This is a genomic window from Woeseia sp. D3-10, from assembly GCF_055809415.1.
Window position 1 is genome coordinate 2,682,501 of record NZ_JBVVTW010000007.1, and the last position, 230,686, is coordinate 2,913,186.

178 protein-coding genes, 2 tRNA genes, 2 rRNA genes and 4 pseudogenes (2 of these 186 only partly in view) are annotated in these 230,686 nt (G+C 56.0%); 103 read left to right on the plus strand and 83 right to left on the minus strand.

Going from position 1 to position 230,686, the window contains the following annotated elements:
- The 3 genes from AC0L8N_RS12335 to AC0L8N_RS12345 all read left to right on the plus strand — a co-directional run.
- Window positions 1–1,759, plus strand: a 23S ribosomal RNA gene (locus AC0L8N_RS12335); it begins 1,185 nt to the left of the window's first position.
- A gap of 157 nt (window positions 1,760–1,916) precedes the next feature.
- Window positions 1,917–2,032: ribosomal RNA gene (rrf, locus tag AC0L8N_RS12340) — 5S ribosomal RNA — on the plus strand.
- A 250-nt stretch (window positions 2,033–2,282) separates the two neighbouring features.
- On the plus strand, window positions 2,283–2,828 hold the full coding sequence (locus AC0L8N_RS12345) for a lipocalin family protein (RefSeq protein ID WP_473667987.1): 546 nt from the start codon (window positions 2,283–2,285) through the stop codon (window positions 2,826–2,828).
- A 288-nt stretch (window positions 2,829–3,116) separates the two neighbouring features.
- Here AC0L8N_RS12345 and AC0L8N_RS12350 read toward each other — a convergent pair whose 3' ends face one another.
- Complete coding sequence (locus AC0L8N_RS12350) at window positions 3,117–4,217, minus strand: glycosyltransferase family 4 protein (RefSeq protein ID WP_473667988.1); 1,101 nt, start codon at window positions 4,215–4,217, stop codon at window positions 3,117–3,119.
- Between the two features lie 170 nt (window positions 4,218–4,387).
- On the opposite strand from AC0L8N_RS12350, the gene AC0L8N_RS12355 reads away from it, so the two are divergent.
- From AC0L8N_RS12355 to AC0L8N_RS12365, 3 genes are all read left to right on the plus strand, one after another.
- Window positions 4,388–5,179 carry a class I SAM-dependent methyltransferase gene (locus tag AC0L8N_RS12355; protein ID WP_473667989.1) on the plus strand — a complete coding sequence of 264 codons (792 nt, stop codon included), beginning with the start codon at window positions 4,388–4,390 and terminating at the stop codon, window positions 5,177–5,179.
- 193 nt (window positions 5,180–5,372) lie between these two features.
- Window positions 5,373–7,427, plus strand: a complete 2,055-nt coding sequence (locus AC0L8N_RS12360) for a TonB-dependent receptor family protein (RefSeq protein ID WP_473667990.1) — start codon at window positions 5,373–5,375, stop codon at window positions 7,425–7,427.
- A 91-nt stretch (window positions 7,428–7,518) separates the two neighbouring features.
- Window positions 7,519–9,249 carry an amidohydrolase gene (locus tag AC0L8N_RS12365; RefSeq protein ID WP_473667991.1) on the plus strand — a complete coding sequence of 577 codons (1,731 nt, stop codon included), beginning with the start codon at window positions 7,519–7,521 and terminating at the stop codon, window positions 9,247–9,249.
- A 79-nt stretch (window positions 9,250–9,328) separates the two neighbouring features.
- Here the strand turns inward: AC0L8N_RS12365 and pabB are convergent, their stop codons facing one another.
- The 11 genes from pabB to AC0L8N_RS12420 form a co-directional block, all read right to left on the minus strand.
- Window positions 9,329–11,059, minus strand: a complete 1,731-nt coding sequence (gene pabB / locus AC0L8N_RS12370; RefSeq protein WP_473667992.1) for an aminodeoxychorismate synthase component I — start codon at window positions 11,057–11,059, stop codon at window positions 9,329–9,331.
- Window positions 11,060–11,295: 236 nt separating this feature from the next.
- Window positions 11,296–11,793, minus strand: a complete 498-nt coding sequence (locus AC0L8N_RS12375; protein ID WP_473667993.1) for a RidA family protein — start codon at window positions 11,791–11,793, stop codon at window positions 11,296–11,298.
- Between the two features lie 38 nt (window positions 11,794–11,831).
- Window positions 11,832–12,461: a c-type cytochrome gene (locus AC0L8N_RS12380; protein WP_473667994.1), complete on the minus strand. Its 630-nt coding sequence runs from the start codon at window positions 12,459–12,461 to the stop codon at window positions 11,832–11,834.
- A gap of 4 nt (window positions 12,462–12,465) precedes the next feature.
- Window positions 12,466–14,046 (minus strand): flavin monoamine oxidase family protein, encoded by a 1,581-nt coding sequence (locus AC0L8N_RS12385; protein ID WP_473667995.1) that lies wholly within the window; start codon window positions 14,044–14,046, stop codon window positions 12,466–12,468.
- A gap of 478 nt (window positions 14,047–14,524) precedes the next feature.
- On the minus strand, window positions 14,525–14,878 hold the full coding sequence (locus AC0L8N_RS12390; protein WP_473667996.1) for a hypothetical protein: 354 nt from the start codon (window positions 14,876–14,878) through the stop codon (window positions 14,525–14,527).
- 47 nt (window positions 14,879–14,925) lie between these two features.
- Complete coding sequence (locus AC0L8N_RS12395; protein ID WP_473667997.1) at window positions 14,926–15,684, minus strand: cytochrome b/b6 domain-containing protein; 759 nt, start codon at window positions 15,682–15,684, stop codon at window positions 14,926–14,928.
- 3 nt (window positions 15,685–15,687) lie between these two features.
- On the minus strand, window positions 15,688–16,677 hold the full coding sequence (locus AC0L8N_RS12400) for an FAD binding domain-containing protein (protein ID WP_473667998.1): 990 nt from the start codon (window positions 16,675–16,677) through the stop codon (window positions 15,688–15,690).
- A gap of 7 nt (window positions 16,678–16,684) precedes the next feature.
- Window positions 16,685–19,096, minus strand: a complete 2,412-nt coding sequence (locus AC0L8N_RS12405; RefSeq protein ID WP_473667999.1) for a xanthine dehydrogenase family protein molybdopterin-binding subunit — start codon at window positions 19,094–19,096, stop codon at window positions 16,685–16,687.
- Window positions 19,096–19,680, minus strand: a complete 585-nt coding sequence (locus tag AC0L8N_RS12410; RefSeq protein WP_473668000.1) for a (2Fe-2S)-binding protein — start codon at window positions 19,678–19,680, stop codon at window positions 19,096–19,098. The genes AC0L8N_RS12405 and AC0L8N_RS12410 overlap by 1 nt, the downstream gene beginning before the upstream one ends.
- Window positions 19,681–20,108: 428 nt before the next feature.
- Complete coding sequence (locus tag AC0L8N_RS12415; RefSeq protein WP_473668001.1) at window positions 20,109–20,624, minus strand: hypothetical protein; 516 nt, start codon at window positions 20,622–20,624, stop codon at window positions 20,109–20,111.
- A 311-nt stretch (window positions 20,625–20,935) separates the two neighbouring features.
- Window positions 20,936–22,120 (minus strand): NHL repeat-containing protein, encoded by a 1,185-nt coding sequence (locus AC0L8N_RS12420; RefSeq protein ID WP_473668002.1) that lies wholly within the window; start codon window positions 22,118–22,120, stop codon window positions 20,936–20,938.
- Window positions 22,121–22,313: 193 nt separating this feature from the next.
- Here AC0L8N_RS12420 and AC0L8N_RS12425 point away from each other — a divergent pair, with 193 nt between their 5' ends.
- Complete coding sequence (locus AC0L8N_RS12425) at window positions 22,314–23,642, plus strand: HupE/UreJ family protein (RefSeq protein WP_473668003.1); 1,329 nt, start codon at window positions 22,314–22,316, stop codon at window positions 23,640–23,642.
- Between the two features lie 84 nt (window positions 23,643–23,726).
- Window positions 23,727–25,410: pseudogene (locus tag AC0L8N_RS12430) on the plus strand (carbon starvation CstA family protein).
- A 98-nt stretch (window positions 25,411–25,508) separates the two neighbouring features.
- Here AC0L8N_RS12430 and AC0L8N_RS12435 read toward each other — a convergent pair.
- Complete coding sequence (locus AC0L8N_RS12435) at window positions 25,509–27,677, minus strand: TonB-dependent receptor plug domain-containing protein (protein ID WP_473668004.1); 2,169 nt, start codon at window positions 27,675–27,677, stop codon at window positions 25,509–25,511.
- A gap of 94 nt (window positions 27,678–27,771) precedes the next feature.
- Between AC0L8N_RS12435 and AC0L8N_RS12440 the strand changes: the two genes are divergently transcribed.
- Complete coding sequence (locus AC0L8N_RS12440; RefSeq protein WP_473668005.1) at window positions 27,772–28,299, plus strand: hypothetical protein; 528 nt, start codon at window positions 27,772–27,774, stop codon at window positions 28,297–28,299.
- Window positions 28,283–31,099, plus strand: a complete 2,817-nt coding sequence (locus tag AC0L8N_RS12445; protein WP_473668006.1) for a TonB-dependent receptor plug domain-containing protein — start codon at window positions 28,283–28,285, stop codon at window positions 31,097–31,099. Before AC0L8N_RS12440 ends, AC0L8N_RS12445 begins: the two co-directional genes overlap by 17 nt.
- A 120-nt stretch (window positions 31,100–31,219) precedes the next feature.
- Here AC0L8N_RS12445 and AC0L8N_RS12450 read toward each other — a convergent pair whose 3' ends face one another.
- Entirely contained in the window at window positions 31,220–32,161 is a 942-nt protein-coding gene (locus AC0L8N_RS12450) for an alpha/beta fold hydrolase (protein ID WP_473668007.1), read from the minus strand.
- Window positions 32,154–32,597 (minus strand): ion channel, encoded by a 444-nt coding sequence (locus AC0L8N_RS12455; protein WP_473668008.1) that lies wholly within the window; start codon window positions 32,595–32,597, stop codon window positions 32,154–32,156. Before AC0L8N_RS12455 ends, AC0L8N_RS12450 begins: the two co-directional genes overlap by 8 nt.
- Before the next feature lie 170 nt (window positions 32,598–32,767).
- On the opposite strand from AC0L8N_RS12455, the gene AC0L8N_RS12460 reads away from it, so the two are divergent.
- Window positions 32,768–33,397 (plus strand): glutathione S-transferase family protein, encoded by a 630-nt coding sequence (locus AC0L8N_RS12460; protein WP_473668009.1) that lies wholly within the window; start codon window positions 32,768–32,770, stop codon window positions 33,395–33,397.
- A gap of 30 nt (window positions 33,398–33,427) precedes the next feature.
- Here the strand turns inward: AC0L8N_RS12460 and AC0L8N_RS12465 are convergent, their stop codons facing one another.
- Entirely contained in the window at window positions 33,428–33,889 is a 462-nt protein-coding gene (locus AC0L8N_RS12465) for a hypothetical protein (protein WP_473668010.1), read from the minus strand.
- Between the two features lie 61 nt (window positions 33,890–33,950).
- Here AC0L8N_RS12465 and ctlX point away from each other — a divergent pair, with 61 nt between their 5' ends.
- The 3 genes from ctlX to AC0L8N_RS12480 all read left to right on the plus strand — a co-directional run bounded on the left by ctlX (window position 33,951) and on the right by AC0L8N_RS12480 (window position 37,877).
- On the plus strand, window positions 33,951–34,892 hold the full coding sequence (gene ctlX, locus AC0L8N_RS12470) for a citrulline utilization hydrolase CtlX (protein ID WP_473668011.1): 942 nt from the start codon (window positions 33,951–33,953) through the stop codon (window positions 34,890–34,892).
- A 131-nt stretch (window positions 34,893–35,023) separates the two neighbouring features.
- Window positions 35,024–36,835 (plus strand): M61 family metallopeptidase, encoded by a 1,812-nt coding sequence (locus AC0L8N_RS12475; RefSeq protein WP_473668012.1) that lies wholly within the window; start codon window positions 35,024–35,026, stop codon window positions 36,833–36,835.
- A 259-nt stretch (window positions 36,836–37,094) separates the two neighbouring features.
- Entirely contained in the window at window positions 37,095–37,877 is a 783-nt protein-coding gene (locus AC0L8N_RS12480; protein WP_473668013.1) for an SDR family oxidoreductase, read from the plus strand.
- Between the two features lie 2 nt (window positions 37,878–37,879).
- Here the strand turns inward: AC0L8N_RS12480 and arsB are convergent, their stop codons facing one another.
- The 4 genes from arsB to AC0L8N_RS12500 all read right to left on the minus strand — a co-directional run bounded on the left by arsB (window position 37,880) and on the right by AC0L8N_RS12500 (window position 40,919).
- Window positions 37,880–38,947 carry an ACR3 family arsenite efflux transporter gene (gene arsB / locus AC0L8N_RS12485; RefSeq protein WP_473668014.1) on the minus strand — a complete coding sequence of 356 codons (1,068 nt, stop codon included), beginning with the start codon at window positions 38,945–38,947 and terminating at the stop codon, window positions 37,880–37,882.
- A gap of 2 nt (window positions 38,948–38,949) precedes the next feature.
- The gene (locus tag AC0L8N_RS12490) at window positions 38,950–39,369 is read right to left on the minus strand and encodes an arsenate reductase ArsC (protein ID WP_473668015.1); all 420 of its coding nucleotides are present in this window, start codon (window positions 39,367–39,369) and stop codon (window positions 38,950–38,952) included.
- Window positions 39,366–39,686 carry an ArsR/SmtB family transcription factor gene (locus AC0L8N_RS12495; protein WP_473670145.1) on the minus strand — a complete coding sequence of 107 codons (321 nt, stop codon included), beginning with the start codon at window positions 39,684–39,686 and terminating at the stop codon, window positions 39,366–39,368. Before AC0L8N_RS12495 ends, AC0L8N_RS12490 begins: the two co-directional genes overlap by 4 nt.
- 339 nt (window positions 39,687–40,025) lie before the next feature.
- Window positions 40,026–40,919, minus strand: coding sequence for a diacylglycerol/lipid kinase family protein (locus AC0L8N_RS12500; protein WP_473668016.1), 894 nt, complete (start codon window positions 40,917–40,919; stop codon window positions 40,026–40,028).
- Window positions 40,920–40,957: 38 nt separating this feature from the next.
- Between AC0L8N_RS12500 and plsY the strand changes: the two genes are divergently transcribed.
- The 4 genes from plsY to AC0L8N_RS12520 are packed head-to-tail and all read left to right on the plus strand — an operon-like array spanning window position 40,958 to window position 43,922.
- A complete protein-coding gene (plsY, locus tag AC0L8N_RS12505; RefSeq protein WP_473668017.1) occupies window positions 40,958–41,644 on the plus strand; it encodes a glycerol-3-phosphate 1-O-acyltransferase PlsY in 687 nt (228 codons plus the stop codon).
- 12 nt (window positions 41,645–41,656) lie between these two features.
- Window positions 41,657–42,472: a biotin--[acetyl-CoA-carboxylase] ligase gene (locus AC0L8N_RS12510; protein ID WP_473670147.1), complete on the plus strand. Its 816-nt coding sequence runs from the start codon at window positions 41,657–41,659 to the stop codon at window positions 42,470–42,472.
- On the plus strand, window positions 42,469–43,239 hold the full coding sequence (locus tag AC0L8N_RS12515) for a type III pantothenate kinase (protein WP_473668018.1): 771 nt from the start codon (window positions 42,469–42,471) through the stop codon (window positions 43,237–43,239). The genes AC0L8N_RS12510 and AC0L8N_RS12515 overlap by 4 nt, the downstream gene beginning before the upstream one ends.
- Window positions 43,236–43,922, plus strand: coding sequence for an SPOR domain-containing protein (locus tag AC0L8N_RS12520; RefSeq protein ID WP_473668019.1), 687 nt, complete (start codon window positions 43,236–43,238; stop codon window positions 43,920–43,922). Before AC0L8N_RS12515 ends, AC0L8N_RS12520 begins: the two co-directional genes overlap by 4 nt.
- Window positions 43,923–43,942: 20 nt before the next feature.
- Here the strand turns inward: AC0L8N_RS12520 and AC0L8N_RS12525 are convergent, their stop codons facing one another.
- Both AC0L8N_RS12525 and AC0L8N_RS12530 read right to left on the minus strand, forming a co-directional pair.
- Window positions 43,943–44,329 carry a zinc ribbon domain-containing protein gene (locus AC0L8N_RS12525; RefSeq protein WP_473668020.1) on the minus strand — a complete coding sequence of 129 codons (387 nt, stop codon included), beginning with the start codon at window positions 44,327–44,329 and terminating at the stop codon, window positions 43,943–43,945.
- Window positions 44,330–44,363: 34 nt separating this feature from the next.
- Window positions 44,364–44,642: a hypothetical protein gene (locus AC0L8N_RS12530; RefSeq protein ID WP_473668021.1), complete on the minus strand. Its 279-nt coding sequence runs from the start codon at window positions 44,640–44,642 to the stop codon at window positions 44,364–44,366.
- Between the two features lie 149 nt (window positions 44,643–44,791).
- Here AC0L8N_RS12530 and AC0L8N_RS12535 point away from each other — a divergent pair, with 149 nt between their 5' ends.
- The 3 genes from AC0L8N_RS12535 to AC0L8N_RS12545 all read left to right on the plus strand — a co-directional run bounded on the left by AC0L8N_RS12535 (window position 44,792) and on the right by AC0L8N_RS12545 (window position 48,461).
- Window positions 44,792–46,834 carry a tetratricopeptide repeat protein gene (locus tag AC0L8N_RS12535; RefSeq protein WP_473668022.1) on the plus strand — a complete coding sequence of 681 codons (2,043 nt, stop codon included), beginning with the start codon at window positions 44,792–44,794 and terminating at the stop codon, window positions 46,832–46,834.
- A 128-nt stretch (window positions 46,835–46,962) separates the two neighbouring features.
- Window positions 46,963–47,038 (plus strand) — tRNA-Thr (locus AC0L8N_RS12540).
- 559 nt (window positions 47,039–47,597) lie between these two features.
- Complete coding sequence (locus tag AC0L8N_RS12545; RefSeq protein ID WP_473668023.1) at window positions 47,598–48,461, plus strand: hypothetical protein; 864 nt, start codon at window positions 47,598–47,600, stop codon at window positions 48,459–48,461.
- A gap of 820 nt (window positions 48,462–49,281) precedes the next feature.
- Here the strand turns inward: AC0L8N_RS12545 and AC0L8N_RS12550 are convergent.
- Together AC0L8N_RS12550 and AC0L8N_RS12555 are read right to left on the minus strand one after the other, a co-directional pair.
- Entirely contained in the window at window positions 49,282–50,277 is a 996-nt protein-coding gene (locus AC0L8N_RS12550; RefSeq protein ID WP_473668024.1) for an SDH family Clp fold serine proteinase, read from the minus strand.
- Window positions 50,278–50,932: 655 nt separating this feature from the next.
- The gene (locus tag AC0L8N_RS12555; protein ID WP_473668025.1) at window positions 50,933–51,172 is read right to left on the minus strand and encodes a hypothetical protein; all 240 of its coding nucleotides are present in this window, start codon (window positions 51,170–51,172) and stop codon (window positions 50,933–50,935) included.
- Between the two features lie 358 nt (window positions 51,173–51,530).
- Between AC0L8N_RS12555 and AC0L8N_RS12560 the strand changes: the two genes are divergently transcribed.
- From AC0L8N_RS12560 to AC0L8N_RS12570, 3 genes are all read left to right on the plus strand, one after another.
- Complete coding sequence (locus AC0L8N_RS12560) at window positions 51,531–52,550, plus strand: hypothetical protein (protein WP_473668026.1); 1,020 nt, start codon at window positions 51,531–51,533, stop codon at window positions 52,548–52,550.
- A gap of 683 nt (window positions 52,551–53,233) precedes the next feature.
- Window positions 53,234–55,246: a metallophosphoesterase gene (locus AC0L8N_RS12565; RefSeq protein ID WP_473668027.1), complete on the plus strand. Its 2,013-nt coding sequence runs from the start codon at window positions 53,234–53,236 to the stop codon at window positions 55,244–55,246.
- Window positions 55,247–55,578: 332 nt separating this feature from the next.
- Window positions 55,579–56,160: a hypothetical protein gene (locus AC0L8N_RS12570; RefSeq protein ID WP_473668028.1), complete on the plus strand. Its 582-nt coding sequence runs from the start codon at window positions 55,579–55,581 to the stop codon at window positions 56,158–56,160.
- 5 nt (window positions 56,161–56,165) lie between these two features.
- Here AC0L8N_RS12570 and AC0L8N_RS12575 read toward each other — a convergent pair whose 3' ends face one another.
- The 11 genes from AC0L8N_RS12575 to AC0L8N_RS12625 all read right to left on the minus strand — a co-directional run bounded on the left by AC0L8N_RS12575 (window position 56,166) and on the right by AC0L8N_RS12625 (window position 72,191).
- On the minus strand, window positions 56,166–57,812 hold the full coding sequence (locus AC0L8N_RS12575) for a hypothetical protein (protein ID WP_473668029.1): 1,647 nt from the start codon (window positions 57,810–57,812) through the stop codon (window positions 56,166–56,168).
- A gap of 256 nt (window positions 57,813–58,068) precedes the next feature.
- Window positions 58,069–58,641 (minus strand): ECF-type sigma factor, encoded by a 573-nt coding sequence (locus tag AC0L8N_RS12580; protein WP_068613022.1) that lies wholly within the window; start codon window positions 58,639–58,641, stop codon window positions 58,069–58,071.
- 103 nt (window positions 58,642–58,744) lie between these two features.
- Complete coding sequence (locus AC0L8N_RS12585; protein WP_473668030.1) at window positions 58,745–61,159, minus strand: protein kinase domain-containing protein; 2,415 nt, start codon at window positions 61,157–61,159, stop codon at window positions 58,745–58,747.
- Window positions 61,147–61,476: a hypothetical protein gene (locus tag AC0L8N_RS12590; protein ID WP_473668031.1), complete on the minus strand. Its 330-nt coding sequence runs from the start codon at window positions 61,474–61,476 to the stop codon at window positions 61,147–61,149. Before AC0L8N_RS12590 ends, AC0L8N_RS12585 begins: the two co-directional genes overlap by 13 nt.
- 301 nt (window positions 61,477–61,777) lie before the next feature.
- On the minus strand, window positions 61,778–63,805 hold the full coding sequence (locus tag AC0L8N_RS12595) for a PKD domain-containing protein (protein WP_473668032.1): 2,028 nt from the start codon (window positions 63,803–63,805) through the stop codon (window positions 61,778–61,780).
- 995 nt (window positions 63,806–64,800) lie between these two features.
- A complete protein-coding gene (locus AC0L8N_RS12600) occupies window positions 64,801–66,045 on the minus strand; it encodes a HipA domain-containing protein (RefSeq protein ID WP_473668033.1) in 1,245 nt (414 codons plus the stop codon).
- A 300-nt stretch (window positions 66,046–66,345) separates the two neighbouring features.
- Complete coding sequence (locus AC0L8N_RS12605) at window positions 66,346–68,508, minus strand: TonB-dependent receptor plug domain-containing protein (RefSeq protein ID WP_473668034.1); 2,163 nt, start codon at window positions 68,506–68,508, stop codon at window positions 66,346–66,348.
- A 1,031-nt stretch (window positions 68,509–69,539) separates the two neighbouring features.
- Window positions 69,540–69,971, minus strand: a complete 432-nt coding sequence (locus AC0L8N_RS12610) for a CHRD domain-containing protein (RefSeq protein WP_473668035.1) — start codon at window positions 69,969–69,971, stop codon at window positions 69,540–69,542.
- A 310-nt stretch (window positions 69,972–70,281) separates the two neighbouring features.
- Window positions 70,282–70,995 carry a flavodoxin family protein gene (locus tag AC0L8N_RS12615; RefSeq protein ID WP_473668036.1) on the minus strand — a complete coding sequence of 238 codons (714 nt, stop codon included), beginning with the start codon at window positions 70,993–70,995 and terminating at the stop codon, window positions 70,282–70,284.
- A gap of 255 nt (window positions 70,996–71,250) precedes the next feature.
- Window positions 71,251–71,799, minus strand: coding sequence for a peroxiredoxin-like family protein (locus tag AC0L8N_RS12620; protein WP_473668037.1), 549 nt, complete (start codon window positions 71,797–71,799; stop codon window positions 71,251–71,253).
- A gap of 62 nt (window positions 71,800–71,861) precedes the next feature.
- A complete protein-coding gene (locus tag AC0L8N_RS12625; protein WP_473668038.1) occupies window positions 71,862–72,191 on the minus strand; it encodes an HPF/RaiA family ribosome-associated protein in 330 nt (109 codons plus the stop codon).
- Window positions 72,192–73,025: 834 nt separating this feature from the next.
- Here AC0L8N_RS12625 and AC0L8N_RS12630 point away from each other — a divergent pair.
- From AC0L8N_RS12630 to AC0L8N_RS12695, 14 genes are all read left to right on the plus strand, one after another.
- Window positions 73,026–73,805: a formate/nitrite transporter family protein gene (locus AC0L8N_RS12630; protein ID WP_473670149.1), complete on the plus strand. Its 780-nt coding sequence runs from the start codon at window positions 73,026–73,028 to the stop codon at window positions 73,803–73,805.
- 96 nt (window positions 73,806–73,901) lie between these two features.
- On the plus strand, window positions 73,902–75,197 hold the full coding sequence (locus tag AC0L8N_RS12635) for a PQQ-dependent sugar dehydrogenase (protein WP_473670151.1): 1,296 nt from the start codon (window positions 73,902–73,904) through the stop codon (window positions 75,195–75,197).
- A gap of 461 nt (window positions 75,198–75,658) precedes the next feature.
- Window positions 75,659–76,864 (plus strand): sensor histidine kinase, encoded by a 1,206-nt coding sequence (locus AC0L8N_RS12640; protein WP_473668039.1) that lies wholly within the window; start codon window positions 75,659–75,661, stop codon window positions 76,862–76,864.
- A 29-nt stretch (window positions 76,865–76,893) separates the two neighbouring features.
- Window positions 76,894–77,286 carry a response regulator gene (locus AC0L8N_RS12645; RefSeq protein WP_473668040.1) on the plus strand — a complete coding sequence of 131 codons (393 nt, stop codon included), beginning with the start codon at window positions 76,894–76,896 and terminating at the stop codon, window positions 77,284–77,286.
- A gap of 33 nt (window positions 77,287–77,319) precedes the next feature.
- Entirely contained in the window at window positions 77,320–77,628 is a 309-nt protein-coding gene (locus AC0L8N_RS12650; RefSeq protein WP_473668041.1) for a hypothetical protein, read from the plus strand.
- The gene (locus AC0L8N_RS12655; protein WP_473668042.1) at window positions 77,610–79,424 is read left to right on the plus strand and encodes a sensor histidine kinase; all 1,815 of its coding nucleotides are present in this window, start codon (window positions 77,610–77,612) and stop codon (window positions 79,422–79,424) included. The genes AC0L8N_RS12650 and AC0L8N_RS12655 overlap by 19 nt, the downstream gene beginning before the upstream one ends.
- The gene (locus AC0L8N_RS12660; RefSeq protein WP_473668043.1) at window positions 79,425–79,868 is read left to right on the plus strand and encodes a response regulator; all 444 of its coding nucleotides are present in this window, start codon (window positions 79,425–79,427) and stop codon (window positions 79,866–79,868) included. It begins immediately after the preceding gene.
- Window positions 79,865–80,257 (plus strand): response regulator, encoded by a 393-nt coding sequence (locus AC0L8N_RS12665; protein ID WP_473668044.1) that lies wholly within the window; start codon window positions 79,865–79,867, stop codon window positions 80,255–80,257. Before AC0L8N_RS12660 ends, AC0L8N_RS12665 begins: the two co-directional genes overlap by 4 nt.
- 226 nt (window positions 80,258–80,483) lie before the next feature.
- Entirely contained in the window at window positions 80,484–80,912 is a 429-nt protein-coding gene (locus AC0L8N_RS12670) for a COG4315 family predicted lipoprotein (protein ID WP_473670153.1), read from the plus strand.
- 758 nt (window positions 80,913–81,670) lie between these two features.
- Window positions 81,671–82,762 carry an efflux RND transporter periplasmic adaptor subunit gene (locus tag AC0L8N_RS12675; protein WP_473668045.1) on the plus strand — a complete coding sequence of 364 codons (1,092 nt, stop codon included), beginning with the start codon at window positions 81,671–81,673 and terminating at the stop codon, window positions 82,760–82,762.
- Window position 82,763: 1 nt separating this feature from the next.
- Entirely contained in the window at window positions 82,764–85,871 is a 3,108-nt protein-coding gene (locus AC0L8N_RS12680) for an efflux RND transporter permease subunit (RefSeq protein WP_473668046.1), read from the plus strand.
- Window positions 85,868–87,295, plus strand: a complete 1,428-nt coding sequence (locus tag AC0L8N_RS12685; protein WP_473668047.1) for an efflux transporter outer membrane subunit — start codon at window positions 85,868–85,870, stop codon at window positions 87,293–87,295. Before AC0L8N_RS12680 ends, AC0L8N_RS12685 begins: the two co-directional genes overlap by 4 nt.
- Window positions 87,296–87,642: 347 nt before the next feature.
- Complete coding sequence (locus AC0L8N_RS12690) at window positions 87,643–88,326, plus strand: ABC transporter ATP-binding protein (protein ID WP_473668048.1); 684 nt, start codon at window positions 87,643–87,645, stop codon at window positions 88,324–88,326.
- Window positions 88,295–90,829 (plus strand): ABC transporter permease, encoded by a 2,535-nt coding sequence (locus AC0L8N_RS12695; protein WP_473668049.1) that lies wholly within the window; start codon window positions 88,295–88,297, stop codon window positions 90,827–90,829. The genes AC0L8N_RS12690 and AC0L8N_RS12695 overlap by 32 nt, the downstream gene beginning before the upstream one ends.
- Window positions 90,830–91,280: 451 nt before the next feature.
- Here AC0L8N_RS12695 and AC0L8N_RS12700 read toward each other — a convergent pair whose 3' ends face one another.
- Both AC0L8N_RS12700 and AC0L8N_RS12705 read right to left on the minus strand, forming a co-directional pair.
- Complete coding sequence (locus AC0L8N_RS12700) at window positions 91,281–92,546, minus strand: PEP-CTERM sorting domain-containing protein (RefSeq protein ID WP_473668050.1); 1,266 nt, start codon at window positions 92,544–92,546, stop codon at window positions 91,281–91,283.
- 192 nt (window positions 92,547–92,738) lie between these two features.
- Window positions 92,739–92,888, minus strand: coding sequence for a hypothetical protein (locus AC0L8N_RS12705; RefSeq protein WP_473668051.1), 150 nt, complete (start codon window positions 92,886–92,888; stop codon window positions 92,739–92,741).
- A 183-nt stretch (window positions 92,889–93,071) separates the two neighbouring features.
- Here AC0L8N_RS12705 and AC0L8N_RS12710 point away from each other — a divergent pair, with 183 nt between their 5' ends.
- The 4 genes from AC0L8N_RS12710 (at window position 93,072) to AC0L8N_RS12725 (ending at window position 97,656) form a co-directional block, all read left to right on the plus strand.
- Window positions 93,072–93,923: a hypothetical protein gene (locus tag AC0L8N_RS12710; protein WP_473668052.1), complete on the plus strand. Its 852-nt coding sequence runs from the start codon at window positions 93,072–93,074 to the stop codon at window positions 93,921–93,923.
- A 432-nt stretch (window positions 93,924–94,355) separates the two neighbouring features.
- Entirely contained in the window at window positions 94,356–95,408 is a 1,053-nt protein-coding gene (gene hflK, locus AC0L8N_RS12715) for an FtsH protease activity modulator HflK (RefSeq protein ID WP_473668053.1), read from the plus strand.
- Window positions 95,405–96,364, plus strand: a complete 960-nt coding sequence (gene hflC / locus AC0L8N_RS12720; protein ID WP_473668054.1) for a protease modulator HflC — start codon at window positions 95,405–95,407, stop codon at window positions 96,362–96,364. Before hflK ends, hflC begins: the two co-directional genes overlap by 4 nt.
- 284 nt (window positions 96,365–96,648) lie before the next feature.
- On the plus strand, window positions 96,649–97,656 hold the full coding sequence (locus tag AC0L8N_RS12725) for an MBL fold metallo-hydrolase (RefSeq protein WP_473668055.1): 1,008 nt from the start codon (window positions 96,649–96,651) through the stop codon (window positions 97,654–97,656).
- Between the two features lie 150 nt (window positions 97,657–97,806).
- Here the strand turns inward: AC0L8N_RS12725 and AC0L8N_RS12730 are convergent, their stop codons facing one another.
- Complete coding sequence (locus tag AC0L8N_RS12730; RefSeq protein WP_473668056.1) at window positions 97,807–98,070, minus strand: hypothetical protein; 264 nt, start codon at window positions 98,068–98,070, stop codon at window positions 97,807–97,809.
- Window positions 98,071–98,175: 105 nt separating this feature from the next.
- Window positions 98,176–98,706, minus strand: a complete 531-nt coding sequence (locus tag AC0L8N_RS12735) for an HD domain-containing protein (RefSeq protein WP_473668057.1) — start codon at window positions 98,704–98,706, stop codon at window positions 98,176–98,178.
- A 435-nt stretch (window positions 98,707–99,141) separates the two neighbouring features.
- On the opposite strand from AC0L8N_RS12735, the gene AC0L8N_RS12740 reads away from it, so the two are divergent.
- From AC0L8N_RS12740 to AC0L8N_RS12750, 3 genes are all read left to right on the plus strand, one after another.
- Window positions 99,142–99,714: an ECF-type sigma factor gene (locus AC0L8N_RS12740; protein ID WP_473668058.1), complete on the plus strand. Its 573-nt coding sequence runs from the start codon at window positions 99,142–99,144 to the stop codon at window positions 99,712–99,714.
- 29 nt (window positions 99,715–99,743) lie between these two features.
- A complete protein-coding gene (locus AC0L8N_RS12745) occupies window positions 99,744–102,206 on the plus strand; it encodes a protein kinase domain-containing protein (RefSeq protein WP_473668059.1) in 2,463 nt (820 codons plus the stop codon).
- 215 nt (window positions 102,207–102,421) lie between these two features.
- Window positions 102,422–104,974, plus strand: a complete 2,553-nt coding sequence (locus tag AC0L8N_RS12750; protein ID WP_473668060.1) for a hypothetical protein — start codon at window positions 102,422–102,424, stop codon at window positions 104,972–104,974.
- A 71-nt stretch (window positions 104,975–105,045) separates the two neighbouring features.
- On the opposite strand, the gene iolE is transcribed toward AC0L8N_RS12750, so the two are convergent.
- The 3 genes from iolE to AC0L8N_RS12765 are packed head-to-tail and all read right to left on the minus strand — an operon-like array spanning window position 105,046 to window position 109,742.
- Complete coding sequence (gene iolE / locus AC0L8N_RS12755) at window positions 105,046–105,945, minus strand: myo-inosose-2 dehydratase (protein ID WP_473668061.1); 900 nt, start codon at window positions 105,943–105,945, stop codon at window positions 105,046–105,048.
- Between the two features lie 10 nt (window positions 105,946–105,955).
- Window positions 105,956–107,815, minus strand: coding sequence for a 3D-(3,5/4)-trihydroxycyclohexane-1,2-dione acylhydrolase (decyclizing) (gene iolD / locus AC0L8N_RS12760; RefSeq protein ID WP_473668062.1), 1,860 nt, complete (start codon window positions 107,813–107,815; stop codon window positions 105,956–105,958).
- A 10-nt stretch (window positions 107,816–107,825) separates the two neighbouring features.
- Window positions 107,826–109,742, minus strand: coding sequence for a bifunctional 5-dehydro-2-deoxygluconokinase/5-dehydro-2-deoxyphosphogluconate aldolase (locus AC0L8N_RS12765; RefSeq protein WP_473668063.1), 1,917 nt, complete (start codon window positions 109,740–109,742; stop codon window positions 107,826–107,828).
- A 174-nt stretch (window positions 109,743–109,916) separates the two neighbouring features.
- Between AC0L8N_RS12765 and iolG the strand changes: the two genes are divergently transcribed.
- Together iolG and iolB are read left to right on the plus strand one after the other, a co-directional pair.
- Window positions 109,917–110,918 carry an inositol 2-dehydrogenase gene (iolG, locus tag AC0L8N_RS12770; RefSeq protein WP_473668064.1) on the plus strand — a complete coding sequence of 334 codons (1,002 nt, stop codon included), beginning with the start codon at window positions 109,917–109,919 and terminating at the stop codon, window positions 110,916–110,918.
- A gap of 32 nt (window positions 110,919–110,950) precedes the next feature.
- Window positions 110,951–111,754, plus strand: coding sequence for a 5-deoxy-glucuronate isomerase (gene iolB, locus AC0L8N_RS12775; protein ID WP_473668065.1), 804 nt, complete (start codon window positions 110,951–110,953; stop codon window positions 111,752–111,754).
- A 10-nt stretch (window positions 111,755–111,764) separates the two neighbouring features.
- Here the strand turns inward: iolB and AC0L8N_RS12780 are convergent, their stop codons facing one another.
- Window positions 111,765–112,640, minus strand: a complete 876-nt coding sequence (locus AC0L8N_RS12780; protein WP_473668066.1) for a MurR/RpiR family transcriptional regulator — start codon at window positions 112,638–112,640, stop codon at window positions 111,765–111,767.
- Window positions 112,641–113,138: 498 nt separating this feature from the next.
- Between AC0L8N_RS12780 and AC0L8N_RS12785 the strand changes: the two genes are divergently transcribed.
- From AC0L8N_RS12785 to nagB, 6 genes are all read left to right on the plus strand, one after another.
- Window positions 113,139–115,574, plus strand: a complete 2,436-nt coding sequence (locus tag AC0L8N_RS12785) for a TonB-dependent siderophore receptor (RefSeq protein ID WP_473668067.1) — start codon at window positions 113,139–113,141, stop codon at window positions 115,572–115,574.
- 243 nt (window positions 115,575–115,817) lie between these two features.
- Window positions 115,818–116,639, plus strand: a complete 822-nt coding sequence (locus AC0L8N_RS12790; RefSeq protein ID WP_473668068.1) for a carbohydrate kinase family protein — start codon at window positions 115,818–115,820, stop codon at window positions 116,637–116,639.
- A complete protein-coding gene (locus tag AC0L8N_RS12795) occupies window positions 116,636–117,904 on the plus strand; it encodes a family 4 glycosyl hydrolase (RefSeq protein WP_473668069.1) in 1,269 nt (422 codons plus the stop codon). The genes AC0L8N_RS12790 and AC0L8N_RS12795 overlap by 4 nt, the downstream gene beginning before the upstream one ends.
- Before the next feature lie 100 nt (window positions 117,905–118,004).
- Window positions 118,005–120,458, plus strand: a complete 2,454-nt coding sequence (locus AC0L8N_RS12800; protein ID WP_473668070.1) for a PIG-L family deacetylase — start codon at window positions 118,005–118,007, stop codon at window positions 120,456–120,458.
- Window positions 120,459–120,484: 26 nt separating this feature from the next.
- Window positions 120,485–122,329: a sodium:solute symporter family protein gene (locus AC0L8N_RS12805; RefSeq protein ID WP_473668071.1), complete on the plus strand. Its 1,845-nt coding sequence runs from the start codon at window positions 120,485–120,487 to the stop codon at window positions 122,327–122,329.
- Between the two features lie 60 nt (window positions 122,330–122,389).
- Window positions 122,390–123,208: a glucosamine-6-phosphate deaminase gene (nagB, locus tag AC0L8N_RS12810; protein WP_473668072.1), complete on the plus strand. Its 819-nt coding sequence runs from the start codon at window positions 122,390–122,392 to the stop codon at window positions 123,206–123,208.
- 246 nt (window positions 123,209–123,454) lie between these two features.
- Here nagB and AC0L8N_RS12815 read toward each other — a convergent pair whose 3' ends face one another.
- The gene (locus tag AC0L8N_RS12815; protein ID WP_473668073.1) at window positions 123,455–124,405 is read right to left on the minus strand and encodes an aldo/keto reductase; all 951 of its coding nucleotides are present in this window, start codon (window positions 124,403–124,405) and stop codon (window positions 123,455–123,457) included.
- Window positions 124,406–124,695: 290 nt separating this feature from the next.
- Here AC0L8N_RS12815 and AC0L8N_RS12820 point away from each other — a divergent pair, with 290 nt between their 5' ends.
- On the plus strand, window positions 124,696–126,246 hold the full coding sequence (locus AC0L8N_RS12820; RefSeq protein ID WP_473668074.1) for an amidase: 1,551 nt from the start codon (window positions 124,696–124,698) through the stop codon (window positions 126,244–126,246).
- Between the two features lie 94 nt (window positions 126,247–126,340).
- Here AC0L8N_RS12820 and AC0L8N_RS12825 read toward each other — a convergent pair whose 3' ends face one another.
- Window positions 126,341–128,473, minus strand: a complete 2,133-nt coding sequence (locus tag AC0L8N_RS12825; protein WP_473668075.1) for a carboxypeptidase-like regulatory domain-containing protein — start codon at window positions 128,471–128,473, stop codon at window positions 126,341–126,343.
- Between the two features lie 216 nt (window positions 128,474–128,689).
- Between AC0L8N_RS12825 and AC0L8N_RS12830 the strand changes: the two genes are divergently transcribed.
- Window positions 128,690–130,699: an amidohydrolase gene (locus AC0L8N_RS12830; RefSeq protein ID WP_473668076.1), complete on the plus strand. Its 2,010-nt coding sequence runs from the start codon at window positions 128,690–128,692 to the stop codon at window positions 130,697–130,699.
- Between the two features lie 302 nt (window positions 130,700–131,001).
- On the opposite strand, the gene AC0L8N_RS12835 is transcribed toward AC0L8N_RS12830, so the two are convergent.
- Entirely contained in the window at window positions 131,002–132,213 is a 1,212-nt protein-coding gene (locus AC0L8N_RS12835; RefSeq protein WP_473668077.1) for a GGDEF domain-containing protein, read from the minus strand.
- A 667-nt stretch (window positions 132,214–132,880) separates the two neighbouring features.
- Between AC0L8N_RS12835 and AC0L8N_RS12840 the strand changes: the two genes are divergently transcribed.
- From AC0L8N_RS12840 to AC0L8N_RS12855, 4 genes are all read left to right on the plus strand, one after another.
- Window positions 132,881–134,869, plus strand: coding sequence for an MHYT domain-containing protein (locus AC0L8N_RS12840; RefSeq protein ID WP_473668078.1), 1,989 nt, complete (start codon window positions 132,881–132,883; stop codon window positions 134,867–134,869).
- Complete coding sequence (locus AC0L8N_RS12845) at window positions 134,866–136,071, plus strand: HDOD domain-containing protein (RefSeq protein WP_473668079.1); 1,206 nt, start codon at window positions 134,866–134,868, stop codon at window positions 136,069–136,071. Before AC0L8N_RS12840 ends, AC0L8N_RS12845 begins: the two co-directional genes overlap by 4 nt.
- Window positions 136,064–137,206, plus strand: coding sequence for an HD domain-containing phosphohydrolase (locus AC0L8N_RS12850; RefSeq protein ID WP_473668080.1), 1,143 nt, complete (start codon window positions 136,064–136,066; stop codon window positions 137,204–137,206). Before AC0L8N_RS12845 ends, AC0L8N_RS12850 begins: the two co-directional genes overlap by 8 nt.
- Window positions 137,207–137,524: 318 nt before the next feature.
- A tRNA-Arg gene (locus AC0L8N_RS12855) sits at window positions 137,525–137,601 on the plus strand.
- A 12-nt stretch (window positions 137,602–137,613) separates the two neighbouring features.
- Here AC0L8N_RS12855 and AC0L8N_RS12860 read toward each other — a convergent pair.
- Window positions 137,614–137,913: a tyrosine-type recombinase/integrase gene (locus AC0L8N_RS12860; protein WP_473668081.1), complete on the minus strand. Its 300-nt coding sequence runs from the start codon at window positions 137,911–137,913 to the stop codon at window positions 137,614–137,616.
- Window positions 137,914–138,118: 205 nt separating this feature from the next.
- Here AC0L8N_RS12860 and AC0L8N_RS12865 point away from each other — a divergent pair, with 205 nt between their 5' ends.
- The 3 genes from AC0L8N_RS12865 (at window position 138,119) to AC0L8N_RS12875 (ending at window position 140,626) form a co-directional block, all read left to right on the plus strand.
- Complete coding sequence (locus AC0L8N_RS12865) at window positions 138,119–138,361, plus strand: ribbon-helix-helix domain-containing protein (RefSeq protein ID WP_473668082.1); 243 nt, start codon at window positions 138,119–138,121, stop codon at window positions 138,359–138,361.
- Complete coding sequence (locus AC0L8N_RS12870; RefSeq protein ID WP_473668083.1) at window positions 138,348–138,635, plus strand: type II toxin-antitoxin system RelE/ParE family toxin; 288 nt, start codon at window positions 138,348–138,350, stop codon at window positions 138,633–138,635. Before AC0L8N_RS12865 ends, AC0L8N_RS12870 begins: the two co-directional genes overlap by 14 nt.
- A 449-nt stretch (window positions 138,636–139,084) precedes the next feature.
- Entirely contained in the window at window positions 139,085–140,626 is a 1,542-nt protein-coding gene (locus AC0L8N_RS12875; RefSeq protein ID WP_473668084.1) for a S41 family peptidase, read from the plus strand.
- A 334-nt stretch (window positions 140,627–140,960) separates the two neighbouring features.
- On the opposite strand, the gene AC0L8N_RS12880 is transcribed toward AC0L8N_RS12875, so the two are convergent.
- The 6 genes and pseudogenes from AC0L8N_RS12880 to AC0L8N_RS12905 all read right to left on the minus strand — a co-directional run bounded on the left by AC0L8N_RS12880 (window position 140,961) and on the right by AC0L8N_RS12905 (window position 145,130).
- Complete coding sequence (locus AC0L8N_RS12880; RefSeq protein WP_473668085.1) at window positions 140,961–142,109, minus strand: DmpA family aminopeptidase; 1,149 nt, start codon at window positions 142,107–142,109, stop codon at window positions 140,961–140,963.
- 692 nt (window positions 142,110–142,801) lie between these two features.
- Complete coding sequence (locus AC0L8N_RS12885; protein ID WP_473668086.1) at window positions 142,802–143,107, minus strand: antibiotic biosynthesis monooxygenase family protein; 306 nt, start codon at window positions 143,105–143,107, stop codon at window positions 142,802–142,804.
- Window positions 143,108–143,540: pseudogene (locus AC0L8N_RS12890) on the minus strand (GNAT family N-acetyltransferase). It lies immediately after the preceding gene.
- Between the two features lie 377 nt (window positions 143,541–143,917).
- Complete coding sequence (locus AC0L8N_RS12895; RefSeq protein ID WP_473668087.1) at window positions 143,918–144,334, minus strand: GFA family protein; 417 nt, start codon at window positions 144,332–144,334, stop codon at window positions 143,918–143,920.
- Window positions 144,331–144,813 carry an SRPBCC family protein gene (locus AC0L8N_RS12900; protein WP_473668088.1) on the minus strand — a complete coding sequence of 161 codons (483 nt, stop codon included), beginning with the start codon at window positions 144,811–144,813 and terminating at the stop codon, window positions 144,331–144,333. Before AC0L8N_RS12900 ends, AC0L8N_RS12895 begins: the two co-directional genes overlap by 4 nt.
- Window positions 144,814–144,815: 2 nt before the next feature.
- On the minus strand, window positions 144,816–145,130 hold the full coding sequence (locus tag AC0L8N_RS12905; RefSeq protein ID WP_473668089.1) for an ArsR/SmtB family transcription factor: 315 nt from the start codon (window positions 145,128–145,130) through the stop codon (window positions 144,816–144,818).
- Window positions 145,131–145,160: 30 nt separating this feature from the next.
- On the opposite strand from AC0L8N_RS12905, the gene AC0L8N_RS12910 reads away from it, so the two are divergent.
- Window positions 145,161–145,820 (plus strand): DUF3667 domain-containing protein, encoded by a 660-nt coding sequence (locus AC0L8N_RS12910; protein ID WP_473668090.1) that lies wholly within the window; start codon window positions 145,161–145,163, stop codon window positions 145,818–145,820.
- A gap of 24 nt (window positions 145,821–145,844) precedes the next feature.
- On the plus strand, window positions 145,845–146,009 hold the full coding sequence (locus AC0L8N_RS12915; RefSeq protein WP_473668091.1) for a hypothetical protein: 165 nt from the start codon (window positions 145,845–145,847) through the stop codon (window positions 146,007–146,009).
- 49 nt (window positions 146,010–146,058) lie between these two features.
- On the opposite strand, the gene AC0L8N_RS12920 is transcribed toward AC0L8N_RS12915, so the two are convergent.
- Window positions 146,059–146,256, minus strand: coding sequence for a hypothetical protein (locus AC0L8N_RS12920; protein WP_473668092.1), 198 nt, complete (start codon window positions 146,254–146,256; stop codon window positions 146,059–146,061).
- A 24-nt stretch (window positions 146,257–146,280) separates the two neighbouring features.
- On the opposite strand from AC0L8N_RS12920, the gene AC0L8N_RS12925 reads away from it, so the two are divergent.
- The 8 genes from AC0L8N_RS12925 to AC0L8N_RS12960 all read left to right on the plus strand — a co-directional run bounded on the left by AC0L8N_RS12925 (window position 146,281) and on the right by AC0L8N_RS12960 (window position 155,586).
- A complete protein-coding gene (locus AC0L8N_RS12925) occupies window positions 146,281–146,658 on the plus strand; it encodes a YybH family protein (RefSeq protein ID WP_473668093.1) in 378 nt (125 codons plus the stop codon).
- Window positions 146,659–147,581: 923 nt separating this feature from the next.
- Window positions 147,582–148,067: a Csu type fimbrial protein gene (locus AC0L8N_RS12930; protein WP_473668094.1), complete on the plus strand. Its 486-nt coding sequence runs from the start codon at window positions 147,582–147,584 to the stop codon at window positions 148,065–148,067.
- Entirely contained in the window at window positions 148,067–148,792 is a 726-nt protein-coding gene (locus AC0L8N_RS12935) for a fimbrial biogenesis chaperone (protein ID WP_473668095.1), read from the plus strand. The genes AC0L8N_RS12930 and AC0L8N_RS12935 overlap by 1 nt, the downstream gene beginning before the upstream one ends.
- Window positions 148,746–151,127, plus strand: coding sequence for a fimbria/pilus outer membrane usher protein (locus tag AC0L8N_RS12940; protein WP_473668096.1), 2,382 nt, complete (start codon window positions 148,746–148,748; stop codon window positions 151,125–151,127). The genes AC0L8N_RS12935 and AC0L8N_RS12940 overlap by 47 nt, the downstream gene beginning before the upstream one ends.
- Window positions 151,124–152,107: a Csu type fimbrial protein gene (locus tag AC0L8N_RS12945; RefSeq protein WP_473668097.1), complete on the plus strand. Its 984-nt coding sequence runs from the start codon at window positions 151,124–151,126 to the stop codon at window positions 152,105–152,107. The genes AC0L8N_RS12940 and AC0L8N_RS12945 overlap by 4 nt, the downstream gene beginning before the upstream one ends.
- Before the next feature lie 196 nt (window positions 152,108–152,303).
- Window positions 152,304–153,008, plus strand: coding sequence for a hypothetical protein (locus AC0L8N_RS12950; protein WP_473668098.1), 705 nt, complete (start codon window positions 152,304–152,306; stop codon window positions 153,006–153,008).
- Between the two features lie 287 nt (window positions 153,009–153,295).
- A complete protein-coding gene (locus AC0L8N_RS12955; RefSeq protein ID WP_473668099.1) occupies window positions 153,296–155,041 on the plus strand; it encodes a dipeptidase in 1,746 nt (581 codons plus the stop codon).
- A 95-nt stretch (window positions 155,042–155,136) separates the two neighbouring features.
- Window positions 155,137–155,586: a YybH family protein gene (locus tag AC0L8N_RS12960; protein WP_473668100.1), complete on the plus strand. Its 450-nt coding sequence runs from the start codon at window positions 155,137–155,139 to the stop codon at window positions 155,584–155,586.
- Window positions 155,587–155,728: 142 nt separating this feature from the next.
- Here the strand turns inward: AC0L8N_RS12960 and AC0L8N_RS12965 are convergent, their stop codons facing one another.
- Entirely contained in the window at window positions 155,729–156,085 is a 357-nt protein-coding gene (locus tag AC0L8N_RS12965) for a hypothetical protein (RefSeq protein WP_473668101.1), read from the minus strand.
- A 120-nt stretch (window positions 156,086–156,205) separates the two neighbouring features.
- Here AC0L8N_RS12965 and AC0L8N_RS12970 point away from each other — a divergent pair, with 120 nt between their 5' ends.
- Window positions 156,206–157,108, plus strand: a complete 903-nt coding sequence (locus AC0L8N_RS12970) for a LysR family transcriptional regulator (RefSeq protein WP_473668102.1) — start codon at window positions 156,206–156,208, stop codon at window positions 157,106–157,108.
- Between the two features lie 208 nt (window positions 157,109–157,316).
- Here the strand turns inward: AC0L8N_RS12970 and AC0L8N_RS12975 are convergent, their stop codons facing one another.
- Both AC0L8N_RS12975 and AC0L8N_RS12980 read right to left on the minus strand, forming a co-directional pair.
- Window positions 157,317–158,759, minus strand: coding sequence for a phospholipase D-like domain-containing protein (locus AC0L8N_RS12975; RefSeq protein WP_473668103.1), 1,443 nt, complete (start codon window positions 158,757–158,759; stop codon window positions 157,317–157,319).
- Between the two features lie 57 nt (window positions 158,760–158,816).
- Window positions 158,817–161,042 (minus strand): patatin-like phospholipase family protein, encoded by a 2,226-nt coding sequence (locus AC0L8N_RS12980; protein ID WP_473668104.1) that lies wholly within the window; start codon window positions 161,040–161,042, stop codon window positions 158,817–158,819.
- On the opposite strand from AC0L8N_RS12980, the gene AC0L8N_RS12985 reads away from it, so the two are divergent.
- Both AC0L8N_RS12985 and AC0L8N_RS12990 read left to right on the plus strand, forming a co-directional pair.
- Window positions 161,041–161,211, plus strand: coding sequence for a hypothetical protein (locus AC0L8N_RS12985; protein WP_473668105.1), 171 nt, complete (start codon window positions 161,041–161,043; stop codon window positions 161,209–161,211). The genes AC0L8N_RS12980 and AC0L8N_RS12985 overlap by 2 nt on opposite strands.
- A 699-nt stretch (window positions 161,212–161,910) precedes the next feature.
- On the plus strand, window positions 161,911–164,880 hold the full coding sequence (locus AC0L8N_RS12990; RefSeq protein ID WP_473668106.1) for a TonB-dependent receptor: 2,970 nt from the start codon (window positions 161,911–161,913) through the stop codon (window positions 164,878–164,880).
- Between the two features lie 243 nt (window positions 164,881–165,123).
- Here the strand turns inward: AC0L8N_RS12990 and dgcA are convergent, their stop codons facing one another.
- Both dgcA and dgcN read right to left on the minus strand, forming a co-directional pair.
- Entirely contained in the window at window positions 165,124–166,113 is a 990-nt protein-coding gene (gene dgcA, locus AC0L8N_RS12995; protein ID WP_473668107.1) for an N-acetyl-D-Glu racemase DgcA, read from the minus strand.
- Entirely contained in the window at window positions 166,086–167,108 is a 1,023-nt protein-coding gene (dgcN, locus tag AC0L8N_RS13000; RefSeq protein ID WP_473668108.1) for an N-acetyltransferase DgcN, read from the minus strand. Before dgcN ends, dgcA begins: the two co-directional genes overlap by 28 nt.
- Before the next feature lie 499 nt (window positions 167,109–167,607).
- On the opposite strand from dgcN, the gene AC0L8N_RS13005 reads away from it, so the two are divergent.
- Genes AC0L8N_RS13005 through AC0L8N_RS13015 form a run of 3 tightly spaced genes read left to right on the plus strand, consistent with a single transcriptional unit; the run spans window position 167,608 to window position 173,971 of the window.
- The gene (locus AC0L8N_RS13005) at window positions 167,608–170,493 is read left to right on the plus strand and encodes a TonB-dependent receptor plug domain-containing protein (RefSeq protein ID WP_473668109.1); all 2,886 of its coding nucleotides are present in this window, start codon (window positions 167,608–167,610) and stop codon (window positions 170,491–170,493) included.
- Window positions 170,494–170,533: 40 nt separating this feature from the next.
- Window positions 170,534–172,153 (plus strand): N-acyl-D-amino-acid deacylase family protein, encoded by a 1,620-nt coding sequence (locus tag AC0L8N_RS13010; RefSeq protein ID WP_473668110.1) that lies wholly within the window; start codon window positions 170,534–170,536, stop codon window positions 172,151–172,153.
- Window positions 172,154–173,971: a Na+/H+ antiporter NhaC family protein gene (locus AC0L8N_RS13015; protein ID WP_473668111.1), complete on the plus strand. Its 1,818-nt coding sequence runs from the start codon at window positions 172,154–172,156 to the stop codon at window positions 173,969–173,971.
- A gap of 23 nt (window positions 173,972–173,994) precedes the next feature.
- Here AC0L8N_RS13015 and AC0L8N_RS13020 read toward each other — a convergent pair whose 3' ends face one another.
- Complete coding sequence (locus AC0L8N_RS13020; protein WP_473668112.1) at window positions 173,995–174,885, minus strand: LysR family transcriptional regulator; 891 nt, start codon at window positions 174,883–174,885, stop codon at window positions 173,995–173,997.
- 382 nt (window positions 174,886–175,267) lie between these two features.
- Here AC0L8N_RS13020 and AC0L8N_RS13025 point away from each other — a divergent pair, with 382 nt between their 5' ends.
- Window positions 175,268–176,818, plus strand: coding sequence for a sodium/proline symporter (locus AC0L8N_RS13025; protein WP_473668113.1), 1,551 nt, complete (start codon window positions 175,268–175,270; stop codon window positions 176,816–176,818).
- Entirely contained in the window at window positions 176,818–177,324 is a 507-nt protein-coding gene (locus AC0L8N_RS13030) for a hypothetical protein (RefSeq protein ID WP_473668114.1), read from the plus strand. Before AC0L8N_RS13025 ends, AC0L8N_RS13030 begins: the two co-directional genes overlap by 1 nt.
- A gap of 68 nt (window positions 177,325–177,392) precedes the next feature.
- Here AC0L8N_RS13030 and AC0L8N_RS13035 read toward each other — a convergent pair whose 3' ends face one another.
- From AC0L8N_RS13035 to AC0L8N_RS13045, 3 genes are all read right to left on the minus strand, one after another.
- The gene (locus tag AC0L8N_RS13035) at window positions 177,393–178,667 is read right to left on the minus strand and encodes a potassium/proton antiporter (RefSeq protein ID WP_473670155.1); all 1,275 of its coding nucleotides are present in this window, start codon (window positions 178,665–178,667) and stop codon (window positions 177,393–177,395) included.
- 192 nt (window positions 178,668–178,859) lie between these two features.
- Window positions 178,860–179,297: a MarR family winged helix-turn-helix transcriptional regulator gene (locus AC0L8N_RS13040; protein ID WP_473668115.1), complete on the minus strand. Its 438-nt coding sequence runs from the start codon at window positions 179,295–179,297 to the stop codon at window positions 178,860–178,862.
- A 331-nt stretch (window positions 179,298–179,628) separates the two neighbouring features.
- Entirely contained in the window at window positions 179,629–180,513 is an 885-nt protein-coding gene (locus tag AC0L8N_RS13045; RefSeq protein WP_473668116.1) for an SAM hydrolase/SAM-dependent halogenase family protein, read from the minus strand.
- Window positions 180,514–180,938: 425 nt separating this feature from the next.
- Here AC0L8N_RS13045 and AC0L8N_RS13050 point away from each other — a divergent pair, with 425 nt between their 5' ends.
- A complete protein-coding gene (locus AC0L8N_RS13050) occupies window positions 180,939–181,265 on the plus strand; it encodes a cupin domain-containing protein (RefSeq protein WP_473668117.1) in 327 nt (108 codons plus the stop codon).
- 164 nt (window positions 181,266–181,429) lie between these two features.
- On the opposite strand, the gene AC0L8N_RS13055 is transcribed toward AC0L8N_RS13050, so the two are convergent.
- Entirely contained in the window at window positions 181,430–182,320 is an 891-nt protein-coding gene (locus tag AC0L8N_RS13055; RefSeq protein ID WP_473668118.1) for a creatininase family protein, read from the minus strand.
- Window positions 182,321–182,637: 317 nt separating this feature from the next.
- Between AC0L8N_RS13055 and AC0L8N_RS13060 the strand changes: the two genes are divergently transcribed.
- The 3 genes from AC0L8N_RS13060 (at window position 182,638) to AC0L8N_RS13070 (ending at window position 186,923) form a co-directional block, all read left to right on the plus strand.
- On the plus strand, window positions 182,638–183,549 hold the full coding sequence (locus AC0L8N_RS13060) for an Lrp/AsnC family transcriptional regulator (protein ID WP_473668119.1): 912 nt from the start codon (window positions 182,638–182,640) through the stop codon (window positions 183,547–183,549).
- Window positions 183,550–184,018: 469 nt separating this feature from the next.
- A complete protein-coding gene (locus AC0L8N_RS13065; RefSeq protein WP_473668120.1) occupies window positions 184,019–185,269 on the plus strand; it encodes a cytochrome c in 1,251 nt (416 codons plus the stop codon).
- Between the two features lie 52 nt (window positions 185,270–185,321).
- Window positions 185,322–186,923 carry a 5-guanidino-2-oxopentanoate decarboxylase gene (locus AC0L8N_RS13070; RefSeq protein WP_473668121.1) on the plus strand — a complete coding sequence of 534 codons (1,602 nt, stop codon included), beginning with the start codon at window positions 185,322–185,324 and terminating at the stop codon, window positions 186,921–186,923.
- Between the two features lie 228 nt (window positions 186,924–187,151).
- On the opposite strand, the gene AC0L8N_RS13075 is transcribed toward AC0L8N_RS13070, so the two are convergent.
- From AC0L8N_RS13075 to AC0L8N_RS13085, 3 genes and pseudogenes are all read right to left on the minus strand, one after another.
- Window positions 187,152–188,435 carry an amidohydrolase family protein gene (locus AC0L8N_RS13075; protein WP_473668122.1) on the minus strand — a complete coding sequence of 428 codons (1,284 nt, stop codon included), beginning with the start codon at window positions 188,433–188,435 and terminating at the stop codon, window positions 187,152–187,154.
- Complete coding sequence (speB, locus tag AC0L8N_RS13080) at window positions 188,432–189,487, minus strand: agmatinase (RefSeq protein WP_473668123.1); 1,056 nt, start codon at window positions 189,485–189,487, stop codon at window positions 188,432–188,434. Before speB ends, AC0L8N_RS13075 begins: the two co-directional genes overlap by 4 nt.
- An 83-nt stretch (window positions 189,488–189,570) precedes the next feature.
- A pseudogene (locus tag AC0L8N_RS13085) lies at window positions 189,571–190,951 on the minus strand (sodium:solute symporter family protein).
- Window positions 190,952–191,305: 354 nt separating this feature from the next.
- Between AC0L8N_RS13085 and AC0L8N_RS13090 the strand changes: the two are divergent.
- From AC0L8N_RS13090 to AC0L8N_RS13125, 8 genes are all read left to right on the plus strand, one after another.
- Window positions 191,306–194,215: a TonB-dependent receptor plug domain-containing protein gene (locus tag AC0L8N_RS13090; RefSeq protein ID WP_473668124.1), complete on the plus strand. Its 2,910-nt coding sequence runs from the start codon at window positions 191,306–191,308 to the stop codon at window positions 194,213–194,215.
- A gap of 212 nt (window positions 194,216–194,427) precedes the next feature.
- Window positions 194,428–196,179, plus strand: a complete 1,752-nt coding sequence (locus AC0L8N_RS13095; RefSeq protein WP_473668125.1) for a DUF1592 domain-containing protein — start codon at window positions 194,428–194,430, stop codon at window positions 196,177–196,179.
- Between the two features lie 23 nt (window positions 196,180–196,202).
- Window positions 196,203–197,537 carry a DUF1552 domain-containing protein gene (locus AC0L8N_RS13100; protein WP_473668126.1) on the plus strand — a complete coding sequence of 445 codons (1,335 nt, stop codon included), beginning with the start codon at window positions 196,203–196,205 and terminating at the stop codon, window positions 197,535–197,537.
- Between the two features lie 140 nt (window positions 197,538–197,677).
- Entirely contained in the window at window positions 197,678–199,027 is a 1,350-nt protein-coding gene (locus tag AC0L8N_RS13105; RefSeq protein WP_473668127.1) for a hypothetical protein, read from the plus strand.
- Window positions 199,027–200,244 (plus strand): hypothetical protein, encoded by a 1,218-nt coding sequence (locus tag AC0L8N_RS13110; protein ID WP_473668128.1) that lies wholly within the window; start codon window positions 199,027–199,029, stop codon window positions 200,242–200,244. Before AC0L8N_RS13105 ends, AC0L8N_RS13110 begins: the two co-directional genes overlap by 1 nt.
- A 122-nt stretch (window positions 200,245–200,366) precedes the next feature.
- Window positions 200,367–201,671 (plus strand): 4-aminobutyrate--2-oxoglutarate transaminase, encoded by a 1,305-nt coding sequence (gabT, locus tag AC0L8N_RS13115; RefSeq protein WP_473668129.1) that lies wholly within the window; start codon window positions 200,367–200,369, stop codon window positions 201,669–201,671.
- Window positions 201,672–201,729: 58 nt separating this feature from the next.
- A complete protein-coding gene (locus AC0L8N_RS13120; RefSeq protein WP_473668130.1) occupies window positions 201,730–202,137 on the plus strand; it encodes a c-type cytochrome in 408 nt (135 codons plus the stop codon).
- A gap of 236 nt (window positions 202,138–202,373) precedes the next feature.
- Window positions 202,374–203,840: an NAD-dependent succinate-semialdehyde dehydrogenase gene (locus AC0L8N_RS13125; RefSeq protein WP_473668131.1), complete on the plus strand. Its 1,467-nt coding sequence runs from the start codon at window positions 202,374–202,376 to the stop codon at window positions 203,838–203,840.
- Window positions 203,841–203,926: 86 nt separating this feature from the next.
- Here AC0L8N_RS13125 and AC0L8N_RS13130 read toward each other — a convergent pair whose 3' ends face one another.
- Window positions 203,927–204,544 (minus strand): glutathione S-transferase family protein, encoded by a 618-nt coding sequence (locus AC0L8N_RS13130; RefSeq protein ID WP_473668132.1) that lies wholly within the window; start codon window positions 204,542–204,544, stop codon window positions 203,927–203,929.
- 206 nt (window positions 204,545–204,750) lie between these two features.
- The gene (locus tag AC0L8N_RS13135; RefSeq protein WP_473668133.1) at window positions 204,751–206,127 is read right to left on the minus strand and encodes a glutamine synthetase family protein; all 1,377 of its coding nucleotides are present in this window, start codon (window positions 206,125–206,127) and stop codon (window positions 204,751–204,753) included.
- A gap of 413 nt (window positions 206,128–206,540) precedes the next feature.
- Here AC0L8N_RS13135 and AC0L8N_RS13140 point away from each other — a divergent pair, with 413 nt between their 5' ends.
- Window positions 206,541–207,236, plus strand: a complete 696-nt coding sequence (locus tag AC0L8N_RS13140; RefSeq protein ID WP_473668134.1) for a M15 family metallopeptidase — start codon at window positions 206,541–206,543, stop codon at window positions 207,234–207,236.
- Window positions 207,237–207,241: 5 nt separating this feature from the next.
- Here the strand turns inward: AC0L8N_RS13140 and AC0L8N_RS13145 are convergent, their stop codons facing one another.
- From AC0L8N_RS13145 to glgA, 5 genes are all read right to left on the minus strand, one after another.
- Window positions 207,242–207,943, minus strand: a complete 702-nt coding sequence (locus AC0L8N_RS13145; RefSeq protein WP_473668135.1) for a peptide ligase PGM1-related protein — start codon at window positions 207,941–207,943, stop codon at window positions 207,242–207,244.
- 128 nt (window positions 207,944–208,071) lie between these two features.
- The gene (locus AC0L8N_RS13150) at window positions 208,072–208,791 is read right to left on the minus strand and encodes a hypothetical protein (protein WP_473668136.1); all 720 of its coding nucleotides are present in this window, start codon (window positions 208,789–208,791) and stop codon (window positions 208,072–208,074) included.
- Window positions 208,792–208,814: 23 nt separating this feature from the next.
- Window positions 208,815–209,057 carry a hypothetical protein gene (locus AC0L8N_RS13155; protein WP_473668137.1) on the minus strand — a complete coding sequence of 81 codons (243 nt, stop codon included), beginning with the start codon at window positions 209,055–209,057 and terminating at the stop codon, window positions 208,815–208,817.
- Window positions 209,038–210,042: an ATP-grasp domain-containing protein gene (locus AC0L8N_RS13160; protein WP_473668138.1), complete on the minus strand. Its 1,005-nt coding sequence runs from the start codon at window positions 210,040–210,042 to the stop codon at window positions 209,038–209,040. The genes AC0L8N_RS13155 and AC0L8N_RS13160 overlap by 20 nt, the downstream gene beginning before the upstream one ends.
- Entirely contained in the window at window positions 210,039–211,505 is a 1,467-nt protein-coding gene (glgA, locus tag AC0L8N_RS13165; protein ID WP_473668139.1) for a glycogen synthase GlgA, read from the minus strand. Before glgA ends, AC0L8N_RS13160 begins: the two co-directional genes overlap by 4 nt.
- 88 nt (window positions 211,506–211,593) lie before the next feature.
- Between glgA and AC0L8N_RS13170 the strand changes: the two genes are divergently transcribed.
- Entirely contained in the window at window positions 211,594–212,811 is a 1,218-nt protein-coding gene (locus tag AC0L8N_RS13170) for an ATP-grasp domain-containing protein (protein WP_473668140.1), read from the plus strand.
- A gap of 4 nt (window positions 212,812–212,815) precedes the next feature.
- On the opposite strand, the gene AC0L8N_RS13175 is transcribed toward AC0L8N_RS13170, so the two are convergent.
- The 4 genes from AC0L8N_RS13175 to AC0L8N_RS13190 form a co-directional block, all read right to left on the minus strand.
- Window positions 212,816–213,547 carry an esterase family protein gene (locus AC0L8N_RS13175; protein ID WP_473668141.1) on the minus strand — a complete coding sequence of 244 codons (732 nt, stop codon included), beginning with the start codon at window positions 213,545–213,547 and terminating at the stop codon, window positions 212,816–212,818.
- Window positions 213,544–214,785 carry an ATP-grasp domain-containing protein gene (locus tag AC0L8N_RS13180; RefSeq protein WP_473668142.1) on the minus strand — a complete coding sequence of 414 codons (1,242 nt, stop codon included), beginning with the start codon at window positions 214,783–214,785 and terminating at the stop codon, window positions 213,544–213,546. The genes AC0L8N_RS13175 and AC0L8N_RS13180 overlap by 4 nt, the downstream gene beginning before the upstream one ends.
- Before the next feature lie 75 nt (window positions 214,786–214,860).
- On the minus strand, window positions 214,861–215,994 hold the full coding sequence (locus tag AC0L8N_RS13185; protein WP_473668143.1) for an alpha/beta hydrolase-fold protein: 1,134 nt from the start codon (window positions 215,992–215,994) through the stop codon (window positions 214,861–214,863).
- Entirely contained in the window at window positions 215,991–216,353 is a 363-nt protein-coding gene (locus tag AC0L8N_RS13190) for a hypothetical protein (protein ID WP_473668144.1), read from the minus strand. Before AC0L8N_RS13190 ends, AC0L8N_RS13185 begins: the two co-directional genes overlap by 4 nt.
- On the opposite strand from AC0L8N_RS13190, the gene AC0L8N_RS13195 reads away from it, so the two are divergent.
- On the plus strand, window positions 216,343–216,720 hold the full coding sequence (locus tag AC0L8N_RS13195) for a hypothetical protein (protein ID WP_473668145.1): 378 nt from the start codon (window positions 216,343–216,345) through the stop codon (window positions 216,718–216,720). The two genes, AC0L8N_RS13190 and AC0L8N_RS13195, sit on opposite strands and share 11 nt — an antisense overlap.
- 239 nt (window positions 216,721–216,959) lie before the next feature.
- Here the strand turns inward: AC0L8N_RS13195 and AC0L8N_RS13200 are convergent, their stop codons facing one another.
- Together AC0L8N_RS13200 and AC0L8N_RS13205 are read right to left on the minus strand one after the other, a co-directional pair.
- Window positions 216,960–217,586 carry an ATP-grasp domain-containing protein gene (locus AC0L8N_RS13200; RefSeq protein ID WP_473668146.1) on the minus strand — a complete coding sequence of 209 codons (627 nt, stop codon included), beginning with the start codon at window positions 217,584–217,586 and terminating at the stop codon, window positions 216,960–216,962.
- Window positions 217,538–218,155 carry an ATP-grasp domain-containing protein gene (locus AC0L8N_RS13205; protein ID WP_473668147.1) on the minus strand — a complete coding sequence of 206 codons (618 nt, stop codon included), beginning with the start codon at window positions 218,153–218,155 and terminating at the stop codon, window positions 217,538–217,540. The genes AC0L8N_RS13200 and AC0L8N_RS13205 overlap by 49 nt, the downstream gene beginning before the upstream one ends.
- A 216-nt stretch (window positions 218,156–218,371) precedes the next feature.
- Between AC0L8N_RS13205 and AC0L8N_RS13210 the strand changes: the two genes are divergently transcribed.
- The 3 genes and pseudogenes from AC0L8N_RS13210 (at window position 218,372) to AC0L8N_RS13220 (ending at window position 219,537) form a co-directional block, all read left to right on the plus strand.
- Window positions 218,372–218,503 carry a hypothetical protein gene (locus tag AC0L8N_RS13210; protein WP_473668148.1) on the plus strand — a complete coding sequence of 44 codons (132 nt, stop codon included), beginning with the start codon at window positions 218,372–218,374 and terminating at the stop codon, window positions 218,501–218,503.
- 184 nt (window positions 218,504–218,687) lie between these two features.
- A pseudogene (locus AC0L8N_RS13215) lies at window positions 218,688–219,203 on the plus strand (cation:proton antiporter domain-containing protein).
- A complete protein-coding gene (locus AC0L8N_RS13220) occupies window positions 219,172–219,537 on the plus strand; it encodes a cation:proton antiporter domain-containing protein (protein WP_473668149.1) in 366 nt (121 codons plus the stop codon). Before AC0L8N_RS13215 ends, AC0L8N_RS13220 begins: the two are co-directional and overlap by 32 nt.
- Before the next feature lie 42 nt (window positions 219,538–219,579).
- On the opposite strand, the gene AC0L8N_RS13225 is transcribed toward AC0L8N_RS13220, so the two are convergent.
- Entirely contained in the window at window positions 219,580–220,305 is a 726-nt protein-coding gene (locus AC0L8N_RS13225; RefSeq protein ID WP_473668150.1) for a TVP38/TMEM64 family protein, read from the minus strand.
- Between the two features lie 95 nt (window positions 220,306–220,400).
- Window positions 220,401–221,378 carry a LysR substrate-binding domain-containing protein gene (locus tag AC0L8N_RS13230; RefSeq protein ID WP_473668151.1) on the minus strand — a complete coding sequence of 326 codons (978 nt, stop codon included), beginning with the start codon at window positions 221,376–221,378 and terminating at the stop codon, window positions 220,401–220,403.
- 97 nt (window positions 221,379–221,475) lie between these two features.
- Between AC0L8N_RS13230 and AC0L8N_RS13235 the strand changes: the two genes are divergently transcribed.
- The 4 genes from AC0L8N_RS13235 to AC0L8N_RS13250 all read left to right on the plus strand — a co-directional run bounded on the left by AC0L8N_RS13235 (window position 221,476) and on the right by AC0L8N_RS13250 (window position 227,978).
- Complete coding sequence (locus AC0L8N_RS13235) at window positions 221,476–221,946, plus strand: Dps family protein (RefSeq protein ID WP_473668152.1); 471 nt, start codon at window positions 221,476–221,478, stop codon at window positions 221,944–221,946.
- Between the two features lie 40 nt (window positions 221,947–221,986).
- Window positions 221,987–222,751 carry a glutathione peroxidase gene (locus AC0L8N_RS13240; RefSeq protein WP_473668153.1) on the plus strand — a complete coding sequence of 255 codons (765 nt, stop codon included), beginning with the start codon at window positions 221,987–221,989 and terminating at the stop codon, window positions 222,749–222,751.
- Between the two features lie 416 nt (window positions 222,752–223,167).
- The gene (locus AC0L8N_RS13245) at window positions 223,168–224,508 is read left to right on the plus strand and encodes a tetratricopeptide repeat protein (protein ID WP_473668154.1); all 1,341 of its coding nucleotides are present in this window, start codon (window positions 223,168–223,170) and stop codon (window positions 224,506–224,508) included.
- 470 nt (window positions 224,509–224,978) lie between these two features.
- Complete coding sequence (locus AC0L8N_RS13250) at window positions 224,979–227,978, plus strand: TonB-dependent receptor (RefSeq protein WP_473668155.1); 3,000 nt, start codon at window positions 224,979–224,981, stop codon at window positions 227,976–227,978.
- 110 nt (window positions 227,979–228,088) lie between these two features.
- Here AC0L8N_RS13250 and AC0L8N_RS13255 read toward each other — a convergent pair whose 3' ends face one another.
- A complete protein-coding gene (locus AC0L8N_RS13255) occupies window positions 228,089–228,859 on the minus strand; it encodes a hypothetical protein (protein WP_473668156.1) in 771 nt (256 codons plus the stop codon).
- 539 nt (window positions 228,860–229,398) lie between these two features.
- Here AC0L8N_RS13255 and AC0L8N_RS13260 point away from each other — a divergent pair.
- On the plus strand, window positions 229,399–230,686 hold the 5' portion of the coding sequence (locus tag AC0L8N_RS13260; protein ID WP_473670157.1) for an NAD-dependent succinate-semialdehyde dehydrogenase. Its footprint extends 170 nt past the window's final position; 1,288 of the gene's 1,458 nt are visible here — the first part of the coding sequence; its start codon is at window positions 229,399–229,401; its stop codon lies beyond the right edge, outside the window.

A 230,686-nucleotide genomic window follows, 5' to 3' on the forward strand; every position in this document is an offset into this window, starting at 1 on the left:
TGCGTACTTTATATGCATGGTAGGGGAGCGTTCTGTAAGCGGTTGAAGGTGTATCGTGAGGCATGCTGGAGCGTATCAGAAGTGCGAATGCTGACATGAGTAACGATAATGCGGGTGAAAAACCCGCACGCCGAAAGACCAAGGGTTCCTGTGCAACGTTAATCGGCGCAGGGTGAGTCGGCCCCTAAGGCGAGGCCGAAAGGCGTAGTCGATGGGAAACGGGTTAATATTCCCGTACCCTTGATATTATTGCGATGGGGGGACGGAGAAGGCTAAGTGTGCCGGGCGATGGTTGTCCCGGTGAAAGTAGTGTAGGCATGAGTGCTTAGGCAAATCCGGTCACTCTTAAGTCTGAGATGCGATGACGAGCGGCACTTAGGTAGTGAAGTCATTGATGCCATACTTCCAGGAAAAGCCTCTAAGCTTCAGGTAATATAGGACCGTACCGCAAACCGACACAGGTAGGTCAGGTAGAGAATCCTAAGGCGCTTGAGAGAACTCGTGGTGAAGGAACTAGGCAAAATGGTACCGTAACTTCGGGAGAAGGTACGCTCTGCTGGTGATGAGACTTGCTCTCTAAGCTGATGGGGGCCGCAGTGACCAGGTGGCTAGCGACTGTTTATTAAAAACACAGCACTCTGCTAAATCGAAAGATGACGTATAGGGTGTGACGCCTGCCCGGTGCCGGAAGGTTAATTGATGGGGTTAGCTTCAGGCGAAGCTCTTGATCGAAGCCCCGGTAAACGGCGGCCGTAACTATAACGGTCCTAAGGTAGCGAAATTCCTTGTCGGGTAAGTTCCGACCTGCACGAATGGCGTAACGATGGCCACGCTGTCTCCACCACGAGACTCAGTGAAATTGAAATCGCAGTGAAGATGCTGTGTACCCGCGGCTAGACGGAAAGACCCCGTGAACCTTTACTACAGCTTGGCATTGAACATTCGAGCACTACATGTGTAGGATAGGTGGGAGGCTTTGAAGCGTGAGCGCCAGCTTACGTGGAGCCATCCTTGAAATACCACCCTGGTATGTTTGGATGTTCTAACCGTAGGCCCCTTAATCGGGGTCGGGGACAGTGTCTGGTGGGTAGTTTGACTGGGGCGGTCTCCTCCTAAAGAGTAACGGAGGAGCACAAAGGTTCCCTCAGTACGGTCGGACATCGTACGTTGAGTGTAAAGGCATAAGGGAGCTTGACTGCGAGACAGACACGTCGAGCAGGTACGAAAGTAGGTCATAGTGATCCGGTGGTTCTGTATGGAAGGGCCATCGCTCAACGGATAAAAGGTACTCCGGGGATAACAGGCTGATCTCCGCCCAAGAGTTCACATCGACGGCGGATGTTTGGCACCTCGATGTCGGCTCATCACATCCTGGGGCTGAAGTCGGTCCCAAGGGTATGGGCTGTTCGCCCATTTAAAGTGGTACGCGAGCTGGGTTTAGAACGTCGTGAGACAGTTCGGTCCCTATCTGCCGTGGGCGTTGGAAATTTGAGAGGAGCTGCTCCTAGTACGAGAGGACCGGAGTGGACGAACCTCTGGTGTTCCGGTTGTCATGCCAATGGCATTGCCGGGTAGCTATGTTCGGAACGGGATAACCGCTGAAAGCATCTAAGCGGGAAGCGAGCCTCAAGATGAGTTCTCCCTGGACCTTTAAGGTCCCTAAAGGGCCGTTGAAGACTACAACGTTGATAGGCAAGGTGTGGAAGTGCTGTAATGGCATTAAGCTAACTTGTACTAATTGCCCGTGAGGCTTGGCCATATAACACCAAAACACTTTGGTGAACATGTGACGGGAAGTGCGATACTTGAATTCTCAGATGTCAGAAATTTTTCCAGATTGTTGATTTATTCGGCGATCGAGACCGAGTTGCGCGTTCGCAGTGGACGCACAGCTATCTTGATTGCCAACCAGTTTGCCTGGCGGCAATAGCGAGTGGGAACCACCCGATCCCTTTTCGAACTCGGAAGTGAAAACGCTCAGCGCCGATGGTAGTGTGGGGTCTCCCCATGTGAGAGTAGGACACCGCCAGGCTTTTAATTGAAAACGCCGCAGCCTTTGGTTGCGGCGTTTTTTTTTGTCGCGGGCTTGCGTCGTCCAGGCGAATCGGCTGCCGTGAATCCCAATCGGGCTTCGTAGCCATGTCCTTCATCACTATGCAACTTGGCGCCTGCGTTCGCAGTGCGGGACGTAACATCTTGTAACGATGAATGGATTCTGCTTATTTTTCTGCAATTTGTTGCTACCGTCATCACTGAAAGAGTTGATCAGGTATTGGTGGAATATGAACGCATTGTCCAGAACCGTTGCGGCATCAATAGCCGTTCTAATCAGCATGTTGCAGAGCGGTTGTGTTGGTACCCCGGAAGGCGTGGACGCTGTAACCGAATTTGAACTAAGCCGCTATCTTGGGAAATGGTATGAGATTGCAAGGCTCGATCACAGGTTCGAACGCGGCATGTCAAACGTAACCGCGACCTATTCAATGCGTGACGATGGTGGCGTTAACGTGGTCAATCGGGGCTACAAAGTTTCTGACAAAGAATGGAACGACGCGACGGGCAAGGCCTATTTCGTTGGTGATGCCGATGTGGGCCAGCTAAAAGTTTCTTTCTTTGGTCCGTTCTACGGTGGCTACAACATCATTGAGTTGGATAAGGACGGTTACCAATACGCATTGATAGCAGGGCCGGATAGGGACTACTTATGGATACTGGCTCGTGCGCCCTCTCTCAACCCGGCCATTTTGTCAAAGTTGATCACCAAAGCACGGGGCTTGGGTTTCCCAACGGACGAGCTGATCTATGTCGAGCATGACTCCCGGGAATAGTCCTTGATAACGCTGAGCTATCAGCGTTATGCCACTTTGGCTATATTTTTAAGAGCACCGTAGCGGAGTCCTTGCGAAAAATCTAAGGTCCTGGTTGGCAGATTGTCCTCGTCACCGGGTATTGCTGCAGGATACTTGCAGCCATCAACTGTTAGCCGTACTTGTGGTCGATGGGCTTGACCACCCTTGCGCTCGGCACTTCCGCTTCCCTTTAGAGTCTAGTCCGCTGCGCTGCGGCTCTCGGCGGTGTCAAGTCCTAACGATGTCTCGTTGGAGGGGGCAGTAGTTTCAATCGTTGACCGATTTGCCGGTTAGTTCTTGATACAGGGCAATTGTCTTAGTCACGGTGTCTTCGTTGCGGAAGTGACTGCCAATCCGCAATTGAGCCGCTTTACCCATCCGCCTCCGAAGGGGCGGGTCGCGAAACAGTGACTCGAAAGCAAAGGCAAGCGCGGCTGGGTCGTGCACCGGAACCACCAACCCGCTCTCACCCTCTACAACAAGTTCGGGGCTGCCTCCGCTATCGGTGACAACCGGGGGCACACCATAGGCCATGGCTTCGATTACTGATCGCGGTAGACCTTCCCGCTTGGTCGATGCGAGACAAAATACGTCGCTCGCGGCGCTGATACTAGGCGCGTCCTTGCGATAGCCCGGGCGGTGGATTCGGTGAGCTGCCGGGCTCTCCGCGATTTTCCGGTCCAGACGCGGACCAGACATGTTGCCGACCAGTAACAGGTGCGCGGGGATATCGTCGGGCAACAGGCTCATCGCCTCGACAAGTACTTCGACACCTTTTCTTGGCCGATAGTTTGCGACGCATGTAATAACAAACGCATCGGGCGGCAATCCCAATTCGGTGAGGTCGGCTGGTTCTTGGTCGTACCATTCCAGCCGATGCCCTTTATGTATGGTGACCGGCCGTTGTGCCGGCATCCTCAGAAAAGCCGGTTGCATCTCCAGGAAATACTGCCGAATAGCCTCGCAGACGCAAATTATGCGGTCAATTCGTGGGTTCAGGTAACGCATCCATGACATCGGGTCCAGAAAGCTGACGGCGCCGACGATGCCACGGTAGGCAACTACTTTGATGTCCCGTCCGCGAGTCGCTCGCAGGACATTCGTAATCGCTTTGTTATTGAACGTATGCACTATGTCGTACTGACGACGGTCAAACTCTTGCCGCAACATGCGTATGCCGACCTTGTCGAAGTTCTGCCGCAAGGGCAGGTCGATGATCGGCACACCCGCGTCCGTCAGTCGCACAAGGTTGGGGCTCTCTGACTGGCAGCTCACCGTGATATCGATGCCCGCCCGGTGCATCCCTATGAACGACTCTATGGTTGGCCGATCGCTGTCATCGACAATGCAGAGTACGCGTATGCTCATAATTGGATCCTGCCAACAACTCGGGTGTTCATGCTTGTCCGCGACTAGTAGCTTTTTGCTGCCGGCGCTGTAAGCACGTGATATTCATAAGAAAAAGATGGCGCGACCACTGAGGCTCGTCATTCTACCGCATGCTAATATGCGCATCCGACTTTTATCCGGAGCAAAGCATGCTGGCCGAGTGCCGACTGTGTGGTGGTCACAACTTGCAACTGTGGATGAGTGACGGTCGCAACAGCGACCTGCACTACTACCGTTGCCGTGATTGTGCATTGTGGAACTACGATCTCAGTCTTGGTATGGACCAGACACAGTACACTGAGCGTTACGTCAGTCCGCTCGATCCTGACTACAAATCGAACAAAGACGTTGCGCAGAGTTGGCGCTTCCTCAAGCCGCATCTTGCTGAAACAGGCAGCATCATGGATATCGGTTGTGGCAATGCGTGTCTCTTGCACCTGGCCCGCGAAGCAGGCTGGCAGGTACAGGGCATGGAGCTGTCGGCGTCAGCCGCCGAAGCAATACGAAGCGATCAGGGCATTGACGTGGCAGTCGCCAATTTTCTGGAGTACGAACAGACCGACGCAAAGCAATACGACGTGGTTGTCCTGCGACACGTGCTCGAGCACTTGCCAGACTCTGTGCTGGCCATGCAAAAAATCGCCGCGTTGCTCAAACCCGGCGGTTTGGCCTTGCTCGAGTTTCCGAATACTCGCTCGTTCAGCTACACAAGCAAGCGTATTCTAAAGAACAGGGGCCTGCGCAATCGCAAGTATTCGGACGCATGGCGCCCAGGGCATTGCAACGAATTCTGCAGACAGTCGTTTGAGGTCCTGTTGGCGAAGACCGGGTTCGAATTGGTGGTCTGGCAGACCTATTCGTCCAAGCCCCTGGCTGATGCGTTTTATCGATTATTCCCGGTGGCCAGCAAAGCACGTGCATTGGTGCGGTACCGGCCTTGAAATGTAGTCCTGGCGGGGAAACTTCGGCGCGTGTTAAGCGTCGAAGTCCAAGGTCCGCCGCCATCGCTGACCTGCTTTGGGTGGGTGCTGGGATGGTTCCCCGTGTAATAGCAATTGAGAGGGTCTTTGCCTATCGTAGGCAGAGTTCTAGCAACCGTAACCGTTTACGACAATTAGGAAGATTCCGACAGCCATGATCCGATTAACCCGAACACCCGGAACGCTTCTACTAGGTTCCTTATTGCTTACCGCCTGGTCGGCAAACTCGATCGCTGAAGATACCTTGGACGAGATCGTTGTTTCAGCCACCCGTCTGGATACGTCTATACGCGAGGCCGCTCGATCCGTTTCGCTGATCAGCAAGGACCGAATCCAAAATGGCACGCAGCAACTGGGACTGGATGAGGCGCTCGCTGGAGTTCCGGGTCTGTACATGCAAAACCGCTACAACTTTGCGCAGGATCTGCGAATTTCATTGCGCGGATTCGGTGCGCGATCAGGCTTCGGTGTGCGTGGCGTCAAAATCATTATCGACGGGATACCGGAAACACTGCCGGATGGTCAGGCGCAGGTCGATAGCATTGATCTCGGTTCGACCGAGCGTATTGAAGTACTGCGTGGCCCCGCGTCCTCAATGTATGGGAACAGTTCTGGCGGTGTCATTGCCATTGAAAGCGAGCTTGGCAAGGGCCCTGCCTATGTAGAAGCCAACGTTGGCGCGGGAGAATTGGGCTACAGCAAACTGGGCATCAAGACGGGCGGTCGGGCCGGCAATGTCGACTACCTGGTAAACCTGTCCAGTCAGGATTTCAAGGGCTGGCGGGAGCAGTCAAACTCGGAAAGCCGTTTGCTTAACGCCAAGCTCGGCGTACCCATAGGTAGCAACGATCGGCTGACCGTTTCGCTGAACCTGAGTGACCAACCAACGGCAGACGATCCCGGCGGCATCAATGCGGCGCAAGCAGCAGCTGACCCCCGATCGGCACGCGACGTCAACCTGACTTATGACTCCGGCGAGTCCATGGATCAGCAACGCATGGGCCTCGTTTATGAGCGTGTTAGGGATTCCGGAACACTCACGCTCCACAACTATTACCTTTGGCGCGACTTTGCCAACCAGCTGCCATTCGGGGCTGGCGGTATTGTTGAGTTCGATCGCTTCGTCTACGGTGCCGGACTGCAATACCGTCCCACCAACTGGTTGCCAGAGAGTTTTGACTTTGTTGTTGGTCTCGATCTCGACCGGCAGGACGACGATCGCCGGCGATTCGACAATAACAATGGCGCCTATGGCCCGTTGTCGTTTGAACAGCGGGAGCAAGTTGCGAGCAACGCAGTTTTCCTTCAAACGCAGTTCGCGGCCAGCGAAATGTGGACACTCAGCGGTGGTTTGCGCTACGACGACATCAAATTTGACGTGAGCGACCAGTTTCTTGCCGATGGCGACGATACCGGGGAAGTCAGTTTCGATCAGCTTAGCCCGTCCTTAGGCGCTAACGCCGATTTCGGCAACTACATCTTGTTCGCGTCGTGGAGCAGTTCATTCGAAACGCCCACTACGACGGAGTTAGCGAACCCGGATACCAGCGGCGGGTTCAACCCATCTCTGGTGCCGCAGCGAGCGGACAATTTTGAGCTTGGTTTCAAGACGGGCAACGACAAGCTGTATTTTGAAATCGCTGCATTTCAAATTGATATCGAAGATGAGCTGGTGCCCTTCGAGCTGGCGGGTTTTCCAGGTCGTACGTTCTATGCGAATGCTGGCCGTTCGGATCGGCGCGGAATCGAAACGGCTTTGTCCTGGAATCACGACAGCGGCTTCGGCGTAGATGCGTCATACACCTGGTCAGATTTTACTTACGATGAGTTTGTCGATGAGAGCGGCACCGATTACGCAGGCAAGGAGTTGCCAGGTCTGCCGGGACGCTTCGCCTATCTCGGCTTGCATTACCGTTCCATGTCGGGACTTGCGGCAACGCTTGAAGCGATCTATTCCGGCGATCTCTATGCGGACAATGCGAATACGGCAGCAGTGGATGCGTATACCGTGTCCAACCTGCGACTCTACGACGAGTTTGACTATGGTCGCTGGCAGATCCGGCCGTACATCGGTATCAACAACCTGTTCAACGAGCGTTACAACAGCAATATTCGAATCAATGCGTTCGGCGCGCGTTATTTCGAACCGGCTCCGGACCGCAACGTGTACCTAGGCGTCACGGTTAATTTTCAACCTGGCGGTCGTTAACACTCGTTCGCGCGGCTTATTCGTTCGCACGTAGTCCGGGGAGTCGATAGCACCGTTTTCGTCACCACGTCTGACCGAGAGAGGGGAACGCATGCGCACGAAGTACTTGATCGGGTTTGCTGTAGTGCTGGCTGCGTGTGGCAGTGAGTCCGATGTGGGTGAACATCCGCAAGCCGACCTGCTGTTGATTAACGGCAACATTCGTACAGTTGACGATGAACGTCCGCTGGCTCAATCACTCGCGGTGACCGGTGATCGCATTGCTGCCCTCGGCAGCAATGCGTCGCTGGCGGCCTGGCGCGGCGATCAAACTCAGGTTATTGATCTGCAAGGCAAGACGGCAATACCGGGATTCATCGAAGGTCACGGTCACTACACGTCATTCGGTGATTCACTGATGACGCTCGACTTCCGCTACGCAGACAGTTTCGACTCGATCGTTAGCATGGTGGCGGATGCCGCGCAGGAAACCCCTGCAGGCGAATGGATCGTCGGCCGGGGCTGGCATCAGGACAAGTGGAAAACACGACCCATGCCGTCAGTGGAAGGGCTGCCGTTGCACGACAAGCTGAGCGCGGCGACACCCGACCACCCGGTCATGCTCATACATACCAGCGGCCACGCTGTATTCGTCAATCAGAAAGCCATGACACTCGTGGAGCTCGACGGCAACACGGTGCCGCCAGAGGGCGGCGAAATCGTTCTAACAGACGATGGCCAGCCTATCGGCATGATGCGGGAGTCGGCCCAGGACGTGTTCAGGGCAGCGTTTGCGCGCCACCAGTCGCTGCGTTCGAACGCTGTCATCGAAGCCGAATTGCGCCGAAAAGTGAAGCTCGCCGGCGAAGAATCTCTGCGCCATGGCATTACGTCGTTTCAGGATTTGGGGACGCGCTTCGCGGAAGTGGACTTGCTGAGAACCATGGCTGACGAAGGCAGTTTGCCTGTCCGTCTTTGGATGGCGTTTGAAGAGCAGGCCGCCGACATGGAGGGCCGTCTCGCCGACTATCGAATGATCGGCTATGGGGATAATTTTCTGACCGTGCGTGCTATCGGTGAAAAAGTGCTCGACGGCGCACTCGGCACCCACGGCGGGTGGCTGCTGGAGCCTTATACAGACCTGCCGCGTAGCCATGGCCTCAATGTGGTGCCGATTGAAGAAATCGAGGCATCCGCGCGGCTTGCCATGCAGCATGACTACCAGTTGGCGATACAGGGTATTGGCGACCGCGCTTATCGGGAGCTACTGAATATCTACGAGGCGGAGTTTGCTCGCCACCCTGAAAAAACCGATTTGCGCTGGCGTATCGAACACGCTCAGGTTATTCACCCTGTTGATGTAGAGCGTACGGTCGAGTTGGACATTATCCCTGCAGTCCAGGGTATTTTCGCTTGTTCGGATGGGCCCTGGGTCGAAGAGCGTCTGGGTCCGCAGCGCACCGCAGAGCGCGGCTATATATTCAATACTCTCTACGAAGCCGGTGCCGTGCCGACCAATGGTACTGACCCACCGGTGGATGAGATCAGCCCTATTGCGAGCTTCCATTGTTCAGTTACGCGGCAATTGGCGGATGGCAGTTATTTCCAGCCGGGCGAAGTGTATGCGCGGGAAGTAGCGCTTTACTCGTACACAATGGGTAACGCGATCGCTGCTTTCGAGGAGGAGCTCAAGGGTTCACTGACGCCCGGAAAACTGGCTGACATAACTGTTTTGTCACAGGATCTCGTCACCGTGCCCGACGATGAGATTATGAATACAGAAATCGTGATGACGATTCTTGGCGGAAAGGTTGTCTACCAGGACGGTGAAATTCAACGCTAGGCACTGAGTTCCGCGGGCCGCAGAGGTCAACCAATGTATTGCCGGGATTACCGCCTTCAGGTGATCCGGTTTGTATTGTTCATTGCTTCGCCAGTTTCACGGCGTAGCATCCGCGAACTGAATTGATCAGGCTGATCTCGTCGGCAGCCTCAAGTTGCTCAAGCGTCACGGTCTCTTCCACGATTTCACCTGTCGCCAGCAAATGGCGACGCTCGGTTCCGGCCAGCAAACCGCACTGTACGGGCGGCGTCACGCGCCTGCCGCCAAACCGGATCACCACATTGGCGATGCAGCTTTCCGTTACTTCCCCGGCCTCGTTCCATAGCAGGACATCATCCGCAGGCCCCGCGTCGCGGAGAGCATCGTTGTACGCACGGCGTTGCGTGGTTTTGTGGTAGATGAACGGACTGGCAGTATCGACGGGTGCTTTCGCCAGCTGCAGGACGGTGCGTCTGGCGGGTAGCGACAGTGCTTGGGCCGTTATCGTCGCGATCCCGGTCCGTGACATGGTCAGCCGCACCCGCTGGGAGGCAGATGAAGCGCTGGCTGCTGCTTCGTCCAGCTGCGCCACAATGCGTTGTCGATCGAAGCTGAAGTCAAAATACCCGGCAGATGCTTCCAGGCGATCGAGGTGATACTCGAGCAGGTAGTAACCGCCGCTGGAATTCCAGCGCATCGTTTCCAGTAGCTGGAAGTTGTGATCGTCGCTGGTCGTTGCCAGAACCCGCGCCTTGGCAAGGCATTCGCGGTACTCGGCGTCAGGCTCTGAATCCCAGACCACTCCACTGCCGACGCCATAAGTGGCGGTCGCTGCGTTGTTGGCGATCACGGCTGTGCGGATACCCACACTGAACTGAGCTTTGCGGTTCGGCCCTATCCAGCCGATTGCACCGGTATAGACATTGCGAGGTGTGTCTTCCAGTTCTCTTATCAAGCGCATGCTGGATGATTTGGGTGCACCAGTAATAGACGCGGAGGGGAACAGCGCGGCAAAGATGTCGCTGATCGAACTGTCGCTCAACGCGGTTACGCTGGAAGTCATCTGCCAGATCGTTGGAAACTTGTGCAAGTCGTACAGTGAGCTAGCCGTTACAGAACCGGGACGCGCGACTCGCCCGAGATCATTGCGAATCATGTCAGTAATCATGACATTCTCGGCGCGGTCCTTTGCCGAGGCCTGTAGTTCGGCGGCCTGAAGGTTGTCGGCCTCGGCCGTCAGGCCGCGTTCTGCGGTGCCTTTCATAGGTTCGCACTGCAATTGTGTGCCGTCTTGACGAAAAAAGAGCTCCGGTGAAGCCGAGACAATGGCGAGCTCCGGAAACTCCAGTAGCGCGGCGTATGGGGCGTCAATGGCCATGTCAGCGAACAGTGTGGCCGGGTCCGGCGAGCGATCAGCTGTCAGGCGCGTCGTGTAGTTGACCTGGTAGGTATTGCCCAGCGCGATTTCCTCGCGAATGCGCGCCAGGTTTGCGATGTACTGTGCGCGGCTGGTTGTCATGCTCCAGTTCGTTGGCAGCGGCTCGGTCGGGGCGGAGCCCGGCGGTTCCGACAATCGTTGCGGTGCCGCGAACAGGCCCAGCATCAGCAATGGCAAGTGTCCGGGCGAATGGGTTTCCAGGGCCCGGTCGAAAGCCGGTGCAGCTTCGTAGGCAATGTAGCCTGCCGCGTAGCCGTTCTCTTGTGTTACGAACTCTTCCGCTTTTGCCAGCAGCGGGACAACGTCGGCAAGGCAACGGGCGGCGAGAATTGTCCGCGGCTCCTGAAACAGGAGCCATTCGCTAGCGTTGTTGCGCAACAGGCATCGGGTCATCGTTGGCGAGGTCCGGCACCGACTGAAAGGGCAGCGAAGGTTGGCATAGCCCGCTGGCTGTGTCACCTGCTGTCCTGTGGCCTGATGGCTGGGCCAGTGGTCGCGGTTGTGACACGCAAGGGCTGCTGCGGTCAGCCATTTGTGGAAGTACGTTGGCGCCTTGTTTCGTTCGGAAACGAAAAAGGCCCTACCGCAAGCCGGTAGGGCCTTTGCAACTTCAAACTTCGCGCGGGACGTTAGTCGTCGCTGCGTGCCAGAATGATTTCAATCTCGACCAGCATGCCGTCACCGGCCAGTCCTGCGACCTGCACTGCTGAACGTGCTGGTAGATTGGGTTGCTCAGCCGTGCCGAAATATTTCGTGTACGCGCGCATGAATCCTGCGAAGTCCATCTTGCCGCCCATTTCTTCATCGCCTACGAGAAAAACGGTCATCTTGATGGTGTCGCCGAAATCAAGCCCGAGATTCTCGAGTGAGGCTTCCATGCGCTTGAACACGCTCAATGACTGCGCTTCCGTATCACCCCAGAATTCGCGACTGCCACGTTCTGCATCAGGGTTAGCAGGGCCGGGTACCGTGCCGCTGTGATAGACGATGGTTGTATCGGCGGAGGTTTCGACTGCCTGAGCAATAGGGAATGTCGAATTATTCGGCAACGGGTGGCGGGTGACATCGCCGGCATTGGCGCATGCGCCTGCCAGCAATAGTAGTCCAACGAGTGCTGATTGCTTCATGGTGGTCTCTTCCTTCACGATGGGTAATGGGGTGAGTGTTATTTACGGAGGCTGGAAATATAGCGAACGACATCTTTCATTGCCTGTTCGTCGGCCAGCAATCCTGCGGCCGCCCGCATCTGCATTCCGTAAACGTCTTCTGGATTGCTGCCGCGCACGCCGCTCTTGAAATTCTTGAGTTGAGTCAATAAGTACCAGTCATTCAAACCGCTGAGCGGCGGGCTCGCGAGTAGTTCATTGCCGCTTGCATCGGCCTTGTGGCAAGCCGCACAACTGGCAAACAGTGCTTTGCCCTTATTGACGTCGCCCTGGAGCGTAACTGCCGGCGGCGCAGAACTTACGCTGCGAACATAAGTCGCTACTGCGGTTATCTCATTGTCGGTCAGGACTTCGGCCATAGGACGCATCTCCTGTCCGTAGGTGTCGTCCGGGTGAGCCCCGCGCCAGCCGTTCTTGAATGATTGCAGTTGCCGGCTGATGTACCAGCGCTCCATGCCGGACAAACGAGGCGCCTGAATAACACTGTTACCGCTCATTTGAATGCCGTGGCAAACAGTGCAATAGACGAATTCGTCAGCGGGTATGACGGTTTCGTCGGCCAAGACCGGTGCAGAGAAAGTAGCGCCAAACGTTACCAACAGCGCTGTTAGTACTGAAATCCGTTTCATCGCCTTACCCCTTCGCCGTCGACATTTCAGCCCGAACCCTACTATCGAGATCCTGCAACGCGTTGGTTGCTGAGGCAAAAGCTCCTTCCTGCCAGCTGGAATGGAAGCTGATTTGATCGCCGATCATGTAATGCCGGCCGGCGGGCGCCTGAATCGTCTTGAACTTCGTTTCAGCGTCTTCGACACCGCGGAAGGAATTGCCACAGCCCATCATGTGGTTCATACGACCCCACGGCACGCTGATACCGGTGTCAATATAATCCGTATAACCAGGGTGCAGCCTTTCGCCCATGCGCGCGGCGGCTTTGATGCGATCCGCTGAACTCAGCCGTTCAAAGCGATTTGATTGCTCCGGTCCAAACGCGTACGCCGCAAGCACAACACCTTTCTGTTTGAAGATGCCATGCGAGGGGTACCAGATCTGGTTGATGTCCTGACTGGTATAGGAGATACCGCCGTAAATATTTTCGCGCTCCCAGAAACGTTCCTTCATCTGCAGGCCAATCTTGAAAAAATTGCCGCGTCGCATATCAGTTAATGCAGCGACGTAGTCTTTCGGCAGGTTATTCGGAATGCCATTGATGAAATGAGACGGAATGCTGTTGAAGCAGTAGTCGGCTTCAATCTTGCGTCGTCGACCTTTGTGGTTGTAAATAATATCAACGCCGTCTTCGCGCAGTTGAATGGCCTGAACCTGGGCATTTCGGGTTACGTCGGTACGCATGTTGCGCAGGAAGCCCTTAACCAGGTTGTCCATGCCGCCTTTCGGCGTCATCAGTGGTGCGGCCCAGTCTTCGGCATGATTAAAGTGCATGCCACGTTGCCAGAAACTGCTCTTCAGAATCTCGGAAAAGTCGAGAGTGCCTTTCAGTTCGCCGTGCTTTAGAAAGCCGCCGGATGCATAGCCGGCACGGGCAGAGCCTTTGTAAAGCGCATTGTCATTGAGGTCGCCGTAGTTCTTAATGAACCCCAGTAACTGTTCTTTTTCTTCATCTGAAATGGGTTGGTCGAATTGATTGGCGTCCACTGCTTTATACAGCAGTTCTGACATGAAACCGCGCGCGTCCGTGGTGTATTCCCGAACCCGAACCGCTTTGCCACCAAAGGCATTGTCGTCCTGAGTCCATGCCAGACGGTTGTCGTTGGCCATGATGTCGAGTTCTACCCCGAGCACGCGGCAATAGTGCATGGCGCGCTGGTGATGACCCGGCAGACGCGCTGGTCCGCCGTTGAAATACAGGTGCGGCTCGTCGTCGAAATTCACAGTTTGAGCGTTACCCATTTCGTCGACTACATCGCCGTTCCGGTAGGTAACGTTGCGGCCGCCAACGCGGTTTGATGCTTCCAGAATAGTTACGTCGTAGCCAGCACGTTCCAGTTCATAAGCTGCCGTCAGGCCCGCGATACCCGCGCCAAGTATGACCACGCTTCTCTTGTTTCTGCCGACGTTCAGAAGTTCGATAGCGGGCATTTCGCCTGTGTCCGGCATCAGGCCCATGGCCCTGCTGGTCTGATAAACGGCAGTAGCACCACCTACAGCACCAACAATGTTCAGAAAGTGCCGTCGTGATATTTGATCAGTCATATGCAGGTCTTCTTTCTTTGATGCGAATCTGCTCAAGTACTCGTGCCATTGCCACAGACAAAAAGATCAGGTGCCAGCACCGCTAGTTGGTGTGTTCGGAACAGGATAAGTTCCATGCTGGATACGGCTGGTCAAAATGCAGCTCAATAGTGATCGCATAGTCAGCAGGCTTGGTTTGCCAGCGCTATTGCGAATGCTAAGTACTCCCCCCTATGAAGCAACGATCTACGCCCGACTACAGTTCCAAACGAAGACCGTGCCGGTATTAGGCATGATAACCCAGCGGATTTCAACGCCAGCTCAAACGGCGAATAAGTCTATAAATTACGACTGAAATCAACATGGTTCGGGGTCGCGCAGGGTGGCGCGCAGACGGCGATCGCGAGTGCTGCTAGCCGTGTTAGCGGCTCGGTGGTTGCTTTCGAAAGCAATGTTATGGTGAGTACGTGATGTGCCGAATCAGTCAGACGCGCGGTGTCTACAATCCGGTTTCACTCAGCAGGAACAGGTCAGTCAACAGCGCCCGCAGATGAATCGATGCGTTCAGGTTATCGACCAGTTCGGAGCTGATTGCCTTTTGCGAGAGCACCAGTGATATTGCCGCCAGTGACTTTCTCGCATCTTCGATCGTAATTTCTGAGAACGCATGACTTGAATCAGCAAGCTGGTCGCAGATGTTTGCTGCAGCTTCGCTCATCCCGGTTAGCGTGGTGCGAACCTCAGAAGGAGCTGATTCGCCCTCGTCGGTGTCGCGACCCTGTGCGGCATAGGCCAGCAGGAATTCGTAGCCAGATTCGACGACGTCGATCTGGTCATTTAGTGCGTTACTCACGGAAATGATGTGCTCTTATTACGGAGAGGGCGGTTGTGTTATCGCGGTCAGGCTGATTCGTCCGGCGACCAGCGACTGGCATCGTGATTGGCATCGAGTTCTTCTTTTGATACCCAGCCTTTCAGCATCGAGCGCAGGTAAAAAAGCTTCTCCGGACGCACACCGAAATACACATGCAGTGCGATCGTCGCAACGAGCAGCAGCGTCGACAGTCCATGTACGAAGAACAACCAACCAAGAGTTGCTTCAGACAATGAATTGGTGCGATCCCACCACGGTGTGTCGATCATTGCAAACAGGCCAATGCCGGTTGCGACTACAGCAAGGGTAAGAACAGTGACACCGAGGTGCATACATTTCTGGGCCAGCGAATACTTGCCAGGCTTTACGGTGTCGTCAAACGGTTCTTTCAGGTCGCGGCCACTGATCCACATGGATCTGAGGTTCTTCCAGAACAACGAACGAACAATATGGAAGAGAACAACCACTGTCAGGACGATGCCTGCAACCCAGTGAATAGTTAGCCATGAAAACTCGATGCCGATTATCGGCAGAATACCGGTGATCAACAGGACGAACATGCTTGCGGCCATGGTCCAGTGAAACAATCGGTCGATGCCGTCGTGGCGCTTTATACGTGGTCCGTCACTGGATGGTTTGTGCGGCTTTTTGCGCGAGGCCATGTAAACCGCATGCACTGCGATAAACAGGAGCGACACGACGAGGATGACCCACAGCAGGTCCCAGGAAACGCCCAGCAGAACCTCTCGGCCCCAGACATCATTCTTGAATGTTGCGATATCCATTAATCAGCCCCGCATCGCACGCCGGACGAGATTTTCCATCAACGGCATTTTGAAGTGATTGTAATTAAGCGGTTTGGCACCTTCTGCGGCCAGCGGAGCAAGCTTATCGCCTGCTGCGTCGCCCAGTGACTGGCCGCGCGCGGCTCGTTCTACGTTCGTTAGCCGGTACGGTACGGCAGCAACACCGCCGCATACAAACCGGCATTCACCAACAACGTTGTCGCTGATGTCCATGGCCACTGCGATACTGACCAGGGCGAAATCCCAGACATTGCGGTCTGCTACTTTCTCAAAATAGAAGCGTTTGCCAGCCCACTTGCTGGGCAAGCGAACTGAGGCCAGAATTTCACCCGGCTCCAGCGAGGTCATGCGCGTTATGTGCGTTGCGGGACCGGCAAAAAATTTGCTGGCCGGGACGGTGCGTTCACCGTCGATGCTCTTGATAACCATCGTTGCATCGAGCGCGACCATTGCTGTTGCGGTGTCCGAAGGGCTTACGGCTACGCATCGGCTTGCACCGAACAAGGCGTGCTCGCGATTCATTCCTTCGGGACTGTCGGCGTAACAAAGATTGCCGCCAGCGCGATAGCAAGAAAGGCCGCGGCGGTAATACCAGCAGCGCGTGTCCTGCACCAGGTTGCCGCCGAGTGTTCCTACGTTGCGAATCTGCGGGCTGGCGACACGCGAAGCCGCATCGACCAACAAACTGTAACGTTCTTTCAGCAGCGGGTTGCGGATAACGTCCCGCAGTGTCGTGGCGGCGCCGATTTCAATGCCGTCAGCGGTTTCGCGAACGCCCTTCAACGCCTCGATGCCGTTCAGGTCGATCATCGCTTGTGGGTTCTTGGCGCGGTCTTTCAGCCAGCCGTAAGTATCCTGGCCGCCACCGAGGAGCCAGCCTTGCTCGCCCAGTCGGTCAGCCAGTTCCAGCGCGTCATCAAGTTCCGCCGGCTGGTAAAGCTGTACGTTGGGCATGACATCGAAAGAAGCCATATCTACCTCAGAAGTTGTTGGTCTGTAACGGCTTGAACGACTGATCGCGTCCCGCTACGTAGTTCAGGATCATGTCCGGGCTGACCGGTGTGCGACCGAAGACGTGTCCGTCGAGTGCATCCGCGATCGCTGATGTCAGTGCTGCCACTGCACAGCCCATCGCCGGTTCACCAATACCGCGGGCGCCGAACGGACTCTGTGGATCTGGAATATCGACGGCGCCGGTCTTGATCTCCGGCGGCGTGTCCAGGTACGAGGGAATTCGGCACTGGTGATAACCGACGTTAGCGGGCAGGCCGTTCTGTGGGTCGTAAACATGACGTTCCAAGCCCGCCATGCCCATTCCCCAAACCGCACCGCCGCGCATCTGTGCAGCAAGCCCCTGTGGATGCACGACCTTGCCGCAATCGGCTATACCGACATAGTCCAGAATCTCGTACTTGCCGGTTTCGAGGTCCAGTTCAATTTCAGCAAACGCAACCGCGAGGCCAGGTATCGTGCCTTCCTGGTGCAGTTTGTCCTTTCCGACGCCGACGAGTCCGGTGCCGGCTAAGTTCTGCACTGCACGCACTGTAATCTCATGAATGTCATCGGGATAGGTTTCGCCGCTGAATGCACCGCCGAGCTGAACGGCTTTCGCCGCTGCTTCCGCGTAAGTCATGCCGCTGGCTGCGTTGCTGGCGAGAAATACGCGTTGGCCATCGATGTCGTAGTCGTCAGCATTGCCGCCGAGCGTTTCGGCAGCGATTTGCTTGAGTTTGTCGACCGCATCCATCGCGGCGACGTAGTTGGCCCGTTGATGCGTGAAGCTCGTGTTGCTGCCAGCCTGGTAGCTGCTCCACGGCAAGTTCGCTTCCGTTGAGCCGTGGTGGATGACGCAGTCTTCCCAGTTGCATTTCAGTACTTCTGCTGCCGCTCGTGTTGTAGATGCGTAGCTGTACGTGCCGAGATTGCCAACACCGCTGTGCAGGTGAATCTTGCCATCCGGCGTTATGCGTACCAGACCGTCGTAGCCTTTGTCGCCCGCCGAGTGGTAACCCTGACCGACGCCGAGACCGCGAATCTTGCTGCCGTTCTTGCGTGGCTGGTTTTTCTTGGCCGCCCAGTTAAACATCTCGGCGCCCATCTCCAGCGCTTCTTTCATGTATGCGCTGGTGATCGAGTGCTGGTCGGCATACACGGTCGTTGCATTGTTCGCAGCATTGATCTTGCGCAATTCAACACGATCCATGTTGAGCTGTTGGGCGGCCTTGTCCATGATCGGCGCCATCACCGCGGCAATCTGATTTTGGCCGGGACCGCGCTGTGCGCCGCGCGGCGTAGTGTTGGTCAGCACTGGCAACCCGCGGAAGCGCATGGACAGCGGATCGTAAACGAGTGATACCGCACCGGCAGCCGATGAGCCGTCGCCACCGGTGGCGTTGGGCCCGATGTCTTCAATGATGTACATGTCGGCGGCGGTCATGCGCCCGTCGGCGGCAAACCCTACTTTCATCCAGCCCTGGAAGCCCACGCGCGCTGAACCTACGTAGTATTCCTGTTCGCGCGTGATTCGCAGCTGTACCGGGCGACCGATCTTCTTCGAGAACCAGCCGGGCAGGGCAGCCATCGGGTAGGCGCCGATCTTGGAGCCGAAGCCACCGCCGGTGTGCTCGCTGACGAGTACCAGGTCTTTCATTTCTATTTCGAGCAGACGAGCAAGGCCGGGCATCCAGAAGCTCTGACTTTGTGCGGAGCCGTACACGTAACAGGTGCCGTTCTGCCAATAGGCCATTGCCGTGCGCGGTTCCATGCTCATGTGCGCATAGCCGGTCGTAACAAACGGCTCTTCGATGATTACCGATGCTTCAGCAAAACCTTTGTCGACGTCGCCGTAAGACCATTCGTTGGCATGTTCGCCAGTCGGTTCTTTGCCGGCACGGAACTCGGCGATTTGTTCCGGCGTCCATTTGATATTGCGAAACCCGGAGCCTTCGCGGGAGCGCACGTAGACATTGCCTTCTTCGCGGGCATCGGGCCCGTCTTGCGCGAGGCTGTCGAGCGGATCTACTGCGAACGGTAGCGGTTCGATCGTTACTTTGATCGCCGCCAGTGCGTTCTCGGCCGTCGTTTCATCTTCCGCGGCCACTGCCAGAATCGGGTCGCCAACGTATACCGGCGTGTTCGTCAGGATGGCCGCGTTCGGCGCTTCCATTACCGGGACGTCGTCGGCTGTCAGGATGCCAATAACACCCGGCATGTTTTCAGCTGCGCTGGTGTCTATGTTAGTAACGCGGCCGTGCGCCATAGGACTGGTGTAAAGCCGGGCGTAGACCATGCCTTCCGCACGGAAATCTTCGGCATACTTTGCTTTGCCGGTTACTTTGCCTTTGATGTCGGGCGGCGTGAAATCCTTGCCAATATGTTTGTAGTCACTCATCAGCCATTCTCCGCGGCGCGCATTACGCCGTTGAGGTAGTTGTCATACGCGCCGCAACGGCAGAGGTTGCCGGACAGCGCCTGACGCACTTCCTCGCGACTCGGATGCGGGTTTTCGTTCAGGAGCGCGACGGCCGACATGACTTGTCCCGGCGTACAGAATCCGCACTGCGGTGCGAGTTCCTGAATAAAGGCCTGTTGAACCGGGTGCAAGGTGCCGTCGGCACCGGCTACGCCCTCAATGGTTTGCAACTGCCGCGAACCTACGCTGTGCGTCAGCGTTGAGCAGGAATAGTTGGTAACGCCGTCGATGATGACCGTACAGGCGCCGCATTCGCCGCGGTTGCAGCCAATCTTGGTGCCTGTCAGGCCCAGCTTGTACCGCAAGGTGTACGCCAGCGTTTCCTGTGGCATCACGTCGACGCGCCGCGTCTTGCCATTTACGTTCAGGGAAATCAGGCGTTCGACCGTACCTTTCGGTCGGTCCTGGGCCATTGCCGCATGAACACCTGCGTTTGTCGCTGCAGCGGCGCTGGAGGCAATGACTGCCTTGATAAAGCGCCGGCGTGAAAGTCTCGGATTCACTGCCTTGATACCTGCCTGTCTGTCGCGAAAGAAAAAGGAACGGATGTCGGCGGACAGTCCGTATTCTGCGATCTGGTGATGCCTGGTACTGGCGTTCCCCCCGCCGGCTACTTGATGCTGCACGCGCTGGCCAACGAACACAAGCGACGCGAATTATCCGCACCAATTCTCACCAGTCTGGCCAACAATGCAACCGTTGCCGGGGAAACCGTGAAAATTGCCCGAGCCGCCGGCGCTCAGCGCGGCATGGAACGCCACTCGCGGACCGGAATGACAACAGGGCGTCCTTGATGGCGCTCGTGCAGCATTGTAACGGCTGCCTGCTGCGTCTGGTGGCCAGCAATCCCGGCCGATGCGCGAAACTTGCTCCAGAAAGTCGATTGGCCGCCTACGCAAGTATGCGCGTCGCGATTGCGCCTCCGATGAACTTAGGTCAGGTAGGCGCTTGCGAGCAGTAGTGCGACGCAGGCCACCGCAGCTACGCCAATGCGCTTGCGAACCAGTACCGTGATAATTAACGGTGTCGTTATTGCGAACGCCTGGTACCAGCCCGGCACCACGGCTTGTTCAGTGCTGCCGAACAGCCGCTCGGCGCCGCCGAAGGTCATGACCAGCAAGCTGACGAATACAACCACGAACGCCAGCACTTTTCTGAGCGCGCCGGACTCTGTTTCATCGTGGTCAGCATAGTCTCGTTCTGACTCGTTGCCCGACCATGTTCCGGCAGAAGTTACGCCAAAATTGCTCCGGGTCTGACGTTGGCGCGCGGCCTGGCGTTGTCGTTCCATCGCTTCCTGTTGCTGGCGGCGCTGCCGGTCCAGAGCTTCCTGTTGTTGGCGGCGCTGCACTTCGGCGTTGTAGCTCACCCATCCGGTGGACGAGTTGGTCGGTGCGCCCGACCCGAAACGAGCTGCCTGCTGGCCTTTAAGGTGATCGTTGGACATGCTTTCCTCCGTAGCGAGGGTTCGAATGACGGCGCGGGTCGAGGTTCTGGTCAGCCCGGGATTGTCAGCGCGATCACCCGGGTATCAGTTGTGCAGCAGCATAGACGCAGGCGAACGTGCGGCATTGCGCTTCCGGGTGGTCGTACCTGGCGCGATAGTCAGCGCTGCCACAAGTGCCAGCGTGATCCGGTGTACGTCTTGCGACGAGTATAGGGCGAGACTATGCCGTGTGCATCTCGAGGCATATACCGGACACAAAAAAGCCCCGCTGCGTTGGCAACGGGGCTTTCGAATCGCGCGGACAAGTTGGTTTACAGCTTGTCAGCCGGCCACGGTGTGCCTTGATCCATGACAGTTACGGGCTTCATGCCCTGATAGCTGAATTTCTGCAGGCGTTTGCCTTCGTAGGTTTCCGTCGTGTAGATGTTGCCCTTCGAGTCAGTGGCGATGCCGTGTACTGCGAAGAACTGGCCCGGGTTGCGGCCGCCGTCACCGAAGTTGGTCAGGATTTCCAGCGACTCGCGTTCAATGATGAAGATTTTCCGGTTCGTGCCGTCGGCCAGGTAGATGTAGGTCTGGTCGTCATCAGCCGAGAAGGAAATATCCCACACCGAGCCGTCGCCGAGGCTGTTCGGCTTGACGAAGAGTTCACGTACGAAGGTACCGTCGGTCTTAAATACCTGCAGTCGGTTATTGACCCGGTCACAAACGTAAACGAGGCCGTCATGCGAAGGCTCCGCACAATGCACGGGGTTGCGGAATTGTTGTGCAGGTTCCTGTCCCGGACGGAACGGGCCGAGGTTGGCGTCGTCCGGCTCATTGCCGTAGGCGCCCCAATATCGCTTTAGCTCGCCAGAGTCAGCATCCAGTACCGCGACGCGTTTGTTGCGGTAGCCGTCAGCGACGTACGCTTCGTTGGCCGATGCATCGATTGATATTTCAGCGACACTGCCGAAATTTTCCGGATCATGGCTGTTGGTCGGCGATCCTGGCGTGCCGAACTGCGCAATGAACTTGCCGTCGCGCGTGAACTTCAGGATGTGCGAATCCGTCGGGCCGTTGCCGCCGATCCAGATGTTGTCCTTGTGATCAACGGTGATGCCATGGTTCGAGGTCGGCCAGTCGTATCCTTCGTTCGGGCCGCCCCAGTGATTAACCAGGTTACCGGCCGGGTCGAACTCGAGAACATTCGGTGCCGGTATGCAGCAATCCGCTTTGACCGGATCAGTTGCGGCGCCGATTTCAGTGCGTTCGTTAAACGTGTCGCGTCGGTGAATGATGTAAACGTGGTCACGCGAATCAACCCCGAGACCGATGGTCGCACCAAGTATCCAGTGGTTCGGCAGCGGCTTCGGCCAGAAAGGATCGACTACGAATGACGGTGCTTGTTTGGTCTGCGCGGTTGCGCTGTTGTCCAGTGCTTTCTGTCCGCAGCCCAGTGCAACGATCATGGTGATCACTGCAGTAGCAGCGTAAACGTGTTTCTTTGTCATCATCCGTGCTCCCCCCCCCAAAATAGTCCGTGACGATGTGCTGTGACAGCTTTGCTGCCAAGCGCAGCATAATACTATAGTGCCGGAAGCAGAGCGCCACCTGAATCAGATGAAATCATTTATCGCGGCGGCAAATCCCGCTATTGTCGGCGGCCATAGATTGGCGAAGAGGAAGGTTACCGTTGCAATGACCTCAATGATGCGCAGGATAAAGCCTTTCCTGGTGTTGACGCTCTTACTGCCGGTATTGATTCCGCTGAGAGGCGATGCTCACGAAATTCCAACCGAAGTTGTCGTCCAAAGCTACGTAAAACCCGAAGGCTCTGAACTTAAGCTGCTGGTACGGGTGCCACTCGAAGCCATGCGCGATGTCGTCTTTCCGCTGCGCGGACCGGGATTTCTCGATCTGGACAACATCGACGAAACATTGCACGACGCAGCGACGATCTGGATTGCCAATGAAGTGGAGTTGTATGAAGACGGCGTACAGGTAGACACGTACACGATTTCCGCAGTGCGCCTGTCGTTGCCGTCCGACCGTTCGTTCAGAAGTTATGAAACGGCGCTGGCGAACGTGACAAGTGCACCGATGCCGACCAGTACCGAGCTTTACTACCAGCAAGCCTTGCTCGATGTTCTGATTGAATACCCGATTCGTGCGGATACCGCGGAATTCTCAATAAACCCCAATTTCCGTCGATTGGGCCTGAACACGACCACTGTGGTTCGCTTCCTGGCGCCTGGTGCCAGCGAGCGCCTGTTCGAGTTTTCCAACGATCCCGGCATCGTGCATCTGGACCCGCGCTGGCATCACGCTTTCGCTCGTTTCGTTGTGTTCGGTTTCGAGCATATTCTGGATGGCATTGATCACTTGCTCTTTGTGATGTGCCTGATTATTCCGTTTCGGCGCATTCGGCCGCTGATCGTTATTGTCACGTCATTTACCGTCGCGCATTCGATTACGCTGATGGGGTCCGCTTTTGGGATTACTCCCGGCGCCATCTGGTTTCCATCGCTGATCGAGTCGCTGATCGCGGCGTCAATTGTGTACATGGCGCTGGAAAATATAGTGGGCTCGCGCTGGGAGCGACGCTGGATTATTGCCTTCGGTTTCGGGCTGGTCCACGGCTTCGGATTTTCGTTCGCTCTTGCTGAGACTATGCAGTTTGCCGGCGGGCATTTGCTGACCTCATTGCTTGCTTTCAACCTCGGGGTTGAAGCCGGGCAGATCCTGATCATCCTGATCGCCGTGCCATTGCTGAACCTGTTGTTCCGGGCTGGCCTGCCGGAGCGGGTTGGGACCATCATTCTGTCAGTGATACTTGCTCACAGCGGTTGGCATTGGATGAGCGATCGTTTCAGCGAATTCTTTGCCTACGACATCAGCATGCCGGAATTGAATGCGGCGTTTTTTGCCGTGCTTATGCGCTGGATGCTACTGGCGTTGATTACCGGCGTAATCGTTTGGTTTATGTATACCGTCTATTCTCGTTTTGTCTCCAGACAGGGCGAAAAAACGACTTAACTTTCACTAATCGGTGGCACGCGCTAAGCTCAGCCGCCAAATTCCGCTGCGCGGAATACAGAAAAATTACCGGGGGGGGTAGGCATGCAATCCATCATGATTGTGCTACTTGGAGTAGTCGGCATGACGTTCGGCTGGTTCGTGTATTCCAAGTTTATTGCGACAAAAATTTATCGTCTTGATCCGGACTTTGTCACACCGGCGCATGAGTTTAATGATGGCGTTGACTACTGCCCCACCAACAAGTTTGTTCTTTGGGGACATCACTTCACGTCGGTCGCCGGTGCTGCGCCCATTGTGGGCCCCGCTATCGCCGTTTACTGGGGGTGGGGTGCCTGCCGTCCTCTGGGTGACAATCGGAACGGTGTTTTTTGCCGGCATTCATGATTTCGGTGCGTTGTGGGCAAGTGCCCGGCACAAAGGGAAATCCATTGGTGCGTTGTCAGAGGACGTAATTGGCAAGCGCACACGTGCATTGTTCATGATCGTTATCTTCCTCGTATTGCTGATGGTAAATGCGGTGTTTGGTGTCGTGATAGCCAACGCCTTTATCGGCACTCCGAGTGCAGTAGTTCCCGCGTGGTCGGCCATAGTCGTAGCGCTCGTAATCGGCCAGCTTCTTCGTCGCGGCTTCAGCCTGACCTTGTTGTCGATACTTGGCGTTATCGCCCTGTACGCGTCGATATATGTTGGTAGTGTCGTGCCGATGGAATTGCCGGATTCAATGTTCGGACTGACCGCCAATGCGAACTGGATCATCCTGCTGTTCATCTATGCGTCAATTGCGTCGATGTTGCCGGTGTGGGTCTTGTTGCAGCCGCGCGATTTCATCAACGGCATGCAGTTGTTCGTCGGGCTGTTCCTGCTGTACGGCGCGGTTCTCCTGTCGTTGCCGGATATTTCGGCGCCGGCATTCAATACGCAGATGGTGGAAGGTGCGCCGTCGCTTATGCCTTTGTTGTTCGTCACTATCGCCTGCGGTGCGGTATCCGGTTTCCACGGCATCGTGTCATCCGGCACCAGTTCCAAGCAGCTCGACAAGGAAACTGATGCGCGCTTTGTCGGTTACCTCGGGGCAATTGGCGAGGGCTCGCTTGCGTTGATCACCATCGTTGCGGTGAGCGGTGTGGCTCTCGCGGCGACACCGGAACTTTGGCATCAGATCTATGAAAAATACGGCACAGCCGGCGCGGGGACCTTCATCCAGGGCGGCGCCCAGATGATCCACAACGGTTGGGGCTTACCAATAGGGATTTCGACGACGTTGCTGGCGACCATGGTTGTGCTGTTCGCTGGCACCACCATGGATTCCGGTGTTCGTTTGCAGCGTTACATTATTCAGGAGTGGGGCGACATATACGGTATCGCCGTGTTCAGGAACGGCATTGTCGCGACGCTGGTCGCGGTTACCTGTTGTTTGTTGCTGGCCTTTGGCGCGGGCGGCGCGGGCGGTTCCGGCGGGCTCATCATCTGGCCGTTGTTCGGGTCTACGAACCAGATTCTTGCAGGCCTTACCTTGCTGGTTCTCAGCGTCATGTTAATCAAGCTGGGGCGTCCTGCGCGTTACACGTTAATACCGATGGTGTTCGTAATGATCACGTCATGCTGGGCCGCTTTGATCAAGCTGCAAGAGTTCTGGCTTGCAGAGAACTGGTTGCTGGTGACGATTGACCTCATCGTGCTCATTACCAGTGTGCTGGTCATACTCGAGGCAGCATCCGTCATTGCGAAGTTCCGCAGTGACAGCAGCGCCGCCTTGAAGAAATAGGCTAAGCCTGGCCGGGATGTGACTCGGCGATGCATAAAAAAGGCAGCCTTCAGGCTGCCTTTTTTTGTCTGTCAATCCGCTGGAGCGGCAGGTGTCGCCTAGAACTGGCCGCGCAATCCAACGATGTGTTCGCGGCGGTAGTATTGATCGCGGACTTCGCGGCGCAGCAGATTGCCATCGGCCACGTTACCGTCGTAGCGGTCGCGGAAGCGCCGGCCGTGGCCGTCAAATACGAGGCGTGTGTCGAACCAGAGGACGATACGGTCCGTCAACCGGTATTGCATGCTTACGCTGGTGCGGGGATTTACGGATCGAGATGATTCGCGGTAGTTGATGTCGTTTGCGTACCGCTTGCCGTTCCAGTCGACTTCGACGTTGTAATTGAAACGCCAGCTCGGAATGTCATGCCGGAAATTGACCCCGTATCGCAACTCTTCCCGGTTACTCATTTTGCGTTTTTCGCCAGTGAAAGGATCCGTGGCTTCGCTGTCGCGGGCAGTAACGTTGGCATCCAGTACCGCGCCTTCCAGGCCGATACCTGCGAGTCGGAAGCTGCCTTTCAGCGTCAGGCCCATAATCATGGCATCGCCAATGTTGCCGGCGGCTGAGGTGGTATCCGTTACCCGGATATTGTCGATGTGGTCTTCGATGTCCCGGTAGAACAGCTGCGCTTCGAGCACGCCAGTGTCATTGGCAAGTCGGTGCTCGTAAGCGAGCTGGTAGCGCCATGATTTTTCCGGCTCAAGGTCCGGGTTTCCGGCGGCCACCTGCACGTCTTCACTGTCGAAATTGGCCACAAAGTCGCTGAAATTAAGCTGGCTGATCATTCGCTCTGCAGAGCCGCGGAGCTGGTTTGAATCGTTAATATCCCAGCGCAGATCAAAGCGCGGCTTCACGTAAGTAAATGCACGCGATGTGTCTACATCGAGACCTTCCTGAGCAATCTTTGAGTGCTCAATATTCAGTGCACTTTCCAGTGCCATCGAGTCTCGAAATTGCCAGAAGTGGGTGCTGAAGAACTCAAAGCGATCTTCATTAACGTCGGAGTCAGCGTTGAACAGCGTCACCGGCGTCAATGAGCCGTCATTTCCAACTTCATACAATGCGACGTCCGTTTCCAGTGTGTTCCTTGCGCCCTCGGCGCCGAGTTCAACGTTCTGGCCGTTGCGGAGTGTCCAGCTGTACGAGCTGCGGATGATGGTCTCGGTCCGTATCGAGTCAGTATCGACGAGCGACTGCGCAGGCACGTTGCCGGGGTCCGATGACGTCTGTGCAACGCGCTCGCCTTCCTGCTCGTCTTTGAGCGCGTAGATCAGACGCGTCTTCAATACGCCGCGGCCAATGTTCTGTTCGAGATCACCGCCGAACTCCCACTCAAGTGCCTGCTCGGTCGAGGTGTTTTCCAGTATATCCGTGCCCGGGTTGCCGACGACGAACGCGTGGGTGGTTTCGTTCTTGTATTCATCGCGATCAGCGATGCGGCCATTCAGATTAAGCATGTCGCCGTTTGCGAAGCTCCAGCCGACCGAGCTGTTCAAAACCAACGCTTCTTTCAGCTCCGGCTCGTTGATTTCGCGGCGTTCGGTCAGAATTCCGCTGTCCGGCGTGAAGTATTCTTCATAGCGATCGACGTTGTTGCCGCGGTTGTACGGCCCCATTTCGGCACTGACCAGGTAATTCAGGCGGCCAGCCGAGTTGCTGTAGGAAAGCAGGCCATCGAGTTCGGCGTCGTCTCCGTAGAAGCCGGAGTGGAGCTGCCAGGAGCCCGCCCCGCCGGAAATCTCCTCACTAAGCACGACATTGATCAGCGTACCTTCGCTGCGAACGTCCAGCCCGGGGCTGGTGCCGCGAATCAGTTCTACCCGTGACACTACAGAGGCCTGGATGCGTTGCATGGCGCTGCCGATGTCATTGGACTTTCCTGACAGGCGTTTGCCATTAATCAGGATCTGGTCGCCGCCGGAGCCGAATCCGCGTTTTTCGTTGTTATTGTTGTTGCCGCCGTTTCTGGGCAGGAGCTCTGCGCCGCCGGGCACCCAACGCAGCATATCGGCCGCTGTAACTGCTTGGTACGCCTCAAAATACCGAGATTCGTAAGTGACTTTGCTACCGTCTTCCGAGGCCCAGACACCAGCGGCTATGGCGGTTCGCTGCGGATCGGTCATGAGTATGGCCGAGTCACCTTCGGCCTGTGCGGTGCTCGGGCCGACAATTATCAGGGCAAACCCGAGGGTCAGCAGGCCGGGGGGGTTACGCTTAAACGCCACAAATACACCTTACAAATCAATCATGAACAGGAAGAGCGGCAGGCAGGACCCGCTGCCGGGCCGCAAGGCTCGCACAACACTTAGAGGGAAAACAGTGTTTTATCTGAAACCGGTTAACCACGTCACAAACTGGCCGAATCCAAGTGGGTTCGGTACCTGTAGTGGCTGTCAGAATCGGGCGTTCCTGACGGATGCAGCACTTTCCGCCGGGTGTGAGGCGCAATGCCAGTGTGGCGTTCCCGGAACAACTAAGACGCCCCGGCGGGAGCCTGAGCGGTCGCAGAAAAGGTCGCCGGCAGGCTCGGGCCAATCGTATCGTCGGTGCCACAAAATTATGTTGCTTGTGAGCCACGCCAACCCGGATTTGTCATTTTGGGCGCATATGAATGGCGAAAATAAAGGATTTCTTGGTAACTATATTATTGTTGCCGTTCAGCCACAGGAGATTCCGGCTGAAACTAAAAAAAAGCTTCTAGCGGCATGGCGAATGGTGTATTTTCGGCTGAGTCAATGCTTCAATCACCTGATCGTTGTCCGGCACACCGGCTCGGTGTTGCAAGAAAACGATCAACATAATGCAGCTTCAATATTGGGGGAGAATGCACATGCGGAATTTACCTAAGTCCCTTCGGTGGCTTATGTCTGCCTCTGCTATTGCACTGGTCGCACCGGGAATGTCCACGGTGTCGCTGGCGCAGCAGAATCGGGCCGACGAGCCGATCGAAGAAATCATCACGACGGGTACACGTCGTGCTGAACGTAGTGCCGCGGACTCGGCTGTGCCGATCGACGTGGTCAGCGGTCAGGAATTCGAGAACATGGGAACCTCGGATCTTGATGACATGCTTCGAAACACCGTTCCGTCGTACAACGTAACCCGCCAGGCCATTTCTGACGCGGCGACGATCGTACGTCCGGCGACCCTGCGTGGCCTGCCACCCGATAACACTCTGGTACTTGTTAACGGCAAGCGCCGCCATCGTTCTGGCGTTATCGCCGAACTCGGTGGTTCGCTGGCTGCTGGTTCGCAGGGTGCTGACATTTCGGCTATTCCGGCACTCGCGATCAAGCAGACAGAAATCCTGCGTGACGGTGCTGCTGCACAGTACGGTTCTGATGCCATCGCTGGTGTAATGAACTTTGTACTGCGTGATGACGCTGATGGCTTTAGCGCTGAAGTTCGTACTGGCGAGTACTTTGAAGGTGACGGCACGATGTTCCAGTTCGGCGCCAACGCCGGCTTCGCACTCGGCAGTGACGGTTTCGCCAACGTTACTGTGCAGTGGATGGAACAGGACGAAACGGTACGCAGTACTCAGCGTACTGATGCTGTCAACCTGATCGCGGCGGGTAACACGGCAGTACGTCAGCCTTACTCGCAGCTTTGGGGTGGTCCGGAATATCGCGACAACTTCAACGTGTTCATCAACACGGGTATCCAGCTGACTCCGTCACAGGAAGTGTATGCGTTCGGTAACATCGGTGGACGTGAGACAGAAGGCGACTTCTTCTTCCGTAACCCGAATGATCGCGGCGGTGTGTACACGAACTCCTTCGGCGGCAACAATTACCGCGCCATCGTTGACACGAATTTCAATCGTGGTGATACGGGCCAGGTTTCCAACTGCCCGGCGCTGCTAAGCCCAGGCTCTGGTGGCAGCGGCCCACTTGATCCAACTGCGGTAGCTAATGACGCTGCGGCGCTGGCGGCACTGCCGGCAAACTGCTTCGTCTTGAACCAGTTGATCCCGGGTGGCTACACGCCACGTTTCGGTGGTGTTCTGGATGATGCATCGATAGTTGGTGGTCTCCGCGGTGAGTTCGAGAACGGCCTGATTTACGACTTCAGCGCAAGCTACGGTCGTAACGCGGTTGCCTTCTACCTCGGCAACACCTGGAACCCGTCAAACGGTCCCGATGGCATCGTCAACGGTGAGTTGCAGCGTCAGTTTGAATTGGGTTCGTACATTCAGTCTGAGAAGAACTTCAACGCTGATTTCGTACTGCCAATCAAAGTTGACGGCCTTGCTTCTGACCTGAACTTCGCGTTCGGCGCAGAGTACCGCGATGAAGTATTTGAAACGATACTGGGCGAAGAACGTTCCTGGAATGCAGGTCGCTTTGCATTCAACAGCGGCGTGGGAACCAACTGCTACGGTGACGGTGTAACCTGTCAGCAAGACGGCGCAGGCAATGACATTCCGTTGGCTGATCTCAGCATCGGTGCTCATGGTTTTGCGGGCTTCAGCCCATCACAGGCCGGCAAGTTTGCTCGTTCGAACGTAGCGGTTTACGCCGAAGTTGAAGCAGACCTCGTAGAAAACTTCACAGCGGCTCTCGCAATTCGTTACGAAGACTTCGAGGATTTCGGCGATACGACCAACGGCAAGCTGGCATTGCGCTGGGCTCTCACCGATTCCTTCGCACTTCGCGGTTCGGCCAGCACGGGTTTCCGTGCTCCGACGCCGGGTCAGTCGAACGTCACCAAGGTTTCGTCCATTACGGTTGATGGCGAGCTGCAACAGCGTGGCCAGATTCCTCCGACCAATCAGATCGCTCAGTTCCTCGGAGCCGAACCTCTGAAGCCGGAAGATGCAACCAACCTGTCAGCAGGTATGGTTTGGGACGTTAACGACACGTTGAGCCTGACGCTCGATTTCTTCCAGATCGAACTGGAAAATCGTATCTCGCAAACTGGCACGATCGACATCAACGGCGTTGCTATTCCTGCTGCCGCAAACTGTCCGGACACCCTGGCACTGCCCGTCGCTCTGCAGAGCCTCGGTCTCTGCTTGCAGGAACTGGGCGTACCGGGTGCAGCTGACCTGAGCTCCGTATCGTTCTACACCAATGACTTCCAGACCAAGACATCGGGCGTGGACCTCATTGCAACGTACAACACGGACTTCGGTGATGCAGGTAACGGTAGCTTTACCGCTGCATGGAACTACACCAAGACGGAAGTTGAAGATGCGGGTGAGGAAGTATCGCGTAACCGGGTAGTTGATCTTGAAAACTTCAACCCACAACATCGCGGTATCTTTACTTACAACCACTTCATCGGTAACTGGCGTCTGCTGGCTCGTGCGAGCTACTACGGTGAGTTTGTTAGCTCTGACTACTCAGGCGACCCGACTCCGCGTGGCGCAGATGGTACCGGCTACACGGTTGACTGTGCAGGTCCTGCCTACAACGACCAGTGTGTAGACGGCGACTGGATCTTCGATCTGGAAGCAGCTTACTCGTTCAACGACAACTGGACGGCTGTAGTTGGTGCTCAGAACGTTGGTGATAACTTCGGTCCGGTCGACGAAGACAATCTGGACGGCACGATTGGTTCTGGTAACACCTACCTTACGGGCACACCGTGGGGCTTCGACGGTGGCTTCTGGTACTTCCGTCTGCGTGCAGACTTCGAATAAGCCGCAAGGCTGCTTGCGCCTGAATCAGGCGTAAGTTTCGAATCAAGGGCGCTTACCTACGGGTAAGCGCCTTTTTTTTGTTGCAGAAGAAGTGTGCTTGCTGTGCCGGCATAGCCGGCGTCACGCTATTGACTGATCAATCCAGTCGATGACGAAGCGGGTGAAATCATCACGGTTGGTTTCATTGAGCATTTCGTGGCGCGCGTCTTCGAACACTTCCACGGTAACGTTGTCATGCCCGGTTCTCGCCCAACGTGCGGCGAGTCGTGTCATCCCCTGGCGGCCACCGACCGGGTCATTGCTGCCGCCGGTAATCAGTACCGGCAAGTCGGAGCGCACAGACGTGAGTGCCGTCGTCGTGCCAATTTCCAGCAGGCCGCCAATCAGGTCGAGCCAAAGTTGTGCGCTGGGAATCGCCCCGCAGCGGGGGTCGGCTACGTAACGATCCACCTCTTGCGGGTCACGAGACAGCCAGTCGAACTCCGTACGCACCGGTTCAAAGCGTCTGTTAAAAGCACCGAAGGCCTGCTTGTTCAATGCCGGACTGCGAAAACGTTTGCCGTGGCGTTTGCTTTCCAGCCATGCCGCGAACCGGCCAAGGTGCAACTGTATGCGTGGCGCGTAGGTCGAGCCCGACAGAATCAATGAATTTGCCTTGCCGGGGTGTCGTATGACGAACGACTGGGCGATATAGCTGCCCATGCTGTGCCCGAACATGACAAGCGGCTTGTTCGGATTTTCTGCACGGAAGTGTGCGTTGACGGTTTGTACGTCCGCAATGACCTTGTTCCAGCCGGCGTGGTCGGCGAAGTGCCCCAACTCTTCTGTTGGGCATGCGACACCGTGACCGCGGTGATCGTGTGCGATCACCGCCAGGTTGCGTGCATTGCAGGCGATTGCGAAACGCTCGTAGCGTGCAGCGTGTTCAGACAGGCCATGCACTACCTGCACCAGACCACTCGGTTCTGTTGGCGGCCGCCAGAGGTTGATCGAAATACGGTGGCCGTCCCCGGCGGTCAGGGTGCGCAGTTCATGTGTGGCACCGGCAGCTGCATCAGTCACGAGTGAAGTCCCAGGATTTTTGCATCACGAGAAAGGTAAACGAGGCGGACCAGGTGATGAAAGTGAGTCCGGCAATGGCCTCTGTTCCGGTCATGAAGCGTATTGCGCCACTAGGGATAATGTCGCCAAAGCCGAGCGTCGTGAATACAGACGCGGAGTAGTAAACGCAGTCCAGTAGTGACATCGCTCCAATGCCTGAGAGGGTGCCATTATCGCCAAACGAGAGCAGCAGGAAGTAGCCACTGCCGAAGATCCATATCTCCGCGATATGCAGGGCCAGCAAGCTGAGAATCAAGGTGACAATTCGCGACCGGTGGCGGTCGTTGGGCAGCGGCAAGCGCTTGCTGATGAACCGCAGCGTCTCGTAGTGCAACACGACGCACGCGATTACCGCGGCGGCAGTGACCAAAGTCGTGACCCAGTAGCCGGATGACATCATCGTACCCTTTGCTCCGATCAATACATTGCACAGCGCAGTGAACGGCAAGCATACTCAAAAAGACGCGGTGAGTGTCGCCGGACTCAGCCGCCACGCCAGATGCTCTTTGAGAACACCGGCAGACGACACAGCACCGGTGCGTAGCTTTGTACGGAAAGGACTCGATTATGAAACTGCTAGACTGCACCCGCGCACCCAACCCGCGCCGTGTTCGAATATTCCTCGCTGAGAAAGGCGTCGAGCTGCCACGCCGGGAAATCGATCTCAGTGCCGGCGAGCAGTTCAGCGATGAGTTTCGACGACTGAATCCCGAATGCGCTGTGCCTGTACTGGAGCTCGACGATGGCAGCGCGATCTGTGAAGTGCTCGCGATTTGTGACTATATCGAGGCGCAGTTCCCCGACCGGCCTCTGCTTGGCATTGACCCACGTGAGCGCGCGGATATCCTTATGTGGAACTCGCGGCTCGAGTTCAATGGTTTGCTTGCTGTTGCGGAGTACATTCGCAACACGTTGAAAGGGTTCAAAGACCGCGCAATTTCCGGCGCGCAGAACTACCCGCAGATTCCCGAGCTCGCCGAACGTGGCCGATTGCGTGCCATCGCGTATTTCGAGCGGCTTGATCAGCACCTGGAGGGCCGCGAGTTCATCGCGACTGATAACTACACTCTCGCTGATATCTCTGCACAGGTTGCAGTTGATTTCGCGCGCTGGCTGAAACTCGATCTCACGGCAGACTGCACAAACCTGCGGCGCTGGCATGACGCGGTGTCCGCGCGCCCCAGTGCCAGCGCCTGACGTCAGTTGCCAGGGAGTTCGTCGCCGCGCCTAACGAATAGCCCGCAACGACCGAAACCCGAGTACCAGGAGCAGCACCAGTTTGCTGAATTCCAGCACGGCGTACGTACCGTGTGCGTACGACGCGGCTGGCTCGATACCACTGACAATCATATGACTGCGCTCCGCCAGTATCGGCAGCAGCCAGATTGATTGTGCGAGGACGATTAGCGCGAGCGCGCCGGTCAATGCCCACAACGAGCGCGACAACGCGGACGTGCGCACGAGTATCAACACCAGTATGAGTGCGACGAGTTCGGCTTTGTTCAGCGCGGCGAATACCACGCGGCCAACGTCCAGTGCTGCAATTCGACTGAGTTCCGGCGCGCTGAACTTGACCGGCGCTTCCAGCAGCGAGATGCCTGCTGTCATGCCAAACCAGACAAAACACAACCAGCCTGGATTGCGCAGCAAGCGCAGATAGGGTTTCAGCCGGTCCTTCATTAGGCGCATAATTCTTTGCTTCCCTGTATACGGTTGTCCGGGCGACCGCCCAAACGGCAGATGAAACCATATGACCTCAAGCAATGAATCACAACTCGCCAATGCCGTGCTGATGATTCGGCCGGTGCGGTTTTTCAGCAATCCGCTAACAGCCGCATCCAATCGATTTCAAGGCAAGACCTCACTGACCGCCGCTGAGCAGCAACTCGCCGCGTTGGCTGAATTCAACGGACTGGCGACGGCGCTGGAGCAAGCCGGTATCGACGTTATCGTTGTTGACGACACGGAAGAGCCGCCGACGCCGGACGCGGTATTCCCGAACAACTGGATCAGCACCCATGCCGATGGCACGGTCGTTCTTTACCCGATGGAAGCCGCAAACCGTCGCACCGAGCGTCGTCAGGACATCATTGATGGGCTGGCGCAGCAACACGGCTTTCACGTTCGCCGCGTGATCGATCTGTCGCCACATGAAAATCGTGGTCACTATCTCGAAGGAACCGGCAGCCTGGTGCTCGACCGGGCCAACCGCCGTGCCTATGCCTGCCTGTCGTCGCGGACGCACCTGGATGCACTTGGCGATTTTGCGCAGCAGCTCGATTACGACGTGGTTGCCTTCGATGCCGTAGATAGCAATGGTGCGGCGATATACCACACCAACGTGCTGATGAGCGTCGGCGAAAAACTCGCTGCCGTTTGCCTGCAAGCGATACCGGGCGCCGAACAACGCGAGGCAGTACAGAAAAGCCTGCTTGAATCCGGGCACACACTGCTGGATATCAGCTACCAACAGCTGGAGTCTTTCGCGGGCAACATGCTGGAGTTGCGCAGCAAAGACGGCGGCCGGGTGCTGGCCATGTCCGCCCAGGCCGAGCAATCACTGACAGCCCCGCAACGGGCGGCGATAGAAGCCGTTGCCACCATAGTCAGTGCGCCCATCGATCGCATCGAGGCATCCGCCGGTGGCAGCGTGCGTTGCATGCTGGCCGAGCTGCATTTGCCGCGCGGTTAGGAAACGCAGGAGGGCAGTTTCTCGGTGCTGACAGTGTGACCGCCTTGCTGGCGTTCGCGACTGTTCCACCTTACTCTTTCCGCAGCTACATGCCCCAACCAACAAATCCGACCCAGTAAAAGAGCAACTCTATGCCCGTCGCCCACCGCTACACGATTACGCCCATTAACCCGGGTGCACATTTGTTTGAAGTCATCCTGTCGATTGCGGAGCCCGACCCTGCCGGACAGGAGATTGCGATTCCCGCCTGGATACCTGGCAGCTACATGATTCGCGACTACGCGAAACACGTGGTCTCAATCAAGGCTGAAGCGGACGGTGAGGAAGTGGAGTTGCTGGCGCTCGACAAGAGCCGCTGGCAAGCGGCACCGGTTGCTACCGGTTTGACGATCACGGCCGAGATTTTTGCCTTTGATCCCAGCGTGCGGGGAGCTCACCTTGATACGACCCATGCCTATTTCAATGGGCCGTGCGTGTTCGCGGCGGTCGTTGGTCAGGAAGACCGCGAATGCATCGTCGATATTTGTCCGCCACCGGCACCGGTTGGCAAGGACTGGCGCGTTGCGACCTCAATGCAAAGAGACGGTGCGGAGGTCTATGGCTTTGGCACGTACAAGGCCGGAAACTACGATGAGCTGATCGATCACCCGGTTGAAATCGGCGATCTGCAGATCGGTGAGTTCGCAGCCCGCGGGATTCCGCACGCGATCGCGATACGCGGCAATGCGCGCGTCGACATGGCGCGTCTGTGCCACGATCTGGAAACGGTGTGTTCGCAGCACCTCGATTTTCTCGGCACGCCAGCGGGCTTTGATCGCTACCTGTTTCTGTTGCACGTTGTGAACGACGGCTACGGCGGGCTCGAACATCGTTGGTCGACCAGCCTGGTTTGCGCGCGCAGCGATTTGCCGAAACGCGGTGATGCGACGGTATCCAGCGGTTACCGGCGTTTCCTGGGTTTGTGCAGTCACGAGTATTTCCACTTGTGGAACGTGAAGCGCTTGCGGCCTGCCGCATTCATCCCATTCGATTTGCAGAACGAAACTTACACCGGTCTGATGTGGGTGTTCGAGGGCATTACGTCGTACTACGACGATCTTGCGCTCGTGCGTTCCGGCCTGATCACGCCCGAGAGCTACCTCGAACTGCTCGGCCAGAACATTACCCGCATTCAACGTACGCAGGGTCGGTTCCGGCAAAGCGTCGAAGAATCGAGCTTTTATGCCTGGACCAAATTTTACAAGCAGGACGCGAACGCGAGTAACGCGATCATCAGCTATTACGCGAAAGGCGCGTTGCTTGCGCTCGCGCTGGACCTGCAGTTGCGTCATGGTACGGATGGCAAATTCACGCTGGATGACGTGATGAAAGAGTGCTGGCAGCGCTATGCCGTGTCCGATGCAGGCATGCCCGAGCGCGGACTTGAATCCGTCGCGGCTGAGCTGTCCGGCATGGAATTGGGCGATTTCTTTGAGCGTTACGTTCGTGGCACCGCCGATCTGCCCATTGCGGCGCTGCTGAAGGAAGTCGGAGTTACCTTGCACTGGCGCGCTGCCGAGGGTGCCAGCGATGCCGGCGGCAAACCGACCGCGGGCAAGCAGGGGCTGTCGTGGCTGGGCGCGAAACTGGTTGAGTCGGCGGGGAGCAGCGTGTTTCGCATAGTGCATGCCGGCAGTCCGGCGGAGAAAGCCGGCATAGCACCCGATGATGAAGCAGTAGCGTTTGATAACGTACGTCTGACGGCGGGCAATCTCGATCAGCACCTGCGAGAACATCTGCCCGGCGACCAGGTATCCATTGCCGTGTATCGCCGCGATGAACTGCTCGAGTTGAAAGTAAAGCTGACAGCAGCACCGGCAGATACCGGCTACCTTGCTTTCGATGACGACATTGCCGAGTCAGTACGAGCGACGCGTCGCCACTGGCTGGGTCAGTCGGCGTAGTTGTCGACGGTAGTTCCACAGTCACAGGCCGAAGATACGATCGAACGGTTGAACCACCGTTCGGAGTGGATGGCGGACGTTATGCATCGGGCCTTCGAGGCGGCAAACAATGTGGATGCGGAGCAGATCGGGGTCATCGATTACCCGCGGCCGCACACTGGACAACGATAACAAGGATCGACAAAGTGCATTTTTCGTTGATTCCCGTGGCGTCGACGGAATTCTGCACCAGCAAGCGGTAACACCTCGGAGGCAAACGATGAGCATGCTAAACGGAAAAACCGCACTCATTACCGGCGCCGCACGCGGTATCGGCGAGGCGATTGCCCGTGCCTTTGTTCGGGAAGGCGCCGCGGTCGTGCTGAGCGACATCGACAATGACACCGGCATAAAGCTCGCCGCTACGCTGGGTGCGGAGTTTCAATCACTGGACGTGAGAGCCGAGGCCGACTGGGAGCGCGTGGTCGGCGGAATGCAGCAGCTCGATATCCTCGTCAACAACGCCGGTATTACGGGCTTCGAATCCGGCTGGGTAAATCACGACCCCGAACATGCATCGCTGGAAGACTGGCATGCGGTACACCAAACAAACCTCGACGGCGTTTTTCTCGGCTGCAAACACGCGATCAAGGCGATGCGTGCGGCAGGCGCAGGCTCCATCATTAACATCTCGTCACGTTCTGGTCTGGTAGGTATTCCGGCGGCGAGCGCTTACGCATCGTCGAAGGCGGCGGTCCGCAATCACACCAAGTCCGTTGCGTTGTACTGCGCGGAGCAAGGTTTGAACATTCGCTGCAACTCCATACACCCGGCGGCCATCCTGACGCCGATGTGGGAGCCGATGCTGGGCGACGGCCCTGAGCGCGAAGCGCGCATGGCGGCGTTCGTCAAAGACACGCCGCTGCAACGTTTTGGCGACCCGTCGGAAGTGGCTGCGATCGCGGTCCTGCTCGCTTCCGATGAAGCGGCGTACATGACCGGTACCGAGCTGAACATCGACGGCGGCATATTGGCGGGGTCTGCGGCCGCGCCGGGCAAGTAAGCCTATCCCCGTTCGTACCACTGTTTGGAGTCATTCACGACCCGTACGACCAGCAACATGATCGGCACTTCGATCAATACGCCGACAACGGTAGCCAGCGCAGCGCCCGATTCGAAACCGAACAGGCTGATCGCGACCGCGACCGCGAGCTCAAAGAAATTACTCGCGCCGATTAGCGCCGACGGACAGGCGATGTTGTGCTTTTCGCCGACCATCCTGTTCAGCCAGTAAGCCAGGCCGGAGTTCAACAGGACCTGGATAAGGATAGGTACCGCCAGCAATGCAATGATCAATGGCTGCTTGATGATCGCGTTGCCCTGAAACGCAAACAGCAGCACAAGCATCGCGAGCAAAGCAACGGTGGACCACGGGCCTATGTGTTCCATCGTGGCCTCAAGGTGTGCCTGACCGTTGCGCAGTAACCGCCGGCGCCAGACCTGTGCAATCAGCAGCGGCACCACGATGTACAAAACGACCGAGGTCAGCAAGGTATCCCACGGTACCGATATCGCAGAGATGCCCAGCAACAAGCCAACGATAGGTGCGAATGCAAACACCATGATCGTGTCGTTCAACGCTACCTGGGACAGGGTGAACAGCGGGTCACCTTTGCTGAGTCGACTCCAGACAAACACCATGGCCGTACAGGGCGCTGCGGCCAGCAGAATCAGGCCGGCGATGTAACTGTCGAGCTGATCGGCTGGTAAGTACGGCGCGAAGATATTGCGAATGAACAACCAGCCAAGAAACGCCATCGAGAACGGTTTTACCAGCCAGTTGATAAACAGCGTGACACCAATGCCGCGCACGTGCTGCCGTACCTCGTGCAATGCCGTGAAATCGACCTTCACCAGCATCGGAATAATCATCACCCAGATCAGCACGCCTACCGGTATGTTGACGTTCGCGAATTCAAACGTACCGAGCGTACGAAACACTCCCGGCAACACCTGACCGGCGCCGATTCCGATGACGATGCAGGCAAACACCCAAACGGTCAGGTATTTCTCGAAGAATCCGATCGACAATTTCTCGTCGTTGCTGCTGTGCGCTTTTTGCTGGGCAGACATGTTCATTCCTGCAGCTCGAATGCATTCAGGATCGCAGGCAGAAGCCGTGCCTGAATGTCATCGCGCACAGCGACAAAACTTTCCAGTGGCTCACCGTGCGGGTCATGCAGCGGAAAATGCAGGCGCGGGATGTCGCCGGGAAAAACCGGGCAGGATTCCTTCGCGTTGTCGCACACGGTTACGACCAGATCGATGCGCTCATCGATAACGGCATCGATGTCTTTCGGGTGCAGGCCGTCGGTCGCGAGTCCGGCAAGTTGTAGGGCTTCGATCGCGCCATCAGCCACTTTGGGTTGCGGTCGCGTGCCGGCAGAGATTGCGCGCACGCGGCCGTTGAACTCGTGGTTGATCAGTGCTTCGGCCATTTGCGATCGGCAGGAGTTGCCGGTGCACAAAACGAGTACTGTTTTCATAGTGTTCATCGTTTGGTCTTTGTGAGGCTGGGCAGGCACTGTTCGCCTTCGCAGCAATTGCTGGTGAGGAATGCGATCAGCTTGTCCATCGTGCTGAAGTTCGCGGAATAGTGGATGTAACGACTCTCGCGCTGTCCTTTGATCAAGCCGACGCGGCTCAGGTGCGCGAGATGAAACGACAGAGTTGCTGGCGCGGTATCGAGCTTCTCGCCGATGGCGCTGGCGTTCATGCCGTCGGGCCCGGCTTCCACCAGCAGGCGGAAGATGGTGAGCCTTGATTCATGGCCCAATGCGGCCAGCAGTTCGGCGGTTTCTAAGGTTTCCATAATTCGAGTATTGTCGAAATGAGAGTGGCGCAGAGTAATCAGCCGCTGGTCGGTAGTCAAGGCCGCGAGCAGTGGGCCGGCCAGAAGTAGAGTTAGGGTAGAGCTACAGGGGGCAGCCAGAATTAGGGCCATTACAGCGGATCGAGGCGGATCCGCGAATGGGGAGCAATTGGGACAGCCAGAATTAGAGAGCAACGGCGACCGCCAGAATTTTGGTGGGTGCAGTGATACGAGGCCAGCCAATACGCCAATGGCGGCAACGTCGTTGAAGCGACCGTTCTCAGATGGCCGGCTTGCACGCGCTGCCGCAGCGACCCGACCATCGGCCAGTCCGCCGGACTAGATCAGGTTCAACACACCGGATAGCAAATCGATATCGAACTCGGTTTGCGGCGGCAGGTTCTCACCGTCGAGGTGCACGGGTACGGGCGACGACGCCTGCACGTGGCAGCTCGTGATTTCGGCGTGATGCACTTCTGATTCGCTCATGTGCTCGCCTTTTAGCAGCGTTGGTACGAGCCGCAGGATGCGTCGCCGTGATAACGCCTCCGCGTAAACGAGGTCCAGCAAACCGTCATTGATCTTGGCCATCGGTGCGATCGGAAACAGGCCGCCCACCCACTGACCGTTGCTGAAGTTCGCGAGCGTAAACCGCCCTTCGATACACTGGTCGTCAAAGGTGATTTTCATGTGCGGCGTGGCAACGCCCGAAACCAGCCCGCGCATGACCGCGAGCAAATACACGAGGTCACCGATGGGCAACCGGATCGAGCTGGCTATCGCCGAGACCTTGGCATCGAAGCCGATACCCGCGCCGTTGGCGAAATAGCGGCCGTTCAAGCGGCCAACATCCACCTTGCGTGCCGGGGTTTCACCGGACAGCCGATCCGCGAGCAACTCCGCTGCGTCTTTCGCGTGTTCCGGAATAGCGTTGGCCTTGGCAAAGTCGTTGCCGGTGCCGAGCGGGATGACACCGAGTGCGGTGTCGCTGTCGTTGCTGAGCAGGCCATTGACCGCTTCGTGCACGCTACCGTCACCGCCGGCCACGATCACAGAGCGGTGGCCCGCATCGGCCAGTTGTCGCACGCGCTTTTCGATGTGGCCGGGCCCGGTGCTCGACTCCATCGTGACGCGTACGCCGAGCCGTTTGAGTTCGTCGTGCACAGACGCCATCTGCCGCACGGCACGGCCGCGGCCAGCAGCAGGATTAAAGATGAGCGGCACAGACGGCATCGGTATTTGGTCCGGTAATGATCCGGGCGGATGCTACAATGCGCGCAGCCCTACCACCATACCGTTTTACACAGATGCTCGAACTTGGACTGAAAATTCTTCTTAGTTACCTGCTGGGCTCCCTGATGGGTTCGTTGATCATGGGCCGTCTTGTTGGCGGTGTTGATATTCGCACCATGGGCAGCGGCAATGCCGGCGGTACCAATGCGCTACGCACCCAGGGGTGGATGTTCGCGCTCGGCGTCGTGGCCATCGATGTGGGCAAGGGTATGATCGCTACCGGCGTCATTCCCGGCCTGGATCTGCCGTTCGCTGCCGAAGATCCGCAGATTTCACGGCTCTGGCTCATGATCGCCTGCGCGACAGCATCGGTGGTGGGCCATGTCTGGCCGGTTTGGCACGGGTTCCGCGGCGGCAAAGGCGCGGCAACGTTAATGGGCACCCTCGCCGTGCTCGCCCCGTGGCTCCTCTTTCCTATTATTCTGATTTGGGCGTGGGTGCTGGTGATGTTCGGCTACGTTGGCCTCGCAACCATGGTCGCCAGCGTGTCCGCGCCGCTCGCCGTCGCGTTGATGCGCCTGCCACACGATCAACCACTGTTCATTTATTGCGCGGTACTCTCGCTGTATATTATTTTCAGTCATCGTTCCAACATTCAACGAATGCGGGCAGGTACAGAGCACCGCAACGACCGCCTGATGATTTTCAAAAAGAACCGGGGCTAGCCTGTGCCAGGAATGCTCGACGCGGACTTGATCTACCGTTCACTGAGTGAAACCAGTCGTGCTGCTCTCGACAGTTTCGACGTACTCGATGTCGTGCCCTCAACCAACACCTGGCTCATGCAGCAGGATACGCACGAGCGCGGTCGCTTTCGTGTAGTGCTGGCCGAGCACCAGACCAACGGCCGTGGTCGCCAGAACAAACGTTGGGTATCGCCGCCGCGCGCGGGCATCAGTTTGTCCATCGCCTATACCTTCAATCGCAATCCCGGCAACTTGTCCTGTGTCACGCTGGCGGCCGGTGTCGGTATTGCCAACGCGCTGCAATCGTTCGGCCTCAATACGGTCAAACTGAAGTGGCCCAATGACATCTACGTTGGCAGTGCGAAGCTGGGCGGCATCCTGACCGACGCACAAACCGCACCCGGCAGCCGTATCACGATGATTTGCGGTGTCGGCATCAATGTCGATATCGGCACGGTCAGCAACGCTGACGAGTACGCCAACATCGACTACACCATCACGGATTTGCAAAGCCACGTGATGAAAGAGATGAACCGCTCGCAGGTGGCCGGCGCGGTAATTGATCAATTGCTGCGCACGGTGATCCGTTTCGAGGAGGAGGGGCTCGCGCCGTTCCGTGCCGACTGGAACAAGTACGACTGGCTCAAATCAAAACAGATCGACGTAACCATGCCGGACTGCGAGCTGAGCGGCGTTGCTGACGGTATCGACGCGAACGGCGCGCTGCGCGTGATGACTGAGCACGGCTTGCGGCGTGTCTACACAGGTTCGATTACCGCGCGAGGCCGTGGCGAGCAAGACGCATGAGCGAACGCCGTGTGTTGTTGTTTGATATCGGCAATACACGTCTCAAGTGGGGTCTCGCACACGGTACCGACTTGCGCCGCACCGGCAGCATTGCGCACACGAAGCTTGCTGAAGCCGGCTTCCCGGCGCTGACCACGCGACTCCCGGAAAATATTGATACGGTGCTGGCCAGCAACGTGGCCGGTGCGAGTTTCGCAACCAAGCTGTCCGGGGTTATCGGTCTGCATTATTCGCTCGACGTGCACTTTGCACGCAGTACGGCAAGCGCGCACGGCATCACCAGCAGCTACCGGCAGCCACGCCGCATGGGCGTGGATCGCTGGGTGGCGATGATCGGCGCGCATCATCTGTACAACACGACGTTGTGCGTTGTTGATGCGGGTACGGCAGTGACCATCGATGCACTCGACAAAACAGGTCAGCATCTCGGCGGACAAATACTGCCTGGCTTCAGTCTCATGACCTCGGCACTGAACAGCGACACCAGCGATTTACCAGCAGTAAAGCGCGCGCCGCGCAAAGCGGATGATGAATTACATGCCTTCGCCACCAGCACCGGCAGCGCAATTTACAACGGTTCGATGGCCGCGGTGTGCGGTGCCATCGAACGTGCATTGCGCAGTTTGCGTTCGGCGGGCTATCGACCAAAGCTGGTGTTGACCGGCGGAGATGCGACGCGCATTCTGGATGAATTAGACGGGGCCGCGGAACACTGCCCCAATCTTGTGTTGCAAGGACTCGCGATCATGGTGCAGGACATACGATGAGAAACCTGCTGCTGCTTTTGCTGCTGGCGAACGTGTTGTACTACATGTGGGGCAAGTTCGTTGCGTCGCCGGATGGCTCCGGCGTCGCCCTGGTTACTGAAAGCAAGCTGGGTCCGAAATTGCAACTGGCCGATGCAAAGAGCATTGAATCGGCCGTTGAGAACACCGACGAAGCGATTGTTACCCGGCCGTCGGATATCGAAGCCCACTTCGGCCGCTCATGCGTAACCATCGGCCCGCTGCGCGAGAGCAGTGAGGCAGACGGCGCACTAGCCGATATCGAAGACGAAGGTTTGCAGGGCACGGTGCGTGCAACCCAGGGCGAGGTGTTCGTCGGCCACTGGGTGCAGATACGCGGCATACCGGACCGTGACACCGCCAACGAGATGCTCGGCAAACTGCGGGACGGTGGACTCGGTGAAGCCTATATCGTCGAAACGCCCGAAGAAGGTGTGAAGATATCGCTGGGGTTGTTCGGCGATCTCTCCGGTGCAGAACGCATCGAGTTGCAGGCGAAGTCGATGGACCTGCCTGCGGAAATCACCAACCGCATGCGCGACGCAACCGTGTTCTACGTGGACATCGGCTTACCGCCCGGGCGCGGTGCGACCACCCTCATCGAACGTTACGGCGAAGACCGGGTGTTGCTGCGCGATGCGGCTACCTGCCCGCGTAGCGACTAAGCAAAGCCCGCATCACGTCACTAGTACACCGTGGTTTTCTGGTACCACACGGCGCCGGTCAGCAAGCGGTAGACCGAGATCAACACGGGTATGGCGCACAGGAAAAATGCGATTGCGCCAACGACCGGCCCCATCATTGAGGCGACGACCGTGAGAATGATGGGCAAAGTGATGCCGTACCAGATCGTTGCCATGCGCCCGTAAATTTGTCCGCGGGATTGTATGTAGCCTTTCTGCGCGTGACAGCTCGGACAAAACGTTGCACCGAGATTCATGACTTCACGACAAAACGGACACTGCTCCTGATCGTCGCGAATAACGCGCGGCATGGGCGATCCGCACTTCGGGCAGCTGGCGGCGGAATCCGATACCTGGTTGTCACAGTCTTTGCACTTAACGAGCGCCATAATTTTCTCCATCGGTAGTTCTGTTTAACTGGGTTCACGGCGGATTGCGGACCAGCGCAAGACCCATGGGTCCGCGCAGCTCGTTGTCGTGAATATCCAGAACGACAGTTCCCTGTGGGCTGCTGACCAGCACCTGCTCGCCGTCCACGCGATAGCGCGCCGCGACCGTGGTGCCGAGCACCGTGATACGTACCTGGCCGTCGTCCAGAAACTCGTAGGTGCTGAGGCCGGTCTCCTCGGTCCACGTTCCGGCAATGTCCGGTTCGCAGGCAACCAGCAGCAGGAGCATCGGGCAGAGCAGAAGTGCACGCATGGTCGGGTCCTCAGGGAAGCAGTGACCAGCCTGCGCGGGATGACGGTGTAGCGCATCCGCAGTTAACGGCAGATTGCGGCAGTTAGTGGTTCAATGCGGCTGTGCTATAAACTTCGCTGCAATTCAGTGCCGACAGGAGCCTGTGAGACTTGCACGAACCGCCAAACAAGCAGCGACGACGTGGCGTACAGGCCTCGCGTATTCGTTTAACCAAAGCGTTGACCGATGCCGGCTTGCGTACCCAGGCAGCGCTCGCAGATCGCATTGCCGACAGTGAAGACCTTGAGAGTCCGCCGCGCGATGCCGTTAGCCGTGCGTTCCGGGAGTTGCCCGTTGAACTGACGACGCTGGAACGCATTGCCCGAGCACTCAACGTTGAAGTGCACACATTGTACCTCACCGCGGACGAAGTGCCCGATGCCCGGCCAGAGCCGCGTGCGGAAGCAGCACCTGGCGAACCGCGAGCCACCGCACTTATTGATGACGACGAACCGCAACCGCGGGAAATGGACGGCCTGACGATGCTGTTTGCGTTGATCATCGTCCTGCTCCTCACGGGCTACTGGTTCTATAACCGCTGGCAACCGCAGGCCGATGATCAGGCATTAACCGGCGTATCGGCACCGCTGCTGGATCTCGGCACGGCCAAACTCGTGGTGCAGGTAATAGAAGGCGATGACAACGGCCGTCTCGCTTCGGCCATACGTTCACGACTGGCCGAGCATTTCTCAGTGGCGTCGCCAACGGCCGGCGCACTGGCGTCAAACTTAACGACAAATGAAATGGCGGATACCTTGCGTACGGACGGTGTCGTGGAAGGCGAGCTGGTAACGGTTGGTCGCCTGAGTGCCGTGCGCGTCTACCTGTACGCAGCGGGCCAGCGTCACCAGGTGTGGGCGGAGAGTTTTCCGGCGGTGGCGCTTGCTGATGAGGTTGACGGTATTGCGACGAACGTAAGCAATGCAGTACTGCGTGCAACCGGTCAGGCGACAGACAACGCAGCACGGCATTTTCCACTGGTGCCCGTGCAGAACGATTACCTCGAAGGCGAGTACCACCTGGATAGACCCTCCAGCGAGCTGAACATCAAGCGCGCCCAAAGCCGCTTTGAAGCAGCGTTACGCCAGGATGCCAACTACGCGCGCGCCCACGCCGGGCTTTGCCAGACACTGCTGGAAGAACACTGGATGGCGAGCGAAGAACGCGCGTTACAGGATGCGGCCCGCGCCTGCGGGCAGGCGTTGCAACTGGACGCCGACGACCCGGTAGTGGCCGCCGCACACGCGCACTTCCTGCGTCGCACCGGCCGCAACGACGAAGCCATGCAGTTGTACGCCGAGATTGTTGAACGTGCGCCGAAAGATTCAGCGGCGTACTTCGGCTACGCGAACAGCCTGCTGGCGGAGTGGCGGGAGAGCGGTGACATGGCTGTTATGGAACAAGCCAAGGCGATGGCGAGCAAGGCCGCGGAAGTTGACCCGCAGGTGTGGAAGCCGCTGTTCGCACTGGCAACGATGTACTGGTTCGACGGCAACGTTGAGCAGGCTATAGCCATCAGCGAGCAGGCGAGGGCGCGCGACGAGAACGAATACGTGCTGGCGAACCTCGGCAGTTTCTACTTGTGCGACGGCGCGTTTGAGAAAGCACTGGAGGCCTACCGGGTAGCGCAACAACTCGCGCCGGAATCCTACGTGGGCGATGAGTTCATCGGGCTTACGCATTACTACCTCGGCGACTACGAACAATCCGCCGAGTTGCGGCAACGCGCGATCAACAAGGTGGCAACAGGCGAACCGGAGATACACGAGATGTGGGGCAGCCTCGCTGACTCGCAACGCATGGCCGGCAATACGGAGGCGGCGATAGCGGCCTACCGCCGCGCGGCAGAGATCGCCGAGCGCGATTACCTGCGCGGCACCCAACCCGCCGCCGACCAGGCCGCCCGCGCGTGGTACTACACCGCACTGGCCTCGCTGGAGCCGGGCAGCGTCCCGGCCGCGATAGCGCACAGCATCGATGATGACCTGGACCGGATTGAGGCCGAAGTGACGGAAGCCTCGGCCCACCGCCGCATGGCCCAGACCTTCATGCTGCGCGGCGAAACCGGCAAGGCCAGAGCGGCCATCGACCGCGCAGCCACCGTCTGCCAGGGCTACCGGCAGATGCCGGATCTCGCGGGGTTGCGGGAGTAAAGTGAGGTAGCGAGGCTGTTCGGCCCTGCCGAATGGCGATTGAGGCTCAAAAACCACCCGGCAACACTTGCCCCGCCGCGACGAAACACCAATAATGCGCGCCTGCGATTCCGCAGTCCTGCCAAAATGCCGGTATAGCTCAGTTGGTAGAGCAACTGATTTGTAATCAGTAGGTCCCGAGTTCGACTCTTGGTGCCGGCACCATAACATTAGTTGGTTGGGGATTAGCCTAGGGTCGGATGCATAACCGGAGGGTGTGCCGGGTGGTGATCTGGGCAAAAGTTGTCCAAGGCGGAAGTCTAGATGATGGGTGCCGGCGCTGGCTGTTGTGTTGATTTAGCTGTATTAGCTCTCCGAGTTGATCATTGGTGCGTGCCTTCTGGGGCCTTAGTCGTTGGAGCCAAGGACCTGTAAAAATTACGTTGTGCCCCCATCTTCGTATTATGTTCGGCATCCGAGTATCTGCTGTATCTCACAAAACGTAAGTATGCAGATCACGATTTGGTGCCTGTTGTGCTAATCTGGGTATGGGAAGGAGGACGATATGGCACTTATTTTGAGGAACGGGCATGGAAAGGCGCCACGTTCAAGGCGCTTAGAAAGCTTAAGCCCGGAAGAAGCTCGAAAATTAGTCAAATCTACTAAGTCTGCCGGCGCAGACAGCGATCCTATTAGGCTTAAGGCGGAGTCCGTCTCGGGTGCTGTTAAGTGGTATACCGTCATAAGCACCAAGTCATAGCATAGCTTGCTATAGCAATTTTGCATGAGTGGATTGGCGTTTAGCGCCCTTGCAGTTTTCTCAATCCTGATTCCGGGATTAGTGCTGCAGTTTCGTTACTACCAATTGTCATCCTCCGGTGAGACGTCAGGGACGGTCGAAATAGGCTCTGCAAGATCTCTTGTCCTCGCGATCCTTTTTTGCCTTCCTATCCATACCGCGTGGGGTGCCTTGATATGGCTAATCAATTTGGTTTTGCCAATAGGGTATATTGATTATCGCGAGCTTTTGCCAATTCTTCAGGGTGACGCGAGTTTCAATTCATCAAGCTTGCACAGCGGTCTCAACGGGATAGTCCTTCTCAAAATTACGATTTACGTCTGGTCGCAAGCCGCATTCGCTTATGTTGCTGGTAGATGGGTTCTGATTCTATCGAGGTATTCTGGATGGCATCAACAGATCGCCGAGAACTCAAACGGAGCGATCTGGCATAAGAGATTGGCCTTTGCCGAGCCGAAGGATGTTGACGGAATAGTGCTGTCGGCGACTGTTGTTCTCGGCGACACGACATATTTATATTACGGGTTGTTGAAAGAATACGATCTAACGGCCGAGGGGCAGCTTAGGCAGGTTCTACTTACAAACGTTGTTCGAAGAGATATCAAGAAATCAGATGACGAACAAGCGCTTTACGAGTTTCCCGGTGAATACATGGTCTTGGATTGCGAAGATGTAGGTACGATTGGTATTGACTATGTATGGCTTGTTGAGGACAACTCTGTAAACGGTGGCAAAACTATACCAGCAAACAACTTATCGGAGAGTGAGGAGGGGGCTAGTATATCGTCAGGCCATTCTACGATCCTCAGATTGCTTCAGGGGGTCGTCCGTTATCTAGCCGGAAGATAGGCAGCCAAATTTTCTACAACCCGAAACGTATGCACTCTAGGCTGGACTACCGAAGCCCGGTGCGATTTGAAAAGTAAGGCAATGTTGCATGAGTGTCTGTTCGCGAAAGTCTTGACTTGCCGTAAGACCACAAAGGCAAGTCCGAATATACCGAGGGTTCGCTATACACTTAATAATATAATTTGAGTGTACGAATCATGACCGGCAGTAACCTCTCTGGCTGCAAAAAATATACCCGCGCCCTCTATTAGCCAAGTACGCTGTTCCGTGTTGTGTTTGCAGTGGCGAGTCAGCCGGTGCCGCTAGTTGCAAGCGGCGCCCGCCGTTACATTCAATAGTTGGTTTATTTGCGACGCCGTCGATGGGCACGTCTTTAATGAAAGTGCGACGAAACTCAGCTAGTTTGCGACCGGTATTTTGCAATTGAACCTGAATCTGACCAGCAAGTCGATATGCTTGGATTTGGTGCTAATCACGCCCGATCAGTGCCCATAGGTGCTCAGCCACCGGCTTCGAGAGTTGATCGAGTCTAAATTGATCAGATTGGAAAGTTATCGCAAGAAATCGTTCAAAACCGTATTTAGTAACCTACTGGCGACACGATTACATTTCGGGTTGATCTAGTGTCAATTAAATCACGGTTCACGCAAATATCCGAACCATACGAAATCTCCCATTGGGATTTTTCCTCTGGCTCCAAGGGCTCGCTGGCTTCCGGCATAAACGGCCGCAATTTCTCAAGCATTGCATCCAAGGAGTCTTGGGCGCGAGAAACTCTAGGTGCTTGTTTTTTAGTTTTCATAATAAAAGCCTACCAAAATCAACGAGATAAAGATACGTTGCGAGACTCAATTAGCCCCTCGCATCTTGCGGTTACCATCCAATCGGACCGCACAAAAAGCTCCCAAACGTCGTTCCAAAGATCGGATCGAAGCTCGATTTCCTCGAGATTGAGGCCGCATTCTACAGCCTCGTCAAAATTTATCATCCTTCCGTGCGACCGCTTCTGTGATTGGGCCAGAAACATCTTGATCTTGTCCTTGATCGCCTTCTCACTTTCCGTCTTTAACATGCCAGTTTTGAGCAATCGGACAGAAATATCGGACGCCAAACTTTGCGCCGAACGTAGTTGTTCGACATACCGAGCATCATATCGTGCCAATTGTTGCAAAAGGGCTTCAAGCCGGCCGGTATCGGCTGAAGTAGCCTTATTCATCAAGTCATCGTAAGAGCGAACATACTCATCAGCGGAAATATACATTGGCTGGTCGCCACCCTGTTTATAAACAACTTGAGGGTCCACGGGGCCAAGCTCTCCGGTTCTGCTCATGTAAATTTTCGTTGCGGCAAAACAAATCATGGTCGCAGCAGATTTGGCCATGTGAGGAACGATTACTTCGAATTTTCCACCTGAATAACTTCGACACAGATTTGCTATACGTTCTGCAGCTAGAGCCTGTCCGCCAGGTGAATTAATCACCAATACAATGCCTTGTCCATCATGCGCGCTGGACAGCATACTCTCGAGCATTTCAGCATCGTCATCATCAATCTGGGCATTATGGCTTTTAAACGGCTTGAAAAATGTGAAAACGGACTTGCCTAGCCGTTCCTCTAGTGAAGCGATTAGACGTGTTCTAGACTCCGGCGATTGATTTGTCTCAGATCGTAGCTTTGCAAATGGACTGGTTTGAAAGTCCTTAATGTCCGCATCTTTTGTACGATTCTTGGTTTGCTCTGCAGCTTTCTTTGAACTTTTTTTGCCTGCCGTCTTTTTCTTGTATTTTCTCTTAGCAACTTTCTTTTTATTGACCATTCTGACTTTCCTCCCCATATATGGCCAGTGTAACCGCGTACTAACCGAACAATCCATGCCTTTGCTGCACCGCGACCCATTGGTACTTCGCAACTTAAGCTCATTCCCAGACAGGTAGCTGGGCCCAAACAGCGACTTTTGCCAGCTGCACAAACAGGTATGGGAAATCGATTGGTGCTGGGTGTCCTGCGACGACTAAACAAGGGGTATTTCAAGGTCACATACTGCTCGACTAACAGTATTCAATGCCGGTGACCCAAGCCATGTCAACTAACGGTTCATCACGCGCCGACACCGTGGGCAACGCGAACCCCATGCAGTCCTCATGTGGCCCGACGCCGCCGTCATAGATGATAGACGAACCCAGCAAGTTGCGGGACTGTTGCCCAAGCCCACCCCGTTAGCCGCCCAACTATCGCATCGCCTGTGTATGCTCGTGGCTAGGCCTGCGTTTGTAACGGTACAGAACGACAAAACCGGGAGAACATGATGAAAGCCGAGGCAACAGTAACTGCGGTTCTGTTGGCAATAATGCTAATGATCGCGGGACGTGGAGGTTCGAGAGGCAGTGAATCTGTTGTTGGCAACGACGGCGGCAGCAAAAAGGGGGCAGGTGAAGTTGTAGGATTTTTGCGGACACCTTTCTCCCCGACTATCAAGCCGTTACCATTTCAGGCCCGATTCGATCCCGTCCTGGTTGAGTTCCCCAACGCCGCCGCGCCAGCGTCGATAGCGTCATGCGTACTGCGAACGCGCGCAGCGCGGCCGTAATTACGATGGCCAGCAGGACGATAGCCACCGGCAGCACCCAGTAGCTTTCGTAGAGCCCGCCGAGCAGGAACGCAACCAGCGCAACCAGGCCGGTAATGCCGGCGTACGCGGCCTGCGTCCACACGTGCCTCAGCTGATTGCAGTCGGCGCCGACCGAGGCCAGTACCGTCGTATCCGAGATCGCCGACCAGTCCGCCGGACAGCACGGCCGCGATCGTCATGTGCAGTGACGCGCCGAGTTCGTAGCCGACAGGCACCGCGAAGGCCATCAGGACACCCACAATTACTGGTAGCGAAACTGCCTGTTTTTCTCTGTAATGCGGCCAGAAATTGTGGGTCTCGTGATTCCTGAGTGCCAAGCATCGTCGCGCACGAAACCAATGATTGCCGGGACATTCTCGCCTCTGTAGCATCCGAGCCTCTTACAATCACCGTAGCGTGGCTCCCTGATGCTTGGCTTAAACACTGTACGTAACAATCATGTGCTGACTGCCGCCTTGTTCGCTGTTTTGCTATCCGGCTGCGGTGGCGAATCAACGGAAGTCGCCGATGCATCGCCAGCACAAGCGCCTGAGCAAAGCATCGAAGCGTTCACGGTAGATCTGCCCACAAGCCCAGTTGATCTATCAACGGCACACGCGCCAAACAGCGCCCTGGACGCAGCGGTCCCTGTTTGTCCCTGGCTCGCAGATGCCAGCGCAATCGCTGCCGTTGATCCGATGGTTTCGCAAGATCCCATGCAGCGCCGCAGAGTCACGGCGGACGAGTGCACGTGGAATATCAACCTGGGTTTTGCGGTGAGTATCAAGACGACACCGCTCGCAAGTGCCCCTGATATGTCAAAGATTACCTACAACATGGATGTCCCACCTGTCGTGCAGGTCCAGGACGGTCCCGGCGATGCCGCCGTTGCATTATTGGATCCGACCTGGGATGAAAGTAATCCGCGTCTGTTCGGCTTTGTATTCCAAACCGACGATCGTCAATTTCGGATCATTACGACCGGCGTGAATACATCCCTCGACAGACTGCGTAGCGTCGCTGATGAAATCGTCGCTGCATTACCGAACAGCAGTCCGATCGCCGCCGGCAACGGCGAGCCAACCCTCGACGCCTGTGTCTATGACGTCGAAACTCTGGCCATACTGTTTACCGGAGCACCGGACAATGCGATCAAGGTAACGGCGAACCCTGCAAACAGCGGTTGTTCGTACAGAGGGTACGCGGGCTCCACCCGGATTGGCCTGTCGATGGGCTTCAGCGGCGACCCGTTTGAAGAGCGAACGGATGCGGGCTCCGATTTTGTACCCGTTGATGGTTTCGCCAGCAATGTCTATGTCTACGATCAGTCCGAACTCGTCGGCGAACGCAATTCCTTGCACGGCTACGTCGTCGAAAGACCCAGCGGCAAGTTCCGTCTCGACCTGCAAGTGAACAATCCGGACTTCCCCGAGGAGACGGCGGCGAAGTTGTTGAATAACCTGATTGCCCGGACAAACTAGGGCAAGGGCAAGGGCAAAAAGGAACAGGTGTCAGGTTTGTTTCTTGGCTCTTATCTGAGACGGCTCGTAGAAAAATAAACCTGACACCTTTTGGAGGTTTGCTTCTTCAGCTGGCGCGCAGCAAGCAGATCTTAAAACGGCCAGAGTCTAGCGGACGTATCCGATTGGGTCAGAGAACCCGCAGGAGGTGTTCCGTGACACGTCAGAGCGAAAAGTCTAGTCGTAAGCAGAAGCTGAATGCCGTGCGTCTGATAGAGCGCGGCGAGAAGCCGTTGAGCTGGATGAGTCCGGTGCAATACGAGAAGTAAGGCAATGTGGCCTGAGCAAAGTGCCCCAAAAAATACTGGCACCCTCAAGGCTTGTTCATCGCATGGCTTGCTATTGCCAGTAGGTACTGCCCGGCTTTCCGAATTCGTTGAAGCCAGTATCAAGTGACGTGACTGAAACATCGCGCATGCTTGGCAATCAAACTACCACTACACCAGTGGTGATTTACTCCTCGACTTAATCTTCCGGCATCGACGATGCCGTGCGAAGTCATTTAGAGCAGGCCTGTCGCTTCGGGTCACAGTCATCAAATTATAATCTACCGCTAACACGAGCGTTACATTCCCTGGATAGCTTGGATCGGCGGCACAACGGTGTTGCCAGCCCACGCTCACGTTCCCAGGAGATGTACGAAAATGTTCAAATCAATTTGTCGCGGCGCAGCGGTCCTGTCGCTGCTGAGCACCTTGGCGGTGCAGCCAGTCCATGGCGCTCAGGAGCTTCCGGTTTTGCCGGCTGGCAATCCAACCTTGTTGACTGACCCCTATCTGCAGAACCCCACTGACGCCGGCGTTTCGGTAGTGTGGCTAACAAACTTCAGTGGCCGTAGCAACGTCGTGGCCATTGAGCTTGAGGGGCGTTTTGACAAGAACGGCAACGCCAAAGAAATACACTACATCGCCGAGACCAACAAACTTGAACGTCTCTTGGAAGACAGCAGTTCCAAACTGGAAATGGACATTCCGATGGTCAGCCAGCGTGTTGTGTACCGTCACGAAGCAATGGTTGACGGTCTCGAACAGGGCCAGCGCTACACGTATCGGATCGTGAGCAAGACCAGCGAAGGCGAAGTGTTCACCGCCGGCCCGTTCCAGCTGCAGGCATTGCCGAAGGCGGGTGCGCCGCTGAAGATCCTGCTGACTTCCGATCAGCAGGAACGTTTCAATACGCTCGCCAACTACCAGAAAGTTGCGGAGACCTTCCCACAACTGGACGCCATTTTCTTTGCAGGCGATCTGGCCAACCATCCGCGGCGCGGTTCGGAGTGGCTCGACAATTACCGTACCTCATGGCACGAGAATCCACGTTCTGCCAGCCCGTCCTTCTTTCCGGCGCTGCAAGGTACGTTCATCAATCGTGTGCCGGAGTCACCTTTTTCGGGTGCGCCGTTGCTGCAAAACGTGCCACTGTTTCCGTCCGTTGCGAACCACGAAGTATCCGGGCGCTTTCGGCCAAATGAGCAATACCTGCTCGGCGGTACGCTGCGCACGGCGAACATCAACAGTATCTTTGGTGATCCGCAACCACGGTGGTACGCAGAGCACCTGTATGACGATCGCGAAGACATGATCAACCCGACCCGCGATCCGGCAGTCAAGGATCAGTGGGTTCGCGACAATTCACATGACATCGAAGTTTACCGAGACCTTTTTTCCTTGCCGGACGACGGTCCCGAGGGTGAGTCTTACTACAGCAAGAAGATCGGCGATGTGTTTCTGATTTCCATGAACGTTTCGCGCATCTGGCGCAGCTGGAACATTGGCCCGCAGGACCGCAGCAAGTTCGTTGAAATGCTGAGCGAGTCGAATAACCCGGATGAGTGGGGTTTTGGTGAGCATATTTTCACGCCGTTTGCCGAAGGTACAGCACAGTACCGCTGGCTCAAAAGAACCTTGAACAGCCGGGAATTTCGCCGCTCCAAATACCGGGTAGTCATGTTTCACCAGAGTGCTCACGGTTTGGGCGACAACGCGGTTCCGGTATTGACCGATCCGGTGATGCACATTGAGTACCTGGATCAATTCGGTACAGTCCGCGAAAAGACCGTGCTCATGCCACAGGACAACGTGTCGCGACGCCAGGTATTCATCAGCGAAGTTGAGCCGCTGCTCGGTAGTATTCAGGGCATACGCTACGAGTACCCGCTTGAGGCCGACCATTTTCGCCGTGACATTGAGCCGCTATTGCAACGCCGTGGTGTGCAACTGGTGCTGACCGGTCACTCCCACATCTGGAACCGTACCAAAGCAGGCGATCTGAACCTGATGGAAACGTCCAATGTTGGCAACTGTTTCGGCGCATACTGGACACAGCCGGACGGTACGCCGTGGCGCGGACAACTCCGCATTTCGGGATCGTTCGCCGCGGAACTCGAGAGTGGTCCGGGTGTTTCCCGATGGGATGCTGGCAACTACGCTCGGGTTGATGATTCACACGGTCGTGAACCGCAAATGCCAACGCTTGCGAACCCGATGATGCTGTTCGACGGCGAGCCGGAACCGGTTCCGTTTGTATGCAGCAACAACATCACAACCTTCTCAGTGCTCGATACCGAAGCCGGCGCTGTGCGCAGTTTCGCTTTTGATGTACGTAACCCGGAAGGTGACGTTGTTGAGTTTGACCGCTTGGAACTGGAGGCGGCGCACTAGTTCACGGTTACTGGCCCGCGCGAAGGGTATTAAACTTCGCGCGGGCTGAGTGCCCAGGCAAGAAAAAGGTGTCAGGTTTAGTTCTTGGCTCTTTCCTGAGCTGGCTCGTACAAAAGGAAACCTTGAGGTGGTAAGACCTTTGCGGACACATACCTCGCTATATCTGTGGAAATGTCTACGCTCAAAGCCTCTGGCGATAGGATCGTCGATCTCACATTCGCCGCTTGGGGGCCGCGCCAATGTTGAAGAGTCAGTGGGTAATTGATTTCGCAGTCGTTCTCCTTCTACTTCACTCCAACCTCACTCCCGCGACAGAGCCGTCACAAGCCAGAATGGCTGAAGAAGCTTTGGTAACGTTAATTGGAACCAGAGACACCAGCGAGCAGCAGCGACGCTTGACCGCTCAAAAGCAGCTGCTTGACGACAATACCAGTGCACATCCGGACGAAGTCAGATCTGCGACGATAGTTTTTGGCCAAGGTCAAACGACGCATGACCTCGCTAATTTCGCAGGCCGACACAACCTCACAGTCATTCAAGTTCACACTAAGCAGCCGATGAACGACGATGGCATGATCTTTTCGTCCTTTATCGGACTGGATGACTTGTTGGCAATCGATGGTACTTTAGAACAGCGGTTGACTTACGCACTAGCAATGCGTACGTCACGGATGCGTCAAAAGGCAGATGTTTATTCACGTAGTCATCAAAAGATGATCCGAAAAAGAGGGCGGGAATACACGGAGATGCTGAATGAGGAACCGCAAATATTTGGAGTTGAAGTGATTTCTTCATCGCACTCTTTGACCGCCGCTTCGAACGAGGCAACTGTAGCCGGAATATTCCTCGACGCTTCAGATGCCAAGGTTCGTACTTACGAATACCGCAAGCGAAATCCGGTTCTGTCAAGATAAGGGTGTCAGGTCTGTTTCTCTGCCCGGTACGCAACCAATGATTCAATAGTACCCCGAAACATTTCGGCATCTATCTCACTCCGGGTCAGCGCACTGCGCAATGATCGTTCTATGTCCTCGGGCCAGTAGTCCATGGGATAAGAACGCAGAACCATCATTGCCATGTGGCAATGAGTGGTTGATATCAGCCCGGTTCGTATCAGCTCATTGCCCAGACCGGGCCTCGACCTCAGCAAAGGCAACGCATGTTGGAGAACGGATTGTGCGCCGGCGTTGAGGTTCTTACCGAACCCTCCCATGCATGCGAGGTAGTCTTCGCACCATGCGATAGCTCTTGCTACGCTACCGGCGTCACCGTTCGTTGCCTCTATCATGGCTTCAAAGCCTGCAAGCGGTACGTTGCGTTGCGCGGCGCCGCGAGCGAGTCCGTCCTGAAGCAGGTTGAGACGTTCGTCGAAATCCTCGCGATGCGTCCCCGGCGGGACCCCATAAATGCGGTCCAGGGTGCACTTTGCGTTGCTGCCGTCAATACCACCGGACTTCACCGCCGCTTCCAGCCGCTCTTTATTCTCCGGGCTCTCATAGACACTACGTACTTGTTTCGCCAGGTCCCGGTGTTCGCGTCGCCCTGCAACGAGATCGCCTTCGTCAAATCGTGCGTCAGGGTCCTGGCTCAGCCAGCGATCAATTTCTTCAAAGACGCAACCGTATATCCAGGCGAGGTCGAAGAGCTCATCGAGGGACAATGCCCGCCCCTTAAGATGCCCGATCGTAAGAGAAAGCAGTTCATCAACCGCTATTGTGCGTTTGAAATGACTGAGCTCGATACCGTTCGCCAGGCTTCCACAAACACCTTCTGCCAAAATTGTTAGCGCCGCCCGGCACAATGCATCATCGATGGACTCGGCCTTAAGTTCTTCGAGCAACTTCGTTTTCCTGACGAAATTAATGAGCGCGGGTGCGAACTCGGGGTTAGGTTCGCCATACAACTCGATAGACTCAGGCGATGTATCCGAGTAGGCGAAGCGAAGAATCGATGCTCGCACTTCATCCGAAGGATCGTTGTCAAGCTGATCGCAGAGCCACTGTTGCGCTTCAAACGAACCGGCCTTCGCCAGCGAGAAATGCAGCGCATTGGCTTGTACCTGTGTGGCCCCTGATTGCTCACAGACATTCCAGATCGCGTCTGTCAGGTCGGGGTCGAAGCCAGCGATACGCAGAAACGCCTCATCCTGATCACGACTCAATGCGAGTAACCAGATCACTGCATTGACGAACACAATCCGATGAAGGGTTTCATCGGCGATCTCGCGCAATCGGCTGATTGTTGATGTGTTAACTGCCAGACCCTCGCCGAGCGTATGGATGCGTTGCTCCGAGAACAGGCTCGCCCGCCATTTCTTTCTGGCGAGGCTGTCGTACACGACCTTGTCAGTATCTTCTCCGGGCCGCGCATCGTAGGCCTTGAGAGCAGCTCGCACCGCCTGCTCCTGGGCGGGTCGGTCTATGCGGCTGTCAGCAAGGTAATAGTTCTTGTTGACGACAGCCCAGTCCACCTCTGGCACCACTGCGCCCAATGATAGTGCACGCAAGTAGGCAATGTACGGCGTGGACGGTCCATCTTGTGGAGCCGGAGTTTGATTCTTATTCATCTGATTCTTACTTATGTTTGTCTCTATCGATTTGAGCTGCTCACACGGATCCCGGTCAAATGCAATCACTGGCAGCCAAGGTATCTCAATCGGTGACGATCGTCAGCTAACCATCGCGGTTAGGGATAATGGGCGGAAATTGTAATAGGAAAGTGGTTGCCGGGGCGTTTCTCGAGGGGCCGGTCAAGAGATCGAGCTTCATGATATTTGTCAGGCACCCGATGTGTACCTGGCCCAGCCGAATGAACCTCGCCGGTCATTCACTCTCTGCATCCGAACTCAGCGCTTTCTTCAACCAGATTTTTGCGACCCGCAGCTCGCGGCGCACAGTTGACTCCGAGACGTTCAGGGCAATGGCCGTCTGTTCGTGGGTCAAACCGCCAAAGTAGTGCAGTTCCAGCACCAAGCTCTTTCGCTCATCGTTGTTGGCCAACTCGGCGAGCGCCGCGTCCAGCTCAAGCAAATCTTCGTCCGGTGACTGCCCGGCATGCAGCTCTTCGTGCAAGGTCACCTTCAGTGCATCGCCGCCCCGTTTTTGTGCACGCCGGCTGTTCGCGTGATTGACCAGCAGACGACGCATCATGCGTGCGGCTAACGCGTAAAAATGTGCGCGGTCCTGCCACTCGGCATTGACACCGATGAGTTTCTCGTAGGCCTCATTGACCAGCGCGGTTGGCTGCAGTGTGTGGGCGGCCGATTCACGGGCAAATATTCGCTGCGCCATCTTCTTCAGCTCGTCATAGACCAACGGCGTAACCGATGACAGCGCGGCCTGATCGCCCGCGACCCACTGGTTGAGAAGTAACGTAATGTCAGTGCGCTGATTCACGCGCTGAGTGTAGCAGGGCGGGCAGACCCGAGCTAAACTTGTCTACCAGAAATGGACAGTGAATTGATTTCACCGTATGACTGATCAAAGCAATTGAACGCGCTTACTCCGCAGCGTTTGATGTCGGTCGGCTAAAGCGTGCACAGCTTTCTTTCAATCGAACTGCAATCAAATTATCCGCCTGATTCTGCAGATCCAGTTTTTCCGCTGACTGCTTACACAGCGCCTCGGCACGCGGGTATTGTTCGGTCGATGTGTAAGCCCGGACCAGAGCCTCGTAAAGGTCCAGACCATCGGCACTGATGCCTGTTTGTCGATGCTCCAGAATGCGCTCCAGGCGTTCGGCGGCCTCCCCATAATGCCCATCCTCAAGCATTACCATTGCCTCGGCATGCTCGGCCAACAACGCATCCGGGTGATCTACGGGTGTGTATTCGGCGCGCAGCGCTTTGGCTCTGGACACTGCTGCATACGCCTGCTCCAACCGGCCGACAGGAGCGCTGGCCATGGCGAGTAGTTCGTACTGTGCCGCCAGGTGCCGCCATTCGATATCGCCTTCCGCACGCTCCGAAATAGATATCGCTTCTGCTGCCATCGCGGCAGTCTCGAGATAATCTCCCTGGACGTAAGCGACTTCAGCAAGGTTTTGCAGGCTTAAGCCCACCAGGTAGTGATCGTCACCAAAATAGTCGCGACGCGCCTCTAGCCCTTTTTTCATGGAGTCCGCCGCCGCACCGTACTGGCCGAGGCCCAGCTGCAGAATTCCCATGCCGTCATACATGTCACCGATTCTCGGCGCATCCGGATCGATCTGCAGTCGGATATCAATGGCCTGCTGGACCAGCGGAATCGCTTCCGAAAAGCGACCCATGTAGTTGTACAAACCCGCGAGATTGTAAGCGCTGGTGGCGTGGCCTGCGCTGCCCGGTGCGGCATCCGAGACCAGTCGCAACGAGTCCTGCAACACCGGCTCCGCTTCCTCGTATTTTCCCAGCGTAAGCTTCGCAATTCCGAGTGCGCTCAGAATATAACTCTCTGCAGCACCGTCGTTAGATCGGGTTCCGTGAAACGTGGCCAGCGCTTTCTCGGCCATATCGTGTGCATCCTGAAAGTCGCCGCGTCGCCGGTAGCTCACCGACAGGTCCGCGAGTACGGATGCATGCCGCAATGGGTCGGCGTTCTCCAGGCTGGCAAGTACCTGGGCAGCCTCGAATCGCTTGTCAAAAGATTCGTTCAGGAGTCCGAGAATTTCATACACGTTGCCAAGCGTCTGCAGAAGTTGCGCCTTCGTGTTTGGTTGATTGTTCAAACGACCATCGAGTTGCTGCGCACCGCGATCCAGCAACTCCCGCGCCGTGGTGTCAGCCGAGCCGCCCTTGTTGGGGTCGGATGCTTCAAACAGGCCGACAAGAAACTGCGACACTTCACCGGCCGCCTCAGCCTGTACCACCGCTTCCTTTTCGGCGGCCAGTGCCCGAACGAAACCCACGGTACCCATCGCCACGCCGATAATGATGGACGCGGTAACGGCAGCGGCAGCGAGTACGCCGATGCGATTGCGGCGATAAAACTTGCTCCAGCGATAACGGGCCGTCGGTGGACTCGCTTCAACCGGTTCGTTCTTGAGGTGACGTTCCAGGTCGCGCGCCAATTCGCCCACTGAGCTGTAACGTTGTTCCCGGTCCTTCTGCAGTGCCTTAAGCAAAATCCAGTCCAGATCGCCTTTGAGTTCTGACGGCGAGCGGGCGGTTGGAGTACTGCTGTCCGTGACACGACTGGGCGGTAGCGGGTCATACTCGCGGAACGCACGCTGTCGTTCTACAAAACTTGCTGATGACAACGCCTTTAGGTTCAGCGGATGCTGGCCTGTCAGGATCTCGAAAAAAATCGTGCCTACGGCATAGACATCGCTGCGGGTATCAACATCAACACCCATGGAATCTGCTTGCTCCGGGCTCATGTAACGCAATGTGCCAATGAGCTGTCCGACTTGCGTCATGTGTTCATTGTCAGGGTTAACGGTTGAGGCGGCTTTGGCTATGCCGAAGTCGATAATCTTGGGCGTTGGCCGGCCGTCCTGTTCGATGACCAGAATATTGGACGGTTTAAGATCGCGATGTATGACGCCGCGTTGATGAGCATGCTGAACCCCGCGACACACACTGATCAAGAGTTCGAGTGTCTTCTGCAGTGACAAGCGATGCTCGCGCAGATAGGCATCAATCGGCACACCGTCAACGAGTTCCATCGCGAAGTACGGCCTGCCGTCAGGTGCGTAACCGGCGTCGTACACGGCTGCGATCGCGGGATGACTCATGAGCGCGAGAGTTTGTCGTTCTGAATCGAAGCGCGCCATGATGCCCGGATCCTGAGCACCGTAGCGGATGACCTTGACCGCCACTGTCCGCTGTACCGGTTCCAGTTGCAGCGCCTCGTACACTTCACCCATGCCGCCACTGCCCAGCAGGCGCTGAATCTCGAACTGTCCGATCCGGTCGCCCTTGTTCAGCGTTTGCACGGCCTGGGCCTGAATTCCTCCGATTGAAAAAAACTCAGGTCACTGAGACTCGCCGAATTCTGCTCGCCATCACCGCGGGAATCCGCCTGCCCGCCGGACAATGATGGCAGCGCCTGTCTTAGCGCACCGTCGATCGCGGAATGCAGGCCACCGGTTTGGTCATCATCCAGCGCAATGAGTTCCAGCAGTTCTGCCTGTAAGGCTTCGTCACCCCGACATTCGCGTGCAATGTAGCGATCACGCTCATCGCCAGACAAGCCCAGTGCCGTTTCCAGCATCGCGTTAAGGCGTTTCCATCTTTTCTTATCTACTGTCATCAATTCCAGCCTGGTTAACGTAGCGGATTTTGCGAGCACGGTTGTTGTGCTCTTTACTTCTTAGCAGCAAACGAAGCGCAACTCGCTCAACCGGCAGACGTATCGACCTGGCAACCAACAACAGCGTATTGCATGCAAAAAACTTTCGACTACTGCCTATAACGATACCAGTTTTTTTTTCTGGTTTTGAATCGGGGGGGCGAGGCTGCGGAATTGATGCACAGTGTTGCAAACAAGCGCTGTGACACTGTGATGCCGTGACGCCGCATTACACGACGTCACGGCCCGGCCTTGTTACGCCTTACTGCAAACGCATCTCGCCGCTGTCTCCTTGCGGATTGACCGAAGGCGCGCCGTTCGCGCCTCCCGTACCCGCCGTGATCGTGTTGTTACTGACGACCGGCGTTACACCGTCCCCTACGTCCGAATCGATGATGCCGTAGGCCCAGCCACCGCCGCCGGCGGATGAGGATTCGTACGACAGCCGGGGTGGGGCGCCGTCGCCGCCGCGACCGGTGATGATCGTGTTTTCTTCGATGACCGGCGCAATGTCGGAGCCTACCCAGATGCCGTAAGACGGACCGCCGGCACCGCCGCCGCCGTAACCGCCCTGACCGCCATCACCGCCATCGCCGCCGTCGCCACCGTGGGCATTACTGCCGAAGTTGGCCGGTGCCCCAGCGCCGCCCGAGCCACCGGCACCGCCCGGTGCGCCGGTGCCACCCATGCCGCCGGTACCGCCCGTGCCGGAGGTGAGGTGATTGCGGGCGATGAGGGCGTTAACGACATCATTGATGACAACCGCCACCGAAGCGCCACCGGGGGATCCGCCATATCCAAAGGCGCCGCCATCGCCGCCTTCGCCACCACCGCCACCACCACCGCCGTTGCGGCCAGCACTGGCGCCGGAACCACCGCCACCACCGCCACCGCCACCGCCGGCCCAACCGTTGCTGCCGTTTGCGCCCCAGCCCACGTTCGGGGAACCGACCAGGCTGACGGATTCACGCCCGATGCCGCCAGCGCCGGAACTGCCGCGAAGGCCATCGTCGCCATCGTCGCCGTCACCGCCGGGTCCTTCGGTCTGGTTATCCGTGTTGTAGTAGCCGCCATGGCCGCCGCTGCCACCGCTTATGACGACCGGTGAAGTCCGGCCACTGCCACGTTCCCCGCTTTCGCCGCCAGCGAAACTGGTACGTGCGCCGTCGCCACCATCACCACCGTTCCAACCGACACCGGTCTGTGCGCCGCCGGCCCCACCGTTGGCATTGGTGCCTTCCCTCGCATCCGTACCATTGGCACCGTTCTGACCACTGCCGCCGCGGGCTACGGCGTCGTCGGCCAGCGTCCCGTCGCCGGCTTCGATGATATTGTCGAGCAAGCGGACGTCGGCAAGCTGCTGCAGGGTGACGGCGAAGATTTCCACGCGCTTGTTGTTAGAGCTGCCATCCGGGCCGTGTACAACGACCGAGTTGTTCTCGATGACCACAGGCGAGTCGCCGCTTAAGAGCGCAATGCCGTGTAGCGCAAACCCAGAGAGGTCGCTTTCGGGAGCGTCCACCTCCAGTGAAATCCCGGAAATGGTCGTTGGCGAATGGATGAATCCCAGTTGCAACCCTGAACCATCGGAGTTGACCGGAGACGGGTTGCCGACAGGATCCCGTTCCCAGTTCTGATCGTAACCACCGTAAAAGCTCTGCGCACGCAGCAACCGCGATTCATCGCGATTGGGCCACAGCGTGTAGGTTCTGTCGGCAGGCAGTGAGCGAATGTAGAAGTCGCTTGTATCGGCACTTGAGGTTACCGCGTTGAACAGGCTGGCATAGGGATCGTCGATGGAACCATCACCCGTGCTGGTGGCATTGCCGTCGACAAAAACGGCCGTGTCCATGTCTTCAACCACGATCACGTGAACAGTTGCCGAATCGGACTGACCGCCGGCGGTAGCCGTGACGGTAAACACCAGCGTGTCGACGACATCCGGTGCCGTGAAGCTGGGTGTCGCGCTATCGAAACCGGATTGACCGCTCACTGCAACGCCGCTGTCCTGCCGCCATGAGTAGGTAATTGTGTCGCCGTCCGGGTCGCTCGCGGACGCCGATAATGTAATCGCGCCGCCGATGTTGCCCATCGCGCGACCGTCTGCAGTGACACTCGGCGGGTTGCCGGTGGCACCGCCACCGCCGCCGCCGCTGCCGCCGCTGTCACTACCTCCGCCACCGCCGCCACAGGCGCCGAGTGCAGTCATTATGACGGCAACAGCCATCATCCTCACGGTAGCCGGCATCCGAGTACCAACCTCCCGTGTCATTGTTCTGAATGTGTTCACGATCCTCTCCCTGCGTATTGGTTCTATTCCGTTAGCAGGGACGCGGGAGAAATCCGGTCACGTGGAAGAAAAAAAGAGTCGAGCCGACATTTTCCACCCCTTCACCTTTAAGGATCGGGTTTTTGCGTCCGTACCAGATGGCGCGGAATGGAAAAGGTGTCAGTTCTGTTTTCTGGCGCCAGTGTTGTCACGATGAATCTAGCTGCTTTAGAACGCCAGGCACGACGGCGCTCAGCACCGGCAAGTCGGCTGCGTGTGTGTTGCAGGTTGCTTGTGCAGCGTCGGGTCGAAAGATAGAGTGCATGCAAATTGCATATGCCGAGCATGCGCTCGCGTCCGCGCTTCTTATGCGTCGGCAGGTCTTCAGGTCGCGGTGCGCTACCTGCTACATCAAATGAGTCATCAGGGAATCGGTCAGAACCCAACCCGTTCCATTCCCAGTTCTGCATCGCCAATCATTTCCAGGGTCGTCATTATGCCAACGCCGCCCTTCGCAAGCTCGCACTGCAGGAGATGGCTTTCGGCACGAACCGGGAAACTTCGGGGTGTGAGAGGAAAAAGAAGTCGGAAAAAGGTGTCAGGTTTGTTTTGAGCTTAGTGTATGCGCGCGGGGATAAGATTAATGTACGGAAAATAATTTTGCGAGATAGTCAGGGCGTAGTGGCCACTTCCTGCGGGAACCTCGGGCCCTAACCGCCTTAAGTTTGTCCTGATCTTATTGCTACAATGGCAGCGTTGGTCTCTCGCTTTCGAGCTGCATCGTACAGATGGCGAAGAACACGCGAATAAGATACCTCACGCTGCTGCATAGCGTTCTATTGCTGCTACTGGTTTCCCCGGCGACCGCCTCGGAGCAGCCACGCGCCAGTTTGTCGTCTCCCGGTGAAGTTGCGTTGCAGCAGACCCGGGATGGCAAGTATCGGTACGCTTACCCCGCCACGAAAATGTGGCTGTACATTTTAAGAGCGAAAGTCCATCCGACCTCATGGTTGTTTCTACAACCGCGCGACGTGCTGTTCGACTATCACTCGCATGTCATCGCTTAACGTCAGCTCGGCGGCACGTCGCCAGAAATCGCTTGCCAGCAAGGTTGCCTCGTCCCATACATCGAGCGTATTAACGGCGGGCACGGCTTCGTCCACAAGCGTCAATCGCAGGTGACCACTTGCAGGTGGCGCATACGCCATTGGCAGTTGATCGTAGGCGGGCGCGACTTCATAGCCGTGATCATTCGGAAAGAGCGCGACGTTATACAAATGCCGGTCAGTGTTGGCGATTTGTGCGCCGAAGGCATCCAGCAATGCGATCCGCCGGAACCCAGCTTCATCGAGTTCCTTGTTCCGTAGCATCCCGTGGGCGGCATCGGCCCATGATGCATTGGCGCGACCGGATGCCGCAGTCAATGTCAGGACGGCACGCCGCCCTTGTTCGGCCACCCGGTCGAATCGAGTGATAATCAGAAATCGCATGCCGTCTGCATCTTTCAGCCGGGTTTCTGCGGCATCAATGCCTGCGTCCGCCAATGTTTGTAACGCTATGTGTTCCAGTGCAAGCAGGTCTTGCCAGCGTCTTGCGTTGTCGGATTCGTTCGTCGCAAATTTTACGATCCGGTGTTGGCCATCCAGTAGTGCGGTGAACTTTGGTTGTTCGCCACCGGCTGACGAGCCGACATGCTCGCCAGCCAGTACCGCCATGGCGCGAGCCGGAAAGTCCTTTTCGGCTGTCTCGTTGACTTGCAACTGCTGATACCGGTCGAACGATTCCCGGCCAACCACAAGGTTGCCCGGGAGATCTTCACCGCGTTGGCTTATCGCTCGCAGAACGTGGTGATCGGACCTGTCGCGCACATCGTTCGGTAACCCGAGTTCCGCATGCCGACGAGCGAACGTCCGACCCAGGAATCCGCGCGGCGCGATATCGTGCATCTCAGGGGGCAGGCCATCGACGATTGTCTCGTCAGGCAACCAGACGGACTCGTTGGCTTCGAGCGTCATGAACGTACCGGCTGCGTCGATCCTGCCCGCCGAATTAACCCGGAAAACCGGAAACTCATCAGATGAGAGTCCGGCCAAGGTTCGCCGGGCCGCGTAGCGCGTCGCCCGGGCCCGACCAAGCCGTAGCGCTCGGTGAGCGTCTTTCTCGTAGGCCCTTTTCAAGGCGACGCGTTGACCCGCAAAACTGTCGAGTAGCTCGCTCGATTTGCGTGATCCGGCCAGCAGGAGCGGTATCAGGTCTGGCATGGTGTAACGATTCAGATATCTATAAGTGTCTGTACTATTAGGTTATTTACCCTGTTTGTCAACGATTTGTGTAACGATTTATAGGGGTAAGGTGCCAAGCCAGCACTATCGTCCACCCTGTTCTTCCGAGGATAACTCCGTCTCTCGCTGCCATGTCCTCAGGTCATCTCGGTCAAACGAGCTTAATAATCGTGGTCACAGGCTCTGGCCTATACCTGCACAAGCTTTATCGACGCTTTGAAGAGCGCTTGCCACTTGACGTGCCGGCAACTCCGCGTACACGCCCACCCGGCCGTCTAATCAAAACACCGTCTGAACCGTCAGTATCAGGCGGCGGAAGCGGCTGCTGCAGGAGTCTTCGATAAGCCGAAGCGCGCCGTCTATCGTCGTGCCGTTGAAACGCTGGCGCTCCCGGCAACGGTAATCGTCCAGCGTGTCGTTTGACTCCAGGCGAAAGGTGACGTCGTCGAAAAAGACCTTGGAGACGAAAAGATTCAGGTACGGCGCATCGTCGTTGCGTGTGATCGTGGCGACGTCGATCTCGTAATAACCGCCAACAAAGGGGTAACGGTATTCCATGCCGTAGCTCAGTCCCAAGCCTGGCACATCGTGACGGAATTCGAATTCGGCCTGGCCGCGGCCGTCGATGCGCTGCTCGGTGCCGAGAAAAGGGTCGGTGGCGCTGGAATCGGTCAAGGCGACTTCCAGCGAGGCAATGGCATCGGGCAAGTTCCAGTAGCCGAGGCGGGTGCTGGCATTGATGGTCATGCCGCGGCGCTCGGCCCGCCCGATGTTACCGATCGCGGACAGCGGTATGCCGGGATCGGTTGTGGCATTGATCCTGCCGATGAAATCTTCAATGTCGGCATGGAACAGGTTGACGCTGAACACCGCCGCGTCTTCGGGCAGCCGGTATTCAGCCTCCACGGAGTAGTTCCATTCCTTTTCCGGCACGAGTTCCGGATTCCCGGCATCAGCGTTGCGGTCGCGATCGTCCTCGTTGGCGGTCGCGGCGAAGTTGGCGAAACTGAGCTGCGATACATTGCGGCGTATGGATGCACGCAACTGGAAGTTGTCGGTGATGTTGAACCGGTAGTCTACGGAGGGACGCAGGAAGTCGAAATCACGGACTTGTCGCACAGCGCCGCTCTGGGATATTTCCGATGTCTCGTACACGAGACTGCTTTCCAGGTTCATGCGCTCGTTCAGTGTCCAGTTGTGAAAGGCAAAACCCTCGTAGCGGATCTCTTTCACTTCCGTGCCGGGATTGTTCAGCGCCGGTATCGGCGGCAGGCCACCGAAACGGTCCGACGGCGGCTCGGTTCCCCCGGCGCTGCCAATGAACAGGCTGGAGTCGAGTCGTGTGTCGGCGCGCTCAAGCCCGAAGCGAAGGCTCTGGTCATCCGCCAACGCAAAGCTGTAGTTGCCCTGAACAATGCGTTCGGTCGTGGTTTCGTTGGATTCGATAAAAAGGTTCTTGCTTAGCTCTGCCGTGGGGTCGGCCGGCGCGGACGCGAAACGTTCCCGCACGCTGTCGCTCACATCTTCGTTGGCGATAAACAGAAACTGGAGGCGGGAGTTGTTCGCAAAGCGGTACTCATAATCGCCGCCGACTTCCCAATTCTTCTCCGTGTTGTCGATGAGTTCCTCCTCAACACGGGTGAAGGTCTCGCTGTTCACGACATCGACGAAGTCACGGTGAATCGGGCGCGGATAGCTGTTGTCGCTAATCTGTGTGTTGAGCTGCATGCGGTGCGGTCCGCTGTTGTAGCTCATGTTGTTGGAGAACCGGAAATTGTCCTGATCGCGGATGTTGGTCTCGAACAGCGTGCCGATGACGTCGCCGTTCGGTGCGAACCGGGTCTCGCGGGTTTCGCGGTTCTCGAAGTTCGGGTTCGCCTCGAGATTGAACAGGGCCTGCAACTTGCCGAATTGGCGGCTGAGGGAAGCGGAGGCACCGGCCTCGAAGGTGTCGTCGTGGTTCAGACGCAGTATCAACTCCGCCTGGGTGCTGGAGCGCGAGGCGGAATCGCTTAGCACGATGTTGACTACCTGGTTCGCGCCGCGCACGTCCAGATCTCCGGACGTGTCGCGAATGATCTCGATACGCTCGACGTCGCTGGCGCTGATGCGATCGAGCAAATCACGCGGCGAGTTCTCTTTGCCCGCGATACGCTGGCCGTCGATCAACACGTTGCCGCCCGTACCAAGACCCCGGTCACCGCTGTCGTCTGTGTCATCCAGCGACAGGCCGGGAATGCGATCGAGCATGTCATTGGCCGTGACCGGGTTGTAGGGCGCGAAAAACTGCGCGCTGTAGACAATCGTGGAATCCGCTTCCCGTTTCGTCGCGTCGGTTCCTGACTGACCCGCGTTCATAGGTTCCAGCTGAGATTGAGCAACAGCTGTCGATGTAATCAGTAGCAAAGCACTCAAAGTCCATATTCGGTGTAAGCGGGTCATGTCGATCTGCAAATTCTCTTTGTTGTCCGTGTTTTGGTTTCCGGGTGATGACGAGTCATACGAGCCCGGCGCGTCGGGTTGTGCCGTTGAAATTGTATAGATTTTGTACGGCCGGTCACACCGCCGCTGTTCTTCTGTTGGATCGAAGCCACCTGCAGCCGATCTACCGATGCGGAGTCTCAGAAAAAGTGTCAGGTCCGTTTTTACCTGTTCTCTTTCTCAAGTTAAAACTGATTCCTGTTTCGACGCGTAACGGCGTTGGCAACAGCGGTAGGTTCCAATCCGTTCTGCGACCGTCAATAGTAGGTGTCATTCCGATTTGTCGTCGCCAGGTGAATTTGCGCTACAGCAGGTTAAGGGCGATACGTATCGGTACGTGTACGCCACCATGAATGTGTGGCGTACTTTCTATTGGAATGAGGCATTCGCGAAGTCGAACTGCACAGGAGGGTGCGTGCTCGCGTGGTCACCACTCGTAGCAGGAGAGCATGATCAAGCCGTCGGCGACTGGGCCCGTTATAGCTGGATAGAGTGACCATGCCATCGGCGACTGGGCCGTTATAGGCAAGAGGTGTGAGGCGATGGGCTTGCAACTGGAAGCCGGATTATCGTTTAAATCTCGATTCTGCGAATGACCCGCAAGGGTAGAGATGGGCTGACAGTTGGTGATTATTGAGGCCCGGATTTTCGGACCCAAGCAAAGCGTCTGTTTATAGGCAATAACTATTAAGCAACTAACAGAACACCCACAATTACCGCTAGCAAAAATGAAGTTTCTACCCAGCTATGCGTCTGGTAATTGTGGGTTTTCGTATTGCTCTATGCAGGAAGACACCGTCAGGCGGCAAGAGGATCGCTAACGACACGAGAGATATCCTTTTACGTGACCCAGTGGCCGACGCCAGACCCCAAACCGCGGGGCCTCGGTTTTCCCCACGGCCTTATCGCACGCGCACGGACAGTCGCTGTCGAGCACTCAAGGCATATCTGGCTTCGTCGGCTCCGAACTGTCCAGATAGCGTTGTGTGTGCTTACTGCAATTGGGCGCGGATTTCGCCGCCTTTGTGTTCAGCGCTATGCACGTTGACATACATAAGGCCGGCCTCGAGCTCTGTCATCTGCTCAGCGGTCAACTTCGTATCGGCAGGCACGACCCACTCGTTTTCGCCCTTCATCATCAGCGAAATCGCAACCGGTCCGTTGGTTCCCGCAGCGCCCGCGTGAATGTGTGCGGCGGTTGCGGTTATACCTGTTGTCTTGACACTGCCCGATAGAACCATGTCATCGTCTACCGTGAACTGTGCTTCGCCGGAAGCCATAGTGGTAACCGACGGTACTTCCTGGTCGCCGCTGAGCGTGACATCCATATCCGCTGCCGAGACGGCGAACGATGCCATCCCGATTATCACGGCGAGGAGGTATGCGAGAGGAAATTGAAGCGAGGTGCGGCTAACTGTATGCATGATCGGTCTCCCATAGGTGGACAACTGCCGAAAACCGGCACGGCTATCGACCTTAGCGTCCATCGACCAGAGTGTCTGTTCGCTAGCCCACACGTACCGGGCGTCGGAACGATTCTGTTGCGAAGAGGAAGGACAAGCTCGCTACGCCGCCGGTGCGAGCAGCGCGGCCTAATTCAAGGATTATCCAGCGTCGCGAAGAGTGTTCTCGAACGGGGGCGGTTAGTGCGACTTCGGCACCGCATAATTCAGCGGACGCATTTTATCGGCCTGTGAAGAAAAGATTGACGGGTGCAGCGTCCTGTTACCGCGTCTACTCAACCGGGTTTTCGAAACCAAAACGCTCGCCGGCTTTCCAGGCCTCACGGTTGTTACCTTCGTTCGGAATACCACCAGACTCTTTGAGCATCCGAGCAAGATGCATGCAATTCCAGGTCATGATGGTGGTGTTTCTTTGCGTGAAGTCATTGTCGAAGCCTACACGTCCGCCACTATCCTTCGCGTCACCGTAGGAGGGCCCGGGTCCCGCCTCGCCGATCCACCCGCAATCCGCCTGAGGTGGCGTTGTGTACCCCAAGTGGTTTAGCGAGTACCCGATAGTCATGGCCGCATGCTTGATTCCGTCTTCGTTCCCGGTGATGACGCAGCCGCCCACCTTTCCGTAGTAAATCGACTGCCCCTTGTTGTTGAGCTCGCCAGACATAGCGTACAACCGCTCGATCAGTATGCGGCAGATCGAACTCTCTTCTCCCAGCCAAAGCGGAGTTCCCACTATGAGAATTTCGGCCGCTTTGACCTTCTCCCAGATCATCGGCCATTCGTCGTTTGCCCACCCGTGCTTTGTCATATCCGGGTAGACGCCCGGTGGTACGTCATGTGCGGCCAAATGCAAAAACTCTACTGCAACGCCGTTCTTTTTCATGATCTCAGCGGAGGCACTGAGCAGCAATCGCGTATGGCTGTCTTCCGCTTTCTTCTTCAGCGACGTGTTGATGAACAAAGCGTTGAGATTCGTGAAATCAGTCATGATGTACCCCTCTTTGGGATTGATCCGGCACCGCTATCACAAGTAGCAAGCCGGGTGAGCGAGGATTACTTTTGCGTAACAGAGTCAACAGCGCGGCGGCATCAGCAATAGACGATTCCGCTTTCGATAACTGGCGCCTGTCCTCTCATGCATTCGGAATCCGGATCAGCCAACTACGAAACGAAAGCGGTCACATCCTACGAGTGATTTTCTGACCGAAGTTGCAGCAAGAGTAGCTGTTGCACGAGACAGTTATCAAACAGGGCCCAGGTATTCGCCACGCGCCGGATAGTCTTTCGCAATGGCGAAGTCGATGGCGGCCAGGAGGTCTTGCGCCGACGGTCGTGCAAACGGCATGGATTGAACCGCCGAGTAGTAGAGCGTTCCGTCTGGCTTTATCAGATATACAGCCGGCTCACTGAACAGTTTTGGTTCTTCAATACCCAAGGAGGTCTTGCCGAGTGAGCCACTAATAAAGAGCCCCCAATGACGTGCATCCTGCAAGCTCAGTCCATACGCAATCTTTACGCCACTGCCGTTAACTTTCTCTGCCATTTTTGTGGCGCGCTCTTCGGTGTCCGTGCTTATCGCCGTGATCTGCACGCCACGGCTGGCGAACTCACTTGAAGATTTCTCAAAATCTGCGAGGTATTTTGCGCAAATTGGGCAGTGCAGTCCGCGATAAAATAACAGCATGTCAAAGTGTTCTGCGGGGGCGGCCCCCAATACAAATCTCTTGCCTCCCACAAGCGGGAGATCGAGAGCAGGTGCCGCGTGGCGCGGTAGCAAAGTGGTAATTGTCATTGGTGCTTCCCGTCGAGTTTTCACAGAAAAATCACGATTTTGAATTTAGTTACCGCTCAACGTCAGCTTAGCGGCGCTTTCAGATCAGCGGCACGGCCGTCGGCACTTTCAATCATTCGAGCTAATTTTCCGACAGCACCATTAACTGCCCTGTCCAGCGTTTCTGCGTGGTCAGTGACGGCGATAGGGTTGTGCCTCTCGAGTCGAGCCTCCATCATGCAGCGCTTGTCGTGCTGGCCGCTCTTGCCACCATTCTCATCGCTCAAGTGAACCTCAACCCGCGTGATGTGATTGCTCGAATGGGCCAGGGAACTCTCAACGACACCTGTGATCCATACGGCCAGCGCTTCGTCATTCTGAATATTGTGATCGGTGTTTATCTGAACCTGCACAACGTGCCTCCATCTTAGTGTCGCAATCTTAAAGTGACCCTGCGGCAACCAGTGAGTTGGTAAACGGCCATGATAATTGCGACAACAAGCAAGACGTGTCGCAGGCCCCCTGCCGTAATTAGAGTGGCCAAGCAAAGTGCCTGTATAAGTTAAAGAACAACAGCGATGGTGTTGAGCATCACTTTTATCCTTTAGAGGGACCGGCCGATCGGGTCTTGTAAGCTTTGTAACTATTCACTTCACAAGCATGTTATTCACTGCCAACCTCCAGCACAGTCCGCTGCCGCACATAGGACGGCGATATTGGAGCCGCATGGCCGCGACTTGCGACACAGCGTTCAGGCTAACTTGCTGTTGACCACTGATCACTTGATCACGCGTTGATCTGATCGATGCGCCTGTATGTTCGCCAGCGGACGGAATGAGCAGCATGCGGGTTCTATCATCCTCAATATTTCATTCATCGCCCTCGTATGATCGCCGTTGCTGCACTTTCCCAGCTCATCAACGACGGAAAGTCGTCGCATAGAGCGGGTCCCTCCGGTGCGAGCTTTTCCGATGTTTACGGTGGCGGACGTGAAGTCTGCACGTTCGGCAAAGCGCCATGCCACAGCGTGAGGCTGCCGAGTTCGGAATTGTCGAACAAGCAGTTCGGGGACAGATGTAATTGAAGGCCCTGGCTACTGGCTGCGTACGCGTTGGTGACGGCGCGTTGCGCATCGGCGCCTGATTGTTAGATCGACCAGAGAGGACGACATCGACAAATCTGACACCGCCGAGATCGAGCGCGAAGCCGACCGTGTCGAAGAATCGACGACGCCGCCGACGCCGGTCATCTACGAGACGGTCCGACGCAATGGCGAAGAGGAAATGTCGCGTCCGCCATGGTCGTTGGCGTGGTCCGGCGTAGCGGCTGGTTTATCGCTCAGTTTTTCGCTGTTTGCCCAGGCCACGTTGCGCCAACATCTTCCCGATGCTCCGTGGCGCGAGCTGGTGGCCGCGTTGGGCTATCCGGTCGGTTTCGTGATGGTGGTGCTGGCGCGCCAGCAGTTGTTCACTGAGAACACCATCACCGTAATTCTGCCGTTGATGGCCGAGCCGACGCGACGTAACGTTGGCCGTGCAGCGCGGCTGTGGGCGATCGTGCTGTGTGCCAACCTTATCGGCACGGGGCTGGCTGCATTGTTTTTCGGACTGACCCAGGTGCTCGAGCCGGAACTGCTTGAACAGATGCAACTCATCAGCCGGCACGCGATGGCGCATGACTTCTGGTCAATGCTGCTGCGAGGCATCGGCGCAGGCTACCTGATGGCCGCCATGGTGTGGTTGATGCCGGGCGCCGGACCAGCGCAATTTCACGTGGTGGTTATGATGACCTATCTGATCGGCGTGGGCGGCTTCGCCCACATCGTCGTCGGCAGCTTCGAAGCCTATTTGCTGTTGCTCAGTGGCGAGCTGGGGTGGGTCGAGGCAATGAGTGGCTTTGCACTTCCCGCGCTGCTTGGCAACATCGTAGGCGGCAGCGTGTTGTTTGCGATGATGGCATATGGACAAGTGCGCGCTGAGATCGAGTCCGACGACACTTTGTCCAACGCGAAAGCAAGGCCCTCGTAAGGAATCACTGCTATGACGAAGACCCGTGCAAACAACGCTACGCGAACAGCGACGCTATGGTCACGCATTAACTGGTCGTACCGATGGCTAGCGGTACTGCCGTTGTTGGTCACTGCACTCGCGCTGACCGCGTGCAGCGACAACGCGACGCTGCCAATCGATGCCGGTTATGGCCCCACCCCGGTGTTGCCCGCGCCGAAGGATGCGCTGATCCCCACCGTGCACATCGCCGACGCTCATGGCTGGCCGATGGGGGAGACGCCGCAAGTGGCCAGTGACCTTGAAATCAAGGCCTTTGCCAGCGGCCTGGATCACCCGCGCTGGCTCTACACGCTGCCGAATGGCGACGTGCTGGTGGCTGAAACTGATGCACCTCCGAAGCCCGACGATGGCAACGGGCTACGCGGCTGGATCATGGGCAAGGTGATGAAGAAGGCCGGATCAGGCTACCCCAGCGCCAACCGCATCACGCTGTTACGCGACACGGACGCCGATGGTGTGGCCGATCTGAGTACGGTGTTCATAGACCAGCTGAACTCGCCGTTCGGCATGGTGCTGGTCGGACAGCAGCTGTACGTTGCAGCGACCGACGCCGTGTTGATGTTTCCTTACACCGACGGTGACACTCGTATCGACGCCGCGCCCCAGCAACTGGTGGCGTTGCCCGGCGGGCCAATCAACCATCATTGGACGAAGAATATTATCGCCAACGCTGACGGCTCCAAGCTCTATGTGACGGTCGGCTCCAACAGCAATATTGGTGAAAACGGCATGGAAGCCGAAAAAGGCCGTGCGGCCATATGGGAAGTCAACAGCGACGGCAGCGGTCACCGCGAATTCGCAACCGGCCTGCGCAACCCGAACGGCATGGCCTGGGAACCCGGCTCGAACGTGTTGTGGACGGTGGTCAACGAACGCGACGAACTTGGTGGTGACCTGGTGCCCGACTATTTGACCTCGGTAAGTGATGGGGGATTTTACGGTTGGCCGTACAGTTACTACGGACAGCACGTGGATGACCGCGTCCAGCCGCAGCAGCCCGCACTGGTGGCCAAGGCGCTGACACCCGACTACGCGTTAGGCTCGCATACCGCGTCGCTGGGCCTCGCTGCCTCCGACGGGCAGACGTTAGCGCCGCGCTATGCGCACGGTATGTTCATTGGCCAGCACGGTTCGTGGAACCGCAAGCCGCGCAGCGGCTACAAGGTGTTGTTCGTACCCTTCGATGGCGCGAATCCATCCGGGCCGCCGATAGACGTCGTCAGCGGCTTCCTGCACGACGACGAGGCCTACGGTCGGCCAGTCGGCGTGGTGCTGGACAAAAGTGGCGCGCTGCTGGTGGCCGATGATGTGGGCAATACGGTGTGGCGGGTTACCGCGGCCGCACAATGAACCTGACAGACTCACCACAGCAGCTGCAGATCTCAATGTCGGTATTAGGCCGAAGCTGAAATAGGTCGGCCCGGCGCTCGTTGTGTGGCCGTCCTGATTGCGCTTGCCAGGGTCAATTTGTGGTTGCCATCGACCGCGAACGTGAGAAATCGGCCGAATCGCTGGGGTGCACACTTCCCGTAATGTGACCGAATCGGTCCTCGTTTCGGCAAGAATACGGGAGAATTACCGCATTAATCGCCGATAACGTCGGCGATAGAGGATGCCGGGAGAACAGAGGGATTTCGCCCGCCCGCCCCTTTTTCATGCTGTTCGACAAAGTATATGGTCAGGGGTAACCGTTACTGGGCCCTGTGATGACTTCGAGCGGCTGATCAACACTTCCGCAGCACAATTCAACACAAGGCATTTCGGGCTCGCTGTGAGCTACAGAATTACCGTGCGAGGCCGATACGCAAAGTATGAATACTGAGTTACAACTCGATTCGATATCGCCAACGCCACAGGCGAGCTTCGACCGCGACGTCGTACGCGTACTGGTTGTTGACGACGACCCGGCCTATCAGCACCTTTGCAAACGCTATCTGTCTCGAAACGACACGACCACCTTTGAGGTAGTCGGTGTGACCAGTGCGGCCGATGCCTACGAACAGTACAAACATTCAGAATTTGACTGCATTCTGATTGACTACGTTCTTCCCGACCTGATGGGCACTCAGGTTCTCAGGAACCTGACCAACGCTGAATCTGAAGAAGCCCCACCGACAATCATTATGACTGCCGGTAACGGTGCGATTGCAGCGACCGAGGCGGTCAGGGCCGGTGCTACCGATTTTCTCTCCAAGGGAGTGGTCTCAGCCGAATCGCTCGCACGCGCGATTAACAACGCCGTTGAGAAAGGCAGACTGAAGAAGTCGGTTAACAAGCAGGGCAGGGACCTGCAGGCCGCCAATGAACAACTGCAAGCCAAGAACGATGAAATTCAGCGCTTCTATCAAAGCGTGTCGCACGAAGTAAAGACGCCTCTGGCGGCTGCGCGCGAGTTTGTCGCAATTGTGCTGGACGGCGTTGCGGGGCCGGTCACGGATCAGCAGAAAGAAATTTTGCATTACGCGCTCGAAAGCTGTGACCAGATCAAGTCGCATTTTAACGACCTCATTGAAATGACGAGGCTCGACGCCGCCAAAATTACGATGAACAAGGAACTTGGCTCGCTCGAAGGTGTAGTGACTCGTTGCCTGGCGTCTATGGCGACCGCGGCAAAAGCCAGAGATCTGCAACTCCTCACCGAAATCGAGTCGCCTTTGCCTTTGCTCGAAATCGACGGCAATCGAATTATTCAGGTCCTGTCGAATTTGCTTGGCAACGCGATCAAATACACCGCCCCGGGCGGGAAGATTACGTTGCAAATTACGCATCGCCCCGAGCATCGGGTGGTCCAGATTTCCGTAACAGATACGGGTTGTGGAATTCCTGTAACAGACCTGCCGCAAATTTTTGAGCGGCTCTATCAAGTAGGCAATTCAGGTGATGAATACATGGGTGCCGGATTGGGCCTCGGATTGACAATCGCAAAGGAAATCGTTGCTTTGCACAACGGGAAGATCTGGGCGGAGAGCGTCGAGGGCAAGGGTAGTACCTTCGCCTTCAGCTTGCCCGTCGCCTGATCCCTTCCCGCAAAACCGGAGATGTTCGAATGAAGACAGTATTGCTAGTCGAAGATGACAAGAAAATTACGATGGCGATCGGAATTCGCCTGAAGTCGATGGGCTATGAAGTGGCATCTGCCGCCGATGCCGTATCCGCTGTGGCGCAGGCGCGCAAGTGCAAGCCTGACGTGGTCTTGCTCGATATTAACCTTCCCGGCGGCGATGGTTTCGTGGTTGCCGAGCGCCTTCAGTCGCTCCTGCAGACGTCTTCGACGCCGATCATATTCATCACCGCCAACAAACAGCAGGGCTTGAAGGAGCGCGCGATGAAGATGGGTGCTGCCGCATTTCTCGAAAAACCATTTGATGCGACGGAACTAGCCGATGCGATAGAGATGTCACTCTACTCGTCCAATGTCATCGGTAGCGACATTCAGTAGCCGTCTCAGTAGCCCTGCACGAGGTCCAGTACAGTGAACTCGAATGACACAAGCATTACCTACAGAACGTCTCATGACCTTCGTGGGCCTCTCATCAACATTCAAGGGTTTGCTGGCGAAGTGAACAGCGCGGTCGAAAAACTATGCGAGCTTTTTGACAAGCACGAAGCTGAGCTGCCGTCAGAGTTTCGCATTGCCGTTGCTAATCTGGTCAACGAAGATCTGAACCCTTGCATGGAATACCTAGACAGCGCGATAGCTCTGCTCGAAGACCGGATCGGACGAATGAGGTCCAAAGACAATGGTAGCGAGACCGGGGATCAATGCAGTCAACCACAGTAATTTTGGACTCGCTGAGTCGGGAGCGCCAGTCACTGGCGAATGCCGGGCGGCTGCACTGGTCGCACTGGTTTATCGTCATTGCGTCGGTAATGATGACGATCGCTGCCTGGCATCTTTCGAAGTCGCAGGTCGAGGAAAACAGCCGGACGCAGTTCGAACGGGAAGCGACTCAGGTCGTTGAACTGGTTAAGGAGCGCATGTTGCGCTACGAGGACGCGCTGCTAAGTGGCGCTGCTGCGATCGGGGCCAGCGGTGGCTCGATGACTCACTCTGAGTGGCGAACGTTTGCTGAAAGTCTGCATATCGAAACCAAGTATCCCGGAATTAGCGGTATCGGCGTAATTGGCAGTTTTTCAAGAGACGAGATTGGAGAGCATATCGCTGAACAGCGTCGTGAGCGTCCCGACTATCGCGTGCACCCGGAGCACAGTGGCGATGACAGGATGCCTATCTACTACATCGAGCCGGAGCTACCCAATGCAAAAGCTGTCGGCCTCGATATGGCGCACGAAGAAAACCGCTACACAGCTGCGAAAAACGCGCGAGATAGTGGCGAATCGCAAATCACCGGTCCAATCGTGCTGGTGCAGGATGACGGGCAAACGCCAGGCTTTCTGTTTTATACCCCCTATTACCACAACAACAATTCGGACTCCGTAACCACTAGGCGTGAGAACTTCATCGGCCTTGTGTATGCACCATTCGTCATCAAAAAACTGATCGCCGGAACGCTTCAGAAGGAGCGCCGTCGAGTCCGGTTCTCGATGTCCGACGGCGGAAACGTTCTGTATGACGAAAACATGGAAGGGCAGCCGGAGTTCGATCCAAAGCCGATGTACGCGAAGAAAGAAAGCATCGAATTGTACGGTCGGATATGGGAATTCAATATTCAAACGACGAGTTCTTTTCGCCGCTCTACCGCCAACAATCAACCACTGTTCATCTTGATTGGCGGTATCGCGATCAATGTCTTGCTGTTGACGATGTTTCTGATACTGACGCGGGCCAGTAGAAGAACGCTGAGTTTCGCTGACCGCATGAACGTTGAACTGCAACGAAAAGCGGATGCACTGTCCCGATCAAATTCAGAGCTTGAAAGCTTCGCGTACGTGACGTCGCATGATCTAAAGACCCCATTGCGCGGTATCACCGATCTTACGGAGTATCTGCAGGAGGACCTTGAGGACTATCTGGCGGATGCCGGGCACAACCCAGACGTAAAGAGGAACCTGTTGCGCTTGCGACAGCAAACCGAGCGTATGGACCGGCTGATCAATGGCATTCTGAGCTACTCCAGTGTCGGCGCGCATCCGGAGCAGTTGGACACAGTGAGTTTTGGTCCATTGCTTCAATCGATAGTGGCTGAGTTAAATATTCGCCCGGACCAGTTGATCGTTGAAGGGCCGCTGCCAGTCTTCGAGACGTACCGCGTGCGCTTCGAGCAAGTCATGAATAACTTGATCGGAAACGCGTTCAAGTACAATCCGGATCATGAAAGTGCAACGGTGACAATAGCTTGCAAGACCCACGGCAAGTTCTACGAATTTTCTATCACCGATAACGGGCCTGGAATCGATCCGAAATTCCATGCGCGTATATTCGAGGTTTTCCAAACGTTACAGCCGAAAGACCGGATTGAAAGCACTGGCGTCGGTCTATCTATCGTCAAGAAATCTGTCGAAGCGCTGGGTGGCCGTATTTTTGTCTCGTCGGTACTTGGCAAGCGCACGACGTTTTCATTCCAGTGGCCGAGGCAAGTGCCCGCCGAAGAATCATTTTCATTGGCGGTGAACTAGATGTCGTGTGACCAGACAACATTTCTTGTCGTCGATGACAATGAGCTGGATGTGGAGAAGATCAAGCGAGGATTCAAGCGCTTGGGAATTCCTAACGGAATCGTTAGCGCGGTCGATGGCTATGAGGCACTCGATATCTTGCGTGGCACTAATGGCATGGAAAAACTCGCTTGGCCGTACATTGTCATGCTGGACCTGAATATGCCGAGAATGAATGGCATCGAGTTTCTCGAGGTTATGCGGGCAGACACCAGTATTTCGCACGTGCCGGTATTTGTGCTGACCACCTCGGATCGACAGGAAGATGTTGCTGCAGCCTATCGGTTTAATATATGTGGTTACATCGTCAAACCAATTGCCACTTCAGCCATGTACGACGCACTGGCAACGCTCAAGTCATTCTGGAATCTGTCCAAAATCCCGGCCGGTGAGCCAACTCAATGAAGATCCGTATTGTCGTTGTCGACGACGATGAACTTACGCTGGAGCTTATTGCACGCCGATTGCGGAATACGTCGGTTCAACTTACGTGTTTCAATGATGGCGGTGAGGCCATCAAGTACCTGCATCGCCACGGAAGCGATATTCTACTGATTGATCATTGCATGCCGCGACAAACCGGGCTGGAGTTGCTGCAAGAACTTGCGCTAGAAGCCGACCTGAAATGCACGCGCGTTTTTCTTTGCTCGGCAGCGACATTGCCCGACGATATTTCAACCGAAGCGAAGTCGCTGGGTGCGGCAACGATGTCCAAAGACCTGTATCGGGATAAAGCGGCGTTGTTACAGCTATTGCAAGAAGCGGCTACCGAGAGAGAGTCTGCCGCCCTCTGAATTGGCTTTCTCCACTGTGCCGAAAATCTCAAGCAGGACGCACGGTATATCGCGGCGCTATTGCAGTTGGTATCAAGTGAGGTGGCCAGCGTTTGCCGGACGCTTCCTCCGGGTACTCTACACTCAATCGGAGTTTCCCTCCTAAACCGTGGCCACCTCAGGTCTAATCGGATTTTGTTGATACAATACCTCCGCTGGTCTCTTGCTTTCGAGCTACATCGTGTTGATGGAGAAGAACATGCGAACAAAAATCCTCGCCCTGCTGAATGGCGTTCTATTGGCTATAGTGATTTCCACGGCGACTGCTTCGGAGCAACCGCCGTCCAATTTATCGTCTCCCGGTGAAGTTGCGTTACAGCAGATCCAGGACGGTACGTATCGATACGTGTACGCCACCACGAACGTGCGGCTTTACGTCTATGAGAAGGACGCACCCGGAAAGTCGAACTGTACAGGAGGGTGCGCACTCGCTTGGCCGCCACTCGCCGCCAAAGACAATGACCAGGCCATCGGCGACTGGACCGTGATAGAGCGGGAGGATGGTGCCAAGCAATGGGCCTACAAGGGCCAGCCGGTTTATCGCTTCTACCACGACTCTGCGAATGCCCCGCAAGGGCATAGGCCGGCGGACGGCTGGTACTTTTTGGAGCCCTGATTTCGGGCTCCGCATAACGTCTGTTGAGCGAGGACGGGCCGGAACGACTTATCGGTGAAGTAGCGGGTGACGCGTTAGGGTGCGTTAATTGAGTTCAGGGGCAGCGATTGAGCAATGCTCTCGCAAGGCGTACGGCACGGATTCGACGCAAGGCAGATGTCTACACACGTAGTCACCAGGACATGATCCGCAGCAGAGGTGCTGAGTATGCGGCGATGCTTGACGAGTAACCTCAAATTATCGGGATTGAAGTGGTTTCCGCGTTGCAATCCTTGCCTGCTGCTTCGAATGAGTTGATTGTCGCCGCAATCTTTCTCGACTCAGCAGATTCCAAAGTCCGCACTTACGATCCGCGAAAGAAAAAGTGGGACGAACTCAACGATCGCGACAACAGGCGCGACTCGCCGACGAGTGTTGAATATCAGTAAACGCCGGGGTCGCAAGTGAGAAAACCGGCTCGACGCCATGCCCGCTTTTCTGCGGCTTCTTGTCATTTCTTAAACTTTCTTAAAAATCGCATGTAATCAGTGCATTGGACTGTACGGCTTGTTTTACGCAGGCCGAGCTTCTCCCCTTTATTCTAATTGCCCAGCTACCCGCTAGCTGACTTTTCGGGGGCCGTATTATAAGTTTGGGCATTACTGTATAAAAACTTGATTGACCCATACTCCAGGCCGTTCCACTGTCGGAACATTGCTTGCATTCAGTACTCGAACCCAAGACGTCGGGTTCTTAGAAATTCAAGGCTATCCCAGACAATGAGAAATTCGACGCTGCTTCTTTCTGTAACGTTGTTGCTTTCCAGTGCCCAATCTTTCGGGCAAAGAGAAGGTGCACAGAACCCAACGGCGGTCATCGTTGCTCCGGTTGTTAGCAGTGAGTTTTCTGATCAGGTCGAGGCACTGGGCACTACCAGAGCGAATGAGTCGGTAGTAATTACCGCGGATCGATCGGAAAAAGTCATGGCTGTCCATTTCGACGATGGCCAAGCGGTCAAGAAAGGTGATCTTCTGCTTTCGCTTGATAAGAGGCAGGAAGAAGCGGAGCTGCGTGCATCGCAAGCGGTGACCGACGAAACCCGCAACTCGTATAGCAGGGCGCAAGGCCTTAGTGGTACCAGTGCCCTGCCTATAGCCACCTTGCAAGAGCGAGCCGCGCAACTGGCACAGGCCCAGGCGGTTACGGATTCCCTTCAGGCCACATTGACGAGTTACGACATCACTGCACCGTTCGACGGCATTTTGGGTCTGCGACAAGTCAGCGTGGGAACGCTGGTGCAACCGGGCGACCAGATCACAACCATCGACGATCTCAGTCAGATAAAAATCGATTTCGATGTGCCATCAGTATTTCTGGCGACCCTCAAACCCGGCCTTCCGGTACGCGGGACCATCGAAGCATTTGGTGATCAACAGTTCGAAGGCTTCGTTACCACGGTTAACTCCCGTATCGATCCGGTTACTCGCACGGTTATCGTACGGGCGATCATCCCCAACCCCGATCACATCCTGAAGCCAGGGTTGTTGATGAGCATCACGTTGTACAAGAACCCGCGCCAGACATTGCTGGTGCCGGAAGAGGCGCTGATCAAGCGCGCCGACCGAAATTACGTCTATGTCATCGAACAAGACCAGGGCAAGACCATTGCCCGGCAAAGGAGTATCGAATTGGGCGCCCGAAAACCCGGCATCATAGAGGTGCTATCCGGCCTTAACGAAGGCGATAAGGTTGTGGTTCAGGGAATTATCAAGCTTCGTGATGGCATGCCGGTCAGCATCCTTGCGGAGCAAACCGGCAACGAATCACTGGAAGATTTGTTGACCCAGAAACCGACTACTGGCGGGCAATAACATGGTTTTGTCGGATCTATCAGTCACGCGGCCTGTCTTTGCCTCAGTGCTTTCATTGCTGCTGATCGCATTTGGCCTGATGTCCTACTCCAAATTGTCCATGCGTGAATACCCGGACATCGACCCACCTGTTGTCTCGATCGATACCAGCTACGCCGGCGCCGCCGCCAATGTCGTTGAGACCCGCATCACCGAGGCTATTGAAGATCGCATCTCCGGCGTCGAAGGTATTAAGTACGTCTCCTCTACGTCATCGGACGGGCGCTCAAGGATCAATATCGAATTCGATATCGGCCGTAATATTGAGGACGCTGCCAACGACATTCGTGATCGTGTATCCGGCATCGTTGACAACTTGCCGGAGGAAGCCGACCCACCGGATATCCAGAAAGCCGACTCCAGCGACGACGTCATCCTGTGGATGAATCTGGTCAACGAAAACATGGATTTGCTGGAGTTAACCGACTACGCCAAGCGCAACTTGCAAGACCGTTTCTCCGTAATTCCTGGTGTCGCGCGCGTGCGCATTGGCGGTGGCCTGGAATACTCTATGCGAGTCTGGGTTGATCGCAACAAGCTCGCAGCGCGCGGGTTGACCGTGCAGGACATAGAAGTAGCGCTGCGAACGGAGAACGTGGAGCTGCCGGCCGGTGGCATCGAATCGGAGAAGGTTCAATTCACGGCTCGCGTTGAACGCGGTTACCGCACGCCGGAAGACTTCAAGAACCTGGTTATTGCCAAACGAGCTGACTATTTGGTCCGGCTGGGCGACGTGGCGCGTGTCGAGAAAGAGGCTGTCGAAACCCGTACGCTGTTCCGCGGTAACGGATTGCCAATGGTTGGACTCGGCATCATCAAGCAATCCAAAGGCAATACGGTTGAAGTCGCACAAGGCGCGATAGAGCTTGCCGCCCGACTGAGCCCGAACCTGCCGCCCGGCATGGAAATAATTCCTGCCTACGATACGTCCGTATTCATTCGCGGCGCTATCGCTGAAGTCTACAAGACACTTGCCATCGCAATGTTCCTGGTTGTCAGTGTGATTTACCTTTTTCTCGGCAGCTGGCGGGCGATGCTTGTCCCCGCCGTCACCGTTCCGGTCTCGTTGGTGTCGACGTTTATCGTGCTTAATCTGGCTGGATTCTCCATCAACCTCCTTACCTTGCTGGCACTGGTATTGGCGATCGGACTCGTTGTGGATGACGCTATCGTTGTGCTCGAGAACATCTATCGGCGAATAGAAGAGGGCGAGCCACCGCTGTCTGCAGCGTTCCACGGTACGCGGCAGGTGGGTTTCGCTGTCATTGCAACCACTATCGTTCTGGTCGCGGTATTCGTACCCATTACATTCCTCGAAGGTGACTTGGGTCGGCTGTTTTCCGAGTTCGCCATCACGATGGCTGCAGCGGTGAGTTTCTCCACCTTCGTGGCCGTGACGCTCTGCGCGATGATTGCCTCCAAGGTCTTGCGAAAGGCGGAGAAGAGCAGGTTTCACAATCAGGTGGACCGCCTGTTCGACAGGTTTTCGGCGGCCTACGGTCGTGCGCTGACCTGGGCGCTGCGACGGAATTCAGTTGTGATAGCCGGGTTTGCTGGCGTGGCAGGGCTGTCGTTCTTTCTCTTCAACGCTTTGCCTTCCGAATACGCACCCAAAGAAGATCGTGGTGCATTTTTCCTAATGGTTAATGCGCCAGAAGGCAGTTCGTTTGAATTCACCAAAGAGTACATGGAGCAAGTTGAGCAGCGCCTGCTGCCCTATATCGAGGCGGAGGAGTTGCATCGCGTGATCGTGCGAGCGCCGCGCAACTTCGGTAACTCAACGACATTCAACGATGGCATCGTTATCAGTGTTATGAATGACTGGGCCAGTCGCCGACCGGCCGACGAAGTCATGGCGGAGATTTCTCAGGCCATGTCGGACTTGCCCGGCGTGCGGGCGTTTCCGGTTATGCGGCAGGGCTTCGGCGGCGGTACGCGAAAACCCGTGCAGTTTGTATTGGGTGGCGGCACTTACGAGGAGCTGGCGCAGTGGCGCGATCTGTTGATAGAGAAAATCGAAGAGGACAACCCCGGGCTAACGGACATTGACAGCGACTTCAAAGAAACCAAGCCGCAGCTCAAGATTGCTATCAACAAGAACCGCGCCGGGGATCTCGGCGTCAGCAGCCAGATCATAGGCACAACGTTGGAATCGATGCTCGGTTCCCGTCGCGTGACCACGTATATCGATAACGGCGAGGAGTACGACGTTATTCTGGAAGGCGAGCGCGACTCTCAGCGCACACCAACGAACATGCAGAATATTTACGTTCGCTCCGATACCGGTGAACTGATCCCGCTATCCAACCTGGTTACTATCACGGAGTTTGCGGACTCGGGCGATCTGAACCGCTACAACCGAGTGCGCGCCATAACGCTTGAAGCCGGGTTGGCCGATGGCTATGTATTGGGTGATGCGCTCGATCATCTGCGTGAACTGGTACGTTTGCACCTGCCGGGCGATGTGACCATCGACTACAAAGGCCAGTCGCTGGACTACCAAACCAGTGGCTCATCGCTGATGTTTGTCTTCATGCTCGGCTTCGTCATTGTGTTCCTGGTGCTTGCGGCGCAGTTCGAAAGCTATATCCACCCGCTCGTTATTATTCTGACGGTCCCGCTCGCCATGACAGGTGCGCTTACCGGGCTTTTCATTACCGGCAATTCACTCAACGTGTATACCCAGATCGGGCTGATCATGCTGATCGGCCTGGCGGCGAAGAACGGAATCCTTATTGTTGAGTTCGTCAACCAACTGCGCGATCAGGGCATGGAATTTGGCGAGGCGTTGATTACGGCAGCACAGATCCGTTTGCGCCCGATCATGATGACGGGTATCACGACGATCGCCGGATCGCTGCCATTGATTCTGTCTACTGGTGCTGGCGCCGAATCCCGCGTAGCAATTGGTGTCGTTATTTTGTTCGGTGTCGCATCAGCAACGGTGTTCACTGTCTTCATCGTGCCGGTGGCCTACGACATACTGGCACGCAACACCGGCTCGCCCAGCGATGTGAAACGCGAACTCGAGATTCAGGACAAGAACCGGCAGGCAGGCGCTCCCGCATGATTCGACAACTGTTTTGGGCATGCGCCGCACTGGGCGTGGCAGGGTGCACTGTAGGGCCGAAGTATGCCGAGCCCGTTGAGGAATACTCGGATACGTGGTCACACGAAGAGAGTTCAGCCGGCACCAGGGTCACATCGTCAGACGCGATCAACACGCAGTGGTGGAACGTATTCGAAGATCCGCTTCTTGAGCAGTTCATTGCCACCGCAGCCGAGCACAATAAAGACCTGGATATCGCGATGGCCAACGTGCGAAGCGCGCGTGCTTTACGACAGATCGAGCGCAGTTCCCTTCTGCCGAGTATTGGTGCCTCTGTAGGAGGTAGTCGGACCAAGTCCAGCGCGGCCATCAGCTCGTTTAACAGTGGCCAGATTCGCAACACCTATGATGCCGGGTTTGATGCATCGTGGGAGATTGATCTGTTCGGCGCCAACCGACGCGCACTCGAAGGGTCTGACGCACGCGTTGGCGCCGCTATTGCTAATTATCAGGACGTCATGCAATCGACGCTGTCGGATGTTGCGCGTACCTATTATGAGGCGCGCGGCTTGCAGAAACGCATTGCGAACACGAAGCAGAGCACGCAGCTGCTGAAAGAAACCTTCGATGTCGTTCGGGATCGCTTCACAGTTGGAGAAACCAGCGACTTTGATTTGTCGCGTGCGCAGAGCGAGTACGAACTGACGCATGCGCGCATCCCCAATCTGGAAGGCGAGCTCAAGGTCACTATCTACACGCTGTCCGTTCTGTTGGGTCGGCCACCCGAAGCATTGCTGGCAGAGATGGAAAGCGTGCAGCCGCTGCCCGTTCCTCCTGACATGGTGCCTGTGGGCTTGCGCTCTGACATTTTGCGGCGCCGCCCGGACATTCGAGCAGCCGAACGGGCGCTTGCTGCTTCCGTTGCCGATATTGGCGCGCAAACAGCCGAGTTATTCCCGAGCTTTTTCCTGACCGGCGATATCGGTTCGCAGGCGCGGGTATTCGGCGATCTTGCGAACAGCAGTGCTGGCGTTTGGTCATTGGCATCATTTTTTCAGTGGTCGGTTTTTGATGGTGGTGCCATTCGCGCCCGGCTTGAATTGCAGGAGGCCGAAAGTGTTGCGGCGCTCGCGCAGTACGAGAAAAGCGTGCTCGAAGCGTTGCGCGATGCTGAAGCGGCCTTGTCGCGCTACGCCGAGGAGCTGGAGACGCGACAACGACTGGCGAAAGGCGTGCAAAGCCGGCGAAAAGCAGTGGCGCTGGCGAAAGACCTGTTTGATGCGGGCGAAGAGGATTACCTGGCTGTTGTCGATGCAGAACGGCAACTGATTGCCAGCGAAGACGATCTGATCATCTCCGAAACCAATTCAATTACCAAGCTGGTCGCACTGTTCGACACGCTCGGCGGTGGCTGGGAAACATTCAGCCAGGACGCAATGGACTGACTGGCGATAGTTGTCAGACCAGCTGTGCTGGTGCAGACCGTACAGAACGCATCGAAGCACCCGGAGTAGTTATGAGCCGAATCGTGCGATTTTGTCAGGGTCACGTGCAGTCGATTGCGAGCGTACTTTATCGGCATGGCTCGTTATGAAGTCTGTAACGTTCGTTCTGTCCGCACGGCGATCAGTATTTACCTGATACCGGATTTCTCTATTCCCTTACCGCGCCTGAGCACCCGCTATTGGTGAGCTGTCAACGATGGTCTTGCGATACGCCAAACGTTGTAAAGCGCCGTGACCTCGCAACTCAGGAACTGTATCGTTAGGCCGTCCTGGCTGATGGCGAAAGCATGCTCCAAACCAACGAATTGCGAATGTCTTATCCGGACGATGCCGGAGGGCTCGAGGTGTTATCCGGAGTCACCGTGTCCATCGAAGACGGTGAAACGGTAGCCATTATCGGACCGTCAGGTTCCGGCAAGACAACGTTGCTGGTACTACTGGCGGGGCTGGAACAGCCGGAAAGCGGCACGATTGAAATTGGCGGTCATCAAATGACGGGGCTTGATGGCGATGATCTGGCCGACATTCGACGCGACACCCTCGGTATCGTATTTCAGTCCTTCCACCTGGTGCCCAGCCTGACGGCGCTCGGCAATGTCATGCTGCCGATTGAAATCGCCGGGCGTGACAAGGCCCGCGAACTCGCCCGCGCGATACTGAACCGTGTTGGTCTCGCTGACCGGGAAGGCCACTATCCGTCGCAACTGTCCGGTGGCGAGCAACAACGAGTCGCCATCGCCCGGGCACTTGTGCATACCCCGCGCTTGCTGCTGGCGGACGAGCCTACCGGTAACCTCGACGTACAAACCGGTGAGAAGATTATCGAACTGCTGTTTTCACTGAATAAGGAGACGGGTTCGACAATGGTGCTGGTCACGCACGACAACGAGATTGCGAAGCGCTGCCAGCGCATTTTTCGCCTTACCGACGGCAAATTGAATGAAGTCGAGATCCCGACACTTCCTGCTTAGTTTCGCCTGGCGCGACCTGCGGGCGAGCGGTCCGTCGCTATGGGTGTTCTGCGCCTGCCTCGTGCTGGGTGTTTCTCTCATCGTTGCAACCGGCGGGTTGTACCGACTGATTAACGACGGCTTGCTTGCGGATACACGGCAGCTGCTCGGTGGCGATCTCGAGATCGATGGCAACGAGCCGCTCCCCAACGACGTACTGACGTGGGTCAGCGAACGCGGTGACGTCTCACTGGTGACGGAAGTCGACACCATGCTGGGCACGGACAGTGGAGAGTTTCTGCGGGTTGAATTGCAGGCAATGGACGCTGCCTATCCGCTGTACGGAACGCTCACCTTGAGTCCGGAGATGCCATTGACCGCCGCCACGGCGGAGGTCGATGGCCAATGGGGTGTGGCCATCGATCCGGTGCTGGCAGAACGCCTTGGCCTTGGTGTCGGTGACGAAGTGTTCATTGGCTCGCAAAACATGCGTGTGCGGGCGCTGGTAATGAATCAACCGGATCGGGCCTTGAATGCCGAATGGCGTGGCGCGCCGGTGCTGCTGGCGGAAGAAGCGCTTGAGTCCACGGGGTTGATGGGCACAGGCAGTCTCGCGGATTACGACTACCGGATACGCACCGACGTTGATCCAGTGGCGTGGCGCGCTGAATTTCGTGCGGCTTTTCCCGATGCAAACTGGCGGGTCAGAACGTTCGAAGATCGTGGTCGTCGCATCGCTGAGCGCCTCGGGCAACTGGCTTCCGGGTTGATGATCATCGCGCTCAGCACTCTGTTCATCGGTGGGCTGGGTGTCTTCAACAGTATTCAGGCGTACCTGCAACGCAAGCGCCAAACCATTGCCACGCTGCGTGCGCTGGGCCTGAAGGAAAAAGGTGTGGCGACGATCTACCTGTTGCAGGTTGCCATCATGAGCAGTGCTGCGAGTCTCGCGGGCGCGGTGTTAGGCGGTGGCCTGGCCTTAACGGGAGCTGCCGTGGTTGCCGGTGAACTGCCACTGGCGACTACCGCTGGCAGTCTCGTCTGGCCCGTAGTCGCGGGGCTGGTCTTCGGCTTGCTGACCGCATTCGTGTTCGCTATGCCTTCTGTTGGACGGGCGACTACCGTTGATCCGGCCAGCTTGTTTCGCGGTATGGGCAACAAGCTGGTGAGTCTGCCTGTGCGCTGGCTGCTGACGACGGCAATCGTCACTGTCTTGCTCGCCGGCATGGTGTTTGCCGCACTGCCAGACAAGTTGTTCGCACTGGGTTTCGTTGTGACGGTCGGCGTTCTGTTGCTGCTGCTTGATGTAATCGTCCGTGGCACCCGGCGTCTGGCAAAGCATATTGATGACAGCCCGTTGCTCGCAAAGCGGTTCGAATGGCGCCTGGCACTGGCCAACCTGCACCGACCCGGTGCGCCGCTGCGGACCATGTTGCTGTCGCTGGGTTCTGCGCTGACGCTGTTGGTCGTTTGCACGATGATTGTTTCTTCGCTGCTGCGCACGCTGAACAGCACCATACCCGCTGAATCACCGTCGCTCGTTCTGTACGACGTGCTCGACAATCAACTCGATGCTGTCGTCAATGCAATTAAATCGGACAGTGACAAGGTAAGGGTTGAAACCACGCCCCAGGTTCGTTCGCGAGTAATGGCGGTTAACGGTGTGGCGCTCGGCAGCCGCTCGCCGGCAGGTCGCGAACGGCAACGCAATGCTGTGCAGGAAGAATACGATCTCAGCTATTCGGCGAACAACATCGACGATGTCACTATTGTCGCTGGCCAATGGTGGACGGAAACAACGCCTGTACCTGCGCGGTTGGCGCTGGAAGATCGCGAAGCCGAGCAACTCGGAGTCACCGTTGGTGATGTCCTTACGATGACTGTATCGGGGAGTACCTTCGACCTGCAGTTGGACGCCGTATTCAGCCAGAAAGGAATACAAACCCGATTCTGGTTCGAGGGCATCGTGTCCGAAGGTGCCCTTGATGGCTACGTGCACCGCCATGTAGGTGCAGTGTTTGCAGATGACGACACGGCCATCGCGGCACAACGGCGAATCGCCGCAGTTGCGCCGACGGTGGTTACCGTGCGCACGGCTGCGTTGCTTGAATCAGCGCGCAGCATTCTCGGCAAGGTGGCCGCTGCTTTGTCCGTCGTCGCCGGCACGGCATTGCTGGCCAGCGCTCTGGTGCTCGTCAGTGTCATGGCGGCCGGCCGCAACCGGTTGATCTACGATGCCACAGTGCTGCATTCGCTCGGTGCAAGGCTTAGTTCGATTCACCGCAGTCTGCAGCTCGAATACTTGTTACTGGGATTGGTGACCAGCATTGTTGCTGTCATGCTGGGTTCGGCAATCGCGTACCCGCTGCTCGTACTCCGGCTGAAACTACCAACCGACGACCTGGTCATGTACGGGTTCCTGGCAGCGGCGGGGACGAGCGGCTTTGCATTAAGTATGGGCGCCCGCTATTTCCTGCGCCGTCTGCGCTTGCAGCCTGCGACGTTGTTGCGTGGTGCTAACTGAAGGTATTCACAGTGGGGTTCCCGATTCTGCGCGTGGCTTTTTCAATACTCGTTATCGAATCGACAGACACGATTCCGCAATTGAAAACCAGAAAAGTAAGCTGAAAGCTTAACGACCGTGGTTAAACCCTATTCCTCGTACAGTGTGTAGTCGCTACTGGTCATCTGTGCTGCTCGACAGCTGGATGCACGAAGTGTTGATCGCTCTCTGCTAAAGAGCAAAATTCACATTGTTCGTGAAGGCCATATCTGAATCATCAGCCAGGCTGGGACTGGTGACAGTAGACAAAGCATGATGAAAGCGCGAACACTTTGACATAGCGTTACTTCTCTATAAGTGGATCACGGGCGGTGAGGCCGCATAGTCATCGGTTACGTCGTTAGTCAATTACCAGCGGAAAAAGACTACTGGAAAATTTGCAATCTGAATTAGCGGGCAAAATTCCGCCTCATCAGTTAGGCAATCTCTTCCGTGACCTGCGCCGGGATAATCCTATTCCCATCAATCCCAGGCTCAATAGTGCGAGCGTGCCGGGTTCGGGAACCGACTTGCTGTCATCGTTGTAAATGTTGAGAATGCCGGCTGTTCGCGGATAGTAGTCGGCCGAGAACAGCGATACCGAAACATCGATCCAGGACCCGTCTGACAAAAAGCCCGTGAGCCAGTCGTCCTCAAGTTTCAGGTCCCAGCCGAATACCGAAACTATGGTGTTGCCGAAGATGCCGAAACCGTTCCCCATGTTTTCGTAGCCGAACTGTCCCCCGGATATTTCGATGGCGACTCCGCCGCCCAGAGCCCACAAGAGCCAGCCGTCATCATTTCCGCCGATACCCGCATCAAACGAGCCTCCTGAAATTGAGATCGAACCACTTTCAGAGCGCACGTTCAGTGCGTTGCCGCCTAGATTGCCTCCATTGCCGCCTGAGAACTGGCCGCCGGATATCTCGAAACCTATGCCGATGGCGCTATTGTAGATGCCATGCCCGCCGGACTGGCCGCCGTCTCCGCCCCTAATCTGCCCCCCAGAAATAGTGCCAGCAAGGCTCTCGTACCCAGTGCCCCCGAGACCGTTGCCACCCAGCTCCCCCCCATTTCCTCCGCGTATCAGTCCACCATTAATGTCGAGACCGAATACCTCGTCTGCGCTGCTGTTGCCAATTCCCGCGCCGCCAATCTGGCCGCCATCGCCGCCAACGACCTGTCCGCCGTTCACGGTGATCTCTATGCCGCCGGACGCTCGGCGTTCTACACCCATACCGCCCCGGGTTTCGCCGTACCCGCCGATCAACCGGGCGTCGTCATTGACCTCCACACGGCGCATGCCACCACTCAACGCAGCGCCGCCTCCTGCTTGTCCGATGACAAGCGCATTATCGTGGGCGATAACGGCATCGTCGCGATCGGCCCAGGTCCAGTAGTTGATCCCACCGTTGACGGTCGCATTGCCGGTTAATCTTACTGTGCTTGCGCCTCCCAAATAATGCCGTTGTATCGCCGGGTTCATATTCGTTGATTGAACATATGCACCCTGGGTCAGAGACAGGTCCGAGCCGTTCCTCAGGATGATGTTGTCGAACGTCACGGTACTCACGTCGTGAGTAAGCCCGTCATCATAGACAATGTCGGAATATGCAAAGCTCGCGAAAAGCGTAAAGCCAATTCCGCACAGTCTTGGCAGGAAAGACGAATGTAACAGTCTGGGCAGATTCGCATGCATGAACGTTCCTCGAATTTTTGTATGCGCTTTCAATGCGAAACAACAAGCAATTTTCGGTCCAAAACCGTAAGACACTGAATTGTAATAACGTATCAAAGTAAGACCATCAGCTTGAAGGTCGACATGCAAAGAATACCGACGTTCTTCGTTCATCTTGAAATTAATTAGTCACAATATGAAGTGTGAATTGCATCACACTCTTACGTGCTTGAGAGAGCGCGTCAATGTGCCAACGATCTGGAAAATGGATACAGTGAGCAAACTCGTATCCACCCTGAAAATAGCCAGGAAACAGTGCTGGTTCACACCAATTTCCGGCACCATGGCAACATTCTCCGGCATGGTTCTCACAAATGGCGAATTGGGCCGCGTACTCGTCCAATACAGGCTGTATGCATTCTTAGATGGCGGGAAACTACTGCCGCGAGCAACTGTATGAATCTCAGAGAATGGGAGAAACGTTGGGCCCGGATCGCTGGTATCCAATCAGTTCGCTGTAACGGCTTGCGTTCCAATGGGTCCGAAATGATGAATGACGTTGGCCGTCTGGCAGCGTGTAGTCTCAGCGGAAATTCGCGGCTCGAAACTACGCTTGAAAAGGCACTTATCAGCAGCCCACCTGTGCAACAATACCTATTGCTTGATGTTAACTGGCGAAGTTTACTGATGACAAGAGTAATCAGGCTGATCAATTCGTGGCGTAACGATTCCAGCAGAACGCTGGCAACTGCTTTGATGTTGATTTTGCTTACTATTGATTTGGTGTTCTTTGTCCTGCATTTCCTGCCGCTGTTCGGCGTGCTCAACAACCCGCTTTTCTCATTGGAAGAAGACGGTGGCTATCCCGAGCGATACCAGTACCTAAAGATTTTTTCGATAGTGGTATTGCTTCTTCTGGTTTCCGCAAAAGTCAAAGTGATCGGTTATAGCGTGTGGGCTGTTCTGTTCCTGTATCTCCTCCTCGATGACGCGCTGAGCATTCATGAGTCGTTCGGTCTCCACGTCGCTACGAGCCTGAACTTCTCGCCAGCTTTCGGCCTGAGGGCGAGAGATTTCGGTGAGTTGGTCGTGACGGCAATCGCGGCAACATTGCTTCTGGCACCGCTCGCGGTTTTCTATGTGCGTGGATCCATTGGATTCAAGTTTGTCTCCAGGTGTCTTTTCCTGCTACTCGTTGCATTGGCCTTCTTTGGTATTTTCATAGACATGCTGCACGTTGCGATCGATCAGGGCTGGAAAGTCAGTTTCTTGCTCGGAGCCCTGGAAGACGGAGGTGAGATGGTCGTAATGAGCGTAATGGCTGCGTACGTCTTCCTGCTTTATCACCGCAATGGAAATATTGGTGGTCTTTTGCAGTCGCCAGGTCAACGCGTTTAGCGATCTAAGGTCCGGTAAGGCTTGACTAGTCAGCTAAACCCACTGACTATGGTTGACGAATCAGCAGGGCTTCACGTCCAGCTCACTAAACGATACATCTCTGATTCTAGAGACACCGCGGGCGTAGACCGTTGAGGTGGCCAGTTTTACTACCTGCCTAATGGCGTCGTAGCTAACAGTGGTCTGATGCCAATCGGTGTTGCCTGCAGAAAACGATCACTGGTTCGTTTTTTGTTTCCGCTAGCGGCTTTCTGGACTCCCAAATGAGCATTCGCCAACGATCGGCGGCCGGCAGTTCTTGTCGGTCGGGTTCGATATCACGTCGCGAACGTGCTGACCGGTACGCGATCGAACGTGCCGAAAACGAAGGTATGACTGACAACACGGCCTGGACGAAAGCGAGGCCGAGTACAACCACGAGGACAACAAGGTATGTCACCACAGACAGGTAACGGCAGCGGACCATTCCGCCGCGGTAATGATCCAGCCGCCGATCTTGAACGGATAATCGGTCAGGGACAGGAACGACTTAAAGAAGTATTGCCGGCTGGCGGCCCAGGCACTGCCATACTGTTTATCGTCGCCGCCGCACTACTGTTCGGCGCGTGGACCTCGTATTACACGGTTCCCAGTGATTCCGTCGCAGTTGTTCAGCGCTTCGGCAAGTACGCGAAGAATGTGCAGCCCGGATTGCACTTTAAACTTCCGCTTGGCATCGATACGGCAACGATCGTGCCGGTGAAACGGCAGTTGAAACAGGAGTTCGGTTTTACGACACCCGGCGCTACGGATCCGCACCAGAGCCCTGTAGATGGCAAGCGCGAGACGGAGATGGTGACCGGCGACCTCAATGCCGCTCTGGTGGAGTGGGTTGTACAGTACCGGGTCTCGGACCCGGTAAAGTTCTTGTTTGAAGTGCGTGAACCGAGCGCGACGCTTCGTTACGTGTCCGAATCCGTGATGCGGGAAGTTGTCGGTGATCGCACCGTTGATGAGGTGATCACGATCGGGCGTCAGGAGATTGAATCAGAGGCGCTGGTCAAGATGCAGGAGCTGACAACCAAGTACACGATGGGAATCAGTATCGATCAGGTGCAGCTAAAGAATATTAATCCGCCGGGTCCGGTGCAGGAGTCGTTCAACGAGGTTAACCAGGCTCAGCAAGAGAAAGAAAAGCTTATCAACGAGGCGCGTCGTGACTACAACAAGGTCATTCCTCTTGCCGAAGGCGAGAAGGACCAGCGCATTCGCGAGGCGGACGGCTATCGACTCAAACGCATTAATGAAGCAGAAGGTGATGTTGCCCGATTCAGCGCCTTGCTGGAGGAGTACAGCAAAGCGCCGGAAGTAACCCGTCGTCGCATCTACGTCGAAACGTTGCAGGAAGTGCTACCCGCCATTCGCTCGAAGGTCATCGTTGATGACAAGGCACAGAGCATTCTGCCTCTGCTAAATCTCAATAACGAAACTGTGGAACGGCCATGAATAAACTAACCGCATTGATGGTACTGGCGGCAGCTGCCTTCCTGGTGATGATGAACTCTGCCTACACGGTCAGCGAAGTCGAGCAAATTATAGTTACGCAGTTTGGCAAACCTGTCGGCGAGCCAGTTACGACGGCAGGCCTGAAGCTGAAGATTCCGGTCATACAGCAAATAAACACGATCGATAAGCGCGTGCTCGAGTGGGATGGCAGTCCGTCGGACATGCCGACCAAAGACAAGCTCTACATTTCTGTTGATCTGTTTGCCCGTTGGAAAATCACCGATCCGCTGCAATATTTTCTAAGACTGCGTGATGAGCAAAGTGCCCAGTCGCGGCTTGACGATATTCTGGGCAGTGAGACGCGCAACGCTGTTGCGAAGCACGAGCTGATTGAGATTATCCGTACCACGAAGGACCGTGAGCCCTTGCGTGACACGTTGTTAACTACCGCTGAGCGCGAGCTCAATATGGGCGCGTTGGTTCCGATTCAAAAAGGTCGCCAGCTAGTCGAAGAAGAAATTTTTGCGGCAGCCGCCGAAAAGGTTCAGGTATTCGGCATAGAGTTGCTCGATATACGCTTCAAACGCATCAACTATAACGAGAGCGTGAGGCCGAAGATTTATGACCGCATGATCAGTGAGCGACGACAGATTGCCGAACGGTTCCTGTCAGAAGGCAATGGTGAAGCGGCTCGTATTCGGGGCAATCGTATTCGTGACCTCAACAAGATCCAGTCCGAGGCGTACCGGGAAGTCGAGGAGATTCGTGGGCTGGCGGACGCCAAAGCTACTGAGATTTATGCGAGCGCTTACAATCAGAACGCGGAGTCGGTTGCGTTCTACGAATTCACGCGCACGATGGAATCGTACAAGTTCATCATTGCCGACGGCACGACACTGGTTCTGTCTACAGACAGCGAGCTGTTCAAGTTCCTGAAGGGCATGGATCCTGACTGAATGAGCGCTTACCGCCCATTCATCTAACCAGGCTCGTTGCAGTTGACCTGTCGATAGTGTGACCGGTAGACAGGGTTCCGCTTGGACGAGGGCTGGTCGAAGCTGGCAGAGGAAAACTGCGGTGGGCCGGTACGCAAACAGGCGGGCCATATGGCCCGCTTGCTGTCAGCGGTGTGAATCGCTTTGTGTCGCCTCTATTGCGTCTATAATCCTTAGCTAAATCATGTTGTGCGGCTCTTATCGGCATACGGTTTGCGCGGTACAGCGCTCAGCAAAAGGATGCTATGACCATTACGCCAACCGTATTTCGGGTTCGCTTTCTTTGCGGACTGCTGCTTTTTTCGTTTGTGCTGGGGCTGAATGCCTGCGGTCATGCACTCGCACCGGACTTCGCCGTTCAAACTCAAAGCGCCGTAGTAGAGCTGCGCCAGGGTCCCACTCAGGCGGAGCTGGATGCGCCGACCAGGATAGTTATTCTCGGCACGGGAACGCCGATACCCGATCCGCACCGTGCCGGTGCCAGTATTGCGGTGATTCATCGCGGTGAGTCGTATCTGTTCGATGTCGGTGCGGGATCCGTTCACAACGCGACCATTGCCCGCTACAAGTACGACATTCCGTCGCTCTATCCAACCCAGATTGGGCACGTATTTGTTACGCACATGCACAGCGATCACACGCTGGATCTCGTTGAAGCGGCCTATACGATGTGGTGGCGTCGCCCGAGCGGCCTGGCCGTTTATGGGCCGAGTGGTATTGCCGAGATGGTCGAAGGCATGCATAAGATGATGGCGCCGGATACGCGTATCCGGATGTCGGGAACGCAACCGATACAGAACGCCGATGGCCGCCGTGTAAATGTTACCGAGATCGAAAGCGGCGTGGTGTTGGAGAAGGACGGCATCAAGATCGAAGCCTTCGCCGTGAACCACGGTGATGTGAGGCCGGCCTTCGGCTACAAGATCACTACGGCGGACCGCAGCATAGTCATCTCCGGCGACACGGCGGTGAGTCCTGAGCTACAAAAAATGGCGGCGGGCGTGGATGTGTTGATTCATGAAGTGATCAGCGATACGGGCCTCGCCAGCAACAGCGCCGGGTTCCAGGCGTACCACAAGCGGTCACACACGCCAGCATCATATCTGGGACAACTGGCCAGCAACGCCAAACCGGAGCTGCTGGTGTTGTACCACGGCCTTTACTACGGTGAAGCGGAAAGCCTGATCGTTGATGAAGTGAAAGTAAGCTACAGCGGTGCTGTCATTCTTGCTGACGATCTCGATATTCTTTAGGCGCGTCGACGCTTGCGTCTGTCCCGAGATGCTGGCTTAGCTTTCCGTGTTTTTCTCATACTTCTGCAGCTTCTGATATTAGGACTGCGCCAGTACGAGCGATTTCTGTCGCTCCGTTCGCACACTGTCCAGGCGCCACATCAGGCGCGATCATTGGTTCGAATCGATGTTGCGCTGGGCGACCAATAGCCGGTAGGCAGTTTGTACCGTTTCTGCAGACGGTGTGTGGCATACGTCGGTCAGTGCAGCCGAACGTCTTGAGTTCAGATCAAACAATTCGTCACGGGCCGACGACGCCATCCTATTCAGATTGGCGATGTCGCCGTGATCGTTTTCGATCTTGACTGCAGCGTAGTTCGCAAGTCGAGACAGGTCGGCGATGGCATCCCCGGCCACAGACTCGCGCCTCGCCACAAGTCGTTCATGTCTGGCAAGGACTGCGCTCGATTGCAAATGGAAAAACGGGAAGCGACTCCCGCAGCGACGTGGGGTGATATTTGGATTGCGGCGGTGAATCAATCACTGCCCGGCATTCTCCGACAGCCACTCTTCGACAATTGCCTTCGCGCGACACAGCAGCTCGGGGTGCCCGTCGCCAAGTTCATCCAGCAACAATCGCTTTTCCTGCATATAGACCCTGGCGAACCTTGGGTCGTGCGCCTGAATTGACGCGGAGTTGTCAATCAGGTCCGCCAGTTTGATGGTATGTACGCGCGCGTCACCGCGGGCAATATGCTCACGGTCGATTCGTTTGCGCTGTGCCCGGTTTCCGTCTTCGGGCCTTGATACATCGCTCAGGTATCGCACAAGGTAGGCGACATCGCTGCCAAAGCTGTTCTCTATGTCGGCGAGCGTGACTGCAGTGTCTTCAACTGTGTCGTGCAAATACGCTGCGGCTATCATGGCCTCGTCATCCACCACACTCGCAACCAACATCGCGACGCTTTCAAGGTGCACGGTGTACGGTCCGCCCGTGTATTTGCGACGTTGCTCAATCGCATTGTGCGCAGCGAATGCGAACGCTTTCGCGCTGGATACCAGGTTGCTCATGCCGTATTTCCGGGAAAGATCACGAAGGGACCCGGACATAATAGAGTAGGGAAGGCGGCGAACGCTAACCAGACGTAGGCCGCGATTGGTTTCGTGATCTAACAGCAGTTGCGTCGGCATGGTTTTTCGACCCCGGCCGAAACTGCAAACCTTAGAGCGTTCGAATTTGTAACCGGCGAACTGACTGAGCATCTGCACGTGACTCGCGCAAGTGTCTCTGGCTCTCCGTTTTCACTCTCGCACGAACGTCGGGTGCAAAATAGTAACCCCTGAACGGCCTCGAACGATGGTTGGTATTCCGGCTGGTCGATCGCGCTTGTCGGCTCACTGTCACTTCTGAAATCACTTTGTGAATGGTGTGAATCACATCTGCGTCCGGGCAATATTGCTATACTGCAACGACTACTAGGTCTTCAGGACAGTCTGAGCGCGGATGTGAAAAACGACACCAATATTGACCGTCTGCTAGAGGCTGCATCGACAGGTGATCCTGATGCCAAGCATGAGTTCTACGAGTGCATATACGGCGAATTGAAATCACTGGCGAGTTCGCATCGTCGACGGTGGACGGGCAATGACACGCTGAACACTACCGCGCTGATCAACGAAGCCTATGTCAAGCTGGCGAAGACCGAGCTGAGCGGTTTTAACGACCGCAGCCATTTTTTTGCCACCGCATCCCGTGCGATGCGCCAGATCCTGGTCAATTACGCCCGGCAGTTTAAAGCGGCAAAGCGCGGCGCAGACCCGATCAAGGTGACGTTCTCCGAAGCAATGTTGCACAGTGAACACACGCTGGACGATTTGCTGCACATCAATAATCTGCTTGACGACCTGCAGCGGGACAACCCCCGTCACTGCCAGATATTTGAATGCCGCGTATTCGGCAACATGACCATCGATGAAACCGCAGCCGTTGTTGGTGTGTCGGCCGCGACAGTGAAACGGGATTGGGTATTCCTCAGCGCCTGGATTTACAGGGAACTGCAGATCGATCCCGATACCTGAAGTCTCAGCCTGCATTTAATGGGTGTCGCATGCCGCTATCCGAACGCACAAGGGAACTCTTCGACCACGCGCTGGAGCTGGATGAACCGGCCCGCGCACAGTTTCTTGATGATGTCTGTGGTAATGATCAAGTGCTTCGTGCCGATGTTGAATCGTTGCTTGCCGCGGCCGATAAATCCGGGGTTTATTTCGAGCGTTTTTCCGCCGAGGTAGGTTTGCCATCACAAGAGGCTGTTGACAGCCCTCTGCCGGCAAATAAGCAGGTTGGACAGTGGCGTTTGCTGAAACTGATCGGACGCGGCGGCATGGGGGCTGTGTACCTCGCCGACAGAGCCGATGGTCAGTTTGAAAAACGTGCCGCTCTTAAAGTTCTGCCCATTGGTCTGAGCGATGAGCGCTCGCGTGCGCGTTTTCTTACGGAGCGCCAGATTCTCGCTCGACTGGTACACGACAATATTGCCCGGTTGCTGGACGGCGGCGTTACGGAAGACGGCACCCCGTACTTCGTCATGGATTTTATCGACGGCGTACCTATTGATCGTTTTTGCAACGAACAGAAGCTGGGCATTCGTGACCGTTTGTTGTTGATGCTGCACGTTGCCCGAGCGGTACAATTCGCGCACCGTAACCTGGTCATCCACAGGGACTTGAAGCCCGGCAACGTGCTGGTCGAGTCGTCCGGGCACGTGAAGCTACTCGACTTTGGTATCGCCAAGACACTCGAACCGAATGACGACGAGCCACAACTGACGCGCCATGCGCTGCGACCGGTAACACCGGCGTTCGCAAGTCCGGAGATGTTGAGCGGGGCAGTTGTTGATGTCACCACAGACGTCTATTCACTTGGTGCGTTGCTCTATCTCTTGTTGACCGGCAAAGCACCGCTCAGCTATGACGGACTCGGTCTCGTTGAAATGCAAACGCATGCCCGGGAGTTTTCGCCAAACGCTGTCAGTCAGCTGAACCCGCTGGCAAGCAGTGACATCGATGCAATCGTTTCAAAGGCACTGGCAAAAGAAAGTGCACTGCGCTACGAGTCGGTGCAAAGCTTTGCCAATGACATCGAGAATCATCTGGACGGCTTGCCGGTGACCGCTCGACCACCATCGGCGTGGTATCGCATGCGCAAGTTTGTGGGTCGACATCGGGTTGCGGTTGCGTTCGGACTCTTCGCTGCAATCAGTATCGCGACCATTGCAGGCCTCGCAGTAACGTCCGCTATTCAATCCGATCGGCAGTCGCAACAAATTGCCCTCGCGCTGACCCGCGCGGAACGCACCAAAGACTTCCTGATCAGTATCTTCGACGCTGCCGGGCCCGGTCGGGACGCCGCCGAGCTCACGGCTCGCGAAATACTGCTTGCCGGCAAGCAGCGAATAGGTGAAGAGCTCGGCGACCAACCGGAAGTGCAGGCCGATTTGTTAGGTACGATTGCCGGCGTATACGGCTCGCTCGGTCTTTCCCGCGAATGGCGGGAAGCACTGTCGGAGGAAGTGCGCTTGCGGGAGCAACTGGCGGGTTCCAATAGCCAGGAATATGTCGATGCGCTGCTCTTTCTGGCTCAGGCAGAAGAGCAGGATGGCGAGTACGACATTGCGCTGGAACACGCTTTGCAAGGTCTGGCGCTCCAGGAGCAGCTTGACAGCCGATCGGGGCAGGGCACGGCGCACTTTCGTCTGGCCCGAATCCGCCACCTGCAAGGGGACTTCGAGCTGGCGAACTCGGGTTACCGTGAGGCGCTGGCGATTTTCGAGAGCGAACTGGGTGGCGACAGCGAGCAAGCGGCCGAGGTAAAAATCGGTTTGGCTACTTTGCTGAATCATCAGCAGCAATATGCAGCCGCGCAACAGTTGTTGTCCGAAGCCATGGGAACCTACGAAAGTCTGGGCTTGATGGACCTGCCACAACGTACGGATATCTACCTTGCACTGGCGGAGTCGTTGCACAAGTTGAATCGATTTGATGAGGCAGTGGCAATTCTGAACCAGGCGTACGCAAAGAATGAGAGCCTTGTGGGGCCGGATAATTCGTACAACATGTTTGTTGTGAATGCGCTGGGTAAAGTAGCGATGGATCAGGGCGACTTTGACCTGGCCGCGAGCAGCTTTGCCGAGGCAGGGCGGCTGGTTGAGTTGTTTACCCCGCAAAGCCCAAACCTCGGTTTCGCCATGGCAAGACTTGGTGAGACGTATCTGCGCAGTGACCGGTGCGATCGCGCGCAACCGGTTTTGCAGCGGGCCGAGCAGCTGTTTCAGGAACGGCTGGCCAGTCACTGGCACCTTGGTGTAGTTCGGTGGCAGTTAGGTCTTTGCCTCCTTGAAACGAAGGACTACGAATCGGCGGAAGAACTGATACTGAGTGGTCTTCGAACCATTGAGGCTCAATGGGGCAGGGAGCACGAAGCCACCCGGGATGCACTGGCAGCCGCCGACAGATTGTATGCCGCGTGGGACAGGCCGGAGCAGGCCGACCACCTGCGGCAGAATCCCTGACCCAACGCCGGCAAGATGTCGGCTGGCGGCATTCGCGTGCTGGCTGTGCCGTTCTGCGCGCAACGAAGCTCTCTGATCAATAAGGCAAAAGCCCTGCCGAAACAGTGAGTGCTGCCGACCGGCACGCCCAGCTGATGAATTTCTCAAACGGTGAGCCACTTTCAGGCCAATTCGTGTTTGTACTACCAGCGAATACCCGATTAGAGGACTCAGCCGTGAAACCTGATTGCAATGCCCCGCGTTCCTGCCGTCTGCGAACTGGCACGACATCGTCGTTCGTTCTGGCAATGGCCTGTGCCCTGTTACTTGCCGCATGCGGTGGTGGTGGTGGCGGAGGGGGTGATACGCAGGCTCCTCCTCCGCCACCGCCACCACCACCGGCGACAGATACGACGCCGGATGCCTACGCGTTCACCAATCAGTCCGACGTTGATCAGAATGCCGAGATCGAGTCGGAGCCGGTTGCGATCACCGGCATCAACGCGGCCGCCTCGGTAAGTATTAACGGCGGCGAATACTCGATCGACGGCGCTGCTTACACGAGCAGTGCGGGCACTATTGATAACGGCCAGGAGATTCGCGTTCGGCTGACATCATCAAGCGCTTTGACGACAACGGTCGATGCAACGCTGTTGATTGGCGGCGTGGCAGCGACGTTCAGTGTGACAACGCTGGCTGACACAACACCGCCACAGTTTTCTGTAGCGTTTCCACCGCAACGATTTCGAACGGATGGGGATTCAATCATCGTACGTGGCACGGCAACGGACGATCTCAGTGAGATCAGTCGTGTCAGCGTGAACGGTGTTTCGGCTGATAGCGATGATGGCTTTGCGACGTGGTCAGCGACTGTGCCATTGGTCCCCGGCGCGAACACATTGCAAGTCGAAGCTGAAGATGCAGAAGCAAACACGGACTCGGCCGCTGTGGCAAACACCAGAAGTGAGCCTTACATTCGCCAACTTCTGGATGTGGCGGTGGACTCCGACACGGATCGAGTCTATGTAGTGGACTCATCCACGACCGAATCTTTCCTTTCTTCGATTGTCGAGTTGGACCTGACAAGCGGCACCCGAACTGTTCTGTCCGACAACAGCTCACTCGACGGGGACCTTCGCTACGGCGCGCTGACAGGTATCGAACTTGATCCGGCCAATGATCGGATCATCGCGGTTGATGGCAATCGGCGAAGGCTGGTGACTGTTGATCGAACCACGGGTATTCCCACAATACTGTCCGCCGCAGGAATTCCGAATGACGAGAATAATCTGGTCTCGCCCAGAGGCCTTGCACTGGATCTTGCTCGCAACCGAGCGCTGGTGGCCGATGTAAGTCTTGGCGCTGTCGTAGCCGTTGACCTGTCGACCGGCGTACGGACGATACTGTCCGATGGCACGACCCCCAATCCCAGGAATGTCTTTGTCAATCCGGCCAGTATCGTAGTGGACAGCATTCGAGATCGTGCGTTGGTGTTAGATGTAAGCACCGACACTTTGCTGGCCGTGGACCTGGCAGACGGGAATCGAACGGTGTTGTCCGCCAATGACTTTCCGGATAGCGACAATGCTTTTGTTAGTCCTGTATCTGTCGAGCTGGACATCGGCCGGGATCGTGCGTTGGTCAGTGACATTTCAAGATCGTCCAGGGGGATGGTGCTGGCTGTTGACTTGACGTCGGGAGTGCGGACTGTGTTTTCTGATAACAACGGTGCTAACACCAATGTTTTCCTGGACAGTATCGATGGCATGTCGCTCGACCCAATCAAGAACCGGGTAATCGTCGTTGGCGCAAAGGAATTAAGAGATGGTAATGCCGAGATACAGGAAATCGATCTGACGACGGGGGTGCGTAGCCGTCTTGCAAGTAACAGCACACCGTCCGCAGACTCGTCATTTGCGGTTCCCACTCTGATCGCATTCGACAGTGGTCGCAACCGCTTGCACGTCTTTGACTTCGAAGAAAGGGCTTTGCTCGCGGTAGACCCGGTTGATGGCGTCGCAAGTATTCTGTCGGACAGCACGGTACCGAATGCCGAGATTCCATTCGTAGATGTGCTGAGCTTCGCTTCGGATGACGCCAATAATCGTCTACTGGTACTGGATAATTTTCGCGATAGACTCTTGGCAGTCGATTTGGATTCGGGCATTCGCACAGTTTTTTCTGACAGTTCAACTCCAAACGCCAGCAATCCGTTCGAGCGTCCTTTATTCGTATCAGTCGACAGTACAAACAACAGAGCGTTGGTACTCGACGTATCGCCCGATCTGCGGCTAATTGCGGTCGATCTTGAGACGGGGGAACGGAGTGTCTTCGCAGGCTCGCTGGATGGGTTATCAGCCGTTAATGGGATGGTTGTTGACCAGGCCAATAACCGATTGCTGCTTGCCCCTTTCAGGGGCGGTTCCGTCGAGGTAATTGATCTCGACTCCGGTTCACACACGGTCTTGTCAGGGGCCGGAATTCCGGACAATGACAATCTTCTCGAGCTATCAAGTGCGATTGCTATTGACACTGCCGGCAATCGCGCGCTTGTAGGCGGTAGCCTGGGGTCCTCAGGTGGAGAGGTGGTGATGGCAGTTGACTTGACCTCCGGCGTGCGGACGCTGTTATCAGGCGGCACGTCCGGAGGGCCAGCGAACGAAATAGCGCAGCTTCGCAGAATTTCGGTGGATCCGGTTACCGGTCGAATCTTTGTAGTGGATGCGCTTGAGGCCGCGGTCTTCGAGATTGACCCGGTCAATGGCCAGCGTGTCATATTGTCCCGTTGACACAAACGGCGTGACAATGTGCAGAGCCATGCTTTGGGTGCGATGTTCGTGTAGCTGTATGCTGGCGGTACTTAGTCAGTGACAGCAATCTGCTTCAGTTCACAGAGTTTTCTCAGGTTTCTGGCACCCATAGTGGCGTAGGTCATTGGATCAGCAACGGCCGGGTCCTGCTCGGCCTCGACCACCAGCCAGCCTGCGTAGCCAGACTTCTTCAAGCCGTCGAACAGCGTAGCAAAATCGACATCGCCATCACCCGGTACGGTGAAGACGCCATTCAGTACGGCGTCCAGAAAGCTGAGATTGCGGTTCCGGGCATCACGGCACACGCTCATGCGCACATCTTTGCAGTGCACGTGATTGATTCGGTCAGCGTAACGTTCTTGTATCACGACCGGATCGACGCCGGCGAAAGTCAGGTGCCCGGCATCCAGCAGCAGGCCGACACTGGGTCCGGCATGCGACATCAGTGCATCGATATCCCGTTCGTTCTCCACGACGGTGCCCATGTGATGGTGATAGGCCAGTTGCACACCTTGCGACAGGCAGTAGTCGCCGAATTCTGTGAGCTTCCTGCCGAACATGACCCATTGTTCGTCGCGCAGCTGAGGGCGGTCGGAGAGAGAGGCGCTGCGATCGCCGTGCACGCAGCCGGTCACTTCGCAGCAGACCATTACCGTGGCGCCCAGTGATTTGAGCAAGTTGAGGTGCTCGCTGCAGGCGGCGATTTCTTCCAGAACGGAACGCGTCATCAACCGCAGGCTGTACCAGCCGGATACAAGACGCAGTCCGTGGCCGTCCAGTATCGGCCCAAGCACTTCCGCCTGGCGGGGAAACTTGTTGCCGAGCTCGAACCCGGCATAGCCGGCCAGCTTGCCTTCGCGGAGGCAGGTGTCGAGCGACGTATCCGCACCCAATGATGGGAGGTCGTCGTTGGTCCAGGTGAGGGGGTTAATGCCAATTCGTACGGTCATCTGTGCGCCATCAATAAGGTTGTTTTTGTTTGCCGGCTTCGTAGTCAGCCCGTGCCGTGTTGACCGACTGTGCTGTCGATACTTCCGGCACGGCGACATCCCACCACTGTCCGCCGTCGGTAGTCGTGAACGGGTCGGTGTCCAGTGCAATCAGGTACGTACGATCGGCGTTCTTTGCCCGGTCGATAGCCGCTTCCAGTTCAGCGATACTCTCGACTTTTTCAGATAACGCACCCATCGCTGCGGCGTGCCCGGCAAAGTCAATCGTCGGGGCTCCCGCGTCTGCAGAAAGGCAGTCGTCAAGCAGGTTGTTGAACGAGGTGTTGCCAGTGGCGTTTTGCAGCCGGTTGATACAGCCGAAGCCGCGGTTGTCCAACACCACGACGATGAGTTTTTGCCCGAGCATGACGCTGGTCGCCAGCTCCGAGTTCAACATCATGTACGAGCCATCGCCAACCAGGACGATCACATCGCGATCCGGCTCCGCCATTCTTACGCCCAGTCCGCCGGCAATCTCGTAACCCATGCACGAATAGCCGTATTCAACGTGGTAGCCCTTGCTGCGATCCGTGCGCCACAACTTGTGCAACTCGCCAGGCAAACCACCGGCGGCACAGACCACAATATCGTCCGCATCGGACGCGCGTTTCACCGCGCCCAGCACCTGTGCATCGGATGGCAGTCTGGTCCTTGTTTCTATGCCGGTGGCTGCGGTTACCTGGTCGTAGTAGTGGTTCCAGCCGGCGATGCCGTTGCTCGCTCGTTGCTGCCACGCCTGTTCTGCGCGCCAGCCGGGCAAACCCTCGCTCAGTGCGTGCAAGCCTTGCCGCGCATCAGTCACCAGCGGCAGAGCGTTGTGTTTGTTCGCATCATGTTTGGCAACATTAAGCTGAATGAGCCGGGTTGCCGGGTTGCGGAACAGGGTTCGGGACGCCGTTGTGAAATCCTGCAGCCGGGTGCCGACCGCGAGAATGACATCCGCGTTCTCGGCCAGCTCGTTGGCCGCGGTGGTACCCGTTACGCCAATGGCGCCGACGTATTGTGGGTGATCCCAGGCCAGTGCCCCTTTACCTGCCTGCGTCTCCGCCACGGGTACTCCGTGCGTTTCCGCAAAGCTCCGCAATGCGTCGGTGGCCTCCGAATAATGCACACCGCCGCCGGCAATCAACAGGGGGTTGCGCGCGGACTTCAATGTGGCAATTGCCTCGGCCAGCTCGCGGGCATCCGCGGGTTGGCGACGCAGGTGATGAACCGTTTCTTCAAAGAAGCTGGCAGGGTAATCGAACGCTTCTGCCTGGACGTCCTGGCACAGTGCCAGCGTTGCCGGGCCGCAGTCTTCTGCGTCCGTCAGTGCGCGGATAGCAGCGGGCAGGCTCGTTATGATCTGTTCCGGACGGGCGATTCGATCGAAGTAGCGGCTCACCGGTCGGAAGCAGTCGTTGGTGTTCATACCAGGATCGCCTGCCCACTCAATTTGCTGCAATACAGGGTCGGGTGTGCGCGAAGCGAAGACATCGCCGGGCAGGAGCAGGACCGGCAGCCGGTTGACGTGCGCGAGTGCCGCCGCAGTAACCATGTTGGCGGCACCGGGTCCGATGGAGGTTGTGCACGCCATCATGCGGCGCCGGTTCCTGGCCTTGGCATACGCGATGGCCGCGTGCGCCATGCCTTGCTCGTTGTGTCCGCGGTAAGTTGGCAGGGAGTCTCTGACCTGATGCAGTGCTTCTCCCATACCGGCAACGTTGCCGTGGCCGAATATGGCGAAGACGCCCGCAAACAGCGGTTCGATATTGCCGTCCACTTCGGTCTTCTGGGCACACAGGTACCGAATGAGGGCCTGCGCCATAGTAAGTCGAATTGTTTTCGCCATCAGAACTACCTTAGCTGACTGTACGGTTGCGCCAATAGCCGACCAGATTGAGATAATTTGCGGCGACAACGTTCACGAATTCTTCATTGTCTATTGTGCCGGAAAACCACTGCCGGCTGGGTTCTGAGAATAGTGAGCGGCCAACCGTAAAGCCTTTGCAAATATCAAAACCGGCACTGGCATTAAAACCTGCCTGCAGTTCTCTTACCGGAGCATCCAGGCCAAGCAGTACTACGCCGCGGCAATGCGGAGCACGCTTCTTGATGACGTCGCTGACATTCTGCCAGGCTGCGCGGCTCATGCAGGGCAATTTCCACCAGTCCGGGCGAATATCCAGGTTGTACATGCGGGTGAGAATGCTGGCCAAGATCGCATCATCGGCGCCAGCACCGGCGGCAGGTATGATTTCCAGCAATAGTGTATGACCGGAAGTGCAGCAGGCGCTGTAGAGTTCCTTGATCTGCCGTTCCTGTTGCTGCCGCAGCGCAGGCTCATCGTCCAGGTTGTAGTACACCAGGCACTTCACGACATGCTCGAGTGGCCAGGTCTTCAGCCGGTCGCCGATCGAGCGACCGCCCTCCAGTTCGAGCGGGTGCGACCCGGGCACTTCCACCGGGCGGGCAATCCACCAGCCGCGGCCGGTTGCTTCATTCAATGCGTCCTGGCCATAGGTGTCGTCGCAGATAATGCCGACAGAACCGTTGAGGTCGGCTTGTTGACACGCTTTTTCCACGGCCCGAACCAGCAAGCTTTTCAGGACAGGAATACGCTGCGCATCTGCTCCGGCTGTTCTTGCCATGCTGTGCAGCTGTGCCCGATGGTCGAACGCCAGTGCACAGATTTCATTGATTTCTTTTGGTGCACGATTGGTTACACGGTGCAGGTAATTGAGTTCCGCGTCTTTGTCCGGGTGTGTAATCTCGCTTGCATGCGCAAGGTAATAATCGAGTTCTTCGGCGGAGGGAATCGCGGGCGCACAGCCGTGACGGGATACTACCAATGCACCGCAGGCGTTTGCATAGGCCTGGCAGGTTGCCGGCGGCTCGTCGCGCAACCACCCTCGCAGAAAGCCTGCCATGAACGCATCGCCGGCACCAAGGACATTGAGTACTTCGACTTCCACACCGGAAAAGACCGACAGCTTGTCCATCTGTGACGGAATTTCGCCGTCCAGCAAGGTGCAGCCCAGTTTGCCCAGTTTGAGCACAATGAGCGCGTCCGTCAGTGAGCGAATCGTCTTGAGGGCTTCGATAGTGTCATCGGTGCCACCGGCAATGTGAATTTCTTCTTCGGTACCCACCAGCAGATCACAATGCGGTAGTACTGACTGGAGGTGTTGCGAAACGTTGTCCGAGGAAACGAAACGGGTTTCGCCGTCGCCTCGTCCGGTCAGACCCCACAGTACCGGACGGTAATCGATGTCCACGATGACTTTGGTACCTGCCGCTTTGGCGTATTCAATGGCTTTGCTGCTGGTCGCAAATGTCTCGGGCGTGGAAAAGTGAGTGCCCGTGATCAGCAGCGACTTGCTGGCGCCAATAAACTCCGGCGAGAAATCGGTTTCCGCGATCGCCATGTCGGCGCAGTTGTCGCGGTAGAAAACCAGTGGAAAGGTATCGCGATCCTTGATGCCAAGGATCGCGAGCCCGGTCAAACGCTGTGGGTCCGTCGCAACGTGGCTCACATCGACACCGCCTCGCGCCAGTTCTTCGCGGACGAAACGGCCCATATGTTCGTCGCCCACGCGAGTCAGCATGGCAGACTTCAGACCAAGTCGAGCTGCGCCAAAGGCGATATTGCCCGAGGATCCTCCCAGGTATTTCGCGAAGCTACTGACGTCTTCCAGGCGGGAGCCCACTTGCTGGCCGTACAAATCCACGGCGGCTCGACCGAGGCAAATAACGTCAATTGCTTTCTGCGTTACCATAAAAATACTCTGCTAAGACTGGCGGTTGTGCTTTGAAAACCAGGCGGTGATTCCAGAATTTTCAAGAAATTCGTTTATTCGTCAGGCGGCCTAGAATAGAATACATATTCTATCGATACAAACTTGTTAGCATTTAAATTTCAAATTGCTTGAATCGAACTGAGGGGTTAGGACTTGGAATCTGTGGAAGTCATTGAATTGTGCATTTTTGGCGCCGGTCGCATTGGCAATATTCACGCGCGCTGTCTGCATCAAAACCCCAGAACGCGTCTGCGTTATGTCGTGGATACTAACCGGCCGGCGGCGGAAGCGTTGGCCGCCGACTGTGGCGCACGAGTCGTGGACACAGAAACCGCGCTCAATGATCCTGAGGTGCGGGCCGTGGTTATCGCAAGTTCGACGGATACTCACGCGGACCTGATCGAACGGGCCGCGAAGGCCGGCAAAGCGATTTTTTGCGAGAAGCCCATCGACTTGGGGCTCGAGCGCGCCAAAGAGTGCGCTGCTGTCGTTCGAGAGCATAAAGCGATCTGCGCGTTGGGCTTCAATCGCCGTTTTGATCCGCAGTTCTCGGCGCTGAAGGCGGCTGTCACCAGCGGGCAGATAGGTGATCTTGAAATACTCGCGATTACCAGTCGGGATCCTTCACCACCTCCCGCTGGCTATATTGGCAGTTCCGGCGGCATGTTTCGCGACATGATGATTCATGATCTGGATATGGCGCGCTGGATCATGGGTGAGGAACCCGTCGAGGTTTTTGCTACTTCCAGTTGTCTGGTCGATCCCGCGATCGCTGCCGCAGGCGATGTCGATACGGCCCTTGTGACCATGAAGACAGAAAGTGGCAAGCTGTGCCAAATCAACAATAGCCGCCGAGCTGTGTACGGCTATGACCAGCGGATCGAAGCATTCGGTTCGTTGGGAATGCTACAAGCCAGAAACATGAACGAGAACAACCTCGTATTGACGAACAGCCAGGGTTCTTCCGGCAGCAAGCCGCTGGCGTTTTTTCTCGAGCGCTATGCTGATGCGTATCGTATTGAGCTTGAGAGCTTCGTGGATTGCATTCTGGGACGCAGCGAGTTGCTCGCAAACGAAAAAGATGGCGTCCGCGCGCTGGAGCTGGCCGAGGGCGTTATTGAATCCAGCAAGACCGGGCGTGCGGTTGCGGTCTGAGTTGATCCATACATCCATACCTGAGGTTTCCAATGTCACGATTATTATCTCGTCCACACGCACCTGACGAACAGGGTCTTATTCAGAAGATCACGCCGCAATCAGCGGGCTGGCAATACGTCGGCTTTGAGGTCTATCAACTGAAGGCCGGGCAGGCGCTGGAGCAGGACTCCCAGTCAGACGAAGTGTGTCTGGTAATCGTGACTGGCAAAGCCGACATTGCCACAAATGAACAGGCCTGGACCGCTCTCGGTGAGCGCGAGAGCTTGTTCGAACGCAAGCCGCCGTTCAGTGTTTATGTGCCGCCGAATGACCACTTTCGTGTTGTGGCCACGACTGACCTGGAGCTTGCTGTGTGCAAGGCGCCGGCAAGTGGCGAATATCCTGCGCGGTTGATCACGCCCGGGGATTGTCGCTACGAAGTACGCGGCGAGGGCACCAATCAGCGCATCGTTTGCAACATTCTTTTCGATAACTTTGCCGCGGAAAAGCTCCTGGTTTGTGAGGTCATTACGCCAGGTGGCAACTGGTCCAGTTACCCGCCGCACAAGCATGACCGGGCGATCGAGCATCAAGAAACACAGTTGGAAGAAATTTACTTCCACAGAGTTAATCCGCCACAAGGCTTCGCTTTTCAGCGGGTTTACACCGACGACCGGAGTATTGATGAAACGATGACCGTCGAAAATCACAGCGTAGTGATGGTTCCCGAGGGCTATCATCCGGTAGGCGCGCCACACGGTTATGACTTGTACTATCTGAATGTGATGGCGGGCCCTGAGCGCAACTGGGTGTTCAATAACGACCCCCAACACGAGTGGATCGTTAACTCATAAAGAAAGCTCGCTAGGTGTTCTCGGGCTCAGTCGCTTCGGCGTCTTCTTTCTTCTTGCCCCGAAAAGCCAGCGCAGTGACGAGTGTTTGCGCAATGCACATTGATGCTGTCAATGAATGAAACGAATGAACGGCTGCATCATGAACCTCGATAAAGGCGCGGGCAGCACTTGAGACCGGGCTCAGCAAGCTATCAGTCATGACGATAACGGGTATGTCGCGTTTCGACGCCATTGCAACAATTTTCGCGGTATCCGTTGAGTACGGTGGAAACGTGATTGCAATCAGTACGTCGTTTGGGCGCATGGCCTGTGCATACTCAAACATCATGCCGCCGACGCCGTCCAGCAAATGCGCTTTGCAATCAGCGCGATTCAAGGCGTAACCAAGATAGGCGGCGATCGGAAAAGAGCGTCGCTGCGCAATGATGTACACGTTGTCGGCCTGTTCCAGCAAATTGGTGGCGATCTTGAGTTCCTCCGACAGACGGCCTTCCATCAATTCGTTGAGCGATGCAATGCTGGATCGGCAATATTGCATCAGCAAGGAGTGGGTGACGTCCTGTCCGGAGAATACTTCGGCGCCGTCAGTGGCCTCTATTGAGCGGATGCGTTCGCGGTAGCTTGCGGAGCGTTCTACGACCCGGGTCTGAAAAGTCTTCTGCATCTCGCTGAAGCCGGAGTAGCCAAACTTTTTGGCAAAGCGAATCAACGCCGACGGTTGTACATTCGCTCGCTTGGAAATGACGGCAATTGTTTCCAGTGCCATGTCGGTCGGGTGTTCAAGCGCAAACGTGGCGATCTGATGGAGTCGGCTGCTGAGCGAAGCGTGTTCTGCTGAGATTGCATCGCGAAGGGTTTCAAAGCTCTGGTATCGCGGTCCTGTCATCGGTTGTCCCCCGAAAGGTCGATTATTATTATGGTCTACCAATGGAATATATTTTCCAGAGTAGCTTACTTTACCTTGTTTCGGCCAATATGGGCTAAACACCAGCCAGTGGGCCGCCGGCTGGATCGAAGGGTCTCCCGACAGTGGCCAGACAGGATGTGAGCCGCTGGCACTTCACTCTGTTGCCTCAGCAATCGGTGCAGAACAGGCGCTCTTAGAGTCTCAAATGCGCATACCCACGGCCTTACGCCATGCGACCGGCGGCCTGTCTTTGAGCTGTGGTTTAAGGTTACCCAGTTGCAACGTGATGCTTTGCGGTCGCAGGCAATGCACACGCAGCGCCGCCCCAAAACAGAAAAAACGTTCTATTTTGTCTAGATGCGGCACGATTGTTCTGTTACTCTCCGCCTTCATTCCAATTTTTCGGGTCGTACCGGGTGCTTCCAGCTGTTCAATCTGAACGGCAAGCGGGAAGTAATGGTAGGGGAGACAACTAGAATGTTTGTAAAGCAAAGCTCGTTGGGTCGGACGTGTGCTGTGGCATTTGCCGTGGCGCTATCCTGTGGGGGCGCGGTCGCGCAAGAGACCAAAGACGGCGCTAATTCTTTGGAAGAAATCGTAGTGACGGGCACCAGTTCGTCAACCAGAACAAAGCTGGAATCGTCCGTTGCGATTACTACTATGGACGCTGAAGCTCTGGCACGTGAAGATGCTTTCAGTACCGCGGACATTCTCGAAGTCGTGCCAGGCCTTTGGGTCGAGGATTCCGGCGGCGAGATAAGTAACAACGTTGCACCGCGAGGCCTTGGCGGTGGCGCGGCATTCCGCTTTATCAGTATTCAGGAAGACGGCTTGCCAGTCAGCTATGACAATGACCACGTCGATACTCAGCAACGGCAGGACATTACGATCTCCCGAATGGAAGCCATTCGCGGCGGTACAGCCGGTATTCTGACGACGAACGGCCCCGGCTCAATCGTCAACTTCATTACTCGCAAAGGCACCGAAGATCCGGAAGGCAGTCTGCGATTCACCGTCTCTGACTACGGAACGCGACGCACAGACCTGTTCTACGGTGCGCCGGTCGATGATGAAGGCAAATGGTTACTCGGAATCGGTGGCTACTACCGCACCAGCGACGGTATCCGCGACGTCGGTTTCACTGCTGACCGTGGCGGCCAGTTGCGTGCGAGCCTGACCCGCAAACTGGACGACGGCGAATTGACGTTCACGATTAAGAACATCAACGATCACAACACCTTCTATCTGCCAATTCCTGTCAATAACCCGGACAGCGATCCATCAAGCATTCCGGGGATTGACGCTTCAACTGGCACTTTGCTGGGTATCGGCACCTCGCGAATCACCCATCGCACCCCAGAAGGCGTTGGCCAGACCAATATGGAAGATGGCTACCACACGAAGCTGAACAGCTTTGGCGTCAACTTCCGCAAGGAAATTGACTCGAACTGGTCCCTTGACATTGCTGCACGGCAGACAACCTGGAGCCTGAACGCCAACGGTATTTTCCCTTGGGGTCTTCAGGACGGTGCTGAACGCCTGCAGGACGCTGATGTCCAGGCCGCGGTAACCGCGTTCGGCGGCGCCAGTGCAGCTTACCGTTACGCTGATTCCGGCGCCTTGGTATCAGATGTCGCCAACCTGAACGGCAACGGCCTTACAACGCTCGGTATTGCCATCGACCGCGACAGAAGAACCGAAGAGTTCATGGGCAACATCCGCCTGAACCACGAAACCGACAACAACAGTCTTGCGTTCGGTGTCTTGTTTGCTGACAAAGTTCTGAATGGCTACAACACGAAGAGCTCTTTCATCCTGTCGGACGTTAAGCACAATGCCGACCTGCTGGATATTGTTATTCTTGATGCGGCTGGCGAAGAAGTTGGAACGTACACCGACAATGGTGTCTACAGCTACGGCATTTGGCTGGACGATTCCACCGGTGACGTCAAGTCAACGTCGCTGTACATCAATGACGAGTTTCAGGTTAACGACAAACTTCGAATTGATGCTGGAACACGCTACGAAGTGGCTGAATTCAACGCTTCAACCGGCAATACCGCACGACAGACATTGGAAGGTGGTAACGACAATGTTTGGGTAAATGACACGGCTAACTGGTTTGACGGTTCTTACTCGCATCGTTCGCGCGAGTACAAGGAATGGTCATTTACTGCTGGCGCCAATTACAAGATCACCGACCGGTTCGCAGTCTACGGACGTTGGGCTAACTCCTATCAGACAACGGGTGTTGGTAGTTACGGTGGATTGGCAGAGCCTGTTGCTGATCTGACGTTCTCGGAGTTCGGTACGCGTTACTTCGGTGAAAACATCTCACTCTCACTGGTGCTGTTTAATACCGTATTCGAGAACCTGGGCTTCGGCGCCCGCAACCAGGCGACTGGTTTAACCGAGCAAATCACCATCGAAACCGACACCACCGGTGTTGAGTTCGAAGGTGAATGGAATGTCGCTGACGCATTCACGATTGCCTTCTCTGGTGTGTTTCAGGATTCGGAAGTTCTGGGAATTCCTGCCGGAGACGTCAACGAAGCGTTTAATGGCAACATGGTTCAACGCACGCCGGATACGCAGGTACGCCTGATCAATACGTTCCACAGTCCTGTAGGCGATTTCTTCCTGACAGCCCACTACCTGAGCAAGCGTTTTGCTGATTTGGGTAACACCGTCGAGCTGGATGCCTACCACACGCTGGATCTTGGCTGGCGTTACCAGGTTAATGACGCGATCACGGTTCAGGTCAAAGGCACGAATCTCAACAATGCGATTGGCCTTACCGAAGGTAACCCGCGTGCCGGCTTTGTCGAAGGCGATGACGGTGTTGGTGGCTTCTTCTACGCAAGACCTATCAATGGCCGGGCGTTTCAGGCTACCTTCCAGTATGACTTCTAAACGTTATCGTGCTTAAGCGAACTGTCACGACGGTGTCCAGACACCAGGGACAGTAAGCTGAGATAACATTGTAAAGACGGAGTGCATAGCAGCATGTCTATGCACTCCGATTTCAATGCTGTTAGTGGCTAAAGCCGTGTTGCAGCCTTTACGCTAACTGCTTTTGTCCAGGGATCGCGTGTGTTTCAGTTTGGTGTAGTGGGACAAATCTGTTGCGATATCACGTTGTCCGGTCTCCCTGGCATGCCTCGACTGGGCGGTGAAATATTTGCTGACAATGTCAGCGTATGCGCCGGCGGTGTGTTTACCACGACGGCCTGGCTAAAAGCTCTCGGTGCGGATGTCACGCACATTGCGACTCTGGGCACTGACCCGATAACAGCCTTGATCGAAAGTGACATTGGCCGACACAACGTTGACCTGTCGCTTTGCACCCGCACGGAAGGTGCTACTCCCGAATTGACCGTCGCGATGCCGCTGGACGGCGACCGTGCACTGGTCACCTATTCAAAAGAAGAGGGCTTGCCGCTCATTACGAGCAATGTCCTTGCTAACACCCGGCATCTGCATGTCGGCGGCGTGAAGCACCTGCGAAATTCAGAAGTGCAGTTGTCCGGGCACTCCATCTCGCTGTCCATCGGCACCGAAGATTTGGCCTTGGGTCTTGAGGGCTTCAAATCGTTGAGCGGTATCGTTGACATACTTTTTGTCAACGCAGATGAAGGTCGGTCGCTGGCCAAGGTCGATGACCTTCAACAGGCACTGGACGTATTGTCCACGGTTTTTCCCTTCGTCGTCCTGACCGATGGCGAACGCGGTGCGTTTGCCATCCACAATGGCGAGAGGCACTACCATCCGGCGCTGGCAACGAAAGTTGTGGATGCTACCGGTGCGGGTGACAGCTTTGTCGCTGGATTTCTGCTGTCCTACCGACAAACCGCTTCAATTGACAGCGCATTGAAGTTGGCGTCGGCTTGCGGCGCGATCGCGGTTACGGTGGTCGGCGCTACAAATCATATTCCAAATCGCGAAACGTTAGAAAAGTTGCTGGAGGCAAACGCGTGAAACTTACAATTGTTGGGGGCGGCAGTTCCTATGCTCCCGGGCTAGTCAAAGCCTTCATCAATTCCAGAACATTTGATGGCTGCGATATCGTGTTGCATGACATCAATGCAGAGATGTTGGAGGTCGTGGCTGGTCTCGTAAGCAAACTTGCAGCGCTTGCTGGTGGCGGAATAAGAATCACTTCCTCAACGAATCTGGAAGTAGCACTTGAAGGCGCGGACTATGTACTGACCACGTGCCGGCCTGGAGGGTTTGAGTGTCGACATCAGGACGAAGCCATCCCTCTGACATTCGGAATCTACGGGCAGGAAACCTGCGGGCCAGGTGGGTTCTTCTTCGCCGCTCGATCGCTCCCTGTCATCAGGAACATCACCGGGATAATGGCCAGAAAAGCGCCGAATGCCATTCTGGTAAATTACACCAACCCAACCCAGATCGTAGCCGAGGCACTAACCCGTTACTCCGACGTGCCGGCGATCAGTATTTGTGATCAAAGTATTGGTGACATCGAAAGTGTGCTGGGGGCATTGGGCAGAGAAGATGCCGACGTCAAGTTTACCTCCATTGGTTTGAATCATGCGACCTGGACGCAGGATTTCACCATCGACGGCGAGGACGGTGTCGCGGCCATGAATGCTGCGCATGATCGGGTGATTGCATCTGATGCGAACGACCGTTTGAAGGGTATGTTCACGCTGACCAAGCGATTCGGTTCCATGCCAAACAGCTATTTGCCGTATTACTACTATATGTCCGAGTTCGTAAGCCGTGCCAAAGGTAAACCGACACGCGCCGAAGTCATCATGTCTGAGCTCGACAGCTACTTCGATCATTACAAGGAAGAATCAGCGAAAGATCAGCCGGTACTTACGCATGTACGTGGCGGTTCGGATTTCGGTGATATGGCCGTGGACGTGATCGGTGCTTTGGTCACTCGCGACGGCAGCGAACATATTCTGAATGTACCGAATCTGGGTTCCATCCCCAACCTGCCCTACGACACAGTCGTTGAGATGCCGTGTCGCATCACACCGATTGGTGTCGAACGCAGAAAGTTTGCAGAACTGGAGGACTGGAAGATGGCATTGATCGGTCCGTTGTCGATTTACCAGCGACGGGCAGCGGAGGCTATCTGGAAGGGAGACAAATCCCTGGCACTCAGTGCACTCGCAATGAATCCGATGGTCCACGATTTAAACGTGGCAAGCCGCATGTTTGACGTGTTCTACGAAAAACAATCGCAGCATTACCCGGAGTTTTCCTGAATGCTGCGAGGATACCGCCAGCACTGCTAATTCCCGGGAAAGCAATTATCAGGAGGTGCCTGACATTGGCGCCAGATACTCTTACGCAAGTGAGGTCGAAATGAAAAGTCCAAAAACAGCACTGATACTCGTCATTAGCACGTTGCTCCTGGGATGCAATGAAGAAACTGCAGAGCCCGCTGCCGGAGTCAATTACTCGGCGATGAGTTACATGCATTTTGGGGCGCATTCGGACGACCAGAGCGGCATGTTTTCGACGATGGCCCGGTTCTCGGTTGATGGGGATTCCACCGGTGGGATCATGGTCATCACTGACAGTGGTGGTGGCGGTAACTCTTTGCCGGCTATGACTCGAGACGAATTCGTTGAGGTCCGGAAACAGGAGCTCATCGAAGCGATGCGTTACGTCGGTGTTGAAAGTACTGATCAGGACTACCAAGGCCTGTACGACTTCTACTACACCTTGTTCGCTGAAGAGGCGGCAAGTACCTGGCGAGACAACGATCCGAACTATATCTGCAAGATCATCGATATGGTCAGGAAGCGGAAGCCGGAGGTCCTCGTTGGAATGTGGCCAGCCCCCGGTACCCATGGCCAGCACCAATGGGCTGGAAGAATCGCAATAACGGCCTATAACAAGGCAGGCGATCCGAACTACTGCGCAGGCGATTACCCGGCATATCAGCCCAAAAAACTGTACGTCAATGACACGTATAACATTCGTCGGGCAGTCAAGTTCTTCCCTGTCCTCGGCGAAAATCTGATCACGATATTCAACAGTGACGAAATGAAAGCCGGTGGTCAGAAGTACTCTGACCTGAACCAGAAGGCGCGGCGCACGTTTATTTCGCAGGGCTGGCAGGAAAGCACGGTACGTGAAGGCGACGAGGGTTTCCTGCTGCTGGCAAGCCGTGTGCCGGTTAAAGATCCCGCCACAACCCATAACGACAAAGCCGAAGACAAGTACCTGTTTGCCTCCCGGTACCCGGATGGCACTACTATGGAAGTCTCCCAAAGTGCAGCTACGGTCGCTTTGGGTCGACAGTTGAATCTGTCAGTGGAGCTCTACTTTCCCGAGAACGTTGCGAGTGGCCTGACAAACGTTCGACTCGATGTCAAAGCGCCGGACGGCTTTGCTGTCGATAGTACGAGCAAGCCGCTGAGCGTTGAGGACGTCCGTTCAGGCGCACCATTCACCGTGGAGTTCACTGCCACCCCGACAGGTGCAGAAACAGTTGGCAACTTACAGCGCTTGCTGTTCACGCTGGTTGGCGAGTATGCCGGCGAAGAATTGCACGGTGATAACTTCGCCATCGTTGGCGTGACAGCACCCGTGGAAGGCGAGTTCGTTTCTACATACGAAATTGCCAACTTCCACAAATTTTCGGCCGAGAACAACATCGACTGGCTAAACCTTAGCGTGCCGCCGCGTGTCGTGCTCATGCTGGATCAGGCAAATACATTGAATGTGAAGCTGGTCAATAATTCCGGCCAGCCAGCGATGTCGACTGTTACGCTGGGCTTTGTCGACGAGAACGGTGCGCCGGTGGATGGGATGTCTGACATCGTCGTGGCTGAACCGATTGAAGTGCCGGCTGGCGGAAGAGACTATGCCTTCGAACTGACTCCCAAGTCGGCCCAGGTGTTGCCGGAAGGGAAGAGCTCGGAGAATATCAGCGGCGTTCTCAAGGTGACGACGGCCGCGGGGCTGTCGACTCAGATCGCTGACATCTACCTTGTTCCCAGCGCCGAGATAGGCGCGGCGGCCAGCGCCAGCGTTGCTGTGGATGCGGACCTGGCAGACATTAAGCAAAGTGTCGAGCAGCCGACCTTTAGCTTCGGTCACAAGGATCAATGGTCGGGCCGCTCGCGCGGCACCGGGGAAGATTCCGATCTCGGTGTTCGCGGCTACATGACCTATGACGACACGGCTTTGTATCTGGCGCTGGAGATCACCGACGATTACGTCAGCTGCGGTCGGACAGCAGATGAAATCAATGCTCATTGGTTGACCGACTCGATTGAGATCGGCGTAGACAGAAGGCAGTTCAACGATGCCGGCGACGAAGGTTCAAGAATTCCCCCGCAACAAACGGGCGATGCCGCGCTGTTCACAGCACGTACTTTCAAGGTTGGCATTTTCCCCTGCACCCGGGATGCTGAAGGCAAGGCCGTGTGGGGCGCGCGAGCTGCTCGCGATGCGGATGCCAATCAGGGTCTGGTCAATGTAACAGGCAGTGCAGCAGAAATTGCAGAAGACACGGCACCTGGGTTCGAGGTAAGTGTTGGCGACATAGACGCCAGTGGCAGTCAACAGGGCAAGTACAACATGGAGATCAAGATTCCATGGGCTGCTGTTCCAAGCCGAGGCGTTGACGGCGCTGCCATGCCGAACCCCACAACGGGCGACCGCGTCAATGTCAATGTGCTGGTCTACGAGTATGACGAGACGGATATCAGTGGTACGACCGGAGGTCGTCGCCTGGGCTGGTCGTCAGTTCGTGGTGACCAGCAGGCGGTACCGTACATCTGGCCCGAGATTCACCTGAAATAAACTGGCGTTCTGTTAGGGAGCAATGAATGAACTTGCACTATATTGACTGGATCGTAATCGCAGCCTACTGCTGCGTAACCGTAGGCATCGGTCTTTGGTTCAGTAAACGATCAAGCTCAAATATAGAAGAGTATTTCGTTGCCGGCAGGGCATTGCCGTGGTGGCTCGCCGGTACCTCACTGGCGGCTACTTATTTCGCAACCGATGCGCCGTTGCTTGCAGCGTCATTGGTCCGCCAGCACGGAATCTTCGCCAACTGGTTGTGGTGGTACGAAGCGACCGGGGTCATGGTCATCGTGTTTTTCTACGCGAAGCTGTGGCGGCGCGCCAATATCGTCACGGACGCCGAGTTCATTGAGTTGCGGTACACCGGCAAAGCGGCAACCGCGTTGCGGACATTTACAGCGCTCTATCACGGTGTGATCAAGAACCTGGTCATCATGGGTTTCGTTCTACTCGCCATGATGAAGTTCTCGCAGGTCATGTTCGGCTTTGACCCTCTGTATACCTTGGTAGTTTGCGTTTGCGTGGCACTGGCCTATACCGTTACTGCCGGTTTGTGGGGAGTCGTCGTTACCGATTTGTTCCAGTTCATCACAGGAACTATCGGTACCGTCATCTTCGCGGGTCTGGTTCTGTACGAACTGGGTGGGCCGGCCGAGATGGCCGCGCAGATTTCCAGTATTGAAGGTGTTAATCCCGGTACCCTGGATTTGGTCCCCGACTCCGACAACATCAGCTCTCTGCAGTTTGTTTCTTACCTGGTATTGATATTTATCCTCTGGGCACGCAGTGCACAGGGCGACGGCTATCTAGCGCAGCGGCTGTTTGCCACCAAGAACGAGAAGCAATCGGTTCTGGCCGCGCTTTGGTTCAACTTTGCCGCTAACGTAATGATTACCTGGCCATGGATCGTCGTCGGCCTGGGGTCGTTGATCATGTTCCCGATAGCCACTTCTTCACCGGAATTGCTGGCCGACCCGGAACTCGCGTACCCCATGATGATCGAGCAGGTGGTTCCCGTTGGTTTGAAGGGCATCATCATTGCATCGTTCCTTGCCGCCTTCATGAGCACGATGGATACCCACTTGTGTTGGGGAGGCTCGTACATGGTTAACGATATCTATAAGCGCTTCTATAAGAAGAACGCTTCCGATAGCCACTACGTACTGGTTTCAAGAGTATCCGTTCTGATTCTGGCTGGGTTGGCGGCCATTACGGCGTGGCAAATGGAATCGATCGAGAGTGGCTGGATCTACATTCTCGAAATTACCGCTGGCCTTGCGATTGTCAATCTGCTGCGCTGGTACTGGTGGCGGGTCAATGCCTGGGCTGAGATCAGTGCAATGGCGGGAACGCTGGTGCTGGCCAATGGCATGATTCTCATCAATCTCTTGTTCAATGTCGGGCTTGTGTCGGACGGAGTGCATGCCCAACTCGACCAGTTCTACAGTTCTGACTACGACATGCTTAGAGCAACTTTCATTCTGGCCAGTTGCACAGTGCTCTGGTTGATCGTCGCATTGTTGACGAAGCCTGTGAATGCAGATCATCTGGAAGCCTTTTACCGCAGGGTCAAACCTGGCGGCTGGTGGGGTGAAATTGCTGCACGTTGCCCGGATGTCGTAATCGAAAATAACACTGCCCGCAATTGGCTGGGCTGGTTCCTGGGCGTGATCTTTATTTACTCAAGCCTGCTGGGTATCGGTTACACCCTGACAGGGAAATCTGTTTTCGGCATTATGCTGATTGGTATTTCTATCGTTGGCGCTGCGTTGACCGTTCGGATTGCGACACAAAACGTGGCGAACGAGTTTGCGGAACTATCGCTGGCAGGTGGCACGGCAGAAACCTCGAAAACATTAGATTGATGCAGGACCTCAGCTTCCGAGCAAGGCAATTGCAATAGGGTGTGAACGGATTGGTGTGGAATGGAAGTTGTAGTTTTAGACAGTGCTGATGCCGTAGCCGAGTACGGCGCGCAGCGAATTATCGGGCTTGTGAAGCAAAACTCCGCCGCGGTGTTGGGTCTGGCAACTGGCAGGACTCCTGTTGCTCTGTACAAGTGCCTGATTCGTGCGTATCAGCAGGGCGATATCAGCTTTCAGGACGTAACCACCTTCAACCTCGATGAGTATGTGGGTATCGGTGATGACGAGCCATTGAGCTTTAGCGCATTCATGCGTCGGGAGCTGTTCGATGCGATTGATATCAACGTAGAGAATACATACATCCCGAAATGCCCCGAAGGGGAAAACCCTTTTCAGGTGGGCGAGGAATACGAGCGTTCGATTGAGCTCGCGGGCGGCATCGACCTGCAGCTACTTGGTATTGGCACGAACGGGCATATTGGTTTTAACGAACCGACATCAAGTCTGGCGTCCAGAACGCGGGTCAAAACGCTCGCCGGATCTACCATCCATGACAATAGCCTGAACACCGACAAGGCCGGCATTAGCGCGGAGCTCGCTGTAACGATGGGCATCGGTACTATTCTGGATACCCGGCGGGTGCTGCTTCTTGCGACCGGGGAGGGCAAAGCACGCGCAATCAGCGCAGCCGTAGAAGGGCCAGTTTCGTCCATGTGTCCAGCGTCGGCTTTGCAACTGCACCCGAAAGTGACGGTTGTCGTTGATCAGGCAGCGGCGTCGCAGTTGCAACTCGTAGACTACTACCAGCACGTCCATCAGCAGCAGGCGGCGGTCCAGACCCGGTTTGGACATCTTGTAGTCGACCGAGCACTGACCTAGCTCGAATCGGCGTTATACGTTGCCGTAAGTGTCGATTGCCGCCTGTAATCAGTCGATCAGTGAGCGGCAGGTCGGGCCAGGTCTCCGACACAAGTTAATGACCGGGTACAGATTGCGAATCTGATCATTGTGTGCCCGCAGTCAGATGGCTCTTGCAGCCAAAAAAATGGCCCCGGTTGGGGCCATTTTCTGAACTTTCGAAATCGCCTGCGGAGCAACACTCCCCAGCACAAATCTCAGAGTGTTTCAGGCCGAAGGCAATGCATCGACAAACTCAGCCATACGTTTTTGCAGCGCTTTGTCCGGCAACTCGCCTACGCCCGCGCCCAGATTGTCGAGCATGTGGTGCGGCTTGCTGGTAGCGGGTGTGACAGTTGTGACGTCCGGGTGTGCGGCGGCAAACTTGATGAAGAACTGTGCCCAGGTCTCGGCGCCAATTTCCTTGGCCCATTCCGGCACAGGCCGGTCGCCGACCCGGTTCCAGAGCCGCGTGCGGCCGAACGGCAGGTACACGAGCACGCCTACACCACGGTCTTTCGCAACGGGAAAAATCTCCTTCGCGGCGTCCCGGTTGTCGACTGCATAGTCAACGCCAACGAAATCAACGGGCTCGTCCCGTAACACCTGGGCCAGCTCGTCGTACCGACTGGATCCCGTGAAGGTTACGCCGATGTAACGAACCCGGCCTTCCTGCTTGAGTTCTTTCAATATGCCCATCTGCGTGGGCACATCCCCGAGGTTGTGCACCTGGATAAGATCGATCGGGTCTTTGCCGATGAATCTGAACGAATCCTCAAGCTGGGCGTGCGCTTTGGCGGGGTCTGCGGCAGCACCGCCGCGTCCTGCTACGTTAAGTTTCGTTGCCCAGAAAATGTCTTTGGTCGCACCCAGTTGCTGGACAATCTCGCCGGCCACTTCTTCAGACTCGCCGTACCCGGGCGCGGTGTCGAATACGCGGCCACCGTTGTCGAGCATGGTCTTGATGACGTCACTCAGCTGATTGGTGTTGCCATCTTCTGCCAGGCGCCGGAACGTGGCTGAAGAGCCGAGGCCGACGATGGGTAGCTTTTCACCGGTCTTTGGTATCGCCCGCTGGATCAGTTGCTGGCCTTCCAGCGCCTGCAGAATGCCGACAGGCAGTGTCGATGCCGCTCCGGCAATCAATGAATACTTGAGATAGTCGCGTCGTGAAATCATTGCTTGGTCCTCACTGGTTGGCGGTTGTGCCGTCAATTTTCAGCATAGCGGAAGATCGAGGGTCAAATCTGAATGCATGGTTCCGAAAACAGTAACGTCCGATCTTAATTAAATGCCCGCGGCAACACCTATTAGAAGTGTCAAGAACGACGGCGTATCGACGTATTTGTGCGGCGGGGACCAGTGCGATCATGCTGACGCGTCACGTGGGCGGTTGGTGCTGGCAGAGCCGTGCGCTAAGATCGCGACGATGTGAACCACGCATCAATTCCAATAATCGGGGAGTTTCAATGAGTTATCGCCTGCTGACACTGCTGCTTGTCTTCGTCCTCTCTGCTTGTACGACGAGCGGGGAACTGGCCGACTACCGTGAAACGGATATTGCTACGCTGCAAGCACGGATGGAAAGCGGTGAGCTGAGCGCTGTGGCGCTGACCCAGTTTTATCTCGATCGCATTGAAGCTATTGACCGCAATGGCCCGGCGTTGAATTCAATCATTGAGATCAATCCGGATGCGCTCGCCATTGCCCGCAGCCTGGACGAAGAGCGGATGCGGACCGGTTCGCGTGGTCCGATGCACGGTATTCCCGTCGTACTGAAAGCCAACATTGATACCGCCGATCGCATGGAAACGACGGCAGGCTCGCTGGCGCTCAAAGGTCATCGGCCGCCGCAGGATGCGTTCATCGTGCAACAACTGCGCGCCGCCGGTGCAGTGATTCTCGGCAAAGCCAACCTTAGCGAGTGGGCCAATTTTCGCTCCACGCATTCATCGAGTGGCTGGAGCAGTATTGGTGGACAAACCAGAAACGCGTACGACCCGGCGCGAAACCCCTGTGGTTCATCGAGTGGTTCGGCGGTCGCGGTTGCGGCCAGTCTTGTCAGCGTTGCTATAGGCACGGAAACCAACGGTTCCATTGTCTGTCCCTCAAGTGTGAACGGCCTGGTTGGGATAAAACCGTCGTTGGGTCTCGTTAGTCGCAGCGGCATTATTCCCATCGCGCACAGTCAGGACACGGCCGGGCCGATGGCACGAACCGTCAAGGATGCGGCGATACTACTGACCGCGATTACGGGACGTGATGCCACTGATCCATTGGCGGATCATTTCCCTCCGTCTGTACCGGATTTCTCCCAGAACCTTTCAAGGAATGCATTACGCGGTGCAAGAATTGGAGTCTGGCGCGGCTACAGCGGTGTGAATAACGACCCGCGGGTTGAGGCGATTCTTGCAAACACCATCACAACACTCGAATCGCTGGGCGCGGAAATTATCGACCCTCTGGACATCGACACGGACGGTATGGGCGAGGCCGCGCGGCAAGTGCTGTACTACGAATTCAAAGAGGATTTGAAACAGTATCTGATCGCAAGCAAAGCGCCATTGCGCAGCCTTGCGGAAGTCATCGCGTTCAACGAGGATAACCGCGCTACGGCCATGCCGCTGTTTGGTCAGGAACGGATGCTGGAGGCGGAAACCAAGGGTCCGCTTACTGACCCCGAATACGTGCAGGCACTGGCGGACAGCAAGCGCATCTCACAAAACGCGATCAATGACGCGCTCAGGACCCACCGGCTCGACGCGTTGATCGCACCAACCCGCAGCCCGGCGTGGATGACAGACCATGTCAACGGTGATCAGTCGTCCGGTGTTTCGAGTTCATCGCTGGCTGCGATTTCCGGCTACGCCAGCGTAACGCTTCCCGCCGGCGATATATTCGGCATGCCAGTCGGCGTGTCGTTTATCGGTGGTGAATTCAGTGACGCAGCGCTGATCCGCTATGCCTATGCTCTTGAACAGGCGGGGTACCAGCGTCGGCCACCAGAGATCAGTCAGTAGCCGGGATAAAGAACACGCACGATTCCACTCAGTATGGTCTGCCATAGGTCGGCAGCAACGCCGTGGCCTGTCGTGCGTGTCCTTTTTCGATCCGCTATTTTGCCAGCGGGTTCGGTCTTACCTGGAAGTGTACGACGATAGGCTTCGAGCCCTTGCCACCCTCCTTTAACCACGGTGTGCGATCACCTTCCGGTACCCACAGACCCCGGCCTTTCCAGCCGGCATCCGGATCATCAATGCGGCCTTCGAAACCCTTGGTGTAAAAGCCCATCGGGTAGGGGACGCGCAAGGTGACGAACTCGTCATCAACCAGCGCGTGTACCCCATCAAACAGGTTGCCGGTGGCAATGGGCACATCCTCGCCAAGGCCCAGCGAGTTGTGCTGGTCCACCCAGGTGTAGTAACTCGACTCGACGCTGAACTGCGGCAGTTCGGCAAAGCCCGGTCCTGGCAAATCATGCAAGGTCCAGCCTTCCGGGCAATGGTTGCCCGTGGCATCGGGACCATTGAGCGGCCCTTTGCACTTGCTCCGGTCGAACTCGCCGAGGTGCCCGCTGCCGAGCGAACTCCAGACGACACCTTGTTTGTCGATATCCGCGCCGCGTACACCGAAGCCCGGCAATGGCGGGTAATACATTTCCGCGAGAGCCGTTTGGGGCGGGTTGTCGCCTGGCATCAGGCGCGTGATTGATCCCGGGTAGCGGAACGCGTTCGACCCCCAGACAGCGTTGCCATTCGGTTCGGGCATGACCGCGTAAAAACCGTTTGGCACGCGCGTATCGAGTTCTGCGTCCTGCGGTGCACCCGGCTCCGTCCACGGATCCTGTTTGCCGTTGCCGTTGGTATCGAGTATCAGCGGTGCCCAGCCTTGTGCCGCGGCGGCGTCGCCGGTTTCAAAGAACGTGGTCGTATCGAGCCAGCCCACGACATCGCCGCCACCGCTGGTCCACAAGGTATTGCGGTCGTCATACGCGAACTGCAGGTGATGTGTCCCGAAGCAGGTGTCGACGAACGTGTAGTCCTGCGTTTCCGGATCGAAGATTGCCAGATGACGACTGGCCCGGTCTTTCGGATAAAGCTGCGCTGACGGGTGCGACGAACCGGGCTTGCAGAAGTCCGGGTTGTTGGCCGCACGAATCCGCGCGGTGAGCCAGACCCGGCCGTCCTGATCAAGCATCGGATTATGGACATTGGCACGACTGTCCCAAATACGCTCATCGTTCCAGTAGGGGGAAGGTGCAACGACCGGGTCTTCGTTAGTTGTTGGCGTGTCTTCATCGCGAACCGGCAGTGCAAACTCGACGGCCGTATTCGCAACAGGATCCAGTATAGGCATCTTGTCGGTACTCAACTCGGGCGCACCGTACAGACGGCCGTAACCATTGACGGTTGGGTCGCGCCGGTCCGTGCCCGATAAATCGTGCATGTAGAATTGCGGCTCCGACCAGTCGCGTACCGTGGCGACGATGTTGCGTTCGACGCCCGTTGGTCGTGCCGGTGTGTGCGCCGGTAATTCGCCTTCAGCGATTCGGTCACTCCAGTCCGCGAGGTACTTGAACGGCAAGCCGCGCAGTCGTTCGGCTGCGATGCCGATCATGTTGTGCCCGGCCTGGCCGGAAGCGAGGCGCCGGGCCCATGCCTGTTCGGACGATTCGATATCCGCAAACGCGGCAGGCATGGTACGGGTGGCTTCGTTGCCCAACTGATGGCAACCAACGCAGCCCATGTTCTTCATCCACGTCAGGTAGTAGTTCATACCGCCGGGAAGTTCGGCAACTTCGCCTTCGCTGGGCAGGTCCATCATGGCGTACCAGTATGCAGCCGGGTAATAGCGTGCTGCCTCAGCCGGGCTGGTGGCAGTGACAGCCGTGAGGTCGAGCCGATCGCCGGGTGATGCGGCAACTCTTGCAGAATCAGTCAGTCCGTAACCGCGCACCCAGAGTTGGTAATTGGCAGCGGGCAGGTCTGGAACAAGGTAACGGCCTTCGTCATCCGTGACGACAATGCGCGCGAAGCGTGTATCGAGGTCATTCGTTTCGGCGATGACCCAAACGCCGGCTTCGGGACCGGCGGCGCTCGACACGATGCCGGCGATATCGTCCGCATCCATCGCGATGGCGGGCGATTCATTTAAAGGTTCCGGTTGGGGCGCAGAGCTTCGCTGGCAACTGGCCAACAGCGATGTCGCGACAAGTACTAGCAAAGCGCAGGTGGTACGTAGTGGCATGGCTGGACCTCCGAATCGGCGGGAACTGTTGTAAACATTATCATGCTTACTGCTGCTCGTTTTGACTTCGCTGCGTTCTTGACACTTCATGACGTGAGCAGCCGGCAGTCTGCCCGCCGAGGTCGGCAGGGAGCTTATAACCTGTGTGTCTTTCGCCGCCGTTTCGCTATAGTCCAGAAGTGATTCTGGCTCGAATCGGACACTATCGGGGGCGCAATGAACGTACGCATAGCAGGCAAATTGACAGCATTGACCGTAATCACTTTGCTGACGGCTTGCCAGCAAGGCACGCAGCAAAACGTAGCGGACCTGGTACTGACCAACGCCTACGTCTACACCGTGGACGATGCCCGGTCGGTCGCCGAAGCCGTTGCCATTAATGGTGAGACGATTGTCTTTGTTGGATCCACTGAAGACGCGACTCACTATATCGGCCCATCGACGCTTGTTCGCGACCTGGGTGGCGCAATGCTCATGCCAGGCTTGCACGATATGCATATCCACGCTTTGGGGACGGTTGAACCGGACAACTGCGACCTGGATTCAAAATCGTATTCGCTCGAAGCAATGGTGCCTGTGCTTAAAGCGTGTCTCGCTGAACACGAGATTGCGCCCGGCGAGTGGTTGATTGTCTTGCAATGGGCTTTCTCCGGGGGCAATCAACCCAGCGAAGATCTGCCGCATATTCGTGCGGCGCTGGATGCGGTGTCCACCGAGCATCCAATATTTCTGTACGGCGATGACGGTCACCACGGCGCGGCTAACAGTCTGGCGTTGTCGCTCGCAACCAATGAAGCGGGTCAAACTCTGGAGATCAACGCTCGTACGCTAGAGTCGGACTACGCGGCTTTCAGGCCCATGATCAATGTCGATGCCAATGGTGAACCGACTGGTGGCATCAACGAAGACGCGCGAACCTTGCTGCGGAGTAACTGGTTCGAAGACATGCTCGGCATGAACGGTGATCTGGACGGCACCTTGTCGCGGGTTGCTCCAAAGTTGGCCGCGAACGGGATCACGTCGTTGCAAGACGCTATTGTCACACCTGCGACACTCGCTGCGTACGGGCGTTTGGAAGAACGTGGCGAAATGACGTTCCGACTGCGGGCGGCAATGGTTGAGCCGCCGACAGAACGCATCGCCGACATTGATGCACACCTGGAGTCACTGAAGGCATTACGCGAACAATACGCAGACTATGAGTTTGTGGCTGCGGACGGGGTCAAATTGTTCGCCGATGCCGTGCTTGAAGGCAATCCGCTGACATTGCCGCCGACACTGCCAGTTGCCGCATTGCTGGAGAATTACAAGCAACCGATTTTCGCAGGTAGCGTCGATGACGGTTCATTCGATGTGATCGGCTATGTTGATCAGGATCGCGAGGTTTGTCGGTCCGTGCAGTCGAACCCGCAAAGCTATACCACGTCGGAGCGACTTGAGGCATTCGTGTCTGAGTACGGCTTCTATCCGCAGCAATGTATACCGAACAGCGGTGTGCTTGAGCACGAAGAGGCGTTTGTACGCGCGTACATCCGCAAAGCCACCGAAGCGGGTTTCCATGTGCATGTGCACGCGCTCGCCGACAAAGGTGTAAGGATCGCAGTTGATGAATTCAGCAAAGTAAAGGCCGTCGCTGATCGCAACGGTACGTCGCAGAGTCTTGCACACGTGCAACTCGCACACCCCGATGATCAGAAACGAATCGGTGAGCTCGGCATATCGGTGGTCTTCACTTTTGTGTGGGCAACTCCGGGTATTGCGTACGACATGATGGTAACGCCGTTCATTGAACAGATTGATGGTATCGCCGATCTCTACAACCCGGATACGTACTACATGCAAAACGTATACCCGGTGAAGAGCATTCAGGACTATGGCGGGAACATCGTGAACGGCAGTGATGCGCCGGTGGGTGGCCGCGACCCGATTCCGTTCGTGAGTATGCAGCAGGCGATCACCCGCAGTAACGGCGAGACAGTGATGAATACGAATCAACGTATCGATATTCATTCTGCCATTGCGGCATTTACCATGAATGCTGCAAAGCTGTTTGGTCATAGTGACAAGCTCGGCAGTATCGAGGCAGGCAGAGCCGCGGACCTTATCGCTCTGGACCGAAACATCGTAGAGCTCGCCGAGGCAGGCATGCCACAGGAAATTGGTGGTACGCAGGTCACTTTGACGATATTCAACGGCAAGATCGTGCATGACACGGCGACGAATTAGTCAGCGGGTCCCGGGATTGGTTGCGTCCGGTTGCGGCTGCAACCGGACGACTCTTGGTCAGTCCAGCGTGCCGCAATGCTGAGCGTTGCCGAGATTCGTCTTGCAAAGATTACTTGCGGGCGAATCCCGTCATCAGGGTCCAGGAGTCATGCGACTTGACTGCCAAGCTACATGGACGTCATTACCTCTATTGAAGAAGCATCTTTGTACTTGAACAAGAATCCGGTGTGGCTTCGAAGGTCTCAATTGGGTCTTGGATGGCGAGACAGGAGGTCTGCACCAAAATCAACAGGGGTTCTGAGTCAGCTGTTGTTGGTCTTATAGACGCCGGTTACCAGGACTTCGTAAGACTCCTGACCATGTATGACGAAACCATTGCGGCCGGCCGACTTCGCGGCATAGAGGGCCTGATCGGCGAGTTGCAACAACCCGGCTGGTGACCGGTTCATCTTCGGTTGTGCGAGGCCGACGCCAATACTGATAGTTACGTGTGGACTGCAGGCAGAGCCGGCGTGCTCGATCTGCAGAGCTTCGACAGCAGTACACAAGCGTCTGGCAATGTCTGAGATAGCATCGTCAGCCAGATCGAACGCCACGATTGCAAATTCCTCACCGCCATAGCGCGCGGCGATATCCAGTGGTCGGCGGGCAAATCCGGAAATGAGTGTGGAGACTTTCTGCAGCGCGCGGTCTCCGGCTTGGTGGCCGTAGTGATCGTTGTAGCGCTTGAAGTGGTCAATATCGATTAGCAAGACAGCGAGACTGGCGCGACTCCGCATTGCCTGCTGCCATACGCGCGACAGGTGTTCATCGAAAGCGCGACGGTTGCGTAAGCCGGTCAATCCATCGCGATCGGCGAGCTCTACCATTAATGCGTGACTGAGAAAACGGCGCCGATACGAGTATTCCACTTCGTAGCCGATAGTTGCGCCGAGCGCGAAGGCGATGGCCAAAAAGCCAACCGACTTTGCAAGTAGCGGCGTTGCTACGCCGATTATTGAGGCAGCTAAGGTGTAGGTCAGCAGTATGCTTGCGCCTGCAATCACGGCAGCACGAAACTGCAGGCCCATGAAAAAGAAAGTCGCGATTAACAGTAGCGTCAGCGAGGCCAGTTCTTCCGCATTGCCACTAGCCACCGAACCGGCAACGGCAAATGCAACGGCTGCGCCGAGTAACGTGGCTAACGGTTCCGCGACTCGCAAGTATGCGCGCATGTGACCCTTGCTCCAGGCGAGCCACGCTAATGCGACACTCGTTGGCAAGATGATCAACAGGTGACCCAGCACGATGCCATTCAGTGTGTTATGTGTGACAAGCTGCGCAATCGTAAAACCGATGCCGAGCAACGCGGCAATACCGGTCCATATCCGCACGCGTGGCTGCACGCGCCGCAGGTGTTCATTCAGGTATTCCGCTTCCAGCTCAGGGGACAGGCGCAAATGTCTGCGGCGATCTCGTAACTCACGGGCGTAAGCAGAATCGGGGAACTTGTCGAGGTCCAGACTTTTGGTCATTGCTGTGTGCGTCACGGAATCCGTGACATACCTGCCGATTGGCGAGTGAACAATGATAAAGATACGCCATTGACCTTGCAGTCGATAGGGATCACGTCCCGTTTTGAACCTAAAAAAAGCGGTGTTGGCGGTAACGTGAGGAACGGGCGCAGCAACGTGCGTGACAGTAAATTTGAGCCCTACGCCGCAACTGCAGCGTTGCAGACTCTGATGGCTGTGTGTGATTTGCGCATTAACAGCGCTTTGTCCCTCCATTGTCGCTAGTTGCGGAGACGATCCAGAGGACCGAGTCCGGCAACTCTGGACGCCCGGAGTACCTGGTCAATGGGCGATTACCGCGCACTCACGAACTTATCTGTCGAGCTCTGTGGACGAACTCAGGCGTGCTCAAGAACCCGCTGTTTGTTTCCGGAGGCACTAGGCTCATGGCGTTGATGGTTGATTTATCGTCCCACTGATCAAAGTACTTATATGGGGCAAATAAACCATAAGTACAAAAATAATCGCCATATAGCCCTATTGAGTTACAAAAGCCCGTTAGTGGTCGATTATTTGCGGCCGAAACTAAAGTACCGGTGACCGCCCGCCGATACCTCCTGAAGATGGGTGCCGTAGGGCCCATTCCGGACCGCAAACAAGCGGTTTCCCACTCTGTCATGGAAGACTGATGCCTTACACATACAATTTCGCGTTGGTGGCTTTGTCGTTCGTGGTTGCTGTCGCCGCCTCGTACACAGCCCTTGAACTGAGTCGCCGGGTTTCCGTGGCGAGTACGGTCGGCTCCAGACGGTGGCTCACCGCGGGCTCAATTTCAATGGGCTTCGGCATCTGGACTATGCATTTCGTTGGCATGCTGGCGCTGTCGATGCCCATGGCCCATCACTACGACGCAACGCTGACGGCTGTGTCGTTAATGGTCGCGATTGGCGCAAGCGCATTCGCCATTTATGTTGCATCCCGGCCAAGAATCTCTGCAGCGAATATCGCAATCAGTGGTTTGTTACTCGGTAGTGGCATTGCGACCATGCATTACATCGGTATGGCCGCAATGATAATTCGGGCCGACATCGTATACAGCACTCTGAAAGTCGCTTTGTCGATTGCAATCGCCGTTTCCGCAGCTACCGCTGCGATCTGGATAATCTTTGCACTGATTCGTTCGACGCGGAAGCGTTCACGCTTTCTGAGTTTAGCTGCCGCGCTAATCATGGGCACTGGAATATGCGGAATGCACTACGTGGGGATGGAGGCGGCAAGTTACGTCCCGTGGCCAGAAACCGGTAGTGACGTGGCCCCCCATGAAAGCAACTGGTTGCCTGCTGTGCTGGGCGCGGCAGCATTGATCGTTCTTGCGATCACGCAGTTGATAATACAATTTGATCGGCGCTTAAGCGCAGAGAAAACGCAACGTGAGCAGTCGGTTCGAAAGGCGACCCACCTCAGCGAGATTCTGGACGAGTCAACAAATGAGATTTTTTTGATCGATGCCGAAACATTTCGATTCGTTTATGTGAACCGCGGCGCACTGGAGAATCTGGGCTACAGCAGAGATGAACTCAGCAAAATGACGCCTATGGACGTGGCCCCGGGTATTGATCGGCATGGCATGGAGAAACTTTTTCAGCCGATGCGAGAGGGAAAGCAGAGAGATATGCTGATCGACCAGACTCATCGCCGCAAAGATGGCTCTGAGTATCCGGTCCAAGTGCATATTCAAATGCACGCGAACACGCAGCCACCGTTGTTCGCTGCGATCGTCAACGACATTACGTCGAAGATAGATCTGGAAAGGCAGCTTGCGCAGGCGATGAAGATGGAATCAATCGGGCAGCTAGCCGCGGGTATCGCACACGAGATCAATACTCCGGCACAGTACGTGGGCGATAACACCAAATTCGTTCAGGATGGATTCGCGGAGCTGCTTCCGTTGATTGATCTCTACTCTGAACTGACGGATGCGGTTCGTAGCGACGCAGTATCCGGTGAGCACCTGCAAAAAATCGAAGTTGCTTTGCAAGCAGCTGATGCTGAGTATTTGCGAGAACAGATTCCACTCGCGATCGAACAATCGCTGGAAGGAGTATCCCGAATCTCCGGCATCGTTCACGCGATGAAAAAGTTCTCACATCCCGGTTCCAAGTCCCGCGAGCCAGCCGATCTGAATCGCGCGATCGAGAATACCGTCTTGGTTGCTTCGAACGAATGGCGATACGTTGCCGAGGTGAAGACCAATTTGGACGAAGACATGCCACAGGCACCGTGTTACGCCCAGGAGATAAATCAGGTTCTACTGAATCTTATTGTCAATGCCGCCCACGCAATAGAGGCCAAGAACGGTGCCAATCCGACTGAAAAGGGCACGATAACTATAACGACTAGCTACGATGAGAAAACCGCATCAATTGCTATTAGCGACACAGGTTGCGGAATCAAGGCAGCACATCTAAGCAGGGTGTTTGATCCGTTCTTCACGACCAAGGACGTTGGCAAAGGTACTGGTCAAGGGTTATCCATGGCGTACCGATCCATCGTCGATCTGCACGGGGGCACTTTGACTGCCACGTCGGAACCAGATCGTGGCGCAACGTTTACTATACGCCTGCCGTTAACCGACTTGCCCGACGACAAGCAGAAGACCCAAGGAAGAGCCGCATGATGAAGGTTCTTTTCGTCGATGACGAACCCAATATTCTGGACGGGTTGCGTCGTACCTTACGACCACTGCGGAACGAGTGGGCTACCGAGTACATGACCAGTGGTGTCGCCGCGCTTGCCTATCTTGAGAAGAATGATTGCGACGTCGTTGTAACTGACATGAAAATGCCAGGAATGGACGGCGCCGAGTTCCTGCAAGAAATTCGTGAACGCTATCCTAATTGCATACGCATTGCCCTTTCTGGAGAAACTGACAATCACCTGATCTATCGTTGCGTACAGCATGCTCATCAGTACATTGCCAAGCCATGCGATGCTGATACGCTTGCTGCTACTGTGAAGCGGGCAACTTCTTTACGGCAGTTAATGACTGACGCATCTTTGAAGACGCTGGTCTCAAAGCTGTCAACCCTTCCCAGCATGCCGAGACAATACCAACAAATAATGCGGGAGCTGCAGTCAGAAGATCCTGCGCTCACCGCGGTCGGCGGTATCATCGAATCCGATGTCGCAATGACCGCGAAGATTCTGCAGCTTGTCAATTCCGCATTCTTCGGACTGGTACGGCAAGTCTCATCGCCGTCCGAAGCTGCAAACTATCTGGGTCTGGATGTGATCAGAACCCTGGTGCTGTCAACTGGAATCTTTTCGCAGTTCGATGGCGATGAGGCACATAGCGTGATGCTGCACAAGATCTGGAACGACAGCATGCGGGTGGCAGCACTTGCACGCAAAATTGCGTCGCGCTATTGCCGGGAACCGCTGGCTGAAGACTACGCATACATGGGTGGCATGCTGGCTAGTATCGGCAAGTTGGTGTTATTGGAAAATCTTCCTGAGGAATATGCTGCGATCGAGCGACGTCGCGTTGTCGAGGCGACCGGCTATGAGTACATAGAGCGGAGTGTCATTGGTCATACGCATGCTGAAGTTGGTGCATACCTGGCCAGTTTGTGGGGTTTGCCAAATCCGGTTGTGGAGTGTGTTGCATTCTACGCCCACCCGGCGAACAGTGTGGCAACCGACGTCACTTCGCTGGTCGCGGTGCATATTGCTCATGCAATAGTTCACGGCAATGGGGAGCAAAAACTGGACCTACTGGACTACGGGTTTGTCCGAAAACACGGTCTGATTGAGGATCTCCCGCAAATGACAGCGTTGTACAAACATAACGACAACCATCCGGAATCCAACAATGGCTGAGAAGATACTCTTCGTTGACGACGAACCAAATGTACTGAACTCTATCCGTCGAAGCCTGCGTAACAAGTTTGATATTGATACGGCAGAAAGTGGCGATGAAGCGCTGCGCAAGATCAAGACAGGCGGCGGCTACGCGGTGGTCGTGTCTGATATGCGCATGCCGGAAATGAACGGAATAGAGTTTCTCGCCAAGGCCAAGGAAGTTGCGCCCGATACCGTGAGAATGATGCTGACTGGAAACGCTGACCAACAGACTGCTGTTGATGCGATGAACGTTGGCGATGTTTTCTGCTTTCTCAATAAACCATGCGACGCCGACAAAATGAACAGTGCGGTGAAAGCTGCGCTGCATCAGCACCGACTGGTTATTGCCGAGAAAGAGCTCTTGGAGGAGACCCTGCGAGGCAGCATTAAAGCCCTTACCGAGGTTCTTGCGCTCAGTAAGCCGGAGGTTTTTGGTCGGGCGACGCGCCTCAAGAGTCACATGAGACGCCTTGCGATGCAGCTCAAGCTTGATGATCTGTGGCGCCACGAAAGCATCGCGCTGCTGTCACAAATTGGTTGCACAGGTATCCCCGAGGAACTGGTCAAGCGGCGTGTCAGGGGAGGGCGTCTTGACGGCGAGGAAATGGTGGAGTTTGCCGAGCACGCGAACCTTGGAGCCAATCTTCTGTCATCGATACCGCGGATGGAGTCAATAGCGGATGCCATTCGTTATCAAGAGAAGAATTTCGACGGTTCAGGCTATCCCGCGGACGCACGCGCAGGCGAGCAGATTCCAATGGGTGCAAGATTATTAAAGGTAGTGTTGGATTTTGATGCGCTGGAAGCGGCAGGCGGTGAGGCGAGCGATAGTCTGGCCCGATTGAGACAGCAGTCGGCCTGCTATGACCCGGTAGTGCTTGCAGCGTTCGAGAGTAGCCTTGCGTTGGGAGCGGACGTTACTGTCAAGACAGTCGACGTCCTGCGTCTGGCAGATACGATGGTACTTGCTCAGGATGTGCGGACGGACACCGATTTGCTGTTGGTTGCCAAAGGCCAGGAAACCTCAATCTCTGTCCAACGTCGTCTACGTACGTTTCTTGAGAACGGAGCTATCGCGCCATCCGTAGAGGTGTGGGTCCGCGAGGCATAGTCGGCACGCAAGTGTGGCCTAAACGTTAGACCAGGAGGATCAGGCCAAAATTGCGGCCGGCCAGGTGCCTGAAGACAAGCTGCCGTTCGTCCTGAACAGGTCGACAAATTTCGCAGTAAACTGGCGATATGACCGAACGATGCTTCGCACAAGGGCTTGGTCATTCGTGTCGCAAGAGTGAAACGATGTCCAAAACCCCGATCGAGGCTTATTTGTCGGTGAATCACTGTTTGTAATTCCCTGCCGCCGGGTTAGACTGCGCCTGCCGTCGGCAAAGGTCCCGGCTGGCCTTCGGTTTTCCGCCGATTAGCAACCAAAGCGCCCGTAGCTCAGCTGGATAGAGTACCTGGCTTCGAACCAGGTGGTCGGAGGTTCGAATCCTTCCGGGCGCGCCACCTATTTCAAAGTTAAATCAAGCAGTTAGTGCTATCCGGCGCTAGCTGCTTTTTCTTCAAAACGAACAGTGCGGGATTTTTGCGTGACCCTTCCCCAACCACCTGGTTAGCCGACGAAAGTAAATTGCCTAGCTCGGCTGCCGAGTAGTGAGTTGTGATCCTTCCCGAGCGGTGTCCCAACAAGTCCTGCCTGTCCTCGAACGACACTGCGGCAGCCCTCAATCGATGGCCAAACGTGTGTTTGAGATCGTGCACACGGACCTGCTTTAACCCCGCTTTCATTCGTCCTCTTTGCCACGCTGTGTTGTCCATCTTTGATAGACGCCTTGGAGTTACCGGTTTTTCAGACAACGTGCCTTTGCGTCCTGGAAATGTGCCGCGGCCATGTAATCAATTCGTTCGTAGAGATTCGCACAAGTCAGGAAGTTAATTTGTCAGTACCACGGTGAGGGTCCCTTGACGTACGGTGCAGTAATGGTGCATTCTTGCACCATACAAGATTCTTGGAGCACACGCCATGTCACGACAAAGCATTTCCTTCACCGACCCCAACACCGAATGGCTCAAGCATAAGGTGGACGTCGAAGGCGAATACAAGAGCAACAGTGAAGCTGTCAACGATTTGATCCGTAAGGCACGCGAAATCGAGTTTGTCCGAGCCCGGTTGATTCACGCCGAACAGAGCGGGTTTACGCCCATGACCGCTGACGAAATCCTGGCACAATCCAAGGACGAGTTGCGGAAGAATGGGGAGCTATAAACTCAGTGAAGATGCGAAGGCCGATCTAGTCCGTATTCACCAACATGGCATTCGTCGGTTTGGAGAAGCCCAAGGCGACAAATACTACTACGCACTATTTGATCGTTTCGAACAAATTGCCGAACAGCCGCTGTTGTATCAAGCGGTCGATGAGTTCCGCGAAGGCTACCGACGCAGCGTGTGCGGTGTAGACAGCATCTACTATCGAATCGACGGGGATGTTGTCGAAATCATGGCAATAATTGGACAACAAGACGCAGACGAATGGCTTTGACGCGGCGCCTTGGCCCCATCCGAAAACTTATCTTTCTTTTTCAGACACGCTCAGCCGATTGCCTATTCTCGACGACGTTACATCAGTCCGGTGTTGATTTTCAATGCAAGTAGTCGGCTCATTTGGCTCAAACTTCGGTGCAAATCAACATCCTATCGACCTGCCTGTACATGGCGGCCCGAATCACCTGGAACGAAAACACGCGAATTTCCCGCTGTGTTTCAATGGGCGCATGCGTCTAGCCACGAGCGACCTAGTGACGAGCCAAGTAATCTCATCAACTGGTAAATCTAGCCAAAAAAAAAACCGCATCGAAAACGACCACACCAAAACAGCGGAGTCCGCTGATTTTGTCGTTTACACAGATCGCTGAATGGACTGGCAGCCCGATTTCAACCAGTATATGCATAGCGGTTGCAAATTGCCGTGCCCATCGGCGGGGAAGATCGATGGAGAGTAAAATGAACGTCGGCCCAGTAATATTGCCGAAGTGCATGGCGTCTCGCAGTTCAATTTTGCCAGTTGTATTGGTGTGTTTACTAGCTGTGACAGCCTTTCAAAGCGAGGCTCAGTGTCACGACTTGGACAATGCGGGGTTCGAGCAGGCAGTCCAAATTGATGGCTCGCTACAAGGGTGGGACCTCAGGACTTACGGATATGAGGCGACTACCGATTTCGAGGAATCTTGGAGTGGCAAGGCAAGCTTGCGATTCGTATCGGTGGACAAACCGCAGTCAGCATCTGTTCGTCAGGAAATCCCTGTTGCACTAGTTCGGGTAGGCGCCTCTCGAATAACCGGATATGTACGCACCGATTCCCTCAAGAAAGAAGCGGGGCTTTTTGTAGTAGTCGATGAGGCGAGCGGACGTAGATATTTTGACTGGATGCGTGGAAGAGCGGTGACGGGCACCTCGGAGTGGACGCGTCTAGAATTGCGAATTCCTCAACTCGCAAATGCGAGTACGGCTTTTGTTGGGGTGGTAGCGGCTGGCGCTGGCACCGCGTGGTTCGATGAGTTGACAGTTGAACGATTGGCTCAGTCTGAAATCAGTTCCGAGAGTGCAAAGCAATATCTCGAAGAAGCTATCGGAATTCTAGAGAGGTACTCGATCAATAGAGACGCAGTTGATTGGCCCCTACTCAGGCAGCAGGCGCAAGTATTGGCATCGGGCGCGGAATCAATATCGGATATGTACCCAGTAATAGATTCAGCGATTTACCTTCTGGAAGATAATCACAGCACATTGATCCGGCCTGCGCGAGCTATTGGCTTGACGACAGGGGCAGCAAACAGCACCGAGTTGCGGAACTGGGCTCCGCCGGTTGGCCATATAGAAGGCGGCTCATTCGGCTACGTGACTGTTCCTCCTATGATGGGCACGGAACCCAGTCGAATGACAAAGTACGCTGATGAACTGCAGGCTGTTGTCGCTAGCATAGATTCTGCTGGTGTCTGTGGTTGGATAGTTGATCTAAGAGGCAACTATGGGGGCAATGTATTCCCCATGCTCGCGGGGATAGGTCCGATTCTGGGCGAGGGAAATGCAGGTGGTGGCATTACGGCGGACGGAGACCTGATTCCGCGTTCGTATGCCGCTGGTCGCTCCGGTCCAGCCCGTGTAAGCGGCGAGCCCTATTCCTTGGTTCATCCTTATCCGCCTGTTGCTGTATTGTTTGACGGTCGTACCGGTAGCTCAGGCGAAGCAGTAGCTTTGGCTTTCATTGGAAGACCGAAGACAAAGACCTTTGGGCAAGAGTCTGGTGGTCTGACTACGGGGAACGCAGGGTACGAGCTTTCTGATGGCGCCTTATTGAATATTTCAGTGACAAGAATGGTCGATCGTACGGGTAAGGCGTACGGCGGGAAAGTCATGCCAGACGTGCGAACTGCAGCCCGCACGCAAGGTGACACTGGTACTGATGAAACGATTGAAGAGGCCGTGTCCTGGCTACGCACTCAATGTGGCAATAACAAAGCGGATGAATTGTAATGTCTGAATCGAAGCTGGTCTCAGCATTTCGGCGAAAACTCTGGTCGCGTTGGGACTACGGCATGCTAATGACGATCGACGACTTTGGGGCGAACTGCGCCGAGATTGTGGAGTAATACCGAGTAAGGCATTGCGAGGACACGCAAACTTCCGAGAATTGTTGAACAAATTGGCGCTGTAATTGACTTGCGAACATGGTTAGTAACTAGCCTGTCGGCGGTCTCGCTATTGTTAACTATTGGCAAGAAATTAAGACCAGAGTGAGTCGAGGAGGGCGAGCGGCGAGTTCTGACCCAAACTTCGCACTTGCGTTAGGGGAAAGACCCGGTCAGAACTAGTCGCTCGGAACCAAGCGCCCATACTCTCTTAAGATCTCACGCAAGCGCTCGTGGTCGATGCTCTCGACTGTGAATTCATTTGCCCCGACCATTGTCTCGGCCGCGATTAACGAATTGACAATGGCCTCTTCGGTTGCCTGGATCACGGCCTCGTAAAGATAGTCTAGCGTGAAGACTGCGTCGTCGCTTAGCGCCTGCAGAGTCGCAATCTCGCCACGCATTTGCGGAGCAGCGTTTCCCGTCGAGAAAGCCAGAAATATTTCGCCAGATGTTCGTTCGCCGATGCCTCCGACCCTCGCAACACCCATTGCTGGTCGTTTTGCCAGTCGTTCAAGCTGCATTGGCAGCAGCGGTGCGTCAGTTGCCACGATCACAATTATGGAACTGCCAGTCGAACGGTGGTCACCGAAATGATCTGTTGTGTCAGGATTAAGGATCTCGCCCACCGGCACGCCAGCCACCGTGAGCCGCCAAGGCAGTCCGTGGTTTGCTTGCACCAGAACACCGACTGTGTACGGGCCTACAAGTCGCGAGCTGGTCCCAGTTCCTGCCTTAAAGCCGTGGCTGAACATCCCCGTTCCACCACCGACGTTACCCTCAGCGATTGGCCCGGAATGCGCGTTGTCCAAAGCTGCAAACACATGCTCGTGCTTGATGTGCCTGCCGTACATGTCGTTGAGATCACCGTCCCAAGTCTCTGCCACAACCGGAAGATGTGTCATACTTTCGGCGTTGCGATGACGCATCCAGTCGAGCGCCGCGGCGTGCACGTCACCGACGCTGACTGTGTTGGTGAGCAGGATCGGTCCGTACAGAGTGCCGAACTCGTCGATCCAATGTGTACCGGTCATTTCGCCGTCACCATTCATCGTAAATCGGGCTGAAAAAACACCTTCAGTAACATCGCGACCTCGCGGATGAATCACGGTTACCCCAGTCCGAACAGGCCCCTTGCCGACGACCAGCTCTCCGTTACCGCTAATGAGCGTTGAATAGCCGACTTCCACACCAGCTACGTCAGTGATCGCATTATTTGGTCCGGGTATACCGTCAAATGGAATTCCAATTTCGCGAGCACGAGGTGCGTTTTCCGCACAAACACCGGCGCAGCTAAGAGACAAAATTATGAGCGGAAATAGACGCACACCAGGCTCGATAGGTAGACAAGATTGATATTGGCATTATCGACGCTAGGAGGCGCGACATCCAGCGGCAAGTATTGGCCGTTTCTTACCGCCCAGGTGGGGTTAGGGGCCAAGATCTATGCAACGGCTTAAATTGAAGCCGGTGCCGCATGATGGAGCGACTCAGTTGTGACCTCGGATCGAATCCGTGCGGGAGATTTGCGTGTTTTAGTTGAGCATCGTTATGCGTTGAGGTGCACTTTAGGCAACGGGCGCCCAGCAACTTCTCTTCAATCACAATAAGTTACAGTTCGTTTCTCTAACTTCGAACCAGGTGGTCGGAGGTTCGAATCCTTCCGGGCGCGCCATTTTCCTCTCAATATCAATTGCTTACAGACTAGGAACTCTGCCTGATTTGGTGAGCTGTCCCGTAGATCCCTATTTGTCCCATAGATTGGTGTTTTGCGGCCCGTCTCCTCACTAAATCCAGCGAAGTATCAGCATTCGACTTCGCAGCGGATAGCATTAATTATTGGCCCGAAGTTAAGATCAGGGTGATGCGTGTAGGACGAGCGACAAGTTGTGACCCTTTACTTTGCGCCCAGGCTGAGCGGCTGCTCTTTCCATGACTTGCCGTTCAAACGTCTGCTTTAGGGAAATGAAAAAGGGCAGGATTCGGCCAAAAGCAGCCATAGGAACGTGCGATATGATGTTCAACTTCTACCTACTACTTCGTAGTGAACGACTGACGGCTCGAATTCAAGCAAGAATTCTTCGTCCTCTGGGTAGTACTTGGCTTTTTCCGCATCGGCACCCGCAAATGCGTTGATCGCTTCGAGACTTTCCCATGATGTCATTGTTATAAAGTGCGTCGCGTCGTCCTCATGCCGCTGCAGAATCTTCACGCTAAGATTCCCGGGCACTGCCTGGTAGTCGGGAATCGCTCGCTCAATAAGAAAGAGTCGATAGGCCGCTGCTTTTTCGTGGTTCACTCTTCCATGCCACATCCGAATTATCATTCACACATCCTCAATGATCACTCCGCTATAAACCCACATAGGGACAGTCTTGCCGGCACGTTCGAACCCCATCTTCTCGTAAAACCCAACGGAATCAACATCTGGTGTGAGCATCTGTTGGTGGAACGATCCATATCGCTCTCGCATCGCCACCATGATCCGATGGCCAATACCACATCCGTGACTTTCTGGATCAACCAGCAAGTGAGGAAAATAGACGACCAGGTGCCCGTCTGAGTATTGCATTGGCAATACCCACTAGTTTGCCCCTAATACGCGCTCTTACAAGCGAATGAGAGTTCCGAAGTGCGGCAACCAGCTCACCCGGTTTTTCTGCCGACGACCAAGCGTTGACGGAATAGAGTTCTACTACCTCTGACTCTTCTATCGAATCATCTAAATTGATCTCAACTGCCGAATTCAAGTCCCTCATCCCCGATCTCGTCTAGCAATTACCAGACCAAAGAGCACGACGACCCGGTCAACATTTTCTCTACACCCGAACGGCCGGTTTGGGTCAGAAGGCGTCATTCTGCCGAAGGTTTTCCGAGCAGCTGCTATGCGAAGTGAAGCTGCCTATAAATTACTTCCTGGCCAGGGTCTCAGAACAGCCAGAAGGATACGGTCGCTCACAAAGGATCGACGAACTTTATCCCCGGTTGGGACTGAAGCATCGCTTTGAGTTCGCGATCTAGTTTGTCTGAGCCTTGAGATGTGTCTGGTTTTTCGAACAGCCTCTTGAAGAAAGGAACCTCTACAGGCAGCTCCGCTTGAGCGTAGGGTTAGCCAGCACAAAGGGCCGCCACGCAGCTAACCGGACGGCATCCGCTCGAATGCGTGCAACGAGGGGTTGATGGCGTCCCACTCCAGCGCGCGGACGTTGTAGGTGAGCACCTGCGGCTCGAAGCGGCCCGGCTCGTCCAGGCTGCCCGCAGGAACCGCGATCAGCTCCGGCATCGCGGCAAAGCGCAGGTAGACAGGCGTTCCGCAGACCGGGCAGAAGGCGTGGATCTTGACGTTGCCGCTGTCGCCCGCGACCTCCCAGTGCGTCGCCTCACCGGTGATCGTCATCTCGGCGCGCGCGGGAAAGGTCAAGTAGGACCCATGTCCGGTGCCGCTTCGCCGCTGGCAATCGCGGCATTGGCAGTGGTTCTGGAAAACGGGCGCGTGCTTGGTCGCGTAGCGGATCGCGCCACACGCGCATCCACCGGTGTAAGGCTGGCTCATGACCGGCTCCCGCTTGAGGCGGCCTTCGGCTTGGCGAAGACGTCGATGCCTTGGCCGGTTTCCAGCAAGGACTTCAGACTGGAAAGAACGATCGGCCAGCCTTTCTGGATGCCCTCGGCCATCCCGCTGCCGGCCTCGAGTTCGTCGTGGGTGACGGTTAGTCGCACCATGTCCTCATATGCATCGATGTTGAAACTCACGCGACTGTAGGCGGACGGGTCGGCCGCCTGCGAGGGGCTCGCCCAAGTAATGACCAGGCGCGTCGGCGGCGCGACCTCGACCACTTTGCCGACCACATTGACAGTGCGCTGCTCGTCGGCGCGCACGTGCTCCCAGGTCGATCCGGACTTCCAGTCGGAGACGTTCTCGTGGCCCCAGTAGCGCCGCGCGATTTCCGGTTTAGTAATGGCCTCGAACACCGCTTCCGGCGTCGAGCGGATGTAGGTCACATAAACGAAGCAAATCTTTTCATTACTCATGATTAACCTCTTTCAAGTTCCGTCTTCAGATCGTGTAGCAGGCTGAGCCGCTGGCGTTCGAATTTCCGTACCCACCGTTCGTAGACCTCGTGTAGCGGCACCGGGTTGATGAAATGCAGCTTCTCCCGGCCACGCCGGACCGTGCTCACCAGGTTGGCCGCCTCGAGGATCCCGATGTGTTGCGTGGCCGACTGCCGCGCCATATCCAAGTGCTCGCAAAGCTCGCCCAACGTCTGCCCGTTTCTCTCGTACAGCAGGTCGAGCAGCCTTCTGCGTGTCGGGTCGCCCAGCGCCTTGAAAACCTTGTCAGTGTCCATCTTTGTTGTGTTTGAAAGTAAGGGAATATTATGCAGGTAATTACCTGCATGTCAAGCAGCGCGTTGTTAGGCTTTACCACACGCTATGCAGACGGCAGCTGTAGCCAAAAGTGCATGCTAGGCAGCGTAGAATCGGCGTTGCTTGGGCGCCCTCTAGCGGCCAGAACCGGCCGCCCAATTGACCCTGCGCAGTGGGCCATGTATTACTGCGGCATGCCTGTTTGCCGTAACTGCCAATCGAATCTCGACGGCGAATATTGTTCGACTTGCGGCCAGCGAAACGTCGAATTCGAAAAACCCATCTGGAGCCTGGTCGGCGCCGTCATTAGCGAAACCTTCGAGGTTGATGGGCGGGCTTCCTCGACAGTAAGGACTCTGTTTCGGCATCCGGGCAAGCTCACCAGAGAATTTCTTGCGGGTCGTCGAGTCGCCTACTCACCACCGCTGCGGCTTTACCTGGTCTTCAGCATCGTCTTCTTCCTCCTGATCGCGTGGTTCGCGTCGAGCGGATTACTGCGTGAGCCTGGGTCAGATCTGAACTTCGATGCCGCGGTGCAGGCCCAATTCCTGTCGGACGATCTACCCACCCTGATGTTCCTGCTACTGCCCATCTTTGCGATGCTAATGAAGATCGCCTACTGGAAGCGGTTGTACTTCGATCACCTGATCTTCTCGCTGCATTTGCACTGAGTAGCGTACGTGGCGCTGGCATTCATGCTTCCGCTCGAGGTCGTCGCGAACCGGCACATTATCTTGTTGCTCGTACAGGTCATCGTATTCCTCGGTTTTCTTGCCCACTTCACGATTGCCGTGCATCGCGTTTATCGAGCCGGCTGGCTAGCAGACGTGGTTCGGTCCGCGTTAGTGCTGGTGATGTAAGTTATCGTCGTGTCAGTGGCGATCGAGGTCAGCAGTGAGTTCGCGATTATTACGGATTGATGGGCGCAGAGCGGCAGACGTAGGCGGTGAAATTCAGACTGTCCGAACCGCCAATGTCGCCCGCCGCCCTGCGGTGAATGGCGAGGTCTGCTTTGCACTCAATAGCAGCCGCTCGAGCGGCTTCTTTCGGGGTATAGTTGAGTTCCGCTAATGACCCGAAGGCGACGTTCTCTCGTGAAAGGATCAAAATTCAGTTTCTGAGGAGGTTCGGATGTCAAAAAGTGACGAACAAGCCATCAGGACACTTGTTGATCAGTGGATGGCAGCCACGAAGGTCGGAGACCTCAACGCGGTTTTGAGACTCATGTCCGAGGACGTAATCTTCACCGTTCCGGAGCGGGAACCTTTCGGAAAAAAGCAATTTGCGGAAGGATTTTCGGAGATCTCTAAAATGGAATTCGAAGGTACCAGCGAAATATTGGAAATAGAGGTCCTCGACGATTTCGCATGGACCCGAAATCAGATTCGAATGACTCTGAAGGGATCCGATGGACAGAAAATCAACCGTCAGGCGCGCACTTTGACAATTTACAGGCGTGAAGACGATGGACAATGGCGCCTCTTTCGCGATGCGAATCTTCCCGCATGATTCTAGCCTAGTCGTCGGCTCCTACTCGCTCCGCTGGACGTCTGCTTCTGGCCGAATCCTGACCGATCACTGTTGCTGATTTTTGTCGTTCGAGAGGCTGCTCCTCAATTAAGCGGACGCCCGGCGCCGGCATCGACCTCCATTCAGTAATTACCCATTTTTGAGCGGCAAGTCTTAGTCAACCGGGCGAAACCCAGGTGACAAGTATTGGCCGGTTCTTTGCGTTCAAGAAGGCAGGGCGCCAAGACTTGGGCAAAAGTGAAGAATGGCGTCCATGTCATACAGAGGAGCAACGCAGTTGCGGCCTCGGTTTGAATTCGTGCGGGAGTTTTGCGTGTTTCGGCTGTGCATTGTCGTGCAGAGTAGGGCAATTGATGCAACGGGCGCCCAGCGACTTTTCTGGTTAATTCAATTACTTACAGAATGGTGAGCTAACTTCGAACCAGGTGGTCGGGAGTTCGAATCTCTCCGGGCGCGCCATTTGATTTGGAAGAGGTAGACGGCATCACGCCCTCAGGCTCTTCGCACTTGCCAACGCTGATTCGAGCCTTCCTCAGAAAGACATGCACCGGGTCTGTACGACTCGTGAGTTGACTGTTCGTTGGGCAAGCATGATGTGCCGTTTCGGCAAAGCATCTTCACTTCGTATCGAACGTTGCCATTAGAGATGATCGGCAGTCCCTGTTCCGCGATCGCGGGCCGACCGTACAAGCGAATGGCCTGACTGTGAGTGGCTCAAATTTAGAATCTGAATTTGCAAAAACGCGACGCCGATCATGGCTTGGCGTTTCATCACATCTCCGTTCGTGAACTGCGTCCCAAATAAATTGCCCATATGTTGCAAACCATATGTCAAGTGCACAGTATTTGGGTTATTGGACGCATTAACGGAAAAATATTTTCGCGTTTTCCTGGAGACAAGTATGACAGTCAGGCTAAGCCCACTGGGCGCGATGTTCTGGATTGGCGCCGTGCTGGTATTTTTGGCGCCTCGTGCCGAAGCACAAACGGCGACCGACAATTTTCAAGTCAGTGTCACTATTCTGGATTCTTGTTCGATCGTGGCAGACGACCTCGACTTCGGCGGACAGACCGTGCTCGACAGTGTGGTTGACGACAGCACTCTGGTTACCGTGAATTGCAGCGTCGGTACAGCGTACGCCGTTAGTCTGGACGCGGGTGTCAACGGCACGCGATTGATGAGCGACGGATCAGAGACCGTTGCCTACGAACTTTATACGAGCGCGCTGCGAACCCTTGAGTGGGGAATTAACGTCGGCGTCGATACCCTCGGTGGCATCGGCACCGGCATCGATCAGGTCCTGACCGCGTACGGTCGGGTTCTCGTGCAAGCCACGCCCGGTCCCGCAACCTATACCGACACCATTACAGCCACTATCGCCTTCTGATGCCGCTAGCCCGCCATTTAGTGCTGCTGGCCGCCGTTGCCTTTGCTTTCTTTTGGCAGGGCGATGCACGGGCATCGGCTTTACAGCTTGAACCGGTCTCTGTACGACTGACGCCGACAACGCGCTCAGCCGTGCTTCGTTTGCGCAATCAGAGTGACGTGCCGATGAACGTGCAGGTCCGGGCATTCCGCTGGCAACAAGTCGACGGCGAAGATCAATTGAGTTCGACTGATGCACTGCTGGTCAGTCCGCCGATACAGCAACTGGATGCCAACGGCGTGCAAGTAGTGCGTGTCCTGCTTGCGGAAACGCTAACGTCCGAGGAGGAGCTGTCGTTTCGTCTGATCGTTGATGAGTTGCCCGGCGAGCCCAGAGCTGATGGCCAGGTACAAATGCTCATTCGCTATTCGATACCGGTGACCTTCCGGCCCGGTGATCTTGGACCGGCGAAGCTCAGTTTCCAGCTCGATCTCACGCAGGAACAACCAACAATCGAAGCAAGTAATTCAGGTGCCAAAAGCACGCAGCTCAGTGCCATGCGTTTAACTTCCGCGAGCGGCGATGTCATCGAGTTGAGCGCCGGCCTGTTCGGTTATGTCTTGGCTGGTCAAACGCGCCGCTGGCCGATCCGGCTGGCGGACAAAGCGTCAATCGATCAGATAACTGGAGTCGCGGCCAATGTCGACGGGCAGGCACGGGCATTCGAGCTCCAAACTTCGCGCTGAACTATGGGCTTTGGCGTTCCTCGCCGCCTCATCTGGACCCTGTGCCGCAGCAGAAGCGAACGGACTTAACTCCGGAATAGCGGCGTTTCCCGTTTCGGCAAGCGCTGCAAACAACCCACGTAGCTACTACCTTGAGGCCTTGATTAATGATCAGCCCACCGGGCTGTTGTTGACTATCCTCAGGCGCGGCGACAACTGGCTGATTCCGAAGAAGCACCTGCAGGCGCTCGAATTGAAGGTCGATGATTTACGCGCAAACGATGCCGGCTTGGTAGCCCTGAACGCGATCAGTGGTCTTCGTTATCGTTACGATGCGCCGGCACAGCGGCTTTATCTTGATGTCGAAACCGAGCGGAGAAAGCTGCGCGTAGTTCGCTCGCCGTTGGAGTCGCAATTAGGCGATACGGCATCTGGTGCGCTTATCAACTACGACGTCGCTTTCCAGCAGCAGGAAGGAAAAGGTGTTCTGAGGGCGTACTCCGAGCAGCGGTTGTTTGGCAAGCAAGGGGTTCTCAGCAATACCGGCATCAGTACTGTCGGCGGCGGCATGCAAGACTATGTCCGCCTCGACACCGTCTGGACGCGAGCTGATGCGTCCTCCATGCGTAGCGTGTCCGCTGGCGACGTTATCACTCGCTCGTTGGGTTGGACTCGATCCGCTCGTATCGCAGGTATGCAATTCAGGTCAAATTTCGCTTTGCGTCCCGATCTGGTGACTTACCCGGTCGCGGGCTTTTCGGGAGTCGCCGCTGTCCCGTCCTCCGTTGATATTTACGTGAATCAGGCGCGTCAGTTCACGAGCAATGTTCCGGCGGGCCCGTTCCGCATCGATGTGCCTCCTGCATTGAACGGCGCTGGACAGGCGAGCGTTGTTGTAACCGACCTACTCGGACGAAGCACGGTGCAAACGCTCGATCTCTATGTCGTCCCACAACTGCTCAGGGCCGGGCTCGTCGACTACTCTGTCGAGGCAGGCTGGTTGCGAGAAAACTTCGGTTTGCACAGCGCGGACTACCGCGGTGGCGTCGTGGCCAGCGGCAGCGTTCGTTCCGGGTTTACTGACTGGCTGACAGTCGAGGCTCACGGTGAAGCCGCACCGGGTCTGGTGCAATTAGGCTCCGGCGCCCTGGTTCGGCTTGGCCAGTTCGGCCGGCTGAATGCCTCGCTCAGTTTTAGCGGCGCTCACGCCGCTGGCCACAAGTTCAGTGCTGGTTACCAATATGTGTCGCAACGCTTCAGCGTTACGGCAGACCTGCAGCAGGCGAGCGAGCACTATCGTGACCTGCCGTCGTTGCTGGGAAATGTACCGTCACGTCGCCAGCTCCGGGTGTTTCTGGGTTCGCAGTTGGCTCCGGGCAAGCATGTAAGCGCCGGTTACGTGGTTGCGGACGTGAGTGCCGTGGATTCGTCAACTGCAACCGCCGATGTCGAGCATGACGCAGAGAGTTCCAGATCGATTTCGCGGTTGGTGTCTGTTGGTTACCGGCAGTCACTTGGGAGACGTGTTGCATTGAGTGCGAACGCATTTCACGATATTGATCAGGCTGGCAACCGCGGTGTGTATATCGGCTTGTCCGTCGCTGTCGGCCGGTCCACTCACGTGCAAACAAATTACTCCAGTGCGAACGAACGTGGCTCTGTGGCGGTTGCCCGGCGAAGTCCGTTCGAGGGTGGCTGGGGCTGGAACGTAAACAGCAGTATTGCCGATCAGAATGCACTGCAGGTGGGTACCCGGTTCACGGGTAGCAAAGGCGTTGCGAGTCTCGACTTGAGTACGCAATCAGGTAACAAACACTGGAAGATAAGTGGCCGTGGCGCACTCACCATCATTGGCAACTCGCCTGTCGCTGGCAGGTACGTTGATGACGCGTTTGCCATGGTCTCGACGGATGGGGTCGGCAACGTACCGGTCCTGCATGAGAACCGAATTATCGGGCAGACAAATTCGAACGGCTATCTCATGGTTCCGAATCTCAACGCCTATCAGGTAAACCGCATCGCGATCGATCCGCTGGGTGTGCCGTTCAACTATCAGGTTGGTATGCAAGAGCTGGATGCTGTTCCCCGTTGGCATGCCGGTACTCGGGTAACGTTTCCGCTGGAGAACTCGGTTGCGGCCTTCAGCGTATCGCTGGTCGATGAACAAGGCGCGTGGTTACCGGCAGGCAGTCGCGGTACGAACACCAGTAGCGGCGCGACTTTCGTCGTGGGATACGACGGTGTGGCGTTTATTCGCAAGCAGAAAGCGGCGGTAACCATACGGGTAAAGACGGCGACGGGTGTGTGCACAGCGCTGATTACCAGCGTGGGTGACGCTCCGGTGGTGTGCCAGTGATTAGCCGACAAGTACTCGCACTCCTTGCTGTATTGTTCCTGCAGTTTTACTCGCATGACGCGTCTGCGCTCAACTGCAACGTTTCGATGCCGGACGTTGCGTTCGGCGCGATTGACTCCCTGTCTGGCAATGTGACCGATGTCAGCTCGTCAATTCAAGTCGATTGTTCGGAGTTTCTTTTCGGGATTGTCGACTCAACGATTGGGGTCTGCCTATACCTCGATGAAGGGAGTGGCGGGTCAGACGGGACAACTTATCGCAACATGGTGCAAGGCTCGGATGATTTACCATTCAATTTGTACAAGGATGCAGCGCGAACCCAAATCTGGGGTTCGGAATCCGCGTTTCCGGCTGCCGGCGCGCAAAGGGTGGTCGTCACCCTGAACGGTGTTCTCGGACTGCTTGCGACCGGATCAGCGACCGTTCCGGTATATGGACGAGTGCCAGGCAGTATTTCCGGCTTACCCATAGGCCCGTACGCTTCTACATTCGCTGGCGGTGCGCGAGCACGGTACTCGTTCAACAACGCAATACCCTGCGATGGCGTCAATGGCAGCCAGACCAGCGATAGCTTCCTGGCCAGCGGAACCATCATCGAAAGTTGTGTGGTGGAAGCGGATGATCTGGATTTCGGCGCCCATGCGCGACTCGACGGCTCGGTAGATGGAAGCAGCCAGATTCGATTGCAGTGCAGCGCAGATACCGCCTACTCAGTATCGCTGGGCGCGGGTGGAGGAGGCGATGCGGGTGCACGACGAATGGTGCACGGAAGCATTCCGACCGAACAGATCGGCTATCAGTTATACAGCGACGCCTCGCGGAGCCAGGTATGGGGTGACGGGTCGGGGAGTACGACGACGGTCGGTGGCACCGGCACCGGCGCGACACAATCTGTCAGTGTCTACGGTCGAATACCGCTGCAAACAACGCCCAGACCCGGCGAATACGTCGACACGGTGATCGTCACGGTCAGTTACTGATAGCTGACGCCGTCAGATATCGTCGGTCCATCGTAGTCTTCGCGTTCAGTATTGTTGTTGGCGGTGTTTGGGTCGCGCTCACTTGTTGAGGACAATACCGTCTGCCTTATACTGTCGTACGCTTATCATTCGTGGGTATCTGCATTGCGGTCATGCGCAGGCACCTCCCGCGCGATACACCATATGCAGGTTATCCATGTTTCCGATTGCAGACTTCACTCGTAAGCCTAGAGTATTCCGATTTGACAGTTCACATTCGCGGGTGGATATCGGGCATTGCAGCGGCTACTGGGTCCTGTTTGATGGACGCAAATGCATCAGCGAGCATTCGGCCGACAGGTTCGGCAATATTTATGAGACCTATTTCTTCTCAAGTGCTGATCTGGAAGACCAGTCGTCGGATGCACTTTTTGAGCACGTTAAAGCGGCGCACACAGGCTACGAACACGATCCTGATATCACCGTCACGTCGACTATCGTGAAAGACAGCCTGGATCAGTCGTGTTGGGCGATTGATGTATGCATTGCAAGTGCAACCAGACTTTTTCGAAAGCGCCCTCCGCATTTTCAGTTTTACAGTCTCCCTGCTATTCCAATAGCTCCGGTCTGGAGCTTGATCGAACGCTACCGAGAGGCACAAAAGGCGTCGATCCCTTTCATTCTGGTTGCCGGAGAAACCGGCAGCGCATCGTGGCGAGACAGCGACAGTTACAGTCTCGTTAACCTGAAGAACGAGGCGGAATTGAGAGCGCGACTTGCAAAGTATCCCTGTAAGCCCCCGAACGCGGACTACAGTCAGTTCAATTTAGGCATTATCGACGCCAGAGACAAACAGCAGCCGTTCAATGAAGCAGTCTATAGTTTGGCTGCCGATTGGGAAGGGGCAGAGCTGTCGGACTAGCTGGGTGCATCGAGAGCGAACGGTCCACGTGTGCTCGAATCCGTCATCGCTGTAGTGAGTCTGCGAATCGCCCATCAATAGCGGCGTGTTGTCAAAAGGGCGGGGCATGCAGCGATATCACAGAGGCCGTTGAGTCCCGATTTGCTTTCTGGCAGTCCAACTCACCGGAATGATGCCATTCGCCGGCGGCACGGACTGGATACATACTCCCCGATCGTGCGAAGCTCAGCGTTGATCCGCGCGGTGACAATCGTCCGGCGCCGGAAAATTTCACTGGAGACAAATTGATGAGTTGGAACTCGACCCTGCAGCGAGCAGGACTGCGTGCTTTTGCATGTGTCTTGATGCTGGCAACCTGCACCACTGCGTTCGCGGATATGGAAAAGTCCGTAGCCGACGCCCTGTCCGCAGAGCTGTCCGGCGATTCCTACCCCGGCTTTGACGCGTTCCTGAAAGCGGCCGAAGCACTGCGTGTGGCACAAGACCTGGACATCAGAACACTGCGCAATAGCTACCGCGATGAGCAGAGTCTGACGGTTGCACAGCGCAACACGCTTTACCGATTGCTCGGCATCTATGCCCGGCTTAAGTACGGCGATGAAGCCATGCAGACTCTCGCCGAACTGGTCGCAATTCCGACTTTCGAAGTTGAATCGCTGCCGCAGACCGAGAACCCGGAGTTTTTGCGCTTTGCGAAAACGCTTGAGCGCATCACCAACGATTTCGGACTGAATTTCCGCAACGTCGGCGACCAGGTCTATGAAGTCACACTCGGCGACGCGCGCGGTGAACTGATCGGCCTGCACGCGCATGCGGACGTCGTACCCGTTAACCCTGATCTTTGGGTACTTGATGATGGAACCCGCCTAGACCCGTTCGTGGTGACGCGCATTGGTAATCGCATGTACGGGCGTGGTACGCAGGATGACAAGAACGGCATCGTGGTCACGCTATATGCGATGCGCGTGATTCAGGACGAGCAGCTGCCACTCCTGCATACGTTCCGACTGCTGGTGGATACCCGCGAGGAGACCGGGGGTGATGCGATACCGTGGTATTTTGAGAGCAACCCGGTGCCGGATTACAACATTGCACTGGACGGGGATTACCCGGTCGTTATTGCCGAGAAGGGCTATGGCGTGGTCATGGCAAGCTTCCCGGCACGCGAGGCCACACCCGAAGGTGCCGCCGTGGTTGAAGTGACCGGTGGTCTGGCAACTAACCAGATTCCTGCTCAATCAACAGCGTGGATTCGTACCGCGGCGCCTGATGTGCTGGTAACTACGCTCAAGCCACTTGGCGAAAGTTTCGCCGCGGAACACGGCGGCAATTTTAGCGTGCGCGCGAGTGTGGAACCGCGCGGCGTGCGCCTCGACGTCATTGGCGTGTCAGCGCATTCATCTGACCCGGGCAGTGGTACAAACCCGGTGTCGAGGATGTTTGCATTACTGGACAAGCTGCGCTCGGAAGGCGTTCTTGAAGCGAATCACTTTACTGACGCGGCGCGATACGCCACTGAGAACTGGGGCCTCGATTTCCTGGGGACACGCGCCGGTATCGCCTATTCCGATCCTTTCATGGGACCGCTTACCGCGGCTCAGACATTTGTTGCGCATGAAGATGACCAACTGCGCACGGCGGTAAATCTCCGTCTGCCCATCGGCCGGCAACCGGGAGAACTGGTTAGCGGGCTGCAGGACCGACTCGAGAAATGGGCCGCCAGCAATGATATCGACGTGGAATTTCAAACCTTTGCTCGTGATCCTATGTACCGCAATCCGGAGGGCGCGTGGGTCAATGCGTTGCTGGATGTTGCGGTAGAAAACCTGGATATACCCCGTGAATTCGGTTCGTCTGCCGGCGGCACTTCGATTCATGATCTGCCGAACGGCGTGCAATTCGGATTGTCCAGGGCGGACGAGAAGTACACCGGGCACAATGCCGGTGAGTTCAAGACGGTGGATCAGTTCCTGCTCGATCTCTCAATTGTTACTGAGATGATCGCGCGGCTGGGTGGTATGCAGGAGCTGTGACGGTGTGCTGAGGGACTGATACAGCGAGCGAACGCGGTAATAGACCACAACAGACGTTGGCAATAGTAATGTCTCAATTGCAAAGGGGAAGGTTCATGGTTCGCGTCCGAATTATTTCAATCGCATTGCTGTTTACTGCCGTTGTCGCTTGCAATGCAGAAACCAAGATACCGGATATCGATGTTGCCGCAGAAGAAGCAGCCATATCGAAGTTGGAAACAGAATGGTCTGATATGTATGGCGCTCGTGATATCGGTGGCATCGCTGCGTTACTGGCGCAGGATACGGTGTTGTTAATGCCCGGTTCCGAGGCGATAGTTGGTATTGCAAACGTCCGTGCCGCTACTGAAGAGATGTTGAAATCGGATGACCAGGTTTCCTGGATGTCGGATTTCGTCTCGGTCGCTCCCAGTGGTGACATGGCTTACGACTACGGTACTGCCACCACAAAACTCGCGGATGGCTCGACTGTCAAAGGCCAATACCTGGTTGTGTGGGTAAAGGAAGGCGGTCAGTGGAAAGTCGCTGCGGACATGTTCAACTAGCGTCTGATTGCGTAAAGAGTAACGGTGTCAGGACTATCGTTGCCCCAGAACAGCCTGACACCTTATGCCCGTCATATAGAATCCAGACTGCTGATCGTTCGGGTATAGCAAGTGCAGCAACGCACGTTGCCAAGTATGGGCGCTAGTCGTGTAGCTCCTCGGGATCGTGCATGGCCAAGAACGCATCCGGCATGACCGGCTCCGGAAGCGCCAGTATGTAAACAACTTTGTTCTTCACAGCACCTTCGGCGTGCAGCGTTCTGGCTGGGACGACAATCTTGTGACCGGCTTTCACCGTCGTCCTGATGCCGCTTTCAGCGTCCAGAAAATCCGTTTCGCCTTCCATGATATAGGCGTGTACTTCATCGGAGTGCCAGTGGACATGAAGTCCTTCGTTCGGGCCCGATACAAACGTAGTTGGCCACGTGCCATTCCTCTTCACGTCATCGAGTACATTGTTCTTGCTGACGAAAAACTGCGGGTAAAATTGGAGCTTCAAAAGCCATTCTCCTAAGTCAATGGATGTTCGTAGCGACATGTGGGGCGAGTGGATCCTATTGATAATCCCGCGTGCGCGAAAGGTGCGTATACTCACGAGATTCATGTAACAGGTGCATTAATGGATATCGAGTCTGTTCGCATATTTGCGGACGTGATCAAGCAAGGTAGCTTTGCTGCGGTGGCGCGGCAACGCAATATTGACCCGTCCTCCGTTTCTCGCTCAATCGGCACCTTGGAAGCAGAGCTTGGCTTTCGCTTGTTTCAGCGTACTACCCGCAAACTTGCGCCGACCGAGGCCGGTGCCGAGTATTTCGATCGCGTCCAAGGGTTGATAGGTGAGTTCGATCGGGCGAGCGAAGCGGCTTTGGATCTCGTTAGTCTTCCTATCGGCACGCTTCGCATAACGGCGTGCACGTCGTTTGGCCAGCGAATTCTTGCACCTTTGCTGTCGAAGCTGCGCACGCAGTACCCGGATCTGACTATCGATATGCAGTTGGTGGACCATCACGTCGATATTGTCGAAGAGAAGATTGACATTGCCATTCGATTTGGCAAGAAACCTGAGGGTGACTTTATTGTCAGCCAACTGGTTCCCAGACAGTTTCATGTGTGCGCCAGCCCCGCTTGGATCAGTGAGAACGGCCATCTCGCTACGCCGGCTGAGCTTGAGAAAATGGATTGCATGTTGTTCTCGATTCCCGGCATCCGCAAGGTATGGCGATTTCGTAAGCGAGGAGGCCAACCGTTCGACGTACCGGTATCCGGTCACGTGCTAACGTCCCATGGTGTAACTATGACCAAGTGCGCAGTGGCAGGCCTGGGGCCAGCGTTGTTGCCAGACTGGTTGTGTCGCGACGAGATTCGCGCAGGCGATTTGGTCAGTCTCTTCCCCGATTACGAATGCACCGCAACGGAGTTCGATACAGCGGCGTGGCTGGTATATCCGAGTCGATCCTACGTGCCGAAGAAAGTGCGAGTCTTCATTGATTTTCTGCGTGCCGAAGTTGCAGGCTTTGCCTGACCGGGCTGATCTGTCCCGGCGGCGCTGGGGCCGGCGAGGGTAGCGCCGGGAGCGGTACTCTTTTCATCAAGCACTGGTGGACAGCGCGCGATCTGGCTGATATCTCGTCGTATAAGTAGCGCTATCAAGTGACGTGAGAGGTGGCGGTTGCAAACCCTTCCTCACCTGGCACTGAAGGAGACGGTCCGAACAGCTGATTGTTTCGTACCTAAAAAGTACTTATCCCGCTCCACTCCATGAAGCGGTACATTCGACGCCGCCAGAACGAACTATCCTCATAATGCTCGTAGGGCAGGCTGTAGATGCGGTCGTCTGTATTGTTCCAGCTTTCTTCAAAGTACTCGTGAGCCGCGACGAATACAGAATCCGTGTTGCGGCCCCTGACCACAACGTCAGTCTCCAGGTTGTAGTCATCCAGGTTCCTGCGAGTGAAGTTGGCTGAGCCGGTCACCATAACGCTGTTGCCTAAACCATCTCTAAAAAACAGCATCTTGCTGTGGCACTGTTCACCCATAGAGCTGCACCAACGCACAGGAATGCCGGCAGCGTTCAGTTCGTGCGCGACCGGCCGGTTCGGGATACCGTTTTTCTCACGCCCGAATGCATCTTTGTTGGGGTCCAGTAACAAGCGCAGGCTTGCACCACGCTCATGCGCCTGTTTCAGGGCTGCTATGACCTCACGATCGGACAAATAGAACATCATCAAATCGAGCTGTTCCCCGGCCTCTGCCCGGTTGATTTCTGCAAGGACGGCATCTTCAATCTTACCTTCGGTGACTACTTGAACAGTGGTTGCCGCTGCCGTGTGCTCGCGCGGTATTTCAACCTCGACCGGCGGATAGCCTGAGAGTTTGAGTACCGCGTTTTCGGACTGCAACAGATCGGCAACGGCACCGCCGGTAAAACGAACAGCGGCATTGCGGTGTGCGCTGCTGCCATCGTGCGGATTGGCCGATGACACGAAGCCGACGTAGGTCGGGCCGCTATCAGCGATCAGTACCTTGCGGTGATTGGCTTTGAAATTGATCAGTTCCAGATAGCTGCGGATTGACACCCGGCCCGGCCCAATAGGATTCGGTAGTGTGTTGGCTGACGAATTACCGAAAGGTTTGAACAGGAGTCGCCAAAAAAAGGAGTAGACGGCATTGCTGTCATGGAGCTCGCGTAAGTTGGTTACGACGAGGCGAATACCCGCCTGTTCGAGCTGCTCGAAGTACGGTGATTGCAAGCCGCCGTACAGTTCATTGACGGGGTCAGTGATTACCACGATCAACATGTCGGGATGATTGTGTTTCTTTGCGACCAGCGCATCGGTCAGTTCGCCGGCCAGCTGTCGGGTTGTTTCCGGCACGGGCCCCTGAAAATCGTTATAGAGAAACATATCCAGTACGATCACTTCCCGCGCTTCGTCGATGATGCGAAACATATCGTCGAATAGAGCCTGCTCTACGTGTCGCTGACCGTTCCGGTCCACCCAGCTAGTATCGGCGATGAATGCAACATCAGCGCTAGGGAACTCTTCACCTTGCAGCGATACGCCATCCGGTAGTGGCGTCAGGTTCTGGCAGCCCGAGAGAAACGGCAATACGAGGACAGCCGCCAGAATGAGGTGTAATCGTATGCGCACCAGCGTGTTTGTGTTCTGCTTCAAAATTCTTCGTACGTCCTGCTATTCGTGATCGGATTTTGCGTCAGGTTCGCCGGCATGTCAGAACGGTTGGCCCAGGAAAAAATACCAACCATGTCGTCCGCCTTCGGCTTGACCGTAAGCCAGATAGGCAGGTCCGAAAAGCGTGTCCGCACCGAGCCAGACGGAGCCTGCGAACAGACTGTCTGAGAAGGATATGTCCTTACGCGAATCCCACACGTTGCCGCGTTCCAATGTCACGCCGGCATAGATCGGCAGGGTAGCATCCCGATTCAGCTGCCGATACGCTGCCAGCACACCAAATGTCGAGTGTTGGCCCCTCAATTCATCGGAGGAAAGGCCGGAAAGATTGCCGAACCCCCCCAGCGCAAAAACGTTTTGCAACGGTGCAGTACCGCTCATCGTCGATTTGTAGCGGAGGATCGCCAGCAAGGTATTGGCGCCTCGCGTGAATGCAGCGCCGCCGGCTATTCGCACTTGGTCGAATGATTCGTCGGCACCTAGCCCTTTGTGCGAACCGAGTAACTCTATGGTCGCGGTTGTGCCAGTTCGGGGGAAGTCGAGACTGTCGAACTCGTCCAGTGAAAACCGGAGGTACGTTTCCGCTCGCTTGAACGCATAGTCGAGCAACCCCGGCTCGCCGATACGCACACTGGAATCACCATCGCCGTACCGTAAACCAGCGCGGATCTCACCCCAGGTACCCAGCTCACGGCCAAAGCCAAAATCAGCTATAGCTTCTTTTACATCGAGTGACGCGACAACATTCTCGTCTTCGACGACACTGAAAATTCGTTCTCGGTAACCTATGCTCGGGTTCACGAAAAACATCAGGCTCTTGCCAAACGGCTGATAAAACTCCGTAAAAAGCGCCGGTTCGCTGCCGATTTGCAAGCCGCTACGCCACTCGCCGCCGCTTGGGTTTATGGCAGTGCTGATATAGCTTCCGGCCAGATTGAACAGATTCTCCCCATCGGAGTTTGAATCATATTCTGCGCCGAGCTGCAGGTACGCTGGGCCCCAGCTGCGGTCATCGACGACGATGTCCAGCGAGGTCTCGTCGTCATTCTGCTTCACGTCGTATTGCACTGTTTGAAACAGGTCCGTGCCGTAAACATCGCTTATTCGACTCTCAAGGTCAGCAACGTCCAGCGGTTGCCCCGGCTCGATTACACCTAGCCGTGCGCGGATATAGGCGTCGGATACTGCCGAATGATTCACCAGTTCTATTCGATCGATCACCGGCATCTCGGTATCGGGCGTACGCAGCTCGGCACGGTAAGCGAGGTAGTCTTCTTTGTTCAGCGAGAGTCGGCGGATACTGTCAAGCCGCTTTTCGGCGGCCTGTTGACCCGACGGAATTGCCAATGCGTAATCATTAAAGTCAGCGGTGGCGATGTCGTCGAGAGCCGGCACAATCAGTATGTCACCGGATTTCAGAGTCTTGATTTGTTCCTCGACATTTCTGCGAGTCAGGAGTCCCGTGAGTTGTTTCGTAACGGCGAGGATAGAGTCTATGGCTGTTCTTTCCGCCAGTGGCGTACTGATATCAACGGCGATGACGATATCAGCACCCATCGCCCGCACGACATCGACCGGCAGATTATTGGCCACGCCGCCATCGACCAATAATTGCCCATTGATTTCAACGGGCGCAATGACCGTGGGAATCGACATGCTCGCGCGAATCGCTTCGGCAAGGCTGCCTGAATCCAGCACGACAGCTTTGCCAGTTACAATGTCGCTTGCGACCGCCCGAAACGGAATCGTCAGATCATCAAAGCTTGTGACTCGCGCAACGTCGATCAGCGCGCGCGACAGGGTCCGTGAAATCTTTTGCCCCTGCACGAGGCCCATAGCGAAAGTAAAATGACCGTCATTGAACCCAGGCTTGTGCTTGACCAGGTAGAGGTCGTCATCACGTTTGCGCCGAAAGGTCCGGTGCGTGCGCGCAGAATTGTCGATGAAGACGTCTGTCCAATCGATTACCGCCAACTCATCCTCGATTTCAGCGGGTGTCATACCCGCCGCATAGTACCCACCGACAACGGCCCCTACGCTGGTTCCCGCGATGTAATCAATCGGCACCTGTTGTTCTTCCAGGACCTTCAAAACGCCGATGTGCGCTGCACCGCGTGCGCCACCACCACTGAGGGCCAGGCCTATCTTGAGGCGTTCGTGCGACTGTTCCGCATCGGCTGCGGTTACCGGGGGAGACATGCCGATTGCGATGATGCTGAGAGCCACTGCCCAGGTAAGCGCTCGCGAGTGGGCCAGAGAAATCATGACAACTGACTCCATAGTGCGCGGCAGCAGCTTGTTTGCCGTGGCTGTCTTAGTCTTGTCCGGTTTGTACTTGCGGTTAGCAGGAGCATTCTGGTCGGTCGAAAGCATTCACGGATCATTGTCGATTTCCAACGTTACGTTCCCTGACGACTCGCTACTTCAGGGATAAATGGGGGCAAGGTATGAATGGCCTGAGTGGCGCATGGCTCAACCTGTAATTATTCCAGATTGGCGCACCGGTCCCGCGGAAGTTTGTATGGGGCGGGTGGCTAACTCTATCGCAATCACTGCCCAAAGCGGCATTCGCAACGCTCGCGCCGGCCGACATAGTGAAGTGGCCGCATTCGTGGCTTTCGATCTCTGCCTCGGTAATGCAAAGCGGGTTATACCGAACAGCATCACCAGTTCGATGTGGTAGCTCGTTGCAGAGCTCGGTTATCACGATGGCTTGCCGCGATGCAGCGTTGCCGACGCGTACCCGGCATTCGGAGCGTTTCGTGCTGTTTCCCCGCCGCTTCTGCACCCGCTATATACCAATTCCTGCTATCGTTTTAACCAATTAAGGCATCCATTGGCCTTGTGCAGCGGCGGTTGGCCCGGAAATTTGCGCGAATCACCATAATCCCGCTGGCCGGTAGCGCTCTCCTTCGCAGACTGGTGCTGTTTCTCCGTGCGTTTAACTACGCTGCATCCGGTAAACTGGTAATACCAATTGTCCATATCAATGCTCTTCAAATGGTTGACAGAAAATTCCGGCGGTGAGAATGTCGGCGCAAGAATTATTTGAACCATAGCCAAATATTGCCACTTATCTCATGTATTGGTAGGACCAATAGTTTTTCGCGCACATTCCCGGGGGGGATCAGACATGCGTACAGTTTCTGCACTATTCCACTATCGATCGGTGCTGGGGGTTTCACTCAGCACGATCGCCGTCCTGTTCGGGGCAAGCGCTTCGGCGCAAAACACACAGAGTTCGAACGATGATGCTGACGCGGTAATCGAAGAAGTCGTTGTCACCGGTATCCGGGGGTCGCTTGCAAATTCCGTGGAGGCGAAGAGAAATTCGGATAACTTGATCGAAGCCATTTATGCGGAGGACATCGGCAAGCTGCCGGATCAGAACCTGGCCGAGGTTCTTGAGAATGTCACAGGTGTACAGATTACTCGTGAGGCCGGTGTCGGCACCGGTGTGCAGATTCGTGGTACCAACGCCAACCGCACTGAGATTAACGGTGTTTCAACGGTCGGCTCGGGTTCGGGTCGCAGTGGTATCAGTTTTGAGGATGTCTCTGCATCTATCATTGCTGCCGTTGAAGTGACCAAAGCGCCCGAAGCAAAAACGATCGAAGGGTCGGTCGGCGGGACGATCAACCTCAAGACGATACGTCCGCTTGAGTTGACTGATTCGTTGGCGGCTGTCCGCTTGCAAATGGAAGAGAGCAGTCTGTCCACCGATGGAGCAACACCCCGGATATCCGGAACGTGGGGCGACAATTGGTCGACAGACAGCGGCGACTTTGGCGTTGTACTTAGTGCGAGCTATTCAGAACAAGACGTAACCGCCTTCCGTCCTCGTGTTGACCGCGATAATTCAGTAGCTTCTGATAGCGGTGCCGCGAGTGCTCAGTCTTTTGATTTCCTACCGATTCAGTTCCTGATTCAGGATTACGATAACTTCGAGTACGAAACCAAAAACTTCTCCGGCTCGTTTGAGTGGGCGCCGAATGACAGCATGACGTTCTATTTTGACGCCATCCTCAATGATCAACAACGTCTGCAGGAAAGCTCAAGAATCCAGGCGTCGGGCGTCAGTGACCTGATCAATGTACAGGCTCCCAGCGCATTCGAAACCGTCAATTTTGGCGGGCTAGACGGTGCAAATGGCTTTCAGAATATCGGTAGCATCCAGGCGGCGCTTCGCGGTGTGATTCCGGTTGAAGATGGTGATGCTGATCCGAACCTGCGGATGTCAACGGACACCAGTTCGCGTGTGACCGATAGTGAAATATTCAGGCTGGGTACCGACTGGGAAAGAGGCCGGCTCTCAGGGCGAGTCGAGTTGTCAACGGCTTCATCCGACTCTACAACACCGTCATTTGACACCACGCTGAACTTTATCAATCCGAATGTGACAACCAATTCATCGAACGAGAATGGCACACCATTTGTGTACGACTTGAGTGGTGGTTCACTGGCGTTCGGAGTGGCATTCGACGAGGCGAACGGCCCAACCAATGCACAGCTGCTTGATCCCGCAAACTACATGTTGCGTGATGTCAACATAGGGCAAGACAGAAACGAGAACAGTGAACACGCGTTTCGTGCGGACTTTACCTACGACCTGGAATGGGAAGCGGTCACGAGCGTCGACTTTGGCTATCGTTACAGTAAGAGTTCGAGCTTGAACGATGACGTGGCTTCAAACGTTGGCTTGAGAACGTTCGACGAGAGCCCAACGGCTGACCTGTTCGCAAGTGTCATCACGACAGGTCCTGACAATTTCAATGCGGCTGATGGTCGTTCATTGTTTGTTCGTGATTTTCTGGTTGTTAATCCGGAACAAGTGAACTCGGACCCGGCTGGCGTGTTGGAAGCGATCAATGCGGCCATCGTTGCGAACAATGCAAACACGGGTTCTACGCGCGAGCCAATCAGTTCGCCTACGTCGACAACCGCTGCATTCTTCGACATTGAAGAGGAAACGAACGCGATTTATGCGCAAGCGAACTTCCAGCACAGCATCTTCCGCGGCAATATCGGTTTCCGTTATTTGGAAACCGATATCAAGTCGCTTGGCAACAGCGTTGTGAATGATGTGCCAACACCGCGCACAGAGTCAGGCAGTTATGATTTCTTTCTGCCACGGATAAACATCGTTGCTGACCTAAGAGATGACTTAGTCATCCGTGCCGGATGGGGTAAAGATATTCGTCGCCCCGATTTTGACGACCTTTCAACCTCGGTTACATTTTCTACCAGCCCGAATCCTGCGGTCGCAATAGGTAACCCCGCCCTGGAGCCTGAAGAGGTCACTTCGATTGATCTCTCCGCCGAATGGTACTTTGCTCCTTCGAGCGTCTTGAGTGTGGGCATTTTCCATAAGGAACGTACCGGCCTGCATGTGAGTACCCAGGACGATCCGTACGAAGATCCAACCACTGGATTCCGCGACATTACCGATCCTTGTGAGGCGGGCGGCATCTTCAATCCCATCGCTGACATAAACGTATTCGGGCCTGTCGGTGTGGGTGTTTGTGTTCCGTCAGCGACAACGATCAATGGCGCAGGAAAAACCAAACAAAAAGGTGTTGAGATCGCGTTCCAGTACGATCTTCTGGGCTTCGAAGATCAGATCGGTTGGGCATCGGGTTTTGGGTTCATTGCTAACTACACCGTGCAGGATTTCTCAGGTGGCGATACGTTCCTGACCCCAACCTCGCGTGCTGAAACCGTCTTTGGTTTGCTTGGCGCCACTGACGTCACCTTCCGCGCCCCGCTGATCGACTTGTCTGAGAATGCCTACAACCTGACGCTGTATTACGAAAAGTACGGACTATCAGCCAGGGCACGTTATACATGGCGTGAAGCTTACCGGTCTGAAGACTTTGGCAGTACTTCCAGTCTTCCCTGGGGCTTCCCGGTTGTGCAGGAGGATAGAGGGCAGCTCAACGTCAGCCTGAACTATGCGGTAACGGAGAAGCTGAGCGTGGGCCTTGAAGCTGTCAATCTTACTGAGGAAGATGTTCAGCAGTCCTGTGTGAACGAAGGTGGACTGCTGTGCTGGCAAGGGCTGACTGATCGTCGAGTCACTATTGGTGCCAGTTACCACTTCTGATTCGAAGCCATCCATGATGGCAGCAAATAGTCAGGAAAAAGCCCCGGTTTGTGCCGGGGCTTTTTTTTGGTTGAACGCAAACCACGAGTCAGGCAATAAACGACGCGTGGTCCGGATAACGACAATGCCGCGGCTGGGTGCCAGCAAGGCATGAATGGCAGACGTTTGCTGTTTCTTTACCGTTAGTGAACGAAAGGCTGGTCGTAACCGGACCGGACCAGGTCAGGCTCGACCCGCTCTGAACTAACGATTACCCCAAAACCCACGCCCAACTGGAGACAGCATTCCGTTGTCGGCGGTAACACCATTTGGCCGGTCTTCTTTCATCCACAGCGGGCCGTCGAGGTCGACATAGTCGGCTTGTGCGGCGATGTAGTAGGCGGGCGCAATGGACAGTGAGGTGCAGATCATGCAACCGACCATGACGCCGAAGCCACGTTCGCGCGCGGCATGCAGTGTGCGTACGGCTTCCGTCAGGCCGCCGGTCTTGTCGAGTTTGATATTGACGATATCGTAAACGCCGACCAGGCGATCGAGGTCGGATGATGTATGGCAGGATTCATCCGCACAGTTCGGAACAAGCGGATCAAGTTCGGCGAGGCTGGCGTCGTTGTCCGCAGGTAGCGGTTGCTCGACAAAATCGACTCGTAACTCTTTCAGCAGTGGCTGCAACTCCGCAAGCAGTTCAATATCCCAGCTCTCGTTGGGGTCAACGATTAACTTCGAATCGGGTGCAGCGGCACGAACAGCGCGCAGGCAATCTGCGGGATCGGTTGCATCGACTTTAATTTTCAACAATGGCGATGTAGCTACGCGCGTTGTTTCAGTGGCCATGTTCTCGGGCGTATCAAGGCCGATAGTGATGGCAGTAACCAATGGCGCCAGAGCGGGTTGCCCGAGTGTCTTGGCGACGGGTGTGCCTGAAAGGGCGCTTTCCAGGTCCCACAATGCACAGTCGACCGCGTTGCGGGCCGCACCCGGCGACAGCACTTTCGCGAGTTCTGTTCGTGACATGCCGTTCGCGATAGCCTCGTTAATACTGGCTATCTGTGCCTGTACTGACTCGGCGGTTTCACCATAGCGAGGGTAAGGTGCCGATTCACCACGGCCGGTCATTCCGCCATCCGTGATTTCAACCGATACCAGTTCCGCTGCATCACGAACGCCGCGAGAAATACGAAACGGCCGCGCCAGCGGCCAACGTTCTACGCTGCTTTTGATTTGTCGACGCATTTAATCAGGTTGGCCGTAATCTTCTTAACGCCCGTAGCAACCGGATCTTCGCACGGCAGGTTCAACAGGTCTTCAATAGAATCAAAACAACGTTGCCGCTGTTCAGGATCGAGTCGTGAGGTATTCACTGCGACGCCAGCCGCTACGATGTCCGGGTTCGTCAGGCGACCCGCTTCGAGGTTGGCATTCAGGCAATCCTGCAAGTTCGGGAGAGCCCGGCTGGCGATACCGCGCATGTGCGGGCGTTCGGGCGCGTGACACAGCACGATTGCATCGGGTTGTGAGCCGTGCAGAAGGCCAAGTGATACGCCGGCAAACGACGGATGAAATAATGAACCCTGACCTTCGATGAGGTCCCAGCCGTCGTCTTCGCGGGACGGCGATAGCCTTTCAGCAGCGCCGGATATGAAGTCTGCAACTACAGCGTCAACGGCAATGCCGGATTGCGCGATGAGTATGCCGGTCTGTCCCGTAGCCCGGAAGTTCGCCTTGATATTCCGGCTGTGCATTTCACGTTCAATCGCGAGGGTCGCGTACATTTTGCCAACTGAACAATCGGTTCCTACAGTCAGCATGCGCAAGCCGCGGCGTGGTACGCCTGTGCCTACGCCCAGGTCTTCGGGTGGGTGGCGCAGGTCGTGCAGTTCGACACCTTTTAACGCCGCTTCCTTGGCGATCGCGGGATGCGTTCGCAAGCGTTGATGCAGGCCGGACGCGACATTCAATCCAGCCCTGATAGCCTCGAGTATGTGCTCAATCAGCTGCGGGTTCATGACGCCGCCAGCGTTGGTGACGCCTAGTACTACCGTCTGCACACCAGCAGCAGCCGCCTGTTCGAAATCCATGAGCGGCAGGTCGAGGGTTACTGCACAGCCCTCTGAGCGGTACTCGCCGATGCAAAGTTCCGGCCGCCACGCGGCAACGCCTATGGCTGTCTTAACAGACAACTCATCCGTGGCGCTGCCAAGGTAAAGTAAATAGGGAGACGAAATCATAAACTCGCTTCTGTTTCCGGTCAGTTGACGGCAAATGGCAATAGTGCCGGTGTCTATACAGAATGAAAGTACAAATGTGTACGACTCTCATAGCTATCGTCTATACATGTTCCGCAGCGCAGGCAGTAGCATGTTCTTAAGCCCCGGGTTTTTCGAGCTACAAGAACAACCGCAATCAACCAAAATGGAGCATCCTGACCATTCAGCGCACAGCATTGGTGCCGAACTGTCGTGAATTGACGATCCAGTCCAAAAGCCATGCCTTTAAGCTATAGGCGAACAAAGTCTTTGAAACGGCGCTTTGTTGACGATACGGAATGACTTGTCTCTAATGAAGTAGCGACGCAGGCGTGGGGGCGCTCTTCGGTGCGGTAAAGAACAATACCGGCCATCCCTCCTTCTTGTGCACTGATTCGTTGATTCTGTAGTGACCACAAAGTCGCTTAGGTATCCAACGGTTCCAGAATTCGAATAACTCACTAGCAATACCGGAGTTGGAATGAACAAGCCAAGCAAATCCGTTTCAAAGAAACTGATCGAGAGTCAAAACCGGGGGGCCATTCTGCAGCAGAATCGATCGGAGGTTTGGCCTTTAGTCGTCATGCTGTCTGTCGCGATCGCGCCGACAGCGCAAGCACAGAACGCGGCCGCATCGGGTAGTACCGAGCCGGCAGCCATAGAAGAGGTTGTCGTCACGGGTTCGCGAATTGTACGCGACGGCTACGAAACACCGACCGCGCTGACCATTATCAGTGAAGACGAGATCCAGGCGACCGCACCGACCAACGTTGCTGACTTCGTCAATCAAATCCCGTCGGTAGTAGGCAGCAGCACGCCGGCCAACAGCAATACGTCAGCGAGTAGCGGCCAAGCTGGCCTCAACGTGCTCAACCTGCGGTCATTTGGCAGATCGCGAACACTGGTGTTGCTGGACGGAAAACGTTCTGCCGGCTCCGCACTTGATGGTGCCGTCGATATCAATACATTCCCACAAGGCCTGGTCAAAGGCGTGGAAATTGTCACCGGCGGTGCTTCGGCAGCGTACGGTTCGGATGCAGTATCCGGTGTCGTCAACTTTATACTTGACGATGACCTCACTGGTATTAAGGGTTCTATCGTTACCGGTGAGACGACGTACGGCGATGACCGGCGCTATAAATTCAATCTCGCTGGCGGTACAGAATTTGCCGATGGCCGTGGTCATGCCGTATTTGATGTCGAGTACACCGACAGAGAAGGCATCTACGGTGTCCCGCGCGAATGGAACAACGACGGCTGGTACATCATGAACAACCCGGCTTATGTTGCTGGCAACGGTGAACCTGAACGGCTGCTGATGAACCATGTTGGCCTCAGTCACGGCGCACCGGGTGGCATCATTACCAATACCGCCTTGCGCGGCACTTACTTCGGTCAAAACGGTTCGGTAAATCAGTTCGCTTATGGTGAGACTCGCGACCCCTGGATGATTGGTGGCGATTGGGAATTGACACAGGCGAACGACAAGCAGTCATTGCACGCCGATGAGGAGCGCAATGGCTTCTTTGGTAAGGTGCGCTATGCGCTAACGAACAACGTTGAAGCGTTCGTGCAGGCGTCGTGGAATCAGCACTCGTCACTCGGCTATGTTGGTATCCAGAACAACCAAGCCAATATCCCTATAGCATCAGACAACGCGTTCATACCGGAGTCCGTGCGGACTCAACTCAACGATCTCGGCATCACCGAGTTCCGACTTGGCTCAACAAACGGGGGACTGCCTGTTCGCAAGAGCGACAACCAGCGCGAATCGACCCGTCTGCTGGCCGGTTTGGAGGGTAATTTCGAAGCATTCGGCCGGGCTATGACCTGGGACGCTTATATACAGCATGGCGAAACCGAAACTGACGAAATGCTACGGGATATTACGAACAACGCTCTGTTGGCGGCCGCACAGGACGCAGTGTTCCATCCAGTGACGAACGAAATCGTGTGCCGGACTTCCATCGCTGATCCAGGCAACGGCTGTATCCCGCTTAATCGCCTGGGGCTTGGTGTTGCTGACCCGGCTGCAGTTGCCGCTGTTATCGGTAACCCGTTGCGCCAACAAACGTTCACACAAAAAGTTGCAGCAGCGAACTTGCGTTTCGATATTTTTGACAATTGGACTGCCCCGGTTTCCATTGCGACGGGTATTGAGTATCGCGAAGAAGAATCGTCAGGCCACGTGGCTGAAGAGTTTCAGTCCGGATGGTTCGTCGGTAACTTCAAACCAACGTTCGGCAAATACGATGTAACTGAAGCGTATGTCGAAACTGTTGTACCAGTGATTGAAGGGCTGGATATCAACGGTGCTGTCCGCGCAACGGACTACAGTACGTCGGGCAATGTCACAACCTGGAAGCTGGGCGTAACGTATTCTCCGATTGACGATGTCCGTCTGCGGGCCACAAGGTCACGCGATATTCGGGCTCCAAACCTGCAAGAGTTGTTTGAAGGTGGCGGTAGCCGTACCAACACTTTGATTGATCCTTTCAATGCAAATACTGGCGTACAATTCACTGAAATCCGTACCGGTAACGTTGCATTGACGCCGGAAGAAGCAGATACGTGGGGTTTGGGCTTTGTATTTCAGCCAACCTTCCTGCCAGGCTTTGGGCTGTCAGTGGACTACTACGAGATTACACTGACGGACGCTATTGGCTCAGTTGACGCTCAGAGAATCGTTGATCGTTGTTTCGAGGGGTTGCAGCAATACTGTGCAGCCATCACCCGCGATAATTCCTCCGGCGTAAATTTGATCACAAACATCTCGGTTAGCCCGTTCAACTTCGCTGTGCGCGAAGCCCGGGGCATCGACTACGAAGCGTCGTACCGGATGTCACTGGCTGACTTTGCTGGTGGACTGGACGGCGACCTGACACTTCGCGCTCTCGCTACCAACTATCTTGAGAACTACCAGAACAACGGCATTGATGCGCCGACGGATTCCGCCGGCCAGAACAATGAAGGTGGTCCGCCGGACTGGTTGTACCGCCTTGTTGCTACCTACCAGGACGGTCCGGTCACGCTGAACCTGATCGGTCGCGGTATCAGTGATGGTGTGTACGACAACTCGTTTGTTGAGTGCACATCTGGCTGCCCGGCTTCGACCACTGTCAACCGGACTATCAATTCGAACCACATTGACGGTGCGTTCTACATTGATTTCTCGATGGCCTATGCCTTCGAGATGGCGGGTAGCGATTCGGAAGCATTCTTGTCCATCAGCAACCTTGGCAACCGGGACCCGGCAATTGTTGCCAACGGACCAGGCGGCAGTGCTTACGGCAATATTTCAACGAACCAGACGCTGTACGATATTCTGGGACGCAACTTCAATCTCGGCCTGCGCTTCCGTTTCTGATTCGTTGATAGTAACCAAGACAAAATCCTGAGGACCAAAGATGGCTATAAATGCAATGTTGAAATCCGCTGTTAGCAACACGTTCCGGCGCTTGCCGACCGCTCTGCTGTGTATCGGCATGGCACTCCCTGGTGCGGTGTTGGCAGAGGATTTCGACATTCTTATCAAAGGTGGTGTCGTCGTGGATGGTTCCGGCGCACCACGCTTTGATGCGGATATAGCCATCCGCGGTGATCGCATCGTATTTGTAGGTAATGTGCCGGCTGATGCGACGGCTGACAAAATCATTGACGCGACGGGAAGAATCATCGCGCCCGGGTTTATCGACCCTCATTCCCATGCTGCGCCGGGCATCGAAACGGCAGAGCTTGCCGCTGCGGAGCCGATTTTGTATCAGGGAATAACCACCGTCATGATCAATCCCGACGGTGGTGGCCCGGCGGATCTCAAGCCTCAAATCAATAACATCAATCGCAACAAGCCGGGCGTGAACGTTGTACCGATGATCGGACACAACGGCGTGCGTCGGGCCGTGATGCAAACAGAGGACCGCTCGCCGACCGATTCGGAACAGGCGGAGATGGAGCGTTTGGTCAAGGAAGCTCATGAAGCCGGTGCCTTTGGCATGTCGACCGGACCGTTCTACGTGCCGGGAAAGTATTCGACGACGGAAGAGATCATCGGGCTGGCCAGGGTTGCCGCAACGTTTCCGAATTCGTTTCACATCAGTCATATCCGGGATGAGTCCAGCTATGACGTTGGCGTCATCGGTGCGATCGAAGAAGTCATTCGGATAACTCGCGAAACCAAGTTGCCGGGCGTTGTTACCCACATGAAGATGCTGGGGCCACAAGTGTGGGGCAAGTCGCAAGAAGCGATTCGCGTGATTAACGCGGCACGTGCCGAAGGGCTGCAAATCTGGGCGGACCAATACCCGTACTCGGCGTCGGGCAGCGGCTTGCAACCTGCACTGGTGCCAGGATGGGCGCAGGCGGGTGGTGAGGAAGCCATGATCGAGCGTCTTGAAGACACGGAGCAGCTCAAAGAGATACGCCCGGAAATGGCGGAGAATCTCGAGCGTCGCGCCGGCCCAAATGCGGTAATGATTCGCGACTATCCGCCAGAGCCGGAATACGTTGGCAAACGACTCGATGAGATATCAAGTCTGCGTGAAGAAGAACCGCTCGATACTGCGATAGAAATGCTTAAGAACGGTGGCGCACCGATCATTTCTTTCAATATGTACGAACACGATCTCGAAGCGATCATGCGCCAGCCCTGGACGATGACCAGTTCTGATGGTTCGTTGATTACACCTGGTGAAAGTCTGAATCACCCACGTGCCTACGGCGCGTTCCCGCGCAAGATCAAGCGTTACGTACTGGACAGCGGCATTCTGACGCTCGAACAGGCCATACATTCGTCATCGGGTTTGACGGCTGAAGTTTTCTCTATCGAAGATCGCGGGTTCATCCGGGCAGGTAACTTCGCCGACATACTGGTGATTAACCTGAATACCATCAGCGATCGTGCGACATACCAGCAGCCGGAACTTTTGTCCGAGGGCATGGACTACGTGATCGTGAACGGCAAGACGGCTATTGATGCCGGCAAACTGGTTCCGAATCGGTTCGGAAGGGTGCTGTTGCGGGACCACTAGGTGGCAGGTAGCAACAACGCGCTATCGAGTGAGGAAAGCAAGCCAGCGTCGATGCTTTCGTTTCGAGAGAGACTGGCAAGGGCGGGTAGCAGTCCACCATTCTTGTTTATCGTCGCCGTTGTGCTGGTATCCGTTTGGATATCGTCGAGTATTAACCCGACTTGGGTCGAACAAAAGACGACCTACAATGTCGAGATCGCAGACGACGGCAGTCTGACCTACCGATACAAGGGTCAAAGCACGCGCATTGATGACGTCGTGCCGTACGCGCGGTCGCCTCTGCGTCAGTCTGAGTTGGACAGACTGACGGAGGCGCCGGCGCTGGACCGTCAATGGGTGTCGGAGAGGGTGGATTCCGGCATTGATTCAACCGTCCGCTACTCGCTGCTCGAAGCCCGCTTTCATTTCGGCGTCTGGTCGTTGCTACCGGCGCTGGCGGCCATCGTGCTGTGCCTGATCACGAAAGAGGCACTCCTGTCCCTGTTTACCGGCACGGTTGTCGGCGCTTTCATGCTGGGGCGTTTCGACATCACGGACGCCGTTTTGATACCGAGCCTTGCCAGTACCAGCGCCGCATCAGTGCTGCTCTTGTACTTGTGGCTGGTTGGCGGCTTGCTGGGTATTTGGTCGAGGACAGGTGCCGCCCAGGCGTTCGCTGAGTTCATGACGCTTCATTTCGTCAAGGGGCCGCGAACCGCAAAGTTCGTGTGCTGGATGATGGGCGTGCTGTTCTTTCAAGGGGGGACGATCAGCGTTGTGCTGGTCGGCACTATCGTTAAACCGGTGGCAGACAAGGAGCGTATAAGTCACGAGGAGCTGGCGTACATTGTCGATTCCACGGCATCCCCGATCGCTTCTCTGATTGCCTTCAATGCCTGGCCTGCTTATGTGCAGGCATTGATCTTTGTGCCGGGTGTCAGCTTTCTGGCAACCGAAGATGATCGCATTCGGTTCTTCTTCGACAGCATTCCATTCAGCTTCTACAGCCTGTTCGCTGTGCTGGGTACCTTGTTGCTGTCATTTGGGGTGATGCACGTGGCCGGCCCTGGCTTGCGCCGCGCACGCGAACGCGCCCGGTCAACAGGCGAGCTGGACGCTCCCGGTGCTTTGCCGCTCAGTGCCAAAGAGATACAGATTCCCGATATACCCGAAGGCTACCGGCCTGGCCTTTCCGAGTTTTTCCTGCCATTGATTCTGCTGATCAGTATTGCGGTAGGTACCTTCATATATACAGGAACGCCACGGGTAAACTGGGGTTTCGGTGCGGCATTGATGTCGGCGGTTTGTCTCGCGTTGTTCAATGGCATGAGCTTGCGGAACGTTATCGAAGGAATAGGTTCGGGTCTGAAAGGAGTCGTGCTTGCTTCGGTCATTCTGCTCATGGCGGTTACTATTGGGGGAATTAGCCAGGAAGTCGGGGCCGGCATCTACCTGGTTGAACTGCTCGGCGACCAGATTTCTTACTGGATGTTGCCGGTAGCTCTGCAACTGATCACTATGGTCATTGCTTTTTCTGCGGGCACCAGTTGGGGCACCTACGCAATTGCTTTCCCACTCGCCATGCCGCTGGCGTGGGCCGTTGCAATGAACAGTGGTGTCAGTGACCCGGCGCTGTTCATGTCGATTTGTTTTGCGACCGTATTGAATGGCAGCGTCTACGGTGATCAGTGCTCGCCAATCTCGGATACGACGGTGCTCAGTGCAATGACGACGGGTTGCGATCTGATGGACCACGTCACTACGCAGATAGTGCCAGCAAGTATTGCGGCGGGCTTGGCAGCAATACTGTGGACAGTCCTCACCGTTACCTTGGTGTAGGGACTGTGTGGTTACCAAAGCTGTCAGCCTTCGTGACTCGATTTGATGACTTTCTTCATGAGTTGCACGAGTTTCTCCCCAAGTCGGGATAACGGGCGATCTTCGAGGAACGTGCAATATACCGTGAGCGGTGCCATATCGGCGAGCGGTCGGTAATCCAGTGACTCACTCATGTTTGCCCGGGCTGTGAACTCGTCGACGATCGCGAAACCCACGCCATGGCGGACCAAGGCGGCCGCCACATAGTAAGTTTGCACAGTGATGGATTGCCGTGGCACGGCGGGCTGGTCGTTATCTTCATTGAACAATGAACCCACGTAGCCCGAGCCGGACAGCCCTATTAGTTTGCGCGAGGCCAGCATGTCCTGGGTCAGTTTGGGTGGGGCACCGACGAAGTCCTCACGTCGAAACAAAACGACCATATTGCCCTGACCAACGCGAATGGCCTTAAGGCGCGGGTGGCTCGGGGCATCGAAGCCGATGGCCAGGTCGCAGCGGCGTTCGTAGAGTGATTTCAGAATATCCTTGTTGTGCAGTGTCTGGATGTCCAGCGACACCGCCGGTTCCAGATCGTGCAGCATTGCAACGGCAGAGGGTGCGACATCCAGACCAAGGGAGGGCAGTACCGCCAAGCGGAGTGAGCCGTCGCCATGCTTGAGGTTGGCCGTCGTCTCACGCAATGATTCGTATCGCTGATAGAGATCCTGTGCTTCCCGATAGATGACATGTGCCTCTTCGGTCGGCACGAGGCGGCCTTTGACCCTGCGAAACAAGGGCAAACCTATGCGACTTTCTGCGTGCCGCAGCACTTTGCTTACGGAAGGTTGGGAAACGTGCAACAGCCGTGCTGCTGCGCTGACTGACCCCGTTTGATAAACGGCATGGAATATTTCGATATGGCGGAGGTTCATCATGAGACGGCGATCCGAACGTTCGATGTGCACAAGCATTTAAGTCGTGTGCAGGATCATACTCTGATTGACGATCGATACTGTAGCTTGCCGGTCATTCGGAGAGTGACGACTACGGCTGATACTTGTGCACACAATGGAATGCCTTGCACGGCGTTATGGCCGCCGCTTGTGGGTGCCGAGAGTAACGGCACTTGGTATCCAGCGGATTAAGTGGCAAAGTCTTCCACAGGCATTTCAGCCACGTCAGGAAGGGGTAATTCGCGTTGTTTAACTTACCACCGTTTACTCTGGCAGTAGTTGTGGGCGTTCCTATATTCTGGATCCTCTACGGCTGCGTTTTCTGGTACATGTCCCGCCACTACAACCGCGCGGACAATGACCAATGACCATTCAGCTGGCATTCCTCCTTATTTATTTCATCGCTATGGCTGGAATTGGCGTTATTGTCATGCGCCGCAGCGGTCGAGGTACTGAAGAATTTCTGCTCGGTGGGAGATGCCTCGGACCTGGCGTTACCGCGCTCAGGCTGCAAAGTTCATCGATGTCCGGCTACATGTTTCTGGGGGCAGGATCGCTCGGCTACACCCAGGGCTATTTCGGGATGTGGTATGCACTGGGCGACATCGGCGGCGGTATTCTGAATCTCTCAGTGCTGGGCAGGAGAATGCGAAAACTGTCGCAAATTCTGGGGTCAATCACCTCCATCGAGTACCTCGAACACCGCTATCCGTCAAAATGGACTCGGGGAATTGCTGCACCGATTGCTCTTTTTTGCATCTTCTTTTATGTACTGGCTCAGTTCATTGCCGGAGGGCGAGGCCTCGAAATTGTCTCGGGTGTTTCCTATCCGGTTGCGCTTGCGGTAGCTATAGGGGTCATCGTTCTTTATACCTACCTCGGCGGCTATTTGGCGGTCGCGTACACAGACTTTGTGCAGGCCATAGTCATGCTGATTGGCATGCTGTGGGTTCTGATTGGAACCTTGCAGGCCGTTGGCGGCTTAAGCGAAGGAAATCACGCTATCGGCGTGCTCGATCCGACACTACTGACGATGTGGGGTCGCGGTCTGGCATTCGAAGGGCAGTGGGGCATCGTCATAGGGGCATTGCTGATCTTCTCAATCGGCTACATGGGTTGGCCGCACGTTGTCGTCAGTCACATGGCGATGAAGCGCCCGAGCGTCGCCAGGAAGGCGGGGATTTATTCCCTGCTCTTCAATGTGTTTTTTATCCCGGGTCCCTACCTGATTGGTTTGTTTGCACTGTTGCTGGTGCCCACACTGGCGAATCCGGAGATGGCGGTATTCGCTGTCGCCGAAGCGGTTCTGCCGCCGTTCGCTGTTGGAATCGTAATGGCAGCGATTATGGCGGCCATCATGTCGACTGCCGATGCTTTGTTGTTGCAGTCCGGGACTATCGCAAGCCAGGACATTTATGCCCGATTCATAAACAGAAACATGTCAGAACAGCAAATGGTTCGGGTGTCGCGGGTCATCGTCCTGAGCCTGGCTGTCATCGGTTATGCGATTGCTGTTGTGGAGCCACCTGCCGTCGCCAGTATCGTGATCTTTTCGACAACCGTGTTAGGTAGCGCATTCGTGCCGGCCTACGTTTGTGCTGTTTGGTGGAAGAAAGCGAATGCGGCAGGAGCAATCGCCTCCATGCTTGCTGGCACGGTTAGCTCGGTCGGCTGGGAGTTGTCCGGAATGCCAGCGCAAACCGGTCTGGACCCGATGGTCATTGGGCTGGTGTTGTCGACTACGGCGATTGTTGTGGTCAGCCTGCTTACGCAGAATTCCCATCCGGTGCCCGAGCGGATTCGACTCGCAATAGAAGAGACGGCGAAACTTTCTCCGGTACCGGCATCACTGCGCGGGGGGCAGGACGCCAGTCTGTCCGCGCAAGCAGATGTCATCGCTCGCGAACGTGGTTGATGACGCAGTACGTTTTTCAGCCCCAGCTAAGCGAGAACGATGCCTGGGGAGTAATTGAAGATCGTTTGCCGCGTATTGCGAAAACAGCCGCCGAATTACGCCACCATCCGTTTTCAGGCTTTATCCACCGTGTCTATTGCGATATGAAAGACCGGTCTCTGGGTGATGAAGTCCATACACTGGTTGACCGCTATACCGGCAAGGCCTATCTGACGCCAGTGTGGCCTCGGCTTGACGAGCTGCCGGAGCGCAGTGAGATTGGTAAAGTAGCGGACCCGGGCTGGAACTCGGTGTCCTTCGAGCAAGCTCGGCAACTTGCCGTGCAACTTCTGCGCACGGCGACGATGCGTCGACTTCGTCTGCTTCGTCGCCAGGCACCCGAAGAAAAACAAGGCTTCGAGTTAATCTGGAAACCCAACTGGGTGTTAGCCGGCCGTCATGATGGTCAGGAACTGAAAATACTGGTCGACGGTTTGAACGGATCGTACTACGTGATTGGTTCGTAAAGTTCGCAGACAAACTACGGTCTTGATACAGGCGCCCGTGCCAATCTGCAGTCAATGACGATGCTACGTCAGGAGCTGTTGCGACTGGGTCTGGATTTCTGATCGGCCAGGGCGTTGCTGCCGGACACGGAGCCGGAGACGGGTGGCCCGCTGGCATTCGTCTGGCGCGCCACTCGTAGTACGCGTGCTGCGAGACCTACGGTTGATCCCTGCAAGAGTAACGATGCAACCACGATCACGAATACGATGTTGAAGAATTCTGCGGTTACCGGGCCCGGCGTGATTACCGGGAATATCGCCAGATAGATAGGCACGGCACCGCGCAGGCCGACCCAACTGATGAAGGTTTGCTCGCGGACGCGAAAGCCAAGTGGCGCGATGCAGCTCAGTACCGCGATTGGGCGCGCGACAAAGATCAGGACGGCGGCAATGGCGAGCGCGGCGGGTAGCATACCGACCAGTGCGCTTGGCGTGACCAGCAGGCCGAGCATCAGGAACAGGACGATCTGGCTCAGCCACTGCAAACCTTCGTTGAAATGCAGAATTCGTTTTACCGGACGTTGCAGTCGCGCGGAAACGACGAGCCCGCATAAATAGATCGCGAGGAAGCCGCTGCCACCCATTAAATCGGTTCCGGCAAAGATGCTCATCGAGCCAGCCAGTGCCATAGGTGGGTAAAGGCCTTCGGACAAATCCATGCGATCGAGAATTTTCGTAAGTGCGAGTCCTCCCACGACTCCCATCAAGACGCCGAGTCCAATTTGCAGCAGTAACAACGGCGCGAAATCGCCGAGCGATGACAACGCGAAAGCTTCTCCGGAGTTCACGAGTGCAGTCAATGCAATGGTCAGGAAGATAGCCATGGGATCATTGAGACCGGATTCGAGGGTCAGTGTGTTCTGCAAGCGAGAGGGCAAGCCAATGCGGCTCTGCTGAATCAACAGGAAGGTCGCGGCCGCGTCGGTTGAGGCGACAACGGCGCCTAGCAACAAGCCAATAGCGAGCGGGACGTCCAGTATCCAGGTTGCTGCAAGCCCTACGACAGCGGCCGTGACTACCACGCCAACCGTCGCCAGCAATGTTGCCGGCAAACGTGCGCCACGTAGTTCGCGCAGGTTGGTTTCGAGGCCGCCTGCGAACAGTATGACGGCCAGTGCAACCCCGCCTATTTGGTAGGCAGCGGAGAAATTACTGAACTGCACCTGCCCTGGCCCGTCTTCGCCAGCGAGCATGCCGCCGATCAGGACCAGCAACAAAATAGGTGCGCCAAGGCGGTGCGAGATGGGAATGATCAGGAAGCCCATGAAGACAAGCAAGCTGGCAAGCAGTAGTGACTGTTCCATATTCACCTTTGATCCATATCCGGTTCCTACCTTCGCTGCAGTCTTGCTGCGAGCACTGGTTTGCAATTACCCAGTCGGTGGCTGACTGCTTTTTGTCGTTTGCTGCGAGCCTGTTCTTTTTTGCCTCGTACCTTGGTGACGCTTATTGCCGGGCAACAATAAGCTGTGTTGTGGTTTGCTCGCGCGCGCTGTTCAACGCGCGAGCCGGTCCAGCAGTTCTATGGTTTTTCTGACTCGGTCAGCGGTTAACGTTGATGACTTCAGTACCGATGTCATCGAATCATCGACTACCACAGAGGCGTCGCCAACCACTTCACGTCCGGCAGGCGTTAACGTTGCTATCGCGAGTCGTGCGTCGCGATCGCTCTTTACTGTTGTGACCATGCCGAGTTTTTCGAGTGGCCGCAGCGCGCGCGTAACACCGGATGGCGTAACTCCCATCGCGTAGGCGAGGTCGACCCGACTCGCCTGCATGTCGTGTGCTTCGGCCAGCGTACGCAGCAGTCGGTATTCAGCAAGACTGATGCCCCGGATGGCTGACAGGCTGTTGCTAAGGCGCCGCTCCAGGCGGTGCCATGCGGCAGCAAAGCTAAGGGCCAGTTGCTGCGGTTCATTGTGGATGGTTTTCATGCGAAGGATGCTAACACATACGTGACTAGTCACGCAATTGTCACGAACTTAGCATCTGCTGTTCTGGCCCGGTTTGCCGCGAGACGCTGGTCCGCCCTCGCAATTGGTCTAGCGAAACGTGCTCCGCGAACGCTGGTTCACTTTCCGCGCAACACGCCTGTGGCAGCGCTGACAACTGGCATCAGCGGTGCGACAAACACAAGGCTATTCGCCGCAATATGCTGCATTGTTTCGTTCGTCGGGCGACGATTTCCTGCGCGAGTAACAGTCCGGTGGGATCCTGTCGCAACACCTGGCCTGCGCGCTGCAGAACTTCACCGTAAGGTTGCGGCTACTTGCGTATCTCGATGCTCCAGTCGGAACCGGAACCGATGCCGTGGGTGTCGGCGAAGCTGCCCTGATTGATCGCAAGCGAAACGTCATTCAGGCTGTTCAGGTACAGAATCGGTTCGCCCAATTGTACGGCGCCAAAGGTCGTGAAGTACGGCACTTTGCCCTGCCACGCTACCTGATCGTTGTGGAGTACCCTCACGTTCAGCAGGTCACCGGGCTCTGCGCCTAGCTGCCGAAACGTGTCGCGATAGATGTTGCTCCAGACGTTGCCGAACTGGATATCGAGAATAGGGATGTTGCCGCGGATCATGCCGTCCGCGAAAGTCGCGCGTTGGTAGGGAATACTCACGACTTCATTCGCGAGTGTACGGCCAACTTGCTCAAACGAAATGATCCCTGCAGCCAGTCGTGCGCCCGTGTACGCGTATACGTCCCGGCCGTGAAACGTATACGACTCTTCAGAGTTAGCCAGGCGGTTGACGGCTTCATCGATCTCGCGCACAGCTTTGATTCCTAGCGACTCCGCAACGAAGGTCAGCGTGCCGTTGTCGGGGGTAACGAAGTAGTGCCCGGAACGGGTCTCGAGGACTACTGACTTTCGCGTCGTGCCTACGCCCGGGTCGACGACGGAGACAAAGACCGTGCCTTCAGGCCAGTACTCGGCCGCCTGCACCAGACGCAATGACGCTTCCCATATATTGAACACCGGTACGTCGTGGGTCAGGTCGTAAATGCCGAGATCTGGCGATACGCCCACAGCGACGCCTTTCATTGAGGCTACGGCGGCATCCTTGAGTCCGAAATCCGACTGCAGGACCAGCGGACTGCCGGCCCACGTTGCAGGTGACAGTAGTAATAGGGCCAATAGAATTCTTCGCTTCATTGTTGCTCCCGATATTGTATGCCTGCTGATCCTGCAGGATAGGCGACTTCAGTCTGTGCCGTCATGCAAAATTCAGTGCTGGACCGGCAGCGATGGGATTTTCCCTCGATTCGACCGACCTCTTGCCACAGCGATCTTGCCTGACCGGCGTGTGTTACCGGTTATCAGTCGCCTTCAACCGGCGAGAGAGGTATGACCGTTCAGGTCGGCATTGTGCACTTCGTGTATACCGCAACAAAAATTTTCGAGCCGGACTGATGCCTCGCGCAAAGCGGTTGGTCTGGTAGGATCACGCACAACTGATGCTGGTCAAAACCACCTGGACTCCGGCGGTACAAATTGCGACGCCGAGGCGGTCGTTGCGGCAACTTGTCGAGTGGCAGATTTTGCAGCGAAAGGCCTAACTGAACACGGATAACCCTGATATGTGCAGACAAAATTCAACAGGCACTGCTACGCCGACAATATTGATTGAGAATAGCCGGACCCGGGTTACTCGGTGGGCTTTTTCTGGGCGGGGCGATAATACAGGCTGGCATGAGCACGAATACGACTACGTTGTAGTGCCGTTGTTTGATGGTCAGCTTGAAATTGAAGATGAGAGCGGCGAGCGAGCCCAGGTACCGATGACTCACGGTGCGCCGTATTTTCGGCAAGCCGGTGTGCGCCACGACGTTATTAACGGTAACGACTTTGAGTGCGCGTTCGTGGAGGTTGAGTTTCTGGAGCAGCCAGCGACGACGCGTAGCTGACGTTGCGTGTTTTTCGGCAGGCTGGCAGAAACAGCCTGATCAGGCTCTTGCAGTGATGCCCGCAATTACCGCCGCGTGATTATCAGCAAACGGCGGGACGAGGTTGTTGCTACGTCCCGCCGTGCTTGAATACTGCAGACCGTGTGGTGTGATCTGCAGCAAGCTTACTGACCTTCGACCGATTTTCTTATGGCAGCTACTGTCAGGTCGGCACGCTTTTTCAACAGCGCCTGGCCCCATTTTCGCGATGCTTCCATGTCCGTGATGGATACGCCGTCGATGGTTGCCTTGTCAGCGGCAACCCGCGCCTGCCAGCGTACGGTCTCTGGGTCGGTCAGCATCATCAGGAAGGTGCTGGAAGGGTCGTCATGTACGCCGTCGCGTACGCCCTTCTTGGTTACACCGGCATCCAGAAGTACCTGATCGGCATCGTTCCAGCTGGCGTAGTACTCGGGGATGTAGTGTACGCGTGGCTTGCTGCCCCAGGCGGAATTCAGTTTCTCTGCGACGGATTTCAGTATTGACTGACTACTGCCGCCATTGTCACTGAGCAATACAATGTTCTCGAAACCATGCGCACGCATACTGACGGCCACGTCGGTCATGATCGCTTCGTAGGTTTCGTCACGAACGCTGATAGTGCCGACCGTATCCATGTGTCCGCTACGGGTTTCGGGGTCACCCTCGGGAACAAAGGTGTTTACAGGTGCGCACAATGCGTTGCCAAGATCACGCGCGATTGCATCGCAGGTCGCTTGCAGGACGTAGTTGTGTTTGCCCAGAGCCAGCCACGGGCCGTTGGGTTCAACGCCACCGCCAGGAATAATGATGGTGGTCTTGCCGGCGGCCATTGCGTCGCGAACGTCCATCCACGTCATTTCTTCCAGCCAGATGGTGTCGGCAGGAGGTAATGGGTTGGGTGTGTCCGCACAGTTGTAAATACTGCGCTCGCACTTGCCCCCGCCTGTCGAGCGTTGTTCTTCCATCTGTGCACATGCATTCGTGGATACTGCGAAAAAGGTGACCAGGCATAGGGAGCGTAATAACGGTGACATCAGGCGTTCCTCCGGGGTGTCAGGTAGCAAGCTCGGGAATTCGAATTATTTGAATATTTGTGAGAAAAAAGAATATTCGAGAAAAAAGAGCTTATTAATACTTCATAATTTCTTTAGAATAAAGAAAAAACACAATAGTCGTAAGATCCCTTTCCTCGTGTATCGCCACACTGCCGGCGTTTGGGTCCCTGCCTGGCGGCGGGCGATCACGCGACAGACGGACTTTGGTTAGAGCCCGCAATCTAGTTCAGGTAGGTCAAAGGCGCTACCCTAGCTGCTGTTGTGATCGCATGTGAACGAGAGGGGGAATGTTCCGAGTGGATCAACTAACAAAAAATATAATCGCGATCCTGCGGCGACACGGGCGTATCTCTTACTCTGACATTGCTCGAGAGCTGGGCACGACCCGGGACTTTGTAGCACGAACGGTCAACCCGTTAATTCAGTCCGGCGAACTTCGCATCATTGCGGGTCCGCACCCGAGAGTTTTGGGCTTGACGGTATCGGCACACTTGTCGATCAAGGTGAGCGGCAATATTGAGCCGATCCTGAGTTCGCTGGAGGAAATGGAGTCACTGGTGTTTATTTCCGTGGCGGCCGGTGCTTACCAGATTATTGCTGAGACCGGGTTGCCAAGCATGACTGAGCTCGGCCAGCAGGTCGCGACCATCCGTGCGATTGAGGGCGTTACCGACGTTCAGGTGCTTTTGTACGAGCGGATACTGAGCAGCTTTTTTCTCGGCGAAGAGCCTGAATCCTTTGACCACAACTTTGATGAAGTCGACATCAATATCATCACCTTGCTGCAGCAGGACGGTCGCGCGAGTTATGCCGACATTGCACGTAATGTTGGGCTCTCGCTCAGCGGGTGCCGGACGCGGGTCCAGCGTTTGCTGGAGTCCGGGGTGATGCAGATCGGTGCTATCAAGAAGCGCTCCGATATGACCGACGACCTTTTGTTCGGCATTGGTATTAACGTGCACGCGAACCAGACCGACGTCACCCGTCGAATTGAAGAAGAGCCCGGCCTGGAGTTCATGGCGCGCACAGTAGGGCGTTTCGACATTATCGCTACGCTGAGTTTCAACTCGCTGCGGGATTTCAACCAAATGGTTTCCCAATTGCTGGCTCTGCCTTCTGTCACGTTTTGCGAGCAATGGTTGCACGTGCAAATCGTGCGGGAGCGCTATGACCGCACTTTGGAGCACCTGAAGGTTTCCATTAGCTAGCCCGGGTTCGGGGCAGCCTGATTACTTTGGTGACGCGCTGACGGCAGAAGGGTGAGCCTCTGCCGGACTGTCCGTTGTGAGTGCCTGACGGCGTGGCGATTCAGAATTTCAAAATGCTGTCACAGTGTATCTAAAGTGATAAAACGCATTCCAAAATGCCTTCACTTGCTCAAATAATTGTTTTAGACTGGAAATAATAGAAAAAACGCAATATTGATAAGCGTGCGACTGAGCCTGTACTGGCCACGATTCAGGGGCTGGCGGCCATTGTCTTGGCGGTGGGGAATGAGGGCATTGGCTGAGGATCCCGGTAGTCACCGGGGTTCGGCGGCGGATCGGCCGGTATTACCTGCAGCGTTAATACGGTTTCTGGCAAAAGCGTTGCGGCTCGGGTAGTGGGTCAGGGATAAAGTGGCGCGGCTAATCGAAAGGGATAGCGGCGTCAGCCGAAAGTAGGGAGTTTCAGATTTTGAATTCATGGAGAACTATGGGCCGCATCCTGCACCCGTTCGCAACAGCTTGTTTGTGCCTGGCGGGAATGCTTGGCGCATCGATCACGCTGGCCGCAGACGACGTTGAGCGCGGTAAATACCTGCTGACGGCGGGCAACTGCGCTAGTTGTCATACCGTTGACGGCGGTGAGTTTATGGCGGGTGGGTTGAAGTTCGACACACCCTTCGGTGTTATCTATTCGACAAACATTACGCCGGACCCGGATACGGGGATTGGTAACTGGACGGCGGAACAGTTTCTGGCTTCCATGCGCGAAGGCGTGCGGCCGGATGGGCAACATCTGTACCCTGTCTTTCCGTACACCGCGTACACCAAGCTGACGGACGAGGATATCCTCGCGATCTTCTCCTATTTGCAAAGCATTTCGGCAGTCCGGCAGCGTACGCCGGAGAACGAGCTCTCTTTTCCATTCAATCAGCGTGCGCTGTTGTTCATGTGGAAAACGCTGTTTCTCGACGAAGGTCCTCTCGAGGCGGACGCCAATCAAAGCGACGAATGGAATCGTGGTGCTTACCTGGTTGAAGCGCTGGGGCATTGCTCGGTTTGTCATACGCCGCGCAATTTCATGGGTGCCGAAAAATCCGGTCAACGAATGACGGGTGGTACCTACAACGACAAAGTGCCGACCGGTGACGTACGCCCATGGGCGGCACCAAACCTGACTTCAGCGCAAAGCGGTCTGGGCCTTTGGCCTGTTGAGGAAATTGCCGCGTACCTGCAGCACGGCCAAAACCGGTTCGTTACTTCTTTCGGTCCGATGAATGAAGTCATTCTGAACAGTACCCGCTACCTGGATACGGCTGACGTTAATGCCATGGCGCTATACCTGAGCACTCTGGAGGCCAACGAGCAAAAAGGTGGACCCGCACCCAGTGCCGACGTCATGCGTGCAGGCGAGACTCTTTACAACGTTCATTGTGGTACTTGTCACTTGCCGACCGGTCTCGGCGGCGATGACTCCGGTCCGCAATTGGCGAACGGCAGCCTGGTCGTGCGCGCGAGCAACCCGGCATCCTTGATCAACGTCATCATGTACGGCCCGGAGTTGCCGGATCCACCGTTGCCAACCGAACGCTGGAAACCCATGGAGCCGTTCGGCGATTTGCTGTCAGACGAAGAACTCGCCGCGCTGGCCACCTTCGTTCGAAACAGCTGGGGCAATTCCGCCGGTGCCGTCAAAGCTGATCAGGTAAAGGAACACCGCTAGTGAACACCGTCATCGTGAATGGCCCGGGCAAATCGCAGGGACGGACACCGCTGTGCTGACCTGTGGCGAACTGCTGGTGCAGCTTCTGGAAGCAGCTGGCGTAAATACTGTTTTCGGCATTCCCGGCGTACACACGGTTGAGCTCTACCGTGGTTTGCCCGCGACCAAGATCCGGCATATCACGCCGCGCCACGAGCAGGGCGCGGGATTTATGGCCGACGGTTACGCGCGAGTGACGGGTCAGCCCGGCGTTTGTTTCATCATTACCGGGCCCGGCATGACCAATATCGCGACTGCAATGGGGCAGGCGTACGCTGACTCCATTCCGATGCTGGTCATCTCGAGCGTCAATAATTCCACTGAACTTGGGCTGGGCAACGGGCATTTGCACGAGCTACCGAATCAACGCAATCTGACTTCGGGCGTAACTGCGTTCAGCCACACGTTGATGACGCCGGACGAGTTGCCGGCGGTCTTGACCAGAGCATTCGCCGTTTTCTCCGGTGCGCGGCCGAGGCCTGTGCATATTGAGATACCGCTGAACGTCATTACAGCCGCTGCGGATCACGTTCTGCCGAAGTTGGGCGCACTGCCCAGCAGGCCGGCTCCGAGCCCGGCGGCAATTGCTGCCGCCTGTTCGCTCCTGCACGAGGCACGTAAGCCGGTACTTTTGCTGGGTGGCGGAGCGGCGCAGGCCAGTACGGAAGCAGTCGCACTCGCGGAAGCGCTCGACGCGCCGACTGCGATGACGATCAATGCCAAAGGCGTACTACCGAGCGGTCATCCACTCTCGCTCGGTTCAAACCAGTCTTTGCCGGCCGTTCGTGAGCTGGTTGCTGATGCCGATGTAGTACTCGCCATCGGCACTGAGCTCGGCGAGACCGACTACAACGTTACCTTTGATTCAGGTTTTCGGATTGACTGTCCCTTGATTCGAATCGACATCGACGCAGAGCAGTTGAATCGCAACTACCCGGCAGATGTCGCCATCGTCAGTGATGCAGCAATGGCCATGCAGGCTTTGTTGGCAAATCTGCCTGGGCGTGTATCGGAGGGCGAAGGAGCGAAACGTGCAACAGCGGTTCGCGAAGCGCTTGACGCGCAATGGCCGGCGAAATGGGCAGGGCAAAAGCGGATGTTCGCGATGCTCCAAAGTTTGTTGCCTGATGCCGTGTACGTTGGTGACTCGACACAAACGGTGTATTCCGGAAATCATTTGTTTGAAGCAAGTCAGCCGCGATCCTGGTTCAACGCGTCAACCGGTTACGGCACCTTGGGTTACGGTTTGCCGGCCGCAATTGGCGCCAAGCTTGCGCATCCCGAGCGTCCGGTTATTGCCCTGGTGGGTGATGGTGGTTTGCAGTTTACGATGACTGAACTGGCCGCAGCCGTTGAGGCGGAGGCGCCTGTCATCGTGTTGCTGTGGAATAACCACGGCTACGGTGAAATCAAGCGCTACATGCTCGATCGAGATCTGCCGACAATTGGCGTTGATATCTATACGCCGGACTTTATAACTATCGCCCGTGGCTTCGGCTGTCACGCCGAAACGGCAACAAGTTTCGAACATCTGGGAGAGCTTGTGGAGGCGGCGTCGACGGCAGATCGGCCGACGATCATCGAGTTACTTGAGGACGCCGATTTCCTTCAATAAGGCGGCAGTGTTGTCCGCTCCGATCAGGGAGCGTCGCCATCCAGCGGAGTCAATACGCGCCATTCACAGCAGGGTAACGTGATCGCGATAAATCGTTTCTCGACGTACCCGGGTGATTTCAAGTGGCGCAATAGGGGCAGCCGGCAGGCCCGTAGGGTCCTGTGCTGCCTGGACGGTGATCAAACAACGTCACTCAGGGAAAACGCCCTGCGTGACGTTGCTGCGGGGCTAAGGCAGTTCGGACCGGTTAACCGATTTTCCACGCAGGAAAACCGCTTCGATTGTGCGGGTGTTCGTAATGTCATCCAGCGGGTTGTGACGTAGCACCACGAAGTCAGCAGACATTCCGGGTGCCAGGGTGCCACGATCCGTAAGCTGCAGGAACGCGGCCGCATTTCGGGTTGCCGACAGCATGACTTCCAGCGGACTCATACCGGCGGCGACCATGTCTGCCATTTCATCATGAACAGACCACGGTTTGTCGCCACCTGGAAAATCAAAACTGGTGTCTGTGCCGAGAACTATGGGCGTGCCGTGCGCGTGCATGCGTAGCAGATTGCGTGCCTGCAGGTTAAAAAGTTCTTGTGCGTCCGCGTCTTTCTTGCTGCTCTGCTCAAGCTCTTCAATTTCCGTCGCTGAAACCAACGGTGCCAGCCACTGGTAACTTGTGGCCACGCCGCGTGCCGGCAAATTCGGATTCAGAACCACCGGGTATTGAGCCAGGAGTTCCATGAACTCGTCGTCGATATCACGGTCACGTATGCCATGCGCGAATGCATCGACGCCTGCCCGCAAAAGGCCCTTGGCATCGCTCAGCTCGAACACGTGCGCCGTTACCAGTCGATCGCTTGCATGGGCTTCAGTAATTACTGCGCTGTACAGCGTGCTATCCAGTTTCGGGAAGCGATCATTTCTGTCATCAACCCAGATTTTGATCAGGTCGACACCGCGCGCGACGTTGTCCCGGACCGCGTTTCGTCCTTCCTCTGGGGTGGTAATCCAGATAGGTGCCGTTTCTCGTCCGACTTCAGGTGCGGTAATGCCGCGGCCTGCGGTGAGAATGCGGGCCGCACCGTCGACGGGCTGGTCGCGAACCGCGAAGGCGGCATCGCTGGTATCAACGCCCAGACTGGCGACAGTGCCGACGCCGAATACAGCAAGCCGGCGAAGGTCGCGTATCAGGCTGTCGCGTGCCTGGTTGGTGTGCGCGTGCGTGTCGATGAATGCCGGGACGATCGTCATGCCCTGGGCATTGATACGTTCCGCGCCCGGCGGCACGCCGACCTCAGTGCCAACCTGCAGTATCGTATCGCCGCTTATCAGAAGCGTGGCAGACTCGATGGTGCCCAGCTCCGTTGCCGTTACCACGCGCACGTTCTCGAATGCGGTTAACGACGCAGGTCTCGCATCCACTCTGTCGTCAGCCGCGCTGCCAGACGCGAACAAGCCGAGTGCGGCAGACGCGAGTAAAGCGGCCAGCACGTACGCAGGTTTACCTGCCGTGCGGATCATTTGCGTTGCCCGGTCAGCGCGGGGCTGAATACCATCAGGCTCAGAATTTCGAACAACAATTGCGAACCTATGTGTGCAGTATTCGTTGTAGCATCGTATTGCGGTGCGACTTCAACAACGTCACCGCCGACGATATTGAGGCCTTTCAGGCCGCGTAGAATCTGAATTGCTTCGCGACTACTCATGCCGCCAACTTCGGGTGTGCCGGTGCCGGGCGCAAATGCCGGGTCCAGCGCATCCACGTCAAACGTGACGTATACGGGGCCGTCGCCGACGACTTCTCTGGCTTTAGCGATAACAGCATCACAGCCCAACCGGTTTATGTCTTCGATATGCATGACGGTCATGCCGGCATCTTCAGAGAACTCCCACAGGTACTCGGAGGAGCCACGAATGCCAATCTGAATTGAGCGTGTCGGGTCGAGAACGCCATCAAGCACGGCATTACGAAACGGGCCGCCGTGATGGAATTTCGAGCCATCGTATTCGCCGCCGGTATCGCAGTGGGCGTCAAAGTGAATCATGCCTACCGGTTGATCGCTGCCGAATGCGCGCAAGATCGGGTGCGTGACCGAGTGATCACCACCGACTGCCAGCGGCACAACACCCGCTTTAATAATGCGTGTGAAATACGACTCAATGTCTTCGTGGCAATTCTCGAGAGAGAAGCGGCTGCGAAACGGAACGTCGCCAATATCACCGACGCGCAGGTCGCTGACCGGCATACAGTCAAGCTCGTGATTGTAAGGGCCGATGCGCTCGATAGTGCGCATTGCACGTGGTCCGAAACGGGCTCCAGGACGGTTGCTTACACCAAGGTCCATAGGTACGCCGACTAACGCCACCTGCAGATTTTCGAAGTCTTCGCTGTTGGCAGCGTTCGGCATGTACGGAGCTGACAGCAGTGTCGAGATTCCGGCGTAGGGCGCATTGCGTGTGCCTTCCGCGTTGAAGAGCTTCTCAGATACTTTTTGAAATATCGGATTAAGTTCTTTCTCGCTGTGGCCGTCTGTGTACTTGGAACGTAGTCGATCCAGGTTCTTGCGATCCATTCTGTGATCCTTAACTTTTCTCAATGCAAGCGGCGTTACAGCCGATTCGAATTTGCGGTGAGTGCCGCTTGCAGGATTTTTCTTCAGGCAGCGTCTTGCGCAACCGCTGAACGCTGTGTAAGCAGACTGACAATAACGAAGCTCGCCAGGCCGATTGCGAGGCTGTAATAAATCGGCGTGTTGGCATCGACACCGTCGCGGAACATAAATACTGCGGCGGTAATGAAGCCGAGTGACATGCTGGCAGTCGCGCCAGCCGGTGTTGCTGCACGCCAGAAGATTGCGCCGATAAGCGGAATCAACATTCCGCCAACCAGCAAATTATAGGCAAGCGCCAGCGCGCTAAGTACATCGTCCACAACCAGGGCGACGACTAGCACGAGCACGCCTGTAATCATTGTGCCGATTCGGTTGATTCGTAAGCCGGACGCTTGACCACCACGGAAGCGCGGCAGCAGGTCTTCTGTAAATGTACTTGATGCCGCCAACAATCCAGCGCTGGCGGTGGACATCATGGCGGCCATCGCCGCGGCGATAACGATGCTGCGGACGCCTTCCGGCAAGCTGGCCTGAATGACCGCCGCGTAAGCGTTGTTCACGTCAGCGAGGTCGGGCAGCAATACTTTGGCACTCATGCCGATGACGGCGGCCGCAAGTCCGTAAAGGATGCAGTACAGGCCCGAGATACTGCCTGCATAGCGAGCGATCTTCGGAGTACGGGCGGTAAACACACGCTGCCAGATGTCCTGTCCAATCAATACGCCGAATGTGTATATAAGAATATAGGTAATGATCGTGTCAGTGCCGATGGCGGTGAAGCTGAAGGCTGATTCAGGCAGTACCGCCATCAGCTCGTCCCAGCCACCTGCCTGGCCCAGTGACATTGGCAACAACAGGAAGAACATGCCCACTGTAGCAATGATGAACTGGACCATGTCCGTCAATGTCAGCGCCCACATGCCGCCGATCGTCGAGTAGACAACGACAATGCCGCCGCTCAGGAGGATGGCTGACCAAAGGGGCAGGCCAAGGGAATACTTGCAGGATCGTCCCAATTCCCAGTGTCGACACAACGCCAATCATCAGTGCATAGGCAAACATGATGACGGCACTGAGTTGTCGGGTGATGGGGTTGTAGCGGCGTTCCAGTACTTGCGTCACTGTGAAGATGCGCAGTTTCATCAGTGGTTCCGCGAGGAACAGGTTGAGCAGGACGATGCCGATACCCAGTGAAGCACACAGCCAGACGCCGGAAATACCGTGCACGTAGCCAAGACGTACGCCGCCAATGGTGGCGGCGCCACCCAAAACCGTCGCGGCCATCGTACCCATGTATAATGACGGCCCAAGATTGCGGCCAGCGACAAGGTAGTCTTCCTGGGAGTCTGAGCGGCGCATACCGATCCAGCCTAACGTCAACATTCCTACCGCATACAGAACGATAACCACGATATCTACTAGCATCTATTAATCCCCCCGCAGGATTGTAATTGCCATCGGCTGTGCGTTGTCTCGCATGGCCTGGCTTTTCTCGTTGTCCAAATGCACGCCACAAGGATTGCTTCTGTGGGTGGAGTGAAGTGTGCGTGTGAATCTATAGCCACGGTGCTGAGCGGTCAAAGGTACTGCCAGACTCTGTCAGGGTGCTGACCCGGTGAGCTACGGTGCTGCACGTTCTGTACTGCCACGAATTGTTGCAATTTGTTTAATAAAGTCTAGTATGGTCGCATAATCGTTGGTGAACTGCACAAATAATTTGCCAAAGTTTACAAAAAAGCACGAAATAACGCATAAGTATTTCCAAACGGGGGTCGAAAGATGGAGATTGAACGGATGGCGGCAACGCCTTTACTTACAGATGCTGCGCGCAAGGCGAGCTCGGTCGGGTCAACGACTCGCCTGTTGTCCGCCGTCGCAGTGTCGCTTGCTGTAGCGGCAGGCGGCAGCAGCGCAGCGCTGGCACAGCAGCCCGCAGGCGCTGCTATAGAGGAAGTGGTCGTCACCGGCAGCCGCATTGTTCGGGATGGTTACGATTCGCCGACACCGACGACGGTCGTAGGCAGCGAGCAAATTCAAAGTCAGGCAGCACCAAACCTGATTGACTATCTGACCAACCTGCCAAGTTTTGCCGGCAACTACACGCCACAAAGCAGCAGCCAGAACGTCAGTTCAGGCGCAGCCGGCACATCGTCAGTGAATCTTCGCAATCTGGGCACCAACCGGACCCTGGTCCTGCTTGATGGACAGCGTTCTGTGCCGTCAACCATTACCGGCCTCGTTGATGTCAACACGATCCCTCAGCAGCTGATCGAACGCGTTGAAGTGGTAACCGGCGGCGCGTCTGCCGCGTACGGTTCAGATGCAGTCAGCGGCGTCGTCAACTTCATTCTTGATAAAGACTACGTTGGCTTTAAATCCGAACTGTCCGGCGGCATCACCAGTTACGGCGACAATGGCAACTTCAGTGTCGCGATGACAGCAGGCACCGAATTTGCGAACGGCCGCGGGCATTTCATTATCAGTGGTCAGGAAAAACGTCAGCACGGCATCATCACCGGCGACCGTCCCTGGAACCTGCAGGGCTGGCAGATCATCAACAATCCGGACTACACCGATACGAATGGACAGCCACGCCGGTTGCTCCTGTCGGAGATCGCTCCGTCCAACGCGACACCTGGCGGCCTGATCGTCGACGGCCCGCTGCGTGGAGTTGCATTTGGTGAAGGCGGCACACCTTACCAGTTCCAGTTTGGCCCGCTGATTTCCGGCAGTGCCATGCAGGGTGGCGACTGGGAAGACAGTTCGTTGCACCTGGTTGGCCAGTCTATCGAGCCACGCATAGGCAGTCGCAACCTGTTTGCGCGCGCCAGCTTCGAATTGACTGACGCGACTGAGATTTACTTCCAGTCCAGCTGGTACAAGAACAGCAACTACTCGCACGCCTACCCGAACGACGGTTACTTCGGTGGCTTGATGATTCAGGCTGATAACCCGTTCATACCGGCGAGTGTTGCTGCGCAGATTGCGACCCTCGGTATTACCGAGTTTGAAATGGGTCATTCATTGCGCGACATGGGTACTGTGACGATCGATACGGGCCGCGTAGTAACGCGTAACGTTTTGGGTATCACCGGTGACTTCAACGCGTTTGGTTCATCCTGGGGCTGGGATGCTTATTACCAGTACGGCGTATCTGAAGGTTCCGAGTCAGCGTACAACTCGTCCAACCTGGTCGCTGTTGACGAAGCTATGGATTCCGTTATTGATCCGGGTACCGGTGCCATTGTCTGTCGTTCAAGCCTGACCGATCCGGGTAATGGCTGCGTTCCTTACAACCCGTTTGGTATCGGCGTGAACACGTCGGCTGCGCTGAACTATGTCGTTGGCGATGTTTCGCATCGTGATCAGAAGTTTGTTCAGGAATCAGCCGGTGTAGCCGTGCAGGGCGCGCCGTTCACGAACTGGGCTGGCGACGTATCGTTTGCAACCGGTCTGGAATACCGCAAGGAAGAGTCATCGGGTGTATCTACCGAACTTGACCTGCAGCGTGTGTTCTTTGCGGGCAACTATCGGCCGACCTTTGGCGAATACGACGTTACCGAGCTGTTCATGGAAACAATCGTACCGCTGGCTGTTAACCAGTCCTGGGCACGCGCTCTCGACCTGAACGCCGCCGTGCGCTTCACCGACTACAGTACCTCTGGTTCTGTTGAGACGTGGAAAGCCGGTCTGACGTACATGCCAATCGACTCGCTGACACTGCGTACCACCGTGTCACGTGATATTCGTGCGCCTAACCTGAGTGACCTGTTCAATGCCGGCCTCAGCGTCAACCAGAACGTCATCGACAATGCGACGGGCAATTCAGTAACCACCGAGAACATCACCGGCGGTAACACTGCTCTGCGACCTGAAATTGCTGATTCTTTTGGTATCGGCCTCGTGTTCCAGCCCGAGTTCCTGCAGGGCTTCAGCGCTTCAGCTGATTACTGGGAAATCGATCTGTCCGACGCTATCAACACCGTTTCGGCGCAGAACATTGTCGACCTCTGCTTCCAGGGCAACGCGGATTTCTGTGCGGCCATCAACAATGGCAGCCCACTGCGCGAGACGACGGGTTCGGATCGAAACACGATTCGCATCCAGCCGTTTAACCTTGCACAGCAGCTCGCTAGCGGTGTAGATATCGAGGCGTCCTACGCATTGCCAACACCTGTATTTGGTGGCGATATCGGCATGCGTTTCCTGGCGACTCACTTCATCGAGAATTATCGCGATGATACGTTGACCCAGCCTACCGATACCGTTGGTGAGAACCGTGGTAGCGGACCACCGGACTGGCGTTGGAATGCGTCTCTGAACTACAGCAAGGAAACCTTCTCGGCCACCTTGAGCGCCCGTGGCCTCAGCGACGGCGTATTCAGCAATACGCAGATCGAGTGTGTTTCCGGTTGTCCGGTATCGACGATTGCCAACCCGACGATCAACGTGAACCACCTGTCAGGTGCAACTTACTTTGATCTGGCGTTAAGCAAGACAACCTACGCCGGGCAGGACAAGGGCATCGAAGTCCAGTGGTTCCTGAACGTGAAGAACCTTGCGAACAAGGATCCGGTACTGGCTGTCGGCGGTCCTGGCGGTATTCCGTACGACACCGTCTCGACCAACCAGGCTAACTACGATGCACAGGGCCGGGTATTCCGGGCTGGTGTTCGGGTGTCTTTGTAAGTGATTGATTAGATTGGCCGTCTGGCGTAGCAAGGGGTTGCGCCAGACGGACCATTCTAGGCCGGTCGCACATTGCGATTTGTTTTTCTTCGCGTAGTATCAGTGAAGAATTTGGGCCGAAGAGTAAGTGTGACAATCAGATTGTTTGTATCGGGCCTTTTACCAACCCGACTCTCAAGATTAAGGTCCATTCGAGCCGGGGGGGCTCCAGCATGCTCCATTGCGAAAACACGACTACATCCGGAACCGCGAACGACGCTGTTCCTGCACTGTCCAAAGAGCGCCGTTGCGGTGCCATGGCCGGCTGGTTGGTAATGGCAGCTGCTACCTTGCTCACCGCGTGCGGCAGCAGCGAGCTGGCTGAGCCGGAAAGTTCGGGCACGCCACTGCGCGTTCGCCTGATGACCGGCGAGCAGTTCTCCAACACCATGTCAGATATTTTCGGGGCCGACATCAGCAATGCCGTCCCCGCTCCATTGCCACCGTTGACGCGAACCGACGGTTTGCTCGCCTCCGGCGCCGCTTCAGTCGGGCTGACGTCGGACCAGGCGCAGCAGTTGCAACAGGCTGCTACCGCCATTGCGGCCAAAGTAGTGGACAAGAAACACCGTAATTTCCTGATTCCCTGCAAACCCGAATCGCTGACCGAGCCGGACAACCTTTGCGCCACCGAGTTTTTGAAAGAGACCGGTCGGCTGTTGTACCGACGACCGCTCGACGAAGTGCACGTGGGTGTGCTGACTGACGTAGCTGCCGAAGGCGCACGCCAGACTGATGATTTTTACGCGGGTCTGGCCGTCGCCCTGGAAGTCATGCTGATCAGTCCCGAAGTCATTTTTATCATCGAATCCTCGGAAGCAGATCCCGATAACCCGGGTCAGGAACGGCTGGACGCTTACACGCTCGCGTCGCGCCTGAGTTTCTTCCTGTGGGACTCGGCACCGGATGCAGCGCTGCTGGACGCCGCAGAGAACGGTGAGCTGGATACCGACGAAGGTCTCGCCAGAACCGTTGAGCGGATGCTGGGCAGTTCGCGCCTTGAAGACGGCTTGCGTGCTTTCTTCGATGACATGATGGAATTCGACGATTTCGCGAGCCTGGCGAAAGACCCGATTGTTTACCCGACTGTCACCGGCGCCACGCTGGCCGATGCTCGTGAACAGACGTTGCGTACAGTGATCGACCATGTCTTGGTCCGCGACCGCGATTATCGCGACCTGTTTACGACGCGCGATACGTTCATGTCGATGAACCTTGCGGCGATTTATGGCGTGCCCACCAACAACGGTTGGGTTCCGTATGAGTTTCCGGAAGACAGCAAGCGGGCAGGTTTGCTGACCCAGGTCAGCTTCCTGGCAGCACATTCGCATTCAGTGCGTAGTTCGCCGACACTGCGCGGCAAAGCGCTGCGCGAATTATTCCTTTGCCAGGTTGTGCCGCCACCGCCGCCCGATGTCGATTTCTCATTGCTCGAAGATGCAGGTGATGTGGCAACGGCCCGCGAACGCATCGATATCCATACGACAAACCCATCCTGTGCCGGTTGTCATCTGATCACTGACCCGATTGGCCTGGCGTTGGAAAACTTCGACGGTGCTGGCAACTACCGCGAAAAAGAAAACAACGTCGTGATCGACACGACCGGTGTACTGGATGGTGTTAACTACGGCGATCCGGACGGTCTGGCTGTTGCATTGCGCGACCACGAAAAATTGCCGACCTGCCTGGTTAATCGTGCGTACGCCTACGGTACCGGTGGCCCGGTCGACATGCGCAGTGATCGCGAAGTGCTGGAATTCTTTGAGGCACGTTTTGTCGAACAAGGTTACAAAGTAAAGGATTTGTTGCGTGACATCGCAACGAGTCAGGTTTTCAAACAGGTACGCCCGGGTAACCGATCGGAAGCTGTTGTTGCGAGTGCGAGCAGCATCGTGCAATCGCACCTTGCCCGTACCCCGAACTAGATTGAGGACAAGGAGGTAGTCGAATGAAAAAGCTGAACAGACGTCGAGTTTTGAAAGGAATGGTGAACGGCACGGCAGTCACCATCGGCCTTCCGCTCCTCAATTGCTTTCTGAACGATAACGGCACGGCGCTGGCATCCGGCGCGCCGATTCCGACCCGTTTCGGCACCTGGTCCTGGGGACTGGGCATGAACAAAGAAATATTCGTGCCGAAGACCACCGGCATGAACTACGAGCTTCCTCCGGAAGTGGCTGCGCTGAAACCAGTGCAGCAGCACATCAACATGTTCACCAACTACCATGTGTTCAAAGATGCGGCACCGAACCTTTGTCATCACACGGGCTGGGTGATTTTGCGTTCAGGCATCGCACCTCTGACCGGTGCAAACCGACCTGGTGAAACGATCGACGTTACTGTGGCCAAAAAAATCGGCAACAGCACGCGCTTCCGAATTCTGAGTGCAACTGCCACCGGTGACGTGCGTGACAGTTTCAGTTACGAAAACGGCAATTCCGTCAACGCTCCGGAATGGTCGCCCTTGCGTTTCTACGAACGCCTGTTTGGTGGCGATTTCCAGGACCCGAATGGCGCGGAGTTCAAACCCGACCCACGGGTACTCGTTCGCAAGAGTGCGCTGTCACACGTATTGGAAGAGACCCGCAAGCTGAGCAAGGAACTGGGTACCGAGGATCGTGCCCGACTCGATCAGTATTTCACGGGATTGCGTGACCTCGAACGCCGTTTCGATCTGCAGTTGACCAAGCCGGATCCGCGCGAAGCGTGTGTCATGTCTGAACGGCCGGAAGATTTGCCTACGGGCCTTGATGCAGACCTCGTTGCCAAGCGTCACCGCATGATGACCGACCTGATGTTAATGGCGGTTGCGTGCGATCAAACGCGGGTGTTCAACATGTTCTATGCCGCCGCATTCTCAGCGACGACCAAACCCGGTTACGACAAGCCCCATCACACGGCAACCCATGAAGAAGCCGTTGTCGAAGAAGAGCATTGCCAGCCAAACGTTTCGTGGTACACCCGCCGCGCAATGGAAGAGTGGTCGTACTACGTGCAATCGCTGGCGAACTTCAAGGAAGGTGACGGCACGATGCTGGATAACGTCTTCGTTTACGCGTCGACGGATCAGTCTTTTGCCAAGATACATTCCATCGAAGGGATACCGATGTTCAGCGCGGGTCGTGCCGGTGGCAGGATCAAAACCGGCATGCATCTGGACGGTGGTACCAGTCCGGGTACGCGACTGGGTTACACGGCGCTGCGACTCATGGGCGTTGACGTACCGTCGTGGGGTGACCAGAGCAACAAAACGTCCAATGAGATCAGCGAGATCCTCGCCTGACGGCATAAGCTATTCGATTCATCTGCACGCCCCGGCGCACTCCAGGTAGTGGCGCCGGTTGCGTGTTGATCGATCCGGGAAATTATATGTTTGCGACCAAAAACCGGCGCCAGAAGCGTGCCCGGTCCCTGACAGCAACAATGGCAGTATCAAACGCTGTCCTGTTGCTTGTTCTGTCTCCTCTATCACTGGCCGATCATCATCTGGCTGGTGAGTCTGCCGCTGTGGAGGCTTACGTCGATGAGCCGATGCCGGCAGGCTTTCGTGTTGAACACACGGAAACAGAAGGCCCGGTATTCGCAGACGAGCAGGGCCGGACATTGTACAAGTGGCCCCTGTCACGACTGCGCAACGGCTACAGTGGCGAAGCACCGGGCAAGCCGGGGTGCTATGACGAAGTACTGACGGTAACGGCGGGGCTGATGAGCCCGTATCCGCCGGGCGTGACGCTTCCGGACCTGGACACGCGACCAAGTTGCACCGACCTGTGGCCGCCGGTATTGGCGGCGGACGATACAGAAGATATCGGCGAATGGACAATTCTTGAGCGCACAGACGGAACGCGGCAATGGGCCTACGACGAGCAGCCGCTCTATACGTCGGTTCTTGATGTAGAGCCCGGTGATGTCTACGGCGGTTCCACTCGACGCAGCGGCGGAGACTCGCCGGCAATTCGCGTGCCGGTCGGGCCAGCACCTGAAGTACCGCCGGGTTTCGATGTCCGCACAACAACCGTTGGCCGCATGCTGACGACCGACAAGAACGAATCGATCTACGCCAATGAGGGAGACACGGCGGACAGTACCGTCTGCGATCATGAGTGCGCCCTGATCTGGAAACCGGTTGAAGCGCCGGCGATGGCCAGGTCCCTGGGTGACTGGGCCACGTTCGAACGCTCGCCCGGCTTGTTTCAGTGGGTGTTCAGAGGCAAGCCGCTGTACACGTATGCCAGAGACTCGGGCTCGTGGAGTCAGCTGGGCAGTGACCAGCCGGGCTGGTCGAACGTCTTTACCCAGCGTACGCCGGAGCCACCCGCGAGCTTTACGATTCAAGACACACTGGTGGGCCAGGTTCTCGCAGATCGCCGTGGCATGAGTATCTACACCTACGTATGTGGCGATGACTCCCAGGACCAATTGAGTTGTGATCATCCCAGCGATACCCAGGTTTACCGGCTTGCGATGTGCGGCGGCGACGACATTGAGAGATGTCTGCTAACTTGGTCGTACGTCGAAGCGGACGCCAGTGAGTCCAGCGAAAGTCGAACCTGGAAGATCGCGTTGATCGACCCGCAAACCGGCCACTTTGCCAACGAAGACCAGGACGGAGCATTGCGCGTCTGGACTTACCGGGACCGACCGGTTTATACCTATGGCGGTGACGAAAAGCCTGGCGACCTGAACGGTGCCGGGACAGGCGAATGGCGCGGTCAGCGAAACGGCCTCAAGGCATTCTTTGTAAGAGATGACTACTTCAGGGGGATACTCTGATGGCGAAAAACACAAACAACGGTAGTTCGCAAAGACTGATACTAGGTAATCGTGCCAGCTCGCGAAGTGTGCTCGCCGCAGTCGGCTACAGCGCTCTGGGACTATTGCTTGGTTCCGTCAGTGCTGCACAAGAAAACACCGCGCCGCCCAACGGTACTATCGGTTTTGCCTTGACGGATTTGTTCTGGTCGGTTTACCAGACACCGAATGCCAAAGAAGAGTGCCCACAGGGCTTCAATGACGGACCGCGTGAACAGTACGACATTCTGTACCCTGATCCGGCCAAACGAACCGTCGTCAACACGCGCCTGGCGCGCGAAATCGAAACCTGGCACCCAACAGCGGAAGACGAAGATTTCGTGTTCCATTCGGCGTCAGGACCGTACTCATACGGGCTGAACCTTGACGGCAAGGTAGACGAAAACGATTACCAGCACCCGAACGGCGAAAAGGGTATCGACAACCAGGTATACCGCGCGGTCGGTTGCATCATTGGTTTTCGGGGACCCGACGGTGTTGAGTACATTTTCCAGAACAAGGCGATTACCGACGCTGTCTACAACCGGACGATGTTCGAGCTGACCGAAGTCGATGACATGCAGAACGACGAGCATGTCGTCATGACTGTTTACCGCGGCATGGACAAGCTGTTAACGGACGCAACCGGCGATAACGTCATTGCGGGTGGCTCGCAAAGAATCGATACCCGTTGGGGTCGACGTCTTATTCAGCAAACGACGGGCAAGATTGTGGACGGCGTGCTGACGACCGAGCCACTGGATGAAATGCTCATTCCGTGGATGAACCTGGGTGTCCCGACGTTCCAGTTGATTCGCGACATGCGGGTTGAGTTCAAGCTGACACCAACTGGTGCCACGGGTTTGATAGCCGGTTACGCTGACGTAGATACGTATTACAAGCAGCTGATTCGCAATGACTCCACGCACCATCTCAGTAACGGACAGATTTCCGGAGTGTCGTTGTACAAGGCGCTGCGTCGTTTTGCCGACGCGTATCCGGACCAGAACACGGGTGCCAATACCGCAATTTCGACCTCACTGGATGCCAAGCTGACACAGGTTTATATTGTTCACCCTGACGGCGAAGCCGCGAAAGCCGCTTTGCTGGAAGAACTTAAAGACGGCAGTCTGTCAGCGTCGGCGACTGGCGAAGAAGCCCGGAAGGGCGAACGAGCCAGCCGTTCGGATACACGATAAAGTAAACAGGACGCTATCCAGTATTGTCCGATAGCCGACCCGCGTAACGTTGCCTGCGTTCTCGTCCATGGCCGATTTTTACGGCCATCGTCGGGAACGGGCTATCTCCACGGAATATCATCATGCAAGAACTTGCCAAGAAAGAATCCATGAGCACTACCTTACTTGAGCGTCGCAGCGCCGCGGTCGCGCATGGTGTAGCGACCGCAACCCCGTTTTTCGCCGATACGGCCGAAAACTCGGAGATTTATGACACCGAAGGACGACGCTATATCGACTTTGCAAGCGGCATTGGCGTACTTGCAACCGGTCATCGTCACCCGCGGATCATGGAGGCGGTTCAGCAACAGCTTGGCCGCTTCAGTCATACCGCGTTCCAGGTGATGGCTTATGAGTCCTACGTGGAACTGGCAGAACGCCTGAACGAAATTGCCCCGATCGACGGCCCCGCCAAGACGGCGCTGTTTACGAGCGGCGCAGAAGCCGTTGAGAACGCAGTCAAGATCGCGCGCTGTGCGACCGGCCGGCCTGCGGTCATCGCTTTTGGCGGAGCATTTCATGGTCGCACGATGATGACATCGGGCCTGACGGGCAAGGCTATCCCTTACAAAGCGATGACGGGTCCGGTTTCGCCCGAGATATTCCGGGTGCCGTTTCCTGTTGATCATCGTGGGATCAAGGTCGAAGACACGCTGGCTGCCTTGCAATCCTTGTTCAAGTGCGACGTTGATTCGTCGCGAGTAGCGGCCATCATCATCGAGCCGGTTCAGGGTGAAGGCGGCTTTCACGTTGCGTCTCCTGAGCTGATGCAGGCATTGCGTGGTGTTTGCGACGAGCACGGGATATTGCTGATCGCCGATGAAGTGCAATCGGGTTTCGGTCGTACAGGCAAGGTATTTGCAATTGAACACAGCGGTGTCAAACCAGACCTGATAACAGTGGCAAAATCGCTTGCCGGCGGTTTTCCGTTGTCCGGCGTGATCGGTCGTGCCGAGGTCATAGACTCTGTGCCACCGGGCGGACTCGGCGGTACCTACGGCGGCTCGCCGATAGGCTGTGCGGCAGCACTGGCTGTGCTCGAGGTTATCGAAGAGGAAAAATTGCTGGAGCGTGCTGAGGCCATTGGCCAGCGTATCCGCGCCAAGCTGGCGCCGCTAATGCAGAAAGACAGCGGTGCCAACATCGCAAACCTGCGCGGTCTGGGTGCGATGCTGGCATTCGACATAGTCGCACCATCATCGACTTACGAGCCAGACGCAGCACGCGCGAAACGTATCGTTGCTGAAGCGCTGTCAAATGGTCTGATTGTCCTTACCTGTGGAACCTACGGGGACACAGTGCGAATACTGACGCCTTTGACAATCTCTGACGAATTACTTGAACAGGGCATGGATATTCTTGTAGCGTCTATTCGGGAATGCGTCTAGCAATTCACGGCTGGTATCGCGCTCAACCCTAATTGGTATGACTGGAGTTACAAAAACAATGAATTTTCGAAAAAGCTTTGCTGCCAGTGCGGTGGCCGCAGCCCTTATGGCTGTGTTGTCGGCCTGTGGGTCGGCTCCGAAAGGCGATGTCGCCCACGGCGCAGAGCTCTACGCTCAGTGCGCGGCTTGTCACGCGTTTAAGGAAAATCAAGCCGGTCCGGCGCATTGCGGTCTGTTCGGGCGAACAGCGGGTACGGCACCGGGCTACAACTATTCGAATGCCATGCGGAATTCCGGCATCGTGTGGAATGAGGAGGTACTGAGTGAGTTTCTGGTATCGCCATTTTCCTATGTTTCGGGAACAAATATGGGTTTTGCCGGTTTTCCGAACGAGCAGGACCGCAACGACCTGATTGCCTATCTTAAGCAACAGACCAGCGACCCTTCAGTTTGCCCTGCAGGCTGATAGCCACGGGAGGGGTTAAGCCCCTCCCGTTTCTGTTTTCTCGCAGCACCCAGCGGCAGCGACACACGAGCCACCGCAGCCAGTACGCGACCGCCTGGTCCTGCTCCCTCATTGAAATTCGCAACCAGTAATCGCAGACAGGCTGACCCATTGAGTCGGCCTTGCGCCTTTTACCGTCTCAGAACTAGCCACTCGGGCCGCATTCCGCGCGGTCGGTAGTTTATCCGGAGCCACACGTGACCCTTAGCAACCTCGACGACAAACTACTGCTGCAGACCGGCGCCTTTATTAATGGTGCCTGGCGGCACGCTGACGACAGCGCGAAGTATAAGGTCGAGAACCCTGCAACGGGCGAGACTATTGCTGAGGTAGCGCACTGCGGGGCGGCAGAAACCAGACGCGCGATCGAGGCGGCGAACAACGCATTGCCCGCCTGGCGCCAAACACCGACCAAACAGCGGGCCGCGTTGTTGCGCAACCTGTTTGACCTGATGATGGCCGCGCAAGAAGACCTTGCCCGGATCATGACGGCGGAGCAGGGTAAGCCAATTACGGAGTCCCGCGGCGAGATCGCTTACGGTGCCAGCTATATCGAGTGGTTTGCCGAAGAAGCCAAGCGAGTTTATGGCGATACCATACCGGCACCTGATAATGACAAGCGCATCGTTGTCATTCGGCAAGCCGTCGGTGTCGTTGCCTGCATAACGCCGTGGAATTTCCCCAATGCCATGCTGGCCCGCAAGATTGCGCCAGCCTTGGCGGCGGGTTGTACGGTAGTCTGCAAACCGGCGAACGAAACGCCACTGTCCGCAAACGCGTTCGCCGAACTGGTTCGCCGCGCAGGTATTCCTGCCGGCGTCGTGAACGTTGTTAGTGGCCGTACAGCCGATATTGGCAACGAACTGACCAGTAATCCTGTTGTGCGCAAGCTGACCTTTACCGGTTCAACACCGGTCGGCAAGTTCCTCACGGCCGAATGTGCCAAGACGATGAAACGTACGTCCATGGAACTGGGTGGCAACGCGCCGTTCATTGTGTTCGACGATGCTGATCTGGACAGTGCGGTAGCCGGAGCGATTGCCAGTAAGTTCCGCAATGCAGGTCAGACCTGCGTTTGCGCCAACAGAATGCTGGTGCAAGATGGCATCTACGATGCATTTGTAGAGAAGTTTGCTGCCGCAACAAGCCAGTTGAAAGTGGGCTTGGGCACAGAAGTGGGTATCGATATCGGGCCGTTGATCAACACTAAAGCGGCGAAGAACGTAGTGTCGTTGATTGAGGATGCCAAAGCGCACGGCGCGCAGGTTGTGACCGGTGGCGGCTATTCGGACGTCGGCGAGAATTTTGTGCAGCCTACGGTACTGAGCAACGTCAATGATCAAATGCGGGTCTTCCGCGAAGAGATCTTCGGTCCGGTCGCGCCGGTTTTCCGCTTTACCTCTGAAGCAGACGCCATTCGCATGGCCAACGATACCCCATTCGGCCTTTCGTGCTATTTCTACTCCCGCGACATTGGTCGCGTCTGGCGCATTGGTGAGGCGCTGGAATACGGCATCGTCGGGATCAACACCGGAATGACGACCAGTGAGACTGCGCCTTTCGGCGGTATCAAGGAATCAGGTCAGGGACGGGAAGGATCGAAGTACGGTCTGGACGATTATCTTGAGATCAAGTACCTCTGCATGGGTGGCGTTAGCCAATAAGCTGCGCGGAATTCGTCCATCCCAGCTACAAACTGTCAGGCGCTGGTGCTGCTGCCTTTGTCCGTGACAGGCGTCAACGCCCGCGACTACCCCGCAGGTGCTTCCACGTCATCGAGTTCGTTCGCGCGCTGCAGTGCCTCCCGACTGTTCACGCGTGACCAGTAATCTTCGAAAGCAGGTCGCTTGTCGAGGGTGCCGAATTGCAGTCCCCAGCCCACATGTGAGCCGACGTAAACGTCCGCGGCAGAGAATGAATCGCCAGCGATAAAAGGGCGTGCCTGGACGGCTGACTCGAGTGTGTCGATCACTGTCGCCAGCTTGCCGTAGCCAACCATACGTTCCCGATCAGCGGGCACTTCAACTCCCAACGCCTTGTTGTTTAGCGCAGCTTCAAGTGGTCCGGCAACGAAGAACAGCCAGCGATAGTAGTTCGCTCGCTCGGTTAGTGGCGGTGCCAGGCCCGCATCCGGAAATGCATCGGCGAGGTACGCGCAGATCGCTGCGCATTCCGTGACCGTTGCGGCACCATGCCGTAAAGCCGGCACTTTCCCCATCGGGTTTACCGCAAGGAATTCGGGTGTTTTCATGCCGTCCCCGTACTCAAGGACTTCAGTTCGGTAGGGGACCCCAAGCTCTTCCAGCATCCAGCGTGCAATTCGTCCGCGTGACATTGGATTGGTGTACAGCACAAGTTCCTGGCTCATCGGTGTCTCCGCAAATCTTGTAGAACAGTAAGGGTATTGGAAAGAAGCTGCCGCTTGGGACCGCAGTTTGGCGTACGCTTACTGATGTCCCCGCAACCGTCGTTCAGGGGCACTGCTAAAGCACGCCGCAGCGCATTCGCTACCGGGTACGGCGGAAAGCCTGTCAGTCGGCACAATGGCTCTGCCTGGTTAGTTCGCGAATACGGTCATACATTGAGCAGCAAATGCTCTCTTTCCCAGGGACTGATCTCACGATGAAACTGGCGCATTTCCTCGCGTTTCACTTCATCGTAAATCATGCAGAATTCCTGGCCGAGAATGTCATGAACGGCATCAGCCGATTCAAAACAACGCAGTGCCTCGTCCAGCGTCGTGGGTATGTTGTAGGCATCATCGTCAAGTTCGCCAGCGGCTGGCTGTCCCGGCTCGGTTTTTTCCAGCATGCCGAGGTAACCGCAGGCGAGCCCGACCGCGATAGCCAGATACGGATTGCAGTCGACACCCACGACCCGGTTTTCCACCCGGCGGTTCTCCGCTGAGGAGTTCGGCACGCGCAGTCCGGTGGCGCGATTGTCGAAACCCCAGGCGAAGTTGGTGGGCGCGCTGGAATTCGAGTCTGCTTCAAAGCGCCGGTAACTGTTTACGTAAGGTGCCATTAACGGCAACGCCTGTGGCAAGTATTTTTGCGACCCACCGATGAAGTGCATAAAGCGTTCGCTCGCCTTGCCCTCGGCATCGCTGAAAATATTGTTGCCGGTTTCCAGGTCGACAATGCTTTGGTGCACGTGCATTGCGGAGCCGGGTTGGTCACGCATCGGCTTGGCCATGAACGTGGCGAACATACCGTGATTCAAGGCAGCCTCACGGATAATGCGCTTGAAGTAGAACACCTGATCAGCCAGCAGCACAGGATCACCGTGGGTCAGGTTAATCTCGACCTGGCCCGCGCCGTCTTCCTGGATCACGGTATCAATAGTCAGACCGGCATGCTGCGCGTAGTCGTAAATAGTATCGATAACCGGACCGTAGTCGTCGACTGCGGACATGGAGTAGGACTGGTTGCCGCTGCCACGTCGGCCGGTTCGGCCAATGGGCGACTGGATAGGTTCGTTCGGGTCAACATTGGGTTTGATCAGGTAAAACTCGAGTTCTGGTGCGACGACTGGTTTCCAGCCCTGATCTGTAAACAGCTGAACGACGTGTTTGAGTACATTGCGCGGCGCAATCCGGACAGCGTTGCCATCCCGGTCAAACAGGTCGTGAATAATCTGCAAGGTTGGTTCTTTCGCCCACGGCACAGCCTTTGCGGTCGACATGTCGGCTTTCAGAACCAGATCGCCTTCAGCCCATTGATTGGCGATGTCCATCTCGACATCGTGGCCGGTAATGGTCTGATAGAAAATAGACACCGGCAAGTACGTTTCGTGCTGCGGATCAAACATACGGACGGGCATCGATTTGCCGCGAGACATGCCGGCAAGGTCGGGCACGATGCATTCCACTTCGTCTACGTCTCGCCCGTTGCGGTATCTCTGAAACGCTTCCGGGAGGTCTTGCAGCCATTCCTGATTGTGCCTTTGCATCCGAGAGACTCCGTAGTCTGACTTAGGTCAATATTAGTGATAGTAACTGCTTATTCTGGTGACAGTGCGCGGTTTCGCGGTCTTTTTTCACCGATCTTATGAGCAATGTCGGTATAGCGTTTCTAGATCTTGTGCAGGAAATCCGTACGTACACAGTTGCTACCCGCCCTTACGACAGTCGGTTGCAATTCACCTGACCATGAGCGCGATTTGAAAAGCAGGATTTTGTTCTATACTGACGCACGCTGAATTCCGAGTCGACTGTAGCCGAATACACACGATTCTGTCAGCTGGCGAATTCGGGCAGAAAGAGGGCGGTGACCGCTACTCTCGTGTTCGGACTCGCGCAAGAATCCGGATCAGTTGCCGGGTGTCCCCACTGTCTTAGTTCTTAACAATGGAATGGATGGCAAATGAAAAACTTCAATGTCGTACTGCTGGCTTTCGTTCTCCTCACGTCCACCTACGGGTGCAGTCAACATTCCGTTCGTCAGGATGATGGGCGCGATGGTTTCGTCTACGTGCAGGATGTTATTCCAGACGTGGTTCTGGACGTGCGCTATCACTCCAATGACAACTTCATGGGCACCGTCGTGGATGGCTATCACCGTGATGTAATCCTGATCAGCAAGCCGGCGGCAGCTGCATTGCAGCGGGTCCAGGAAGACCTGCGGCGCCAGGGATTCGGTCTGAAAGTTTTTGATGGTTACCGGCCGCAGAAGGCGGTGAACCATTTTGTCCGTTGGTCGGAGGACCCTGCTGATAGATTGACGAAACAAACCTACTATCCGGATCTGCCAAAAGATCGCCTGTTTGAACTGGGCTATATCGCGCGCAAGTCCGGTCACACGCGCGGCAGCACACTGGATCTCACGGTTGTCGATCTGGCCAGTGGCGACGAGCTGGATATGGGCAGTCCCTGGGATTTCTTCGGTGAAGTGTCACACCATGACTCACCATTGGTCGACAGCGTAGTTACCGCCAATCGTGAATTGCTGCGCCAGGCTATGGTTCGTCACGGGTTCCTGCCTTATGCGAACGAGTGGTGGCACTACACCCTGGCGAACGAGCCTTACCCGGATACGTACTTCGATTTCAACGTGGAATAGCCGGGCTATTCCATGCTCAGGTAGCGGTCGAATATCGGCGATGCTTCACCGTGGCCGGCGGCACCGGTTTGCGAGTCGAGCAAAGCGGTGGTCCGTTCGAACAATTCCTGAGCGTCGGCCGCACTATCGCCGATCGCCGTCATGCCGATTTTGCCGTACTGCGACAATGCGCCAATCATGTAGAACAGCACGCCGGTGCCGGTCGTATGGCGAAAATTCAGTCCGTGTCGGGTGATGATCTCGAACAGGTCTTCAGGGAGCAGACCACGGTATTCCGCGGACTTGAGATTGTCGGTGGCGCTGTAGAATTTGGTTTGCTGAGTCGGCGTATGAAACAGGCCGCTCGATTCGTCCAGTTGACCGCCAGTGAGAAACTCAAGGGCATGAAACGGTGGAGTCGTGCCACCCATTCGAAGATTGATTTCGATTGCGTACGAACGCCATTGACCCTTCGCATCCCGGCAAACAAGAAAATCGATACCGAAGCGACCTATTACGCCTTTTTCACTCAGCGTATGGCCAATCTTGATTGCTTCTTCCTGCAGCAGCGCGCGGTAGTCGTCGCTGGCCGGAAAGCGACAACCGAGATAGACCTGACCGGTCGAGCCACCCAGCACTTGTTCATGACTTGAGACTATCGCGCTTTGTCCATCCGGATGAATGCGCATCTGCACGCTGGGCGAGTGCACTTCGCTGGCGTCGATCATTTTCTTCTACGATGCCGCCCATGGTCGCGAACTTGCGAATGAATTCGTCATAGCACTCGCTGAGCGATGAGAAGCGCAGCGCATGCAGCGCGGTCCGAATGGTGTCAGTACTGTCCGAGTCGGGGTAATCAAAGAGCCCGTTGCCTTCGCCGGAAAACCCTTCGTTTCAGTTTCACCACGGCACGCTTGAGGCTCGGTCGTGCTGACTTCAGGGACTGCAATGCATCGACGATGTCCTGCTCGTTGTATAAATCTTCGTATCCGGCCGGGTGGTTGACGCCTGCTTCAGCAAAGGTCTTGCGACTGCCACTCTTGGTGCCGAACGACAGCAGTTCGGGATCAACGCCGTTCAGCGGTATACCCAGGCTAACCGCGAGCCGCCGCTCCAGTGCGGTAGAGTTGTAACAGGTCAGATAAGCTCGCGACGCGTCGTCAATGCGACTGCGCAGACGAGCCAGCATTCGCGGGCGCTCCAGAATCTTGGCTGTCAACGGGCGCGAACTGGCATCGTAAACCGACATCATGTGCAAGCGTTGTCGGGCGTGATTGACTGGTATGCCCTCCAGCATTTGCAGGTAATAGTCGACGATTTCGGCGTGGACCGGCTGGCTGGTGACGTAGATGACCCGCGCGTTCGGGTTGCGCAGCCGAATCAGAGCGAAAAGCAGGCGTTCTTCGTAATACGAAGCGCCGCTAACCTTGGCGAGTTCTTCCTGGTTAACGCTAAGGGACGGCACGATGACCGAGGTGTGCTCATACATCGGCTCTGCCTTGATGTCCGCCCAGATCCGTCGCAGATTGGGCTTCAGTCGTGCGAACTCCTGTATCTCTCTGGCTAGATCCGGCATATCGGGTCGGTTCTCCCTAATGTTCAGGACGCGTGGACAGTAATGGTTTCGCCTATGTCATTCATGATCCGGCGCAGTTGATCGTAATCCGGGTGGCGCACCCGCATCCATGCATTGGCCATATAACCAGCTTCAACTGCTTGCGTGGCACAACCAGGTTCCGGGAAATGAGCAGCGACCACGCAGTCGCCGTAGCGGTCGCTTATTTCACCAACGCCAGAATAGCCGGTGATGTGACCATCTCGCTCAGGGCGCAATGCGATCATACCGGCTGCGTAGCGGCGAGATGGTTTGCTGTGCGGCCGGCTGCTGACGACCGCTGTCGCCCCATTCGAAATAGAGGTCGAATTCGTTCGCGGCGTTGTAAACATCCCACTGACCAACGCCGGGTGGCCGGCAACCTATTTCTGAGAACTTCAGACCTTTCGGCCCGTAGAACCACTCCATGTGGGTTGCCGACGTGCCAATGCGGAGAATCTTGTTGACCTCGCGAGCCATCGCGCGAACTTCACTGTAGCCCTCTGCATCGATACGGTTAGTTGTAATCATCTGCGGTGATATCCAGCGTTCACGCATGGCTTCCAGAACGTTGGGATAGTAGTGGGTGATAAACTCATGCACGACGCTACCGTCTATCGTCAATGTATCGATGAAGCCTTCGTGACCTTCAATGAATTCCTCGATTGCCACTTCGACGCCATTGCCAAGTCCACATTCCAGAATGACCTGCTCCAGATGGTGTTCTTCCCGGATTTTGTAGGTAGCTGATGCGCCGGCGCCGGCCGGTGGTTTGATGATCAGGGGATAACCGACACTCGCTGCGAAGTCGCGGGCATCCTGCGCAGTGCGCGCTCGCGTGGATTGCGCGCAGGGTATTCCCGCCGCACGCAATGCATCTTTCATAGCTGGCTTGTCGCGACAGAGAAAAGCTGTTTCTACCGACGTGCCCGGAATACCGGCCGCTTTGCGCACATGGGCAGCGGCCGTTATGTGTGCTTCCACGGTGGCCTCGAGTCTATCCACCCACAGCACCTTCTGAATTCTGCGTACCGCTTCCAGCAACGAGGGCTCATGGACTACTGATCGCACTTGTACGTAGTCGCCCAGCCATGTTTTCAATTCATCGCTGAGGTACTCGGCAGGACGTTCACCAATACCAATAACGTGCGCGCCGGTCTTGTGCAGTGCGCGAACGAACTCGCGCTGGTTAAACGGGAACGACGGTTCGATAAAGATGACATTCAAGGTCATGCACCCAGTTTCCGGAACACTTCAACGTACTGCTGAGCCTGCTTCGCCCAGGAAAAGTTTTGTGCCATGCCGTTCTGTACAACTTTTTTCCACAGCGGCTGGTTCTGGTAAAGATCCAGGGCGGCATTAATCGCCCAGGCCAGCGCGGCTTCGTTGTAGCTATTGAACACTACGCCCGTGCCACTGCCGTCTTCGGGGTTGATGAGTTGTACTGAGTCTGCCAGACCACCCGTGTTACGGACTATCGGTACTGTGCCGTATTTCAGGCTGTACATCTGGTTGAGGCCGCATGGCTCGTACAATGACGGCATGAGAAACATATCACTGCCGGCTTCAATGATATGTGCAAGCGGCTCGTTGTAGCCGCGATAGAAACAGACTTTCTGCGGGAACTTTCGTTGTAACCAATGGAAGAAATCTTCGTAGTGTGCTTCGCCGCTGCCCAGCACTGCGAGCGAGAAGTCGCGCGTTGCCAGCAGTGATGGCAACACCTGATCAATGAGATCAATACCTTTCTGACTGACCAGTCGGGTGACAATGCCTATCAATGGCCGCTCGGCCGATACTGGTAATCCCAGGCTGGTTTGCAGCTGGGTCTTGCAAGTTACCTTGCCAGTCATGTTTTTCGCGGAGTAGGTGGCGGCAATGTGTTTGTCAGTTGCCGGGTTCCAGTCGTTGTAGTCAACGCCATTTAAAATGCCGACCAGCGTATTGCTACGAGCTCGCAGCAACTCCTGCAGCCCCATGCCGTACTCATCGCCCTTGATTTCTTCGGCGTAGGTCGGGCTCACGGTGGTCAGCAGGTCGGCGTGAAGCACGCCTGTTTTCAAAAAATTAATTCTGCCGTTGCCGAGGTCATCCTGATGCAGCTCGCCTACGGAGCCACCCAGATCGAGGTCAGCAATAATACCGGTACCGAAAACGCCCTGATAACCGATGTTGTGTATGGTCAGAACAGAACGGGTGTTGGCGAACAGTTTGTCCCAAGAGTAATAGGTCTTTAGGTAAAGCGGGATCAACGCGGTATGCCAGTCGTGGCAATGCATGATATCCGGTGCAAATTGCATGTGCTGGCACATGACGATCGCTGCTCGTGATAGCAAGATGAACCGCAAGTGCTCTTCGTCACTGTTCGTGTAAATGCTGCCTCGCTCGTAAAGCTCCGGGCAGCGCAACAGGTAGATCGTTAATGTCGAACCCGGCAACGTAGTCGAATCTATGGAGAAATGTCCGTCGCGATGGCCTATCCGAATAGCAATGTCTTGCAGTCCCGTCACCGGCGTGATGTCGAGTGCGCGAGTGTCGATAGTGTCGTAATAGGGCATCAGCAGCCGAACGTCATGACCTGCATCGTGGAGCGCGCTGGATAAGGCTGCGCTGACGTCAGCCAGTCCGCCGGTCTTGGCGAGAGGTGCGACCTCGGAACTGGCGAGACATATTTTGAGCTTGCGAGTAGCGGGCACGGTGAGTCCGATGGCGGTTGTTTAGGTGTTATTCTAACCCGACACTGCGAGCGCCGCTTCGCGCATTGCATACAAAGGCTGCGATTTCATGAACGTGTTGATCCTGTCGCCGGGTTATCCGGCCGATATGCCGGAGTTCACGCGTGGGCTGGAAGAATGCGGCGCCCGGGTATTCGGTGTGGGTGATCAGCATCCGGAGCACCTGCCTGCGCAAGTCCGTCGGAGCCTCTCGGAGTACGTTCATGTGCGCTCGCTCTGGGACAGCCAGCAAGTCATCGGCGCCGTACAGGAGCAGTTACGCGGCCAGACGCTGGACCGTATCGAATGTCTCTGGGAGCCCGGCATCATGCTGGCAGCGGAACTGCGTGCGCATTTCGGCGTTGCCGGTTTAACAGTCGAGCAGGCACATTGTTTCCGGGACAAGGAGGCCATGAAGCTGGCGCTTGATGCTGCCGGTATTCGCACACCTCACCACGTCGCCGTAAACAGTATTGCGGAGTGCTGGGAAGCTGCGGACAAAATCGGTTTTCCACTGATTCTGAAACCCATTGCCGGCGCGGGTTCGGCAGATACCTATCGCGTTGAAAGCCGTGACGAACTGCGCTCGGTGTTGCCACGTCTCCGGCACGTGCAAACCGTTAGCGTTGAGGAGTTTGTCGACGGTGAAGAGTACACCTTCGATACCATTACCATCGACAACGAAGTCGCCTACTACAATGTTGCCTGGTACCGGCCGCGACCGTTGATTGCACGTAGCCACGAATGGATCAGTCCGCAGGTTATTGCGTTACGTGATACGGACCACTCTGACTTACAAGACGGTATCAAAATGGGCCACGAGGTTATCAAGGCTCTCGGGTTTGACAGCGGCTTTACGCATATGGAGTGGTACCGGAAGGCCGACGGGGAGGTGGTGTTCGGCGAGATTGGTGCGCGCCCGCCAGGCGCTCATCAGGTTGATCAGATGAAGTTCGCGTGCGACTTTGACGTTTTTCGTGCCTGGGGACAATCAGTGACTTCCCGGCAACTCGATATGCCGATAGAGCGTCGTTACAACGTGGCAACCATTTATAAACGAGCGCAAGGCATGGGGCGCATCTCGCGCATTGAAGGTGCTGGACAGCTGCAGCAACGTTTCGGTGAACACGTTGTCTGGAATACTTTGTCACAACCCGGTACACCGCGGCGTGACTGGCTGCAAACGCTGGTGTCGGACGGGTTCGTCATGTTGCGGCACCCGGATCTGGCAGAAACGCTGTCGATGGCCGATGCGGTAGGCAGCGAGCTGGTCCTCTACGCTGACTGATTCGTCAGGCGAATTCTCCGAGGTATTTCGGCAGCATTTCACGCCAGGTCACCCAGTCGTGGTGGTAATTGCTGCCCCAGGGATCGACGCGGTTGGGTATACCTTTGGCACCGAGGACTCGCGCCATGCGCCAGGACTCGCCGATATCTTCGTAATTGCCTTCGCCGGTGGGCAACAGAATAAAACGTGTCCGCAAAGTTTCGAGCGGTTCGTTTTCCAGGTTGGGTAGGTAATGCAGTGGTGACGAAAAGTAAAAATCCTGATTGGAACGACCTTCAAGGTATTTCGAAAGGTCGTAGGTGCCGCTCATTGCAATGGCAAGCTTGTAGGCATCCGGGTGTCGGCAAACTGTTGCGACGGCATTGAATGCACCGATTGATGCGCCGGCCGCAACGATCTCAATATCCGCTGTGGCGCAGTCCTTGCGAATGGCGGGAGTAACCTCCTGGTAGATGAATGCGTCGAACAGGTTCTGCAACCGGGAACAGTATTCTCCTGTTTCTTTGCCCGAGATCCAGGCTCGCCCTGCCACAGAATCTGTTGAATAGACCTTGATGCGGCCCGCGTCGAGGAGCGGTTCAAGCGCGCGGATCAAATGAAAACGCTCGACTTCTTCAGCATCACCACCAGCCGTCGGGAACAACAGTACAGGGGTGCCGTAGCTGCCCCAGCGAACAAGTTGTACGTCGCACTCGATACGGGTGGAATACCAGCGGAACGTTTCTTTTTCGGTCATGCCGCGGCGCCTTCGCCTTGCCGCCAGGTTTGAATGCGATTCCAGAACAGCTCGGTAAACTCATCAACCTCGTGCTCCGGGTACAACGCACTAACCTTCTTGCGAATCGCGTCGCGTACAGTCTCGGTGCCGAAAAAGTCCAGTGCGACTTCATCCAGGTGTGCGAGGTGCTTGTCACAAAACTCGTAGAACTCGTCGGCGTTAAACCGGTCCTGGGCGATAGCTACGTATCCTGCGAGTTTTTCGTCGAATGAAATGTCCTGATCGGCGATCTTGTAATAGGCCTGCCAGTTCAGGTCCGTGTTCAGCTTGCGTTTGGTTGCCGCGCAGAACAGCGACCAGCGCAGGTTTGCCTTGATCAGCCACGGAAAGTGGAAGTGCAGCGAGGTAACCTGAGAATCCGGGCAGGCATTGGCGAAATCGATGGGGTGCCAAACGCCATTGCTGCGCAACGATTCGCAGGAATTGAAATCCCAGCCAAAGAACGCGTTGATGACCATGGTCATATTGGCCAGCAGGTTTTCGTCCTGTGTAGACAGGAAATCGACGTCCATCTGGTAGCGGTCGTGGAGCGGTGCATCGGGGTTGTAGTTGACACAAAGCCACTGTGGGCCAAGCCCGATGCAGCGAACGAAAGCGTCGTAGTTGGGTACGCCCTGCTGCAAGTGCATCACCCGTGTGCCGCTTTGGTTGTAGGCTTCCTGCAAGGCCGCGCGGTCTTTGATGGCGGTAACGCCGACCCATGCACCGCCGTCGTAGGGCTTCATGAACTGGGGGTAGCCCACGCTGTCGCCGATCGCTCCCAGATCAAACAGTTTCGCGTATTGCTTCAACGTGGATTCCAGATCGGCTGATTCGGCGTATTCCTTCGGCGGAATCATCCACGTTCGCGGCACGGGAAACCCAAGCCGCATCATGGCCGCGTAGGTCGTGTGTTTCTCCATGGATTGCAACGTCCACGGATTGTTGAAGACGTAGAGGTCGTCCATCACGATCGACTTTTTAATCCACTCGCGGGACGTGTGGTACCAGTGGGTCAAACGATCGACGACGACATCGTACTGGCAGGACTGTTGCAGATCGAACGGTTCAATGTGTACCCGCTCAACATCAAACGTCAGGCGGTCTTTGCCCTGTGGGACGACAATATCCAGTTCTTTGATCAGGGCTTCGTAACAAATCGGCCAACAGATATCCGCGCCCAACGAGAGTCCGATACGACGTGTAATGTTTGCCACGGTCATGCTCCTTGCCAAAGCCTGCTTACAGTAATACTGGCGGGCCGTTTATGTCGAAGATAGGTTTTGTGCGTGTTATTCGTACACCATCCACACCGGCCCTGGGAACAGCCACGACAGGCCGTTACGTTGCCGATCGCGCCAGTTTTCCCAATTGTGTGCATCGCGCGCTTCTTCGAAGCGGACTTCAATGCCTTGCTGTTGCAGACGCGGTACCAGTGAGCGGTTCTCGTATATGAGTGATTCGTAGATACCGCAGCTCATGTAGATTTTCTCAGTCGGGCAACCCGGGCGCTGCCGAAATTCGTTAATGAACTTGACGACAGGATCAAAGACCGGTCCGCGCTGGTGACGGCCTAAGTCACTGAACGCGAAGGAGCCAGACTGCAGTAACAGCCGCCCGAACACACCAGGGTATTTCCAGGCCGTGTGCAGCGCTGCGACACCACCAAAGCTGGCGCCCATCAGGCCGCGCGCCGCGGGATCGTCCTGCAAGGGAAAGCGCGTGCTCATGTACGGCAGCAGTTCATCGGCGATAAATGCGGCGTGCTGATCGTCCCCGGCGTACTCTTTCAGCCGGTCTGGCGACTGCACCAGCGCCACGATCATCTGCGGAATTTCCAGCGACTGAATCAGATTGTCGAGGACGGTTTTCAGGTCCGCGTAGTTCAGGTAGTCGATGCCGTCATGCACGATCAGCAACGGATACCGACGGTTCTTCCGGAAGCGGGCTGGCAAGTAGACATGTACATCCCGATTCGAATCGAATGCCGCGCTTCGGATCCTGTGTGTTTGCACTGTGCCAGTGCGTGCATGGGCATCGTGTAAGGTCCAATACGGTCGTCGATACCCGGCACCCTGGCAAACGGAATTTGCGCCGAACGGGTCGTGTGCGCGAATAGCGTTCAGGGGGTCAAGAATAAGTTCGCGGTTGCCATTTTTCTCAATTTCAAACTTGTATTCGATGCGGGACCCGGCTGGCAATTCGATAGTCGTTACCCAGAGGTCGGTGCCTTCCTGAGGTTGAAAGGGCTGAGCAGTGTCCAGACCTGCTATCCAGCAGCGTAAGAAAACTGCGTCGGCATCGCCACGGAATACGAAGGTGATGTTGTCGTCGTCAACCAGCGGGAATGCGGAGCGTTCGACGAATCGATCAATGGCTTTCGCGGACGGCTTGGTCTTCAGCAAGTTTGTAAGCGCGGCGTTCATCGAAGTACCGGGTTCTCGAGCAAGCCTTCGCGAGTCATTCGCCGTGCCAGTTCGCTGCTTTTCAGTTCGCGGTCAGAGAACCGCAACTGCGCGCCGCTGTCGAGGGTTATGCAGGTCGCAGGTGCAAAGCGCCGGCTCATCAGGCTGATCCGGACTTCGTCCTTGGTACGCAGTCGTCGACGGGCATCAGGCATGAAGACATAGCCAGGCAGTAAGCCAGCTCCGGGACCCAGTACTTCCGCGCCGCGCCGGCCTTGCGGCAAGCGGTCGTGAAACAGGACGATTCTGTCGCTCAGTATCATGGCGCCGGCTGACCAGGCGACGATGTTCTTGGGACTCCAACTGCAAGTGAGTGCCAAACATACGCAACCGGTTCAGAAGTACGAGTGCGTTGCCTCCGGTAATGATGACCGTTTCGCAGTCACTCAGTATTTCGGTTATCTGTGCAAACTGCTCGGCCAGCAGCAAGTGCTGTTGCAGCGGGTATTCGTTGTCGTAATGGCTATTGATGGCTTGCACCCGGCGCAAATGGTGCCGGTCCAGCGCACGCAACTGCGAGACGGCATGACGCAGCTCAACGGCAATCAACTCGGCGTCACCACTTGCAGCGAGTGTTTGCCGGGCGGCCAGCAACAGTTGCTTCAAGCGAATCTGATAGAGGCCTTGCAACTCTTTGAGGCGGTCCTGCCGTTGACGGGTAAGCGGCCAGCAATGTCTCGTCAGTAGCGAGCAGCGTCTCGGTTCGTTTGTACAGTTGCAGGTCGACCAGTGGTCGCTTTACCAATTCCCGTACGTCGTCAATGTCGCCTTCGGCTTCCTGCCAGCCCGCAGAAATAACTGCCATCTTGCCTTCAGGGAGCCCGGCGCCGCGGATAGCTTCACCGATGTTGCGAATTGGGCGCTGTGGTCCGAGTAACAGTCGAATAGGCATGGCAGTGGTCAGGCCAGCTCGACGTGAATGATTTTCACGATTTCCTGCAGCGCACGCTCGACAACCTGGGTTTCCGGGTGCCGGACAATGATATAGCCATCGCCCTCGAACTGTCGGATGGTGATTGACCTTCGTGCGGCAGCTTTGCCTCGACGACCAGCGAGCCGAAAACGGCGTTGCGCCTCATCGATACCGTGGATACGTCGAACTCGCCCCTGACCCTGACCGCGATGTAGGCCGCACCGGCAGCGTATTGCCGTGGTGGTGGCGTGAATGTGGCGGATACCATTAGCTGCGGCCAGGCGCGGTAGAAGTCGATGTCATGAGCATACGATAACAGCGACGTGAACTGAGCGCCCGGCGGTCGGGCTCCCACTTCCGAGATGGCTATGCGATCGTCGGGTAGCTGGAACCACTCCATATGGCTCAAACCGGTGCGGAGTCCCAGTGCAGTTCCCGCGGCAAAGGCTGCGTGGCGAATCGGATCAAACTCGCTGCCGCTGATGTCGCGTGGCAAGACGACGCACCACTGTATCCACGCGTTTTCCAGAACGGTCAGCGGCGAGGGCATATAACGGGATATCGAATGCCAGACCGGCTCGCCATCGATAATTACGCTGTCGAACGAGTATTCAGTACCGCGCACGAATTCTTCGAACAATGACGGCTGTTCTGTACTGGCGGGTAACGTTCAAGGTACCGTGCGAGATCATGCGGCTGGTCCAGGCGGAAGGTACTCTTTCCTCCAGCACCCGCCGGTGGTTTGACCACCAGAGGAAAGCCGACAGCGTTCGCAAAGTCAGTGGCAGATTCGCGGCTGGTGACCAGGGCGTGCCGCGCGCACGGCAGGTTTGCGGCCCGCAGGATATTTTTCATGCGCGATTTGTCGCGAAAATTTTGCGCGGCGTCGACACTGAGTCCTGGCAAGGCAAGCGTTGCCCGAGCCGCTGCCAACGGTACCTGTAATTGTTCAAGTGTTGCGATGAGGTGGCTAACGAGGCCCAGTGACAGCTCGAGCTGGCGAACGGCAGCGACTATCTGCCGGGGATCCATGGCGTCGTCGACTCGCCAATGCGCTGCGAGCCGCGCGCGTATGTCGTCCGGTAATTTTTCGACCGGGTCCTGAGTGACAAGAGAGAGCTTGATATCGGCAAGCTGGCTCGCGCCGCAAACGAAGCGCAAGGTCGCGTCCATCAAATAAGGCGCAACGAAAACTACGTGTTGTGACATACCAGCCTCAAGCCGGGAAAGCCGTAGTGATCGGAGTAAGCATGATTGGCAACCCATCAGAGAGCGTGCCGGCGGAGGCGCCGACCCTCGTTCGTGCTGACGGAGATGATACCCGTTTGCGGCCATTCAAACAGCAGCTCGAGGTTTGCAACGGGTATGATGCGGGCAGATTCGACGTTGTACCGGGAGTAAAGACAGCATGCATTCGACGCCGCCTTGCCAGTGATCGTGGGGGTTATTTTCGCGATTATTCTGGTTGCTCTGGCGCTGCGCGCTGTCGGGCAGCCGCAGATTGTGGGTTATCTGCTGGCGGGTGTTGCAATCGGTTCGCACGGCTGGGTTTACTGACCGATATCGACACGATCAGCCGTTCGGTCTTCGGCCTGATCATGTTGCTGTTCTTCGTCGGTATGGAAGCCTCACCGCGGCACCTGCTTGGACGCTGGAAAATTGCCGTTGGCGGCGTGATATTCCAGCTGGCAGCCAGCATTGCCGCTGTCTGGTTGATCGGTATGTATTTTGACTGGTCGTCGTGGCTGCGATCATTCTTACCGGTTTCGTTATCAGTCTCAGCTCGACGGCCATCGTGCTGAAGTTGTTGAAAGACTGGCACGAGTTGGGGACCCAAACAGGCCAGAACGTACTGGTAATTCTGTTGGCGCAGGACCTGGTGCTGGTACCGATGCTGATCACGATCGGCCTCATGAGTGGCGAGGGCACCGATCTTCCAACCTGGGCGCACAAATTGTGGGTGCTGCCGTCTTACTGGGCCTGACGAGCTGGGGTCGTCTGTCAGGAGCGTGTGCACTTGCCGTTCGCCAAGTACTTGCGGGCTGATCATGAACTGCAGGTCTTCGCCGCACTGTTCCTGTGCTTTGGGCTGGCCCTGCTTTCCGGTCTGCTGCAATTATCAACGGTGCTTGGCGCATTCGTGGCCGGGCTTATCGTCAGTTCCGCGCGCGAGACGGATCTGGGTGCACCGCAGCCTGGAACCGTTCCGCGTGGTGTTCGTCGCAGTGTTTTTTGTTTCCGTGGGCATGCTCATTGAGTTGCCGTTTATTGCCGATAACCTGTTGGAGGTTGGCTTGCTGGTTACAGCCATTGTCGGTATTAACACGGCTATCAATGCGGTTGTCTTGCGTGGACTTGGATCGTCGGTTCGGCGCAGCTGGTATGCGGGTGCACTGTTGTCACAGATCGGCGAGTTCAGCTTCGTACTGATTTCTGTCGGGCTTTATGCCGGCGTGATAGACCAGGACGATTATCGAATCATGATTGCAGTAATTGCGGTCAGTCTCTTGCTCAGTCCGCCGTGGATCACGTTGTGGCGGGTGGTGTTGGGTCACCCCGAAGGCAAGCCAGACTATCCGCAAGGTGCATGATCGTGCGTCACTCACGGATCTGGTCCGGCCTTGCCGACATGGCTACTGATTGAGTTCCTCACGCAAGGCCGCCGTCGCCGTTCGGTGCACGACCCAGGTAACGACGATAACCACCAGCGTACCGCTGATCAGTACTGCACGACTTGCCCACGGATTCGCCAACTCTTGTGACATGAGTTGCTCTACATTGGCAGCGATGCTGCCGAGGTAAGTGTAAAGCACCACCGCAGGGATCATTCCAAGCCATGTCGCGATGGTCATGATTGGCAATGGAATTCGGCTGAGGCCGTAAATAATATTCAGCAGGTTGAACGGCATAAGCAATGACAGGCGAGTCAGCAGTACGATCAGGAAGCCTTTTCTCGCGACCGCTCGGTCAATCGCAACGAAGCGCGGGTCAGTATTGAATCGCTGCCATAGCCAATCGCGAGCCAGGGTTCGGCAGATCAATGCGGCAAGCCCCGCGCTGAGGCCGATGCAGAAAAATGCGATCGGAAGCCCGGTTCTCAGGCCGAACAGGTAGCCGGCACTCGCCATCAATAGCGAGCCGGGCACCATCGCAACGGTCAGAACGACAAAGGCGCAGGTAAACAACAAGGCGCCCAGCAACAGGTGTGAGTCCATCCAGGTGCGCGCGGTTTCCAGCCAGTCGGTGAGCGGCAGGAAACTGACTCCGACAATAACCAGCAACAGCATTGCTGCACCGATCAACAATCGCCGTCGGTTGCCGTTGCGGGCTTTTTTTTCCAGTGCGCCGGCGTTGTTCAAGACGGTTTGACGGCGCGGCGAAACGCCGAGTCACGGGGGTTGTCATGGGTGTGAGTAATGAGTATTTCCTGCAGAGAGAAGGTGGCTTCAGCGACTCAATGATGTCGGCGCATTGTGTCTAGTTCACTCCTTTGGTGCCAGTGCAACGCGCACAAGCAGGGTTGAAAATGGTGTACTAACGCCGGCCGTGACTGCGCAGAAACTCGCCGAGCATGCGGAATTCGTCGGTTCGCCCGCTTCCTTTGCGCGCACGCCAGTCCGATCGTGCGGCTGCTTTTCTCGCCCACGGCATGCATGCGCACTTTCGTGTTCCGCAATATCACTGAATCCTTCGCCATCTCGGGAAGAAACGTAATGCCGAGATCGGCATCGACCATTTCGACCAGCGTCAGCAGGCTCGAAGCGGCGAAGCGGCGAATTTTCGCGGAATCACGAATCCGACAGGCGGCCAATGCGTGGTCGCGCAGACAGTGGCCATCTTCCAGCAGCAATATGCTGTCAGCATGCAGCCGGCTATATCGATAGCGCTCCGGATCGACTCGTTCCGTTCCCTCCCGGTAGGCGAGAAAAAACCGGTCTTCAAAAAGGTTCAGTGTCTCGACGCTGCGCAACTCGTAAGGCAATGCGAGCAGGAGGACATCCAGTTCGCCATCCAACAGCTTCTCGTGAATGACCTGTGTCTGGCCTTCGTGCAGATACAGCGTAAGCTTCGGGTAGGCTTTACGCAGCGCCGGCATCACGGTCGGCAGCATAAACGGCGCGATCGTCGGGATCACGCCAAGGCGCAGGTCGCCGGTCAACGGCTCGCGCCGCTCCCCGGCAATCTCGACCAGCGCTTCGATATCTCTGAGGACCAGTCGCGCTTGTACATCAACGTCCTGTCCGGTGGAGGTGATGGTCACCTGCCTGTTGGTACGGTCAACAAGCTGTGCTTCAAGGAGGTTTTCCAGTTCCTGGATAGCGCTGCTAAAGGCCGATTGGGAAACGAAGCAAGCGTCCGCCGCGCGGCCAAAGTGCTGATGTTCAGCCAGTGCAACGAAGTAGCGCAGTTGTTTGGTCGTGGGATATTTCATTATCGATAAAACCGATTATAGTCTAGCGAATAATCTATTTTATTTATCTGTCTGGTGCAACTACCCTGTACCTGTCCCGTAACACTGGAGAAACGAAATGCGCGTCAACATAGGTATTAGCGAAGAATCACGGCAGGCGATAGCTGGCCAGCTGGCGAAATTGCTGGCGGACACATACACGCTGTACCTGAAGACCCACAATTTTCACTGGAATGTCACCGGGCCGCAGTTCAATACGCTGCACCTGATGACAGAAGGGCAGTACACCGAGCTGGCTCTGGCGGTAGATCAAATTGCTGAGCGGATACGCGCGTTGGGCTTGCCAGCACCTGGCAGCTACGCGGAATTCTCGAAACTGGCGACAGTGGAAGAGGCCAAAGGTGGCGAAAGCGCCGATGAAATGATCCGGCAACTGGTGATTGGTCAGGAGACTGTTGTGCGTACCGCACGTGGTGCTGTCGCCGCTGCCGACGAGGCAAGCGACGAGCCGACCCTGGATTTGCTGACGCAGCGGATGCAGGTACACGAGAAAACGGCATGGATGCTGCGCAGCATGCTGGAAGACTGAATTCTTACGTAATCAATTTTCGAAAATGGAGAGATACATCATGTTAGAAAATCGCGAAGGGCAACGAGTACCGCAGACACAGTTTCGCACCCGTGTGGATCATGACTGGGTAAACGTCAGCACTGACGACGTATTCGCCGGCAAGACCGTTGTGGTCTTTTCGCTGCCAGGTGCGTTCACGCCGACCTGTTCATCGTCGCACGTGCCGCGTTTTGATCAGCTTACGGACCGTTTCCGGCAGCTTGGCGTTGACACGGTCGCCTGCATCTCGGTTAACGATGCGTTTGTAATGAACGAATGGAAAGACGCGCAGAACGCGGAGAACGTAGTGTTCCTGCCGGATGGCAACGGTGAATTTACCGATGGCATGGGCATGCTGGTCGGGAAAGAAGACCTGGGGTTCGGCAAGCGTTCATGGCGCTATTCGATGCTGGTTAAAGACGGCGTCGTCGAGAAAATGTTTATCGAGCCGGAGAAGCCTGGCGATCCGTACGGTGTTTCTGATGCCGACACGATGCTCGAGTATCTTGCGCCGAATGCAGCGAAGCCATTGGACGTGGCTGTATTCTCGCGGAAAGGATGCCCGCATTGCGCACGCGCTAAAGGCCTGTTGCGCGACGCAGGAATTGCGTTCGAGACGCTGGAACTCAACGATCAGTACACCGATCGTGGCTTGCGCGCCGTTGCGGATGCGACGAGTCTGCCGCAGGTGTTTATCAATGGAGAGAAAGTCGGCGGTGCTGACGATCTCGAGAACTGGCTCGCCAACAACGCCGTCGCAGACGAGCAGCGCACAGCAGCCTGAATATCTCCCTCCTCTGTTGGGCCGCTCCCCGGCCCGCAACAGTTTTGGCCCGGCATTGCCGGGCCTTTTTTTTAAGCAATGCGTTTCAGAAACAGAGTCGACGCACCGAGCTTGAGGTATTGGCCGAACCCGGCGTTGCGCGGAATCCCGTCAGTCGGCGTGGCAACCGGTTCTCACACTGGCGGCGGGCAGAAGGCATACCTTCAGGCGAATTTAGCAGACGCAGTCTGAACGACACCTTGGTGCCTGCCTACCAGATTGCCAGAATCCGACAGCTGTGCGCAGAATGGATATAGCCAGAATTCAGTTCAGATCGGATGTATTGATCGCGTGAATCAACGTGGAACTTGCTCGCCGTGGCGGGTCAATAGCTAAATCGCAGATCGCGACGCTATGCGATCGACATTGGACAATACATGAGTCGTTCACTTACGAAGGTCAATTGCTACGTTCTATTGAGCGCCGTATTGATTGTGGCAACGCGCGGCAGTGCTCAGTCAGTGGATGACGATTCTTATCGAATTGCGTATGACGGCGCTATCGCTCAGCAGTCCTATGATGAAGCGACGGTCATTGCGAAGACGCAACTTGCCCGTGTTCTGGATGCCGGTATCTGGGACGCAATGACAACGGCAACACTGTACAGCGATCTCGCGTCAGCCCAGCGTTTTGCGGGCAATTATTCTGCTGCACAACTTAACTACGAAACGGCGGTCAGCGCGATTGAGGCGCGCACGGACCGAATGAATATCGCCCTCGAGCGTCCGTTATTAGGGCTCGGTGAAACACTCTTGAGTGACGGTCGGCCAGATCTCGCGCTGGATTATTTCGCTCGCGCAGTGCACGTCAGGCAGGTCAACGATGGTCCCCATCACATTGCTCAAGTCGATGCGATTGAGCAACTCGGACAGGCATACGCGGTGCTGGGCGACACGAATAAGTCGGAGGCTATGGCTACCCGCCTCGGCATGTTGATTGAACGGCACGTCGCGACCCCGTCGATCGCTGCGCGCGAGTTGTGGGTGCGTCAAGGTGGTTTGTACCGGCTTATTGACAAGCCAGCTATGGAGCGTGCTGCCTATGCTCGTGCTATTGAGACAGGCGCTGCCGGGGAGCCTGCGTGGGTGGAGCCCTATGTCAGAACAGGAGAAAGTTTTCTTAGCGAGTATCTGCAGGCATACGTTGACGCATCCAGTCAGGACGAACTGCCTGACAGGAAGTTGCTGGCAGATGCAGAATTGTCTTTGCGCAAGGCAGTCGAAGTTGCCTGTTCGGATGATGGGTTGCATTGGCAGCAGAAATACCGCGCGAGTCTCGCACTGGGCGATTTCTATTCCGTTGCTGGAAATTTCAGCGAGGCAAGACAAGAATATAGCCAGACATGGAAGCTGCTGACAGCCGATCCTGCCGGACTGTCTCGGCGCGCGGCCGATCTGGAGTCCACTACGCTGATCTGGCAGCCGCCAATTAACGTTGATGGTCTTGTGCTACTTGAGCCAGGTCGCATGCTCGATGGCGGCTGGTTGCCGGACGGCCGCATCAAGGTCAGTTTTTCCGTTGATAGACGCGGCCGCTTGTCGAAAATCGCTTTGCTGGAAATCAACCCTGACCGACACCCTCGTATTGAAGCTCGAATCAAAGAAGGCTTGGCCGGCTACGTTTACCGTCCGCGTATGAGCCGGGGCTTCACTGTCGATACGGTGGGGCTGACCTTGGAATTCGGATTCAGCGTTCCGTCAGAAAAAGCCACTCAATAATAGCTGCATTGCGGTCGGTATTGAGTGTTGCGAACATGCAACATCAGTGCAGCGCATGCCAGAATTTTGCGCAAATGTCAGGGCTTTTTCGGCTAGCGAAGCACCCTTTTCTGGGAGCGTTCCACAAAGAAGAAACACATTTAGCAGTGGCAAATGCCGATTGTTTCTTATGAAATTCAGTTATTTAGTTTTGAAATGGGATGTATGTCGAGCGGCCAGCGAGTGCCGCACCGCGACATTTATTGTGGGGTAAATGCCACAACTGTTGCGGCGCCAATTGAGATTGTTACTCTAACGCGACAGTCAGCGGGAAACAGGCCATTTCAGAGCTTGCGCCGCAATGACTACACCGTACGGCAGCCGGGTCAAGACATTCGGCGGACGTAGCGAAGATGCAACGTCACGTCGAGTGCCTGCCCCGAACGTCGGCGACAATGCCTTAGACAAGATATGCATAGGGGATTTATGAAATGTGTAAGAGACTAGCGTTAACTTTCGTCTCTGCCGTTTTGTTGATGTTTGGTTCCATGACGACGGTGTTCGCACAGGGTGCGACCGGTACGCTCGATGGCCAAACAGTAGACAGCAACGGTACGCCTGTGTCCGGAGCGACGATCACGCTGTCCAGTGTACGCACGGGCCAGACACGATCCGTTACGACCAACAGCAACGGCAATTTCAGGCTGCAACTTCCGCCAGGTGAGTACAGGCTGGAATCCACAGCCTCAGGTTTTGCCGAGGTGACCATAGAGAGCGTCATGGTCAATCTTGGTACGTCGGTTGATCTCACCATTCCGCTTACTGATTCCGCAATTGAGGAGATCATCACTTACGGTTCAGCGGCAGAGTTTCTGCAGACCACCACCGGCGAAACCGGCCTCAACATCTCGATCGAAGAGCTGGCAATGTTGCCGGTAGCACGAAACATCGAAGCAGTTGCGCTCTTGGCGCCGGGAACAATTGCCGGTGACACTGCGTTCGGCGACGATAAAACGCTGGTTTCATTCGGTGGCGCGTCAGTTGCTGAAAACGTCTACTACATCGACGGATTGAATGTAACGAACTTTCGCAATGGATTGGGCGGCAGCTCGGTTCCGTTCGAGTTCTACGACCAGTTCCAAGTGAAGACAGGCGGTTACGGCGCTGAATTCGGTCGTTCGACGGGCGGCGTTATCAATGCTGTTACGAAGCGAGGTTCGAACGAATTCGAGTACGGCGTTGTGACCTACTTTGAACCTGAGCTATTCCAGGGCGAAAGTCCAAACTCAATTCGTCCGGACGGTTCGTTCTACGACTATAACGGCGAGAACCGTCAGAGCAGTATGACAACAGACTTTTACGTCAGTGGTCCGATCTGGCGTGATCGCTTGTTCTTCTATGCACTTTATGAGCCGCGCGATACCGAATCTGAGTTCAACTCGTTGGGCAGCGCAGATACATTAAACGTGCAGAAAGTTGACGACGACTTTTTCGGCGGCAACCTGACGTGGAACATCACTGACGACCATACGCTTAGTTACACGGCGTTCTCCGATGAACGAGTGATTAAGACTAAGCAGTTTGACTACAATATCGCGCAGTCTCAGCGCGGCGCCGAGATTGGTGAATCGAGCGAGTTCCGTGGTGGCGACAACAGCATCATTCGCTACGATGGCAATTTCGGTGATTCATTGACCGTTTCCGCAATGTACGGCGAGAACGAGTACAGCCTGACCGACCAGTCGACGACCGACATAAACTGTCCGCTGGTTGTTGATGTCAGCACCGGTTCAACGAACTCGCTACCGGGCTGCTGGATCGCTTCCACGGTTCAGACGGGTGGTGACAAGCGTGAAGCACTGCGATTTGACATCGAATACTATGTCGGAGACCACACCATCCGCGCGGGATTCGACCGGGAAGACAATGCATCGGTTGACGCAACGATCTATCCGGGTTTCAGTTTTAACCCGAGCCAACTCGGCGGCATTTACTACCGCTATGAGACCTACGCAGTGGGGCAGCAGTTGTCAAACGGTGCAACCATGACCGACATCAACGGCGATGGTTCGGATGTTGATACCGTTCGGCTGCGCTACATCGAGAACGGTGGCAGCTTCGATACCATCTCGCAGGCGTGGTACATCGAGGATAAATGGCAAATCAACGACGAGTTTACGTTGAGCCTGGGTATCCGTAATGAAACCTTCGAGAACAACAATGCGGAAGGCGCGCCGTTCATTAAGATCGACGATCAGTGGGCTCCGCGTATCGCCTTTTCTTGGTCACCGGGCGGTTCTGATGACCAGCAAGTAACCTTGAACTGGGGACGTTACCACTTGCCGATTGCGGCTAATACCAACGTACGTTTATCGGGTGCTGAGCTCGATTATCAGGAGTACTACGTGTACGACGGCGGCCGCGATGCGACTACTGCAGCGCCGACCTCAATCGATTCCGAAGGTGTGCCGACAACGCAGCAAATCGGAACGCGACTGCTGGTATCGGACGGTTCAGTGCCGGATACCAGTGCCATCATCGACCAAAACCTTGAACCGATGTTCCAGGACGAATGGATCCTCGGCTACGAGCGAAATTTGGGTGATAACTGGACAGTCGGAGCGCGCTACGTACGTCGTGAACTGTCATCCACCATTGACGACATCCTCGTAGACTTCGGTCTCGAAGAAATCGGCTGGGACGGCCCGATCGGCTCCGGTAACGATTGCCACTACGTGTTGACGAATCCGGGTAATGATCTGACGACCATGTGCGAGCAGTACCTGATACCGGGTGATGACACGAGTGGCACTGAGTTGGTCCAGGTGACCATTCCTGCCGATGCACTGGGCTATCCGGAAGCGAAACGAACCTACGAAGCGTACGAGTTTACGGCCAATGGTTCGTTCGGTGACTGGACCATGGCGGGTTCTTACACCTGGTCCAAGAATGAAGGCAACACGGAAGGCTATGTGAAGTCTGATATCGGTCAGGACGATGCCGGTATTACCCAGGACTTTGATATTCCGCAGTTGATGGACGGCGCATTTGGATATCTGCCCAATGATCGTCGCCACAAACTGAAGTTCTGGGCGTCTTATCAGGCATCTGATCGCCTGACACTGGGTGCGAACCTGGCTGTCCAGTCAGGTCGCCCGATCAACGCTTTCGGTGAAGAACATCCGGATGGCACACCCGCCTACGGTGATACCTTCTACCTGAGAGACGGCGACGGAAACCTGCGATTCGTACCGCGAGGTACTGCCGGTCGTACGGACTGGATCATGCAACTCGACTTTGCTGCGATCTATTCCTTCCAGTGGCAGGACCGCGCTACGGTTGAGCTGCGAGCAGAGATCTTCAATGCTCTGAACGGAGAAAGCGCTCGTGAAGTTTACGAGTTTGCAGCGATCAATCCGGATCAATACATGTTGCCAAGCAGCTACCAGCGTCCGCGCTACCTGCGATTTGGTGCAGCAATTCGATTCTGATTGCATAGTCGTATAACGAAGCTAGTACAGAGCCGGCCTCCGAAAGGAGGCCGGTTTTTTTTATTTAATGACCGTAGTGACTGTTGCTCCGTGACGTGTTTCGCGACGGATTAGTTGTTGGTTGAATGCGCTGCCCGGATGCGGCGGACGCGTTTGTCGCCTTCGCTGAGGGATATCCGAACCTGTTCTTCAGTGCTGTCGCCGAGGTACGGCTCGGCGGCGGCAATCATTACCGGCACGGCCTCGAGAAGGTCATCAACGCTGCCGGTTGTTTCGACATCAACGCTCCACAGCTCTTCCGGCACGGCATTGCTGCGACCACGTTGTTTTATATCACTCAAATATTTTTGCAAATCCACCGCGACCAGGCTCATGTGTTTGGTAAAGACCGTGGTTGCAAACGCATTTTGTTCGTAGCCGCTTAGCTGCTCGACCGGCGGAAGGTCCAGGACTGTCGGTTGTCCCGCACTTTGCGCGCCTTGTCCTCCTGAGCTGCTGGAGCCTGTGTTGCGGGCCGCCGCCGATGCGCCTTGTGTGTAAGGCGTTTCGTACATTGCCCTGCTGACGGTATGGTAGGACTTTTTCGGGTCGCTTATGTCTGCGGACACGTAGACGGCAAACGTTGCCGCGTTCAGCTGGTCTTCGGCGATGCGCTGGTAACCGTGTTCGGCCATAGCTCGCTCCAGCTGGTTTGCGTACTGATCAAACTGTGGGGATTCCAGTGGGAAGTCCTGATCATTGGATAGAATGATGTAGGTATTGCCTGGCGTAGACACGTTGTTCTTGTGCGCCGACACGTCCAGTTCGTACAGTGTGCCGCAGGCGCTGACGCTGAGAACAAGGCCCACGAACGCACAATGTCGGAGTGCTGCAGTGTTCATGGTTTCCTCTCCTAATCAGGTATCAGTAGATTTTTTTGGCGTTTCGGACTTTGACAAGGCTTATTGCGTAATTGACCGGAGAGAATTGCTGAGGTTCATGCAAAAACCGTCTTTGATCCGGAAGTCTGCATGTCAGCCTCGTCCTTGGTCTTGCGCCCGGCGTGTCGCCTAGTCTGCGATTCCGCAGTGTCGAAGTGGACGGTCGGCCGTTCAGACCAGTCAACCCTAGCATTGCCCTTGGCAAATATGGGGTCAATAGGCTTTGCGCTGAGGGTGGCCTAACTCTCTGAAATATAGTCGTCCGGTACGTGCCGGGCACACGGTCTGCAACGGGATCGCAGGCGATGCCCCTCAGGATCTTTGCGGCTGGCAACACGCCATGATGCGGATTCGTGAGTCAAAACTGACCGCCAAATAAGTGTCCGGCACGGGGGGGTGGCGGATTGACGTACGGAACAGCTCCAATCGGGTCGGGGGGCTTGCTATGCTTCGCGCTACTCCGCGAACGACCGAACTATGGGATTACTACAGTGAGCAGCATCGATATTACCGACAAAGACCTGATCAGAACCGGCGCCTACATCAATGGGCAATGGGTTAGTGCAGACAATGGCAGTGTTTACCCGGTTGAAAATCCGGCAACTGGCGACGTTATTGCTGAGATTGCGAACTGCGGTACGGCAGAAACGCGGCGGGCGATTGAGGCGGCCGAAGCAGCGATGCCCGCGTGGCGTGGCAAGCCGGCGAAAGAGCGTGCGGCACTGCTGCGTCGCTTCTTCAGCCTGATGATGGAAGCGCAGGAAGATCTCGCGCGAATCATGACTGCCGAGCAAGGCAAGCCGCTGGCGGAATCGCGCGGAGAAATCGTTTACGGCGCAAGTTATATCGAATGGTTCGCGGAGGAAGCCAAGCGGGTATACGGCGATACCTTGCCGGCACCCGACGACGACAAGCGGCTCGTGGTTATTCGCCAGCCGGTTGGTGTGGTGGCGTGTATCACGCCATGGAATTTTCCGAACGCGATGTTGGCACGCAAAATTGCCCCCGCTCTTGCCGTTGGATGTACGGTCGTTTGCAAGCCGGCAAATGCAACCCCGCTGTCGGCGAATGCGTTTGCCGAGCTGGCAGAGCGTGCCGGAATACCGCCTGGAGTTGTGAACATTGTTAGCGGTCGGACCTCGGAAATTGGTGAAGAGCTAACGTCAAATTCAACAGTGCGCAAACTGACGTTTACTGGTTCTACGCCGGTCGGCAAGATGCTCGTTGAAGCCTGTGCAAAAACCATGAAGCGAACCTCCATGGAGCTGGGTGGGAATGCACCGTTTATCGTATTTGACGATGCTGACATCGATACGGCGGTCGCTGGCGCCATCGCGTGCAAGTACCGCAATGCCGGGCAAACCTGCGTTTGCGCGAATCGAATCATGGTTCAGGACGGTATATACGATGAGTTCGCCGAGAAATTTGTGGCCGCGGCCAGAAAGCTCACGATTGGCAACGGTGCCGATGACGGCGTTGATCTCGGGCCGCTGATCAATGAGAAAGCCGCCAGTGATGTGCTGGCGTTTATTGATGATGCGGTCAGCAACGGCGCGACAGCGGCCGTAGGTGGTGGACGTTCGTCACTCGGCTCCTGCTTCATTGAGCCGACCGTGTTGTTGAACGTGAATGACAGCATGCGGGTATTTCGGGAAGAAATTTTCGGTCCGGTTGCGCCACTGTTTCGCTTCAAGACCGAAGAGGAGGCCATACAGATGGCCAATGACACGCCCTTCGGTCTTGCCTGCTATTTCTACTCGCGGGATATCGGCCGGGTCTGGCGAGTTA

Excerpts from the sequence above, each read along its gene's own strand:
- AC0L8N_RS13005 (WP_473668109.1), top strand. The coding sequence starts at position 167,608 with ATGAACAAGCCAAGCAAATCCGTTTCAAAGAAACTGATCGAGAGTCAA.
- AC0L8N_RS12520 (WP_473668019.1), top strand. The coding sequence starts at position 43,236 with ATGAGAAACCTGCTGCTGCTTTTGCTGCTGGCGAACGTGTTGTACTAC.
- AC0L8N_RS12565 (WP_473668027.1), top strand. The coding sequence starts at position 53,234 with ATGTTCAAATCAATTTGTCGCGGCGCAGCGGTCCTGTCGCTGCTGAGC.
- speB (WP_473668123.1), bottom strand. The coding sequence starts at position 189,487 with ATGGATCGCAAGAACCTGGATCGACTACGTTCCAAGTACACAGACGGC.
- AC0L8N_RS12845 (WP_473668079.1), top strand. The coding sequence starts at position 134,866 with ATGATGAAGGTTCTTTTCGTCGATGACGAACCCAATATTCTGGACGGG.
- AC0L8N_RS13055 (WP_473668118.1), bottom strand. The coding sequence starts at position 182,320 with ATGTCACCGTTATTACGCTCCCTATGCCTGGTCACCTTTTTCGCAGTA.
- AC0L8N_RS12885 (WP_473668086.1), bottom strand. The coding sequence starts at position 143,107 with ATGATAATTCGGATGTGGCATGGAAGAGTGAACCACGAAAAAGCAGCG.
- AC0L8N_RS12700 (WP_473668050.1), bottom strand. The coding sequence starts at position 92,546 with ATGCATGCGAATCTGCCCAGACTGTTACATTCGTCTTTCCTGCCAAGA.
- plsY (WP_473668017.1), top strand. The coding sequence starts at position 40,958 with ATGCGCGCAGCCCTACCACCATACCGTTTTACACAGATGCTCGAACTT.
- dgcA (WP_473668107.1), bottom strand. The coding sequence starts at position 166,113 with ATGCGTCGACAAATCAAAAGCAGCGTAGAACGTTGGCCGCTGGCGCGG.
- AC0L8N_RS12790 (WP_473668068.1), top strand. The coding sequence starts at position 115,818 with ATGCCTCGACTGGGCGGTGAAATATTTGCTGACAATGTCAGCGTATGC.
- AC0L8N_RS13030 (WP_473668114.1), top strand. The coding sequence starts at position 176,818 with ATGACGCAGTACGTTTTTCAGCCCCAGCTAAGCGAGAACGATGCCTGG.
- AC0L8N_RS13040 (WP_473668115.1), bottom strand. The coding sequence starts at position 179,297 with ATGAAAACCATCCACAATGAACCGCAGCAACTGGCCCTTAGCTTTGCT.
- AC0L8N_RS12480 (WP_473668013.1), top strand. The coding sequence starts at position 37,095 with ATGAGCATGCTAAACGGAAAAACCGCACTCATTACCGGCGCCGCACGC.
- AC0L8N_RS12915 (WP_473668091.1), top strand. The coding sequence starts at position 145,845 with ATGCTTCCGCTCGAGGTCGTCGCGAACCGGCACATTATCTTGTTGCTC.
- AC0L8N_RS12425 (WP_473668003.1), top strand. The coding sequence starts at position 22,314 with ATGATGCGCAGGATAAAGCCTTTCCTGGTGTTGACGCTCTTACTGCCG.
- AC0L8N_RS12455 (WP_473668008.1), bottom strand. The coding sequence starts at position 32,597 with ATGTCATCCGGCTACTGGGTCACGACTTTGGTCACTGCCGCCGCGGTA.
- AC0L8N_RS13230 (WP_473668151.1), bottom strand. The coding sequence starts at position 221,378 with ATGAAATATCCCACGACCAAACAACTGCGCTACTTCGTTGCACTGGCT.
- ctlX (WP_473668011.1), top strand. The coding sequence starts at position 33,951 with ATGACCTCAAGCAATGAATCACAACTCGCCAATGCCGTGCTGATGATT.
- AC0L8N_RS12950 (WP_473668098.1), top strand. The coding sequence starts at position 152,304 with ATGTTTCCGATTGCAGACTTCACTCGTAAGCCTAGAGTATTCCGATTT.
- AC0L8N_RS12680 (WP_473668046.1), top strand. The coding sequence starts at position 82,764 with ATGGTTTTGTCGGATCTATCAGTCACGCGGCCTGTCTTTGCCTCAGTG.
- AC0L8N_RS12850 (WP_473668080.1), top strand. The coding sequence starts at position 136,064 with ATGGCTGAGAAGATACTCTTCGTTGACGACGAACCAAATGTACTGAAC.
- AC0L8N_RS13255 (WP_473668156.1), bottom strand. The coding sequence starts at position 228,859 with ATGAACACTGCAGCACTCCGACATTGTGCGTTCGTGGGCCTTGTTCTC.
- AC0L8N_RS12575 (WP_473668029.1), bottom strand. The coding sequence starts at position 57,812 with ATGAATAAGAATCAAACTCCGGCTCCACAAGATGGACCGTCCACGCCG.
- AC0L8N_RS13090 (WP_473668124.1), top strand. The coding sequence starts at position 191,306 with ATGGAGATTGAACGGATGGCGGCAACGCCTTTACTTACAGATGCTGCG.
- AC0L8N_RS12785 (WP_473668067.1), top strand. The coding sequence starts at position 113,139 with ATGTTTGTAAAGCAAAGCTCGTTGGGTCGGACGTGTGCTGTGGCATTT.
- AC0L8N_RS12380 (WP_473667994.1), bottom strand. The coding sequence starts at position 12,461 with ATGAAACGGATTTCAGTACTAACAGCGCTGTTGGTAACGTTTGGCGCT.
- AC0L8N_RS13170 (WP_473668140.1), top strand. The coding sequence starts at position 211,594 with ATGAACGTGTTGATCCTGTCGCCGGGTTATCCGGCCGATATGCCGGAG.
- AC0L8N_RS12815 (WP_473668073.1), bottom strand. The coding sequence starts at position 124,405 with ATGATTTCACGACGCGACTATCTCAAGTATTCATTGATTGCCGGAGCG.
- iolB (WP_473668065.1), top strand. The coding sequence starts at position 110,951 with ATGTCACGATTATTATCTCGTCCACACGCACCTGACGAACAGGGTCTT.
- AC0L8N_RS13075 (WP_473668122.1), bottom strand. The coding sequence starts at position 188,435 with ATGATCCGCACGGCAGGTAAACCTGCGTACGTGCTGGCCGCTTTACTC.
- AC0L8N_RS12840 (WP_473668078.1), top strand. The coding sequence starts at position 132,881 with ATGCCTTACACATACAATTTCGCGTTGGTGGCTTTGTCGTTCGTGGTT.
- AC0L8N_RS12350 (WP_473667988.1), bottom strand. The coding sequence starts at position 4,217 with ATGAGCATACGCGTACTCTGCATTGTCGATGACAGCGATCGGCCAACC.
- AC0L8N_RS13100 (WP_473668126.1), top strand. The coding sequence starts at position 196,203 with ATGAAAAAGCTGAACAGACGTCGAGTTTTGAAAGGAATGGTGAACGGC.
- arsB (WP_473668014.1), bottom strand. The coding sequence starts at position 38,947 with ATGTCTGCCCAGCAAAAAGCGCACAGCAGCAACGACGAGAAATTGTCG.
- iolD (WP_473668062.1), bottom strand. The coding sequence starts at position 107,815 with ATGGCGAAAACAATTCGACTTACTATGGCGCAGGCCCTCATTCGGTAC.
- AC0L8N_RS13240 (WP_473668153.1), top strand. The coding sequence starts at position 221,987 with ATGTTAGAAAATCGCGAAGGGCAACGAGTACCGCAGACACAGTTTCGC.
- AC0L8N_RS12360 (WP_473667990.1), top strand. The coding sequence starts at position 5,373 with ATGATCCGATTAACCCGAACACCCGGAACGCTTCTACTAGGTTCCTTA.
- hflC (WP_473668054.1), top strand. The coding sequence starts at position 95,405 with ATGAATAAACTAACCGCATTGATGGTACTGGCGGCAGCTGCCTTCCTG.
- AC0L8N_RS13050 (WP_473668117.1), top strand. The coding sequence starts at position 180,939 with ATGTGCAGACAAAATTCAACAGGCACTGCTACGCCGACAATATTGATT.
- AC0L8N_RS12860 (WP_473668081.1), bottom strand. The coding sequence starts at position 137,913 with ATGGACAACACAGCGTGGCAAAGAGGACGAATGAAAGCGGGGTTAAAG.
- AC0L8N_RS13150 (WP_473668136.1), bottom strand. The coding sequence starts at position 208,791 with ATGCCGGATCTAGCCAGAGAGATACAGGAGTTCGCACGACTGAAGCCC.
- AC0L8N_RS12990 (WP_473668106.1), top strand. The coding sequence starts at position 161,911 with ATGCGTACAGTTTCTGCACTATTCCACTATCGATCGGTGCTGGGGGTT.
- AC0L8N_RS13140 (WP_473668134.1), top strand. The coding sequence starts at position 206,541 with ATGAAAAACTTCAATGTCGTACTGCTGGCTTTCGTTCTCCTCACGTCC.
- AC0L8N_RS12695 (WP_473668049.1), top strand. The coding sequence starts at position 88,295 with ATGAAGTCGAGATCCCGACACTTCCTGCTTAGTTTCGCCTGGCGCGAC.
- AC0L8N_RS12745 (WP_473668059.1), top strand. The coding sequence starts at position 99,744 with ATGCCGCTATCCGAACGCACAAGGGAACTCTTCGACCACGCGCTGGAG.
- AC0L8N_RS12705 (WP_473668051.1), bottom strand. The coding sequence starts at position 92,888 with ATGCCGGAGAATGTTGCCATGGTGCCGGAAATTGGTGTGAACCAGCAC.
- AC0L8N_RS12610 (WP_473668035.1), bottom strand. The coding sequence starts at position 69,971 with ATGCATACAGTTAGCCGCACCTCGCTTCAATTTCCTCTCGCATACCTC.
- AC0L8N_RS12660 (WP_473668043.1), top strand. The coding sequence starts at position 79,425 with ATGTCGTGTGACCAGACAACATTTCTTGTCGTCGATGACAATGAGCTG.
- AC0L8N_RS12935 (WP_473668095.1), top strand. The coding sequence starts at position 148,067 with ATGCCGCTAGCCCGCCATTTAGTGCTGCTGGCCGCCGTTGCCTTTGCT.
- AC0L8N_RS13020 (WP_473668112.1), bottom strand. The coding sequence starts at position 174,885 with ATGATGAACCTCCGCCATATCGAAATATTCCATGCCGTTTATCAAACG.
- AC0L8N_RS13120 (WP_473668130.1), top strand. The coding sequence starts at position 201,730 with ATGAATTTTCGAAAAAGCTTTGCTGCCAGTGCGGTGGCCGCAGCCCTT.
- gabT (WP_473668129.1), top strand. The coding sequence starts at position 200,367 with ATGCAAGAACTTGCCAAGAAAGAATCCATGAGCACTACCTTACTTGAG.
- AC0L8N_RS12905 (WP_473668089.1), bottom strand. The coding sequence starts at position 145,130 with ATGGACACTGACAAGGTTTTCAAGGCGCTGGGCGACCCGACACGCAGA.
- AC0L8N_RS13235 (WP_473668152.1), top strand. The coding sequence starts at position 221,476 with ATGCGCGTCAACATAGGTATTAGCGAAGAATCACGGCAGGCGATAGCT.
- AC0L8N_RS13130 (WP_473668132.1), bottom strand. The coding sequence starts at position 204,544 with ATGAGCCAGGAACTTGTGCTGTACACCAATCCAATGTCACGCGGACGA.
- AC0L8N_RS12385 (WP_473667995.1), bottom strand. The coding sequence starts at position 14,046 with ATGACTGATCAAATATCACGACGGCACTTTCTGAACATTGTTGGTGCT.
- AC0L8N_RS13145 (WP_473668135.1), bottom strand. The coding sequence starts at position 207,943 with ATGATCGACGCCAGCGAAGTGCACTCGCCCAGCGTGCAGATGCGCATT.
- AC0L8N_RS12925 (WP_473668093.1), top strand. The coding sequence starts at position 146,281 with ATGTCAAAAAGTGACGAACAAGCCATCAGGACACTTGTTGATCAGTGG.
- AC0L8N_RS12820 (WP_473668074.1), top strand. The coding sequence starts at position 124,696 with ATGAGTTATCGCCTGCTGACACTGCTGCTTGTCTTCGTCCTCTCTGCT.
- AC0L8N_RS12735 (WP_473668057.1), bottom strand. The coding sequence starts at position 98,706 with ATGAGCAACCTGGTATCCAGCGCGAAAGCGTTCGCATTCGCTGCGCAC.
- AC0L8N_RS12690 (WP_473668048.1), top strand. The coding sequence starts at position 87,643 with ATGCTCCAAACCAACGAATTGCGAATGTCTTATCCGGACGATGCCGGA.
- AC0L8N_RS12420 (WP_473668002.1), bottom strand. The coding sequence starts at position 22,120 with ATGATGACAAAGAAACACGTTTACGCTGCTACTGCAGTGATCACCATG.
- AC0L8N_RS12400 (WP_473667998.1), bottom strand. The coding sequence starts at position 16,677 with ATGGCTTCTTTCGATGTCATGCCCAACGTACAGCTTTACCAGCCGGCG.
- AC0L8N_RS12960 (WP_473668100.1), top strand. The coding sequence starts at position 155,137 with ATGGTTCGCGTCCGAATTATTTCAATCGCATTGCTGTTTACTGCCGTT.
- AC0L8N_RS12895 (WP_473668087.1), bottom strand. The coding sequence starts at position 144,334 with ATGAGCCAGCCTTACACCGGTGGATGCGCGTGTGGCGCGATCCGCTAC.
- AC0L8N_RS12445 (WP_473668006.1), top strand. The coding sequence starts at position 28,283 with ATGCGGAATTTACCTAAGTCCCTTCGGTGGCTTATGTCTGCCTCTGCT.
- AC0L8N_RS12780 (WP_473668066.1), bottom strand. The coding sequence starts at position 112,640 with ATGACAGGACCGCGATACCAGAGCTTTGAAACCCTTCGCGATGCAATC.
- AC0L8N_RS13175 (WP_473668141.1), bottom strand. The coding sequence starts at position 213,547 with ATGACCGAAAAAGAAACGTTCCGCTGGTATTCCACCCGTATCGAGTGC.
- AC0L8N_RS13035 (WP_473670155.1), bottom strand. The coding sequence starts at position 178,667 with ATGGAACAGTCACTACTGCTTGCCAGCTTGCTTGTCTTCATGGGCTTC.
- AC0L8N_RS12465 (WP_473668010.1), bottom strand. The coding sequence starts at position 33,889 with ATGCGCCTAATGAAGGACCGGCTGAAACCCTATCTGCGCTTGCTGCGC.
- AC0L8N_RS12955 (WP_473668099.1), top strand. The coding sequence starts at position 153,296 with ATGAGTTGGAACTCGACCCTGCAGCGAGCAGGACTGCGTGCTTTTGCA.
- AC0L8N_RS13245 (WP_473668154.1), top strand. The coding sequence starts at position 223,168 with ATGAGTCGTTCACTTACGAAGGTCAATTGCTACGTTCTATTGAGCGCC.
- AC0L8N_RS12375 (WP_473667993.1), bottom strand. The coding sequence starts at position 11,793 with ATGAAGCAATCAGCACTCGTTGGACTACTATTGCTGGCAGGCGCATGC.
- dgcN (WP_473668108.1), bottom strand. The coding sequence starts at position 167,108 with ATGATTTCGTCTCCCTATTTACTTTACCTTGGCAGCGCCACGGATGAG.
- AC0L8N_RS13105 (WP_473668127.1), top strand. The coding sequence starts at position 197,678 with ATGGCAGTATCAAACGCTGTCCTGTTGCTTGTTCTGTCTCCTCTATCA.
- AC0L8N_RS12670 (WP_473670153.1), top strand. The coding sequence starts at position 80,484 with ATGGAGAAGAACATGCGAACAAAAATCCTCGCCCTGCTGAATGGCGTT.
- AC0L8N_RS12645 (WP_473668040.1), top strand. The coding sequence starts at position 76,894 with ATGAAGACAGTATTGCTAGTCGAAGATGACAAGAAAATTACGATGGCG.
- AC0L8N_RS12495 (WP_473670145.1), bottom strand. The coding sequence starts at position 39,686 with ATGGAAACCTTAGAAACCGCCGAACTGCTGGCCGCATTGGGCCATGAA.
- AC0L8N_RS13135 (WP_473668133.1), bottom strand. The coding sequence starts at position 206,127 with ATGCAAAGGCACAATCAGGAATGGCTGCAAGACCTCCCGGAAGCGTTT.
- AC0L8N_RS12355 (WP_473667989.1), top strand. The coding sequence starts at position 4,388 with ATGCTGGCCGAGTGCCGACTGTGTGGTGGTCACAACTTGCAACTGTGG.
- AC0L8N_RS12550 (WP_473668024.1), bottom strand. The coding sequence starts at position 50,277 with ATGGTCAATAAAAAGAAAGTTGCTAAGAGAAAATACAAGAAAAAGACG.
- AC0L8N_RS12365 (WP_473667991.1), top strand. The coding sequence starts at position 7,519 with ATGCGCACGAAGTACTTGATCGGGTTTGCTGTAGTGCTGGCTGCGTGT.
- AC0L8N_RS12710 (WP_473668052.1), top strand. The coding sequence starts at position 93,072 with ATGATGAATGACGTTGGCCGTCTGGCAGCGTGTAGTCTCAGCGGAAAT.
- AC0L8N_RS12475 (WP_473668012.1), top strand. The coding sequence starts at position 35,024 with ATGCCCGTCGCCCACCGCTACACGATTACGCCCATTAACCCGGGTGCA.
- AC0L8N_RS12970 (WP_473668102.1), top strand. The coding sequence starts at position 156,206 with ATGGATATCGAGTCTGTTCGCATATTTGCGGACGTGATCAAGCAAGGT.
- AC0L8N_RS12675 (WP_473668045.1), top strand. The coding sequence starts at position 81,671 with ATGAGAAATTCGACGCTGCTTCTTTCTGTAACGTTGTTGCTTTCCAGT.
- AC0L8N_RS12490 (WP_473668015.1), bottom strand. The coding sequence starts at position 39,369 with ATGAACACTATGAAAACAGTACTCGTTTTGTGCACCGGCAACTCCTGC.
- AC0L8N_RS12345 (WP_473667987.1), top strand. The coding sequence starts at position 2,283 with ATGAACGCATTGTCCAGAACCGTTGCGGCATCAATAGCCGTTCTAATC.
- AC0L8N_RS12875 (WP_473668084.1), top strand. The coding sequence starts at position 139,085 with ATGGAGAGTAAAATGAACGTCGGCCCAGTAATATTGCCGAAGTGCATG.
- AC0L8N_RS13010 (WP_473668110.1), top strand. The coding sequence starts at position 170,534 with ATGGCTATAAATGCAATGTTGAAATCCGCTGTTAGCAACACGTTCCGG.
- AC0L8N_RS12765 (WP_473668063.1), bottom strand. The coding sequence starts at position 109,742 with ATGGTAACGCAGAAAGCAATTGACGTTATTTGCCTCGGTCGAGCCGCC.
- AC0L8N_RS13185 (WP_473668143.1), bottom strand. The coding sequence starts at position 215,994 with ATGAACGCCGCGCTTACAAACTTGCTGAAGACCAAGCCGTCCGCGAAA.
- hflK (WP_473668053.1), top strand. The coding sequence starts at position 94,356 with ATGTCACCACAGACAGGTAACGGCAGCGGACCATTCCGCCGCGGTAAT.
- AC0L8N_RS12545 (WP_473668023.1), top strand. The coding sequence starts at position 47,598 with ATGAGTGGATTGGCGTTTAGCGCCCTTGCAGTTTTCTCAATCCTGATT.
- AC0L8N_RS13095 (WP_473668125.1), top strand. The coding sequence starts at position 194,428 with ATGCTCCATTGCGAAAACACGACTACATCCGGAACCGCGAACGACGCT.
- AC0L8N_RS13045 (WP_473668116.1), bottom strand. The coding sequence starts at position 180,513 with ATGAAGCGAAGAATTCTATTGGCCCTATTACTACTGTCACCTGCAACG.
- AC0L8N_RS13205 (WP_473668147.1), bottom strand. The coding sequence starts at position 218,155 with ATGTCACAACACGTAGTTTTCGTTGCGCCTTATTTGATGGACGCGACC.
- AC0L8N_RS12640 (WP_473668039.1), top strand. The coding sequence starts at position 75,659 with ATGAATACTGAGTTACAACTCGATTCGATATCGCCAACGCCACAGGCG.
- AC0L8N_RS12570 (WP_473668028.1), top strand. The coding sequence starts at position 55,579 with ATGGCTGAAGAAGCTTTGGTAACGTTAATTGGAACCAGAGACACCAGC.
- AC0L8N_RS13250 (WP_473668155.1), top strand. The coding sequence starts at position 224,979 with ATGTGTAAGAGACTAGCGTTAACTTTCGTCTCTGCCGTTTTGTTGATG.
- AC0L8N_RS12605 (WP_473668034.1), bottom strand. The coding sequence starts at position 68,508 with ATGACCCGCTTACACCGAATATGGACTTTGAGTGCTTTGCTACTGATT.
- AC0L8N_RS13155 (WP_473668137.1), bottom strand. The coding sequence starts at position 209,057 with ATGATCGCATTGCGCCCTGAGCGAGATGGTCACATCACCGGCTATTCT.
- AC0L8N_RS12825 (WP_473668075.1), bottom strand. The coding sequence starts at position 128,473 with ATGCCACTACGTACCACCTGCGCTTTGCTAGTACTTGTCGCGACATCG.
- AC0L8N_RS12830 (WP_473668076.1), top strand. The coding sequence starts at position 128,690 with ATGAACGTACGCATAGCAGGCAAATTGACAGCATTGACCGTAATCACT.
- AC0L8N_RS12835 (WP_473668077.1), bottom strand. The coding sequence starts at position 132,213 with ATGACCAAAAGTCTGGACCTCGACAAGTTCCCCGATTCTGCTTACGCC.
- AC0L8N_RS12615 (WP_473668036.1), bottom strand. The coding sequence starts at position 70,995 with ATGACTGATTTCACGAATCTCAACGCTTTGTTCATCAACACGTCGCTG.
- AC0L8N_RS12500 (WP_473668016.1), bottom strand. The coding sequence starts at position 40,919 with ATGCCGTCTGTGCCGCTCATCTTTAATCCTGCTGCTGGCCGCGGCCGT.
- AC0L8N_RS12590 (WP_473668031.1), bottom strand. The coding sequence starts at position 61,476 with ATGACAGTAGATAAGAAAAGATGGAAACGCCTTAACGCGATGCTGGAA.
- AC0L8N_RS12980 (WP_473668104.1), bottom strand. The coding sequence starts at position 161,042 with ATGATTTCTCTGGCCCACTCGCGAGCGCTTACCTGGGCAGTGGCTCTC.
- AC0L8N_RS12525 (WP_473668020.1), bottom strand. The coding sequence starts at position 44,329 with ATGGCGCTCGTTAAGTGCAAAGACTGTGACAACCAGGTATCGGATTCC.
- AC0L8N_RS12510 (WP_473670147.1), top strand. The coding sequence starts at position 41,657 with ATGCTCGACGCGGACTTGATCTACCGTTCACTGAGTGAAACCAGTCGT.
- AC0L8N_RS12530 (WP_473668021.1), bottom strand. The coding sequence starts at position 44,642 with ATGCGTGCACTTCTGCTCTGCCCGATGCTCCTGCTGCTGGTTGCCTGC.
- AC0L8N_RS12805 (WP_473668071.1), top strand. The coding sequence starts at position 120,485 with ATGAACTTGCACTATATTGACTGGATCGTAATCGCAGCCTACTGCTGC.
- AC0L8N_RS12900 (WP_473668088.1), bottom strand. The coding sequence starts at position 144,813 with ATGAGTAATGAAAAGATTTGCTTCGTTTATGTGACCTACATCCGCTCG.
- AC0L8N_RS13110 (WP_473668128.1), top strand. The coding sequence starts at position 199,027 with ATGGCGAAAAACACAAACAACGGTAGTTCGCAAAGACTGATACTAGGT.
- AC0L8N_RS12865 (WP_473668082.1), top strand. The coding sequence starts at position 138,119 with ATGTCACGACAAAGCATTTCCTTCACCGACCCCAACACCGAATGGCTC.
- AC0L8N_RS12940 (WP_473668096.1), top strand. The coding sequence starts at position 148,746 with ATGTCGACGGGCAGGCACGGGCATTCGAGCTCCAAACTTCGCGCTGAA.
- AC0L8N_RS12405 (WP_473667999.1), bottom strand. The coding sequence starts at position 19,096 with ATGAGTGACTACAAACATATTGGCAAGGATTTCACGCCGCCCGACATC.
- AC0L8N_RS12800 (WP_473668070.1), top strand. The coding sequence starts at position 118,005 with ATGAAAAGTCCAAAAACAGCACTGATACTCGTCATTAGCACGTTGCTC.
- iolE (WP_473668061.1), bottom strand. The coding sequence starts at position 105,945 with ATGACCGTACGAATTGGCATTAACCCCCTCACCTGGACCAACGACGAC.
- AC0L8N_RS13160 (WP_473668138.1), bottom strand. The coding sequence starts at position 210,042 with ATGACCTTGAATGTCATCTTTATCGAACCGTCGTTCCCGTTTAACCAG.
- AC0L8N_RS12725 (WP_473668055.1), top strand. The coding sequence starts at position 96,649 with ATGACCATTACGCCAACCGTATTTCGGGTTCGCTTTCTTTGCGGACTG.
- AC0L8N_RS12395 (WP_473667997.1), bottom strand. The coding sequence starts at position 15,684 with ATGGATATCGCAACATTCAAGAATGATGTCTGGGGCCGAGAGGTTCTG.
- pabB (WP_473667992.1), bottom strand. The coding sequence starts at position 11,059 with ATGACCCGATGCCTGTTGCGCAACAACGCTAGCGAATGGCTCCTGTTT.
- AC0L8N_RS12620 (WP_473668037.1), bottom strand. The coding sequence starts at position 71,799 with ATGACAATTACCACTTTGCTACCGCGCCACGCGGCACCTGCTCTCGAT.
- AC0L8N_RS13025 (WP_473668113.1), top strand. The coding sequence starts at position 175,268 with ATGACCATTCAGCTGGCATTCCTCCTTATTTATTTCATCGCTATGGCT.
- AC0L8N_RS12655 (WP_473668042.1), top strand. The coding sequence starts at position 77,610 with ATGCAGTCAACCACAGTAATTTTGGACTCGCTGAGTCGGGAGCGCCAG.
- AC0L8N_RS12665 (WP_473668044.1), top strand. The coding sequence starts at position 79,865 with ATGAAGATCCGTATTGTCGTTGTCGACGACGATGAACTTACGCTGGAG.
- AC0L8N_RS12870 (WP_473668083.1), top strand. The coding sequence starts at position 138,348 with ATGGGGAGCTATAAACTCAGTGAAGATGCGAAGGCCGATCTAGTCCGT.
- nagB (WP_473668072.1), top strand. The coding sequence starts at position 122,390 with ATGGAAGTTGTAGTTTTAGACAGTGCTGATGCCGTAGCCGAGTACGGC.
- AC0L8N_RS12685 (WP_473668047.1), top strand. The coding sequence starts at position 85,868 with ATGATTCGACAACTGTTTTGGGCATGCGCCGCACTGGGCGTGGCAGGG.
- AC0L8N_RS12985 (WP_473668105.1), top strand. The coding sequence starts at position 161,041 with ATGACAACTGACTCCATAGTGCGCGGCAGCAGCTTGTTTGCCGTGGCT.
- AC0L8N_RS12415 (WP_473668001.1), bottom strand. The coding sequence starts at position 20,624 with ATGTCCAACGATCACCTTAAAGGCCAGCAGGCAGCTCGTTTCGGGTCG.
- AC0L8N_RS12460 (WP_473668009.1), top strand. The coding sequence starts at position 32,768 with ATGAAACTGCTAGACTGCACCCGCGCACCCAACCCGCGCCGTGTTCGA.
- AC0L8N_RS12600 (WP_473668033.1), bottom strand. The coding sequence starts at position 66,045 with ATGCCAGACCTGATACCGCTCCTGCTGGCCGGATCACGCAAATCGAGC.
- AC0L8N_RS12515 (WP_473668018.1), top strand. The coding sequence starts at position 42,469 with ATGAGCGAACGCCGTGTGTTGTTGTTTGATATCGGCAATACACGTCTC.
- AC0L8N_RS12910 (WP_473668090.1), top strand. The coding sequence starts at position 145,161 with ATGCAGGTAATTACCTGCATGTCAAGCAGCGCGTTGTTAGGCTTTACC.
- AC0L8N_RS12930 (WP_473668094.1), top strand. The coding sequence starts at position 147,582 with ATGACAGTCAGGCTAAGCCCACTGGGCGCGATGTTCTGGATTGGCGCC.